Here is a 173,483-nt window from a genome sequence, read left to right on the forward strand (position 1 = left end):
GTCAGGCATTGCTCCGTGGGCCCGCCGCGATCGGCCATCCATGGCCGTGTCGCGGCTACCCCGGCATCCATGCCGGGGTGCCCACTGCGCAATACCTGCCTGCGGCCAGCGTGGTTTAACGGGGCGCCTAAGATCAAAAGCCAGATCAAAAGCAGAGCAACAGCAAAGCCGGGACGCGAAGCTGCATTCCCCTGTAGGAGCTGGCTTGCCTGCGATGGCGGTATATCAGTCGATAAATGTATTGGCTGATGCACCGCCATCGCAGGCAAGCCAGCTCCTACAGAGTACGCGCACGCTTCGATGATCAGGTCGGCTGTCAGGCCGCCTCGCTTTGCTTTTGATCTTAGGCGCCCCGTTAAACCACGCTGGCCGTCAGGGCGGAACCCCAAGTGGCCATGACCGCAGCAATGGATATGTACACAAACCTAAGAATCACTAAAGAGTTGTGTAGATACCTATGCCCCGATGGCGGTATATCAGTCACCGCCTGTATTGCCTGTCCCCCTGCTATCGCGGGCAAGCCCGCTCCCACACACGCTCATCCCACAGTCAGCGAGGTGCTGGGTTCAGGGCTTTTTCCAGGCGTTTGGCCCGGGCGCTGGCGGCGAGGTCCAGCACGGCTTGGTCGCGCTGCCACATGGCGGCCCACGCCCCTTGAGCCATCGCTTGATTGACCTGCGGCTTTAGCGCTTCGAACTGCGCAAACAATCCTCCCAACAACACATGCCCCGCCGCCGATGCGCTGGGCTGGCGAATGACCTCGGCGCAGCCGGCCAGCAGCGCCAATAACTGCAGGCGCAGGGCCTGGGGCCAGTCGCACTCCTGGCCGATGCCATGTAGCCAGGCGGTCATCGCACTCAGTACATAGCTGTCCTCCAGGGTGCGGAAGGGTTTGACGTAATCGTCCCAACCATCCCCCGGCAAGCGCTCGCAGGCGGCGTGGTCGAGGTGGACGCGGCCGTGGCTGATGTCGGGCATCAAGGCGATCGCGGGCAAGGGTTCTACGCGTACGCCGGGCTCGCCGGCCAGCACCACGGCCAGGGTCAGGCGTGGCTTTTCATCGGCGGCCTCGCAGCGGGCGGCGATCAACAGCCAGTCGGCCGCATCGCCGGCGGTGACGAAGTCTTTGCGCCCGCTCAGGCGCAGGTCGTCCAGGCGCGTTTGCATGTCCAGCGGGCGCAGGCTGCGCTGTTCGGTCGCACACAAGGCGCCCAGGCTGTGGGGCGCGCTGGGCCATAACGCGCGCAACGCCGCTTGATAGCCCACCAGGAACGCCAGGCCGGGCGTGGCCATCAGCCGCGCGCCCTGGGTCGCCAATTCAAAGGGCGCCACCTGCCCCAGGCGTTGCAATAAAACGCTGTAGCCCTCGGCCAGGTTGGCGTGGACGGGCAGTCGGTCGGGTCGATCGAGCAAAGCGTGCCAGGGCATGGAGGGCTCCTTGGGGGCTGTCATCTAAGCGTCACCGTAGATTCATGGAGATGACACCGGGGGTACATAGCCTGACTTTGCACAACAAAGTCGACTGGCCGCAACCCTGGCCGGCACCTGGAGACTCGCCATGACTCAGATCGCCCGCATCAGTGACACCGGCAATGAACGCCGTCTGCAAGCCGAACGCCTGATCGGCGCCCAGGCTTTGCAGGAAGCCCAGGCCTTGCGTTTCAGCGTTTTCAGCGGCGAGTTCAATGCCAAGCTCAAAGGCGCAGAACTGGGCCTGGACATGGATGACTATGATGTTCACTGCAGCCACATTGGCGTACGGGACTTGAACACCGGGCGACTGGTTGCCACCACCCGGCTGCTGGATCACCAGGCGGCCAGCACCCTGGGCCGGTTCTACAGCGAAGAAGAATTCAGCCTCCACGGCCTGTTGCATTTGCAGGGGCCGATCCTGGAAATCGGCCGTACCTGTGTCGACCCGGCCTACCGCAACGGCGGCACTATCGCGGTGCTGTGGGGCGAGTTGGCCGAAGTCCTCAACCAGGGCGGCTACAGCTACCTGATGGGCTGCGCGAGCATCCCGATGCATGACGGTGGCATCCAGGCCCACGCAATCATGCAGCGCCTGCGCGAACGCTACCTGTGCAACGAACACCTGCGCGCCGAGCCGAAAAAGCCCCTGCCAAGCCTGGATTTGCCATCCAACGTCATCGCCGAAATGCCGCCGCTGCTCAAGGCCTACATGCGCCTGGGCGCGAAGATCTGCGGCGAGCCGTGCTGGGACGAGGATTTCCAGGTGGCCGACGTGTTCATCCTGCTCAAGCGCGACGAGTTGTGCCCGCGTTATGCCCGTCACTTCAAGGCGGCCATGTGATGGGCCGCCTGCGGGTCTACGGGCGGATCGCCCGCGTGCTGTTGGTGGTGGCGCTGGGCTTGAGCATGGCCGGGGTGTTTGGCCTGTTCGAACGCTTGGGCGTGGCCAATTCCATGGTGCGGCGCCAGCGCTGGTCGCGGTTTTTCATGGCGCGCCTGAGCAATGCCCTGCCCTTTCGCGTGAGCGTGCACGGTGAGTTGCCGCAACAGCCGATGCTGTGGGTCAGCAACCATGTGTCCTGGACCGATATCCCGCTGCTGGGGATGGTGGCGCCGCTGTCGTTCCTGTCCAAGGCCGAAGTGCGCACCTGGCCAGTGGCGGGTTGGTTGGCCGCCAAGGCCGGCAGCCTGTTTATCCGCCGGGGCTCGGGGGACAGCCAATTGATCCGCAAGCAGATGACCCGGCATCTAGAGCAAAAACACCCGCTGCTGATGTTCCCCGAGGGCACCACCACTGATGGCCGCAGCCTGCGCACCTTTCATGGCCGGCTGCTGGCCAGTGCGATTGATGCCGATGTGGCGCTGCAACCGGTGGCGATCCGTTATCTGCGCGATGGGCAGATTGATCCGCTCGCGCCGTTTATTGGTGACGATGATTTGCTCTCGCACCTGATGCGTCTGTTTGGCAACGATCAGGGCGACGTTGAGATTCATCTGCTCAAACCCATTGCCTGCGCCGGGCAGGAGCGTGCGGTGCTGGCGTACCAGGCGCAGCAGGCGGTGCAGAAGGCGCTGTTTGGAGCGGTGCCGCAAAGCGAGCAAGTGCCGGTTCGGCCGGCGTACGCGGCCTGAGGCAAACACGCAAAAAATGTAGGAGCTGGCTTGCCTGCGATAGCAGTGGCGACTGATACACCGCTATCGCAGGCAAGCCAGCTCCCACATTAGATCGGCGTGGATATTTGACTATCTGCATAGGCCTGCAACTGGGGATAGAACACCCGGAAATCCTCGCTCAACGGCTCATACAGCACCCGCAGTTCCTGCATCGCCCGGTCCAGTTCCTGAGGTTGGCTCAGGCGCCGGGCAATCCCCCGCAGTACGTGCTCCATCACCGCGAACTCGCGGTAAGAACCCAGCCAGTCATCGGCCGCCATATACGGTGCAATCTGCGCCAGGCGCCCTGGCAGCTGCGGTTCGGCCGCCAGCACCCGGTACACCTGGGAGGTAAAGCGTTCCAGCGGCTGGTCGGCATACTGTGCCCAATCGCGCGCCAGGCAATGGTCGAAGAACACGTCGAGGACGATCCCCGCATAGCGGCGCCGGGTCAGGGTGAACCGTGACAACGCCTGCCCGACCAACGGGTGGCTGTCGGTGAAACGGTCAATGGAGCGATGCAGCTGGATCGCCGCCTCGATTTGCGGGTGGTACTGGCCCTGCAGGCGGCCTTTGACGAAATCGCCATAGAGGCTGCCCAGCAGTTGTGCAGGAAGTTGGCCGCCGAGGTGTAGATGTGCGAGATAATTCATGGCGCGCAGTTTAGCACTGCCGCCAACGTATCGTTATAACCCGATATACCGATTTATCTGGTAACAAGATCAAAATCGTATTGGTATATCGGGATATAGCGATTTAAAGTTCGCCTCATCGCGATATAACGTTTTACCCACACCGAGCCCTGCCATGTCCATTGACCTCGACGAAATAATAAAAGCCCTGGCACACCCAGTACGGCGAGACATTCTCAACTGGCTGAAAGACCCGAAAGTGCAGTTCCCCGAACAAGTGCACAACCACGAGTACGGCATCTGCGCCGGCCAGATCGATCAACGCTGCGGCCTGTCGCAGTCTACCGTCTCGGCGCACCTGGCCACCCTGCAACGGGCGGGCTTGATCAGCAGCCAGAAAGCCGGGCAGTGGCACTTTTTCCGCCGCAATGAAGACGTGATCCAAGCGTTTATCCAAGCCATCACCGAAGAACTCAGCCCACCGCTGTAAAGGACCCCACAATGCCTCTCTCGCTACTCATACTGGCCTTAAGCGCCTTCGCCATCGGCACCACCGAATTCGTCATCATGGGCCTGTTGCCCGATGTGGCGGCCGACCTCGGTGTGTCGATTCCAGGCGCCGGCTGGCTGGTGACCGGCTATGCCCTGGGCGTGGCCATCGGTGCACCTTTCATGGCACTGGCCACCGCCAAGCTGCCGCGCAAGGCTGCCCTGGTAGCGCTGATGGGCATTTTCATCATCGGCAACCTGCTCTGCGCCCTGGCCAGTGACTACAACGTGCTGATGTTTGCCCGTGTAGTGACCGCGCTGTGCCACGGCGCCTTCTTCGGCATCGGCTCGGTGGTGGCCGCCAACCTGGTGCCGGCCAACAAGCGTGCTTCGGCGGTGGCCCTGATGTTTACCGGCCTGACCCTGGCCAATGTGCTCGGCGTGCCCCTGGGCACCGCGCTGGGCCAGGAAGCCGGCTGGCGCTCGACCTTCTGGGCGGTGACGGTGATTGGTGTGATTGCGCTGATCGGCCTGATCCGCTTCCTGCCGGCCAAGCGTGATGAAGAGAAACTCGATATGCGCGCCGAACTGGCGGCCCTCAAGGGTGCCGGGATCTGGTTGTCGCTGAGCATGACCGCGCTGTTTGCCGCGTCGATGTTCACCCTCTTCACCTACGTCGCGCCGCTGCTCGGCGATGTCACCGGCATCTCGCCCAAAGGTGTGACCTGGACCCTGCTGCTGATCGGCCTGGGCCTGACCGTGGGCAACATCATCGGTGGCAAGCTGGCGGACAAGCGCCTGGCGGCCACCCTGATCGGCGTGTTCATCAGCATGGCCGTGGTGTCCACCGCACTGACCTGGACCAGCGTCGCCATCATCCCCACCGAAATCACCTTGTTCCTCTGGGCCACCGCGTCGTTTGCCGCCGTGCCGGCATTGCAGATCAACGTGGTGACCTTCGGCAAGGCCGCGCCCAACCTGGTGTCGACCCTCAATATCGGCGCTTTCAACATCGGCAACGCCCTGGGCGCCTGGGTTGGCGGCAGTGTGATTGCCCATGGTTTCGGCCTGACCAGCGTGCCGTTGGCCGCTGCCGCCCTGGCGATCCTGGCGCTGCTGGTCACGCTGATCACGTTCCGCCAGAGCGGCGATGCCGACCTGGCCCCCGCCACTAATTAACCACTTAGAACAGACGAGTGTTTGCGATGACGACTATTTTCGATCCAATCCAACTGGGTGATGTGCAGCTGTCGAACCGCATCATCATGGCGCCGCTGACCCGCTGCCGTGCCGATGCCGGCCGCGTGCCGAATGCGCTGATGGCTGAATACTATGTGCAGCGGGCCTCTGCCGGGCTGATCCTCAGCGAGGCCACCTCGGTGACGCCGATGGGCGTGGGCTATCCGGACACCCCGGGCATCTGGTCCAACGACCAGGTGCGCGGCTGGACCAACATCACCAAGGCCGTGCACGGCGCCGGCGGCAAGATCTTCCTGCAACTGTGGCATGTGGGGCGGATCTCCCACCCGTCGTACCTGAACGGCGAGACCCCGGTAGCACCGAGCGCCATCCAGCCTGCCGGCCACGTCAGCCTGGTGCGCCCGCTGGCCGACTATCCGACCCCACGCGCCCTGGAAACCGCAGAAATCGCCGATATCGTCGACGCTTACCGCGTGGGTGCCGAGAACGCCAAGGCCGCCGGCTTTGACGGGGTACAAGTGCATGGGGCCAATGGCTACCTGCTCGACCAGTTCCTGCAAAGCAGCACCAACCAGCGCACCGACGAGTACGGCGGCTCTGTGGAAAATCGCGCACGGCTGTTACTGGAAGTGACCGATGCAGTGATCGAGGTCTGGGGCGCTGGCCGTGTGGGGATGCATTTGTCACCACGGGCCGACCTCCATGACATGGGCGATGCCAACCTGGCAGAAACCTTTACCTACGTCGCCCGTGAATTGGGCAAGCGTGGCATCGCCTTTATCAGCGCCCGCGAGAAAGACGCCGACGACAGCCTGGGCCCGCACTTGAAAGCTGCGTTCGGTGGCCCGTTTATCGCCAACGAGCGCTTCACCAAGGACAGCGCCAATGCCTGGCTGGCTGCGGGCAAGGCCGATGCGGTAGCCTTCGGCGTTCCGTTTATCGCCAACCCGGACCTGCCGGCGCGCCTCAAAGCCGATACACCGCTGAACGAAGCCATTGCGCAAACCTTCTACACCCCAGGCCCGGTCGGCTATATCGACTACCCGACCCTGGCGCTCTGACCCGCAACAACGCAAAAGCCCCGGCTCACAAGAGCCGGGGCTTTTTATTGGATCTTCAAAACACCGCTGCCCAATGTAGGAGCGGGCTTGCCCGCGATAGCGGTGGGCCAGCCAGCACATCACCTAGCGATAGTTCGCTCCCACAGGTTCGGTAACATTCCTTCACAGCAATGCAACAATATCGCTACAAAATACTTAGCCGGCTACCTTTCAACCTGGCGCCAGCGCGTATATAAAGTCACCCCACAAATAAGCCGGAAGGACGATTGACCGTCCTTGGGCTTTACTATTGACACAAACAGACGTAATTACGCATTTTGTATCAATTGCGCAGGCTGGGGCTCAAGCGCAGCATGTCCAGCCCAATATCCACCAGGCGCTCGGCCTGCTGATACAGCTCGAAACTGTCAGGCACCAGAAGCCACTGGCCAACAAGCCCGTTGATGTAGGCATGAATGCACACCGCCCCACGAGCGGTGTCGAGGTTTTCCGGAAGTTGCCCGCGGTGGACTGCATTGCGCAGCGTCAGGCCGATACGCAGGTTGCACTCAAGGCTATGGGTCTGGCGTTGACGGCGCATGTCGCACATTTCGTCGGTAAATTCGCACTTATGGAACAGGATCTCATTAATGCGCCGAGTCTTCGGGTCCAGGGCCACCTGATGAAAAAGATGGATCAGCAGCTTGCGCATGCAGCCCAGCGGATCTACCTCATCCTCGCTTTCACTGGCCCTGGCCAATTCGTCCAGGGGTTCGTGCAGCGTGTCGAGCAGTGCCTGCAACAGGTCCGACTTGTTGCTGAAGTGCCAATAGATCGCGCCCCGCGTCACGCCCGCCCGCGCCGCGATATCCGCCAGCGTAGTGCGCGCAACACCGCGCTCATAAAAGGCTTGCTCGGCGGCTTCAAGTATCTGGCTGCGCGTTTCCTGAGCTTCCTCTTTGGTACGACGAACCATGGCAGTAACACCTCAATCAGGACACGGGCGGTGGTGGATAACCACCTTCTGAATAATTATGGGACGACGCCTTCATGGGCATCGAACGTACTAGAATCGAGGCTTTGGGCATTGCTTTGTAAGGAATCCGCGAAGCCTGTCAAGAGTTTACAAACAACCATGAACGTAAGTATATTGCCTAGCAAGCTACTTATCTACTCACTGTCTGTTTTTTACCCTTCCACACTTCTTGTGCGCATCAAGCGCGCCTGACCCGAGGATCTTCATGCAACTTAAGCCAGCTGTTACCGCTCTGGTCACTGCCGTCGCCCTGGCATCGCTGCTCAGCGGATGTAAAAAGGAAGAAGCGGCGCCGCCCGCTCAAACCCCTCAGGTCGGCGTGGTCACCCTTCAACCTCAAGCCTATACCCTGACCTCCGAATTGCCGGGCCGCACCACTGCGTTCCGCATCGCGGAAGTCCGCCCCCAGGTCAATGGCATCATTCTCAAGCGCCTGTTCAAGGAAGGCGGCGACGTCAAGGAAGGCCAGCAGCTCTATCAGATCGATCCGTCGGTGTATGAGGCGACCCTGAAAAGCGCCCAGGCCAACCTGCAACAGACCAAGTCGATTGCCGACCGCTACAAACAACTGGTCAACGAGCAGGCGGTCAGCCGCCAGGAATACGACACCGCCGTATCCAACCGCATGACTTCCGAAGCCAACCTGCAGACGGCTCAGATCAACGTGCGCTACACCAAGGTGTTCGCCCCGATCTCCGGGCGTATCGGGCGTTCCTCGGTCACCGAAGGCGCATTGGTCAGCAATGGCCAGGCAGACGCCATGGCCGTGATCCAGCAACTGGACCCGATCTACGTCGACGTCACGCAATCCTCCGCCGAGATGCTGAAACTGCGTCGCGACCTGGAAAGCGGCCAACTGCAGAAAGCCGGTGAAAACGCGGCCATGGTCAAGCTGACCCTGGAAGACGGCAGCGAATACACCCAGCAAGGCCGCCTGGAATTTTCCGAAGTGTCGGTCGACCAGACCACTGGCTCGGTAACCCTGCGCGCTGTGTTCCCCAACCCTGATCACACCCTGTTGCCGGGCATGTTTGTCCACGCACAATTGCAGGCCGGCGTGAACAGCAAGGCGATCCTCGCCCCACAACAAGGCGTGACCCGCGACATCCGGGGCATCCCGACTGCGCTGGTCGTCACCGCCGACAACAAGGTCGAACAGCGCGTGCTGGTGGCCAACCGTACCGCCGGCGCCTACTGGCTGGTGGAAAAGGGCCTGAATGCCGGTGACCGTGTGATCACCGAAGGCTTGCAGTTCATCAAGCCGGGCATCACGGTTGAAGCGAAGGAAGCCACCAACGCCAAGCCCGCCGGTTCTGCTCCTGCCGCCGCCGCTGGCAAAGGGGAGTAATACATGTCGAAATTTTTTATCGACCGTCCCATTTTCGCCTGGGTAATAGCCCTGGTGATCATGCTGGTCGGGGCATTGTCGATCCTGAAGTTGCCCATCAACCAATACCCGGCCATCGCGCCAACCGCCATTGATATCCAGGTGACCTACCCAGGCGCGTCCGCACAAACCGTGCAGGATACCGTGGTGCAGGTGATCGAGCAGCAGCTCAACGGTATCGACAACCTGCGTTATGTGGCCTCGGACAGTAACTCCGACGGCAGCATGACCATCACCGCGACGTTCAACCAGGGTACCAACCCGGACATCGCCCAGGTTCAGGTGCAGAACAAGCTGAACCTGGCGACCCCATTGCTGCCGCAAGAAGTGCAGCAGCAGGGGATCCGCGTAACCAAGTCGGTGAAGAACTTCCTGATGGTGATCGGCCTGGTGTCCGAAGACGGCACCATGAGCAAGGATGACCTGTCCAACTACATCGTTTCCAACATCCAGGACCCGATTTCGCGGACATCTGGGGTGGGTGACTTCCAGGTCTTCGGTTCCCAGTACGCCATGCGTATCTGGCTGGACCCGGCCAAGTTGAACAACTTCCAGATGACCCCGGTGGATGTCAGCAGTGCCATTGCGGCGCAGAACGTCCAGGTGGCCACCGGCCAGTTGGGTGGCCTGCCAGCCCTGCCCGGCACTCAGTTGAACGCCACCATCATCGGCAAGACTCGCCTGCAAAGCGCCGAGCAGTTTGAAAAGATCCTCCTGCGCGTGAACAGCGATGGTTCCCAAGTGCGCCTGGGCGATGTCGCCCGTGTCGAGCTGGGTGGCCAGAACTACAGCATCAGCGCCCAGTTCAACGGCAAGCCGGCTTCCGGCATGGCGATCAAACTGGCATCGGGCGCCAACGCCCTGGACACCGCCAAGGCCATCCGTGCCACGGTCGCGTCCCTGGAGCCGTTCTTCCCGCCAGGCATGAAAGCCGTGGTTCCGTATGACACCACGCCGGTGGTGACCGAATCGATTTCCGGGGTAGTCGATACCCTGGTCGAGGCGATCATCCTGGTGTTCCTGGTGATGTACCTGTTCCTGCAAAACTTCCGCGCCACCATCATCACCACCATGACGGTACCGGTGGTGTTGCTGGGTACGTTCGGCATCCTCGCGGCCTTTGGCTTCACCATCAACACCTTGACCATGTTCGGCATGATCCTGGCCATCGGCTTGCTGGTGGACGATGCGATCGTGGTGGTGGAAAACGTCGAGCGGGTGATGGCCGAGGAGCACCTGTCGCCCAAGGAGGCGACGGTCAAGTCCATGAGCCAGATCCAGGGCGCCCTGGTGGGTATTGCCCTGGTCCTGTCGGCGGTATTGCTGCCGATGGCGTTCTTCGGCGGCTCCACCGGCGTGATCTATAAACAGTTCTCCATCACCATTGTGTCGGCGATGGCCCTGTCGGTGCTGGTTGCACTAATCTTCACCCCGGCCTTGTGCGCCACCATGCTCAAGCCGATCGACCCCGAGAAACACGGCCAACCCAAGCGTGGTTTCTTCGGCTGGTTCAACCGTACCTTCGACCGTGGCGTACTGAGCTACGAGCGTGGCGTGGGCAACATGATCAAGCACAAGGCGCCTTCGTTCCTGGTGTACCTGATCATCTTCGCCGGCATGATCTGGCTGTTCACCCGTATTCCAAGCGCGTTCCTGCCCGAGGAAGACCAGGGTGTGATCTTCGCCCAGGTGCAGACACCAGTTGGTTCTTCGGCCGAACGCACCCAGACCGTTATCGACGACATGCGTGCCTTCCTGTTGAACGACAAGGAAGGTGAGCCCGGTGAAGGCAAGGCCGTGCAATCGGTATTTACCGTAAACGGCTTCAACTTTGCCGGTCGTGGCCAAAGCTCGGGCCTGGCATTTGTCATGCTCAAGCCATGGGACCAGCGCGACGCATCGATGTCGGTGTTCGAAGTGGCCAAGCGTGCCCAGGGATACTTCTTCCAGACCTTCAAGGACGCCATGGTGTTTGCCATCGTGCCCCCATCGGTACTGGAGTTGGGTAACGCCACCGGTTTCGACGTGTTCCTGCAGGACCAGGGCGGTGTGGGTCACGATGCCTTGATGAACGCACGTAACCAGTTCCTCGGCATGGCCGCGCAGAGCAAGATCCTGGCCGGCGTACGTCCCAACGGCGTCAACGATGAGCCGCAGTACGAGCTGACCATTGATGACGAGAAGGCCAGTGCCCAGGGCATCAGCCTGTCGAGCATCAACCAGACCCTGGCGATTGCCTTGGGTGGCAGCTACGTCAATGACTTCATCGACCGCGGTCGAGTGAAGAAGGTCTACATCCAGGGTGAGGCCGCTGGCCGGATGTCCCCTGAAGACCTGAACAAATGGTTCGTGCGCGCCAACGACGGGAAGATGGTGCCATTATCAGCAATTGCCTCTGGTAACTGGATCTTCGGCTCGCCGAAACTGTCGCGGTACAACGGCGTAGCGGCGATGGAAGTCCTCGGGACCCCGGCGCCTGGCTACAGCACCGGTGACGCGATGGCGGAAGTCGAGCGCATCGCCAAGCAATTGCCGGCGGGTGTGGGCTATGCCTGGACCGGTCTGTCGTATGAAGAACGCTTGTCCGGCTCCCAGGCGCCTGCGCTGTATGCCCTGTCGTTGCTGGTGGTGTTCCTCTGCCTGGCAGCACTGTACGAAAGCTGGTCGATCCCGATTGCGGTGGTGTTGGTAGTCCCGCTGGGCGTGATCGGTGCACTGATGGCCACCAGCCTGCGAGGACTGTCCAACGACGTGTTCTTCCAGGTGGGGTTGTTGGTGACCGTGGGCCTGGCCTCGAAGAACGCCATCCTGATCGTGGAATTTGCCAAGGAGCTGCATGAACAGGGCAAGGGCATCGTCGAGGCGGCCATCGAGGCGTCCCGCATGCGTCTGCGTCCGATCATCATGACGTCCATGGCGTTCGTCCTCGGCGTACTGCCGCTGGCGATCTCCTCGGGCGCAGGTTCAGGCAGCCAACACGCAATCGGTACCGGGGTGATTGGCGGTATGATCACTGCCACCGTCCTGGCGATCTTCTGGGTGCCACTGTTCTTCGTGACCGTGTCCGCCATGGGTAGCCGGAAAAAAACTGACAAGTCCGATACACCGAATACTCCTAAAGAGGCTGGCTAATGCGCAAGTCGCTACTCTCCCTGGCAGTCACGGCATTCGTGCTCAGTGGCTGCTCGCTGATCCCTGATTATCAGCAGCCTGAAGCGCCGGTTGCCGCCCAGTTCCCGCAGGGGCCGGCGTACTCGTCGGCCCAGGCGCCGAACCAGGCCGCTGCCGAGCAAGGCTGGAAGCAGTTTTTCCACGATCCTGCCCTGCAGCAACTGATCCAGGTCGCACTGGTCAACAACCGTGACCTGCGTGTCGCGGCGCTGAACATCGACGCCTTTGCCGCGCAGTACCGCATCCAGCGTGCCGACCTGTTCCCGGCCGTCGGCGCCAATGGCAGCGGCAGCCGCCAGCGCGTTCCGGCACGGGCCTCGCAAACCGGCGAATCGAACATCACCAGTTCCTACTCGGCGACCCTCGGGATCAACGCCTACGAACTGGACCTGTTCGGCCGGGTGCGCAGCCTGAGCGAAGAAGCGTTGCAGAAATACTTCGCCACTGAAGAAGCACGCCGCAGCACGCAGATCAGCCTGGTGGCCAGCGTGGCCAATGCCTACCTGACCTGGCAAGCGGACAAGGAACTGCTCAAGCTGACCCAGGACACCCTGGCCGCCTACGAGCAGAGCTTCAAGCTCACCTCGCGCAGCAACGAAGTCGGCGTGGCCTCGGCCCTGGACTTGAGCCAGGCGCGCACCTCGGTTGAAAGCGCCCGTGTGCAACTGGCCCGCTACACCCGCCAGGTGGCCCAGGACGAAAACAACCTGACCCTGCTGCTGGGCACCGGCCTGCCGGCGAATCTCGCCACTCAGCCGCTGTCCGACGACCTGTTGAGCGAAGTACCGGCCGGCCTGCCCTCAGACCTGCTGCAACGTCGCCCCGACATCCTGCAGGCCGAGCACAACCTCAAGGCTGCCAACGCCAACATCGGCGCGGCACGGGCTGCGTTCTTCCCGAGCATCAGCCTGACCGCCAATGCCGGGACCTTGAGCCCGGACCTCGGTGGCCTGTTCAAGGGCGGCTCGGGTACCTGGTCGTTCGCGCCGCAGATCAACATCCCGATCTTCAACGCCGGTAGCCTGCGCGCCAGCCTGGACTACTCGAAGATCCAGAAAGAGATCAACGTCGCGACCTACGAGAAGTCGATCCAGACCGCGTTCCAGGAAGTCTCCGACGGCCTGGCGGCACGCGCGACCTACAACCAACAGTTGCAGGCCCAGCGTGATTTCGTCGCGGCCAACCAGGACTACTACCGCCTGGCCGAGCGTCGCTACCGCATTGGGGTTGATAGCAACCTGACCTTCCTCGACGCCCAACGCCAGCTGTTCGCTGCCCAGCAAACGCTGATCACCGACCGCCTGGCCCAACTGACCAGCGAAGTGACCTTGTACAAGGCCCTCGGCGGCGGCTGGAACGAACAGACGGCGAAGAATGAGCCAGTGAAAGAAGAAGCGCCGAAGCTCAAGTTGTTCTGATCGGCGTAGCAACACATGAAGCCCACCCTTTGGTGGGCTTTTTCATGGGCGCACAGTTTCGTGCGATCACCGCCCAAAACCCGCCCTCCCCCAATTGAACCGCCCCACACACGCCCCGCACCATGGCCCGCACCTGAAAACCACCAATAACAACAGGTCCCATGCCATGAGCACCTTGCACCCTCGCCGGCTATTGCTGGCTACCGCTGTCGCCAGCCTTGCCCTCCCAGTTGTTGCCCAGGAACACGGCTTTCTGGAAGATGCCAGCGCCAACCTCAACCTGCGCAATTTCTTCTTCAACCGCAATTTCACCAACCCGACCAAGGCCCAGAGCGGCGCGCAGGAGTGGACGCAGAGTTTCATCCTTGATGCCAAGTCCGGTTTCACCCAGGGCACCGTGGGGTTCGGGGTGGATGTGCTGGGCATGTATTCGCAAAAGCTCGACGGCGGCGGCGGCTCCGGCGGCACCCAATTGCTGCCCCTGGACCACGATGGCAAGCCGGCCGATAACTTCGGGCGCCTGGGGGTGGCGTTCAAGGCACGGATTTCCCAGACCGAGTTGAAAGTCGGCGAGTGGATGCCGGTACTGCCGATCCTGCGTTCGGACGATGGCCGCTCCCTGCCGCAAACCCTGCGCGGCGGGCAGATCACCTCCAAAGAGATCGCCGGCCTGACCCTGTATGGCGGCCAGTTCCGCGCCAACAGCCCGCGTGACGACAGCAGCATGACGGACATGTCGATGTTCGGGAAAACCGCGTTCACCTCCGATCGCTTCAACTTCCAGGGCGCCGAATACGCGTTCAACGACAAACGTACCCAGGTCGGCGTGTGGAATGCCCAGCTCAAGGACATCTACCGCCAGCAATACCTCAACCTGACCCACAGCCAGCCCCTGGGCGACTGGACCCTGGGGGCCAACCTCGGCTTCTTCTACGGCCAGGACGACGGCAGCGCCCGGGCCGGCAACCTGGACAACAAGACCTGGTCCGGCCTGTTCTCCGCCAGGTACGGTGGCAACACCTTCTACGTCGGCCTGCAAAAGCTCAGCGGCAACAGCGCGTGGATGCGAGTCAATGGCACCAGCGGCGGCACCCTGGCCAACGACAGCTTCAATGCCAGCTATGACAACGCCGAGGAAAAATCCTGGCAGGTACGCCATGACTACAACTTCGCCGCCCTGGGCGTGCCCGGCCTGACCTTGATGAACCGCTACATCAGCGGCAGCAACGTGCACACCGCCACTGTCAACGATGGCAAGGAATGGGGCCGGGAAAGCGAAGTGGGCTACACCGTGCAAAGCGGCAGCCTGAAAAATCTTACAATGCGCTGGCGCAATTCCAGCATGCGCCGCGACTACAGCAACAATGAGTTTGATGAGAACCGGTTGATCGTCAGCTATCCAATCAGCTTGTTGTAGTGACAGGGCGAACGGCAAAAAGCCCGCGCCGTCCGACGACTTTTCTGCACCGGGTGCGCCTACTTTATTACGCCCGGTAACAAAGGATCGACGGCGGCGACGGAACACTTTCATTCAATCGCACGACATACCTACCGCCCCTCCCCCCCCTGGAGGGGCGTTTGCGTTGAACTGAAAGGTACTGACCATGAACACGATCGCGCCACATCACGCCATGCCTGCCCTCCCCCCTCACACGCCGCAGGCCGAGCCCGCCGCCGTGCCAGGCAAAAGCCAACACCAGCCGTTTCCTTCTGTGCGAACCCCTTCACAGGCGCAACCGGAGCTTCCGAATTTCTCCTCGCAGGACAAGCAACTGACGTTGGTCGATGACGGCAACCTCAGAGTCCGCCAGTCCCTGAGCGAAGTACCTCTGGCGCCGGGAAAATCGATCATTGTGAGCGACGCCCTGACATTTGAAACCGGCAACAGCGCCGACACTATTCATCTGAGCAACCACCCTGATGGCCGGCTCAAGGTCGAGGTCAACGGTAAGCCCTACCTGTTTAATGTCAGAGACCCCAAGGACAGTGCGCCCACCAGCCTGCATATCAAAAGCCATGGCGGTGACGACAAGATAAAAATCGACCCCGGCGTCATGCTCCCGGTCAAGGTCGAAGCCGGCGATGGCGACGATGACGTGCAAGCGGGCGGCGGCCCCACCCAGCTGTTTGGCGGCAAAGGCAACGACACCCTGCGCCTGGGCAGCGGCAACGGGTATGTCGAGGGCAACGAAGGTGATGACACGATAGTGGGAGGCACGGGCTCCAACGTCATGTACGGCAATAACGGCAATGACCGGCTGTACGCAGGTGCCGGGGCCGCCCAGAAGCAAAGCTACCTGGATGGCGGCAGCGGTAACGACCAGCTATACGCTTGCGATGGGCATACGGTGATAAACGGCGGCCAAGGTGACGATGTGCTGGTGGGGCACGACCGCACGACCTTCTACAGCGGCAAAGGCCACGACACGATCTGGTCCAACCGGCCGGACAACCGCATCTATGCAAAACCCACTGATCGGCTCTTGGGCGGGTCCGATGCAACGATCACCCCGGTGTCGCCAAGCAACGCCGGTAAAGAAGGGTTCCAGGCCCAGGGCACGCAGGCGTTCAAGCAACGGGTCGAAGATGACCTTGAATTGCTGCGCGGCTCGCCCGTGGGCCAGCAAATGCTCGCGGGGATGGACGCCGTGGCTCGACAAAACGGCGCGCCGTTGCCGATTATCGAAGGTTCCAGCAGTCATTTTGACGACCATCTGTCGCCAGAACAGACAAAACAAAGCCATATCAAAGAAGGGGCTGCAGGTCGCCGAATCAACAGCGGCACCCTGCAGTACAATCCGTTCGATATCTACGCCGACCCCAATGTCCCTGCCGCACCCATCGTCACCCTGCAACATGAATCGGCCCATGCCTGGAACGCCGGCACGGGCACCTTTTTCAGCGGCCACACCCAAGAGCAGGTAGGCGCAAACCCTCCAGTGGATACACCCAATGTAGAACGCCAGGCCGTTGGCCTGCCGACTACTGCCGCGCCGTTCGACTTTGACAACGACCCACTCACGCCGCCTACTTCAACCAATCCCAAGCCGTTCACCGAGAACGGCTTGCGTGAGGAAATGGGCTATGGCCCGCGTGAGCACTACGCAGACTGACAGTGAACGGGGTACGCGCTTGCTGTATGTTGCCGGCCTCCATACCCCGATCACAAGGATGTGCATCATTGACCCCAGAGCCCCATGAAACTCATTGCCCTCTTGCTTGCCACACTATTGATCAGCCTCAGCGGCTGCATCGGCGCGCCCGTGGCATTGACCCCGCAGACCGCACAACGCCTGCAAAGCCAGGCGCCGATCCGTTTCCTGCTGACGTTCGATGATGGCCCCAGCGCCTCGGGCTACGCCAATCCCAGCCGCTCGGTAATCCAGGACCTGGCTCAAAACCCGGTGCTGCCGGGGATCAAGGCAATTTTCTTTTTGCAGAGCCAGGCCTGGCGTTCCGGCGGCAGCCCGCGCGGGCGCAAGACCATGGAACGCGAACACGCCGCCGGGCATATCCTGGCCTTCCACACCGCCACCCGCTGGCATAGCAACCATCGCCTGATGAACGACGAAGACCTGGCACAGACCCTGAGCCTGGGCGCCGCAAGCATTGCCTCGATCACTGGCACCGCACCCAGCCTGGTGCGCCCGCCCTTCTGGAACTATGACAAGCGCACCTTCGCCACCTATCAGCGCCACGGCATGCATATCCTGCTGACCGACTTGAGTGCCAATGACGGCAAGATCTGGGGCTTCAATGCCAGCCCGAGGCGGCGGGCCAACCTGCTGCGGCAACTATCGCTGGTGCGCGAACGCATTGCGCTGGGCGAACTGCCGACCGTGGACGGGGTGATTCCGGTCGTGGTGACCTTTCACGACATCAACCGCTACACCGCCCGGCACCTGCCGGAATACCTGCAGATCCTGATGGACAGTGCCCAGGCCAATGGCCTGAAGACTGCAGCCGCCCCCTTCTACACCGACCGCGCGACCCTGGAACGCGCAGCCCTGGCGCGCACGGTGAAGGATACCAACGAGGTGGTGCACTTGCCGGGAGTGTGGAACTGGGTGTGGGACGCCGACGCTCACTGAACGCCACCCTGCTACGGGTCCCGAAAAAACCGGCATTGGTTCCCTTGGGAATCCTTGGCCACCGCTCAGCCACTAGTACTCAACGCACACACTAAAGCGAGAGTACGTAATGGCAATATCAACTGGCTTACAACCGTTAAATCTACCGCCACCAAGCACGCACCCGGTAACACTGGCGGGTAACTCCGTATCGAACCCCATTACGATTCAAAGCCCGCCATTGAAAAAATCACATACGCTCTTTACGCCACATTCAACATTGACAATCGATCAGAACTACGTTGAAAAATATCCCGTCTATACAAACGCATTCGCCCTATTTAGCGACAACACTATAAAAATAACCCATCAAGTCACATGGGAGAAATCCACGGATGATGGATATCTAAACAGAAGCAACGCGCTGCAAGTCGTTACAGGTAATCATTCAGACGTCATAAAGGTTAATCCCGCTTCAGGCGACAACATTCACTTGGAAGTCAATGGCATTCATTACCTATTAAAAATCAACAACCACGAAGATTACCCTGAAGAACTGCACATCAAGTCCAAAGGCGGTGATGATCACATCAGGGTTGATCCTCGCGTCACTATGCCGATTGTCATTGAGGGCGGCAGGGGGCGAGACAGGATTGAAGCCCTTGGCAGTGGTGAAACCCGTGTCTATGGCGGTGCGGGCGATGACGATATCACTCTGGGCAGCGCCAACAGCTACGCCGAAGGCAATAGCGGCAATGACACAATGCGCGGCGGCACAGGCAAGACCGTCATGTATGGCAACAACGGCAATGACCTGATGCTCTCCGGCCCCGGCAGCAAGGGAACGTTCAGTTACATGGATGGTGGCAAGGGCAACGACACCATGATCGGCGCCAGCCCGATTAACCTGATGCATGGCGGCCCCGGTGAAGACGTGATGTACAGCACAAGGCCGACCACCTTCTACACCGGCCGAGGCCGGGACATCGTCCTGGCAAACCATGCAAGCGACCAGATCTACGCTGACGCGGGGGATCGGGTTGCCAGGGTTGCCGGCTCAACCCTAAGACAAGTGCGCATAAGCGATGCGGGGCACAAAGCCTTTAAAGTCGAAGGTTCAGACAAGTTCAAGCAACACACCCAAGACAATCTTGAATTTTTCAGAAACTCGCCGACCGCACAAAAAATGCTCTCTGAACTAGACGAGGCAGCCGAACTCAATGGTTCCCCCGTTACTATTCGAGAGACCACCGGCAACACTAGTTATTCATACGGCAACAACTTCACGAGAGAGCATGACACACAACTAAAAGAATATGACGACCTCGCAGAGTCACCCTTGATAGGTTACATCCAAGGTAATACCAAAGGCTCGGTAGCAACTAGCGCAGCAATCAACAGCAACCCTGGTTTTATCTTCCGAGAGCCGCCGGTCGTTGTCCTCTACCATGAAATGGCCCATGCCTATAACGGCGCCCACGGCACCTTCCTCCCAGGCAAAACCGATGGCGAGTCCAATATGGAGCGCCAAGCTGTTGGGTTGCAGACCACTGCTCCCGCCTTTGATTTTGACAACGACCCCACGACGCCCCCCACTCCCACCAACCCCAAGACCTTTACCGAAAATGCGCTGCGTGAAGAAACCGGTTTTCCACGGCGTAACACCTACATTCCAGCGGCTGAAGAGTGACTTGGCATAAGGGCGGGCAAATTGTCGTCAGTCCCGCGACTCCACCCCCAACTCGTCCCACACCGACTCTGCCAGGTGAAACGTCGCATTGGCCGCCGGGATCCCGCAGTAGATCGCACTTTGCATCAGCACTTCCTTGATCTCGGCGCGGGTCACGCCATTGCTGGCGGCGGCGCGCAGGTGCAATTTCAGCTCTTCGCTGCGGTTCATGCCGATCAGCATGGCGATGGTGATCAGGCTGCGGGTGTGCCTGGGCAAGCCCGGGCGGGTCCAGATATCGCCCCAGGCATGACGGGTGATCATTTCCTGGAACTCGCTGTTGAACTCGGTCAGGGCATTGAGACTGCGATCGACATGGGCATCGCCCAGCACTGCACGCCGCACCTCGAGCCCCTCGGCATAACGTTGTTTCTCGTCCACAAAAACGCCCTCAGCGATCCAGCAGGAAGGTTAGTACCCGGTCGCTGAACGCAGCCCCGGCTTGTACGTTGGATAGATGCGCCGCGTAGAACTCGGCGTATTCGGCGCCCGCTACACGCGCCTGGATAAAGTGCCCGCCCGCCGGGGGTGTGACGGCATCTTCAGTGCCGGCAATCACCAACGTCGGCACCTTGATGGACGCCAGTTGCTCGCGCAGATCCGCATCGCGCACCGCGCCACAGTTGGCGGCATAGCCCTGGGGCGATGTGGCCGCGAGCATGTCGGTAATGCGCTTGGCCTGATCGGGATGAGCCTGGGCAAAATCGGCAGTGAACCAGCGGGCAATCGATGCATCACGCAAGCCCACCATTGCCGCCTGGCCATCGCGCAGGACCATGTCGATCCGCGGGTTCCAGATTTCAGGGGTGCCGATCTTGGCCGCCGTATTGCACAGCACCAGCTTGAGCAAGCGCTCACCGGCGTTGATACCCAGCCACTGGCCAATCAACCCGCCCATGGACAGACCACAGAAATGCGCACGCTGGATATCCAGGGCGTCCAGCAACGCCAGCACGTCACGGCCCAGTTGTTCAATGCTGTAGGGCCCCTCGGTGACCAGGGATTTGCCGTGGCCACGGGTGTCCAGGCGCAGCACCCGAAAATGCTCGGTGAAGGCCGGCATCTGGGTATCCCACATCTGCAGGTCGGTGCCCAATGAGTTGGACAGCACCAGCACCGGTGCGCCTTCAGGGCCTTCCAGTTGGTAGTTCAGTTCGCCATCGGCGAGTCGTACAAATCCCACAGCAGTCTCCTCAGGCAGACAATGCAAAGTGCTCGGCCACGGCGCGGCTGACCCAGGCCTGTGCCAGGCCCAGGTAATGCGCCGGATCCAGCAGGCGATCCAATTCCAGCGCCGACAGCTCGGCGGTGACTTGCGGCTCATCGGCCAACACTGCGCGCAAATGGCGCTGTTCGGCGACCGCGCGTTTACAGCACTGTTGCAGCAAGTGATGGGCGGTTTCACGGCCCAAACGCTGGGCCAAGACGATGCTTACGGCTTCGGCCAGCACCAGACCCTGGGTCAGGTCGAGATTGCGCGCCATGCGCTGCGCATCGACTTCCAGGCCTTCGCCCAGCAGCAGCGCCTGACGCAACGCCCCGGACACCAGGCGGCAGATCTCGGGCAGGGTTTCCCATTCGGCATGCCACAGGCCCAGGCTGCGCTCGTGCTCCTGGGGCATGGCGCTGAACATCGTCGCCACCAGGCCCGGCACACGCGTGGCAGCGCTGATCAGCACCGCCGCGCCAACCGGGTTGCGCTTGTGCGGCATAGTCGAGGAGCCGCCCTTGCCCGGCGCCGAAGGTTCGAACACTTCCCCCGCTTCGGTCTGCATCAACAGGCTGATATCCCGCCCGAGCTTGCCCAGGCTGCCGGCGATCAGGCCCAGCACGGCGGCAAATTCCACCAAACGGTCACGCTGGGTGTGCCAGGGTTGCTCGGGCAGCGTCAGTCGCAACTCTGCCGCCAGGGCTTGCGCCACCGGCATGGCGTGTTCGTCCAGTGCAGCCAAGGTGCCGGACGCGCCGCCAAACTGCAGGACCAGCAGGCGCGGCCTCAACTCCAGCAGCCGTTGGCGATTGCGTGTCACCGCCCCCAGCCAACCGGCGATTTTCATCCCCAGGGTGACCGGCGTTGCGTGCTGCAACCAGGTGCGCCCGGCCAATGGCACATCGGCATAGCGCTGCGCCTGGGCCGCGAGCACCGTGCCCAGGCGGGCCAGGTCCGTATCGAGCAGTTCCAGCGCCCGCCGCAGTTGCAGGACCAGGCCGGTGTCCATCACATCCTGGCTGGTGGCGCCCAGATGCACATAGCGCTCGGCGCCGGCGTCTTCACTGGCAATCAACTTGCCCAGGGCCTTGACCAGCGGGATCGCCGAATTGCCCGACGTGGCAATCGCCGCGCCGAGGGCGTCCACGTCGTACAACGAGGCCAGGCACGCCTGGGCAATCGGCGCCACGGCGGCCTGAGGAATCAACCCGACCCCGGCCTGCGCCCGGGCCAATCCGGCTTCGAAATCCAGCATGCCCTGCAAGCGTCCCTGGTCACAGAACACCTCGGCCATGCTGTCGGCGGTGAAGTAAGCGTCGAACAATTGGTTGCTCGTGCGCAGTGTCATAACTCATCCCTTACAGATCGTGGTGCAGGTACTCCGCCTGTTTCGGCAGGCGCAGGCTGAACAGGAACGCGATGGCCATCATGCCGGTCACGTACCAGTAAAAGGTGTTTTCCAGGCCGATGGATTTCAGGCCCAGGGCCACGTATTCCGCCGAACCACCGAAGATCGCGTTGGCCACCGCATAGGCCAGGCCCACACCGAGGGCGCGCACTTGCGGCGGGAACATTTCCGCTTTTACCAGGCCGCTGATGGAGGTGTAGAAACTCACAATCGCCAGCGCCAGGGTAATCAGCACAAAGGCCAGGAACGGGCTGGTCACGGTTTTCAGGGTCAGCAGGATCGGCACCGTGCACAGGGTGCCGAGGGCGCCGAACCAGAGCATCGAGTTACGGCGGCCGATCTTGTCCGAGAGCATGCCGAACAGTGGCTGCATGCACATGTAGAGGAACAGCGCGCCGGTCATGATGTAGCTGGCGGTCTTGGCGTGCATGCCGGCGGTGTTCACCAGGTACTTCTGCATGTAGGTGGTGAAGGTGTAGAAAATCAGCGAGCCGCCAGCGGTGTAGCCGAGCACGGTGATAAACGCAGCCTTGTGATCGCGAAACAGCGCGGCAATGCTGCCGGCGTCTTTGTTTTCACGCATTTCCTTGCTGGTGGTTTCTTTCAGGGAGCGGCGCAGCAGCAGCGAAATCACCGCCGCCACGGCCCCGATCACAAACGGAATGCGCCAGCCCCAGGCCCGCAGTTCGTCTTCGGTGAGCAGTTGTTGCAGGATCACCACCACCGACACCGCCAGCAGTTGCCCGCCGATCAGGGTCACGTACTGGAACGAGGCAAAGAAGCCGCGCTGGCCCTTGAGCGCGACTTCGCTCATGTAGGTTGCCGTGGTGCCGTACTCGCCCCCCACCGACAGGCCCTGGAACAGTCGCGCCATCAGCAGCAGGGCCGGGGCCCAGGCGCCGATGTCCTTGTAGGTGGGCAGAAAGGCGATGACCAGGGAGCCGGCACACATCATCAGCACCGAGATCATCATCGAATTCTTGCGCCCATGCTTGTCGGCGACCCGGCCAAACAGCCAGCCGCCGATGGGGCGCATCAAAAAGCCTGCGGCGAACACGCCAGCGGTGTTGAGCAGTTGCACCGTGGGATCGTCGGAGGGGAAAAACGCCGGGGCGAAGTAGATGGCGCAGAAGGCGTAGACGTAGAAGTCGAACCATTCGACGAGGTTGCCGGAAGAGGCCCCGACAATCGCAAAAATCCGTTTGCTGCGCTCTTCTCCGGTGTAGTGACTGGTATTGGTTGTCATGTTGTTTTCACTCGTGGGGAACGGGTTAGAGTCTAGACATACTTTGCAACAACCTCGTTCCGCAAGCAGACCTTTGGATAGCAGTTGCCTGTGCCGGCCCTATCGCAGGCAAGCCCGCTCCCACAGGTGAACGCATTCCACTGTGGGAGCGGGCTTGCCCGCGATGGCGCCCTTGCAGCCAACTCAGTAATCGAAAAACACCGTTTCTTCATCGGTGCCCTGAAGAATCACATTCCACTGATACACCCCTGACGCATCCGCCTTGGCAACCAAGGTGCGGCGCCGCTCTGCCGGCACACACGCCAGCAACGGGTCATCGCCATTGGCTGCCTCGCCGTCGAAATAGATCCGCGTCAGCAAGTGCTTGACCAAACCACGGGCAAACACCAGCACCACCAGATGCGGCGCCTGGGTCGTGCCCTTGAGGCCCGGCACACTGCCCGGCTTGATGGTGCTGAAACGAAAGCGCCCTTGCGCGTCCACCGGCACCCGGCCAAAGCCTTCGAAGTTAGGGTCCAGGGCTTTGTCCTGGTCATCCTCGGGGTGGTCATATTTGCCTGCAGCGTTGGCCTGCCAGACTTCGAGCATGGCATCGTTGACCACCTCGCCATTGCCATCGAGCACTTGCCCGGTGATGGCCACGCGCTCGCCAAGGGTGCCCGCATTCGCCAGGTCTTCGCGGTTCAGCCAGGTCAGGCCGATGTGGTAATACGGCCCGACGGTGTGGGACGTGGTTGCGTTGAGGGTCATGTCATTTCTCCATCGGCGTGGCGTCGCGGCCGCGCAGGACGATGTCCCAGCGGTAGCCGAGGGCGTAATGCGGCACGGTCTTTTCCAGGTCGAAACGGGCGATCAGGCGTTCCTTGGCCGAGGTGTCCGGCACGCAGTTGTAGATCGGGTCGTAGGCCAGCAGCGGGTCGCCGGGAAAGTACATCTGGGTCACCAGGCGCGTCAGCACACTGGGGCCGAACAGCGAAAAGTGGATATGCGCCGGGCGCCACGCGTTGTGGTGGTTGCCCCACGGATAGGCGCCGGGCTTGATGGTCTGGAACTGGTACCAGCCATCGGCATCGGTGACGGTGCGACCGGTGCCGGTGAAATTCGGGTCCAGGGGCGCGTCGTGCTGGTCACGCTTGTGGTTGTAGCGCCCGGCGGCGTTGGCCTGCCAGATCTCCACCAGGATGCCCGGCACAGGCAGGCCGTTTTCATCCAGGACCCGACCGTGAATGATGATGCGCTCGCCTTGCGGCTCGCCATCGTGCTGGGCAGTCAGGTCGTTGTCGTGCTCGGCAATGCGCTCGGCGCCGATAGTCGGGCCGGTGATTTCCGACAGCGAATGGGGCAAAAACACCAGCGGCTTGGACGGCGAACGCAGGTTCGTCGACTGGTATGCCGGGTGCAGGTAATCAGGCTGAGTACCCGCTTGCGGGCGCCGGTATCCGGGCTTGTCACTCATGGAGCAATCCTCTTTATTCTTGTAAGTCTCAAACGCGTTCGATCGCCAGCGCCAGGCCTTGGCCGACGCCGACACACATGGTCGCCAGGCCTTTGCTGCCGCCGGTTTTTTCCAGTTGATGCAGTGCGGTCAACACCAGGCGCGCACCGCTCATGCCCAACGGGTGGCCCAAGGCAATGGCGCCACCGTTCGGGTTGACCTGCGGCGCATCGTCCGCCAGGCCCAGTTCACGCAGCACCGCCAAGCCCTGGCTGGCGAAGGCTTCGTTGAGTTCGATCACATCAAAGTCGCTGACCGCCAGGCCCAGGCGCTCCACCAACTTGCGCACCGCAGGCACCGGGCCGATGCCCATCACCCGGGGTTCGACCCCGGCACTGGCCATGCCCAACACCCGGGCGCGGGCGGTCAGGCCGTGTTTTTTCACCGCTTCAGCACTGGCCAAAATCAAGGCGGCCGCACCGTCGTTGACCCCGGAAGCGTTGCCGGCAGTGACGGTCTTGTCCGGGCCGTTGACCGGTTTGAGCTTGGCCAGGGCTTCAAGGGTGGTGTCGGCACGCGGGTGTTCGTCGTGCTCCACCAGGGTCTCGCCTTTTTTATGGGCGACCCGCACCGGTACGATTTCTTCGGCAAAAAAGCCAGCGGCCTGGGCAGCGGCAGTGCGCTGCTGGCTGCGCAAGGCAAAGGCGTCCTGGTCGGCGCGCGAGACGCTGTAGTCATCCGCCACGTTGTCAGCGGTCTGCGGCATGGCATCCACGCCGTACTGCGCCTTCATCAATGGGTTGATAAAGCGCCAGCCGATGGTGGTGTCTTCCAGCTTCATGTTGCGCGAGAACGCCGCATCCGCCTTGCCCATTACGAACGGCGCCCGGGACATCGATTCGACGCCACCGGCAATCGCCAACTCCATTTCGCCACTGGCGATGGCGCGAAAGGCGGTGCCGATGGCGTCCATGCCCGAGGCGCACAAACGGTTGAGCGTGACACCAGGGATGCTCGGCGGCAGGCCGGCCAGCAGCGCGGCCATGCGCGCCACGTTGCGGTTGTCTTCGCCGGCCTGGTTGGCGCAGCCGAGGAACACTTCGTCGACCGCGGTCCAGTCTACCGACGGGTTGCGCGCCATCAGTGCCTTGATCGGCAAGGCCGCCAGGTCGTCGGCGCGCACCGTGGACAGGCCACCGCCAAAGCGGCCGATGGGGGTGCGGATGGCATCACAGATAAACACGTCGCGCATCAGGCTTCTCCTGGGGTTTGGCCATGGGCGGCGGCCGTACGGGCTTCTAGGTCGCGCAAGGCGTTCAGTTCGATGTCGGTGGGTTCGGCGCTGATGCTGAGCTGGTCGGCAAAGCGGATCGCCCAACCAGTGGCGGCAACCACTTGCTCGCGAGTAACGCCGGGATGCAGGGCGGTGACCACGAATTCGTGAGTGCCCTCCTCCGGCTCCATGATGCACAGGTCGGTAATGATTCCTACGGGGCCTGCGCCCGGCAGGCCGAGGCGCTTGCGCGAATCGCCGCCTTCGCCATGACCGACCGAGGTGATGAAGTCCAGTTTGTCGACAAACGAACGGGACGACTGCTTGAGGATGATCAGCACGCTCTTGGCAGAACCGGCGATTTCCGGCGCGCCACCGGCACCCGGCAGGCGCACCTTGGGCTGGTGATAGTCACCGACCACGGTGGTGTTGATATTGCCGAAGCGGTCGACCTGGGCCGCACCGAGAAACCCGACGTCGATGCGCCCGCCTTGCAGCCAGTAGCGAAAAATCTCACCGGTGGGGACTACCGTGTCAGCAGTTTCCGCCAATTCGCCATCACCAATGGACAGCGGCAATACCGAGGGCTTGGCGCCAATCGGACCGGACTCATAGATCAACACCACATCCGGCGAAGACGTCAGGCGTGCCAGGTTGGCGGCCTTGGACGGCAGGCCAATACCGACGAAGCATACCGAGCCGTTTTTCAGGCGGCGCGCGGCGGCGACGGTCATCATTTCATTGGTCGAGTAAGTCATTACTTGGCCTCCTGCACGGCCGCCAGCTTGGCCTGGAATTGACTGAAGTCAGCGGTGCCATGGATGTATTCATCGATCCAGGCGGTAAACGTCCCACGGTCCCGAGCGATTGGGTCCCAGGCTTGATAGAAGCGATTGTCACGCTCGGTGTAACCGTGGGCGTAGGACGGATGCGCGCCACCCGGGACATGGCACACCGCGGTCAGGGCCCAGGTCGGCAGCACGCAGGCGTTCATCGGGGCGTTGAGGTCATCGACGATTTCTTCGACGGTGACAATGCAACGCTTGGCCGCCAATGCCGCCTCTTTCTGCACCCCGAGGATCCCCCACAACAGCACGTTGCCCTTGCGGTCGGCCTTTTGCGCATGGATCACGGTGATGTCCGGGCGCACCGACGGCACCGCCGCCAGCACTTCGCCAGTGAAGGGACAGGTCACGGTCTTGATCAGCGGGTTGACCTTGGGCAAGTCGGAACCGGCATACGCCCGCAGCACAGCAAACGGCAGGCCGGATGCGCCGGCCACATAGGCGTTGGCCAGGTCCGCATGGCTGTGTTCTTCGATCTCCAACGGTTGCGGCCATTGCTTCTCGACCGCGTCCCGCAGGCGGTGCAGGGACCCTACGCCAGGGTTGCCGCCCCAGGAGAAAATCAACTTGCGCGCACAGCCGGCCCCGATCAGTTGGTCGTAGATCAGGTCGGGCGTCATGCGTACCAGCGTCAGGTCTTTCTTGCCCTGACGAATGATTTCATGACCTGCCGCTGTAGGGATCAGGTGGGTAAAGCCTTCGAGCGCGACGGTGTCGCCATCATTGACGAACTGCTTTACCGCATCAGCCAGCGAAAGGATTTCAGCCATGGGGTTGGGCTCCCGATGTAGGTCGAAAAAGGCGCTGGAGGCAGCGCCGAAGTGCTTGAAGAGTAAGCCGGGGTCAGGGGCCAAACAATCCGATAATCGACTAACCGTTCGATAATCGAACAGATTGTTGCCTGGCTATCAATCACCTCAAATCCCCTGTAGGAGCCGGCTTGCCGGCGATGGCGATCCTGAAATCACTGCAAGGCTCCAAGGCCTCATCGCCGGCAAGCCGGCTCCTACATCAGGTGGCGTCGGCGTGGCTGACGAAGCCCTTGATCAGCACCGCCGTGGTGGCCAATGCAGCGGGAATCACCAACGCCGTCAGTACCTGCTCGAAATTCCAACCCAACCCCAACAGCGTGGCGCCCATCCACGCGCCGAGGATCGCGCCAAAACGCCCAATCCCCAGCATCCAGGACACCCCGGTCGCCCGCCCCTGGGTCGGGTAAAACCGCGCAGCCAGCGAAGGCATGGCCGATTGCGCGCCGTTGACACACATCCCGGCGATCAACACCAGGGTGGCCAGGAGAGTGATGTTGCCCAGGCTCTGGCCCACCGCGTAGGCAAACACCCCCGCCAGTAAGTAGAAAGTACCGATGACCTTGTGCGGATTGAACCGATCCATGGCCCAACCCACGCCCACAGCGCTGAGCACGCCACCAAACTGGAACAGCGCTCCGATGAACGCTGCCTGTTCCATGCTGGCGCCGCTGTCGCGCATCAGGGTCGGCAACCAACTGGTCAACAGGTACACAATCACCAGGCCCATGAAGTAAGTCAGCCACAGCAACAGGGTGCCGGCGCTGTAGGTGCCGGAGAAGATCACCGCGAACACATTGCGCGCCTTGACGGTTTTCTGTTCCGGGACACTGAAGCTGGCGGCCTGGGCGACGGTGACCGAGTCGATGGGTGCCAGGGCCTTGCGCACCTTGTCCGTGCCGCGATTGCGCACCACCAGGTAGCGCGCCGATTCCGGCAACCACAGCACCAGTACGCCTACCAGGATCAATGGCAGGATGCCGCCGAGCAGCAGCAGGCTGTGCCAGCCGAACATCGGGATCAGCTTGGCCGAGATAAACCCGCCACCGGCCATGCCCAGGTTGAAGCCGCAGAACATGCTGGTCACCAGCAACGATTTATGACGCTCCGGGGTGTATTCGGACAGCAGGGTCGTCGCATTCGGCATACCGGCGCCAAGGCCCAGGCCGGTCAGGAACCGCAACACCAGCAGTTGATCAACGTTGCTGCTGTAGGCCGAAGCCAGGCTGAACGCGCCGAACACCAGCACCGCGCCCACCAGCACCACCTTGCGCCCGAAACGGTCGGCCAAGGGCCCGGAGCCCAGGGCACCAAACACCATGCCGATCAACGCGGCGCTCATCACCGGGCCGAGGCTGGCACGGTCGATGCCCCAATCCTGGGACAGCGCCGGCGCAATAAAGCCCATGGCCGCGGTGTCCAGGCCGTCGAGAAAGACAATCAGGAAACACAGGATCACCACCCGCCATTGATAGCGGGAAAGCGGTTGCGCATTGATAAAGGACTGCACGTCCAGACACGTACCAACAGAAGGCGAAGGCTGATTCATTATTTTTATTTCCACACCGATGGCGGGCGGACGACGTTGAGTCGTCATTATTATTGGGGCGAAACCAGAACTGCGGCGGTAGGCGCCGTCGCGGTCAATCACGCTGCCGCGACATTAATAAGCCAGGGCAAACACCGTCAATTCGTCAAACCGGGATCTGTGCGGTCACCGAACAGCTTAAGCAAACAGCTGGGCGCTCAGCTCCTGGCTAGCAGAGAGCATGCTCGGCAGGAAGCGCTGCTCTAGTTCGCTACGGCTGACCCGCCCGGCGTGGGTGCTGACGTTCAGCGCGGCCAGCACCTGGCCAGACGCGTCATACACCGGCACGGCAATGGAACGCAGGCCCTGCTCCAGTTCCTGGTCGACAATGCACCAGCCTTGCTGGCGCACTTGCTGCAGGCATTCAAGCAAGGCTTCGGGGGTGGTCAAGGTGCGGCTGGTCTTGGTTTGCAGGTCGGCATGGTCGAGGTAGTCCTGCAACGACGCATCATCCAGGGCGGCCAGCAGTATCCGGCCCATGGAGGTGCAATAGGCCGGCAGCCGGCCACCGACCGACAGATCCACCGAGATCAGGCGCTGGGTCGTGGCGGAACGGGCGATGTAAAGGATGTCGTCACCCTCCAGGGTCGCCATGTTGCAGGCTTCGTGCAGTTGCTCGCTCATGCGGTCCAGGTAAGGCTGGGCCGAAACCGCCAGGGGCGTGGAAGACAGATAGGCATGCCCCAGGGTCAAGACCTTGGGCAATAGGGAATAGGTGCGCCCGTCCGTGGTGGCGTAGCCGAGCTTGATCAAGGTGTGCAGGCAACGTCTGACGGCAGCGCGGGGGATTTCCGTGCGGTGGCTGATCTGCGCGATGGTCAAGTGGCGCTTGCGCTCTTGGAATGCCTGGACCACCGCCAATCCGCGGGCCAGGGAGGTCATGAAATCCGGATCGCCGGTAAACGCCTGGATGCGCTTGGCCGGAGACGCAACGATCGGCGGCGCCACTGAGGCAAAGGAGTTGCGCAATTGATCGTTCATTTCAGGTCCTTTCTCTTATTTTCGACCGCCATTACAAGCCGGCAGGCAACGGATGTACAAGGCAAGGGCGCCAACATTGGGCGATTATCGGACGGTGATTCGATAATCGCAATTTACAGCCAGGTTGCGCCGAGGATGCCGCTGCACTGAACAATTAATGCCAAGCTTAACTTCAACTGTCACATGCAGGTAATTAAGCAAGTGTGGCGCCAAGTTCTCGACACTATTGGTCTGATGTTTCAAAAGGCAAAGTTGACGATTTTTAACTTGTTGGCGATAGTCTTATCCAAATGCGCCGCTATAATGCACCCTGTGACAATGTAGAGCTGGCCTGACGCGTGATCTTCGATCCCGCCGAACCTGGCCTTTGCCTTGTCCAGGCCTTGGTCGCAAGTACCCAGCCCTGAAAATCAAAACTGTTGCTACGACAGTTGTTCTTCCCCGGTGCCGTGGCCGCGTGTAATACAGAAGTGGTAGATCGTTGCCCTTTACTGATATCGCGCTTCACCGGAATCAAACTCAACTCAATTAGGTAACAATGTGACGAAAGACGAACTGCGCGCGGAACTTGAGCGCCAGGAACAACGTTACAAGGATGTTTACGGCGGGGAAGTCACCACCTACGCCGCCCAACCAGAGCCGGAGCGCAAACCATGGCGCAAACGAGCCAGCCTGCTCGACCAGGCGTTTGCCCAGGAAATCCAAAAGATCGAAAAGGACCTCAAGACCGAAGAGCCATAAGCCTGTCGGACTGAGCCTTCCTGGCAACTCATTGCCCTGCCAGCACCTCCTGGCAGGGGCGCCTTGGGCATGCCCTCCAATCGTCAGTTTCGGCGACCTTGCGAAATTTCATACAAGCGTTTCAGACACTTTACCCAAAGTGTCGCACCCCGCTCTGCCCCCTGTATTCTTTACAAATCAATGAGTTGCCAAACCCCCGAAATATCTGGTAGCCGCACCCCGCTGCCAAACTAATTCGTTGAAGAATGTTACCGGCGAGCAGCTAGTGCATAGATTACTGAGGTTTTCTGGCATAATCGCGCCCCCTTACGACCGGGTCATAAAACCTTCATGATCGATTTATTCAGCGGACTGGATGCCTGGGTTCTTGTGAGCCTATTGCTCGCCCTCGCCTTTGTCCTCGCCTTCGAGTTCATCAATGGCTTTCATGACACCGCTAACGCGGTGGCCACAGTCATCTATACCAAAGCGATGCCGCCGCACCTGGCCGTATTCTTTTCCGGGGTGTTCAACTTCCTTGGCGTGTTGCTCGGCGGGGTAGGCGTTGCCTATGCCATCGTGCATCTGCTGCCGGTGGAGTTGCTGATCAATGTCAACACCGGCCATGGCCTGGCCATGGTGTTTTCATTATTAGCCGCGGCCATCACCTGGAATCTCGGCACCTGGTACTTCGGGATCCCGGCATCCAGTTCCCACACCCTGATCGGTTCGATCCTCGGTGTTGGCCTGGCCAATGCCCTGATCAACGACATTCCGCTGGCAGACGGGGTCAACTGGCAGAAAGCCATTGATATCGGTGCCTCGCTGGTGTTCTCGCCCATGGCCGGCTTCCTGGTCGCAGCCCTGGTGTTGATTGGCCTTAAATGGTGGCGTCCGCTGTCCAAGATGCACAAGACTCCGGACCAGCGCCGCAAGCTCGACGACAAGAAACACCCGCCGTTCTGGAACCGCCTGGTACTGGTGATTTCCGCGATGGCCGTGAGTTTCGTGCATGGTTCCAACGACGGTCAGAAAGGCATCGGCCTGATCATGCTGGTGCTGATTGGTATCGTGCCCGCGCAGTTCGTACTCGATCTGGGCAGCACCACTTACCAGATCGAGCGAACCCGCGACGCCACCCTGCACCTCAACCAGTTCTACCAGCGCAACCACGAAACCCTCGGCGAATTCCTTGCCCTGGGCAAAAGTGTCAGAGACGACCTGCCCGGCAAGTTCCGTTGCAACCCGCAACAGACCGAACCGACCATCAACGCCCTTCTTGGCACATTGAAGGGTGTATCCGACTACCACTCCTTGACCTCCGAGCAGCGCATTGAAGTCCGTCGCTACCTGCTGTGCCTGGACGATACCGCGAAGAAAGTCGGCAAGCTGCCAGGCCTTGATTCCCGCGAGAAGTCGGACCTGGAAAAACTGCGTAAAGACCTGACTGCCACCACCGAATACGCCCCGTTCTGGGTGATCCTTGCCGTAGCCCTGGCCCTTGGCCTGGGCACCATGGTGGGCTGGAAGCGCGTGGTACTGACCATCGGCGAGAAAATCGGCAAGCAGGGCATGACCTATGCCCAGGGCATGTCGGCGCAAATCACCACCGCCACCATGATTGGTTTTGCCAATATCTTCGCCCTGCCGGTGTCCACCACCCACGTGCTGTCTTCGGGTGTGGCCGGGACCATGGTCGCGAACAAGAGCGGCCTGCAAGGCGGCACCGTGAAGACCATCCTGATGGCCTGGATCCTGACTCTGCCGGCCACGGTGAGCCTGTCGGCCGGGTTGTTCTGGCTGGCGTCCAAGGCGTTGGGCAGTTAACCGACAACGCAATTAAAAAAGGCGTGACCTGCGAGGGTCGCGCCTTTTTTTTGTGCTTCTGTGGGACAGGGAGCTAAATACCGGGCAAAAAAAAGGGCGACCGAAGTCGCCCAAAATGCCTTGCGTGCTCATGTAACCCGGAAAAACCTATGGTTTTTTACGCTTGTTCGCGTCTTTCCAGATAAAAAATCCAAACCCTACAAAAAACAGCACCATGAGGCCGACAGTCAGCACCCCGGCAAAAACCACATTATCGAAAAACATGACCGGCCTCCTGCTCTTGCCCTGTTGCGATGGGGCTAAGTTAACCAAGAAGTCGGGGGGAGAAATTGACGGGGATCAATGTCGCCCGCAACGGGGCGTAAAGAAGGGAAATAACTGACCTGAATCAACAGATTCAGGGCATTTCAGCGCTTTTTGCCTTTGTTTTTCGACTTTTTCTTCGCCTTGCCCAACGGCATGGCCTGCTCGAACGCCTGGCGCACGTCATTAAGGCGCTTGTCATTGAGGTCATGGACCCGTTTGACCCGCTCGGCATTCAGGTCGATCAGCTTGTCGTCACTCATGGCATGGCTTACGTGGTGGCTGGAGTGCCTCAATAATGCGGCCTGGCCCGCCCGGGGGTCAAACCTCGACGTCCACCCACAACCCCTGGCGGGGTGCGTCCTCGATCAGCGGCGCGACCGGTACCGTATTGTCGGCGTTGAGCTCATCACCCGGGATGGCCAGGTGCTGCTCGGGATCTTCGTCGGCCTCGCGCCGGCGTTTTTGCTGTTCCTGCTGGCGTCGTTGTTCCTCACGCAGCATCAGGGTCGATTGCTCGGCGTCGCGGTGCTTGAGGTCGATGGTGCTTTCGTTGGAGCTCGGCTGCGCAGGCACCACCGGCGGGATATCGGGCTTTGGGCGCACGGGGTCGAGTTGTGACGTGACCGGCACAACACTCAAGGGCAAGATCGGTGGCAGCATAATTATTAGTCTCCTGTCAGCAGGCTGTCGGCTGGTGCACTGGCGACTTGAGCCTGGGGCCGCCAACTTGTGACCCAGTCGTCAGTTACCCGTGCCCTGCCACCCGTCGAATCGCCCTCTTTGATCCCTGCAAGCGGAGTAGTTTTTGTCAGAGTCCTTTGGCTGGGGGCCTTGTTCCGTTAGAATAGTCGGCTTTTTCACGGCGGGAGTCAGGCAGCATGGCGCAGCAGTATCAACCGGGGCAACGCTGGATTAGTGACAGCGAAGCAGAGCTGGGGTTAGGCACCGTTCTCGCACAGGACGGCCGCTTGTTGACCGTGCTCTATCCGGCCACTGGCGACACCCGCCAGTATGCGCTACGGAATGCGCCCCTCACTCGCGTGAGGTTTTCGCCGGGTGACACCATCACCCACTTCGAAGGCTGGAAAATGACCGTGCGCGAGGTCGACGATGTCGACGGCCTGCTGGTCTACCACGGCCTCAATGGGCAGAACGAGCAGGTCACCCTGCCGGAAACCCAACTGTCGAATTTCATCCAGTTCCGCCTCGCCAGCGACCGTCTGTTCGCCGGCCAGATCGACCCGCTGGCCTGGTTCTCCCTGCGCTACCACACCCTGGAACACACCAGCCGCCAATTGCAGTCCGCGCTCTGGGGCCTGGGCGGCGTACGTGCGCAGCCGATTGCACACCAATTGCACATTGCCCGCGAAGTCGCTGACCGTATCGCGCCACGGGTGCTGCTGGCCGACGAAGTGGGCCTGGGCAAGACCATCGAAGCCGGCCTGGTGATCCATCGCCAACTGCTGTCCGGGCGCGCCAATCGCGTGCTGATCCTGGTCCCGGAAAACCTGCAGCACCAATGGCTGGTAGAGATGCGCCGGCGTTTCAACCTGCAGGTCGCGCTGTTCGACGAAGAACGTTTTATCGAGAGCGATGCCAGCAACCCGTTCGAAGACACCCAGCTCGCGCTGGTGGCGCTGGAGTGGCTGGTGGACGACGAAAAAGCCCAGGACGCGCTGTTCGCCGCCGGCTGGGACTTGATGGTGGTCGACGAAGCGCACCACCTGGTCTGGCACGAAGAAAAAGCCAGCGCTGAATACCAACTGGTCGAGCAACTGGCCGAGACCATTCCCGGCGTGCTGCTGCTGACCGCAACCCCGGAACAACTGGGCCAGGACAGCCACTTCGCCCGTCTGCGCCTGCTGGACCCGAACCGTTTCCACGACGTCAAAGCCTTCCGCGCCGAGAGCGAGAACTATCGCCCGGTGGCCGAAGCGGTCCAGGAATTGATGGACAAGGGCCGCCTCTCGCCGGCCGCGCACAAGACTATCCAAGGGTTCCTCGGCAACGAAGGCGAAGCGCTGCTGGCTGCCGTCAACGATGGCGACACCGAAGCCAGTGCGCGCCTGGTGCGTGAGCTGCTGGACCGTCACGGCACCGGCCGCGTGCTGTTCCGTAACACCCGCGCCGCGGTGCAAGGCTTCCCTGAGCGCAAGCTGCACGCCTACCCGTTGCCGTGCCCGGACGAGTACCTGGAACTGCCGTTGGGCGAGCATGCCGAGCTGTACCCGGAAGTCAGCTTCCAGTCGCAACCGGATATAGAAGAAGAAAACCGCTGGTGGCGCTTCGATCCGCGCGTCGAGTGGTTGATCGACCAGTTGAAGATGCTCAAGCGCACCAAGGTCCTGGTGATCTGCGCCCACGCCGAAACCGCCATGGACCTGGAAGACGCCCTGCGCGTGCGTTCCGGCATCCCGGCCACGGTGTTCCACGAGGGCATGAACATCCTCGAGCGGGACCGCGCCGCCGCCTACTTCGCCGATGAAGAGTTCGGCGCCCAGGTGCTGATCTGTTCGGAAATCGGCAGTGAAGGCCGCAACTTCCAGTTCGCCCACCACCTGGTGCTGTTCGACCTGCCATCGCACCCGGACTTGCTGGAGCAACGCATCGGGCGTCTGGACCGGATCGGCCAGAAGCATGTGATCGAACTGCACGTGCCGTACCTGGAAACCAGCCCGCAAGAGCGGCTGTTCCAGTGGTATCACGAAGCCCTGAACGCCTTCCTCAATACCTGCCCGACCGGCAACGCCTTGCAGCACCAGTTCGGCCCGCGCCTGCTGCCGCTGCTGGAAAATGCCGACGACGGCGAATGGCAAGCGCTGATCGACGAAGCCCGCGCCGAGCGCGAGCGCCTGGAAGCCGAGCTGCACACTGGCCGCGACCGTTTGCTGGAGCTCAACTCCGGTGGCGCTGGCGAAGGTGACGCACTGGTCGAGGATATCCTGGAGCAAGACGACCAGTTCACCCTGCCGATCTATATGGAAACCCTGTTCGATGCGTTTGGCATCGACAGCGAAGACCATTCGGAAAACGCGCTGATCCTCAAACCCAGCGAAAAAATGCTCGACGCCAGCTTCCCCCTTGGCGACGACGAAGGCGTGACCATCACCTACGACCGCAACCAGGCGCTGTCGCGCGAAGACATGCAGTTCATTACCTGGGAGCACCCGATGGTCCAGGGCGGTATGGATCTGGTGCTGTCCGGCTCCATGGGCAACACCGCCGTGGCACTGATCAAGAACAAGGCGCTCAAGCCGGGCACCGTGTTGCTGGAGCTGCTCTACGTCAGCGAAGTAGTGGCGCCGCGTTCGCTGCAACTGGGTCGCTACCTGCCGCCGGCAGCACTGCGCTGCCTGCTGGATGCCAATGGCAATGACCTGTCGGGCCGGGTGTCCTTCACCACTCTGAACGACCAGCTGGAAAGCGTGCCCCGGGCCAGCGCCAACAAGTTCGTACAGGCCCAGCGCGACCAACTGACGCCTCGGATCAACGCCGGCGAAGAGAAAATCGCCCCGCGCCACGCCGAACGTGTGGCCGAGGCGCAACGCCGCCTGGCAGCGGACACCGACGAAGAGCTGGCGCGCCTGACCGCCCTGCAAGCCGTCAACCCGACCGTGCGCGACAGCGAACTGGTTGCCCTGCGCCAACAGCGCGAGCAAGGCCTGGCCATGCTCGACAAGGCGGCGCTGCGGTTGGAGGCGATTCGGGTGTTGGTCGCCGGTTGATCCGCGCCCTGCCCTGATGAACAAAAAGGCCCGCGCAATGCGGGCCTTTTTTATGGGGTTTTGCGGGCCTCATCGCAGGCAAGCCAGCTCTCACAGTGATCGGTGCGCTAACTGACAACTCGGTTAACTGTGGGAGCTGGCTTGCCTGCGATGGCATCACCTCGGTTTCAAGCTGTAGCCGCCGCTGCCGGCACGTCAACCCTCCCCAACCCATCCTTCATCCGCTTGGCATCGCGCACAAAACACCGTGAAGCCTGGAACAGAAACAGCATGGTCAGGAACAACGCTACCGGGATCAGGTACATAGCGTCATGCAGGCCCACGGCCTTGAACGCCTCGGTCATTTGCTCGGCACCCGCTGCGTACATCGCCGCATGGGCAAAGTGATCAGACAGTGCGCCCACCACCACCGGCCCCATGCCACCGCCCAGCAGATACAGGCCGGCGAAGAACAGCGCCATGGCCGTCGCCCGCAGGCGCGGCTCCACCACGTCCTGGATCGCCGTGTACACACAGGTGTAGAAGTTATAGGCGAACAGCCAGCCCACACTGAACACCGCGACAAACACCCCAATCTCGATACGCCCCGCATGCAGGGCCCAGGCCGTGCATATCGTGGAGATAATCAGGCTGAAGGCGGCAAACAGCAGCCGACCGTTGGCAATGCGCTGGTGAATCTTGTCCGCCACCAGGCCGCCCAGGGTCAGGCCGAACAGGCCCGTCACGCCGACAATCACCCCGGTCGCCACGGCCGCTTCTTGCAGTGGCATCAAAAAGTAGCGTTGCAGCATCGGCACCAGGAACGAGTTGCAGGCATAGGTCGCAAAGTTGAAACACAGCCCCGCCAGCACCAGCCACAGGAAGGTGGGTACCGCCAACACGCGGCGGATCGGCCGGTCGACTTTCTCCTGGGAAACCTGCACGGTTTCGGCCGCACCGCGCTTGGGTTCCTTGATGTAAAACATGAACACCGCGAGGATCAGCCCCGGGATGGCCGCAATAAAGAACGGCGCTCGCCAGCTGTCGAACGCCTTGACCATCGCGCCGATGGTGAAGAACGCCAGCAACAGCCCCAGGGGCAGGCCCAGCATGAAAATCCCCATGGCCCGGGCGCGACGGTGGGCCGGGAACAGGTCGCCGATCAGCGAGTTGGCGGCCGGCGCATAACTGGCTTCGCCAATGCCGATGCCCATGCGCACCAGCAGGAAGGTCCAGAAGCTGCCGACCATGCCGTTGACTGCCGTCAACGCGCTCCAACTCGCCAGGCCCCAGCCCATCAGCTTGCTGCGTGAACCGGTATCGGCCAGGCGCCCCAGGGGCAAGCCGGCAATGGCGTAGACGATGGTGAACGCGGTGCCGATGATGCCGAGCTGGAAGTCACTGAGGTGCCATTCCATGCGGATCGGCTCGATGATGATCGCCGGGATCGTGCGATCAAAGAAGTTGAACAGGTTGGCCAGGAACAGCAGGAACAGAATGCGCCAGGCATTCGCCGCTTGGGTCGAGTTCTGCATGGGTCCGTCTCTTTTATTGTTATAGAGGCTCGATGCCGACGCATCCTGCCCGGAACCTGCAATCTAGTCAGGCACGGCGCGGTTGTCTGTAATGATTCGTAAAGCTGATAGGGCGTAATTTCATCCAGGACAGCGGGGTTTTGCCCGGCAAAAAAATAAGCACCCGACCCCCTTCCCAAGCGCCTTGGCAGGAATAGAATAGCGAGCCTTCCGCAGTTCCCCCCTTACCTCTTATTGATGACGTGCCATGTCCGATGCCAGTCCGTGTCTGAATTGCGGTGCCTGCTGTTCACACTTTCGCGTGTCTTTCTTTTGGGGCGAATGCGCCTCATCAGGCGGCACCGTGCCCGATGAACGGGTGGTACAGATCAACCCCAGCCGGGTGGCGATGATCGGCACCGACCAGAAACCGGCACGCTGTTGCAGCCTGGAGGGCGAAGTGGGTAGCGGCACCCGCTGTTCAATCTATGAGCAGCGTTCCAGCGTGTGCCGGGAGTTCGAGGCGTCGTGGAGCCAGGGTGAAGTCAACGTCGATTGCGACGCCGCACGCGCGGCATTTGGCCTGGCGCCGCTGGAACAGCCGCCTTACGAGTTTGAGCTGCCCATCAGCGCTTAGCACCATTGGCTATGGCCAGCATGCCAAAATCGAAGAAATCAAAATGCCATTACGGCTTGCGATTCCGTTGAGCCTTCTATACTCGATTCCATAGGTCATCGCCGCGCGCCGTGACACGAGATGACTCTGTAACGGGACATGCTATGGAATGGCTGGGTCTGCATTTTTTTACCCCCCTTCCCGAGAGCGGGCATTTATTAATCGATTGCACCCATAACCCCTTCCTGGTGCTACTGGCGTACCTGGTTGCCTGCGCAGCGGGCTTCGGCACCCTGGACATGGCCGAACGGGTCGGCCACGTCGACAACCTGACGGCAAAACGCCGCTGGCGCTGGATCGGCGCCGGTTGCCTGGCTGGCGGGATCTGGTCGACGCACTTCATCAGCATGCTGGCGTTCCAGGCGCCCATCGCCATCCATTACGAACTGTTCATGACCTTTGCTTCGTTGCTGATCACCATGATCGCGGCGATGTTCGCCATGCAAACCCTCAGTCATGCACAACTGCGCTTTCATCAGTACCTGGTGGCGTCCATCTGGATGGGCCTGGGCATCGCCCTGATGCATTACGTGGGCATGTCCGCCATGCGCTCCGAGGCCCAGGTGTATTTCTCCAGCGGGCTGTTCGGGGTATCGATAGCAATCGCCATTGGCGCCAGCCTCGCGGCCTTGCTGCTGTCCCGCTACCTGCGCAATGGCAGCGGGATGTTCCACCAATTGCTCAAGTACGGTGCCAGCCTGGTGCTGGGCGCCGGCATTATCAGCATGCACTTCACCGGCATGGCCGCCATGCAATTGCTGGTGCCCACCGGGGCCGCGCCGTCGTTGCCGATCGATAACAACCCCATGCAGCTGGGGCTGTCGGTGGCTGTCATTACGTTGCTGGTGATCGGCAGCAGCATCAGCGCGGCCCTCGCCGACAAGAAACTGCAGCACAAGGAGCGCGACCTGCGGCGAGTCAATGCCTTGCTGAGCGAGCTGGACCAGGCGCGGGCGTCCCTGCAGCAAGTGGCCCATTACGACGCCTTGACCAGCCTGCTCAATCGCCGGGGCTTCAACCAGATCTTCGCTGAAAAACTCGCGCAGAAAACCCAGGCTGGGGGCATGCTGGCGGTGATCTTCCTCGACATCGACCACTTCAAGCGGATCAACGACAGCCTGGGCCACGACGCCGGCGACGAACTGCTGACGGTGCTGGCTGGCCATATCAAGAGTTCGGTGCGCAGCCACAATGATGTGGTGGCACGGTTCGGCGGCGATGAGTTCTGCATCCTGATCAACATCCATCATCGCGATGAAGCGCGGCACATGGCCCAGCGCATCATGCAAAAAATGAAAGAGCCCATCGAACTGGCCGGCCGACGCATGGTGATGACCACCAGCATCGGCATCAGTGTATTTCCCGAGGACGGGACCACCAGCGAGGAACTGCTGAAAACCGCCGACCTGGCGCTGTACCAGTCCAAGGATGGCGGGCGCAACAGCCTCAACTTCTTCAGTTCCAACCTCAAAACCCGGGCCTCTCTTGAACTGCAGTTGGAAGAGGAGCTGCGAAACGCGTTACGCAGCCAAAAAGAACTGGTCCTGCACTACCAACCCATCCTGGACCTGCGCAAAGGCAAGGTCACCCGGCTCGAAGCCCTGGTGCGCTGGCAACATCCCCTGCATGGCTTGCTGGCGCCAGACCGGTTTATCGGCATTGCCGAAAACAACGGCCTGATCGCCGAGCTGGACAACTGGGTACTGCGCCAGGCCTGTGCCGACCTGGGCTGGCTGACGGACCAGGGCCACCCGGACCTGACCATGGCCGTCAACTGTTCGGCCCTGAACCTGGCCCGTGACGAGTTGGCCGATGAGATCGAATACGCCTTGCGCAGCAGTGGCATCGCCGCCAGCCGCCTGGAGCTGGAAGTCACGGAAAATGCCTTGATGGGCAACATCAGCAGCACCCTGGTCCTGCTGCGGCAAATCCGCGCGCTGGGTGTCGCGCTGTCCATCGATGACTTCGGCACCGGCTATTCCTCGCTCTCCTACCTCAAGCGCCTGCCCCTCAATACACTGAAGATCGATCGTTCCTTTATCCAGGACATCCCCAAGTCCACCACCGATATGGAGATTGTCCAGGCGATCATCGGCATGGCCCACACCCTGCATTTGCAGGTGATCACCGAAGGCGTGGAAACCCCGCAGCAACTGGAGCTGCTGGTCAAGCATGGCTGCGATTACGTGCAGGGCTACCTGCTCAGCGCGGCGGTGCCGGCCAGTGAAGTCAGCGCTGTGATTACCGCGCTTGACCAGCACAACCCGCTCACACCGCTAAGCCTGGCAGGCGGCAAGGACGCCTCTTCGGTTGTACGTCCCATCCGCTGAAGCGCAGCAGCCTTGGCATATCGCCATCATTTTGATTAAAGAACGCCGACGAACGGCCGATTCATGAGAGTCCGGCGTCGCTTTTCCCTAGAAACAATAGGGTTAAGACTGATCGCCGAGACCTAAAACGCACTGTAAAAGTCGCGAACTCTCACTCGGTGATGGCTCTTTAATGCTTTCCAGCCATCCGTCCAGGCACATGGCGCACAATGACTTCTAAAAATAACCCTGTTACTGCGGTATCCGACGTGTTGCTCACAGCTCCTGCGGAAAAACCCTCAGGCTCAAAGTCATTGCACAGTCAACGTGCGCTGGGCACCCAGCAATACCTGTACTTCACCGAGACCAACACCGACCGCATCCTCGACAACCTCGACGGCCTGCGCGACATGGTCTTCCCGCGCCCGCCGCACCTTGAGGGTGACAGCGAGTTGCGCAGCGAGCAGGAGTTTCCCTCGGTCTGCCTGATCGGCCTGGGGCGCTGCGGTTCCAACATCGCCCTGGATGTGGCGGAGTTGGTGTACAACGCCCGCAAGTTCTACCTGAACGAGTTCAGCACCGAAGACAAATCCTACGTTGAAAAGGGCTACAGCCCAGCCCAATGGATCCGCAACAACCTGCGCCTGGGCGCCAGCAAGGCCAGCAAGCCGGTGTTCCTGGTAGAACCATTGGTGATGCTCGGCGACCTGGACAAGGACATTGCCGGGCGCATCCGCTTCTCGCGCAAGGGCGAGAAAAGCGGCTTTTTGCGCGACTACAGCAAGATGAAGATCATGGACCTGTCGGAAGTGCATGCCGGCGGCGCCGGTAACGCCCCGATCCTGGGCCAGTACCTGGCCAAGATCATCCTCAATAAGGATACCCAGCGGTTTTCCAGCCCCGACTGGAAGATGATCCACTCGTACCTGATCGACTCCTGCGGGATCAAGGCCAACCAGTCGCGCCTGTATTTCTCGATTTTCAGCGCCGGCGGTGGCACCGGCTCGGGTATGGCCTCGGAGTTTGGCCTGGCCCAGCAACACTCGTACATGAACAAGACCTTCGACACCAAGCCCGCCGACGAGCACGACAGCAAGAGCGGCCATGCCTTCGTGTTCGAGCCGATCTTCACCAGCGGCATCTGTGTGCTGCCGAACATCTCCGATCACCGCAGCGAAATGTCCGAGGCGCTGCATATCAACGCCGGTCGGTTGCTGTGTAAGTACCTGTCAGAGGAATGGGACTTCTCGTACAACTTCGACAATGAAGACAGCAGCGAGGCCAGCGTCAAAGGCCGTATCCGCCCGTGGAACGCGATGATGCTGATCTCCAACGACATCATGCGTTACGCCGAAGAAAGCGACGACGGCAACATCCAGAACATTGACGTCAATGCCATGGAAAAACACGCCAACCAGTACATCTCACAACAGATCTTCAACATTCTGACGGCCCAGGCGGTGACGACCGACTACGACCAGAACTATTTCCGCCGTGCCGGCATCGATATCGGTGAAACCATTCGCCTGGACGCCAACGACCTGTTCATGAGCCTGGCCGGGCCGGTGGCAATTGCCTACGCCGAGTCGGTCGTGCCGGAAACCCCGGCGCCGAGCAACGACAAGTTCAAGGTGTTTGAAAAAGAACCCCAGCGCCTGAACATCGATGACCTGTTCTTCCGCTCCATCGACCTGCCCCACTTCAATAAGGTCACCCAGGCCATCGAAGGCATCAGCCTGTTGCCGATCGAATCCAAGCGCTACAAGGCGTCCCTGGAGCAATACAAGAATTCCGGCTATGACGCGGCGGCCCTGCATGACCTGCACTTCTTCAAGAACTGCTCGTCGGTGGTGTCCATCGTCTCCCTGCCCAAGGACTACAAGCTGTCCTATATGGACCTGAACCGGCTCAAGACTCACCTCAACAGCCTGTTCCCCAACACCACGCTCAAGCGCTACGCCCTGGTGATCGGCGCTTCGGCCAACCTGTCGCTGACCACCCTGATCGCCAAGAGCCCGTGCCTGTCGGATGATTTCCTGACGTTGATCGTGGCCTTTATCAAACGCTGCTTTGCCCGCAACCCGTACCGTTTCGACGAGACGCTGGACAACTCGATCCTGGATTTCATCATCCACGAAGACTTCGACGAGGACCGTATCGACGAGTTGCTCAACGAATTCGAGAACCCGGCGAAAATCCTCGATACCAACTGGTACGCGATCAAGCCGATGTATGAGAAGAAGTACCGCGAGCTGATCAACGACAAGGAGAAGTTTGTCTCGATCAACGACATACGTCTGTCGCGCGATTGCGTGAAGAAGGCGATCAAGTACCTGCGTGAGATTTATCGTCACCGGATTGGCAAGACCAAGGTTATTTCCTTGAATAACCATACGGGCAAGACCGCCTAGACCGCGGCGCGGCCTTCGCGAGCAAGCCCACTCCCACAGTTGACCGAGGTCTACCCTTGGAATGCGGTCGACTGTGGGAGCGGGCTTGCTCGCGAAAGCGGTCTGCCAGGCGACAATATCCATAACCTTGCCACACCAAGAAACAATTCCCCGAGCCATTCGCGGCCCACAAAACTGTTCCCATGACGTTTACGTCACCCTCCCTTGTGACCTTTCTTCACGGCCAGTTGCCATCATGGGCAAAGCGGTTACTCCGCTACACACTTTTAAAGGCGCGAAACTCGCACCATTTCGGTGCCTGCGTTTAGTTGGATGCCCTTTCCTGGATCAGAATCCACGGCGAAACCACCACCGCCCACAGGCTCGGATTACGCTCCACCAGGTCCAATGCCCGCGTCGCAGACACTTCGCCAATGCTCCCCGAGGCCAGCCAGGCAGCCACTTTGTCCCGACTGTCCTCGGCCATCCCCTCGGCCGCTTCGATCAAATCCAGACCGGCGTCGACCCACAATAGGGCACCCTTGGCGAAGAACGGTTCAAGCTCCTTCCAGGAAATTTCCGCGGTTTCGCCGAGCAGCTTGGCATAGAGGGTGCTAGGTTCTTGCGTCATGGGAACTCACCTGAGGAAAAAATCGGCGCAATCATACCGTCGAGGCTTCCCCAGAAAAACCCAGTTGCAATTGAGGCACCGATTGAAAGTGTCAGGAACGCCAAGGATTGCCCGAGACTCTGGCATTCACCCGCCGCAATTCTGTCTTTTTCTTTCATTTAAGCGACATACCCGGGGTTTGCCCCCAGCAGCTAGCTTTTCAAGCGATCAACCGGCGCTCTACACTGTACCGGTACAGTTGCCAGGCCGCTGCCGGGGGGATATCCGAGATATCTGATCCGGTTCTGTAGCCCACAAGGCCGCTAGAACTATAAAAAATACAACAGTAAGAGTGGAGCACTATGAATAAGGCTACTAAGCAGATTTCCAAACTGTTTGCCGCTATGGTCCTGGCTGGGGTTGCCGGCCATTCGTTCGCAGCTGACACCATCAAGATCGGTATTGCCGGCCCTAAAACCGGCCCTGTGACCCAATACGGCGATATGCAATTCATGGGTGCCAAGCAAGCCATCAAGGACATCAACGCCAAGGGCGGTGTCGACGGCAAAATGCTCGAAGCCAAGGAATACGACGACGCTTGCGACCCTAAACAAGCCGTTGCCGTAGCCAACAAAGTGGTCAACGACGGCGTCAAGTTCGTGGTCGGCCACCTCTGCTCCAGCTCCACTCAACCTGCAACCGACATCTACGAAGACGAAGGCGTGATCATGATCACCCCGGCGGCTACCAGCCCGGAAATCACCGCCCGTGGCTACAAGCTGATCTTCCGTACCATCGGCCTGGACAGCGCCCAGGGCCCTGCGGCCGGCAACTACATCGCCGACCACGTCAAGCCAAAGGCCGTCGCAGTCCTGCACGACAAGCAACAATACGGTGAAGGCATCGCCACTGCGGTCAAGCAGACCCTCGAAGGCAAAGGCATCAAGGTTGCCGTGTTCGAAGGCCTGAACGCCGGCGACAAGGACTTCTCCTCGATTATCCAGAAGCTCAAGCAAGCCAACGTCGACTTCGTCTACTACGGCGGCTACCACCCGGAACTGGGCTTGATCCTGCGCCAGGCCCAGGAAAAAGGCCTGAAAGCCAAGTTCATGGGCCCGGAAGGCGTGGGCAACGACTCCATCTCGCAAATCGCCCAGAAAGCCTCCGAAGGCCTGCTGGTCACCCTGCCGAAATCCTTCGACGCCGACCCTGCGAACAAGGCCATCGTCGACGCACTCAAGGCTGACGGCAAAGACCCAAGCGGTCCGTTCGTGTTCCCGGCCTACTCGGCGGTTGAAATCATCGCTGGCGGCATCGCTGCTGCAAAAAGCGAAGACACCACCAAAGTGGCCGAGGCCATCCACGCGGGTACCTTCAAGACCCCGACCGGCGACCTGAGCTTCGATAAGAACGGCGACCTGAAAGACTTCAAGTTCGTGGTCTACGAATGGCACTTCGGCCAACCAAAAACCGAAGTATCCCCTCAGTAAGCCAGGCGTTACTGGACAACAAGCCCACTGTGCAAGCAGTGGGTTTTGTTTTACGAGGTTTATGGGCCACGCACCCGCGATCCGGGCGCTGGCTCACCTGAAAATCTTAAAACCGTCACCAGCGGTTCGCTGGCAAATGCTTTGTGCAAATGTGCTCACAGAACACAGCACCAGGCTGGAAGATGACTCCACCAGTGAAATGCGTATCGGGTTTTTAGGAGCGCTGTAATGCCTGAGATCTATCATTTTTTCCAACAGCTGGTTAATGGCCTGACCATTGGCAGCACCTATGCCTTGATAGCCATTGGCTACACAATGGTTTACGGCATCATTGGAATGATCAACTTCGCCCACGGCGAGGTGTACATGATTGGCTCCTACGTGGCGTTCATCGCCATTGCCGGGCTGGCCATGATGGGTATCCACTCCCTGCCGCTGTTGATGACTGCCGCGTTCCTTGCGTCAATCGTCGTAACCAGTGCCTACGGCTACAGTATCGAACGCGTTGCATACCGCCCCCTGCGTGGCAGCAACCGCCTGATCCCGTTGATTTCCGCCATCGGCATGTCGATTTTCCTGCAGAACACCGTATTGCTGTCCCAGGACTCCAAGGACAAGTCCATTCCCAACCTGATCCCGGGGAGCTTTTCCTTCGGTCCAGGTGGCGCACAAGAAGTGCTGATTTCCTACATGCAGATCCTGGTCTTCGTCGTCACCCTGGTGGCCATGCTGGGCCTGACCCTGTTCATCTCCCGCTCCCGTCTGGGGCGCGCCTGCCGGGCCTGCGCCGAAGACATCAAGATGGCCAACCTGCTGGGCATCAACACCAACAACATCATTGCCCTGACCTTCGTCATCGGCGCCGCACTGGCCGCCGTCGCTGCCGTGTTGCTGAGCATGCAGTATGGCGTGATCAACCCCAACGCCGGCTTCCTGGTGGGGCTCAAAGCCTTCACTGCGGCGGTCCTCGGCGGTATCGGCAGTATTCCGGGCGCGATGCTCGGCGGGCTGGTGCTGGGTGTGGCCGAAGCGTTTGGTGCCGATATCTTCGGCGACCAGTACAAGGACGTGGTGGCCTTCGGTCTATTGGTTCTGGTGCTGTTATTCCGGCCGACCGGCATCCTGGGCCGTCCGGAGGTTGAGAAAGTATGAGCAGATATCTTAAATCGGCGTTTTTCAGCGCCTTGCTGGTATGGGCCGTGGCCTTTCCGGTACTCGGGCTCAAGTTGAGCATTGTCGGAATCAACCTTGAAGTACACGGCACCGGGCCGGTGACGCTGACCATCATTGCCCTGTGCTCGGTGCTGATGTTCCTGCGGGTGCTGTTCACCCAGCAGGTCGGGGCGCTGCTCAAGTCCAATCGTGGCCCGCTGGTCTCGCCCAAGGTCAGCCAATTCCTGACCCTGCCGCGCACCCAGCGCTACATCATCATCGGCCTGATCGTGGCCGCGTTGATCTGGCCATTCTTCGGCTCCCGTGGTGCGGTGGATATCGCCACCCTGATCCTGATCTACGTGCTGCTGGGCCTGGGCCTGAACATCGTGGTGGGCCTGGCCGGCCTGCTCGACCTGGGTTATGTGGGTTTCTACGCGGTGGGTGCCTACACCTACGCGCTGCTCTCGCATTACCTGGGCTGGAGCTTCTGGATCTGCCTGCCATTGGCCGGCATGGCAGCGGCGACGTTCGGCTTCCTGCTGGGCTTCCCGGTGTTGCGCTTGCGCGGTGACTACCTGGCCATCGTGACCCTGGGTTTTGGTGAGATCATCCGTCTGTTCCTGCGTAACCTCACTGATATCACCGGCGGCCCCAACGGCATCAGCAGCATTCCCAAGCCAACGTTCTTCGGCTTGTCGTTTGATCGCTCCGCTGCCGAGGGCATGCAGACCTTCCACGAGTACTTCGGGATTGCCTACAACCCGGTGAGCAAAGTGGTGTTCCTGTACCTGGTCGCCCTGTTGCTGGCCCTGGCCGCGCTGTTCGTGATCAACCGCCTGCTGCGCATGCCGATCGGGCGTGCCTGGGAAGCGCTGCGTGAAGACGAAATCGCCTGCCGTGCGCTGGGCCTGAACCCGACCATCATCAAGCTCTCCGCCTTCACCCTGGGTGCCGCGTTCGCCGGTTTCGCCGGCAGCTTCTTTGCCGCTCGCCAAGGCCTGGTGACACCGGAGTCGTTCACCTTCATCGAGTCGGCAATCATCCTCGCCATCGTGGTATTGGGTGGCATGGGCTCGCAGTTGGGCGTGATCCTCGCGGCCATCGTGATGATCCTGCTGCCGGAACTGATGCGTGAATTCAGCGAGTACCGCATGTTGATGTTCGGCGCCATGATGGTGCTGATGATGATCTGGCGCCCTCAAGGCCTGCTGCCCATGCAACGTCCACATATGGAGCTGCGCAAATGAGCCGCGAGATCCTGAAAGTCGAAAACCTGAGCATGCGCTTCGGCGGCTTGCTGGCGGTCAATGGCGTCGCCCTGACCGTCAAAGAGAAACAAGTGGTCGCGTTGATCGGCCCCAACGGCGCCGGCAAGACTACGGTGTTCAACTGCCTGACCGGTTTCTACAAGCCGGCCGGTGGCAGCATCCTGCTGGACGGCCAGCCGATCCAGGGCCTGGCCGGTCACCAGATTGCCCGCAAGGGCGTGGTGCGGACCTTCCAGAACGTGCGGTTGTTCAAGGACATGACCGCCGTGGAAAACCTGCTGATCGCCCAGCACCGGCACCTGAACACCAATTTCTTCGCGGGCCTGTTCAAGACCCCGGCGTTTCGCAAGAGCGAGCGCGAGGCCATGGAATACGCCGCGTACTGGCTGGACAAGGTCAACTTGACCGAGTTTGCCAACCGCCCGGCCGGCACCCTGGCCTATGGTCAGCAACGTCGCCTGGAAATCGCCCGCTGCATGATGACCCGCCCGCGGATCCTGATGCTCGACGAACCGGCTGCGGGCCTCAACCCCAAGGAAACCGAAGACCTCAAGGCGTTGATCGGTGTGCTGCGTGAAGAAAACAACGCCACCGTGCTGCTGATCGAACACGACATGAAACTGGTCATGAGCATTTCCGACCATATCGTCGTGATCAACCAGGGCACGCCATTGGCCAACGGGACGCCGGAGCAGATCCGCGACAACCCGCAAGTGATCAAAGCCTATTTGGGGGAAGCGTAAATGCTGCAATTCGAAAACGTTTCCACTTTCTACGGCAAGATCCAGGCCCTGCACGACGTCAACGTGGAAGTGCGCCAGGGCGAAATCGTCACCCTGATCGGCGCCAACGGTGCCGGCAAGTCCACCCTGCTGATGACCCTGTGCGGTTCGCCCCAGGCTCACAGCGGCAGCATCCGCTACATGGGTGAGGAACTGGTGGGCCAGCACTCGGCGGCGATCATGCGCAAGAGCATTGCCGTGGTCCCGGAAGGCCGTCGGGTGTTTGCCCGCCTGACCGTGGAAGAGAACCTGGCCATGGGCGGGTTCTTCACCGACAAGGGCGACTACCAGGAGCAGATGGACAAGGTGCTGCACCTGTTCCCTCGGCTCAAGGAGCGCTTCAGCCAGCGCGGCGGCACCATGTCCGGTGGCGAACAGCAAATGCTTGCCATCGGTCGTGCGCTGATGAGCAAGCCCAAGCTGCTGTTGCTGGACGAGCCTTCCCTGGGCCTGGCGCCGATCATCATCCAGCAGATCTTCGATATCATCGAGCAGCTGCGCAAGGACGGTGTGACGGTGTTCTTGGTGGAGCAGAACGCCAACCAGGCGTTGAAAATTGCCGACCGCGCCTATGTGCTGGAAAACGGCCGGGTGGTGATGCAGGGCAGCGGCGAACAACTGCTGACCGATCCGAAAGTGCGCGAGGCGTACCTGGGCGGCTAAAAACGGTTGCTGGATGAACCGGACCAACATGTGGGAGCGGGCTTGCCCGCGATGGCGGTGTGTCAGTGCTGGATGTATTGGCTGACACGCCTCTATCGCGAGCAAGCCCGCTCCCACATTTGCTTTGTGTGAATCGTAGATTTCGCGCTGTTTTAAAGTTTTCTTCGATCCACCTGTAACGATCCCCTCCCCCCTTTCTCTAGTGGGGTAAGCAAGCACAAACGCTTCCTTACCACCTCACTGCTGGAGAAACACCATGACCGCTACCCCCCGCTCGCTGCCCGTCGCCGCCCTCGCCCTGGCCCTGGGTTCTGCCTTGAGCCTGAGCGCCCTGACCACTGTCGCCCATGCCGACGAGGCGAAAATGGAAAAATGCTTCGGCGTCGCCCTCAAAGGCAAGAACGACTGCGCTGCAGGCGCCGGCACCACCTGTGCGGGCACCTCCAAAACCGACTACCAGGCCAACGCCTGGAAGCTGGTTCCCGAGGGCACCTGCGTGAAGATGGAAAGCAAAACCTCGTCGACCGGTTTTGGTCAACTGGAAGCCTTCAAAGCCAAGTCCTGAACCATTCCCACGCCTGAGTATCGACGATGATTCTTTCATCCTTGCCTGACATCTCCCGGGCTCAGGCACCCGGTCTGCCCCGGCGGGCCGGGCTGGGGCTCAAGAGCGAGCATTTCCAGGAAGTGCTCGCCACCCGGCCCGACATTGGTTTTTTTGAAGTCCACGCCGAAAACTACATGGTGGCCGGTGGGCCTTTTCATCATTACCTGGGATTGATCCGCGAGCAGTACCCGCTGTCGCTGCACGGCGTCGGCCTGTCCATTGGCGGCGAAGGCCCGCTGAGCCAGGAGCACCTTGCACGCCTGGCAGCACTGGTGGCGCGCTATCAACCCCAATCCTTTTCCGAGCACCTGGCCTGGTCAAGCCACGGCCCGGTGTATCTCAACGACTTGCTACCCCTGGCCTATGACGACGCCGCCCTTAAACGCGTGTGCACGCACATTGACCAGGTACAAACCGTGCTCAAGCGGCGCATGTTGCTGGAGAACCCGTCGACCTACCTGCTGTTCCAGTGCTCCACCCTGGACGAAACAGACTTCATCAGCGAAGTCATCCGGCGCACCGGCTGCGGCTTGCTGCTGGACGTAAACAATGTGTATGTGTCCTGCGTCAATCATCAGCAGGATCCGTTGGCCTACCTCGATGCTTTGCCTTTGCACACCGTGGGTGAGATTCATCTGGCCGGCTTTGCCGAAGACACCGACAGCCTGGGTGATCGCCTGCTGATTGACGATCATGGCGCCCCCATCGACAACGCGGTGTGGCAGTTGTATCAGCAAGCCTTACAACGCATCGGACCGGTTGCGACGCTGATTGAGCGCGACAACGATGTGCCAGCCTTCAGTGTGTTGCACGCCGAAGCCCGGCAAGCCGACCAGCATCTACTGACTGCGGCGGTGCACCCATGAACAACCTGCAAAGCCAGTTTGCCCAGGCGCTGCTGGCGCCGTACCAACCATGCCCGGATGGTTTGTTCAGCAGCAATGGCGCCGATCCTGCCAGTCGTTTTGCGGTGTATCGCAACAACGTCCACAGCTCGTTGATCAACGCCCTGGCCGACAGTTATCCCGTGACCCTGCAACTGGTGGGCGATCGATTTTTCCGGGCCATGGCCGGGATGTATGTCCAGGCGTATCCACCCACCAACCCGCTGCTCAACGAGTACGGCAGTGACTTGGCCGACTTTATCCAGGGCTTCGCCCCTGCCGCCAGTGTCCCGTACCTGGCTGACGTCGCGCGGCTGGAGCGCTTGCGGATCAACGCCTATCACGCTGCCGACGCACCCGTCGCCGACTCGCAGGCCGTCATAAACCAGCTGCAACAGTTGCCTAGCCTGGGCAACGTGCGCCTGCAATTGCATCCATCCGTTACCACCCTGCAATCGAACTACGCCGTGGTGGCGTTATGGGCCGCGCATCAAACCAGCGACACCGTCGCCAGACTCGACCCGTGGCACGGGCAATGCGCACTGATCCTGCGCAATGGCCTGGAGGTGGAGGTGTTTTGCATCGACAGCGGCTGCGTGGCGTTTATCAACAGCCTGAACAACCAATGGCCCCTGGAAATGGCGATGGCGTACGCCCTCGACGCAGCCACTGAATTTGACCTGCACCAATGCCTGGGACTGCTGATCAGCCACCGCGCCATCACCCATATCAAGGTACAACCATGAACACTGCCGCCCCGTGCCTGATGTCCCGCGTCATTCAGGCCTTTGAAAAAATCCCCTACAGCCTGATCGCCCTTGTCGCACGTTTTTCCATTGCGGCGGTGTTCTGGAAGTCCGGCCAGACCAAGGTCGAGGGCTTGGCCATCGACCTGGTCGATGGCACCTTCGAACTGGGTATGCCACACCTGGCAAGCTCCACTGTGCCGTTGTTTCAAAGTGAATATCGGATACCGTTTGTGCCAGCTGAAGCAGCCGCGTACATGGCCACGTGCGCCGAGCACTTTTTTCCGGTCCTGATTCTGCTGGGGCTTGCCACGCGTCTTTCAGCCTTGGCGTTACTGGGCATGACCCTGGTGATCCAGCTGTTTGTCTACCCGGATGCCTACCCGACCCACGGCACCTGGATCGCGTTGCTACTGGTGCTGATGGCCAAGGGGCCAGGACGCGTGTCCATTGATCACTGGATCGCACGGCACTGGCGTTAAAGCCGGTCCAACGCCTCGCCGTTGCGCTTGAACCAGCCCACCAGATAATCGGCCAGCACTTGGGTACGGCGTGGCAGCCCGCCCTGATAGGGGTGGACCAGGTACATCGGCATACTGCGGGTCTGATAATCGCGCAGGATCCAGCGTAGTCGGCCGTCAGCCAATTCCATCTGCAACAGGTAGGACGGCAGCCGCGCGACACCCGCGCCAACCAGCGCGGCTTTTTTCAGCAGGTTGTAGTGGTTGGAGGCAAAGGTGCCATCCACCCGCACTCGCAACAACTCGTGTTGCTGGTGATACAGCCACTCCTCGCGACCGCTGTAGTGGCTGTTGAGCAAGCAACGGTGGCCAACCAGGTCAGCCGGCACCAGCGGTTCACCATTTTGCTCCAGGTAGGCCGGGCTGGCGCAGGTCATTTCATGCCAGGCCAGCAGAGGCTTGGCGACCAGGCGCTCATCATTGGCAACCTCTGAGCGCACTGCCAGGTCAAACCCATCCCTGGCCAGGTCGCGATAGCTATTGTTGAGGTCCAACTCGATCTGGACTTGTGGATACTGCCTGGAAAAATCCAACAGCAGGCCGTCGAAAAACGTTTCGCCCAAGGACACCGGAACCGTCATACGCACGGGCCCGGCCAAATCATCCTTGAGCCGCGCCAATGCCTGTCGGGCACGCTCGACCTGGACCACCAGCCCCTGGGCCTGAGGCAACAATGCCGCACCCGCCGCCGTCAGGCTGAGGCGGCGGGTGGTGCGGTGCAGCAACACCACCGAGTATTGCGCCTCCAACTGGCTGATGCGTTTGGACAACTGCCCCTTGCTGCATCCCAGTTGCTGGGCGGCCAGGGTAAAGCTGCCGGCCTCGATCAATACCGCAAACGCCGCCAGATCATCCATCTCGCTCATGGATTGTTTCCACTTGAAAACCAAAGGTTGCCTATTAGTGCGCTTATCAGCAGAAAAAACCACTCTAGACTCAAGGCTCACCTAAACCCCTTGAGGAACCACACCATGAAAATCCTGTTGATCGGCGCCAGCGGCACTGTGGGCTCGGCGGTCAAGGCTGAACTGTCCCAGCGCCATGAAGTGATCAGCATCGGGCGCAAGAGCGGCGACTTTCAGGTCGACATCAGCGACAGCGCCTCGATCCGCCGACTGTTTGTACAAACCGGCCAGTTCGATGCCTTGGTGTGCGCCGCCGGCAGCGTCAACTTCGTGCCCCTGGGGGATATGGAGGCCAGCCATTTCGACCTCGGCCTGCAAGACAAGCTGATGGGTCAGGTCAATCTGTTGCTGATCGGCCGCGAGTTTGCCAACGACGGTGCGTCGTTCACCTTTACCAGCGGCATTCTCAACCGCGACCCAATCCGCACAGGCGCCTCGGCGGCACTGGTCAATGGTGCCATCGATGCCTTCGTCAAAGCGGCGGCGATTGAACTGCCACGGGGCCTGCGGATCAACTCGGTCAGCCCGACCGTGTTGGTGGAAGCCATGGGCAGCTATGCGCCTTACTTCAGGGGTTTTAAGCCGGTTCCGGCGACGGAAGTGGCTTTGGCCTACGCCAAGAGTGTGGAAGGTTTACAGACCGGACAGACCTACATCGTCGGTTGATCACTTGAGCAGCGACGGCATCATCTCTAACAACTGGTTGCGGGGGATGGAGAACCTCAGGCCCGGACCGTAGAGCACACCTTGGACCGTCGCCGTATTGAGCTGCCGGCCATTGAGGTACAGGGTCATCTGCTTATGCATGGCCGCCTGGGTCAGCGCTTTCGTGCGCTCCCTGGCTTCCGGCGTCAGCGTCACGTCGACCTCGATAAACTCGGGTTGGAGGGCGCCGGCTCTTTTCAGGGTCAAGGTCATATCGGAGAAGTCGGTCTGTGAGGTGTAGAACAGCTTGGCCGGCACCTCGGCCCAGGCCAGGGGTGCCACGCAGGCCAGGGCGAAAAGGGTCCATCGAATGTTCATATGAATGCGCCTTTCGAAAAACTTAAACTTGGCATAAGGCTTCCGTAACATCCACGGAAAAGGCTTAATTTCAGGCTCCGTTAAAATGCTGCAACCTAATCGCCCATCACCGGCTTGTGATGCAGCGCCAGCCTGCGTAACGTGGCGGCACTTATCAGGAGACCCGATAATGCTTGCCGCCCGTACCCTTGCTCTGTTTGCCCTGTTGCCCCTGCTCACCGCCTGCCAGTTGTTCGACCGCGATGCGGCCAAGCCGTCCATGACGGGCCTGACTCGCATGCAGGGCGAATTGACCGCAGTGGGCGACAAATTGCTGTTCCAGCCCTGCCATGATCAGCGCAACTATGTGGTCAACGACACCGGCGGCACCAGCATCCTCCAGGAAGCTGCGTCCCTGGCCGGCCAGCAAGGGGCCTTGTTTGCCGACCTGCGCGGCAAGTTCTCCGGAGTCGCCAGCGGCACCCAGGGCCAGGTGGACCTGCAGCAACTGTACCGCGTCGAACGTTCGACCTCGGCCTGCGACGACCCGGACTTCAAGCGCATGATCCTGCGCGCCAATGGCCACAAGCCGGCGTGGGCATTGAACGTCACCAATAAGGGCATGGTCTTGCAACGCGAGGGGCAGCCACCGTTGCCGGTGCCTTATGTCGAAGAACAACTGGGCGACGGCCGCTTCAACCTCACCACCGAAGCCAACGGCCAGCAGATTGAACTGTGGGTCGCGCCCCAACGCTGCATCGATAGCGTCAGTGGCAGCCTGCAGCATATGAGCGCCGAACTTCGGATCAACGGTCAGGTGCAGCGTGGCTGCGCGGCGTTTGGCGGCTCGCGAGACGACTGATTCAGCCCTGCGCTGTTTTAGCATGACGGGAAACCGCCGTTGGGGCTTATAATCGCCGGTTTGCAAAACCGCCGGCCCTACCAAACGCCGCATACCGGATCCTGTCATGCTACGAATCACCGAACTCAAGCTGCCCATCGACCATCCCGAAGAAGACCTGCGGCCTGCCATTGTGCAGCGCCTGGGCATCGCCAGTGATGATCTGCTCGATTTCACCCTGTTCAAACGCAGCTATGATGCGCGCAAGAAGTCGTCGGAGCTGTGTTTCATCTACACCGTAGACCTTGAGGTCAAGGGCGAGGCCGCCCTGCTGCTCAAGTTCGCTGACGACCGCAATATCAATGCCGCCCCCGATGTCAGCTACAAGGTCGTCGGCCAGGCACCGGCCGACCTGAGCGAGCGGCCGATTGTGGTCGGCTTCGGCCCTTGCGGGATCTTTGCCGGGTTGTTGCTGGCGCAAATGGGCTTCAAGCCGATCATCCTCGAGCGCGGCCGCGAAGTGCGCCAGCGCACCAAGGACACCTGGGGCCTGTGGCGCAAAAGCGTACTCAACCCCGAGTCCAACGTGCAGTTCGGCGAGGGCGGTGCCGGGACCTTTTCCGACGGCAAGCTCTACAGCCAGATCAAGGACCCGAAATTTCACGGGCGCAAGGTCCTGCACGAGTTCGTCAAAGCCGGCGCGCCAGACGAGATCCTCTACGTCAGCAAACCGCACATCGGTACCTTCCGCCTGACCGGCGTGGTGGAAAACATGCGCCAGCAGATCATCGCCCTGGGCGGTGAAGTGCGTTTTGAACAGCGGGTCACCGACGTGCTGATCGAAGATGGCCAGTTGAATGGCGTGGTGGTCGCGGGTGGCGAGCAGATCCTTTCCAAGCATGTGATCCTCGCCCTCGGCCACAGCGCCCGCGACACTTTCCGCATGCTCCACGGCCGTGGCGTGTACATGGAAGCCAAGCCGTTTTCGGTGGGTTTCCGTATCGAACATCCGCAGTCGCTGATCGACGCCGCACGCCTGGGCAAATATGCCGGGCACCCGAAACTGGGCGCAGCCGACTACAAGCTGGTGCACCACGCCAAGAACGGCCGTTCGGTGTACAGCTTCTGCATGTGCCCAGGCGGCACAGTGGTGGCGGCCACCTCCGAGCCGAATCGGGTCGTGACCAATGGCATGAGCCAGTATTCGCGTAACGAACGCAATGCCAACTCCGGGATCGTGGTGGGTATCACGCCGGAAGTGGACTACCCGGGCGGCCCGCTGGCCGGGATCGAGTTGCAGGAGCGCCTGGAGTCCCACGCGTTCATCCTCGGCGGCAGCAACTACGAAGCACCGGCGCAACTGGTGGGTGATTTCATCGCCGGCAAGCCGTCCACGGCTATTGGTAGCGTGGAACCTTCCTACAAGCCAGGCGTAGCCCTGGGCGACTTGGCCCTGGCCTTGCCAGACTTCGCCATCGAGGCCATCCGCGAAGCGTTGCCGGCCTTTGAGAAGCAGATCAAGGGTTACTCGTTGCATGACGCGGTATTGACCGGGATCGAGACCCGCACTTCATCGCCGCTGCGGATCACCCGCGACGCGTCGATGCAGAGCTTGAATGTCAAAGGCCTGTTCCCGGCCGGCGAAGGTGCTGGCTATGCCGGTGGGATCCTGTCGGCCGGCGTTGACGGGATTCGGATTGCCGAAGCCGTGGCGCGCAACATCCTCGGGATCGAAGCCTGAGCAAACGCCCTCCACTGTGGGAGCGGGCAAGCCCGGCTCCCACAGTGATCATCATGCGCCAGACGGTTTAGATATTGGCGCGCAGAATACTGTCCGGCAACGGCTCGCCCCGCTCGACACTGGCGGCAACCGCGTCGATCAACTCTTCCAGTTCATACCCCTGCCCGACCAGCCACGCATCGTCGTAGTAGGTCGTGGCATAACGCTCGCCACCGTCACACAGAATCGCCACGATAGACCCGGACTCCCCTGCCGCCTGCATCTGCTGCGCGGCAACCAGCGCGCCGATCAGGTTGGTGCCGCTGGAACCCCCGACCCGCCGGCCCAAGCGTTGCGCCAGGTAATGCATGGCCGCCAGCGACAAGGCATCCGGCACCTTGACCATCGCATCGATCACCTTGGGCAGGAACGATGCCTCCACCCGCGGCCGGCCGATGCCCTCGATCCGTGAACCGCAGTCCAGGCGCAAACTGGCGTCACCGCTCTGGTAATACTCGAAGAACACCGAACGCTCGGCATCGGCACACAAGACTCGGGTGCAATGCTGGCGATAACGCACATAGCGCCCCAGGGTCGCCGTGGTCCCGCCGGTACCCGGGCTGGAAATCAGCCAGCTCGGCTCTGGATGGCGCTCGAAGCGCAGTTGCTGGAAGATCGATTCGGCAATGTTGTTATTCGCCCGCCAGTCCGTCGCGCGTTCGGCATAGGTGAACTGATCCATGAAGTGCCCGCCACTTTCCTGCGCCAGGCGCTCGGATTCGGCGTAGATCTGCGTGGGATCCTGCACCAGGTGGCTCTTGCCACCGTAGAAGGCGATCTGCGCAATTTTCTCCTGGGACGTGGTGGCCGGCATCACCGCAATGAACGGCAGGCCCAGCAAACGCGCGAAGTACGCCTCGGAGATCGCCGTCGAGCCACTGGAGGCTTCGATCACTGGCGCGCCGGGCTTGAGCCAACCGTTGCACAGCGCATACAGGAACAGGGAGCGAGCCAGCCGGTGCTTGAGGCTGCCGGTGGGGTGGCTGGACTCATCCTTGAAATACAACTCGATCCCCGGCAAGCCCGGTAAAGGCAGCGGGATCAGGTGGGTGTCGGCGCTGCGCTGGAAGTCCGCCTCAATAATGCGGATGGCCTCTCGGGCCCACGGACGATGGTCGCTCATGCTCAAGTTCCATTTGGTTTTCAGGCTGAATGTTAGGGTCTTTCCTACACTGCACACAGATACAGTCATGACTCAATTCGACACACAATTGCTAGTCTTTGACGCAAGCCCTACCACGACGCTTTTATATAACAAAAAAGAATATAACTTTTGTTTTAACAACTAACAGTACGGGTTAGGGTACGCCCCTATTGAACTTTGATTGGAGAGCATCCCTTGCCTCTGCGTAGCACGTTTACCCGTTTCTTCCAGCTTGAAGCGGCCAGCGGCCTGTTACTGATCGCTGCAGCCGCCTTGGCGCTGATCATCAACAACTCGCCGCTGTCCCATCTCTACAACAGCTTTCTTGACGTGCCCGTCGCCGTACAAATCGGCGCCCTGCAAATCGCCAAGCCGTCGCTGCTATGGATCAACGACGGCCTGATGGCCCTGTTCTTCCTGCTGATCGGTCTGGAGGTCAAGCGCGAGTTGCTCGATGGCCACTTGTCCAAGCCTTCCCAGGTCGTGCTGCCAGGCGCTGCAGCCATCGGCGGCATGGTGGTGCCGGCGCTGATCTACTGGGCGCTGAATAAGGATAACCCGGCAGCGCTGGGCGGCTGGGCCATCCCGATGGCCACCGATATCGCCTTTGCCCTTGGCGTGTTGGCCCTGCTGGGCAAGCGTGTACCGGTGTCACTGAAGCTGTTCCTGATGACCCTGGCGATCATCGATGACTTGGGCGCCATCATCGTCATCGCGATTTTCTATTCCAGCGAACTGTCCACCGCGTCGCTGGCAGGGGCAGGTGCCTGCCTTGTCGCGCTGATAGCCATGAACCGCCTGGGCGTGGTCAAGCTCGGGCCGTACCTGATCATCGGCCTGATCCTGTGGGTCTGCGTGCTCAAGAGTGGGGTTCATGCCACCCTGGCTGGCGTCACCCTGGCGTTCTGCATTCCGCTGCGCACCAAGAACGCCGAACCCTCGCCCCTGCTGGGCCTGGAACACGCGCTGCACCCATGGGTGGCCTACGGCATCCTGCCGCTGTTCGCGTTTGCCAACGCCGGCGTGTCGCTGGCCGGGGTCAACCTGGAGAGCTTTACCCACCATGTGCCAATGGGTATCGCGGCCGGCCTGCTGGTGGGCAAGACGGTCGGTGTGTTTGGGCTGACCTGGCTCGCGGTGAAAACCGGGCTGGCTGCCCTGCCGACCGGCGCCAATTGGGGCCAGGTCATGGGCGTGGCCATCCTGTGCGGTATCGGCTTCACCATGAGCCTGTTTGTCGGCTCGCTGGCGTTCGTGCCGGGCAGTAGCGAATACGCCGGGATGGACCGGATGGGTATTCTCACGGGCTCGATCCTGGCGGCATTGATTGGTTATGCAGTGACGGCGATGGCCAGTCGTAAGCAAGCGGCTACCAGCGCTTAACGCGCTGGCACGCTCAACTTAGCACCCAATAAAAAACCCCGCCCGGTCACCCGGTCGGGGTTTTTCTTTGACCGCCGGCCCCTTAACGGGTAACGCGGCTGGTACCGTCTACAGTCATGATGCGCACACGGTCACCAATGCGGAAGATCTCGTTTTCCTGCACGGCCTGGACGTAGGCGCGCATGCTGCCGTCGTCTTCGCGCACGGTGATTTCCACGCCCTGGGTGCGGGTCAGGCCTTCTTCGGTGGCCGAGCCCAGCAGGCCGCCGGCCACGGCACCGATAACAGCCGTCACGATGCTGCCACGGCCGCCACCGATGGCGCTACCGCCAACACCGCCGATGACTGCGCCTGCTGCGCCGCCGATTGGGGTCTTGGTGCCTTCGATCTTGACCGGACGCAGGGATTCAATGGTGCCCATGCGCACGCTCTGCACACGACGTGCTTCGTCACGGGAGTACGAGTCGCCGGTCAGACTGGAGGCGCAGCCACCCAGCAGCAACGACATGGTGGTAAAGCAGGCAACCAGCAAAACAGACTTACGCATAGCATCAACTCCATAGGACATATCTTAATTAGACTCCGCTGCTTGACGCCTGTCACGGCAAGGCCCGGAGAAAATTGCTTTCATTCAGCCCCAGTACAGACAGGCTGTACCGCGAAAATCGACGAACGGTAGCAACCGCATCCAGACAAGGAGTTTCATGGACTACTTCATCATTGTAGCTACCACCGCCGCCGGCCTGTATTTCCACTGGTGGCTGTACCGGCGAATCAAGCGCTGGGTGGACCGCGACCTGGCGCTGTCCCTGGCTGGAGACGATCAGCACAAGCGCATCTTTATGCTGCAACAGTTGGACCGCGCCAAGGCTGAGAAGGTCAAGCGTAAGGATTTGCCGCAGTGGCTGCAGGACGCAGCACGGCAATACACACCACAAGCCCCGGAGTAGAGACCTCGGCAAGAACACCAAGATCAAAGGTGAGAGCTGTCGAGCTCTGGCGAGGCTGCGATAGGGGGTGTATCAGATAACCTGAAGTGGGCAGTGCCGCCATCATCGCAGCCTTGCCCGGGCTCGGGTGCTTAAAGGTCCCTCAGGGCGCAAGTCGCTCGCGGGTCCAGTCGGCACCCTGCAAACGATAGTTCAAGCGATCATGCAAGCGGCTCGCCCGACCCTGCCAGAACTCGATGCGCTCGGGCAGCAGGCGATAACCACCCCAGTGTTGCGGACAATCCGGTTGGGTCTCGCTGAAACGCTGCTCGGTCAGCGTGAGCAAATCCTGCAATTGCTGGCGATCACGGATCACCTGGCTTTGCGGGGAAGCCCAGGCGCCGATGCGGCTACCCAGGGGACGCACCTGATAATAGGCGTCCGACTCCTCGGGCGTGACCTTGACCACCCTCCCCTCGATACGCACCTGGCGCTCCAGGGTCGGCCAGAAGAAGGTCATGGCAGCAAACGGGCGGGCTGCCAATTGCTGGCCCTTGGCACTCTGGTAGTTGGTGAAGAAGGTAAAGCCCTGGGCATCCAGCCCCTTGAGCAGCAAGACGCGGCAGTGAGGCCGGCCCTCCTGGTCCACGGTCGCCAGGGTCATGGCATTGGCCTCCACCGGTGGCTGCTCGGTCTTGACCGCATCGTTGAACCACTGGTGGAACAAGGCAAACGGCTCGTCCGGGGCCTGGGCCTCGCTCAAACCGTCCCGTGTGTAGTCACGGCGCATATCAGCCAGTGCCTGGGTCATGCGGCTTTATCCTTCTCGCTCAACTGCTCAGTTTTTTGCCTGGTCGTTTGCCGCTACTTTTTTCGCTGGCGTTGCATCCTTGGCGGCAGCTGGCTTTTTGGCAGCCGGCTTGGCGGCGGCTTTCTTCGCGGCTGGCTTGGCGGCGGCCTTCTTGGCAGGTGCTTTCTTGGCGGCAACGGCTTTCTTGGCGACCGGTGCTGGGGCAACAACGTCCTGTACCGCAACCAGCTCAGGCTTCGGTGGGTTTGGCGAGTTGTACTTGCTCAGCAGTGCCAGCATGGTAGTGCGCTGGGTGAACATGATCTCCATGCGACGGTTCAAGGCACGGCCCTGGGTGCTGTCGTTGGCGGCGCGGGGCATCAGGTCACCCATGCCACGCAGCATCAGGCGGTCCTGCTTCAGGCCGCTGAGGCTGAAGATCGAGGCAATGGACTGCGCACGCTCCTTGGTCAGCGGCTGGTTCTGCACGGTATCGATGTGACCCAGGACGAGCACGGCAGTCTTCGGATCCTTTTCAACGGCCTTGGCGACACGGGTGAACGGGCCCAGGGTCACTGGCAACAACATTGCAGGGCGTTTCGGGTTGTACGAACCATCGACCGGGGCAATCACCACCAGCACGTTGTCGCGACGTTCCAGTTGCAGGTTGCTGTCCTTGATCGCGGCACGCAGGCGCGGCTCGTAGTCGTCCAGCCAGGCCTGGGTGATTTTCGGGTCGGGCATCGGGATGTTGGTCACATCGACTTTGCTCAGCGGTTTTGGCTTGCTTTCAAACGGCCACCACCATTTGGTATCGCTTTCAGTCTTGGCGACCACCGGGGCAGCAGCCGCGGCTGGCGTTGCCGCCTGCAGATCGGCCTTGAGGTCTGCCTTGGCATCAGCCGCCTTGGCATCGGCCTTGGCGGTAACATCCTTGGTCGCCGACTTGTCGAACCCGAATGACCACCAATGCTCGCCAGACGCATCATTTTGTGGAGTTTGTGCACAGCCAGTAATAGTGAGGCAGAGCGCCAGTGCCAAGGACTTGTTCGATAACATGAGATATCCACAAAATGAGAAAACACAGGGGTCTGGATGACCCGTTAAACAGACGCTTCACGAAGTTTAAAGTAACAATACTTTTCAAGCGCCTTTTGTAGGTGCCTTTTTAACAAAAAAACGCCAGACAGCAAGCTATTTACAGACAACCGGCCAATATTCTTACCAACTTTTGCGCGCGCGGGTCCATAAGTACATACGGCCCCAGAGTATTGGTCACGAAACCAAATGCTACATCATGTTCCGGATCGGCAAAGCCCACCGAGCCACCGGCCCCGGGATGCCCAAATGCACGTGGGCCAAGGCCGAAGCTCGCATTGGGCACATCTGGCTGGTCCAACATGCAGCCCAGGCCAAAACGGGTTTGCGTCAATAAGGTTTTATCCGGCCCGATACTGTGCTCGCGGGTCAGTTGTTCAAGCATCTCGGCTTCCAACAAACTTCCATCCAACAAACCACTATAAAACCCGGCCAAACTGCGCGCATTGCCATGCCCATTTGCCGCCGGCTGCTGCATACGACGCCACTCGGGTTTATTAGTGCTGGTTAGTATAGAGGGCGGATTGGTAAACGCCCGGGTAGTCATTGCCGCAGGTTCGCGCAGGGTGACCTGTAATAGCCTCTGGGCTGCCTCATCCCCCATGTTGCCTTTGCTCCGGGCAATGTGGGCGACGCGATAGAACTCTGCGTCGGCCAACCCGACATGGAAGTCCAGGCCCAACGGGCGGGCAACCCGGGCCACAATCGACTCCCCCGGCCCACGCCCATCGGCGCGACGCAGCAGTTCACCGACCAGCCAGCCATAGGTGATGGCGGCGTAGCCATGGCCCTCGCCGGGTGTCCACCAGGGAGCCTCGGCGGCCAGGGCAGCGGTCATCAAGGGCCAGTCATACAGGGCCTCGGCGGGCAAAATTTCACGCAGCGCTGGCAGCCCGGCCTTGTGGCAAAGCAGCTGGCGCAGGGTGATGTTTTCCTTGCCTGCCGCAGCGAACTCCGGCCAGTAGTTGGCAACCGGGGCGTCCAACTGCAATTTGCCTTCGGCAACCAGTTGCAGGGCGGTGACGGCGGTGAAGGTCTTGGTGCAGGAGAACAGGTTGGCAATAGTGTCGCTATGCCAGGCCTCGGCACCGTCCTTGTCGGCAGTGCCGGCCCACAGGTCGAGGACGGTTTCGCCGCCAATCTGCACACACAGCGCCGCACCACGCTCCTGAGGGTCGTCAAACAGTGCGCCGAAGGCTTCACGCACTGCTTCGAATTGAAGCTCGTAATGACCCTGAATCTGCACCTGCATCCCCCTCGGAAAAGACCTGCGTTAAATGGCGCCCATTGTTCCAGTCATTACGGGGTTTGGGAACCCGTTGCCGCGTGGGCGACCTTGGCCTTTTCGGCTTCCCGACCCAACTGCTGGATCGCCGCCAGATTGCTTTTACGCACACTGTCGACGAAGCCCTGGAACGGCACATCGGTGATTCCCACCAGGCCGAAATGGCCATTTTCACCGTCCAGCAAACGCCCGGTCACCGGCTGGTCAAGGTACTGGAACCAGTGCACACCGACAATCGACGGCTCGGCCATGGCCTGCTTGAGGAAGGTCGCATAGGCCGGGCCGCGCGCCTCTTCCCTGGCCAATGGCGTCAAGCCGCCCCAGAACGGGCCACGGTCGGCCGAGCCGACGTTGAACTCGCTGATCAGTACCGGCTTGTCCAGCGCGCGCAGGGCGGCGAAGTCATGACCGTCCTGGGGCTTGAGGGTGTACATGTTGAAGCTCAGCACATCGCAATACTGGGCGCAGGACGCCACGGCTTCCGGCGTGCTGACCGCATAGCGGCCACCCAGCAGCAACTGGTTGGGCGCGTGCCATTTCAGCGCATCGGAGATGGTCTTGAAGTAGGCGTCGGCGAAAGTCTTCTGGAAATACTGGAAATCAGCCTCGATTTCCGGATGTTCGGGGTTGGGAACCGGCGGCTCGAAGCCTGGATCTTCCATCAACTCCCAGCCAGCCAGGTGAATGCCCCAGGCTTTGGACAGGCCGTCTTCGTTGCGATATTTATCGCGCAGTTGCTTGAGGAACGCACGTTTGGCCGGCACATCGGTAGTCATGCGCAGGGTGCCGTAGGCCAGGGCATAACGGGATTTTGCATCATTGCCAGGACCGGCCCATGCCAGTTCGTTATCGGCAAAGAAGCCGATCAACCAGGGATCGTCGCGATGGTCACGGGTGGCAATCGCCACGGCCCGCTCGGTGGCCATGGCAAAGCGCGGGTCGAAGGGATCGGGCATGCCGCCCCACCAGTCGATCCCGGTGCTGATACTGGTGTAGTCGCCAATGATCGACAGCGCCAAGGTGTAAGGCACGCGATCTGCGCCAACCAGCTGCGGGGCGCTCCAGTTGCCGACGGTATTGAAACCCCAGGCCTGCAGGCGGTCCAGGGTGTGGCCGACCCAGCGCGCCTGGTCGAAACCTTCGGAGCCATATGTGCGTTGCAGATTGGCCCCGTAGAAATCGTACCAGCGCCCCACATTGAAGCCGCGCCCGACATCCGCGCCATTGCCGCCACGGTTATCGCCACTGCCATAATATTTGTCGAAGGGCTCACCCGCCTTGGGCAGTGCGCCAAACATCCACTCGCGCCCGGCGACATAGGTCTGGCTGTTGGCCGGGCTCACGGTGTTGACGCCCAGGGAGTAGAACGGATGCCCCAGCGGAGTCACCAGGTACCAGCGCCCGTCGCGCTTTTCGGTGCGAAAGAAACCGCTGGCGTCAAAGGCCGGGCCCTTGGTCCAGCCGCCAAACTTGTCCAAATCGGCCTTGTCACGCTCCGCGAGCCAGCCCTTGAGCAGTTGCTGCTCCTTGGCGGCCGCAGCCTTGAGTTGCTCGTCGCTGCTGACTTTTTCCGGCCAGCGCGCGCGGGTGGACTGCCCATAGGCATCCACCAGCTCACTGTAGGCGGCCTTGAGCACCGGTTCGCTGTCCTGCACGCCAAAGCGCTCCAGCAGGATGCTTTGCGGCGCGACCGGCTGGATCATCGACAAAGTGACCGAGACCACCTGGCTGCTGTCGATTTCCCCAGCGCTGGCGGCCAGCATCACACGCTGCCCGTCCACGGTGATCGGCATCGGCGGCCCGGCCTTCATGCCCTGGCTCAAGGGCGAATTGGCTTGCAGCGGCACCAGCAGGGTTTGCGCAGGCCCCGCCGGCAAATCGATACGACTGACCAGGGTCTTGCCGTCGCTGCTCTGCACCTTGACATACAAGGTCAGCGCCCAGTCCATCGCACTCTGGATGCGCAGACTCATGGCAGTCGATTGCGACCAGTCCCACACCCCGCTCTGCGGGCTGAGCACCAGGCTCGGCTGTGCCGCCGGGTTGAAGGTGATGCGGCGCAGCACCTCGCCTTCCGGGGTCTGTTCGGCGTTGTATTGCGGCAAGCTGGCGTCCTGGGTCGCCACCTTGACCACATCGGCCGGCCGGACAAAGTTGAACAGCGTCTGTTGCCCGGCCGGCGCGGCCAGCAATGGCGCGGCGAACAACAAGGCAAAAAGAGCAGGCAGCGTGCGGATCATACGAACAAGGTTCTCCCAATCGGCCGGTGAATGGCCTGATGACATACATGAGATAGACCACGAAGTGGGCGAATTCGCCCACTGTGGATTAAGAAATTTCGCGCCGGAAAGGCGGCAAGGCATTCAGGATAGCCTTGCCATAGCGCTGGGTGACCAGACGGCGGTCGAGCAAGGTGATGGTGCCCCGGTCTTCTTCGGTACGCAGCAAGCGGCCACAAGCCTGGACCAGCTTCAACGAGGCGTCCGGCACCGAGATCTCCATGAACGGATTGCCGCCCCGGGCTTCGATCCATTCGGCCAGCGCCGCCTCGACCGGATCGTCCGGCACCGAGAACGGGATCTTCGCGATCACCACGTGTTCACAGTAGGCGCCGGGCAAGTCGACACCTTCGGCAAAGCTCGCCAGGCCGAACAACACGCTGGAGTCCCCGCCATCGACCCGTGCCTTGTGCTTGTTCAGGGTTTCCTGTTTCGACAGGTTGCCCTGGATAAACACCTGCTTGCGCCAGTCGCGGTCGAGGCCGTCGAACACGTCCTGCATCTGCTTGCGTGACGAAAACAGCACCAGGGTGCCCTTGGAACCTTCCACCAGCGATGGCAGGTCACGAATGATTGCTGCGGTGTGCGCCGGCGCGTCCCGTGGGTCGGCCTTGAGGTCCGGCACCCGCAGCACGCCGGCGTCGGCATGGTGGAACGGGCTGGGGACCACGGCGGTGACGGCTTTTTTCGGCAGGCCGGCGCGCATGCGGAACCGGTCGAAGGTGCCCAGGGCGGTCAGGGTGGCCGAAGTCACCAGGGCGCCGTAGGCCACGTTCCACAGGTTGCGTCGGAGCATTTCTGCGGCGAGGATCGGGCTGGCGTTGACCTCGATATCGAACAGCGCGCCGCTCTCCGACAGCGTCAGCCAGCGGGCCATGGGCGGGTTATCTTCCGGGTCTTCAACGGTGAAGGCGGTCCATAACTCCCAGTTGCCCTGGGCGCGGGACAGCAGGCTGCCAAACAACGGATACCACTCTTCGGCCTGGTTGCTGGCGATGCCGATATTGACCTCGCCATCCATGCCTTCCTTGAGCAGGTCGGTCAGGCGCGTGAACAGATCGGTGAGGCGTGAGAAGCCCTTCTTCAGCTCCACGCCCATCTCGCGCATATGCTCGGGGATCAGGCCGCCGACAAAACGATGGCGCGGCCGTTCGCGGCCTTCGACGTCTTCGCCAGGCTTGAAGTCCGCCACCTGCTCGCAGGCGCTGAACATGAACTGTTGCTGGGTCTTGATCTCCCGCGCCAGCTCCGGCACCTGTTCGATCAGCTTGCCCAGGTCGCCCGGCAGCGGATGCTGGGCCAGCAGCTTGGTGAGGTTCTTGGCGGTGGTTTCCAGCCAGTCGGCAGTGGAACGCAGGCGCGTGTAGTGGGCAAAGTGGCCGATGGCCTTGTCCGGCAAGTGGTGGCCTTCGTCGAACACGTACAGGGTGTCACGCGGGTCCGGCAGCACGGCGCCGCCGCCCAGGGCCAGGTCGGCGAGGACCATGTCGTGGTTGGTGACGATCACGTCGACCTTGCCCATGCCTTCGCGGGCCTTGTAGAAGGCGCACTGGCCGAAGTTGGGGCAATGCCGGTTGGTGCACTGGCTGTGATCGGTGGTCAGGCGCGCCCAGTCGGCGTCTTCCAGGGCGTTGGGCCAGCTGTCGCGGTCACCATCCCACTTATTACCGGCCAGCTTTTCGATCATGCTGGTAAACAGCTTCTGGCTGGCCTCATCGACTTCGATCTTGAAGCCTTCTTCTTCGAACAGCGAGGCCGTGGCGGTTTGCGCGTGGCCTTCCTGCAGCAGCACATCCAGCTTGGACAGGCACATATAGCGGCCACGGCCCTTGGCCAGGGCGAAGGTGAAGCTCAGGCCGCTGTTGCGCATCAGGTCCGGCAGGTCTTTGTAGACGATCTGCTCTTGCAGGGCCACGGTGGCGGTGGCAATCACCAGGCGCTTGCCGGCGGCCTTGGCAGTCGGAATCGCCGCCAGGCTGTAGGCCACGGTCTTGCCAGTACCGGTGCCGGCCTCGACGGCCACGACCGCAGGGTCGCCACTGCGCCGGCCTTCATCGTCGGTGTCGATATCCCCGAGGACCTTGGCCACTTCGGCGATCATCAGGCGCTGGCCGTAGCGCGGTTTCAAGCTCTTGGCTTCGAGAAAACGCGAGTAGGCGCCCTGGATCGTGGTTTTGAGTTCAGTGCTGATCATGGATAGTCGGGCGCAAAAAACGCTGGATAAATTTTCAGTGGTTCGGATCGGCCGCTATCATACCCCGCTAATTAATCCCGCGCAGAACGGAGTACCTCAATGACCGTGTTTAGCCTTGCCTACACCCTGCATGTATTGGCCGCCCTGGTCTGGGTCGGTGGTATGTTTTTCGCCTGGATGATCCTGCGCCCAGCCGCTGTGGCGGCGCTTGAGGGGCCGGCGCGACTTAAACTGTGGATGAATGTGTTTCCGCGTTTTTTCGTGTGGGTCTGGGTCGCGGTGCTGATCTTGCCGATCAGTGGCGTTGGATTGTTGCAGTTGCGCTTCAACGGGTTTGAAACCGCACCGCGTTATGTACAGGTGATGATGGGCCTGTATGTGGTGATGACGGCGCTGTTTATCCGCATCCAGGCGTTACAACTGCCTGAACTGCGCACGGCCGTGGCGGCCGAGGACTGGGCGACTGGCGCGCAGGTGCTGGGAAGAATCCGAAAGTTGGTAGGGATCAATCTGATTGTTGGGTTGGTAGTGGTGGGTGTGGCTTCGGCCCGGCCGATGTTCTGAAGGTGTTCCTCAGTGCCTCATCGCGGGCAAGCCCGCTCCCACACTTTGATTTGTGAATACCTTAAAAAGGTGGGAGTGGGCTTGCCCGCGATAGGGCCGGTGCCAATCGCTCAAAGTCGCTGGATGCTCACTGAACCGGCAGGCCCCGCCGGCCCAGCCTGGCCTTCCAACCCCGGCCGGCCTTTCTCGCCGCCGTCGGCGCGATACACCAGGCAGCCCTTGGACACCCCGCCCTTGCCCGGCTTGCCGGCCACACCTGGCAAGCCGCCAGCACCGCCATCGACCCAGACCTTGATCTGCTCGCTCGGATAGTCCTGCGGCAATTCGATACGCACCGCCGCGCCTGCGGCCCCCGGCAGGCCGTCACCGCCGTTGTCACCATTGGCGCCACGCCCGGCCGAGCCCCAGGTGCACCCCGGGTCTTCACCGTTGGCGCCATCCAAGCCGCTATAACCTTGGGCGCCGGTGCCGCCACGGGCATCGACGGACAGTTCCGCCGCGCTCAACTGGTTGATCCGCAAGGTCAGGTCACGCCCAGGCCGGGCCGGTTTTTCATGGGTGCCGGGCGCGCCACGGGAGGTGATCTGGCTGCCATGTTCCAACTGCGCATGCTGCACCTGCAATTGCAAGGCCCTGGCGCTGGGCACGATGGCGATCCGCGCTTCACGGCCCAGGTGCAATTCGTCGACAGTGACCTGGGTGATATTGGCCGGAATCAGCAAAGTGCCATAGTCGGCCACTTCCAGGCGCTCCAGCTGCAGCACGCTGGTGCTGTTGGGCAAGCGCAGCAACGAGTTGGTCTCGACACTGACGCTTTCGGCCAGGGCGATGGGGCTGACCAATAGGGCCAGGAGTAAAACCTTACGCATGATTGGCATCCTTGTTGTCGTGGTCAGCCGCAGGCGCAGGCAGGCTCTTTATATGGAACATCCCCAGCAACAGGATCAGCAGGCGGTCACGCCAGGGGTGGGAACGATGTTTGACGCTGGAGTTGAACAACACCAACTCCAGAAGATGGACCAGCAACAACAGGCTGCCGACCAGGTTGACCAACAGATGAAATGGATTGGTCAGCGGTTTGAACAGATTGACCAGCACAACCGCCCAGAACAGCAACGCCAGCAACTTCCCCACTCGCAACAACAGCTTCATGCCCTACGCCCCCTGCACATTATTCTTTGGGCGCACAGTAACGAGTTCTACAGGCGATTTGCCAGTGAAGGATTAAAAAACTTGAGAAGGCGGCGACTTGGCGGCCAGATCGCCGAGATTCATCGGACACAGCCGTAAGAAATGCCCCTGGCAACACCCAGGGGCATATCAGAAATGTCTTAGCGGTTGATTTGAATTTCCACGCGGCGATTCAGGGTACGACCGTCGGCGGTTTTGTTGTCGGCCACTGGATGGGTTTCACCGGCGCCCGTCACCGACACAAAGTTGCTACGGGGCACACCGGCGCCGACCAGGTAATCAGTGACCGAATGCGCGCGTTTTTCCGAGAGCCTTTGGTTGTAGGCATCTTTACCGACGCTGTCGGTGTGCCCGCTGACCCGCAACTGCGCACTCGGCGCTTCCTGTTTCAGGCGTGTGGCAACCGTGTCGAGCTTGGTTTTGTCAGCGGCCGTCAGCCGAGCCGAATCGAACTCGAAGTGCACATCACGAATCACGATGGTCTCTTCCTTGACCACCACCACTTCTTCGACGACGACCGCCTCAGGTACTGGCGGGCAGCCATTGGCATCGACCTGTACGCCCTTGGGGGTGCCCGGGCACTGGTCGCGGCTGTCGGGCACGCCGTCGCCGTCTTCGTCACCGTCGCCATGCACCCAGCAATAGGCGCCGGCCATGCCGCCGATCAACAACGCCCCACCGCCGGCCCATGAAGAGCTTTCAGTAGCGCCCAGTGCAGCACCCGTCACGCCGCCGAGGGCAGCACAGGTGGGCCAGTCGGTTTTTTGCAAGCCTGCGCAACCTGTCAATACTCCGGTTAGCAGAACCAAAGGTAGAGCTGTCCGCATGATGCTCATTTGATTTCTCCTGAGGGGATCGGCCGCAAGCCGATGGGTGGAGTAAAGACCGCGATTTTCATCTGCGCCAGGCCGCCAACCCCCGTATTCATTGGCCGAAGTGGCTTTTGGCGAGCAACAGGCCAGCGTGCGCTCTAGGCCCGCACGCTCAAGCAGGCTAGTCTTCACGGTTCTGATGTGAGGATCTTCGATGACCGCCGGCAATTCTTCCCGTACGCCGCAGCAAGCACTCGCTGCCCTGCTTGATCGCCAAGCCCCCAAACGCCTGCTGGTATTGGGCGCCGGCCACTTCCCTGCGCTGGATGCATTCAAGCAGGCCCACCCAGACACCGTGGTCTGCACCGCAGGGCCTGGACCATTGCCACCCGAGCTGGCCGCCCAGCGATTTGACCTGGCCCTGGTGGTTGACTGCCTGGAGCACCTGTCAAAACGTGCAGGGTTGGAGCTGCTGGGCGGCGTGCGCAACCTCAACGCCAGCCGCATCGCCGTCCTCGCCGACCTGGCGGCCTGCAGCTGGAAAGACACTGATTTTTTCTCCCTGGCCTTGCAGACCAGCGAGCATTTTTGCCGCGACAATCAGGTACTGACGCTGTTTACCTACGATCTGCTTGAATACAAACAAGTGCCGGACTGGCTGAACGCCCGGTTCTGGGCCAACCCGGAAAACTTCGGAAAGTATTGGTGGTAACCATGAGTACATCCATTTGCCCTTGCGGCAGCGGCAACTTGCTGGATGCCTGCTGCGGCCATTACCACACTGGCCACCCCGCGCCCTGCGCCACCGCGTTGATGCGCTCACGCTACAGCGCCTATGTGCTGGGGCTGGTGGATTATCTGGTGGCGACTACGCTACCGGCACAACAGAACGGCCTCGACCGTGATGCCATTGGGGCCTGGAGCGCGCAAAGCACCTGGCTGGGCCTGGAGGTGGAAAGTTCCGAGGTGTTTGGAGGGCAGCCGGAACATGCCTTCGTTACCTTTACCGCGCGCTGGCATGACAGCACCGGCGAACACAGCCACCGGGAACAGTCGTCTTTCGTACAGAACGATGGGCGTTGGTACTTTATTGATCCTACGGTGGAGGTGAAGGCCGGGCGCAATGATGCCTGCCTGTGCGGCAGTGGGCAGAAGTTCAAGAAGTGCTGTTCCAGTTACCTGTAAAAACCACGGACACCGCGCTAAACCACACAACTTTCGTCATCGTTGACGACCATCGCCGGCAAGCCGGCTCCTACAAGGGATTGAGCCATGGTCAGCCGATTACGAACCTATAGCTGTTTACTGATACTGACCGTTGGCCTCTCGGGCTGCGCGTCCTGGTTTGCCGATGACACACCGGCGCCACAAATCCACCTGGTCAAGGTCGAGTTGGTGCGGGCCAAGCTGCTGGAGCAGAAGTTCAAGCTGCACTTTCGCGTGGATAACCGTGACGACTCGGACCTCACCGTGCGCGGCCTGATCTACAAAATCAGCCTGGCTGACGTGGAACTGACCGAGGGCGAATCCAACGAGTGGCTGACCATACCGCCCAATGGCCGGGGATTTTTCAAGGTCACGGTGCGCACCAACCTGTGGCCGCAGGTGCGGGAAATCGCCGACCTGTTGAAAAACCCGGACCGCCCCATCCCCTATCGCCTGGAAGGTGAGCTGAAAACCGGATTATTCATCGGTAACGACGTGCACGTGATGCGCAATGACGAGATAATCCCCGGCGATTTTATTCCGGAGCGACACCAATGACTCAGCAACCCCATGTCCATGGTCCCGACTGCAACCACGATCACGATCACCACGATCACGACCATGGCCATGTCCACGGCCCGAACTGCGGCCATGCCCATCAGGAACCGGTGCGCAACGCCCTGAAGGACGTTGGCCGCAACGATCCATGCCCATGCGGCAGCGAGAAGAAGTTCAAGAAGTGCCACGGCGCCTGATACGCGTCTCGCAGGAGCCGGCAAGCCGGCTCCTACAGTTCTATCGATAGACGCAAATATTTCATTGAATTTTCGGCAGGTGGACACTACCTATACCTACAGGCACATCAGCGGGCGCCCTGTCCGTTCAAGCATCACCAATCCTGGAGAGCTTCATGATCGACCTGTATTACTGGACCACTCCCAACGGTCACAAGATTTCGTTGTTCCTGGAAGAAGCCGGCCTGCCCTACGAGGTGCACCCGATCAACATCGGCCAGGGCGACCAGTTCAAGCCAGATTTCCTGAAGATAGCTCCCAACAACCGTATTCCCGCCATTGTCGACCGGCAACCGAGCGACGGGGGCGCACCGATTTCCCTGTTTGAATCCGGCGCCATCTTGCTGTACCTCGCGGAAAAAACCGGCCAGTTCCTGCCCAAGGACCTGCGCGGTCGCCAGGAAGCGTTGCAATGGCTGTTCTGGCAAATGGGCGGCCTGGGCCCGATGGCGGGGCAGAACCACCATTTCAGCCAGTTCGCCCCGGAAAAGATCCCTTACGCCATCAAACGCTACGTGGATGAGACCGCACGCCTCTATGGCGTGCTGGACCGGCGCCTGGCCGACCGCAGTTTCGTCGCTGGCGAGGCCTACAGCATTGCCGATATGGCGATCTACCCGTGGATCGTGTCCCACAAATGGCAGAGCCAACGCCTGGAAGACTTCCCCCATCTGCACCGCTGGTTCAACCTGATCAAGGAACGTCCGGCGACGGTGCGGGCCTACGACCTGGTGCAGAAGGTCAACCCGCCGAAATCCTGATCATGCCCTGTAGGAACTGGCTAGCCGGCGAAGATCGTCAACGAAAACGCCGGGTGCCTGGATAAGCGTGGCGCCTGGCAGTTTTTCGCCGGCAAGCCGGTTCCTACAAGGCTTTGTGAGTGTTTGAAAAAATTAGCATCGCCTCCCGCTTGCGTCGGTTCGCCGCGCTCACTAACGTAGCGCCTTTACTGACGCTACCCCCCGCAGGAGCTTTGCCATGGCCTCGCCAGCCCTCTCACGTTTTCTTCCCCGGTTCGGCGTTGCCGCGGCAGTGGCCAGTGCCTTGGGCCTGGCCGGTTGCCAGTCACTGAACAGCCAGGACACCCTGCCCCCCGTTTCCGGCGTGCAGCCGCTCAAGGGCCTGGCGCAGAATGTTTCCGTGCGGCGCAACAGCCAGGGCATGCCGCTGATTGAAAGCAATACCTTTCACGACGCGCTGTTCGCTCTCGGTTACGTGCACGCCAGCGACCGGATCAACCAGATGGTCACCCTACGGCTGCTGGCCCAGGGCCGCCTGGCAGAGATGTCCGGGCCGGACGTGCTGGATGTCGACCGCTTCATGCGCGCCGTCAACCTGAAGAAAAGCGCCAGCGAGCTGTACAACGCCTCCTCGCCGCGTCTCAAGCGCTTCTTTGAAGTGTATGCCCGCGGGGTCAACGCCTACCTGTTCCGCTACCGCGACAAACTGCCGACGGACCTGGCCCAGACCGGCTACAAGCCCGAATACTGGAAACCGGAAGATTCGGCGCTGCTGTTCTGCCTGCTCAATTTCAGCGAGTCGGCCAACTTGCAGGAAGAGTTATCCGCCCTGGTACTGGCGCAAAAAGTCGGCGCCGACAAACTCGCCTGGCTGACCCCAAGCTACCCGGACGAACCGCTGCCTACGGCAGAGTCCGACAAGCTCAAGGGCATCAATCTCGGGCAGATTCCCGGCGTTGCCGCGCTCACCAGCCTCAACGAGCACCTGGCCAGCCTCAACACCCTTGGGGCTTCCACCTCCAGCAACTGGGCCATCGCCCCGCAACGCAGCCGCAGTGGCCGCAGCCTGCTGGCGAACGATCTGTCGACGCCTCTGCAGGCGCCCTCCCTGTGGAATTTCGTACAGATCCGCGCGCCGAAATACCAGGCCGCCGGGGTGTCGATCGCTGGGATTCCTACGCTGCTGTCAGGTTTCAACGGCAAAGTGGCCTGGAGCATGAGCCAGGTGTCCGGCGATACCCAGGACCTGTTCCTGGAGAAGGTCAAGCGCCAGGGCAGCACGCTGTACTACGAGCACAACGGCAAATGGCTACCGGCCATCGTGCGTAACGAAACCTTCTTCGCCAAGGGCCAGCGGCCAATTCGCGAGGCGGTGTACGAAACCCGCCACGGCCCGCTGCTCAACAGCGCCCAGTCGCTGACCAGCGGCTACGGCCTGGCCCTGCAAACCGCCGACTTCAAGGACGACAAGAGCCTGGATGCGTTTTTCGACCTATCCCGGGCGCAGAACGTGGAAAAAGCCTCGGACGCCAGCCGGGAGATTCGTGCGATCCCGCTGAACATGGTGTTTGCCGACGCCAGCAATATCGGCTGGCAGGTCACCGGGCGCTTCCCCAACCGTCGCGAAGGTGAAGGCCTGTTGCCATCCCCAGGTTGGGACGGGCGCTTTGACTGGGACGGCTATGCCGATGCGATGCTGCACCCCTATGACCAGGACCCGCCACAGGGTTGGGTCGGCACGGCCAACCAGCGCAGCGTGCCCCATGGCTATGGCATGCAACTGTCCAACTCCTGGGCCGCGCCGGAGCGCAGCGAGCGCCTGGCGCAGCTGGCCGGCAACGGCAAGCACGACAGCCGTAGCGTGATCGCCATGCAGTACGACCAGACCACGCTGTTCGCCGCCAAACTTAAAAGCATGTTCCAGGCACCGGGCATGGCCCAGCCTCTGAAACAGGCGATCGATGCCCTGCCGGCCGCCGAACGTTCCAAGGCCCAGGAGGCTTTGGGCCGTCTGATGGCGTTCGACGGGCGGCTGGCGGCCACCTCGGCCGACGCGGCGATCTACCAACTGTTCCTGCAGGAAAGCGCCAGGCAGATTTTCCTCGACGAACTGGGCCCGGAATCCAGCGCCACCTGGAAAGCCTTTGTCAGCAACGCCAACCTGTCCTACGCGGCCCAGGCCGACCATCTGCTGGGGCGTGAAGACAGCCCGTTCTGGGATGACCTGCGCACCCCTGGCAAAGAAGACAAACCGGCGATTCTCGCCCGCAGCCTGGCCGCCGCGATCAGCGCCGGCGACAGCCAGTTGGGCGCCGATCACAAGGCCTGGCAGTGGGGCAAACTGCACAGCTACACCTGGAAAAACACCAGCGGCCAGACGATTCGCGGCCCATTGGCAGCAGGTGGCGATCACACCACGTTGAACGCTGCGCCCTACAACTGGGGGCAGGATTTCGCCACCACCCAGGTCCAGGCCCTGCGCATGATCGTGGATTTTGGCCAGGTGGAACCGATGATGGGCCAGGGCGGGATCGGCCAATCCGGCAACCCTGCCAGCCCGTACTATGCCAACGGCATCGATCCGTGGCTCAAGGCGCAGTACCTGAGCTTCCCGATGCAGCCGCAGAACTTTGACAAGGTGTATGGCAAGACCCGATTGACCCTGGTCCCAGGGAAATAACCCCATGTAGGCGCTGGCGTGCCAGCGCCTACAGTTCGTGAGCGGCCCGCACTGCAATGGTGCGCAAGATCTGTAGCGCCCGATATCGGGCGCGCCTCACGTTACCCTTCGTGTAATCCCACCAATTAAAAAGACCGTTCAGAACTATGGTGCAGAAATTGCTACTTGCGATACGTCTGACACCGTTCAGTAACAGTCCTAATCGCGCCACAAGCGCTTATCTTGGTTTCCAGGGATTACATAATGAAAAAAGCATTGCTGACCCTTTCTGCACTCGCGCTGTGCATGGCCGCCGGTACCGCCTTGGCCAAGGAATACAAAGAATTGCGTTTTGGTGTGGACCCTTCCTACGCGCCGTTTGAATCCAAGGCCGCCGACGGCAGCCTGGTGGGCTTCGATATCGACCTGGGCAATGCTATTTGTGCGGAGCTGAAGGTCACCTGCAAGTGGGTAGAAAGTGACTTTGACGGCATGATCCCCGGCCTCAAGGCCAAGAAGTTCGACGGTGTGATTTCGTCCATGACCGTGACCCCGGCCCGCGAGAAGGTCATCGACTTCTCCAGCGAGCTGTTTTCCGGCCCCACTTCCTACGTGTTCAAGAAAGGCTCCGGCCTGAGCGAAGACATCGCGTCCCTCAAGGGCAAGACGGTCGGGTATGAACAAGGCACCATCCAGGAAGCCTACGCTAAGGCCGTGCTGGACAAAGCCGGGATCAAAACCCAGGCCTACCAGAACCAGGACCAGGTGTACGCCGACCTGACCTCGGGCCGCCTCGACGCCTCGATCCAGGACATGCTGCAGGCCGAACTGGGCTTTTTGAAATCGCCACAAGGTGCCGATTACGAAGTCAGCAAGCCAGTGGACAGCGAAATGCTGCCATCCAAGACTGCCGTGGGCATCGCAAAAGGTAACAAAGAGCTGAAAGCTCTCTTGGATAAAGGTATCAAAGCGTTACACGATGATGGCACCTACGCCACTATCCAGAAAAAACACTTTGGCGATCTGAACCTCTACAGCGGCAAGTAACGCTGCGGCGCCCACCCCGGAGCGGGTGGGCGCACTCTCGATGGCCAAAGGCGTACCCCATGTTTGAAGACCTGTTGCAGACCCTCGGGCTTGGCGCGTTCAGCCTGCAAGGGTTTGGCCCACTGTTGCTGCAAGGCACCTGGATGACCATCAAATTGTCAGTGCTGTCCCTGGCGGTCAGCGTTGTACTGGGCCTGCTCGGCGCCAGTGCCAAGTTGTCGAGCCTGGCGCTGTTGCGCATTCCCGCGCAGCTCTACACCACCTTGATTCGCGGGGTGCCGGACCTGGTGCTGATGCTGCTGATTTTCTACAGCCTGCAAACCTGGCTGACCAGTTTCACCGACTACATGGAATGGGAATACATCGAAATCAACCCGTTCGGCGCCGGGGTGATTACCCTGGGTTTTATCTACGGTGCGTATTTCACCGAGACTTTTCGCGGTGCGATCCTCGCCGTGCCCCGCGGCCAGTTGGAAGCCGCCACGGCCTATGGCCTCAAGCGCGGGCAGCGCTTTCGCTACGTGACCTTCCCGCAAATGATGCGCTTCGCCCTGCCGGGCATCGGCAATAACTGGATGGTGATGCTCAAGGCCACGGCGCTGGTGTCGATCATCGGCCTGGCTGATGTGGTCAAGGCCGCCCAGGATGCCGGCAAAAGTACCTACCAACTGTTCTTTTTCCTGGTGGTCGCGGCCTTGATCTACCTGGCCATCACCAGCGCGTCGAACTTCGTCCTGCGCAGGCTCGAAGCCCGTTACGCCGCAGGATCACGGGAGGCAGTGCGATGATTGAATTGTTGCAGGAATACTGGCGGCCCTTCCTCTACAGCGATGGCAACCACATGACTGGGCTGGCCATGACGATGTGGCTGCTCACGGCCTCGATCTGCATCGGCTTCGTGGTGTCGATCCCACTGTCCATCGCCCGCGTCTCGCGAAACCGCTGGGTGCGCTGGCCGGTGCAGTTCTATACCTACCTGTTTCGCGGCACACCGCTGTATATCCAACTACTGATCTGCTACACCGGCATCTACAGCCTCGCCGCCGTTCGCGCACAACCGGTGCTGGATGGTTTTTTTCGCGACGCAATGAACTGCACGCTCCTCGCATTTGCCCTCAACACCTGCGCCTATACCACGGAGATTTTCGCCGGGGCCATCCGCAGCATGGCCCACGGCGAGGTCGAGGCGGCGAAAGCCTATGGCCTGAGCGGCTGGAAACTGTACGCCTACGTGATCATGCCCTCGGCCCTACGCCGCTCGTTGCCGTACTACAGTAATGAAGTGATCCTGATGCTGCACTCGACGACGGTAGCCTTTACCGCGACGATCCCGGACATCCTCAAAGTGGCCCGGGACGCCAACTCGGCCACCTTCCTCACTTTCCAGTCGTTTGGTATCGCTGCGCTGATCTACCTGACCGTGACCTTTGCCCTGGTCGGTCTGTTTCGTCTGGCGGAGCGTCGCTGGCTGGCCTTTCTCGGGCCGAGCCATTAAGGAGCCCCTATGCGGCAACAGATTCATCCCCTCCTCGCACCGGTGCCAGGCACGGCACGGCAGATCCACAGTTTCCACTTCGGGCCAGAGCAGGCCGAAGGCAAAATCTACATCCAATCCTCGCTACACGCCGACGAACTGCCCGGCATGCTGGTGGCCTGGCACTTGAAGGGACGCTTGGCGGAACTGGCCGCGGCCGGCCGCCTGCGCAGCGAAATCGTGCTGGTGCCAGTGGCCAACCCGGCGGGCCTTGAGCAAGTACTGATGGACATGCCCCTGGGCCGCTACGAACTGGAGAGCGGGCAGAACTTCAATCGCCTGTTCTTCGATCTCAGCGAAGAAGTCGGCAATCAGGTCGAGAGCCTGTTGGGGGACGATCCCAGGCGCAACGTCGCACTGATCCGCGACAGTCTGCGCCAGGCCCTCGACCGCCATGTACCAGCCACACAACTGCAATCCCAGCGCCTGGTGCTGCAACGCCTGGCCTGTGACGCCGATATGGTGCTGGACCTGCATTGCGACTTCGAAGCCGTGGCCCACCTTTACACCACCCCCGAGGCCTGGCCGCAGGTCGAGCCGCTGGCCCGTTATATCGGCGCCGAAGCCAGCCTGTTGGCCACCGATTCGGGCGGACAATCCTTCGATGAGTGTTTCACCCTGCTCTGGTGGCAGTTGCAGCAACGTTTTGGCGAGCGTTTCCAGATCCCCCTGGGCAGCTTTTCCGTGACCCTGGAGTTGCGCGGCCAGGGCGATGTCAATCACGGCCTGGCCAGCCTCGATTGCCAGGCGATCATCGACTACCTGATCCGATTTGGCGCGATCAGCGGCGATCCTGTGTCCCTGCCCGACTTGCCCTACCCCGCTACGCCGCTGGCCGCCGTCGAACCAGTGGCGACCCCGGCGGGCGGCTTGCTGGTGTTCCACGCGTTGCCAGGGCAATACCTGGAGGCCGGGGAACTGGTGGCCGAGATCATCGACCCGATTCACGACCACGTCACGCCCATCCACTGCCGCCATGCCGGCCTGATGTATGCCCGCTCGCTGCGGCGCATGGCCACGGCGGGCATGGTGATTGCCCATGTCGCCGGCCTTACGCCCTATCGCAGCGGCTATTTACTATCGCCTTGAGGATGCACGCCCCATGTACAAACTGACCGTTGAAGGCCTGCATAAAAGCTATGGCGACCATGAGGTGCTCAAAGGGGTTTCGCTCAAGGCCAAAAGCGGGGATGTGATCAGCCTGATCGGCGCCAGCGGCTCTGGCAAAAGCACGTTCCTGCGTTGTATCAACTTCCTTGAACAACCCAATGACGGCGCCATGAGCCTTGATGGCCAGCCGATCCGCATGGTCAGCGACCGCCACGGCATGCGCGTGGCCGACGAAGCCGAGCTACAGCGCCTGCGCACCCGCCTGGCGATGGTGTTCCAGCACTTCAACCTGTGGAGCCATATGAGCGTGCTGGAGAACATCACCATGGCCCCACGCCGGGTCTTGGGTTGCAGCAAGAAGGACGCTGAGGACCGTGCCCGGCGCTATCTGGACAAGGTTGGGCTGCCCGCACGGGTGGCGGAGCAGTATCCGGCGTTCCTGTCGGGTGGCCAGCAGCAACGGGTGGCCATCGCCCGTGCCCTGGCGATGGAGCCGGAGGTGATGCTGTTCGACGAGCCGACATCGGCCCTGGACCCGGAGCTGGTGGGCGAAGTGCTGAAGGTGATCCAGGGGTTGGCCGAAGAGGGGCGGACCATGATCATGGTGACCCACGAGATGAGTTTCGCGCGCAAAGTGTCCAGCCAGGTGCTGTTCTTGCACCAAGGCCTGGTGGAGGAGGAAGGCACGCCGGAAGACGTGCTGGGCCATCCGAAAAGCGAGCGGCTGCAACAGTTCCTGCACGGCAACCTGTAGGAGCCGGCTTGCCGGCGATAACGGAGTCTCAGGTACAGATGCTGTAAAAACTTAGACCGCATCGCCGGCAAGCCGGCTCCTACAAAGGGCGAGGCGTCAGGCCACTGGCGCGGGTGGTGGCTCGTCCGGCAGGGTCGGTACGCCAGGCTCGGTAGGTTGTTCCGGGGTATCGGGGTCAGGCTGGCCTGGGATGCCGCCGGCGGCGGGGTCGGCCATCAGGGACCAGGCCAGAACACCAATCTGATTGGGTTCCAGCCGAGCAAGTTCGGCGCTGATTCGCGGGTCGATCTTCATAGGGTACTCCTCAAGCGTGGCTCGACGCGCTGTGCACGCGCCGAGGCAGTACACCCAATAGAGTGCCTGCCCGCTGACAAATTCCCTTGAGCTGTAAGACGTTTCTATCAGGTGCGTGGCAGAGTGACGCCGCGCTGGCCCTGGTACTTGCCGCCACGATCCTTATAGGACACTTCGCACTCTTCGTCGGATTCGAAGAACAGCATCTGCGCCACGCCTTCATTGGCGTAGATCTTGGCCGGCAAGGTGGTGGTGTTGGAGAACTCCAGGGTCACGTGGCCTTCCCACTCAGGCTCAAGCGGCGTCACGTTGACGATAATGCCGCAGCGCGCGTAGGTGCTCTTGCCCAGGCAGATGGTCAGGACGTTGCGCGGTATCCGGAAGAACTCGACGGTGCGCGCCAGGGCGAAGGAGTTTGGTGGGATGATGCACACGTCGCTCTTCACATCGACAAAGCTCTTTTCATCGAAGTTTTTCGGATCGACGGTGGCCGAGTTGATGTTGGTGAAGACCTTGAACTCATCGGCGCAACGCACATCGTAGCCGTAGCTGGAAACCCCGAATGAAATCAGGCGTTCGGCGCCTTCACCGCGCATCTGGCGCTCGACGAAGGGTTCGATCATGCCGTGCTCTTGCGCCATGCGGCGAATCCACTTGTCCGATTTGATGCTCATGGCGGGTGTCCTGAATAGCGAGGTGGAAAATTCTGTTGGGCATCTTACCGGGGCTGGCCTCGCGGTTCAAAGGACGCGGGGGTTTTTCTTGATTAAGTTGCGCCGGGTCACTGTCAGCCGTACGGGGCGGGCCCTGGCCCTGAATTTAAGGGCCGCAGGCCTGTAAAAGGCACCGCCAGTCACGAAAATAGAGAAACCTTCGGAAATACCATTGGCACGTTCCGGAAAAAGGGTTAAGGTGGCGCCACTGTGCTGCTTGTGTCACTGAGAATCTCTACACGATATGTTGAATTTCGATCCAACCATCTCCAAGAATTTTTCCTGCTCTTTGCACTCAGTCTCGGCCAGGGCTTTTCCTGAGTCGCAGTTAACTTTGTCCAAGGAGATACACCATGTCTAATCGCCAAACTGGTACCGTTAAGTGGTTCAACGATGAAAAAGGCTTCGGCTTCATCACTCCACAATCCGGTGACGACCTGTTCGTTCACTTCAAAGCTATCCAATCCGACGGCTTCAAAAGCCTGAAAGAAGGCCAACAGGTTTCTTTCATCGCTACCCGCGGTCAGAAAGGCATGCAAGCTGAAGAAGTTCAAGTTATCTAACTTGTACTGACTTAGTCGAAAGAACCCCGCCCTTAAAAGCGGGGTTTTTTTATGCCTGGGATTTGATACTGACCTTGCCAGCGAGGGCCGCCCTCAAGGTCGCCATCGCCGGCAAGCCGGGCTCCCGCAAGGGGATTGGCACAACGCAAAACGCCCGGTGCATTCCCATGCACCGGGCGTTCTCATAGCTACCTTACAAGCCGCTACTGAAACAACGACTCACTCGACAAGCCGTTTTTCTCCAGGATCTCCCGCAAGCGCTTGAGACCCTCTACCTGGATCTGCCGCACCCGCTCACGGGTCAAGCCGATCTCCAGGCCAACATCTTCCAGGGTGCTGCTTTCATGGCCACGCAGGCCAAAGCGGCGAATCACCACCTCGCGCTGCTTGTCCGTCAGCTCTGAAAGCCATTGATCGATACTTTGTGACAAGTCATCGTCCTGCAACAGCTCACACGGATCCGTGGGTCGGTCATCCGTAAGGGTGTCCAGCAGGGTTTTATCCGAATCCGGACCCAGCGAGACATCGACCGAAGACACACGCTCGTTAAGCCCGAGCATGCGCTTGACCTCCCCCACTGGTTTTTCCAGCAGGTTGGCGATCTCTTCAGGCGAAGGTTCATGATCAAGTTTCTGGGTAAGCTCGCGTGCCGCCCGCAGGTACACGTTAAGCTCCTTGACGACATGAATCGGCAACCGGATGGTCCGGGTCTGATTCATGATTGCGCGCTCAATGGTCTGGCGAATCCACCACGTCGCGTAGGTCGAAAAGCGAAAACCCCGCTCGGGGTCAAACTTCTCTACCGCCCGGATCAAGCCGAGGTTGCCCTCTTCGATCAGGTCCAACAGGGAAAGCCCACGATTGACATAGCGTCGGGCGATTTTCACCACCAGGCGCAGGTTGCTTTCAATCATGCGCTTGCGCCCAGCCGGATCTCCCTTTTGCGACAATCGCGCAAAATGGACTTCTTCTTCGGGAGTGAGCAAGGGGGAAAAGCCGATTTCATTGAGGTACAACTGGGTCGCATCGAGCGCCCGGGTGTAATCAATATACTTATGCTGTTTTAACGCTGTGGAGTTTTTGGACTTGGTACGAACTGAAGGTACAGCGGGTCCCTCATTCGACATCGATTCCGTACCGATGCCGGTCTCCATAAGGAGAACCTCATCGTCGATGTCAAACTCCGGCGCTTCTTTACTGAGAGCCATTGTTATAGTCCTTTGGTGAGTTCGACCTCAAGCTCAAGCGACGCCTTTATCCTTGGCAACGCTGGAGCCTGTTCCTTCTACGTGAGGGAACAGGCTGACAACACATCAACGCCGGGGTAGGAATTGCAGTGGATCTACAGGTTTACCTTGGCGGCGAATCTCAAAGTGCAGTTTCACCCGGTCTGTACCAGTCGACCCCATTTCGGCAATTGTCTGTCCGACTTTGACCTGCTGCCCCTCCCGAACCAACAACCTGCGGTTATGACCGTAGGCACTGACGTAGGTATCGCTGTGTTTGATGATGACTAATTCGCCGTAGCCCCGTAGACCACTCCCGGCGTATACAACAGTCCCATCAGACGCAGCTAAAACAGGCTGTCCCAAATCCCCGGCGATATCAATGCCTTTATTCAAACTACCGTTTGAAGAGAATTTTCCAATAAGAATGCCATTTGAGGGCCATCCCCAACCGGTCGGTGCCGGTCCCGCAGGTGGCAACGGCGCGGGTGCCGGCTTGCTCGCAACCTTAGGCGCAACGGTGCCTGCAGGCCGGGTGAAGACCGTCGTCTTGCTGGAAGAAGAGGCCGATGAACCGGATTTTGTCACAACTGCCGTGGGCGCCGAACCCGTGCGCCCATCGAAACGGATGGTTTGCCCCGGATGTATCGTATAAGGCACAGGAATGTTGTTACGCGCGGCCAGCGCCTTGTAGTCCCAGCCATAACGGAAGGCGATCGAGAACATGGTATCGCCCTTGCGCACCACGTATTGCCCGGTGGTTACCGTCGGCCGTTGCGGTGCCGCATTATTGCGGTCAACCACGCGCGCGCCGCTGCCTGTGCTGGAGCAGGCAGCCAGCAAGGAACTCAAGACAAGGCCAATCACCAGTCGCTGAAAGCTAGTTTTACTCATACGCTGCGCAATGACTGTGAGACTCACCCGCCGCTCCCTTTGTGGTGGCTGAAACATGAACGCCTGTATCAGGCTTGAAATATGTCGCAAGTATAACTGGCTGCCAGACTTTAACCGGCAACAAGGTAGAAACGAAAAATTCATCTCGTTTAATAACTACCCAACTTGATGTTGACTCAATGAACCCCGCTGTAAGACACATACACAGCAATAGAATTCACTACACCGTGACAATTGTTCAGGCCAGCGGCCCATTAAGTAACGGAACGAAACGCACTGCCCCCAGGACATGCCGGGAAAAACCCTCTTCTTCGCGCACGATCAACATCAACTGTTGCACTTCGCCCGATCCCACCGGAATCACCAGGCGCCCGCCCGGAGCCAATTGGTCCAGAAGTGCCTGAGGCACATCGGTGGCCACCGCAGTCACGATGATGCCGTTGTAGGGCGCCAAGGCCGGCCAGCCTTCCCAGCCATCACCCCAACGAAACACTACGTTGCGCAGGTTCAGCTCCACCAGGCGCTCCTTGGCCCGGTCCTGCAGGACCTTGATCCGCTCGACGGAAAACACCCGCTCCACGAGTTGCGAGAGCACGGCAGTCTGGTAGCCGGAGCCGGTGCCAATCTCCAGCACTTTGTCCAAGGGACCCGCCGCCAACAACAGCTCACTCATCCGCGCCACCATATAGGGCTGGGAGATGGTTTGGTTGTGGCCAATCGGTAGCGCGGTGTCTTCGTAGGCGCGATGGGCCAGGGCCTCATCGACAAACAGATGGCGCGGGGTACGGCGGATGACTTCCAGCACCTGGGCGTTGGACAGTCCCTCTTCATAGAGTCGCTGGATCAAACGCTCACGGGTGCGTTGGGAGGTCATGCCGATGCCCCGGCGCAACAGGTCGTCCTGTTCACGAGCCATCAGCGCAGCCCCTCCAGCCAGGGATCGAGACCACCGAAGGCATCATTGAAGGTGCGATCGAGTTGCAGCGGGGTAATCGAAACATAACCTTGCATCACCGCATGAAAGTCCGTGCCCGGCCCGCCATCCTCGGCGTCGCCCGCTGCGGCAATCCAGTAGCCTTCCCTGCCACGGGGATCCACCACTTTCAGCGGTGCCGCAGCGCGGGCGCGGTGGCCCAGGCGGGTCAATTGGATGCCGCGAATATGGTCCAAGGGCAGATTGGGAATATTGACGTTGAGCACCGTACGCGGTGGCAGCACCAGGGTGCCGTGGGCCTCAACCAGCTTGCGCGCAAAATAAGCGGCGGTCGCCAGGTTATCCACCTGCCGCGACGCCAGCGAAAAGGCAAAGGCCGTCCGCCCCAGGAAGCGCCCTTCCAGGGCCGCCGCCACGGTGCCGGAATACAGCACGTCATCGCCCAGGTTGGCGCCCAGGTTGATCCCGGAAACCACCAGGTCCGGCTCATCGGCCAGCAAGCTGTTGATGGCCAGGTGCACGCAATCGGTCGGCGTGCCATTAACGCTGATAAAGCCGTTGGCCAGCGTCTGCGGGTGCAACGGACGGTCGAGCGTCAGCGAACTGCTGGCGCCACTTTTGTCCTGGTCCGGGGCAACCACCACGCACTCGGCATAATCCGCCAGCGCAGCATGAAGCGCGGCAAGGCCGGGTGCGGTGACCCCGTCGTCGTTAGATATCAGAATACGCATGGGCTGTCCGTCTGCCCCACCGGCACCAGATCAACAAGCTCGCGCACCAAGACAGTGGCGAAGCATCCGGCCGGCAGGACGAATTCCAATTGCAGAATGTCAGTCTCGGGATAATGCCACGTCAACCCGCCAATGGGCAGTCGCAGAATGCGCCGTTCCTGGCTCATGCCGGCTTTGGCCAGCCACTCGCACAGGTGCGCCTCGCTCGCGGCGACGGCTTGCTCCAGCTCATGGGTTGCGCCAGCGGCGGGCGAATCGCCTTCACCCCACTGTGGGCCGGTGGGATGCAGGTCGAGGATGGCCAGGCGCGGATCGCTGCACTCCGCCTCTCCGGCCGGGAAAAAGCTGCGGCTGTCGGTGAACGCCAGCAGGTCACCGACCTGGGCACGCTGCCATGAACCATCGGCAACCCGCGCCGCCAACACCTTATTGAACACAAAGCTGCGCGCGGTCGACAGCAGGCGCGAACGTACATTGCGCTGTTCCGGCAAGGCCTTGCGGGCCGCCCAGTCGCGGGCATCGACGACGTTACCGCCATCATGGCCAAAACGCTGGGCGCCGAAATAGTTGGGGATACCGTGCTTGGCGATCAATTGCAGGCGCGCATCAATCGCGCCGTGGTCGCCGGCCAGTTGGGTCAGGCGCAGGGTAAAACCGTTGGCCGCATGGGCGCCACGCTGCAACTTGCGTTTATGACGGGCGGCCTTGAGGATTTTCAGGGTGTCGTTTTCCGCCGCACTCAGGTCTGGGTCGGCCTTGCCCGGCAGTTGCACGCTGAACCACTGGCGCGTCAGCGCCTGGCGATCCTTGAGGCCGGCATAGCTCACCGTGCGCAAGGGCACGCCGGCAGCCTTGGCAATACGTCGCGCAGCCTCTTCAGTGTTCAGGCCGCGCTTTTCCACCCACAACCACAGGTGCTCACCCTCGCCGGTCAGCGGGATATCCAGCACTTCATCCACTTGGAAATCTTCGGCAGTCGCCTTGAGCACCGCGCTGCCCAGTGCCTCGCCATAGGCCCGCGGGCCCAACAGTTGCAGTTCGTTCATGCGCGCAGCAACAAGGCGACAGAGTGCACCGCAATGCCCTCTTCACGACCGGTAAACCCGAGTTTTTCGGTGGTGGTGGCTTTCACGTTGACTTGATCCAGTTCTATTTGCAGATCGGCGGCAATCACTGCGCGCATCGATTCGATATGCGGGGCCATTTTGGGTGCCTGGGCAACGATGGTGTTATCGACGTTGCCGACCTTCCAGCCCTTGGCATGGATCAGGCCGACCACATGCCGCAGCAGCACGCGGCTGTCCGCGCCCTTGAAAGTGGGATCGGTGTCCGGAAAGTGTTTACCGATATCTCCCAATGCAGCCGCGCCGAGCAAGGCATCGCTCAAGGCATGCAGCACAACGTCGCCGTCGGAATGAGCCAGCAACCCATGGTGGTGCGCAATGCGCACGCCGCCCAGGGTGATGAAGTCGCCTTCGGCGAAACGGTGCACATCATAGCCGTGGCCAATACGCATAAAAAAACGCCCCGAGTTAATTCAGGGCGTGATTCTACCTACTTTTGCCAGACATTAACCGAGCAAAGCACGTCCATGATGACGCAAGTGGTCATCGATGAAGCTGGCGATAAAGAAGTAGCTGTGGTCGTAGCCCGGTTGCAGGCGCAACTCCAGCGGATGGCCTGCGGCCTTGGCGGCTTGTTGCAAGGCTTCGGGCTTGAGTTGAGTGGCGAGGAAGTCGTCGCGATCACCCTGGTCCACCAGCAGTGGCAGTTTTTCCGAGGCTTCGCTGATCAGCACGCAGGCATCCCATTCGCGCCACTTGGAGCGCTCCTCCCCCAGGTAGCGGGAAAACGCTTTCTGCCCCCAAGGGCAATCCATCGGATTGTTGATCGGCGAAAACGCCGACACCGACTGGTAGCGCCCCGGATTGCGCAAGGCGCATACCAGCGCACCGTGGCCGCCCATTGAATGCCCGCTGATGCCGCGCTTGTCGGACGCCGGGAAATGCGCTTCAACCAACGCCGGCAATTCCTGCACGACATAGTCATGCATCCGATAGTGCTTGCTCCACGGTTGTTGCGTGGCATTCAAGTAAAACCCGGCACCCAGGCCAAAGTCCCAGGCATTGTCCGGGTCGCCCGGCACACCCGGCCCACGGGGGCTGGTGTCCGGGGCGACGATGATCAACCCCAGCTCAGCCGCCATACGCTGCGCGCCGGCCTTTTGCATGAAGTTCTCATCGGTGCAGGTCAAGCCCGACAGCCAGTACAGCACCGGCAACTTGCCGCCTTGCTCCGCCTGCGGTGGCAGGTAGACGGCGAAGGTCATATCGCAATCGAGTACATCGGAATGATGCTTATAGCGTTTGTGCCAGCCGCCGAAGCTCTTCTGGCATGACAGGTTTTCCAGACTCATGGCCGACCTCAGAAATGGATGACGGTACGAATGCTCTTGCCTTCATGCATCAGGTCGAATGCCTTATTGATATCTTCCAGGCCCATGGTGTGGGTGATGAAGGTATCCAACGGGATTTCGCCGGTCTGGGCCATTTCCACGTAGCTTGGCAACTCGCTGCGGCCACGCACGCCACCGAAGGCCGAACCGCGCCAGACACGACCGGTCACCAGTTGGAATGGACGGGTGGATATTTCCTGGCCAGCCCCAGCGACCCCAATGATTACCGACTCGCCCCAGCCTTTGTGGCAGCACTCTAGGGCCGCACGCATCAGCTGGACATTGCCGATGCACTCGAAGGAAAAGTCCACACCGCCGTCGGTCAAATCGACAATCACATCCTGGATCGGCCGGTCGTAGTCTTTCGGGTTGATACAGTCGGTGGCTCCCAACTGCTTGGCGATCTCGAACTTGGCCGGGTTGATGTCGATGGCGATGATACGACCGGCCTTGGCTTTAACTGCACCGATCACGGCCGACAAACCAATCCCGCCCAGGCCGAAAATGGCCACGGTGTCACCCGGCTTGACCTTGGCGGTGTTGATCACGGCACCGATACCAGTGGTGACGCCACAGCCCAGCAGGCAAACTTTTTCCAGCGGCGCTTCTTTGGGAATCTTGGCCACGGAGATTTCCGGCAACACTGTGTACTCGGAAAAAGTCGAAGTCCCCATGTAGTGGAAGATCGGCTGCCCTTTGTAGGAAAAACGCGTAGTACCGTCTGGCATCAGGCCTTTGCCCTGGGTCGCGCGGATGGCTTGGCACAGGTTGGTCTTGCCCGACAGGCAGAACTTGCACTTGCCACATTCCGGGGTGTACAGCGGGATCACGTGGTCGCCCACCGCCACCGAAGTCACACCCTCGCCAATCGCTTCGACCACCGCGCCGCCTTCGTGGCCCAGGATCGATGGGAAGATGCCTTCCGGATCGGCGCCCGACAGGGTGTAGGCGTCAGTGTGGCAAACCCCGGAAGCGACCACGCGCAACAGGACTTCACCGGCCTTGGGCATGGCCACATCCACTTCCACGATCTCCAGTGGTTTCTTGGCTTCAAAGGCGACAGCGGCGCGTGACTTGATCATCCGGGTTTCTCCTGGGGCTTAAAAGTAAGACGAACAGTGTAAAACACGACCCATTGATTAATAATCCAGGCAAAAGCAAAACATTATTGCTGTACTGGGATAATCACCATGCTGGAAAACCGCTGGGAAGGCATCGATGAGTTCGTCGCCGTCGCCGAATGCAGCCAATTTACTGCGGCTGCCGAACGCCTGGGCGTGTCCTCGTCCCATATCAGCCGCCAGGTCGCACGCCTGGAAGAACGCCTGCAAACCCGCCTGCTGTATCGCAGCACCCGGCGCGTTACGCTGACCGAGGCCGGGCAAACCTTCCTGCAACATTGCCAACGCCTGCAGGATGGGCGCGAAGAGGCCCTGCGCGCCGTAGGCGACCTGACCAGCGAACCCAAGGGCATGTTGCGCATGACCTGCGCCGTGGCTTATGGCGAACGCTTTATCGTGCCGCTGGTCACGCGCTTCATGGGGCTGTATCCGCAATTGCGCGTGGATATAGAGCTGAGCAACCGCCCCCTCGACCTGGTCCATGAAGGCCTGGACCTGGCGATTCGCCTGGGCCGCCTGCAAGACTCGCGGATGGTCGCCAGCCGCCTGGCACCCCGGCGCATGTATCTCTGTGCGTCGCCGTCCTACCTAGAACGGTATGGACGCCCCCATAGCTTGTCGGAACTGAGCCGGCATAACTGCCTGGTCGGCAGCTCGGATATTTGGCAATTGGCCCAGGATGGGCGCGAATTTTCCCAAAGGGTGCAGGGAAACTGGCGCTGCAACAGTGGGCAGGCGGTGCTGGATGCGGCGCTGCAAGGGGTGGGGTTATGCCAGTTGCCGGATTATTACGTGCTGGAGCACTTGCACAGCGGCGCGCTGGTTTCACTACTTGAGTCCCACCAACCGCCGAATACTGCAGTGTGGGCGCTGTATCCGCAGCAGCGGCATTTGTCGCCGAAGGTGCGCAAGTTGGTGGACTACCTGAAGGAAGGGCTGGCTGGGCGGCCGGAGTATGGCGGGTGATCTGGGGCGTCAGGCCTGGCCTCATCGCAGGCAAGCCAGCTCCCACACCTGACCGCGTATCCCTGTTGGAATGCGGTCAGGTGTGGGAGCTGGCTTGCCTGCGATGAAGTCACCTAGGTCCAGCAGCCTACCGGCGATTAGCCCACCGCAACCTGAGCCACTCCAGATCCTCCGGCCGGGTCACCTTGATATTGTCCGCGCGCCCTTCAACCAGGCGTGGCGCCTGGCCGGACCATTCCATGGCCGAGGCTTCGTCAGTGATGACCGCGTCGGCCACCAGGCTATCGGCCAAGGCGCGGTGCAAAGCCCCCAGGCGGAACATTTGCGGGGTATAGGCTTGCCAGATCAGGCTGCGATCAATGGTTTCCACCACCCGCCCCTGCTTGTCGACACGCTTGAGGGTGTCGCGGGCCGGTACGGCCAGCAAGCCGCCCACCGGGTCATCCGCCAACTGCGCCAACAACGTGTCGAGATCCTCGCGGCTCAGGTTCGGCCGTGCGGCATCGTGCACCAGCACCCAGTCGTCATCGCTGGCGCCCAGGGCATTGAGTTGCAGCAGTGCATTGAGCACCGAGCCTGAGCGCTCCGCCCCGCCGTCCGCGCGCTGGATACGCGGGTCGCCGGCACACGCCAGGTTGGGCCAGTAAGGATCATCGACAGCCAGACTGACCACCAGCCCCTTGAGGCTCGGATGGTCGAGGAAACAGCCAAGGCTGTGTTCGAGAATAGTGCGCCCGCCCAACTGCAGATACTGCTTGGGACGGTCCGCGGCCATGCGGGCACCGACGCCCGCGGCAGGAATCACGGCCCAGAAGGCCGGCAAACAGGCGTTCATTGGGCCAACTGGTAGAGGGTTTCACCCTCCTTGACCATGCCCAATTCATGACGAGCCCGCTCTTCAACGGTCTCCATGCCTTTTTTCAACTCAAGCACTTCGGCATCGAGCACACGGTTGCGCTCCAGCAACACCTCGTTCTCGGCGTGCTGCGCGGCAATTTGCTGGGTCAGGTCGGTCACCTGCGCCAGGCTGCCATTGCCCACCCAAAGGCGGTACTGCAGGCCAGCCAGCAGCAAGAGCAAGACGAGGAACAACCAATTGGGACTGCGCATCGAATATCGGGTATCCAGTGAAAAAAGACAGCCATGCAAAACTTTTGAAGCAACTGATAGCACGAAGCCTGGAAGACCCAGGCTTGTGCTTGATAGGCATCAGATTAGTGCGCAAATTCACTCTACAGCGAGTTTTCCGACACAATCCGTTGTCTTTTTACCATCAACTACTCAGCCGCGAAACTCACCACGGCCGTTGTATTTGGCTTTACCGCCCAATTGCTCTTCGATACGCAGCAGTTGGTTGTACTTGGAAACGCGGTCGGAGCGGCACAGGGAACCGGTTTTGATCTGGCCCGCCGAGGTGCCCACGGCCAGGTCGGCAATGGTCGAATCTTCGGTTTCGCCGGAGCGGTGCGAGATCACGGCAGTGTAGCCCGCAGCCTTGGCCATCTGGATCGCTTCCAGGGTTTCGGTCAAGGTGCCGATCTGGTTGAACTTGATCAGGATCGAGTTGGCGATCTTCTTGTCGATGCCTTCTTTCAGGATCTTGGTGTTGGTCACGAACAGGTCGTCGCCCACCAGTTGGATTTTCTCGCCGATCTTGTCGGTGAGGATTTTCCAGCCGTCCCAGTCGGACTCGTCCAGGCCGTCTTCGATCGAAATGATCGGGTAACGCTGGGTCAGGCCCTTGAGGTATTCAGCAAAACCTTCGGAGTTGAACACCTGGCCTTCGCCGGACAGGTTGTACTTGCCGTCCTCAAAGAACTCGCTGGCCGCGCAGTCCAGGGCCAGGGTCACGTCGGTGCCCAGCTTGTAGCCAGCGTTGGCCACAGCTTCGGAGATCACTTTCAGTGCATCTTCGTTGGACGCAAGGTTCGGTGCGAAACCACCTTCGTCACCCACCGCAGTGCTCAGGCCACGGGCCTTCAGCACAGCTTTGAGGTGGTGGAAAATCTCGGTGCCCATGCGCAGGCCTTCGGAGAAGGTCTTGGCGCCGACTGGCTGCACCATGAATTCCTGGATATCGACGTTGTTGTCTGCGTGTTCGCCACCGTTGATGATGTTCATCATTGGCACCGGCATCGAGTACACGCCAGGGGTACCGTTCAGGTTGGCAATGTGCGCGTACAGCGGCAGGTCCTGGTCCTGGGCAGCGGCCTTGGCAGCAGCCAGGGATACAGCGAGGATCGCATTGGCGCCGAGGCTGCCTTTGTTTTCAGTGCCATCGAGCTTGATCATCGCGTGATCGAGGGCTTTCTGGTCCAGCGGGTCCTTGCCCAGCAACAGGTCGCGGATCGGACCGTTGATGTTGGCTACTGCCTTGAGGACACCCTTGCCCAGGTAACGGCTCTTGTCGCCATCACGCAGTTCCAGCGCTTCGCGCGAACCTGTGGAAGCACCGGACGGCGCGCAGGCGCTGCCGATGATGCCGTTATCGAGAAGCACGTCGGCTTCGACGGTGGGGTTGCCACGGGAGTCGAGAACTTCACGACCTTTGATGTCGACGATTTTTGCCATTGTTGTAAACACTCCAAAGTTGACGAAAACGACGCAGCTGAAGGAAATCTTTTGACCGACCGCAAGGGTGGAACAACGGGGCAGGCTTGCAGACGACAAAACTCAGGCCCGGGGGCCTGAGCATAAAGCGCGGAAAGTTTACCGGAGAAACGCGGGTTACGCGGTCTCTACCGTCGGAAAACTCTTGACCAGTTCGTCCAATTGCTTGAGCTGGGCCAGGAATGGCTCCAGCTTGTCCAGGCGCAGGGCGCAAGGACCGTCGCACTTGGCGTTGTCAGGATCCGGGTGGGCTTCCAGGAACAGGCCAGCCAGGGACTGGCTGATACCGGCCTTGGCCAGGTCAAGTACCTGGGCACGTCGGCCACCGGCGGAATCGGCGCGACCACCCGGCATTTGCAGCGCATGGGTCACGTCGAAGAATACCGGGTATTCGAACTGTTTCATGATGCCGAAACCGAGCATATCCACCACGAGGTTGTTGTAGCCGAAGCTCGAACCACGCTCGCAGAGGATCAACTGGTCATTACCCGCTTCCACGCACTTGTTCAGGATGTGTTTCATTTCCTGGGGAGCGAGGAACTGGGCTTTCTTGATATTGATCACAGCGCCGGTCTTGGCCATCGCGACGACCAGGTCGGTCTGGCGCGACAGAAAGGCCGGCAACTGGATGATGTCGCATACCTCGGCGACCACTGCAGCCTGCTCGGGCTCGTGGACGTCGGTGATGATCGGCACGCCGAAGGCTTGCTTGATGTCCTGGAAGATCCGCATGCCTTCTTCAAGGCCCGGGCCGCGATAGGAGGTCACGGACGAACGGTTAGCCTTGTCGAAGCTGGCCTTGAACACATAAGGGATACCCAGTTTCTCGGTAACCTTTACGTACTCTTCACAGACCTGCATCGCCATGTCGCGGCTTTCCAGCACGTTCATGCCGCCAAACAGCACCATGGGCTTGTCGTTGGCAATTTCGATATCGCCTACGCGAATGATCTTCTGGGCCATCAGGTTTACGCCTTCTTCTGATGTTGCGTCAGTGCAGCCTTGACGAAACCGCTGAACAACGGGTGACCGTCGCGCGGAGTCGAGGTGAACTCAGGGTGGAACTGGCAAGCGACGAACCATGGATGATCCGGGGCTTCAACCACTTCAACCAGCTTGCCATCACCGGAGCGACCGGAGACTTTCAGGCCGGCTTCTTTGATCTGCGGCAGCAGGTTGTTGTTCACTTCGTAACGATGACGGTGACGCTCGACGATCACGTCCTTGCCGTAGCAGTCGTGTACCAGCGAGCCGGACTCCAGCAGGCAATCCTGTGCGCCAAGGCGCATGGTGCCGCCCAGGTCGGAGCTTTCGGTACGGGTTTCGACAGCGCCAGTGGCATCTTCCCACTCGGTGATCAGGCCCACGACCGGATGGCCGCTGGTGTGATCGAACTCGGTGGAGTTGGCGTCTTTCCAGCCCAGCACGTTACGAGCGAACTCGATAACGGCCACTTGCATGCCCAGGCAGATACCCAGGTACGGCACCTTGTTCTCACGAGCGTACTGCACCGCAGTGATCTTGCCTTCCACGCCACGCAGGCCGAAACCGCCTGGCACGAGGATCGCATCGACGCCTTCGAGCAGCGCGGTGCCCTGGTTTTCGATGTCTTCGGAGTCGATGTAACGCAGGTTGACCTTGGTACGGTTGCTGATACCGGCGTGACTCATCGCTTCGATCAACGACTTGTACGCGTCCAGCAGCTCCATGTACTTGCCGACCATGGCGATGGTGACTTCGTGCTCAGGATTGAGCTTGGCGTCAACCACCGCTTCCCACTCGGACAGGTCCGCGCCATTGCACTGCAGACCGAAACGCTCGACCACAAAATCATCCAGGCCCTGGGAATGCAGAATGCCCGGGATCTTGTAGATGGTGTCGGCGTCTTCCAGGGCAATCACCGCACGTTCTTCAACGTTGGTGAACTGGGCGATCTTGCGACGCGAGGAAATGTCGATCGGGTGATCGGAACGGCACACCAGCACATCCGGCTGCAGGCCGATGGAACGCAGTTCCTTGACCGAGTGCTGGGTAGGCTTGGTTTTGGTCTCGCCAGCGGTGGCGATGTACGGCACCAGCGTCAGGTGCATCAGCATCGCGCGCTTGGCGCCGACTTCAAAACGCAACTGGCGGATGGCTTCGAGGAACGGTTGGGATTCGATGTCACCCACGGTGCCACCGATCTCGACCATCGCCACGTCGGCATCGCCTGCACCTTTGATGATGCGGCGCTTGATTTCGTCGGTGATGTGCGGGATCACCTGGATGGTTGCACCCAGGTAGTCACCACGGCGCTCCTTGCGCAGGACGTGCTCGTAGACACGGCCGGTGGTGAAGTTGTTGTTCTGGGTCATGGTCGTGCGGATGAACCGCTCGTAGTGGCCCAGGTCCAGGTCGGTCTCGGCGCCGTCGTGGGTGACGAACACTTCACCGTGCTGGAACGGGCTCATGGTGCCCGGGTCGACGTTGATGTACGGGTCCAGCTTGAGCATGGTGACCTTAAGTCCCCGCGCCTCCAGGATGGCCGCCAACGAAGCGGAGGCAATGCCTTTCCCCAATGAAGAAACAACACCGCCCGTGACGAATATGTAGCGCGTCATGAAAAACCCTAGAAGTCTGCGTTAAAGCGGTCGGAGCCGCCGGGGAAAGCGAAGGAAGGCCGAAGCCCCCGATCACCTGCATTAATCACAGTGCACCTTTCAAAAAAACCGCCGCGTTGTGACAGACCAGCAATGGAACACCGGTACGTTGATCGCTACACATTTTTTGGAATCGCCCAGCAAAGACTGCTTGGTAATCGGCAACGACTGTGTTTCAGGAGAATCCACAGAAGTTGTATCAAGAAGGGAGCGTAGTCTACCGGAAAGGCGCTATCAGCTCAAACCTTGATCGCAGGTTGGTGGCGCCCAATGTAATTGCCAGTCATCCCCCTGCCCTGTCGAGGCCCTTGCCAGGTTGGCCACGGCCACCAGACGGGTGCCTTGGTACAGCAGCGGCAATCTGCCACGGATAAAGCCTGGCACAGCACTTTCGTTGAGCAAACGCTTGAGGTCACGCCGGCCACGACCTGGCACTTCCATGACTTCACCACCCTGGCGGTAACGGATGCCCAAAGGGCCTTCAGGGGCATGCCCGCTGAAATACAACTGGCCGTTGCCCGGTAACTGTAGTGGGTTTTGCGGGTGCGACCAGCTTAGCGGCGTATCAGAAATTTCCGACCAATCGGCAGGCATCCACCAGATGCGATCGTTGCAACGGTGCAATTGGCCATCGGCCAAACGCCACACGGGCTGTGCGTCCGCCTTGGCATCGCGCAAGGTGTGCCAGCCAATCCAGTGCTCGCTGTCGGGCAACAGCGTCAGCGGCGCCAGCCAGTACCGTAGGGCGTTGCGCTGCCGAGCGTCGGAAAGATCTCGCAGCGGCGCAAGTGCCAATGATGGCAACGGTAGCCAGGCAAGCGCCGATGGCCGCTGGGCAGCCTGCACATCCAATTGCGCCAATTCATCGAGCAGCTCTTGGGCCTGCGCCAGATGCCCAGCGGTTCGCGCCAGGGTATTCGCGGCCTGGGGCCAGCGGGCGGTGAGCAGTGGGAATACTTGATGACGCAGGTAATTGCGGGAGAAACGTGAGTCGCCGTTGGAGGGGTCCTCGATCCAATTCAATTGCTGTTCGCGGGCGTAGGCTTCCAGCTCGGCTCGCGACATGTCCAGCAGCGGCCGCACCAGGTGCCCTTTACCCAAGGGACGCAGGGCTGGCATGCCGATGAGGCCCCGCAGCCCAGCACCCCGCAGCAGGCGAAACAGCAGGGTTTCTGCCTGATCGTCACGGTGCTGGCCGGTGAGTAGCAGTTCACTTGGGCCGATTATCTCGGCGAACGCCTGGTACCGCGCGTCACGGGCCGCACGTTCAAGGCTTGCACCTGACTGCACTTGCACATGCATGACCCGCAGCGGCACACCTGCGGCATCACAGACCGCCTGGCAATGGGCTGGCCAGCCGTCAGCCGCAGCCTGGAGACCGTGATGGACATGGATAGCCTGCAGAGGTGGCAGGGATTGGTTTTTTGCCAGATCAGCGAGTAAGTGCAGGAGGACGGTGGAGTCGAGTCCGCCAGAGAAAGCGATGTGCCAGGCCGAGGCTTTGCGCCACGGGGCCAGGGCTTGCAGGAGTTCGGCGGTTAGAGTTGGTTTCATCGCACGTTACCGCCGCAAAACTGGAATACGTTAGCCAAGCATACACAACGCAAATGTGGGAGCGGGCCTGCCCGCGACAGCGGTGTACCAGCCAACCAATCTGGCACTGACACATTGCTATCGCGGGCAAGCCCGCTCCCACATGGGTAATGCCGTGGCTTAGAGGCCGTAGCTCATCAGGCGCTCGTAACGACGGGCCAGCAGCGCTTCGTTGTCGAACTTTTTGAGCATATCCAACTGTGCGCAGAGTTCGGCGCGGATGGTCGCCGATGCGGCAGCCGGGTCGCGGTGTGCGCCGCCCAGGGGCTCGGCGATCACTTTGTCGACGATGCCCAGGCCTTTCAGGCGATCAGCGGTGATCCCCATAGCTTCGGCAGCATCCGGGGCCTTTTCTGCGGTTTTCCACAGGATCGAGGCGCAACCTTCCGGCGAGATCACAGCGTAAGTCGAATACTGCAGCATGTTCAGTTGGTCGCAAACGCCAATGGCCAGCGCACCGCCAGAACCGCCTTCACCGATCACGGTCGCGATGATCGGGGTTTTCAGGCGTGCCATCACTCGCAGGTTCCAGGCAATCGCTTCGCTCTGGTTGCGCTCTTCAGCGTCGATGCCTGGGTAGGCGCCCGGGGTGTCGATAAAGGTCAGGATCGGCATCTTGAAACGTTCAGCCATTTCCATCAGGCGGCAGGCCTTGCGGTAGCCTTCCGGGCGCGGCATGCCGAAGTTGCGACGCACTTTCTCGCGCACTTCACGGCCTTTCTGGTGACCAATCACCATCACCGGCTGGTCGTCCAGGCGAGCAATACCGCCGACAATCGCCGCGTCATCGGAGAAGTGACGGTCGCCATGCAACTCGTCGAACTCGGTGAAGATGTGATCGATGTAGTCCAGGGTGTACGGACGGCGCGGGTGGCGGGCCAGGCGCGCGATCTGCCAGCTGGTCAGCTTGCCGAAGATGTCTTCGGTGAGCGTCTTGCTCTTGTCTTGCAGGCGGGAGATTTCATCGCCGATATTCAGCGAATTGTCATTGCCGACCAGGCGCAGCTCTTCGATCTTGGCTTGCAGGTCAGCGATCGGCTGTTCGAAATCAAGAAAATTCGGGTTCATAAGCGTCCGTCTTGGGTCGACGGCCAGGGAGTGCCTGGCCAGCCGGTTGTCTATTCGCGCCCTACCTTAAGGGAGAGGCGCGTCAAGGTCGAGATTAAATGTCGAGTCGAGGTCAGGGGTACAAGGGCAGCCCTGACCGTCAACGGTATTGGAGGAAGACGTTGTCACGCCCGAACTGGTCACGCAATGCTTGAATCAAGCCATCGGCCGGGTCAATTCGCCACGTCTCACCGAACTGCAACATCGCCTTGGCATCGCTGCCGGTGTACTCCATGGTCACCGGGCACGCGCCACGGTGACGCTTGAGCAAGTCCCCCAGCCAGCGTAGCTGATCGCCCTTGAGCGCTTCGGTTTTCACCTTCAAGCGCAGGCTTTCGGCCAGGTTGGTGCGGGCATCTTCCATGCTCATTACGCGTTTGATCCGCAGGCGCAGGCCGCCGGAGAAGTCATCGTTGCTGACCTCCCCTTCCACCACCACCATCGCGTCGGTCTGCAACAGCGACTGCGCAGAATGAAACGCGTCGGCAAACAGCGACGCCTCGATACGCCCGGAGCGGTCATCAAGGGTGATGAACCCCATCTTGTCGCCCTTTTTGTTCTTCATCACCCGCAGGGCAATGATCATCCCGGCGACAGTCTGGGTATCGCGCGCCGGCTTCAGGTCGATGATGCGCTGGCGGGCAAAACGACGGATCTCGCCTTCATATTCGTCAATCGGGTGACCGGTGAGGTACAGGCCCAGGGTGTCTTTTTCACCCTTGAGGCGTTCCTTGAGGGTCAGCTCCTTGGCCTTGCGGTGGTTAGCGTACACATCGGCATCTTCTTCGACGAACAGCCCGCCAAACAGGTCGGCATGCCCGCTGTCGTGGGTGCGGGCGGTCTGTTCGGCGGCCTTGATCGCTTCTTCCATGGCGGTCAGCAGCACCGCGCGGTTGCGGTCGATATTGGCCTGGTAGGCCTTCGGCTCGTCATGGAAATACGGACCGAGACGATCGAGTGCACCGCTGCGGATCAGGCCATCGAGGGTACGCTTGTTGATGCGCTTGAGGTCGACCCGGGCGCAGAAGTCGAACAGGTCCTTGAACGGACCATCCTGGCGCGCCTCGGTGATTGCCTCGACCGGGCCTTCGCCCACCCCCTTGATCGCGCCCAGGCCATAGATGATGCGGCCTTCGTCGTTCACGGTGAACTTGAACTCCGAGGCGTTCACATCCGGCGCGTCGAGCCGCAACTTCATGGTCCGCACTTCTTCGATCAAGGTCACGACCTTGTCGGTGTTGTGCATATCCGCAGACAGCACCGCCGCCATGAACGGCGCCGGGTAGTGGGCCTTCAGCCACGCAGTCTGGTACGACACCAGGCCGTAGGCGGCGGAGTGGGATTTGTTGAAGCCATAACCGGCGAATTTTTCCACCAGGTCAAAGATGTTACCGGCCAGGTCAGCGTCGATGTTGTTGGTGGCGCAACCTTCAATGAAACCGCCGCGCTGCTTGGCCATTTCCTCGGGCTTTTTCTTACCCATGGCCCGGCGCAGCATGTCCGCGCCGCCTAGGGTGTAGCCGGCCATGACCTGGGCGATCTGCATCACCTGTTCCTGATACAGGATGATGCCGTAGGTCGGTGCCAGTACCGGCTTGAGGCCTTCGTACTGGTAGTCGGAGTGCGGGTAAGCCAGTTCGGCGCGCCCGTGCTTACGGTTGATAAAGTCATCAACCATGCCCGATTGCAGTGGGCCCGGACGGAACAGGGCCACCAGTGCGATCAAGTCTTCCAGGCAGTCGGGCTTGAGCTTTTTGATCAGCTCCTTCATGCCGCGGGATTCAAGCTGGAACACCGCAGTGGTTTCAGCTTTTTGCAGCAGCGCGTAGGTCGGCTTGTCGTCCAGCGGGATAAAGGCGATATCCAGCGGCGCCTCATCGACCTTGGCACGCTCGCGGTTGATGGTCTTGAGCGCCCAGTCGATGATCGTCAGGGTCCGCAGGCCGAGGAAGTCGAACTTCACCAGGCCGGCCGCCTCCACGTCGTCCTTGTCGAACTGGGTTACCAGGCCATCGCCTTCTTCGTCGCAATAGATCGGCGAAAAGTCTGTCAACTTGGTCGGAGCGATTACCACGCCACCGGCGTGCTTACCGACGTTACGCACCACGCCTTCGAGCTTGCGGGCCATGTCCCAGATTTCGGCGGCTTCTTCATCGACCTTGATGAAGTCACGCAGGATTTCTTCCTGCTCGTAGGCCTTTTCCAGGGTCATGCCGACTTCAAAGGGGATCATCTTCGACAGACGATCCGCCAGGCCGTAGGACTTGCCCTGCACCCGCGCCACGTCGCGGATTACCGCCTTGGCCGCCATGGAGCCGAAGGTGATGATCTGGCTTACCGCGTTACGGCCGTATTTCTCGGCCACATATTCGATTACCCGGTCACGACCATCCATGCAGAAGTCGACGTCGAAGTCGGGCATCGATACCCGTTCCGGGTTCAGGAACCGTTCGAACAGCAGGTCATATTCCAGCGGGTCAAGGTCAGTGATCTTCTGCACATAAGCTACCAGCGAGCCAGCACCCGACCCCCGGCCAGGCCCCACCGGCACGCCGTTGCTTTTGGCCCACTGGATAAAGTCCATTACGATCAGGAAGTATCCGGGGAACCCCATCTGGATGATGATATCCAGCTCGAAATTCAGCCGGTCGACATACACCTGGCGCTTGGCTTCGTAGTCTTCGGTAGTGTCCTTGGGCAGCAGGACGGCAAGGCGCTCCTCCAGGCCATCGAAGGACACCTTGCGAAAGTATTCATCGATGGTCATGCCATCGGGAATCGGGAAGTTGGGCAAAAAGTGCTTGCCCAGCTTCACTTCGATATTGCAGCGCTTGGCAATTTCGACGGAGTTTTCCAGGGCCTCGGGCAAATCGCTGAACAGCTCAGCCATTTCCTCGGCACTTTTGAGGTACTGCTCTTCGCTGTAGTTCTTCGAGCGCCGTGGATCGTCCAGCGCCCGGCCTTCGCCGATGCACACGCGGGTTTCGTGGGCTTCGAAGTCTTCCTTCTTGATAAAACGGACATCGTTGGTGGCTACCAGCGGCGCGCCCAGCTTTTCGGCCAGGGCCACGGCAGCGTGCAGATGTTCTTCATCGTTGGGGCGATTGGTGCGCTGGACCTCCAGGTAGAAGCGGTCGGGAAAGACTTGCATCCACTCACTGGCCAGCACCTCGGCCTCGTGCGGGTTACCGCCCAGCAACGCGATCCCGATCTCGCCCTCTTTGGCGGCCGACAGCATGATCAGCCCTTCGCTGGCCTCGGCCACCCATTCGCGCTCGATGATGATCGAGCCATTGCGCTGGCCGTCGATAAAACCACGGGAAATCAGTTCGGTCAGGTTGCGATAGCCCACGCCGTTCATCGCCAGCAGGCTGATGCGGCTCAAGGCGTTATCCGGATCTTTGTTGGACAGCCACAAGTCGGCGCCGCAGATCGGCTTGATGCCGGCGCCCATGGCGCTCTTGTAGAACTTGACCAGGGAACACATGTTGTTCTGATCGGTCACCGCAACGGCCGGCATGTTCATGCCCACCAGGGTTTTGACCAGTGGTTTGATCCGTACCAGGCCGTCGACCAGGGAGTATTCAGTGTGCAGGCGCAGGTGAACGAATGAAGCCGGCATAGTGATCCTGTCTAGATACGTGTGAAAACAACAAGGCCCGGATTGTACCGGGCCTTGAGTAAAACATCAGCCTGCGCCTAAATCTCGGCCAGGCTTTCGCGCACCTCGTAAGCCTGGCGTACCGGGGCAAACGAGCGGCGGTGGATCGGCGTCGGGCCCAATCGGGCGAGGGCTTCCAGATGAACGGGCGTCGGGTAGCCTTTATGGCCACCGATGCCATAGCCTGGGTAGATCAACTCGAACGCCGCCATTTCACGGTCGCGACTGACCTTGGCGAGAATCGAGGCAGCGGCAATCGCCGGAACCTTGCTATCACCCTTGACCACCGCTTCGGCCGGCATCGCCAGCTTCGGGCAGCGATTCCCGTCGATCATCGCCAGTTTCGGGGTGATGTGCAGGCCCTCGACGGCGCGCTGCATGGCCAGCATCGTGGCATGCAGGATGTTCAACTCGTCGATTTCCTCGACCTCTGCCCTGGCGATATGCCAGCTGAGGGCCTTTTCGCAAATTTCGTCAAAAAGTTTTTCACGACGGGCCTCGGTGAGTTTCTTCGAGTCGTTGAGGCCGAGAATCGGGCGATTCGGGTCAAGGATCACCGCCGCCGTGACCACCGCACCGCACAGCGGACCACGCCCGACTTCATCGACACCGGCAACCAGTTCGTGGGTTTGGGCGACCAGGCTGAAATCCAGGCCTATTTGCGTCTTCATAGGGTTTCCTGCTGGCGGTCGATCAAGGTCAATACGGCATCTGCGGCCTGGTTCGACGCATCACGGCGCAAGGTACGGTGAATTTCGTCGAACCCACGGGTCTGCTCTTCACCACCGTCGATCAACGGCAGAATGGTCTGGGCCAATGCTTCGGGGGTTGCAGCGTCCTGCAGCAACTCCGGCACCAACAGGCGCTGGGCAAGCAGGTTGGGCAAGGAGATGTAGGGACTTTTGACCATGCGCTTGAGAATCCAGTAGGTCAGCGGCGCCAAGCGATAGGCCACGACCATCGGGCGCTTGTAGAGCAAGGCCTCCAGCGTGGCGGTACCAGAGGCGATCAACACCGCGTCACAGGCGGCCAGGGCCAGATGCGAACCACCATCGAGCAGCGTCAACGGCAAGTCGCGCCCCACCAGCAAGGCTTCGATCTGTGCACGGCGCTGCGGGCTGGCGCACGGCAGTACAAATCGCACTCCTGGCTTCAACGCCTGCAGGCGCTGGGCCGCATCGAAAAACAGTGCGCCGAGGCGACCGACCTCACCGCCACGGCTGCCGGGCATCAACGCCACCAGCGGCCCGTCGGGCAGGCCCAACTCGGCGCGCGCAGCGGCGCGATCCGCCTGTAGCGGGATGGTGTCGGCCAGGGTATGGCCGACAAACCTTACCGGCACGCCCTTCTCTTCATAGAACCGCGCCTCGAAAGGCAGTAGGGTCAGCATCAGGTCGCAGCCTTCGCGGATCTTCAGCACGCGCTTCTGCCGCCACGCCCACACGGACGGGCTGACGTAATGCACGGTCTTGATTCCGGCCTGACGCAGCTTGAGTTCGATATTGAGGGTGAAGTCCGGTGCGTCGATACCGATAAAGACGTCCGGTTTTTCGGCAATCAGGGTCTGGATCAGCAGTTTGCGCCGAGCCAGCAGCTCGCGAAGGCGCCCCAGCACTTCCACCAGCCCCATGACCGACAAACGCTCCATGGGAAAGTAGGAAGTCAGGCCTTCGGCCTGCATCAGCGGGCCGCCGACCCCAATAAACTCAACGGCTGGATGCTGCGCCTTGATGGCGCGCATCAGGCCAGCGCCGAGGATATCGCCGGAAGCTTCTCCGGCCACCAATGCAATACGCAGCGTGGCCATGATCAGCGGGTGATGCCGCGAGTCGATGCCTGGATCGAATCACGGAAGATGGCAACCTCTGGAAACAGCGCCGCTGGCTCGGCCAGTTCGGCCAATGCCTGCTCAACCGTCAGGCCCTGGCGATACACCACCTTATAGGCGCGACGCAGGGCGTGAATGGCCTCTTCGCTGAAACCCCGGCGGCGCATGCCTTCGAAGTTCATGCTGCGGGCTTCGGCAGGGTTGCCAAATACCGTGACGAACGCCGGCACATCCTTGCCAATAGCAGTGCCCATGCCGGAAAAGCTGTGGGCGCCGATATGGCAGTACTGATGCACCAGGGTAAAACCAGACAGGATCGCCCAGTCATCAACATGCACATGACCGGCCAGTGCAGTATTGTTGACCAGGATGCAGTGGTTGCCAATAACGCTGTCGTGTCCGATATGCGCGTAGGCCATCACCAGATTGTGATCACCCAGGGTAGTTTCTGCCCGGTCCTGCACAGTGCCACGATGAATGGTCACGCCTTCACGAATGATGTTGTGATCACCGATTACCAGGCGGGTTTCTTCACCCTTGTACTTCATGTCCGGCGTATCTTCACCTACCGAGGAAAACTGGTAGATGCGGTTGTGTTTGCCAATGCGGGTCGGCCCCTTGAGGATCACGTGCGGCCCGATGACTGTTCCCTCGCCGATTTCCACACCTGCGCCGATGATCGACCAAGGGCCGACCTCAACGTCGGCGGCCAGCACGGCCGTCGGATCGATGATTGCGCGAGGGTCAATCAAACTCATAGTTTGCGTTCCGCACAGATGATTTCGGCGGAACACACAGGCTTGCCGTCAACGGACGCCTGGCATTCGAATTTCCAGATCTGGCGCTTGCAGCTCACGAACTTGGCTTCCAGGATCAACTGGTCGCCTGGGGTGACCGGGTTGCGAAAGCGCAGCTTGTCGGAGCCCACGAAATAGTAAAGCGTGCCGTCGGCAGGCTTCAGGTCGAGCATTTTAAAACCCAGGATACCAGCGGCCTGCGCCATCGCTTCGATGATCAACACGCCCGGCATGATTGGATGCGCGGGGAAGTGACCATTGAAGAATGGTTCGTTGATGCTGACATTCTTGTAGGCACGAATGCGCTTTTCCTCAACATTCAGTTCCACTACACGGTCCACCAGCAGGAACGGGTAACGGTGAGGCAGGTATTCGCGAATCTCGTTGATGTCCATCATTTCGGGGGGAAGCCTGTAATAAAGATTGGGAGCGCGCGGACTAAGGCACGCCCCTCTAGCAAATCAAGAAGGCAGTCTAGCTGCTGTGCACACTTGATATGGAAATGGTATCAGCCATCTGATGAAACATTACTGCCAGGGGTCACGTCCCCAACACGCTTTTCCAGATGTTTCAGGCGCCGCGCCATGTCGTCGAGCTGCCTTAAACGGGCCGCGCTCTTGCGCCACTCGGCCGCGGGTTGCATCGCTGTACCGGAAGAGTAGGCCCCCGGCTCGGTAATCGAGTGGGTCACCATGGTCATGCCGGTAATGAATACGTTGTCACATATTTCAATATGGCCCACCAAGCCGACACCGCCGGCCAGCATGCAATGCTTGCCGATCTTGGTGCTGCCGGAGATGCCGACGCACGCGGCCATGGCCGTGTGATCGCCAATCTGTACGTTGTGGGCGATCTGGATCTGGTTATCCAACTTCACACCATTGCCAATCACCGTATCGGCCAAGGCCCCGCGATCGACAGCAGTGTTGACACCGATCTCCACATCGTCACCGATCAGCACACCGCCGACCTGGGCGATCTTCTGCCAGATGCCCTTCTCATTGGCAAAGCCGAAGCCTTCGCCGCCGATCACGGCACCCGACTGAATCACTACCCGCTGCCCGATACGCACATCGTGGTACAGGGTCACGCGCGGCGCGAGCCAGCCGCCTGCACCGATTTCGCTGCGAGCACCGATAAAGCAATGGGCACCAACAGTCACGCCGGCACCAATGCGCGCACCACTTTCGATAACCGCAAAAGCACCGATGCTGGCCGCAGGATCCACCTGTGCATCATTGGCAATGACCGCAGAAGGATGGATACCAGGGGCAGCCTTGGGTTTCGGGTCGAACAAGTGGGAAACCCGCGCGTATGCGGCATAAGGGTCGGCCACCACCAGCGCATCCCCGGCAAACGTCTCGGCGTCAGCGGCCTTCAGCAATACGGCTGCGGCCTGGCTGTCGCCCAGGTATTTACGGTATTGGGGATTTGCGAGGAAGCTCAACTGAGCTGGGCCAGCCTCCTGCAAGGTGGCTAGCCCAGTGATTTCCTTCTCCTTGGAGCCACGCAAGGTAGCCCCCAGGAACTCGGCCAATTGACCGAGTTTGATAGTCGCGGTCATGGCTTACTTCAGCTGGTTCATGCGCTCGATCACCTGGCGGGTGATGTCGTATTGAGGCTTGACGTCAATCACGGCGCCACGCTCGAAGACCAGGTCAAAGGCACCTTTCTTGATGACCTCTTCCACGGCGCTGTCGAGTTTAGGCTTCAGTTGCTTGAGCATTTCACGGTCAGCAACAGCCTTGGCTTCGTTCAGTTCCTTGGATTGGAACTGATAGTCACGGGCCTTTTGCTTGAACTCAAGCTCCAGACGCTCGCGCTCGCCTTGCTGCATTTTATCGCCACCGGCGACCAGGCGGTCCTGGATGCCCTTGGCACTGCTTTCCAGGGTCTTGAGCTTGGTCAGTTGCGGACCAAATTTTTTCTCGGCATCCACGGCGTACTTCTTGGCCGCATCGGATTCCAGCAGGGCCATCTGATAGTTCAGGACGGCGATTTTCATTTCGGCAAACGCCGGGGTTGCGACCAGCACGGTTGCCAGAAGAACCAATTGAGTCAACTTACGCACGATGCACTCCTACAGAATCCGTTGTCGTTATCTTGGGTCGGACGCTTAGAACGTCTGGCCGAGGGAAAATTGGAAAATCTGGGTTTCAGCGTTATCCGGTTTCTTGACTGGCATCGCCAAGGCGAAGCTCAACGGGCCCAGGGCGGTAATCCAGGTCACACCCACACCTACGGAACTGGCCAGATTGCTCAGGCTTACGTCGTTGCACTGGGTGTTGGACTTCAAGCCGCTAGGGTTACGGATCTGCTCGCACTTGGAGTCGAATACGTTACCCACATCCCAGAAGACCGAGGTCCGCAGGGAGCGCTGGTCCTTGACGAACGGCAGCGGGAACAGAATTTCCGCACCACCTTGGATCAGCACGTTACCACCGAACGGCAGCGGATCATTGTCTGAGTCACGCACGGTGCCGACGTTACCGGTTTCAGCAACACCACGGCTTGGCGTACCACGTGGACCCAGGGTGCTGTCCTTGAAGCCACGTACCGAGTTGAAGCCACCGGCATAGTAGTTCTCGTAGAACGGCAAGCCATCGGTCGAACCGTAGCCATCACCATAGCCCAATTCCGTGTGCAGGCGCATGGTGTAGTTATCGCTCAACGGCGTGAACAACTGGCCACGGTAGTCGAGCTTGAAGAACGACAGGTCGCTACCTGGTGTGGTGGCTTCCAGGGTCAGGCTCTGGGAGTGACCACGGGTGGCCAGCACGCCTTTGTTCAGGGTGGACTCGGACCAACCGGCCGAGGCCTTGAAGTTGAGGAACTTGTCACCTTCGCGGCGGGTGAAGTCGAAGATCTCATCGACGGTGTAGACACCGGTCTTGATCTCATCCTGCTGCGCGGTCAGGCCGAAGGTCAGACGCGAGGTCTCACTGATCGGGTAGCCCACGTTCACACCGGCACCCAGGCTGTCGATCGCATAGCTTGCAACGTCGACGTCGAGGTCTTTGTAGTCGGTGGTGCGGTAGAAGGCGTTGTAGCCCAGGCTCACACCGTCAGCAGTCCAGTAGGGGTCCACATAACCGAAGTTGTAGCGGCTCTGGTATTCGCTGCGGGTCAGGCCGATGGATACCTTGTTACCGGTACCCAGGAAGTTGTTCTGGGTGATCGAGCCACCGAGAATCAGGCCGGCACTCTGTGCAAAACCGACGCTGGCGGTGATCGAACCGGACGCTTGTTCTTCCACTGCGTAGTTCACGTCGACCTGGTCATCCACACCCGGTACGGCCGGGGTTTCGACGTTGACTTCCTTGAAGAAGCCCAGGCGCTCAAGACGGGTCTTGGACTGGTCGATCAGGTAGGTCGAAGCCCAGCCACCTTCCATCTGACGCATTTCACGACGCAGCACTTCGTCCTCGGACTTGGTGTTGCCACGGAAGTTGATGCGGTTGACGTAGGCACGCTTGCCCGGATCGACGACAAAGGTGATGTCCACGGTGTGGTCATCATCATGTGGGGTCGGCACGCCGTTGACGTTGGCGAAGGTATAGCCTTCGTTACCCAGGCGACGGGTGATCAGTTCGGAAGTGGTGGTCATCAGCTTGCGCGAGAACACCTGGTCTTTCTGGACCAACAGCAGGGACTTGACCTGGTCTTCAGGCACTTTCAGGTCGCCGCTGAGCTTCACGTCACGAACGCGGTACTTCTCGCCTTCGTTGACGTTGACGGTGATGTACACGTGCTTCTTATCCGGGGTGATGGACACCTGGGTCGAAGCGATATCCATGTTGATATAGCCACGGTCCAGGTAATAGGAGCGCAAGCGCTCCAGGTCACCGGAGAGTTTTTCACGGGCGTACTTGTCATCGTTCTTGAAGAACGACAGCCAGTTGGTGGTCTTGAGCTCGAACAGGTCGATCAGGTCTTCGTCGGCGAACTTGGTGTTACCCACCACGTTGATGTGCTGGATCGCCGCCACGGTGCCTTCGTTGATGTTGACCTTCAGGCCGACACGGTTGCGCGGCTGCGGCACCACTTCGGTTTCCACGGAAGCCGAGTAGCGGCCTTGGGCAACGTACTGACGTTGCAGCTCGTTACGCACGCCTTCGAGGGTGGCGCGCTGGAAGATCTCGCCTTCGGCCAGGCCGGATTGCTTGAGACCTTTCATCAAGTCTTCAGTGGAGATCGCCTTGTTGCCTTCGATCTCGATACTGGCGACAGAAGGTCGCTCGACGACAGTGATGACCAGGACGTTGCCTTCACGACCCAGTTGGATGTCTTGAAAGAAGCCGGTTTTGAACAGCGCACGAGTGGATTCCACCAGGCGACGGTCGTCAGCCTGTTCCCCAACGTTCAACGGCAAGGCGCCAAAGACGCTACCCGCGGAAACCCGCTGGAGGCCGTTGACGCGAATATCGGAGATGGTGAAGGACTCGGCGTGAACTTCGGCGATCATCAATACGGTGAGAACCGCAGTTAGCAGCAGACGTTTCATGAAGTCCTTTCTTATTCCAACTGGCAATAAACAAACTGCCGCAAAATGCGGCAGATTCGCAATTCAGCGAAGCGTTACAGACGTCCCAGATCGTTGACCAGGGCTAACAACATCACCCCAACCACCAAACTGATACCGATCTGTATCCCCCAACCCTGCACCCGATCCGACAAGGGGCGACCACGCACCCACTCGACGAGATAAAACAACAGATGCCCCCCATCCAGTACTGGAATGGGCAACAAATTCAGAACCCCAAGGCTAATACTCAGATAAGCCAGGAAATTCAGGAAATCAGCAACACCCGACTGGGCAGAAGCGCCCGCCACTTTAGCAATGGTTATCGGTCCACTCAAGTTTTTTACCGAGAGCTCGCCGAACAACATTTTCTTCAGCGAATCGAGGGTCAGTACGCTCATGGTCCAAGTGCGTCGTGCACCCTCGCCAATTGCCGCCAACGGCCCGAAGCTGACCTCTCGCACCATCGATGGCGGCCATTCGACACCTTTGACCCCCGCCCCCAGATACCCGCCGGCCGCCTTGGCCTCTCCGCGCACCGCAAGGGTAACAGGGACGTCGATTTGAGCACCGTCGCGCTCAACTTTCAGCACAATTTTCGTATCAGGACGTACACGAACCAGATCAACCACTTGCTGCCAGTCGCCCAGCGCCTGACCATCAAGGGCCAGCAAACGATCACCGGTCTTCAGGCCGGCAGCCTGGGCCGGCCCCTTGGGATCGAGCTCCGCCAGTACCGGCGGCAGCGCCGGACGCCATGGGCGAATCCCCAGGGACTTGATCGGGTCAGGCTCGTCAGCGCCCTTGAGCCACTTGTCCAGTACCAGCTCGCGCGGCGTCTCGGCCGTGGAGTCCTGCTCGCGCACCACCAGCTGTACGGTGCCACTCTCACCCAGGCGGCGAACCAACTGCAGATTGACCGCCCCCCAGCCTGTAGTCGGTTCACCATCAATAGCAACAATTTCCTGCCCGGCGCTCAAACCAGCCTTGGCTGCAATGCTGCCCGCCTCCACCGCACCGATAACCGGGCGTACCTGCTGGCTGCCCAGCATTGCCAGGACCCAGAAAAACACCATGGCCAACAGGAAGTTGGCGATTGGGCCAGCCGCCACGATGGCAATACGCTGACGAACGGTCTTGCGATTGAAAGATTGGTCCAGTTGATCAGCCGGCACTTCGCCTTCACGCTCGTCGAGCATCTTGACGTAGCCACCCAGGGGAATGGCGGCAATCACGAATTCGGTGCCCTTGCGATCGTGCCAGCGCAGCAGCGGCATGCCAAAACCCACGGAAAAACGCAGGACCTTGACGCCACACCGGCGCGCCACCCAGAAATGACCAAATTCGTGAAAAGTGACCAGCACACCCAGAGCAACCAGGGTGCCGACAATCATGTAGAGCGCACTCATCTAATCTCTCCGCATTCCAATCCCGCGCCTGCCGACTAACCTGCGTGGCGTTTCAACCATTGCTCGGCCAAGACCCGGGCCTTGGCATCCGCCTCGAATACGGCGCCCAAATCATTTACGGCAACCACCGGCTCGAGACTCAAAATTTCCTCGATGATACTCGCGATCTGTGGAAAGCGGATGCGCCGATCAAGAAACGCAGCAACCGCGACCTCATTGGCCGCATTCAACATAGCCGGAGCGCTGTTGCCCGCCTCTGCCGCCTCACGCGCCAGGCGCAGGCAGGGGAAGCGTTGGTCATCCGGCGCTTCGAAATCCAGGCGTGCGATGGCGAACAGGTCCAGGGGTGCAACCCCCGAATCGATCCGCTCGGGCCAGGCCAGGGCATTGGCGATTGGCGTACGCATGTCCGGGTTGCCCAACTGGGCCAACACCGAACCATCCACATAGTCGACCAGGGAATGAATCACGCTTTGCGGATGAATCACCACCTCGACCTGCTCGGCCCGAGCATCAAACAGCCAGCAGGCTTCGATCAGCTCCAGGCCCTTGTTCATCATGCTCGCCGAATCCACCGAGATCTTGCGCCCCATCGACCAATTGGGATGGGCGCAGGCCTGATCGGGAGAAACGTGCTCCAGCTCGGCCAATGGGGTCTGGCGGAACGGGCCACCGGAGGCGGTCAGCAAGATACGCCGTACGCCCACCTGGCTCAGGCCGCGGGCAAAATCGCCCGGCATGCACTGGAAAATCGCATTGTGTTCGCTGTCCAGCGGCAACAGCACGGCGCCGCTCTTGCGCACAGCCTGCATAAACAGCGCACCGGACATCACCAGCGCTTCTTTATTGGCCAACAGGATTTTTTTGCCCGCATCAACCGCTGCGAGGGTTGGACGCAAGCCAGCAGCGCCGACGATGGCGGCGACCACAGTATCCACTTCAGAGGCGGCGGACACCTGACACAAGCCCTCCTCGCCGACCAATACCTCGGTCGACAGGCCCGCAGCCCGCAGGTCGTCCTGCAAACCACGGGCGGCAGTTGCATCCGGCACCACCGCGAACTGCGGCACATGCCGCACGCACAACGCCAACAGCTCGCTCAAGCGGCTGAAGCCGGTCAGGGCGAATACCTGATAGCGCTCAGGGTGACGGGCAATCACATCCAGCGTGCTCAACCCGACCGAGCCGGTTGCTCCCAGCACGGTCACTTGCTGTAGGCGGCTCACGAAGCGGCCATCCACAACAGCACGGCAAACACCGGGATCGCCGCCGTCAGGCTGTCGATGCGGTCCAGCACGCCGCCATGGCCCGGCAGCAGGTTACTGCTGTCCTTGATGCCTGCCTGGCGCTTGAACATGCTTTCGGTCAGATCGCCAACCACCGAGATCAGCACCACCACCGCCGCACCGACCAGGGCCAGGAGGATTTGCTTGGCATCCCACTCGCGCACAACGCCAACAACCAGGGTGATCAGCAACGTCAACGCCAGCCCGCCGTACACCCCTTCCCAGCTCTTGCCGGGACTGACCGCCGGGGCCAGCTTGCGCTTGCCAAAGGCACGGCCGGAGAAGTACGCACCGATGTCCGCGCCCCAGACCAGTACCATCACCGCCATGATCAACCAGTTGCCCAGGGCCATGTGCTTGATATAGACCAGGCCCTGCCAGGCCGGCAGCAGGATCAGCAGGCCGATCACCAGCTTGCAGGCGACGCTGGACCATTGGCTGCTGGTACGCGGGTAGGTCAACACCAGGAATGTCGCCAACGCCCACCACAGCACCGCAGCCCCGAGCACCCAGGGTGCGACATCCGGCAGGATGTACATCAGGAACAGCAACAACGCGACAACGGCGGCGTACACCACCCGCGGCAGTTGCTCGGCGAACCCTGCCAGGCGCGCCCATTCCCAGGCGCCCAGGGTCACGACCAGGCCAATGAACAGTGCAAAACCTGCGCCTTCGAGCAGGAAAAACCCGCACAGAGCGATCGGCAGCAGGATCAGTGCCGTGATGATTCGTTGTTTAAGCATTAAACCCGGGCTCCAGCTTCGATCTGCTCGCTCGTTTTACCGAAGCGACGCTGACGGGAAGCGAAATCGGCCAGCGCATTGCGCATGGCATCGTGTTTGAAGTCCGGCCAGAACAGGTCGGAGAAGTACAGCTCGGTATAGGCCAACTGCCACAACAGGAAGTTGCTGATGCGGTGCTCGCCACCGGTACGGATGCACAGGTCCGGCAACGGCAGGTCGCCAGTCACCAGGCAGGTTTGCAACAACTCGGGCGTGATGTCTTCCGGGCGCAGATGGCCGGCCTGCACTTCACGCGCCAGGCGCTGCGCAGCCTGGGCGATATCCCATTGCCCGCCATAATTGGCGGCGATTTGCAGGACGAAGCGGTTGCTGCCAGCGGTGATCGCCTCGGCTTCACGCATGGCCGCCTGCAGCTCCGGATGGAACCGCGAGCGATCGCCGATGATGCGCAAGCTGATGTTGTTGTCGTTCAGGCGCTTGGCCTCACGACGCAGGGCCTTGAAGAACAGGTCCATCAAGGCGCTGACTTCGTCGGCCGGGCGCTGCCAGTTTTCACTGGAGAAGGCAAACAAGGTCAATACCTCGACCTTGGCCTCGGCACACACCTCGATCACGGCCCGTACCGCATCGACACCCGCTTTATGCCCGGCGACACCTGGCATAAAGCGTTTTTTCGCCCAGCGATTATTCCCATCCATGATGATCGCGACATGGCGCGGCACCGCGGAGGGCACAGTCTGCTTGGTCTTTTCCATGAAAGCGTCCTGACCCCTTATACGGCCATCAGGTCCTTTTCTTTCTCTTCCGTGGCCTTGGTGATCATGGCCTCGGATTCCTTGGTCAGCTTATCGATATCAGCAATGGCACGACGCTCTTCGTCTTCGCTGATTTCCTTGTCCTTGACCAGTTTCTTCAGGTCACCCAAGGCATCACGACGGATGTTACGCACGGCAACACGGGCATCTTCCGCTGCGCTGCGCGCCTGCTTGGTGAAGCCCTTGCGGGTTTCTTCGGTCAGGGCCGGCATGGAGATCAGCAGCAGCTCACCCAGGTTGGTTGGGTTGAGGTTCAGGCCAGCGCTCTGGATAGCCTTGTCGACGGCAGCGAGCATGTTGCGCTCGAAGGCCACGACCTGCAGGGTGCGCGAGTCTTTCACAGTCACGTTGGCCACGCCGCTCAGCGGAGTGTCGGAACCGTAGTAAGGCACCATCACGCTGCCCAGGATGCTCGGGTGAGCCTTGCCGGTACGAATCTGGCCGAATGCGTGGCTCAGAGACTCCAGGGATTTCTGCATACGCGCTTGGGCGTCTTTCTTGATTTCGTTGATCATTGTTGGCCTTCCTCGATCAGAGTCCCTTCTGCGCCGCCGTGTACGATATTCAGCAGGGCGCCGGGCTTGTTCATGTTAAATACGCGCAGCGGCATCTTGTGGTCGCGGCACAGGCAGATTGCCGTTAAGTCCATCACACCCAGCTTGCGATCCAGCACTTCATCATAAGTCAGATGATCGAACTTCTCGGCATGCGGGTCTTTGAATGGATCGGCAGTGTAGACACCATCGACCTTGGTAGCCTTGAGCACTACGTCAGCATCGATTTCGATGGCACGCAGGCAGGCAGCCGAGTCAGTGGTGAAGAACGGGTTGCCGGTACCGGCGGCAAAGATCACCACCTCTTTGGCATTCAGGTGGCGCATGGCTTTGCGGCGATCATAGTGATCGGTCACGCCAACCATGGAGATGGCCGACATCACGATGGCCGAGATATTGGCACGCTCCAGGGCGTCGCGCATGGCCAGGGCGTTCATCACAGTGGCCAGCATGCCCATGTGGTCGCCAGTGACCCGATCCATGCCAGCAGCACTGAGTGCCGCGCCACGGAACAGGTTGCCACCACCGATCACCAGGCCGACCTGGACACCGATGCCGACCAGTTGGCCGACTTCCAGTGCCATGCGGTCAAGTACCTTGGGATCGATCCCGAACTCTTCCGAGCCCATCAGGGCCTCGCCGCTAAGCTTGAGTAGAATGCGTTTATAGCGAGCCTGATAACCACTGCCCTGCTGAGCCATTGCGAATCTCTCCTGCGGCGTATTTTTAAAAAATTCTTGGCGAGCCGTTTACGGCTTGCGTTCACTCTAGCTGGACGCTGTCACAGCGCCATCGGAACACGGCTTTGTAAGCCAGTTCCAAAGGGAAGCCAAATAAAATTGAGCCTCCCATTTGAAAAGAGGCTGCGCGCGTGAGCGGGCAGCCTCTCTTGGGCGACAGTTGAAAACTGTCTTATTGCTTGGCGGCAGCCAGCTGGGCAGCAACTTCTTCAGCGAAGTTGTCGACCGGCTTCTCGATGCCATCGCCTACTTTGAAGTAGGTGAAGGAAACGATTTCAGCACCGGCTTTCTTGGCCAGTTCGCCAACCTTGATTTCAGGGTTCTTGACGAACGCCTGCTCAACCAGGCTTGCTTCGGCCAGGAACTTGCTGATACGGCCTTTGACCATGTTCTCAACAATGTTTTCTGGCTTGCCTTTGATTTTTTCTTCGTTCAGCTGCAGGAACACAGCTTTTTCGCGCTCGATCGCTTCGGCAGAAACTTCCGAAGGCAGCAGGAACTCTGGGTTGCTGGCCGCTACGTGCATAGCGATGTCTTTGGCCAGCTCAACGTTGCCGCCCTTGAGGACAACTGCAACACCGATCTTGTTGCCGTGCAGGTAACCACCAACCACGTCACCTTCAACACGTACCAGGCGACGGATGTTGACGTTTTCGCCAACCTTGCCGACCAGTACCAGACGATCAGCTTCTTGGGCTGCGATCAGCGGAGCGGCGTCAGTCAGTTTGTCGGCGAACGCTTTTTCAACGCTGGCAGCAACAAATGCCTTGAAGTCGTCTTGCAGGGCCAGGAAGTCGGTCTGCGAGTTCACTTCCAGCAGAACGGCGGATTTGCCGTCTTCTTTCAGAGCGATCGCGCCTTCAGCAGCTACGTTGCCTGCTTTCTTGGCAGCCTTGATCGCGCCCGAAGCACGCATGTCATCAATGGCTTTTTCGATGTCGCCGTCAGCCTTTTCCAGGGCTTTCTTGCAATCCATCATGCCTTCGCCAGTACGCTCACGCAGTTCTTTAACCAACGCTGCAGTAATTGCTGCCATTTTCAAATTCCTCTTGGATAGGTTTTCAACCATTCCACCCGACTTGTACGGGCGTTCAATTCTTCCCGAACCACCCTTGTTAACCGCTGCACGTTACAGATGCTGTAGCTGTGCCGCTCACAAATGGTTTTCGAGGTGGCAAAAAGGGGGCCAAGCCCCCTTTTTGCTTACTGAGTCAACGCCAGGGCGTCAATTACTCAGCTGCAGCGACCGGTGCTTCTTCAGCAGCGAACTCTACGGTGCCGCCGCCAACATTGTTGCGGCCACGGATTACAGCGTCAGCCATCGAACCCATGTACAGCTGGATAGCGCGGATTGCGTCATCGTTGCCTGGGATGATGTAGTCAACGCCTTCCGGGCTGCTGTTGGTATCGACTACGCCGATAACCGGGATGCCCAGCTTGTTGGCTTCGGTGATCGCGATGCGCTCGTGATCAACGTCGATAACGAACAGTGCGTCAGGCAGACCGCCCATGTCCTTGATACCACCCAGGGAACGATCGAGCTTTTCCAGGTCACGGGAGCGCATCAGCGCTTCTTTCTTGGTCAGCTTGGCGAAAGTACCGTCTTCGGCTTGCACTTCAAGGTCACGCAGACGCTTGATGGAAGCACGGATGGTTTTGAAGTTGGTCAGCATACCGCCCAACCAGCGGTGATCGACGTACGGCGAACCGCAACGTGCTGCTTCTTCAGCAACGATCTTGCCAGCGGAACGCTTGGTGCCGACGAACAGAATCTTGTTTTTGCCCTGGGCCAGGCGCTCTACGAAAGTCAGAGCTTCGTTGAACATTGGCAGGGTTTTTTCAAGGTTGATGATGTGGATCTTGTTACGCGCGCCGAAAATGTATTTACCCATTTTCGGGTTCCAGTAACGGGTCTGGTGACCGAAGTGCACACCGGCCTTCAGCATATCGCGCATGTTGACTTGGGACATGATAGTTCCTTAATAAGTCGGGTTTGGCCTCCACGTATCCCAATGACCAACCAGCGGCTTCAAGGCCTCCGGCACCCAGGTCATCGTGTCGACACGTGTGTGGATTTAAGCTTTGCGGGGTATCCCCGGAAAGCGGCGCATTTTATACCACAGCAACGACAAAAACGAAACCCGCAATCGCATTTGCTTGCCGCCACCGCCACCCAAGCCATTGAATCGGGTGAAAATACCCACACCTTATAGAGAGAAGCGATAGCCAGACACTCATGGTTTGTACCTTGCGTCTGTTAGAATCGCGTTTTTTGGGCTTGTGCGAACGCTGCACCTTTTTGTCGCACGCCCGTAAACCGTATTGATTTCAGCGCGTCGCGCTAGAGAGAGCCTGTATGACCGTTACCCTGAAAACCGCCGAAGACATCGCAGGCATGCGCGTTGCCGGCAAACTGGCGGCCGACGTCCTGGAAATGATTGCCGAACACGTCAAGCCTGGCGTCACCACAGAAGCCCTGGACCGCATCTGCCACGACTATATTGTCGACGTGCAGAAAGCCATCCCCGCGCCGCTGAACTACAAAGGCTTCCCCAAGTCGATCTGCACCTCGATCAACCACGTGGTCTGCCACGGCATCCCGGGCGACAAGCCGCTCAAGGACGGCGATACCCTGAACATCGATGTCACGGTGATCAAGGACGGCTACCACGGCGACACCAGCCGCATGTTCCACGTCGGCAACGTCCCGGTGTGGGCCGAGCGCCTGTCCCAGGTCACCCAGGAATGCATGTACAAGGCCATCGAGCTGGTCAAGCCGGGCTGCCGCCTGGGTGATATCGGCGAAGTGATCCAGAAGCACGCAGAAAAGAACGGTTTCTCGGTGGTCCGCGAATTCTGTGGCCACGGCATCGGCAAGGTGTTCCACGAAGAGCCGCAGATCCTGCACTACGGCCGCGCCGGCACCGGCATGGAGCTCAAGGCGGGCATGACCTTTACCATCGAGCCGATGATCAACCAGGGCAAGGCCGACACCAAGGTGCTGGGCGACGGCTGGACCGCCATCACCAAGGACCGCAAGCTCTCGGCGCAGTGGGAGCACACCCTGCTGGTCACCGAGACGGGCTACGAGATCTTCACCCTGCGCGCCGATGACACGATCCCTCGCGTTTCGGCCTGATGCTTGCAGCGGGCTTTCCAGATAGCGACGTTGTGACCTACACCTAGATAGAAAGGAAAGCCGATCGATGCCCCAGGTGGATCCCGAACTCTTCGACCGAGGCCAGTTCCAGGCGGAACTGGCGCTGAAGGCAAGCCCGATTGCCGCCTTCAAAAAGGCCATCCGCCAGGCCCGCGAGGTGCTCGACGGGCGTTTTCGCAGCGGCCGGGAGATTCGCCGACTGATCGAGGATCGCGCCTGGTTCGTCGATAACATCCTGCAAAAGGCCTGGGAACAGTTCGACTGGAGCGAAGACGCCGACATTGCCCTGGTGGCCGTCGGCGGCTATGGCCGGGGCGAACTGCACCCCTACTCCGATATCGACCTGCTGATCCTGTTGGACAGTGCAGACCATGAGATCTTTCGTGATTCCATCGAGCGTTTTCTGACGCTGCTGTGGGACATCGGCCTGGAAGTCGGCCAGAGCGTGCGCTCGGTGGCGGAATGCGCCGAAGAAGCCCGCGCCGACCTGACCGTGGTCACCAACCTGATGGAAAGCCGTACCATCTGCGGCCCCGAGCGCCTGCGCCAGCGCATGCTGGAAGTCACCAGCACCGCACACATGTGGCCGAGCAAGGAGTTCTTCCTGGCCAAGCGCGCCGAGCAGAAAGCCCGGCATCACAAGTACAACGACACCGAATACAACCTGGAACCCAACGTCAAGGGCTCGCCCGGCGGGCTGCGGGATATCCAGACCATCTTGTGGGTCGCCCGTCGCCAGTACGGCACCCTGAACCTGCGTGCCCTGGCCGGCGAAGGCTTTTTGGTCGAGAGCGAAAACGCCCTGCTGGCCTCGTCCCAGGAGTTTTTGTGGAAGGTGCGCTACGCCCTGCACATGCTGGCCGGACGCTCCGAAGACCGCCTGCTGTTCGACCACCAACGCTCCATCGCCGCCCTGCTGGGCTTCGAGGGCGAAGACGCGAAGACCAGTATCGAAAGCTTCATGCAGCAGTACTACCGGGTGGTCATGAGCATCGCCCAGCTCAGCGACCTGATCATCCAGCACTTTGAAGAAGTGATCCTGGCCCCGGAAGACGAAGCGCCGCCGCAACCGATCAACGCGCGCTTCCAACTGCACGATGGCTATATCGAGGCGCGCAACGACAACGTGTTCAAGCGCACGCCATTTGCCATGCTGGAAATTTTCGTGCTGATGGCCCAGCAACCGGAAATCAAGGGCGTACGCGCCGATACCATCCGTTTGCTGCGGGAAAACCGTCACCTGATCGATGACGAATTTCGCCATGACATCCGCAATACCAGCCTGTTTATCGAGCTGTTCAAGTGCAAGATCGGCATCCACCGCAACCTGCGGCGCATGAACCGCTACGGCATCCTTGGGCGCTACCTGCCGGAGTTCGGCTTTATTGTCGGGCAGATGCAGCACGACCTGTTCCACATCTACACGGTCGACGCCCACACCCTGAACCTGATCAAACACCTGCGTAAGTTGCAATACACCCAGGTGTCAGAGAAATTCCCGCTGGCCAGTAAGCTGATGGCCAGGCTGCCAAAGCCTGAGCTGATCTACCTCGCCGGCCTTTATCACGATATCGGCAAGGGCCGGCACGGCGACCATTCGGAAATCGGCGCGGTGGATGCGCAAGCCTTCTGCCAGCGTCACCAGTTACCGCAGTGGGACAGCCGCCTGATCGTCTGGCTGGTACAGAACCACCTGGTGATGTCCACCACAGCCCAGCGCAAGGACTTGTCCGACCCGCAGGTGATCCATGATTTTGCGCAGATCGTCGGCGACGAAACCCGCCTCGACTACCTGTACGTACTGACCGTCTCCGACATTAACGCCACCAACCCGACCCTCTGGAATTCGTGGCGCGCCAGCCTGTTGCGCCAGCTGTATACCGAGACCAAGCGCGCCTTGCGCCGGGGCCTGGAAAACCCGGTGGACCGCGAAGAACAGATCCGCCGCACCCAGAACGCGGCCCTGGATATCCTGGTGCGTGGCGGCAACGACCCGGACGATGTGGAGCAACTCTGGTCGCAGTTGGGCGACGACTATTTCCTGCGCCACACCGCAGGCGACGTGGCCTGGCACACCGACGCGATTCTCCAGCAGCCGGCCGATGGTGGCCCGCTGGTGCTGATCAAGGAAACCACCCAGCGTGAATTCGAAGGCGGCACGCAGATATTCATCTACGCCCCGGACCAGCACGACTTCTTCGCCGTGACCGTGGCTGCGATGGACCAGCTCAATCTGAACATTCACGACGCCCGGGTCATTACGTCCAGCAGCCAGTTCACCCTCGACACCTACATCGTGCTCGACACCGAAGGCGAGTCCATCGGCGACAACCCCGAGCGGGTGAAAAAGATCCGCGCAGGCCTGACCGAAGCCCTGCGCAACCCCGACGACTACCCAACCATCATCCAGCGCCGGGTGCCGCGCCAGCTCAAGCATTTTGCCTTTGCGCCCCAGGTGACGATCCACAACGATGCCCAGCGCCCGGTGACCGTACTGGAACTCAGCGCGCCGGATCGCCCTGGCCTGCTGGCGCGGATCGGCGGGATTTTCCTGGAGTTTGACCTGTCGTTGCAAAACGCCAAGATTGCCACCCTGGGCGAGCGGGTCGAGGACGTGTTCTTTATCACCGATGCCGATAACCAGCCGCTGTCCGACCCTGAACTATGCCGCCGCTTGCAGGACGCCATCGTTGCGCAATTGAGCGTGAACCAGGAGCCTGGCGCGGAGTTATCCAGAATAACCATTTGAGTTGAATTTAATTTCCCTGGGGGTGCGGACCTTGTAGGAGCTGGCTTGCCTGCGATGCGGGCGGCGCGGTGTATCTGGTACACCGAGGCGATGCCATCGCAGGCAAGCCAGCTCCCACAGGGCCGTGCTCAACGATAGAGGCCCCGATGAACAACGCCCTGAACCAACTGCAGCCCTACCCGTTCGAGAAACTGCGAGCCCTGCTGGGCAGCGTCACGCCGAACCCGGACAAACGCCCGATTGCCCTGTCCATCGGCGAACCCAAGCACAAATCCCCGGATTTCGTCGCCCAGGCCCTGGCCAACAACCTTGACCAGATGGCGGTGTACCCCACCACCCTGGGCATCCCCGCCTTGCGCGAGGCGATTGGCACGTGGTGCGAACGGCGTTTCAACGTGCCCAAGGGCTGGCTCGACCCGGCGCGCAATATCCTGCCGGTCAATGGCACTCGTGAAGCGCTGTTCGCCTTCACCCAGACCGTGGTCAACCGCGGCGACGATGCCCTGGTGGTCAGCCCGAATCCGTTCTACCAGATCTACGAAGGCGCAGCGTTCCTCGCCGGGGCCAAGCCGCATTACTTGCCGTGCCTGGATGAAAACGGCTTCAACCCGGATTTCGATGCGGTCTCGCCTGACATCTGGAAGCGTTGCCAGATCCTGTTCCTGTGCTCTCCCGGCAACCCGACCGGCGCACTGATCCCGGTCGACACCCTGAAAAAACTGATTGCCCTGGCCGACCAATACGACTTCGTGATCGCCGCCGACGAGTGCTACAGCGAGCTGTACTTCGACGAGCAAACCCCACCACCGGGCCTGCTCAGCGCGTGTGTCGAACTGGGTCGCCAGGACTTCAAGCGCTGCGTGGTGTTCCACAGCCTGTCCAAGCGTTCCAACTTGCCGGGCCTGCGTTCCGGGTTTGTGGCCGGGGATGCCGAGATCCTCAAGGCCTTCCTGCTGTACCGCACCTACCACGGCTGCGCGATGCCGGTGCAAACCCAACTGGCGAGCATCGCCGCGTGGCAGGACGAAGCCCATGTACAGGCCAATCGCGACCTGTACCGGCAGAAATTCGACGCCGTGCTGGCGATCCTCAAACCGGTACTGGACGTACAGAACCCGGACGGGGGCTTCTACCTGTGGCCCAACGTTGAGGGCGATGATGCCGCGTTCTGCCGCGACCTGTTCGTGGAGGAACATGTGACCGTGGTGCCGGGCTCGTACCTGTCGCGGGAAGTCGAGGGTTTCAATCCAGGAGCTGGACGGGTGCGTCTGGCCTTGGTTGCGCCATTGGCCGAATGCGTCGAGGCGGCCGAACGAATTCGCGACTTTATCCAGCGCCGTCATTGAAACAAGGGGCCGCTCCCACGTCGGGGGCGGCCAACATTCGCCCACCTTTGGTAATTAGTTGCACTCCAGGCCCACCCCGACTCATACGCAGAAATAATTACTGCGGAACTACTCCGGCTAAATTCCCACTTTGTAGAGGCAACAAACTTTACAAAGAGCCTTCGCCTTTCTTACGTTGGCGCCGGAGTACCTATGATCGCAAACCCAAGTTCAACCCCTTTCCCACTTCCTAGCCTGAGCACAAACGATACCGCCCCGAGCAACTCTTCAATAACAACAACCCATCCCGACAGCCCGTTAAAGTACGACCCCGCCCCTATTATTATCGAGCTTAATAACTTTGGAAAAAATGAGCTTTTTACAAAGTTAAGCGCCAGCAACTCAATCAAACTAACGCCCTACGATAATAACTCCGTCACGCACTACCATCTCCCCGCAAAACATATGGCGGACGGAATAACCAACAGCGAACCCTACGAACTTTCATCCAGCGAAAGGTATCTGGCAGACAGCCTCTACCCGCCCAAAAATAGTTCCTTGCGCCAGGCATTCCTCATCACTAACCAACGAGGTTCGCTCTCAACTTACGAATGGGCCCTTGCCGCCCCGCAATCGTCGTCGGCGCAAGAGCAATCGGAGTAGGTGCTTGAAGCCCTTTTCATCTCATCACTATCTGACAACCGCCCCATGAGTAGAGTCCATGAGCCAAGTAACCCCGTTATTCCCCAACATCCCTATCCAACAATTCGCACCCTCCAGCGACAACTCGCCGGCCGACCGCACAGCGCGCAACAAAAGAGGTGTCGCAGACAGCTCAAAACGCTGGTCGCCAGGCGTTATCACGGTGAGCCTGGACCTGGCAAACAAGAAAAGCCAAGCCCTGGTCATCGATGCACTAAAAGAGTGGGCCCATCACACGCCCGGCCTGCAGTTTGAAATCGTCGAGGGCAAACGCGGCGATATTCGTGTCTCCGACGACGAGGGTTTTACCGGCAGTTGGTCGGTCATCGGTACCGACGCCTTGCTGGTCGATGAAGACCAGCCCACCCTGCACCTGGACCGAACTGATAACTCCAAGCAGTTACGCACTCATGCCTTGCACGAATTCGGCCATGCCCTGGGCTTACTGCATGAACACCAGCACCCGCAAAGCACCTTGGATTGGGACGAGCAGGCGGTGCGTGACTATTTCGTCAGTGAGCGTTTCCCCGCAGAACTGGTCCAGGAACAAATACTCGCCCCACTCACAGGTCCCGACGTGCAGAGCACAGCCTACGATCCACAGTCTGTGATGCATTACCCCTTTCCCGCACACTTGAGCCGCAAGGGGCATGGCACCTCGGAAAACTTCTTTCTGTCGCCGGGTGACCAGGAGGCCATCAGGAGGCTATACCGGCCGAATATCCCCGGGGTGAGCTGACGGCACCGCACAGGCCTACTTCTGCGTGCCCAGGTTGGCTTCGCTCATATCCAGGTCCGCCAGCACTTCGCGCAGCACGTCATCACCAATCTGGTGGTGACGGCTCAGGCTATACAATTCCAGGCGTTGCGCGCGCAGGGCCTTGAGCCGCAGCTTGCGCTCCAGTTGATCCATCTGCAGCGCCAGCGCCTGGGCTTCGGCCGAGTCATTGAACACCTCCAGTTGATGGCGATATTCCGACATGATCCGCGCCTTGAGCTCCGCTGCCAGCGCAGCCTGGGCCGCGTCCAGGGGCGCCTCTGCCGCCTCCTCCACCTCAAGGGCATGAATCGCGGCCTCGGCGGTTTTCCTCCAGGCATCGCGCACCTCGCCGCGGCGCTTGTCATCGGGACTCTTCTCGATGCCCCGCAGCAACAGGGGCAAGGCAATACAGGCGGCCACCAACGACAACAGGATGACCCCGGCGGCAATGAAAATCAGCAGGTCGCGCTCTGGAAATGCCTGGCCGGGGGCGAACAGCAACGGCACCGACATCACACCGGCCAGGGTCACCGCCCCGCGCACCCCGCCGACGGTCAATAGCCAGCAGGATCGGGCCGTTGGCACCAGGGTCAGCTCGCTTTTGCCGCGCAGGCGGCGTAGAAGGCCGGACAGGCGCCAGATGCTCTGCACCCAGATAAACCGCAGCACCAGCAGCACCAGGAAGATCGCGATCACGTCCAGGCAGCGATAGAACAAGGTCGGCCACAGCATGCTCTCGTGGCTGGTCACCGCCTTGATGATGTCGGGCAATTGCAGGCCCAGCAGCAGGAAGATCAGCCCGTTGAAGGCAAACTCCAGCAGTGACCAGACACTGCGATTGAGCAAGCGCGTACTGGTCTGGCGTGGCAGCAGGTCGAGCCAGCTCTGCATCATGCCCGCCGCCACCGCCGACAAAATCCCCGACGCCCCCAGGCGCTCAGCCAGCACATAGGCGGCAAACGGCAGCAGCAACATAAACACCACGTGGGTCGCCGGGTCATCCCAACCCCGGGCAATCATCCAGGCCCGCAAGCGCCCCATCAGCCAGCTCAGGGCCACACCGATGGCCAGGCCACCGAGCGCCACCAGCACAAACGTAAGGCTGGCATCGGCCAGGGAAAACACTCCGGTCAACGCCGCCACCAGGGCGAACTTGAAGGTCACCAGGCCCGACGCATCGTTCATCAGGGCTTCGCCCTGGAGCATATGCATCAAGGGCGTGGGCAGGCGGTTCTGGGAAATTGCCGACACCGCCACCGCGTCTGTCGGCGATAAAACGGCCGCCAGGGCGAAGGCCACCGGCAGCGGAATACTCGGCAGCAACCAATGGATAAAGTAACCGGCGCCCACCACGGTAAACAGCACCAGCCCCACCGCCAACGTCAGGATCGGCCCGCGCAGGCGCCACAATTCACGCTTGGGCATGCGCCAGCCGTCGGAGAACAGCAGCGGCGGCAGGAACAGGAAAAGAAACAACTCCGGGTCCAGTGCCACGTGCAGTCCCAGGGTTGGCCACGCCAGCAAGGCACCAGCGGCAATCTGCACCAAGGGCAACGGCAATGGGATAACACGCCCGACCAGACGCGAAACGCTGACCAGCATCAGCAGGATAAGAACGGTGTAGGCGGTTTGCATAAAGCGGGGTTCCTGGACAATCGACTTGCAATGACACACTTGAGGCAACAACGCGCCTTTGAAGTGCCATATTAGCTGCCTATGCTGCTGGATGACCGTTGCACATAAGTCGCAGCCAGGGCCTAGACCAATGGATAGCGGACCGCAGAGCGACACATTGAAAAATGCACCATTTTAGGTACACTCCAGCACATGAGTAAAAACTCACTCACTTTACATGTGAGCTTTTTTCGCACTGACGCAGGTAACGAGCCGGTACGTGAATGGCTGATAGATCTGCCCCGTGAACACCGGCGAATCATTGGGATAGAAATAAAAACCGTGCAACTGGGATGGCCAATCGGCATGCCCGTAGTGCGAAAGCTCGATTCAGGGCTATGGGAGGTCAGGGTTGAACTGGAGGGCACCATCGCCCGCATTATCTTCACGGTGATCGGCAGCAACATGGTGCTACTCCACGGTTTCATCAAGAAAAGCCAAAAGACACCGGCGTACGACATGGCAACCGCCAAGCAGCGTAAGGCAAGGTTATGAGGTACCACACATGAACAAGCATATCGGTTCTGACTTCGATGATTTCCTCGCCGAGCAAGGGCTCGGCGAGGAAGTCTGCGCGGCGGCCCTCAAGCGTGTCATCGCCTGGCAGATCGCGCAGGCGATGAAGCACCAACGAGTCAGCAAAAAAGCGCTGGCAGAGCGGATGCACACCAGCAGAACCGCCGTGGACCGTGCCCTTGATCAAAATGACTCGGGTATGACCCTCGCCACTTTGGCCAGCGCTGCCAGGGCCCTGGGCCAACGCGTGGAAATCCGCCTGGTTCCAGAGGATCAAGCAGCCCACGCATGACCTGCCCACCTTTGGACCAGGTAGCCTGCGCGCAGTGGCTCTACGTGGCATAATCCTTGGCTGATTTTTTGCGACCCTATTGGGGAGATTTTTAGGAATGAAATATGCCCAATAAAAACAATCAGTTACAGATTTTCGGCATCAAAGCCTGCGACACCATGAAAAAGGCTCGTACCTGGCTCGATGAAAATGCCATCAGCTATGAGTTTCATGACTACAAGACAGCCGGTATCGACCGCGAACACTTGACCCAATGGTGCAACGAGCACGGTTGGCAGGTGGTTTTGAACCGTGCAGGCACGACCTTTCGCAAACTCGAAGACGAACGCAAAGCCGATCTCGACCAGGCGAAAGCCATTGAACTGATGCTCGCACAACCCTCGATGATCAAGCGTCCAGTGCTCGATCTCGGTGACAGAACCCTGATTGGCTTCAAGCCAGAAAGTTATTCGGCGGCCCTCAAGTAGGCCAGCCACTTCATTTTTGTAGAGGTAACAGCATGTCCAATTCCCTGTTCAGCCTGGGCTTCGGCGTCGGCACCCAGAACCGCCAAGGTGCTTGGCTGGAAGTGTTTTACGCGCAGCCATTGCTCAACCCTTCGGCCGAAATCGTCGCCGCCATCGCGCCGATCCTTGGCTACACCGAAGGCAACCGGGCGATCACCTTCACCATTGCCCAAGCCTCGCAACTGGCTGACGCACTGAAAAATGTAGATGCCACCCAGGCCGCCCTGCTGACCCGCCTGGCCGAAAGCCACAAGCCGCTGGTCGCCACGCTGTTGGCTGAAGACGCCGCACTGACCTCCACGCCAGAGGCCTACCTCAAGCTGCACCTGCTGTCCCATCGCCTGGTCAAGCCCCATGGCCTGAGCCTGGCCGGTGTGTTCCCGCAACTGCCGAACGTAGCCTGGACCAGCCAGGGTGCGATCGACATTGGCGAACTGGCCGAACGCCAGCTGGAAGCACGCCTGCGTGGCGAGTTGCTGGAAGTGTTCTCGGTGGACAAGTTCCCGAAAATGACCGACTACGTGGTCCCGGCCGGTGTGCGGATCGCCGATGCCGCGCGTCTGCGCCTGGGCGCCTATGTGGGCGAAGGCACCACCGTGATGCATGAAGGCTTCATCAACTTCAACGCAGGCACCGAAGGCCCGGGCATGATCGAAGGCCGTGTATCGGCTGGCGTATTCGTCGGCAAGGGTTCGGACCTGGGCGGCGGTTGCTCCACCATGGGCACCCTGTCGGGCGGCGGCAACATCGTGATCAAGGTCGGCGAAGGCTGCCTGATCGGCGCCAACGCCGGTATCGGTATTCCATTGGGCGACCGCAACACCGTGGAATCAGGGCTGTACGTGACTGCTGGCACTAAAGTGGCGCTGCTCGATGAGCAGAACCAACTGGTCAAGGTGGTCAAGGCCCGTGAATTGGCTGGCCAGCCGGACCTGCTGTTCCGCCGTAACTCCGAGACCGGTGCCGTGGAGTGCAAAACCCACAAGTCGGCCATCGAACTGAACGCAGCGCTGCACGCTCACAACTAAGCAGCGACTCGATGCCACCGGAGCCGGCCGTGCCTTGCAGCACGGCCGGTTCATATGAGTCTTCAATCCCATGCTTGTGCCCTCGCCCTGGCGCGCCGATTTCCCGGCCATCGCTACCTTGCAACGGCAAGACCAGACCTACCTGGACAACGCCGCCACCACGCAAAAACCTCAAGCCCTGTTGGACGCCCTTAGCCATTACTACGCCAATGGCGCAGCCAATGTGCACCGAGCCCAGCATTTGCCGGGCGCCCATGCGACCCAGGCGTTCGAGGACAGTCGCAGCAAAGTGGCGCAATGGCTCAACGCAGGTGACAGCGGGCAGATCATCTTTACCCACGGCGCGACGTCTGCGCTGAACCTCCTGGCCTATGGCCTTGAGCACCTCTTCAATCCGGGCGATGAAATTGTCATCAGCGCCCTGGAACATCACGCCAACCTGTTGCCCTGGCAGCAGTTGGCCAAACGCCGTGGGCTCACGCTGGTGGTGCTGCCCCTCGACGACGAGGGCTTGATCGACCTGCAAGCCGCCGCCGCGCTGATCGGGCCTCGCACCCGGCTACTGGCGGTGAGCCAGCTGTCCAACGTGCTGGGCGCCTGGCAGCCCCTCGCAAAGTTGCTGGCACTGGCCCAGGCCCACGACGCCTTGACCGTGGTGGACGGCGCCCAGGGTATCGTCCACGGGCGCCATGACGTGCAGGCCCTGGGCTGTGACTTCTATGTGTTTTCCAGCCACAAGCTCTACGGCCCGGACGGCGTCGGCGTGCTTTATGGCCGCACCGAAGCCCTGCATCGGCTGCGCCACTGGCAGTTTGGCGGCGAGATGGTGCAACAGGCCGACTACCACAGCGCCAGCTTCCGCCCCGCGCCCCTGGGTTTCGAAGCGGGCACGCCGCCGATTGCCGGGGTGATTGGCCTGGGGGCGACCCTGGATTACCTCAACTCCCTGGATCAACAGGCGGTGCTCGCCCACGAAGCGGCGCTGCATGACTACCTGTTGCGCGGCTTGCAGGCGCGCAATGGCGTGCGCCTGCTGGGCGCGCCGCAGGTGGCCCTGGCCAGCTTTGTGGTGGACGGCGTACACAACGCCGACCTCGCCCACCTGCTGACCGAGCAGGGCATCGCGGTCCGCGCCGGCCATCACTGTGCAATGCCCCTGCTCAAGAGCCTGCATTTATCTGGGGCGATCCGGGTTTCTTTGGCGCTGTACAACGACTCCGATGACCTGGAGCGCTTTTTTGAAGCGCTGGACCAGGCACTGGACATGCTGCGATGAGCCTGCCAGTGGATGCGCAGGCCGCACTGCTGGCCTTTCAGGCGGTCGGCAGTTGGGAGCAACGCGCCCGCCTGCTGATGCAATGGGGCGAGCGGCTGCCGGCGTTGGCGGATGAAGGCAAGGTCGACGCCAACCTGGTGCAGGGCTGTGAAAGCCTGGTGTGGCTGGTAGGGCGACTGCAGGACGGCCATTGGCAGTTTGCCGCCAGCAGCGATGCGCGCATGATTCGTGGGCTGGTGGCCTTGTTGCTGGCGCGGGTCAATGGGCTCTCGGCGGCCGAGTTACAGGCAGTCGACTTGCCTGACTGGTTCAACCAACTGGGGCTCTCCCGCCAGCTGTCGCCGTCGCGCAGCAATGGCCTGAATGCAGTTTTGCAGCGCATGCGCGACTTGAGCCATACGCAAAACTAACTGTGGGAGCGGGCTTGCCCGCGATAGCAATGTATCAGTCACTATTGCAGTGACTGAAGAATGGCTATCGCGGGCAAGCCCGCTCCCACATTTTGTTTTATGCCCAGCAGTGAGATCAGTTGGGCTTGACCCGCTCGGAAGGCCTGCGCACTCCGGCCACGATCTTGTCCACCGCCTTGGTCGCCGCCACCATGCCAAAGGTCGCCGTCACCATCATCACTGCGCCAAACCCACCCGCGCAGTCCAGCTTCACCCCATCGCCCACAAAACTCTTCTGCAAACAGATGCTGCCGTCAGGCTTGGGATAACGCAGCTGTTCGGTGGAGAACACGCAAGGCACGCTGTAGTGACGGGTCACGGTGCGCGAGAAGCCGTAGTCGCGGCGCAAGGTGGAGCGCACTTTCGAGGCCAGCGGGTCGTTGAACGTGCGGTTCAGGTCGCACACCTGGATCAGCGTCGGGTCAATCTGCCCGCCAGCGCCACCGGTGGTGATGATCTGGATCTTGCGGCGCTTGCACCAGGCGATCAGCGCTGCCTTGGCGTTGACCGCGTCGATGCAGTCGATCACGCAGTCGATAGTCGGCGTGATGTACTCGGCCATGGTGTCGCGGGTCACGAAATCCGCCACCGCGTGCACGGTGCAATCGGGGTTGATCGCGCGCAGGCGCTCAGCCATCACCTCGACCTTGGGCTTGCCCACGGTGCTGTCCAGGGCGTGCAACTGGCGATTGCTGTTACTGACGCACACGTCGTCCAGGTCAAACAGCGAAATCTCGCCCACCCCGCAACGGGCCATGGCTTCTGCCGCCCACGAGCCAACACCGCCCACGCCGACGATGGCCACATGGGCCGCTTTCAAGCGTTCCAGACCTTCAATGCCATATAGGCGGGCGACACCGGCAAACCGTGGATCTTCTGTGCTCATGACCATTACCCCAAAAACCGGCGCGCATTATAGGGCTACGCAGCGATAAGTTCTAAGCTACAAGCTATAAGTAAAGAACTTACCAGCGCTTTCGCTGCCCAATGCCCGGTTTTTCCTGGCTTGCTGTACGCTCAGGGAAGGGCCGGTGTAGGATGCGCGCCGTTCGACACCTCCATTCGTTCCACACCCTTTGGAACCCGAAACAGCTATGTCATCGCGTAAATTTGGACTCAACCTGGTGGTGGTGCTGGCAATTGCCGCGCTGTTCACTGGTTTCTGGGCGCTGATCAACCGCCCGGTCACTACTCCCAACTGGCCCCAGCAGATTTCCGGCTTTTCCTACTCGCCGTTCCAGCAGGGCCAGTACCCGCAGAAAGACCAGTATCCGAGCGATGAGCAGATGCGTCAGGACCTGGCGATCATGAGCAAGCTGACGGACAACATCCGTACCTATTCGGTCGACGGCACCCTGGGGGATATTCCCAAGCTGGCGGAAGAGTTCGGCCTGCGCGTGACCCTGGGGATCTGGATCAGCCCGGACCTGGAGCGCAACGAGCGCGAAATCCAGCGGGCCATCGAGATCGCCAACACCTCGCGCAGCGTAGTGCGCGTGGTGGTCGGCAACGAGGCGATCTTTCGCAAGGAAATCACCCCTGAGGAGCTGATTGTCCTGCTGGACCGGGTGCGCGCTGCCGTCAAAGTGCCGGTGACCACCTCCGAGCAGTGGCACATCTGGGAGCACAACCCGCAGTTGGGCAAGCATGTCGACCTGATCGCCGCGCACGTCCTGCCATACTGGGAACATGTGCCGATGGCCCAGGCCGGGCAATTCGTCCTCGACCGGGCCAAGGATCTGAAGAAGACCTTCCCGAAAAAACCACTGCTGCTGTCGGAAGTGGGCTGGCCGAGCAACGGTCGCATGCGCGGTGGCGCGGACGCCTCCCCGGCCGACCAGGCCATTTACCTGCGTACCCTGGTGAACAAGCTGAACCGCCAGGGCTACAACTACTTCGTGATCGAAGCCTTCGACCAACCCTGGAAAGCCAGTGACGAAGGCTCGGTCGGCGCCTACTGGGGTGTGTTCAACGCCGCGCGCCAGCAGAAATTCAACTTTGAAGGCCCGGTAGTGGCGATCCCGCAGTGGCGAGTACTGGCCATCGGCTCGGTGGTGCTGGCGCTGCTGTCGCTGACCCTGCTGATGATCGACGGCTCGGCCCTGCGCCAGCGTGGCCGCACCTTCCTGACCTTTATCGCGTTCCTGTGCGGGTCGGTGCTGGTATGGATCGGCTACGACTACAGTCAGCAATACAGCACCTGGTTCAGCCTGACGGTGGGTTTCCTGCTGGCACTCGGTGCGCTCGGGGTGTTTATCGTGCTGCTGACCGAGGCCCATGAGCTGGCGGAAGCGGTCTGGACTCACAAGCGCCGGCGCGAATTCCTACCGGTTGAAGGCGATTCGGACTACCGCCCGAAAGTGTCTATCCATGTGCCGTGCTACAACGAGCCACCGGAGATGGTCAAACAGACCCTCGACGCCCTGGCCGCCCTCGATTACCCGGACTACGAAGTCCTGATCATCGACAACAACACCAAGGACCCGGCCGTGTGGGAACCGGTGCGCGACTACTGTGAGACGCTGGGCCCGCGCTTCAAGTTCTTCCACGTCGCGCCCCTGGCCGGTTTCAAGGGCGGTGCACTGAACTACCTGATCCCGCATACCGCCAAGGATGCCGAAGTGATCGCGGTGATCGATTCGGACTACTGCGTGTCGCCCAACTGGCTCAAGCACATGGTGCCGCACTTCGCCGATCCGAAAATCGCCGTGGTGCAGTCGCCCCAGGATTACCGCGACCAGAACGAAAGCACCTTCAAGAAGCTCTGCTACGCCGAATACAAAGGCTTCTTCCATATTGGCATGGTCACCCGCAACGACCGCGACGCGATCATCCAGCATGGCACCATGACCATGACCCGTCGTTCGGTACTCGAAGAGCTGGGCTGGGCCGACTGGTGCATCTGTGAGGACGCCGAACTGGGCCTACGGGTATTCGAGAAAGGTCTGTCGGCTGCGTACTACCACACCAGCTACGGCAAGGGCCTGATGCCCGATACCTTTATCGACTTCAAGAAACAGCGGTTCCGTTGGGCCTATGGCGCAATCCAGATCATCAAGCGCCACACCGCCAGCCTGTTGCGCGGCAAGGACACCGAACTGACCCGTGGCCAGCGCTACCACTTCCTCGCGGGCTGGTTGCCGTGGGTGGCAGATGGCATGAACATCTTCTTCACCGTCGGCGCCCTGTTGTGGTCGGCGGCGATGATCATTGTGCCGACCCGGGTCGACCCGCCGCTGCTGATCTTCGCAATCCCGCCGTTGGCGCTGTTTGTGTTCAAGGTCGGCAAGATCATCTTCCTCTACCGCCGCGCCGTTGGCGTAAACCTCAAGGATGCGTTCTGCGCGGCCCTGGCCGGGCTGGCGTTGTCCCACACCATCGCCAAAGCGGTGCTGTATGGTTTCTTTACCACCAGTATTCCGTTCTTTCGTACACCGAAAAACGCGGATAACCACGGCTTCTGGGTAGCAATTTCCGAAGCTCGCGAGGAGATGTTCATCATGTTGCTGCTGTGGGGCGCGGCGCTGGGGATCTACCTGGTGCAGGGCCTGCCGAGCAACGACATGCGCTTCTGGGTGGTGATGTTGCTGGTGCAATCGCTGCCGTATGTGGCGGCGCTGATCATGGCGTTCCTGTCGTCACTGCCGAAACCGGCAGCGGTGGCGGAGCCTGCAACCGCTGCGTAAAAACTTGCGCAATGCACTAAACGGCGGCCTCTGGTCGCCGTTTTGCTATAAGATAACGGCCCTTTATGGGTTCAAGCAGCCACTGCCCCCCCCTTGTGGGAGCGGGCTTGCCCGCGATGGCATCGCTGCGGTGCAACTGCTACACCGCGGCGCCTGCATCGCGGGCAAGCCCGCTCCCACATTGGATATATTTCACTCTCGTCTTGCGCCCTGACACACCTTCGGAGTTTTCCCATGACGGCCCACGCCGACCTTTCGCCGACCCTCCAACTCGCTATCGACTTGATCCGCCGCCCGTCGGTGACGCCGATCGACGCCGACTGCCAGAAGCTGATGATGCAGCGCCTGGGCGACGCCGGCTTTGCGCTTGAGCCGATGCGCATCGAAGATGTGGATAACTTCTGGGCCACCCACGGCAAGCATGCAGGCCCGGTACTGTGCTTCGCCGGCCATACCGACGTGGTCCCGACCGGCCCGGTGCAGGCCTGGCAGAATGACCCGTTCGACGCGCTGATCGACGAACACGGCATGTTGTGCGGGCGTGGCGCGGCCGACATGAAAGGCAGCCTGGCCGCGATGCTGGTGGCCTCCGAGCGCTTCGTGAAGGACTACCCGGACCACAAGGGGTCGGTCGCCTTCCTGATCACCAGCGACGAAGAAGGCCCGGCGCACCACGGCACCAAGGCCGTGATCGAGCGCCTGGCGGCACGCAAGGAGCGCCTGGACTGGTGCATCGTCGGCGAACCGTCGAGCACCACCCTGGTGGGCGACGTGGTGAAGAATGGTCGTCGTGGCTCCCTTGGCGCCACCCTGACCGTGCGCGGTGTGCAGGGCCATGTGGCCTACCCGCACCTGGCGAAAAACCCGATCCACCTCGCCGCCCCGGCCCTGGCCGAATTGGCCGCCGAGCATTGGGATGATGGCAACACCTTCTTCCCGCCGACCAGTTTCCAGATTTCCAACCTCAATTCCGGCACCGGCGCCACCAATGTGATCCCCGGTGACCTGACGGCGGTGTTCAACTTCCGCTTCTCCACCGAGTCCACCGTCGAAGGCCTGCAGCAGCGGGTCGCGGCGATTCTCGACAAGCATGGCCTGGACTGGCATGTGGAGTGGGCGTTGTCGGGCCTGCCGTTCCTCACCGAGCCGGGCGCGCTGCTCGATGCGGTGTCTGCCAGCATCAAGGCCATCACTGGCCGCGAGACCCAGGCCTCCACCAGCGGCGGCACGTCCGACGGGCGCTTTATCGCGACCCTCGGCACCCAAGTGGTGGAACTGGGCCCGGTCAACGCGACGATCCATCAGGTCAACGAGCGTATCCTGGCCAGCGACCTCGATGTGTTGACCGAAATCTACTACCAGACCCTGATCAAGTTGCTCGCCTGATGCTCGCCTGCCCCATTTGCAGCGCCCCCCTCAATGAGGTGGACCATGGCGTGGTATGCCCGGCCGGGCACCGATTCGACCGGGCCCGCCAGGGTTACCTGAACCTGTTGCCGGTGCAGCACAAGAACAGCCGCGATCCGGGCGATAACCTGGCCATGGTGCAAGCGCGCCGCGACTTCCTCAACGCCGGGCACTACGCGCCAGTGGCCAAGCGCCTGGCGGCACTGGCGGCGGAACGCAAACCCCAGCGCTGGCTGGATATTGGCTGCGGCGAAGGCTATTACACCGCGCAAATCGCCGATGCCCTGCTGCGCGCTGATGGCTATGCCCTGGATATTTCCAAGGAAGCAGTCAAGCGTGCGTGCAAGCGCAACCCGACGCTGACCTGGCTGATCGCCAGCATGGCCCGGGTGCCGTTGGCCGACGGCAGTTGCCAGTTCCTCGCCAGCGTGTTCAGCCCGCTGGACTGGCAGGAAGCCAAGCGCCTGCTCAGCCCTGGCGGCGGCCTGATGAAGGTTGGCCCGACCAGCGGCCACCTGATGGAGCTGCGCGAACGCCTGTACGACGAAGTGCGCGAGTACACCGACGATAAGCACCTGGCCCTGGTACCGGACGGCATGAGCCTGCAACACAGCGAAGTGCTGGAGTTCAAGCTCAGCCTGGCCGACCCCCAGGACCGCGCCAATCTGCTGGCGATGACACCCCACGGCTGGCGCGCCAGCGCCGAGCGCCGCGCCCAGGTGATCGAGCAGGCCGAACCGCTGCGGGTCACCGTTTCGATGCGCTACGACTATTTCGTGCTTCAATAACCGACTTTTCCGGGCGTTCGCGCCCACCCTGAATCCGCGAATGGATTTTCGAATCCCGCAACGAGGAACATCCATGCGCCAACCCGATATCGAGATTTACCTCAAGGACGCCGACGTCGACCACAAGGCCATCGCCGCCTGGCTGGGCGCCGCCCTGGGTCCGTGTACCGACTGGGTACAAAAGGGCCAGACCTACAAGTGCAAGGCCGGCAATGTGCCAGTGACCTGGCTGCCCAAGGCCGTGGGCAAGTGGAACAGCCTGTACCTGGAAAGCGACCAGACCCCGTGGGAAGACGACATCGCCTGCGCCCGTGCGGCGTTTGCCGCGCTGAACGTTGAAGTGCGCTGCGCGCCGGGAACGTGGGTCGAGGAAGAGGGCGAAGAAAGCGCCGACACCTGGATTCGGATCAGCACCGATGGTGAAGAACAGATCACCTGGAAAACTGCCTGACCCAACCTGGTCAGTGTAGGGGCTGGTTTGTGCGGGAGCGGGCTTGTGTGGGAGCTGGCTTGCCTGCGATAGCATCACCGTGGTCTGACAGAGAGACCGAGGTGCCTGTATCGCAGGCAAGCCAGCTCCCACACAAGCCCGCTCCCACATGGGTTCAGCGGCGTTGCAGAAATCTGCCTTAAAGACCGACCACATCCTCCGCCTGCAAGCCCTTCTCGCCGGTCACCACGGCGTATTCCACCTGCTGGCCCTCGGCCAGGGAGCGGTGGCCTTCACCACGGATGGCGCGGTAGTGCACAAACACATCCTTGCCGTCTTCCCGCTGGATAAAGCCATAGCCCTTGGCGTCGTTGAACCACTTCACATTGCCGGTTTCGCGCGTTGTCATCTGTTTGCTCCCACTGGTTTTTATTGTTGAGTCAGTCGCATTGAACTGCCGAGTATAAGACAGGCTCAAAAACGATCAACTCAACTTTACTTCGCTGCTTTTTTGCCGATTTTCGGCGAATACGGCACACTACCCGCCCGAGCGCCTGCTCGGTTTTTTCCACTCAAAGCAGCACGCCTATGACCCGCTCCCCGTTCCGCCGTCTGGTATTTGGCACCTTGCGCCGACTGTTGTACCTCTGGGTTCGCTCGGAGACGATCAACCAGTCGTCCCTCACCCTTAACCTGGACCGCAGCCGGCCGGTGTTCTACGTCCTGCAATCGCCCTCCCTGACCGAACTGGCCGTGGTGGATGCCGAGTGCACCAAGGCCGGCCTGCCGCGCCCGGTGCTGCCGGTGGCCGTTGGCCCGTTGATGGAGCCGGCGGCGTTCTTTTACCTGACCCCCGACCCGGACTGGCTCGGCCGCCAGGACAAGCGCGGCGCGCCGCCGACCCTGACGCGCCTGGTCAACACCCTGACCGAGCACGCCGAAGAAAACGCGCAGATCATCCCGGTCAGCGTATTCTGGGGCCAATCGCCGGCCAGCGAGTCGAGCCCCTGGAAACTGCTGTTCGCCGACAGCTGGGCAGTCACCGGGCGCCTGCGCCGGCTGTTGAGCATCCTGATCCTGGGGCGCAAGACCCGGGTGCAATTCTCTGCGCCAATCAACCTGCGTGAATTGATCGAGCACAATAAAGGTCACGAACGTACGGTGCGCATGGCCCAACGGATCCTGCGGGTACACTTTCGCAACCTGAAGACCGCGGTGATCGGCCCCGACCTGTCCCACCGGCGCAACCTGGTCAAGGGCCTGGTGAATATGCCACTGGTGCGCCAGGCAATCCTCGACGAGGCCGAGCGGGAAAAAATCACCCCGGAAAAAGCCAAGGCCCAGGCCCTGCGCTATGGCAATGAGATCGCCTCGGACTACACCTACACCGCCATCCGCTTCCTCGAAGTGGTGCTGAGCTGGTTCTGGAACAAGATCTACGACGGGATCAAGGTCAACAACATCGAAGGTGTGCAAAAGGTCGCCCAGGGCTACGAAGTGATCTACGTGCCTTGCCACCGCAGCCACATCGACTACCTGCTGCTGTCCTACCTCCTATTCAAGAACGGCCTGACCCCGCCGCACATCGCCGCCGGGATCAACCTCAATATGCCGGTGATCGGCAGCCTGCTGCGCCGGGGCGGGGCGTTTTTCATGCGTCGCACGTTCAAGGGCAACCCGCTGTACACCTCGGTGTTCAACGAATACCTGCACACCCTGTTTACCAAAGGCTTCCCGGTGGAGTACTTCGTCGAGGGCGGCCGCTCACGGACCGGGCGCATGTTGCAGCCCAAGACCGGGATGCTGGCGATTACCCTGCGCAGTTTCCTGCGTTCCTCGCGCATGCCAATCGTGTTTGTGCCGGTGTATATCGGCTACGAGCGGGTGCTGGAAGGTCGCACCTACCTGGGCGAATTGCGCGGGGCGACGAAAAAGAAAGAGTCGATCTTCGATATCTTCAAGGTCATTGGCGCGCTCAAGCAGCGCTTTGGCCAGGTGGCGGTCAACTTCGGCGAGCCGATCAAGCTGGCGGAGTTCCTCGACCACGAGCAACCGGACTGGCGTACCCAGGAGCTGGCGCCCAACTACAAGCCCGCCTGGCTCAACGAGACCACCAACCGCCTCGGCGAGCGCGTGGCCCAGCACCTCAACGAGGCCGCCGCGATCAACCCGGTGAACCTGGTGGCGTTGGCGCTACTGTCCACCAGCCGCCTGGCCCTGGACGACCAGGCCATGGCGCGGGTGCTGGACCTGTACCTGGCGCTGCTGCGCCGGGTACCCTACTCGCCCCATACCACGTTGCCCGAGGGTGACGGCCAGGCCTTGATCAAGCACGTCAAGGACATGCACCTGCTGTCCGAACAGAGTGATGCCCTGGGCAAAATCCTCTATCTGGACGAGCAAAACGCGGTCCTGATGACCTATTACCGCAACAACGTGCTGCATATCTTCGCCCTGCCGGCGTTGTTGGCCAGCTTCTTCCAGAGCAGTTCGCGCATGAGCCGCGAACAGATCCTGCGCTATACCCGCGCGCTGTATCCGTACCTGCAATCGGAGTTGTTTATCCGCTGGTCCCTGGACGAACTTGACGCAGTGGTCGACCAGTGGCTCGAAGCCTTGGTAGAACAAGGCCTGCTGCGCTTTGAAAACAACATCTACCTGCGCCCGGCCCCCAGCTCGCGCAACTTTGTGCTGCTGACTCTGCTGTCCAAGAGCATTGCCCAGACCCTGCAACGCTTCTACATGGCCATTTCGCTGCTGCTTAACAGCGGCCAGAACAGCATCAGCGCCGAAGAGCTGGAAGACCTGTGCACGGTCATGGCCCAGCGCCTGTCGATCCTGCATGGCCTGAATGCCCCGGAGTTCTTCGACAAGAGCCTTTTCCGACATTTTATTCAGACGTTGCTCGAGCAAGATGTGCTGCGCCGCGATGAAGCCGGCAAGTTGAGCTACCACGACCTGCTCGGCGAATTGGCCGAAGGCGCCGCCAAACGGGTGTTGCCCGCAGAGATTCGCCTGTCGATCCGCCAGGTGGCGCTGCACCGCAACGACGAAGCGCCCGCGCCAGACGTCGAGCCGGACGAAACCCGCTAGATTTACCAGGGCGCCAGGGTGTTTCTGGCGCCGTCGACAAGGAGCTGTACCATGAAAAAGATCATTCTCCTGGGCCTGACCGCCCTGCTGGGAGCCTGTCACTCAATGAATCCTGCGCCCAAAGCCAGCCTTGATGGCGAAGTGTTCTACCTGCAGCGCATCGCCCTGCCACCGGCCGCCACCTTGAGCGTCAGCCTTCTGGACGTGTCCCTGGCCGATGCGCCCGCCGTGACCCTGGCCGAGCAGAAAGGCCCGGTCAACGGCCAGGTGCCGCTGCCCTTCCACCTGAGCTACGACCCGGCCCAGGTCAAGCCTGGCCACAGCTATTCGGTCAGCGCTCGCATCGAGCTGGATGGCAAGCTAATGTTTATTACCACCGAGCGTCATTCGGTGCAGTTGAACGGCCAGGATCCCCAGCCGCTTCGCCTGCGCGTTGATGCCGTTGCCCACTGATCCAGTCGATTAAAAGGAAGCGCCCATGCTCCGTAACTCTCTTCGCCTCAGCGCCCTGTGCGCCGGCCTGCTGCTCGGCGCCAACGCCATGGCCCTGTCCCTCGGTGACCTGTCCCAGGGCGACGCCACGGGTGGCCTGAAGGACGCCCTGACCCAAGGCGCACAGATTGCCGTCAAGCAACTGGGGGCTCCCGGTGGTTTCAGCAACAACCCCGAGGTCAAGATCGGTTTGCCGGGCAAGCTTGAAAAAGCCGCCGGTGCCCTGAAAATGCTCGGCATGGGCGATCAGATCACCCAGCTTGAAGCCAGCATGAACAAGGCTGCCGAATCCGCCGTGACCCAGGCCCAGCCGATTCTGGTGAACGCCGTGAAAAACATGAGCGTGAGCGACGCCAAGGGCATCCTCAGCGGCGGCCAGGATTCGGCGACCCAGTATCTGGACAAAAGCAGCCGCGAGCAGATCCGCGCCAAGTTCCTGCCGATCGTCAAGCAATCCACGGACAAGGTCGGTGTAGCCCAGCAGTACAACGCGCTGGCCAAAAAAGCGCCCATGGGCTTGCTGGGTGGCAAGAGTGACAGCGTCGAAAACTACGTGACTGAACAAGCGCTGGACGGCCTGTTCAAGATGATTGCCCAACAGGAAGAAAGCATCCGCCAGAACCCGGCAGCCGCCGCGACCAGCCTGGCGAAGAAAGTGTTCGGCGCGCTGTAGATCCATCGCCGGCAACAAATACAAACGCCCCGAAAAATCGGGGCGTTTGTGTTACTGCACCAGGGGCGTCATCAGCCGTAGGTGATTTTACCTTCGAACTTGACGTTACTCGCGCAAGGCCGCGGCAGCGTCGGCTGCCATGGCGTAGGCTTGCAGGGGGGCTTGCACTTGTTGCGCTTTTTGCCCATTTTGAACGCCATCATCGGCATCACGCCGATACCAATACCTATACCACCCATCGCAAACAAGCCCATAGGTCATTCCTCACGTCTAATTAAACCTCTTCCTGTAGCAACTTCGTTGTCAGGAAAAGGCACCTGCAACCCAGGTAACCCCTGAGTGGCAGGCACGCAAGAAACAGTTCCTGAACCGTGTAGCCGCTTTACGCAGGTTTATGCCGACTTAGGCTGGACCCGGAACCACGCCGCATACAACGCCGGCAAAAACAGCAAGGTCAGGGCCGTGGCCACGATCAAGCCGCCCATGATCGCCACCGCCATTGGCCCGAAGAACACGCTGCGCGACAGCGGGATCATCGCCAGCACTGCCGCCAGCGCCGTCAGCACAATCGGGCGGAAGCGCCGTACGGTGGCTTCGATAATCGCCTGCCACGGCTCCAGGCCCGCCTTGATGTCCTGCTCGATCTGATCCACCAGGATCACCGAGTTACGCATGATCATCCCCGACAACGCGATGGTCCCAAGCATGGCCACAAAGCCAAACGGCTGGCGGAACACCAACAGGAACAGCGTCACGCCAATCAGCCCCAGGGGCGCGGTAAGAAACACCATGGCCGTGCGCGAGAAGCTGCGCAGTTGCAGCATCAGCAAGGTCAGCACCACCACGATGAACAGCGGCACGCCAGCCTTCACCGAGTTCTGGCCACGGGCGGAGTCTTCGACGGTACCTCCCACGTCCAACAGGTAACCGTCCGGCAGTTCGGCCCGCACCTGGGCCAGGGTCGGCAGGATCTGCTGGACCAGGGTCGCCGGTTGCTCCTTGCCGTAGATATCGGCGCGTACGGTCACCGTGGGCAGGCGGTTGCGATGCCAGATAATGCCTTCCTCGAAGCCATACTCCAGGGTGGCGATCTGCGACAGCGCCACGCTGGTGCCGTTGTCGGTCGGCACCGCCAGGCTCGGCAGCAGCGACAACTCGGTGCGCTCATGCACGGTGCCGCGCAGGAGAATTTCGATCAACTCGTTGTCCTCCCGGTACTGGCTGACGCTGGAACCGGTCAGGGAGCTCTGGAGAAATTTCGACAGGTTGGCCGTGCTCACCCCCAAGGCGCGGGCGCGGTCCTGGTCGACATTGAGGTAGACGATCTTGCTCGGTTCTTCCCAGTCCAGATGCACATTCACCACGTGGGGGTTTTCCCGCACCTTGGCCGCGACCTTGCGCGCCAGGGCCCGCACTTCTTCGATGTGCTCGCCAGTCACGCGAAACTGCACAGGGTAGCCAACCGGCGGGCCGTTCTCCAGGCGGGTGACCCGCGAACGCAGGTCGGGGAATTGCTCGTTGAGGGTTTCGATCAACCAGGTGCGCAGGGTTTCGCGCTCCTCGATGGTCTTGGCCAGCACCACGAACTGGGCAAAGCTGGCCGCCGGCAACTGCTGGTCCAACGGCAAGTAGAAGCGCGGTGAACCGGTGCCGACATAGGCCACGTAGTTTTCGATCCCCCCATGCGCCTTGAGCAAGCCTTCGAGACGCTTGACCTGATCGGCGGTGTTGCTCAGCGAGGCGCCTTCCGCCAGTTTCAGGTCGACCATCAGCTCCAGGCGCCCGGACGCCGGGAAGAACTGTTGCGGGACAAAGCGGAACAGCGCCACCGAGCCGATAAACAGCAGCACGGTCAGTACAATCACGGTTTTGCGCCGGCGCACGCACCATTCCACCCAGCGCCTTACGCGCTGATAGAACGGCGTGCCGTAAGGATCCGGGCCATCAGTGCCGTGCTTGGCCGCATGAATCTTCGCCAGGTCCGGCAGGAGTTTTTCCCCCAGGTACGGCACAAACACCACGGCGGCAACCCACGAGGCCAGCAGCGCGATGGTCACCACCTGGAAGATCGAGCGGGTGTACTCACCGGTACTCGATTGCGCGGTGGCAATCGGCAAGAAGCCGGCTGCGGTGATCAACGTACCGGTGAGCATCGGAAATGCCGTACTGGTCCAAGCGAAACTGGCGGCCTTGAGACGGTCGTAGCCCTGCTCCATTTTGATCGCCATCATTTCCACGGCGATGATCGCGTCGTCCACCAGCAGGCCCAAAGCCAATACCAAGGCACCCAGGGAGATCTTGTGCAGGCCGATCCCCAGGTAATACATGCAGGCAAAGGTCATGGCCAACACCAACGGAATCGCCAGGGCCACCACCATGCCGGTACGCACGCCGAGGGAGAAGAAACTCACCAGCAATACAATCGCCAATGCTTCGGCCAGCACCTGGACGAATTCGCCCACGCTGGTCTTCACCGCAGCGGGCTGGTCCGACACCTTGCGCAGCTCCATGCCTGCCGGGAGGTTCTTCTGCAAGCGTGCGAATTCGCCCTCAAGGGCCTTGCCCAGTACCAGGATGTCCCCGCCATCGCGCATGGCCACGGCCAGGCCGATCGCATCGTCACCCATGTAGCGCATACGCGGCGCGGGCGGGTCGTTGAAGCCACGGTGGATCTCGGCCACGTCACCAATGCGGAAGGTGCGGCCGCCCACGCGGATCGGGAAATCGCGGATTTCCTCCACCGCCTTGAAGTTACCCGACACCCGCAGTTGCACGCGCTCGCTCGGGGTTTCAAAAAAGCCGGCGGTGGACACCGCGTTCTGCTCCTGCAACGCCTGTTGCACCGCCGCCAGGGGCAGGCCGAGGGTGGCGAGCTTGAGGTTGGACAGCTCGATCCAGATCTTCTCGTCCTGCAACCCCAGCAGCTCGACCTTGCCCACATCCGGCACCCGTTGCAGCTGGATCTGGATGCGGTCGGCGTAGTCCTTGAGCACGGCGTAGTCAAAACCCTCGCCGGTCAGGGCGTAGATATTGCCAAAGGTGGTGCCGAATTCATCGTTGAAGAACGGGCCCTGGATATCCGGGGGCAGGGTCTGGCGGATATCGCTGATCTTCTTGCGCACCTGGTACCACAGGTCGGGAATCTGCGCCGAGTGCATCGAGTCCCGCGCCATAAACGTGACCTGGGATTCGCCCGGGCGGGAGAACGAGACGATGCGCTCGTACTCGCCGGTTTCCATCAATTTCTTTTCAATACGCTCGGTGACCTGGCGCGAGACTTCCTGGGCCGTGGCGCCTGGCCAGTTAGTCTTGATCACCATGGCTTTGAAGGTGAACGGCGGGTCTTCACTTTGCCCCAGCTTGGTGTAGGACAACGTACCGACAACGGCCAGCAGCAGCATCAGGAACAGTACGATCTGGCGATTACGCAACGCCCATTCGGAAAGATTGAAACCCATCGGGGACTACTCCTTGTTGGCCGCCAGATTCACCACCCGGTTGGAGCGATCCACCGGGCGTACTTGCTGGCCCTCATGGAGCACATGCACACCGGCGGCAATCACCCAGTCGGAGGGGGTCAGGCCTTCGAGCACCGGCACGCTTTTTTCGCCGAAGGCGCCGATGCGCACCGCTGTGCGCTTGAGGGTGTTATCCGGCTTGACCAACCAGACGTAGGACGCACCGTTATCTGCGCTGAGGGCAGACAGCGGCACCGACAACGGAACCACGCCGTCAGCCTGGATGAAAACCCGCGCACTCTGCCCCAGCTCGGCCGGGACTTTGCCGGCGTTGAAGGCGACGCGGGCGGCGAAGGTGCGTGACTTGGGATCGGCTGCCGGCGACAGCTCGCGAATACGCCCCTCGAAACGCTGGTCGGGCTGGCTCCACAGTTCCACGGAGACCGGCTGGCCGACCTTGAAGCGGCCGAAGCTTTGCTCCGGGAAGCTGATCAACACTTCACGCTCGCCATCGGTAGCCAGGGTGAACACGGTCTGCCCCGCAGACACCACTTGCCCGACTTCCACCGCACGCTTGGCCACCACCCCGTCCTGGGGCGCGCGCAGCACGGCATAGCCGGCCTGGTTGTTGGCCACGTCGAATTCTGCCTTGATCTGCTGCAAGCGGGCGACGCCTGCGCGGTAGAGGTTTTCGGAATTGTCGTACTGGGAGCGGCTGACCATCTGACGGTCCATCAGGGTCTTGTAGCGATCACGCTCGGCCCGCACCAGGCTCAGGTTGGCCTCGGCCGCCGTGACTTGGGCACGGGTAGCCTGCAGTTGCAGGCGCACATCCTGGGGATCGAGCTCCGCCAGCGGCTGGTTGGCCTTGACGCGCTCGCCCTCCTCCACCAGACGACGGCTGACTTTGCCGCCGATGCGAAAGGCCAGGTCCGGTTCATACCGGGCACGAACCTCGCCTGGATAACTGTCCATTGCCAACGCAGAGGGTTGTGGCTGCACCACCATGGCCGGGCGGACGGTGGTTTGGGCCGCTTCTTCATGGCCGCAGGCAGCCAGTAAAAGAGCAAGGCTCGCAGGCAACGCGAGGTGCAGGAAGATGCTGCGCATGCTGAAGGACCTTTCGCAAATGGTGCTTGGAATAATTATACTGGCCGGTATGTTATTAATACCAAACTCACCAGTCCAGTATTAAAGTGAAAATGTCCGACAATCCTGTAAACACCAATAGCCCTGGGCGCCCCAAGGACATGGCAAAACGCCAGGCAATCCTCGACGCGGCGAAAATCCTGTTTTTGAGCAACGGTTATGCGAGTACCAGCATGGATGCCGTGGCCCTTGAGGCTGGCGTGTCGAAACTGACGGTCTACAGCCACTTCACCGACAAAGAAACGCTATTCACCGCCGCCGTCGAGGCCAAGTGCGAAGCGCAACTGCCGGTCATGTATTTCGAGCTGCCCGACGGTGTGCCAGTGGAGAAGGTGCTGCTCAACATCGCCCGGGGCTTTCACCTGCTGATCAACAGTGAGGAGTCGGTGAACCTGCACCGTTTGATGATGACGTCGGGCAATCAGGATCCGAAGCTGTCGCAGATTTTCTTCGAAGCCGGCCCCATGCGGATGCTGCAGGGGATGGAGCGCTTGCTGGGCAAGATCAACCAGAGCGGTGCGCTGAGCATCGACAAGCCGTTTACCGCAGCCGAACACTTCTTTTGCCTGCTCAAGGGCACGGCGAACTTCTGCTTGCTGTATGGCTGCGGCGACCGCTTGAGCGAAGCGGCCGCCGAAGAGCATGTGCAGGAAGTGGTGGGGTTGTTTATGCGGGCGTATCGACCTTGAACAGTCGTTGATCGATCTGACGCCATCGTCGGCAAGCCGGCTCCTACAGGTGATTGCGTTTATTGTAGGAGCCGGCTTGCCGGCGACGGGGCCCTCAGGCCTTGAGCGCTTTTTTAGGGTAAATATCGTACCGGCTGGATTTGCCGTCCAGCGCGTGGCTCGGCTTGGGCCCGTCAATGCACGGCGCCTTGCGCGGGCGCTTGACCACCACCCGGTGGCTGGCCAGGGCCAAGGCCGCCGCGAGCAACGCCGGGGCATCCGGATCGTCACCCACCAGCGGGCGGAACAGGCGCATTTCCTTCTTCACCAGGGCGGTTTTCTCACGATGAGGAAACATCGGGTCCAGGTAGATCACCTGCGGCGGCTCACCTTCCCAGTTACGCATCAGCTCGATGGAGTTGCCCTTGAGCAGGGTCATCCGCCCAACGATGGGCGCCACTTCAAAATCATCGGCCCCACGCGCCAGACCATCTTCGAGCAAGGCACCAATCAACGGTTGCCGCTCGATCAGGCTCATCTCACAGCCCAGGCTGGCCAGCACGAACGCATCCTTGCCCAGGCCCGCCGTGGCATCCAGCACCCGGGGGCGCACACCTTGAGACACGCCTACGGCCTTGGCGATCATCTGCCCGCTGCCACCACCGTAAAGCCGGCGATGGGCCGCGCCGCCCTCGACAAAATCCACCCGCACCGGCCCAGGCGCATCGGCGCCCTGCTGTTGCAGTTGCAGGCCGTGCTCACCCACTTGCAGGGCAAAATCGGCATCCGCCAGCTGCAACGGCAGGCCGAGCTGCTCGGCCCAGTACTGGGCACGGGCCTGGAAACCTTCGGCCAAGGCCTCGACCCGAATGCGGCTGGCCGCGGGTTGTTCGCTCATCGTTTACTACGCTCAAAAATATTAAGGATCGGCAAAAAGCGGCCGATAAAAAAGGATCAGGCATTTTGCCAGACCCTGAGCGTCGACCGAGAGAAATGTCAGACATTCATTCCCTATTCACCGGTGTCCTGCCGACCCACAACCACTTCGGCCTGCGCAATACCCAAGCGCTGGCCGGCGTCAGTCATGTGTGGCAGGACTTCTTCGCCCGGGCGTTGGCCGAGCAACTTGGCCAGGAGCCAGGTGCGCAGCTGGCCGCAGATCCGGTGCCGGTGGATACCTCGATCGAACCCAGCGCCGGCAGCGACCTGCTGACCCAAATCGTTACCCAACGTCATTGCGACGTCCAGGACACCGAGGTCGCCCCGCCTGAACCGCTGTTCCTGCCGATTGCCGAATTCGAGCTGGACCTGCTGCCACCCGCGGCCGTGCCGTTCCCGGATGATGAAATCGTCGCCCAGCAACGCCAGCAGAACTTCGAGAGCGGCTGGGTACGCCCGATCGTCCTGACCGCTGGCCAGCCACTGCCCGAGCCAGGCCCGGCGCCACAACCCAAGCCGCTGTTCCTGCCGATTGCCGAGTTCGAACTGGACCTGCTGCCAGCGGCGGCCGAACCGTATCCGAATGAAGAACTGGTGCAGCAGCAAAAGGCCCTGGACTTCGATTGCGGCTGGGCCCGCCCACTGATCCTCAACAACCTGCGCCTGGCGGCCTGACCCTTAGCGGCACACCCACCAACGCCCCATGTCCAGATGGAAATGGTTGCGATGGGCAGCGTTGTAGTCCGGGCTCAAGACCACGTTGAAATCGTTGCACGCACGGTCGCGCACCTGACGCAAAAAGCGCGCGTTGGCGCCCTCTCCAGGCCAATCCTTCAGCACGTTGATACTGCGCCCATCCGCCAGGCGAAACCCGGCGATATCCAGGGCATTGGCCGAGGCGTGCTGGCTGAGCCGCCCTTCGGCACGCCCATACATATTGCGGCAGGCAAAACTGCCCAGGTGATCGACCCGCGTCACCGCCTGGCCAAACACCGCCTGGGCGGCCGGCTGCAAGCTGTGGCGCTCGAACAGGGCAAACGCCACCGCCAAGGGGCAACTGGCGAGAAAGCTGCTACTCAAACCCACCTGCGCGCCCTGCACCCGCAGGGTATTGCGCAGTGGGCAAGCCGCATCAGCGGGACTGTCCGCCTGATGGCTGACGCGCAGCCCGGAGCTTTTCAGCACCTCGTCGCACAGTGCCGGATCATCCTGCAACCGTCCGAGTTTGAACCGCGTCAGCAGGTTGGGCACGGCGCGCACATCCAAGGGCGCCCAGGGGTTCCATTCGGCGGGCAACGGCACCCAGCCGCGCCAGATGCCTACGAGTAGGCCGCCCGCGAGTAGCAGCAACACCCCCAACACTTTGAAAAAAGCCACGACTCAACCTTTGAACAACTGATTTGCCTGGCTGAACGGCATCGAGCGCTCGGTAAAGGTGAAGGTTCCCAGTTCCTGAACCTCCCGCGCGGCCCTGAAGAACTCCCCGTAGGCCGCCAGGGCCATGGCCGAGCCAACGCTGATGCGCTTGACGCCCATCTCGCTCAGTTGCGCCACCGAGAGCTTGAGGCCACCTGACATCAGCACATTCACCGGTTTTGGCGCCACCGCCCGCACCACCGCCAATACTTCCTCAGCACTGCGCAGGCCCGGTGCATACAACACGTCGGCGCCCGCTTCGGCGTAGGCCTGCAAACGGCGAATAGTGTCGGGAAAATCCAGGCGACCATGCAGGAGGTTTTCCGCACGGGCCGTCAGCATGAAGGGGAATGGCAAGCTGCGCGCCGCAGCGACGGCAGCCTCGATGCGCTCAACAGACAGATCAAAGGGGTAGATCGGGTCGACCGCAATCCCCGTAGCGTCTTCGATAGAACCGCCGACGATGCCGGTAGCGGCGGCCCGCAACAGGCTCTGGGCACAACCTTGAGGCGTATCGCTGAAGCCGTTTTCCAGGTCCGCAGCCACCGGCAGCGCGGTGGCCTGAACGATCATCCCGGCGTTGCCCAAAGTGTCCTCCAGCGACAGCGCACCTTCGGCATCCGGACGCCCCAGACTGAAGGCAAAACCCGCGCTGGTAGTGGCCAGGGCTTCAAAGCCGAGGCTGGCGAGCATCTTGGCGGAACCGGCGTCCCACGGGTTGGGCATCACGAATGCACGGTCACGCTCGTGCAGGGCTCGAAAGGATTCGGCGCGAAGGGTTTGGGCATCCATGACTGACTCCAGGCATAAAAGAACCCTAGAGTAACCCCAGTTGCTCCACAGCGGGCTCCCGATGCAACTGCGCCAACGCCGGCAACCCAGGCAATCGCACCATCAATTGCTGATGAAAACGCATGGCCAATTGGGCCGCCAGGCGGTTGTCCGAGGTGTGCAGGAACACATAGGGCGTGCGGCCCTCCTCGATCCAGCCAGCGACCTTTTCAACCCACGGCACCAGGAACGGATCGTTGGCTTCCAGGTCCGGGTGGCCGATAAAACGCACCTGGGGAAACTGGGTCAACGCCGCAGGCCGGGGCGGTACCTTGGGCTTTTTCGATTGGGCGTGGAGTACCGCCGCCGAGGTGGACGTGCAACTGAACAGCGCCCGAGGATCCAGGCAGATCCGCTCGACACCACGGTCACGCAGCAGGCGGTTGAGGCTGCGCTCGGCATCGCCTTTGGCGAAGAACTCGCGGTGACGCACCTCCACCGCCAATGGCCGCTCCAGGCCGTCGATAAACCCTGCCAGTTCCCCCAGCCGCTGCGGGGTGAAGCTGGCCGGTAGTTGCAGCCACAGTGGCGAAACCCGCTCGCCCAGCGGGCTCATCAAACCGAGGAAGCTTTCGGCGGCGGGCAACTGTTCGCGCAGGTCAGCGCTGTGGCTGATATCACCGGGAAACTTGGCGGTAAAGCGAAAGTGCGCGGGCATGATCTCGGCCCAGCGCTGCACAGTCGCGACGGAGGGCCGCGCATAGAACGTGGTGTTGCCTTCGCAGGCATTGAACACCTGGCAATACAGCCCGAGAAAATCTGTGGTGCGGGCGTCTTGCGGATACAGGTACTCGCGCCAGGCGTTTTCACTCCAGGACGGGCAACCGAGGAAATAAGGCAGCAACATCAGATGTGGATATCGAGACCCAGCACTTCCATATCCCAATCGACAAAGCCTGCTGTGGTCAGGTAGCTGGCCAGGGCCGTGGCGACGTTCTTGCTCATGGAGCGCGGGAAGACCATGTCTTGCTGGCGGGCCGGAACGCCGCCGATACGCGCACCGCTGGCACCTTGGGCACGGGCGGAAACCGCTGCGCCCTGGGAGGTTTCGGGCTGGATTTCAATAAAATCGGGGGATTCTTCGACGGACTCGTCTACCTTCACGTTCGCCTTGCGTGGCTTGCGCTTGAGGGGGTAGGACTGGGAGGAAAAGCCGTCTATACGCATGCATGCAGATCCGTGATCAATGATGGCAATTTAGCGGCACTTTCCTTGGCGCGCAAATGCTCTGGTGATAACTAGAACACATAAACGGGCAAAGGTTTAAAACCGGGGGCAAATTCTGACGATTGGCGCCAATTGCCGGCGATCAACGGTGGAAGCTGTCGAGCCCCAGCGAGGCTTCGATGGCGGCGACACTGCCACTATTCATGGCACCTGACACACCGCTATCGCAGCCTCGCTGGGGCTCGACAGCTCCCACATTAGAGGCTAACCGCAATAAGCCTAGAGCCCGCGTTCGGCCTTGGTCTGCGCCACTTTATCGCGCAGGTACACCGGGGCGGCCTGGTCGGCGGGAATCGCCTCGCCGCGTTCCCAGGCAAAACGCGCCAGGGCCAGCAGGTCTTCGGCATGGGGCAGCATCGTGGCATCCTGGCCCATCGTGGGCACGGCGATCCGCTGGCCATACCCCCAACCGGTACCGGCACCAAACCAGTCGCCACTGGCATCGGCCGGCAACGCGGCGGCCTCGGGCGGCTGTACGGCTTCAACGCCGACCAGGCGCATTTCGCCTGCGGTCTCGCGGTAGCAACCCCAGTAGACCTCATCCATCCGCGCATCGATGGCTGCCGCGACCTGGGCCGCGCCGTGCTCACGCAGCGCGCGCTGGGCCAGCACGGCCAGGTTGGACACCGGCAATACTGGCCGTTCCAGGGCAAACGCCAGGCCCTGCACCACCCCGATGGCGATGCGCACGCCGGTGAACGCGCCCGGGCCACGACCAAAGGCGATGGCGTCCACCGCCGACAAGGTGGTGCCGGCATCGAGCAATAACTGCTTGATCATCGGCAGCAGCTTTTGCGCGTGCAGGCGCGGGATCACCTCATAGTGGCTCGTGACCTTGCCGTTATGCAGCAGGGCAACGGAGCAAGCTTCAGTCGCGGTGTCCAGGGCCAGCAGGGTGCTCATCGGTGTGGGTGTCCAAATCGAAAAAAAGTGCGCCAGTATAAACAACAACGGCCCGCAAGCGGGCCGTTGAACATCACGCCGATCGTCAGATCAGTTCAGCGCTTCCAGCACCTTGGCGGTGATGGCTTCCACCGAGCCAACGCCCGGGATGTGGCTGTATTTCGGTTTGCCCTGGGCAGCCGACAGCTTCTGGTAGAAGTCCACCAGCGGCTTGGTCTGGGAGTGGTAGACCGACAGGCGATGACGCACGGTTTCTTCGGTATCGTCCTTGCGCTGCACCAGGTCGTCACCGGTTACATCATCCTTGCCAGCCACTTTTGGCGGGTTGTAGACGATGTGGTAGACGCGGCCCGAGGCTTCGTGAACGCGGCGACCGGCGATACGCTGGACGATCTCTTCGTCTTCAACGGCGATTTCGACCACGGCATCCAACTCGACGCCGGCCTTCACCAGGGCTTCGGCCTGGGGAATGGTGCGTGGGAAACCGTCGAACAGGAAACCGTTCTTGCAGTCTTCCTGGCTGATGCGTTCCTTGACCAGGTTGATGATCAGGTCGTCGGAGACCAGGCCACCGCTGTCCATCACGCTCTTGGCGATCAGGCCCAGCTCGGTACCGGCCTTGACGGCGGCGCGCAGCATGTCGCCAGTGGAGATTTGTGGAATGCCGAACTTTTCAGTGATGAACTTTGCCTGAGTACCTTTACCGGCCCCGGGAGCTCCCAGCAGAATGACGCGCATCGATGTGCTCCTCAATTTTTTATAGAGATGACGCTCGGATTCGCCGCGTGGGGCCAATCTCGTAGAATATGCTCGTAAAAATACGAATCCAGGCCGCCCAAACGGCCAAAGGCTGATCAAGATACACAGCGAGCCCTAACCACACAAGCCGCCAAAAGTCGGAAGAACCCGCACCACACAAGCCTTTTGGTCGCGGTATCCCTTGGTGCAACCCAAACCCAAAACCGCCGGCAGAGCCCTTTCGGGTCAACCGGCGGTTTTGCGTGCAAGCCCTTGAGAACACGCGACAAATGTCAGCCGGTATTACGCAGCCCGGCGGCAATACCGGCCACGGACACCAGCAGCGCCTGTTCCAGAGGGCTGTCCTGTGTCGCTTCCTGCTGGCGGGACCGCGCCAACAACTCGGCCTGCAGCAGGTGCAATGGGTCAAGGTAGGTGTTGCGCAGGCGGATGAACTCCAGGGTGTCGGGACTGTGGGCCAGCAGTTGCGACTGCCCGGTCAGGCCAAGCACCACGGCACACGCCTGCGACAATAGGTCGCGTAAATGCGCACCCAATGGCAGCAGGTCCGGCTGCACCAGACGCTCGTCATACAGGCGGGCGATATCGGCGTCGGCCTTGGCCAGGACCATTTCCAGCATGTCGATGCGCGTACGGAAGAACGGCCATTGCTCACGCATCTGCCCCAGCAACTCGCCTTCGCCCCGCTCCAGGGCCTTGCTCAATGCAGCTTCCCAGCCCAGCCAGGCCGGCAACATCAGGCGCGTCTGGGTCCAGCCGAAAATCCACGGGATCGCACGCAGGCTTTCGATGCCCCCAGCACGGCGTTTGGCCGGGCGACTGCCCAGGGGCAAGCGGCCCAGTTCCTGCTCGGGCGTGGACTGGCGGAAGTACTCGACGAACTGCGGATTTTCCCGCACTACCGCGCGATAGGCGCTGACGCCATCGGCGGCCAATTCGTCCATCAAATGCCGCCAGGCCGGCTCCGGGGGCGGCGGTGGCAACAAGGTCGCCTCCAGCACTGCGGCCAGATACAGATTGAGGTTCTGCTCGGCGATATCCGGCAAGCCGAACTTGAAGCGAATCATCTCGCCCTGCTCGGTGGTGCGAAAACGCCCGGCTACCGAGCCCGGTGGCTGCGACAGGATCGCCGCGTGAGCCGGGCCACCGCCACGGCCAACGGTGCCGCCACGACCATGGAACAATGACAGTTCCACCTGCTGCTCGCGGCAGATATCCACCAGCCGTTCCTGGGCCCGGTACTGCGCCCAGGCCGCAGCGGTAGTGCCGGCGTCCTTGGCCGAGTCCGAATAGCCGATCATCACTTCCTGCGGGCCTTGCAGGCGCGCGCGATAGCCCGGTAGCAGCAACAGGCGCTCGATCACCGGGCCGGCGTTGTCCAGGTCGGCCAGGGTCTCGAACAGCGGCACCACACGCATCGGCCGCTGCACCCCGGACTCCTTGAGCAGCAGCTGCACCGCCAGCACATCGGATGCCGCACCCGCCATGGAGATGACGTAGGAACCCAGGGATGCGGCTGGCGCGGCGGCAATTTCCTTACAGGTATTGAGCACTTCGGCGGTGTCGGCCGACGGCTTGAAATAGCCTGGCAACAATGGGCGACGGTTGGCCAACTCCTTCATCAGGAAGGTGATGCGCGCGTTTTCGTCCCAATCCTCATAGCGGCCCAGGCCCAGGTAGTCGGTGATCTCGGTCATCGCCGCCGAGTGACGGCTGGAGTCCTGGCGCACATCCAGGCGCACCAGGAACAGGCCGAACGTTACCGCACGGCGTAGGCAATCGAGCAGCGGGCCGTCGGCAATCACGCCCATGCCGCAGGCGTGCAGGGACTGGTAGCACAGCTCCAACGGCTCCAGCAGGTCGCGATTGTTTTGCAGCACATCAGCCGGCGCCGGGAGGCTGGCGGTCAACGCCGCGTGCGCCCAATTGCGGGTGGCGCGCAGGCGTTCGCGCAGTTGCTTGAGCAAGGCCCGATAAGGTTCGACGCTATCGCCGACCTTGGCCTGCAACTCGGGGCTGGCCTGCTGCATCGACAGCTCGGATGCCAGGTGATCGATATCACGCAGATACAGGTCTGCGGCCATCCAGCGCGCCAGCAGCAATACTTCGCGGGTCACGGGTGCCGTCACGTTGGGGTTGCCGTCACGGTCACCGCCCATCCATGAGGCAAAGCGGATCGGTGCCGCCTCCAGGGGCAGGCGCAGGCCGGTCGCGGCGTGCAAGGCGTGATCGGCCTTGCGCAGGTAGTTGGGGATGGCGTGCCACAGCGAATGCTCGATCACCGCAAAGCCCCACTTGGCCTCGTCCACCGGGGTGGGCCGGGTGCGGCGGATTTCTTCGGTGTGCCAGGCTTCGGCGATCAGCCGTTGCAAGCGCTGGCGAATCTGCTCGCGCTCGGCGCTGGTCAAGTCACGGTGATCCTGCAACGCCAGTTGGGCGGCGATGGCGTCATATTTCTGGATCAGGGTGCGACGCGCAACTTCGGTGGGGTGGGCGGTGAGCACCAGTTCGATCTCCAGCCGCGCCAACTGCCGGGCCAGGGATTCGCTGCTATGGCCCTCACTCTGCAGGCGCGCCAGAAGTTCGGGCAGTACCCGCGACTCGAACGGGGCGGGCTGGGATTCATCGCGCCGGTGAATCAGTTGGTACTGCTCGGCGATATTGGCCAGGTTGAGGAACTGGTTGAACGCACGTGCCACCGGCAACAGCTCGTCTTCCTGCAACTGGTTGAGGCTGGCGCTGAGCTCTTCGCCAGCTGCCGCCTCGGTTGCCCCGCCCCGGCGATCGGCCTTGGCGCCCTTGCGGATCTGCTCGATCTTGGCGAGGAACTCATCACCGTACTGTTCTCGAATCGTGTTGCCCAACAGTTCACCCAGCAGGTGAACATCTTCACGCAAACGTGCATCGATATCGCTCATCAGCCAATCTCCAGCCAGGAATCCGGGACGCTTTGATCTTTAAGAGTGCCGATCAAGCCTTGCTCTTACAAGGAACTTTAAACCTTGGCGGTTGCAGCTAGTCTCAAGGATACGTCGTCGCGTTATCCACGCCGCGACCGGTCACTCATCACCGCCCGCTACCCTGGGCATCACTGAGGTTGCCATGAAAATCCGAGAACTGGCCCAGCAATGGGAAGAAACCGCCAAGGGTCGCCTGACCAAGACCGAATATGCCATCCACCTGGATGTCGAGGCCGCCGCACGGCTGGCGGCCATCCGCGAGATGTACCCCAAGCGCAGCACCGAGGAATTGCTCGGCGAGTTGATCGGCGCCGCCCTGGAAGAGCTGGAAGCCAGCTTTCCCTATATCCGGGGCCAGCATGTGGTTGCCACTGATGAAGAGGGTGACCCGTTGTATGAAGACGTCGGCCCCACACCGCGCTTCCTGTCGTTGTCACGGCGCTACCTGCACGATATGTCAGCCACGCCTGACGATCAGAAACACTGATAAACATCCGCTGAAAAAAACCATTCCCCAGCGTACCGGGCCTTTCATAGGCCCGGCATACCGCTATGGATGGCAAAAGTTCCGATTTTTAAACACTGACCACTCAGTCAGATTTGTTCAGATGTTTTTTCGGGCAAATCGCCATCTTTGGCTGAACTATTCAAAAAAGCCTCGGGTCACAGCCAGTAAGCCATCACTTGGAACAGGCGTTTGAAAAGGCACACTGAGCTTCACCGCCAAAACGCAGACGCTGAACACCGTAGATGGATTTGATGTTTTTCTGGAGTTATCCAATGGAGTTGAAGACGATGAAGACCAGCACTGCCAAATCCTCGTTTAACCACCTGCGCGGGCTCAAATTGGCCGCGTTGGCAATCGGCACCAGCTTCGTCCTCGCGGGCTGCGCCGGCAACCCGCCGACCGAGCAGTACGCGGTGACCCAATCGGCCGTGAACAGCGCTGTAAGCGCTGGCGGTACCGAATACGCTGCCGTGGAAATGAAAGCTGCCCAGGACAAGCTCAAGCAAGCCGAGCTGGCCATGCACGACAAGAAGTACGACGAAGCCCGTCGTCTGGCCGAACAGGCTGAGTGGGACGCTCGCGTTGCAGAGCGCAAGGCCCAGGCTGCCAAGGCCGACCTGGCGCTGAAGGACTCCCAGAAGGCTGTTCAGGAGCTGCGTAACGAAGGCATGCGTCCTGCTGTAATCCAGCAGAAGTAAGCAGCGCCCTTGTTTGCATCGCACCCGAAATCGAATTGAAAGGACGACACCACTATGCGTAAACAATTGATGATCCCTGCCCTGCTGGCGATGAGCGTTGCATTGGCGGCTTGCTCCACCCCGCCTAACGCGAACCTGGAAAACGCACGGACCAACTTCTCGGCCCTGCAAGCCAACCCACAAGCGACCAAAATCGCCGCCCTGGAAACCAAGGACGCCAGCGAATGGCTGGACAAGGCCGACAAGGCGTACCGCGACAAGGAAGACGAGAAGAAGGTCGACCAACTGGCCTACCTGACCAACCAGCGCGTTGAAGTGGCCAAGGACACCATCGCCCTGCGCGAATCCGAAGCCAAGCTGAAAAACGCCGGCGACGAACGTGCCCGCGCCCTGCTCGAAGCCCGCGACGCGCAGATCAAGCAGCTGCAAAACAGCTTGAACGCCAAGCAGACTGAACGCGGGACCCTGGTGACCTTTGGTGATGTGCTGTTCGCCACCAACAAGGCCGACCTGAAATCCAGCGGCCTGGTGAACATCAACAAACTGGCGCAATTCCTCCAGGAAAACCCAGATCGTAAAGTCATTATCGAAGGCTACACCGACAGCACCGGCAGCGATGCCTACAACCAGACCTTGTCCGAGCGCCGTGCTACTTCGGTGCAGGTTGCACTGATCAAGATGGGCGTTAACCCAAGCCGCATCGTGACTGCTGGCTACGGCAAGGCATACCCGGTTGCCGATAACGCAAGCGTTTCGGGCCGCGCCATGAACCGTCGCGTTGAAGTGACCATCTCCAACGACAACCAGCCGGTCAAGCCACGTTCTTCGGTTCAGTAACCGACTGACGTACACCGCTAAAAAAGCCCTGCCTGGATTCCAGGCAGGGCTTTTTTTGTAGAAGAACTGCGGCAGATAGCTTTGGGTCAGCCGAAGTTGACTGAGTTGGTGTTCTCTTGGGGCATCTGCATGCCTTGCTGGCCGTCGCGATCCATCTGCTTGCGCAGAGGATCTTGCTCATCCTCGCCACCACCATTTGCGCCACTGCCCTGGGAGCCGCCTGCACCGCCCGCGCCGCCCAACAGTTGCGCCAGGAGTTTCTTCAGCGCTTCCGGGTCTGCACCACCCTGCTGCTGGCCCCCTTCGACGCCCTTGCCGACCATATTGCCGGAATCGCCCATGCCGGCGCCGCCGAAGTTACCGAACCCGCTACCACCACCTACTCCACCAATACTCATAGCGATACTCCACATAATTAAGGGGGTTGCTCGTCAGCGCTGCTGACAACCCAATCAGTGGCTTCACACAAAATATGGTTCCAAAAACTACCAGCGTGCTTACTCCTGCAATTGCGGGGTTTCCTGGCCCATGCAACGCACCGCCTGCTTCTTGTTGTTCACCAGTACACCTGTCAACCCTTTCTGCTCGGTATCAAACAGCACCAGCACACCGTCGACGCACTGTGCCACCTGGGGAGCCGGGGTCAGGGAGACTTTATAGTCCTCGCCGGGCACCGTCTTGAGCATGGTGAAATCACTGAGCAGCAACGCGTCCTCGGGCTTGGCGAAGTGCAGGTAGCCGTAGTACCACAGGCAGCCAACGGTGCCGATGATGGTGCCGATACCGGTGAGGATCAGGGGGATCATGTTGCGTTCTTCGCTCATTGCGGGCTCTCTGATGATTCAACTTTAGGAGTGGCGGCCGCCGGGTAATTGGGGATTTCCCCCAGGCGGCGCAGGCCATTGAAATGCTGCGGGTCGTCAAGATAACGCAGCATCACGGTTTGCCAGGTCTTGTCGGCAAAAGTCTGCACATGCCCACCGCGGGTCAATTGCAGCACCCTTGGCGGCGGCGCAGCTTGATACAGACGGATGCCGTTGGAAAGCGGCACGATCGGATCATCCAGACTGTGGAACAGCAGTTTCGGCACGCCGGTCAGCTGCGGCATGCCGTGGATCGCGCTGTCGGCGTCCGGCACCAGCCACGACAACGGCACCTGAAACGGCCATGTTAGCCAGGAAGTGCTCAGGGCGAATTGCCCTATATCACGATAACTGGCGGGCACGCCATCCAACACCAGCGCCTTGAGCCGGGGCTGGCGCTCGGGATGTGCCGCCAGGTAATGCACCGCCAATGCCCCGCCCAGGCTCTGGCCGAGCACCACTAGCGGCTGGCCCTGGGTCTCGGGGGCCTGGTCAAGCCACTGGAAAGCCGCATCCAGGTCCTGGTAGATGGCCGGCAGCGAAGGTTTGCCTTCGGACACGCCATAGCCGCGATAGTCCAGCATCAGCACTTGATAACCCTGGGCCGGCAGCCACCAACTGCCCCCCAGGTGCCCGGACAGGTTGCCCCCGTTGCCGTGCAAATGCAGCACCGTGCCCTTGAGCGGCACACCGGCCTTGGCCGGCAGCCACCAGGCGCGCAGCTTGAGGCCATCGGCGGTGGTCAGGGTGACGTCACGGTATTCCAGGCGCGCCTGTTGCGGGGTAAATGGCAGGCCGGGCTCGGGGTAGAACAGCAGCGAGCTGCAGCCGTTGAGGGTCAGGAGCAGGCATAGGATGCCGAGCAGTCTCATCCGTTGAAACCTCGTAAATGGGTGGGGACACAACCCTGATAATCAATGAAGACTAACTGTCGGAGCTGGCTGTCAGTTACTCCACCGGTGGCTGACAGACCGAGATCGCAGGCAAGCCAGCTCCTACAGTTGATGGGATTTGGTCAGAGGATATTGGAGTAGTCCGCCTCGATCCGGTCCAGGCTCAGGTGATTGAGGAAGTTGGAGAAGCACATCCACGCCGACAACGCGTTCATATCGCGAAACTGCTCCGGCAAGTACTTGGGTGGCACCACCAGGCCTTCGTCCACCAGTTGGCGCAAGGTGCGCATGTCTTCCAGGGTGGTCTTGCCGCAGAACAACAGCGGCACCTGCTCCAGCTTGCCCTTGCGCACGGCCAGCTGGATGTAGTTGTAGACCATGATAAAGCCCTTGAGGTAGGACAGATCCTTGGTAAACGGCAGGCCCGTCGGCGTCGAGCCGCGAAACACCCGGCTGGCGTTGCCGTAGCTCTCGGCCATTTCAAAGCCCTGCTCGCGGAAGAACTCGAACACCTGCAGGAAATCGGCACCCTCTTCCACCATATGGATCGCGCGGGTGCGGTTGGTCAGTTTGCGCAGGCGGCTGGGGTAGGAGGCGAAGGTGATGATCTCCATCAGGATCGCCAGGCCCTCCTGGGTCACGGTCGACGACGGTGGGCCCTTGGACAGGAAGGTGCAGATCGGCTGGTTCTGGCCGTTGAGGGTGGTGCCCACATGGACCAGCCCTTCGTGGACTTCCAGGGCCCGCACATCGCGCTCGTTGAACATCGCATCGGTGCGGATCTTGATGTAGTCGGCACCCGCCGCCGCGTCGGCGACGATGCCATCGGACTCAAATACGCGGATGGTTTCCTCGGCCTCGCCAAACACCTTGTTCAGGCGGCTTTGCAGCAGGCTGACGGCGTCCTTGGCGGTCAGGGTCTTGGCTTCGTCCTTGAGATCGCCACGGCCGTCGATATTGTTCAGGTAATCGGAGAGCATCAGGCCCAGGTCGGCCAGGGTCGGGTCGCCGGCATGGAATGCATCGGAGGCCGCGCCGTAGAGTTCCTGGGAAATCAGGCCGAAATCCTCGGTGCCACGGGCTTCGAGCATGCGCACCACCATGCGGTATTCCTTGCACATACGCCGCATGATCTGCCCGACCGGGTTGAACTGGCCCAATTGGCGAGTGATATCACGCTCAATGTTCTGGAACTCCAGCTTCACCTTACTGGAGTCGAACGACAGTGGCCGGTTCAGGTAATAGTCGCGGTCCACGGCCGGCATGTGCTTGCCCTTGCCCTGGAGGAAGCCCTTGCGAATGTTGTCGTCCCACTTCACGGCGTCGAGGACGCGAATCGGTGTTTGCGCCAGCACAATGCGATCGGACAAGGTGCGTATCGTCTGCTGGTAATCGTCCACCCGGTGCTTCCTCTTTAAACGTTATTTGCCCACATGTTTATAGCGTACGGCTTCGACAAACACATCGGCGTTGGCCGGATCATCCAGGTAAGCCAAGACCTGGCTCATGGGGCTGTCGATCAATGTCCCGTCCCCTTCGACGGTCTCGACACTGCTGCCACTCAGGGTTTTGTGCGTGATGGCCTGGTTGATCGCCTCGGGATCGAGGTTGTAGACCACCAGCTCGCGGGCCTCATTCAATTCAAACCCGGCGAGGATAAAGTGCCCGCCCAGCTTGTTTGGCAGCGGCGCCGACAGGTACCAGCGGTTGCCGTGGCGGGACACACTGAACAAATACTCGTCGCGCTTGATCGGCTGGGTCTGCGAGGAGCTCACTGCCTTGTAGCGATGCTGGCCCACCCGGCTGATCTGCAGGTCGAGCGGCTCGCCCCAGGCGTTCCTGCTGGCCCACTTGCCCAGCAGCGCGTCAGGTGCGGCCTCGCTGGCCGGCAGGGGCTCCTTGAAGGTCACCAGGCAGCCGCTCAGGAGCAGCGACACCATCGCGGTCACTAACACACGCCAGGTTTTCATCCATCACTCCACAGCTGTTTTGGGCAGCCTGGCCCCCACATGACTAGACCGAGGCCAGTACCAGGTGCATGTAACGCTTGAGAATCTCGAGCATTTCTTCGCCAGTCAGGGCCTCGGGCTCGAACAGCAGGCCCTGATATTCCATCCGACTGATAATCGCCGTCAACACTTTGGCATCCTGTTGCGGCTCGCGGGAGCCCAGCACCTGGAAAAACTGGCAAGTGCCCTGCAACAAAATCTGCTGGTGAGAACGTACCAGTTCGCCCAGGCGCGGGTTCAACAAGGCTTCCTGGCGAAAGGCCTGTTCGGCCATCAGGTACTCACGCCGGTTAAGCAGTTGGCGCAGGACGTAATCGGCAGTCAGCCGCGCAATATCATCGGCCAGTTGCGAGCGCGACTCGGCACTGCCATCACCGTAGGCCACCATCTCGCGCAGCAAACCTTCGTTACGCACCCACAACTTGCCCATGAACGCCGCACTGCGCTCCACATACTGGGCAAAGGTGTCGGTGAGCAGGTCGTCGATATCCTTGAAATAGTAGGTGGTGGCCGACAGCGGCACACCGGCCTCCGCCGCCACCGCCCGATGGCGCACCGCCCGCACGCCATCGCGCACGACAATGCGCATGGCCGCGTCGAGAATATCCTGGCGACGCTGTTCGCTGCCCTGGCGACTGGCCTTGCGGCCCTGGTACTGAACACTTTCAGCCACGGCGGCAGCGATGCCAGCGGCGCCTTCTTGAGCCATTACGCGCTTCACGAAAGATCGTCCTCTCACTCAACAAAAGTCTGGCGCCGTACGCTTGACGTTAGTACAGGCCACACAAAAAAGCCGCCTTATAAAAGGCGGCTTCGGGATTCGCTAAGGTTACGCTTGCGGCCGCATGTGCGGGAACAAGATGACATCGCGGATCGACGGTGAGTTGGTCAACAACATCACCAGGCGGTCGATACCGATACCTTCACCGGCCGTTGGCGGCATGCCGTACTCCAGCGCCCGCACAAAGTCGGCGTCGTAGTGCATGGCTTCGTCGTCACCGGCGTCCTTGTCGGCCACCTGGGCCATGAAACGCTCGGCCTGGTCTTCCGCGTCGTTAAGCTCGGAGTAGGCGTTGGCGATTTCGCGACCACCGATAAACAGCTCGAAACGGTCGGTGACGTTCGGGTTGTCGTCGTTGCGACGGGCCAGCGGCGACACTTCGAACGGGTACTGGGTAATGAAGTGCGGCTGTTCCAGCTTGTGCTCCACCAGTTCTTCGAAAATCATCACCTGCAGCTTGCCCAGGCCTTCGAAGCCCAGGACCTTGGCCCCGGCTTTCTTGGCAATGGCGCGAGCCTTGGCGATGTCGTTCAGGTCGTCAGCGGTCAGCTCGGGGTTGTACTTGAGGATCGAATCGAACACCGACAGGCGCACGAACGGCTCGCCGAAGTGGAACACCTTGTCGCCGTACGGCACGTCGGTAGTCCCGAGAACCAGTTGCGCCAGCTCGCGGAACAGTTCTTCGGTCAGGTCCATGTTGTCTTCGTAGTCGGCGTAGGCCTGGTAGAACTCCAACATGGTGAATTCTGGGTTGTGACGGGTCGAGACACCTTCGTTACGGAAGTTGCGGTTGATCTCGAACACCTTTTCAAAACCACCGACCACCAGGCGCTTGAGGTACAGCTCTGGCGCGATACGCAGGAACATTTCCATGTCCAGGGCATTGTGGTGGGTTTCGAACGGCTTGGCTGCCGCGCCGCCCGGAATGGTCTGCAGCATCGGCGTCTCGACTTCGAGGAAGTCACGGGCCATCAGGAAGCTGCGGATGTGCGCGATCACTTGCGAGCGCACGCGGAACGTCTGGCGCACTTCTTCGTTGACGATCAGGTCGACGTAGCGCTGGCGATAGCGCTGCTCGGTGTCGGTCAGGCCGTGGTGCTTGTCTGGCAGCGGGCGCAGCGACTTGGTCAGCAGGCGCACGTTGGTCATTTCGACGTACAGGTCGCCCTTGCCGGAACGGGCCAGGGTGCCTTCGGCGGCAATGATGTCGCCCATGTCCCAGGTTTTCACCGAGGCCAGGGTTTCTTCCGAGAGGGTCTTGCGGTTGACGTAGACCTGGATGCGCCCGGTCATGTCCTGGATCACCATGAACGAGCCACGGTTGAGCATGATGCGACCTGCCACCTTGACCGGGATCGCAGCTTCTGCCAGCTCTTCCTTGGTCTTGTCCGCGTATTGCTTCTGCAAGGCATCGCAGTAGTTTTCGCGGCGGAAGTCGTTGGGGAAGGCGTTACCCTTGGCACGCTCGGCAGCAAGCTTTTCCTTGCGCAGGGCGATCAGGGAGTTTTCTTCCTGTTGCAGGGCCTGATCGAGTTGTTGGTCGCTCATGTCTTTAAATATTCCATCTGGTTCGTTGTCCCCAGCCTGCGGCTGGGGATCGCGGGCAAGCCCGCTCCCACAGGGATCGAGGAGTGTCAGCCAATCCCGCGTTGCATGTATTACAGGCCTGATTTCAGGCTGGCTTCCAGGTATTCGTCGATATCGCCGTCGAGTACCTTGTCGCAGTCGCTGCGTTCGATGTTAGTGCGCAGATCCTTGATCCGCGACGCATCAAGCACATACGAACGGATCTGGTGGCCCCAGCCGATATCCGACTTGGTGTCTTCCAGTGCCTGGGAAGCGGCGTTGCGCTTCTGCATTTCCTGCTCGTACAACTTGGCCCGCAGCATTTTCATGGCGGTGTCCTTGTTCGCGTGCTGGGAACGTTCGTTCTGGCAACTGACCACGGTGTTGGTCGGTACGTGGGTGATACGTACGGCCGAGTCGGTGGTGTTTACGTGCTGGCCACCGGCACCGGAGGAGCGGTAGGTGTCGATGCGCAGGTCGGCCGGGTTGATCTCGATTTCCACCTTGTCGTCGATCTCGGGGGAGACGAAAACCGCAGAGAACGAAGTGTGGCGACGGTTGCCGGAGTCGAACGGGCTCTTGCGCACCAGGCGGTGTACGCCGATCTCGGTACGCAACCAGCCAAAGGCGTATTCACCCTTGATATGCACGGTCGCGCCCTTGATACCGGCAACTTCACCGGCGGACAGTTCCATGATGGTTGCTTCGAAACCGCGTTTGTCAGCCCAGCGCAGGTACATGCGCAGCAGGATGTTGGCCCAGTCCTGGGCTTCGGTGCCGCCGGAACCGGCCTGGATATCCAGGTAGGCGTTGTTCGGGTCCATTTCGTGGCTGAACATGCGGCGGAATTCGAGTTTGGCGAGGTTGTCCTCGAGACGGGCCAGCTCGGCGACGACATCGCCCACTGCGCCTTCGTCGTTTTCTTCGACGGCCATGTCCAGCAGGTCGCGGCAGTCGCCCAGACCGGTGTTCAATTCGTCGAGGGTGTCGACGATCTGCGCCAGCGCAGCGCGCTCGCGGCCCAGTTCCTGGGCGTATTCAGGTTTGTTCCAGACAGCCGGATCTTCAAGCTCGCGATTGACTTCGGTCAGACGCTCATGCTTTTGATCGTAGTCAAAGATACCCCCGAATAGTTTCGGAGCGCTCGGACAGGTCCTTGATGGTGTTCAGGATCGGGTTGATTTCCATGGCGGGCAGCACTCGTTGGCGAACTTTTGAAAGCCGGCGAGTATAACGGCAAAAGGCTGGAAACGGCAGTCCGCTTGGCCGAAAAGGCTGGGTTTGTGTGATATCTACGGCCCGATAAAGATCAAATGTGGGAGCTGGCTTGCCTGCGATACAGACGACTAGGTGTATCAAGTAGACCGAGGAGACGCCATCGCAGGCAAGCCAGCTCCTACATTGGGTTGGCGGTGTTCGCAGGCTATTCGATCCCCACCTGGTTGCGCCCATTGTGCTTGGCCAGGTACAACCCCTTGTCCGCTGCCGAGATCAATTGCCGGCAATCGGTCCCCAGCAGTGGCGTCATGGTCGCAAGACCAATGCTGATGGTCAGGCTCGCCCCTTCAGAGGGTGCGATGTGCGGGATTTTCAGCGCGGCAACGGCCTGGCGCAGTTTCTCCGCCACCAGCCGCGCACCACCCGGCGAGGTGTTGGGCAGCACCAGGGCAAACTCTTCGCCCCCGTAGCGCGCCGGCAGGTCCGAAGGACGGCTGCTGGCGTCGCGAATGCTCGCCGCCACCTTGCGCAATGCTTCGTCCCCTTCCAGGTGGCCAAAGCTGTCGTTGTAGGTCTTGAAGAAGTCCACGTCGATCATCAGCAACGACAACTGGGTCTGGTCACGCATGGCGCGCCGCCATTCCAGCTCCAGGTATTCGTCGAAGTGCCGGCGATTGGACAACCCGGTCAAGCCGTCGGAATTCATCAGGCGTTGCAGCACCAGGTTGGTGTCCAGCAGTTGTTGCTGGCTGACCCGCAGCGCACGGTAGGCCGCGTCCCGCTGCAGCAGGGTCATATAGGAGCGCGAGTGGTAGCGGATCCGCGCCACCAGCTCGATGTTGTCCGGCAGTTTCACCAGGTAGTCATTGGCCCCGGCGGCAAACGCGGCGCTCTTGATCAGCGGGTCTTCCTTGGTCGAAAGCACAATGATCGGGATGTTCTGGGTCGCCGGATGGTTACGGTATTCACGCACCAGGGTCAGGCCGTCCAGCCCGGGCATGACCAGGTCCTGGAGAATCACCGTCGGCTTGATGCGGATCGCCTGGGAGATGGCCTGGTGGGGGTCGGCACAGAAGTGGAAGTCGATATTGTCCTCATGGGCCAGACCGCGCCGCACGGCTTCGCCGATCATCGCCTGGTCGTCCACCAGCAACACCATGGCGGCGTTTTCGTCGGTCTTGAAGTCGTCGAGCTGTAAATCATTCATTTGCGGTCACCTGAATTACTACGTGCAGGCCAGGACAGCGAGTTATATCGGTCATTTTGCGAATACCTCCAGCAATCGTGGCGCAATTCTGTCCAATGGGCGAATCTCAACAGCGGCATCAATCGCCGCTGCCGCTTTGGGCATGCCGTAAACCGCACAGCTCTGCTGATCCTGAGCGATGGTCAGATAGCCCTGCTGACGCATCAATTTGAGTCCCTGGGCTCCGTCGCGTCCCATGCCGGTCAGCAAGACGCCGACGGCATCGCCGTTCCAATGGCTGGCGACGCTCTCGAAAAACACGTCGATGGACGGCCGATAAATCTCGTTCACGGGCTCCGCCGTGTAGGCCAGCGTGCCGTTTTTCAGCAGCCGGATATGATGATTGGTGCCGGCCAGCAACACCACGCCGCTTTGCGGCGGCTCCCCTTCACGCGCCAGGCGCACCGGCAGGCCCGAGGCGCTGCTCAGCCACTCGGCCATGCCGGCGGCGAACACCTGGTCCACATGCTGCACCAGCACAATGGCTGCGGCAAAGTCCCGAGGCAAGCCCTTGAGCAGGGTTTCCAGCGCCGCCGGGCCACCGGCCGAAGAGCCGATCGCCACCAAGCTCTGGCGCTTGCCCGTCCCTCGCGGATGCACAGGTTCAGCGCGCACCCGGCTGCCGCGCTGGCCGATCAGCCAGCCGATATTGAGGATCTTGCGCAACAGGGGCGCGGCCGCCTCCTTGGCATCGCCAACCCCCAGGGCCGGGGTATCCACCACGTCCAGGGCGCCATGGCCCATGGCTTCGAACACACGGCTGACATTCTGCTGGCGATCCACGGTGACGATAACGATAGCGCATGGCGTCTCGGCCATGATCTGCCGGGTCGCCTCGACGCCATCCATCACCGGCATGATCAAGTCCATCAGGATCAGGTCCGGCGTCAGCTCGGCGCAGCGCTGCACCGCTTCCAGGCCATTGGTGGCCACCCACACCACTTCGTGGGCCGGCTCGAAGCTCAAGGCCCGGCGCAACGCCTCGACCGCCAGGGGCATGTCATTGACGATGGCGATCTTCATGTCCGGGCGCCTCCAATCAGTTCTACCACTGCATCGAGCAGGGCATCGTCATGGAAACTGGCCTTGGCCAGGTAATAGTCGGCGCCGGCATCCAGGCCGCGACGCCGGTCTTCTTCGCGATCCTTGTAGGACACCACCATCACCGGCAGCGACTGCAGGCGAGTGTCTCGGCGCAAAAGTGTGACCAATTCAATACCGTCCATGCGAGGCATATCAATGTCAGTGATCAGCAGGTCGAAGTCTTCGGAACGCAGAGCATTCCAGCCATCCATGCCATCGACGGCGACCGCCACGTCATATCCACGATTAAGTAATAGCTTGCGCTGCAGTTCGCGCACGGTCAGTGAGTCATCCACCACCAGAATGCGCTTGCGTGCAGCCTCCACGGTTTGCTGCGCGCGGCGGGCAATGCGCTCCAGGCGACCGGTATTGAGCAGCTTGTCCACCGAGCGCAGCATGTCCTCGACATCGACGATCAGCACCACCGAGCCGTCGTCCAGCAGCGCGCCGGCAGAAATATCCTGCACCTTGCCCAGGCGATCATCCAGCGGCAACACCACCAGGGTGCGTTCGCCGATAAAGCGCTCCACGGCAATCCCGTACACCGCATCGCGCTCGCGGATCACCACGACCTTGAGGGTGTCCTGGTTGGCCTGCCCGGGCGGGCGCTGCAATAGCTGGCTGGCCGCGACCAGGCCGACATGCCGGCCTTCGTGCCAGAAATGCTGGCGGCCTTCCAACTGTACGATTTCGTCAGGTTCCAGGTCGCACATGCGTTCGATGTGGGCCAGGGGAAAGGCGTAGGCTTCTTCGCCAACTTCCACCACCAGGCTGCGCACCACCGACAAGGTCAGCGGCACTTCCAGATGGAAGCGGCTGCCCTGCCCCGCCGTCTGTTCCAGCACCACCGCACCACGCAGTTGGCGGACCATGTGCTGCACCGCATCCAGGCCGACGCCGCGCCCGGAGACTTCGGTCACCTTGTCGCGCAGGCTGAAGCCCGGCAGGAACAGGAAGGTCAGCAATTCCTCTTCGCTCAGGCGCAAGGCGGTTTCCAGCGGCGACAGATTGCGCTCGACAATACTGCCGCGCAGGCGCTCCAGATCGACGCCATTGCCGTCATCGCTCAACTCCAGCACCAGCAGGCCAGCCTGGTGCGAAGCGCGCAGGCGGATCAGGCCCTCGGCCGGCTTGCCCGCCAGCAGGCGCTGCTCGGGCATTTCGATGCCGTGATCGACGGCATTGCGCAACAAATGGGTCAGCGGCGCCTCGAGTTTTTCCAGCACATCGCGGTCGACCTGAGTCTTCTCGCCTTCGATTTCCAGGCGTACCTGCTTGCCCAGGCTGCGGCCCAGGTCACGCACCATGCGCGCCTGCCCCGCCAGCACATCGGCAAACGGGCGCATGCGGCACGCCAGCGCCGTGTCATATAGCACCTGGGCACGTTGCCCGGCCTGCCAGCCGAACTCATCGAGCTCGGCGGTCTTTTCCGCCAGCAGCAACTGCGCTTCGCTCAACAGGCGGCGGGCATCGGCCAGGGCTTCCTGGGCTTCGAGGTTCAGGTCGACCGTCTTGAGCTGGCCGTCGAGGTTGTCCAGGGCCCGGGCGCCGTTGCTCTGGATGCGCTTGAGGCGTTGCAGGCTGGACAGGTACGGCTTGAGCCGCTGGGTTTCCACCAGGGATTTGCTGGACAGGTCCAACAGGCTGTTCAAGCGCTCGGCCGTGACCCGCAACACGCGCTCGCCGCCTTCGGTCATGCGTTTGTTCTGGCGCGGCGTATCACTGCTGACGGGCGGCGCGGCCTCCGGTTCCGGGGGCAATAGCAGTGACTCTTCAAGGGGCGGCAACGGCTGTGCAGGCGGCGCAGTCACAGGCGGCGGTGCAACCACTTTGGCCGTGGGTTGCGACGGATCCAGCAAGCGCTCCATCAGCGCCACATACGCCTGGATATCGGCCGGGCCCACGCTGTTGCCCGGTGTGGCGATGCGCATCAGCAGGTCGGTGCCCTGCAACAACGCGTCGATATGTTCGGGTTGCAGGTACAACCGGCTTTCCTGGGCGCTGACCAGGCAGTCTTCCATCACGTGGGCCACGCTGACACCGGCGTCGACCCCGACAATCCGCGCCGCGCCCTTGAGCGAATGCGCCGCGCGCATGCAGGCTTCGAGCTGGTCGGCCTGGGTCGGGTTGCGCTCCAGGGCCAGCAAGCCGGCACTCAGGACCTGGGTCTGGGCATCGGCTTCCAGGCTGAACAGTTCCAGCAGCGAGGCGTCGCGCATCTGGTCGGGGGTCATGACAGGCTCCGGGTCACGGCAGACAGCAATTGCGCCTCGTCCAGCCAGCGCAGGCTGCGGCCCTTGAACTGCAACACACCCTGGGTGTAGCGCGCACTGGCCTGGGTGCCGGACGCAGACGCCGCTTTGAGGGTGCGCTCATCGATGGCATGGATGCCATCCACTTCATCCACCGGCACCACCACCGGGCCGTCCTGCGCGGCGATGATCAACATGCGCGGCATGATCCGCCCGCCGCTGGGGCCGCCGCCCGTGCTGTCGAGCCCGAGCAGTTCCACCAGGGACAGGCAGGCCACCAGCGCGCCGCGCACATTGGCGACCCCGAGCAGCGCCCGCGAGCGCTGGTGGGGCAAGGAATGGATCGGCTGCAGCGGCGCCACTTCCACCAGGCAACGGGTGGCGATGCCCATCCACTCCTCGCCCAGGCGGAACATCAGCAACGACCGGGTGGCCACCTCATCGTCCGCCTGCGCGGCGGCGGCATGCCGATGGTCTTCCTGCTGCAAGGCATAACGATCCAGCAGGCGGGTGGCGGCAGCGGAATACACTGCACAGTTGCGGCAGTGGATGTGCTCGGCCAGCAACGGGCAGGATTTATCGCCGTGGATCCCGATGCGGTTCCAGCAATCGTCGATGGCCTGGGTATCGGCCACCGTCAGGTCCAGGTCGGTGTCCGGGAGTGCGGAGCTACTCATCGTTTAGGCTCACTGTCGGCGGCTCGCTCGCTACGGGCAGCACGGGCTTGCAAGCGCCGCGCCCCCGCCGTATCGCCCTGGGATTCCAGCAGCGCGGCCAGGTGCATCAAGGCCTGCGGATGCTGGGGCTCCAGGTACAAGGCTTTTCGATAATACCCCTGGGCTTCCAGGGCGCTACCCGCTACATCGCTGAGCAGGCCCAGCCAATAGAACACCTGGGCCGCCGGTGGATGGTTTTGCAGGTAGCGCTCGCAGGCCGCACGGGCCTCAAGGCTTTTGCCTTCATTGGCCAAGGTTGCGATCTGCCCGAGCAGCTGCGCCGCATCCGAGTGCACGGGTGCCGGCTTGGTCGGCAACACCGGCGTGGCGAATGCACTGAATGGCCGGGGTTTACGCGCAATCGGCGCTGCGCTGCGCTGGGGCACCGGAGGCGGTGTCGGGGCGAAGACCGGTTCGGGTGTGGTTTGGGCATGACGACTGAAGGCAAACGACTGCGGCACCCCAATCGAACGCATGCCCAGGCGCCCCAGCAGGCTGCCTTCGGCCGGGCCGATAAACAGCACACCGTCGACATGGGTCAGGCCCTTGAGCACTTCAAACACCTGTTTCTGGGTCGGCTGGTCGAAATAGATCAACAGGTTGCGGCAAAACACAAAGTCATAGGTCGGCTCGTTGGCCAGCAACTGCGGGTCCAGCAGGTTGCCCACTTGCAGGCGCACCTGTTCACGCACCCGATCAGCTACGCGGTAGCCGTCATCTTCGGCGCTGAAATGCCGCTCACGAAACTCGATGTCCTGGCCACGAAAGGAATTCTTGCCATACACCCCACGCCGCGCCCGTTCCACCGACAGCGGGCTGACGTCCATGCCCTGCACCTTGAACTGGTGGGGCGAAAGGCCCGCATCGAGCAGGGCCATGGCGATGGAATAGGGCTCCTCGCCAGTGGAGCACGGCAGGCTGAGGATACGCAGGGCGCGCATGTGCTTGATCTCGCCCAGTCGCGTGACGGCCAGCCGCGCCAGGGTGGCGAAGGATTCGGGGTAACGGAAAAACCAGGTTTCGGGGACGATGACCGCTTCGATCAACGCCTGTTGTTCTTCGCTGCTGGTTTGCAGGCGCTGCCAGTATTGATCGGCGCTCAGCCCCTGCAATGCCTGGCTGCGCTGGCGCACGGCGCGCTCGATAATCGCTTCGCCCACCGAGGCGACATCCAGGCCGATACGCTCCTTGAGGAAGTCGAAAAAGCGTTGGTCACTGCTCATCACGCCTCCCCAACAGTCAGGTCGGGGGCAAACAGCAGGGCGCGGACCTCGGCGGTGAGCAGGTCGGCGACGCCAATCCACTGTGTCAGGCCCCGTTCGTCTTCGCGCACCGGGCCCAGGTACGGCGCCTGGCGATTGTCCAGGCCGTAGGGTTGGAAATCCGCCGGATCGCAGCGCAGGGTGTCAGTCGCCTGTTCGAGGATCAGCCCCAGCCAGCGCGGCTCCAGCCACGCCTCTGGGCGATAGTTGACCAGTACCAGCCGCGTGCTGGTACGGGCTTGGGCCGGTGTACCAAAGGTCAGGGCACTGAGGTCGATCACCGGCACCATGTTGGCGCGATGGGCGAAAATCCCGGCGACCCACACCGGCGCATGGGCGATGGGCTTGAGCGGCAGGCGCGGCAACACCTCGGCCACTTCCGTGGCCTTGAGGGCGTAGCGCTCGCTGCCGATATGAAACACCAGGAACAAGGCTTTTCTGGCTGCCGTCACCGCGCCGCGTTTAGCCGCTGGATCACTCATCAGACTTTAAAACGCGACACGCCGCTGCGCAGACCCACCGCAACCTGGCTCAATTCATCAATGGCAAAGCTGGCCTGGCGCAGGGACTCCACGGTCTGGCTGCTGGCATCGCCCAACTGCACCAAGGCATGGTTGATCTGCTCGGCACCGGTGGCCTGGGCCTGCATGCCCTCGTTGACCATCAGCACGCGCGGCGCCAGGGCCTGCACCTGATGGATGATCTGCGACAGTTGCTCGCCCACTTGCTGCACTTCGAACATGCCGCGCCGGACCTCTTCGGAGAACTTGTCCATGCCCATCACACCGGCCGATACCGCCGATTGGATCTCGCGCACCATCTGCTCGATATCGTAGGTGGCCACGGCAGTCTGGTCGGCCAGGCGCCGCACTTCAGTAGCGACCACGGCAAAGCCGCGCCCGTATTCACCGGCCTTCTCGGCCTCGATGGCGGCGTTGAGGGACAGCAGGTTGGTCTGGTCGGCCACCTTGACGATGGTCACCACCACTTGGTTGATGTTGCCGGCCTTCTCGTTGAGGATCGCCAGCTTGGCGTTGACCAGGTCCGCGGCGCCCATCACCGAGTGCATGGTTTCTTCCATGCGGGCCAGGCCCTGCTGGCCGGAACCGGCGGCCACCGAAGCCTGGTCGGCGGCGGTGGACACTTCGGTCATGGTGCGCACCAGGTCCTTGGACGTGGCGGCAATTTCCCGCGAGGTCGCACCGATTTCGGTGGTGGTGGCGGCCGTTTCGGTGGCTGTGGCCTGTTGCTGCTTGGAGGTGGCGGCAATCTCGGTCACCGAGGTGGTGACCTGCACCGACGAACGCTGGGCCTGGGAGACCAGGGCGGTCAGCTCGGTCATCATGTCGTTGAAGCCGGTCTCGACGGCGCCGAACTCGTCCTTGCGCTCCAGGTTCAGGCGCTTGCTCAGATCACCGGTGCGCATGGTTTCGAGGATGTCGACGATGCGTTTCATCGGCGCCATGATCGCGCGCATCAGCAGCAGCCCGCACAGGCCGGCGGCAAGGATCGCGAGGAGCAGCGACACGCCCATACTGATTTTCGCGGCAGCTACGGCGTCATCGATGGCCGCAGTGGCTTTATCGGCCACCTGCTTGTTCTCGTTGATGATGTCATTGAGCTTCATGCGCCCTGCGGTCCAGGCCGGGGTCAGTTGCTCGTCGAACATTTTGACTGCCTCGGCTTCCTTGTTGGCCTGGTGCAGTTCCAGGACCTGGGCCAGCACCTGGTTGTACTTCTGGTGCAGGGCTTCGAAGGTGTCGAACTCGGTACGATCCTGGTCGATATTGATCGTATTGGCGTAACTGGCCATATGCTGCTCGAGGCGTGCCTCGAACGACTTGTAATCCTGGCGATCAGCGTCGGAAATGCCCTGGTGCTCACGCAGCCCGATCAGTTCCTGGGTCTGCAGGTAGCTGTCGACCCAGGCGCTGCGGATCATCGAGCTGAAAAACACCCCCGGTACGGCGTCGTCGCGTACCGAGTTTTCGCTCGTTTCGATCTTCAGCAACCGTGAGTACGAGACCACAACCATCAGCAGCATGATGGCGATAATGACCGCAAAGCTCGCCAATATGCGTTGGCGCAAGGTCCAGTTCTTCACAGTATTTCCTCGAGGGCCGATCAAATGCCGGGGAGTATAGCTGAGGCCGTGCCATCATTTATCAATGGGTTGTGGGCCAAGTCTCAAGGAATACAAAAACACCCCGCAACCTGGATGGCGGCGGGGTGTTTTTCTGTACCGGGCGGGTCAGAGCGTGGCTTGGCGCACCTGTTTTTCCAGCTCGGTCTTCAGGCCCGGCTCCAGCTTGAGCTGGCGGGCCAGTTCGTCGAGGTAGGACTTCTCCATGAAGTTTTCCTCGTCCACCAGCATGACGCTGGCGATGTACATTTCGGCGGCCATTTCCGGGGTGCTGGCGGCGCGCGCTACATCGCTGGGGTCCAGGGGTTTGTTGAGCTCGGCATGCAGCCAGTGTTGCAGCTCCTGGTCGTTGTCCAGCTTGACGAACTCGCCTTCGATCAAGGCGCGCTCGCGCTCATCGACATGGCCATCGGCCTTGGCGGCGGCTACCAACGCCTTGAGAATGGCCTGGCTATGCAGTTCGACCTGGGCCGGTGGCAGGCGGTCGAGGGTCTGCGGCTCGCCTTTGGGCGCACCGGCCTGTTGTGCCTGCCAGTTGCCGTAGGCCTTGTAGGCGATCACGCCGAGTGCTGCGAGGCCGCCATAAGTGAGGGCTTTACCGCCAAAGTTGCGGGCTTTTTTGTTGCCCAGCAGCAGACCCATGGCCCCGGCCGCCAACGCCCCACCACCTGCGCCGCCCAGCAGGCTGCCGAGCCCGCCACCGCCGAGCAGGCCGCCCAGGGCGCCTTTGTCATCACCTTTACGTTGACCGCCAGCCTTGTTTTGCAACATGTCCTGGCCGGACTTGAGCAATTGATCAAGCAATCCACGGGTATTCATTCATAGCCTCCAGAGACTTGGGTTCATAGGGTTGATAGGCCTCCAGCGTAAAACTAAGTGCCAATTATCCTGGATATAGAGTGCTTCCAGATGTAACTCAGTTTTTTTGGAGTGGGGGCGGTGGTGTACATATCCGTTGCTGCGGTTACGGCCACTTAGGGTTCCGCCCTTACGGCGGGTCACTTTTGGAAAAGAGCCCGGAGTGCCGGCCCAGCCAAAAGTAACCAAAAGGGCTCTTGCCCCACCACTCGGCACCTCGCCCAGGCTCGGTGTGCCCGTCATCCGACATTGATTTGGGGGGCCGCCGTGATGGGCCATCCATGGCCCAGCGCGGCTAAACCGGCGTCCTGCCGGTTTACCCCCCAAATCAATATCGGATGACGGCCAGCGTGGTTTAACGGGGCGCCTAAGATCAAAATCACAAGCAAAACGAGGCGGCCTGACAGCCGACCTGGTTATCGAAGCGTGCGCGTACCCCTGTAGGAGCGGGCTTGCCCGCGATGACGGCAGGTCTGCCAACAGATTCATCGACTGATACACCGCCATCGCGGGCAAGCCCGCTCCTACAGGGGAATGCAGCTTCGCGCTCTATCTCTGCTGTTGCTGTTGCTCTGCTTTTGATCTGGCTTTTGATCTTAAGCGCCCCGTTAAACCACGCTGGCCGCAGGCAGGTATTGCGCAGTGGGCACCCCGGCATGGATGCCGGGGTAGACGCGACACGGCCATGGATGGCCGATCGCGGCGGGCCCACGGAGCAATGCCTGAC

164 protein-coding genes are annotated in these 173,483 nt (G+C 60.9%); 69 read left to right on the forward strand and 95 right to left on the reverse strand.

Features of this window, described 5'->3' with window-relative positions; translation table 11 throughout:
- Window positions 1-549: 549 nt before the first annotated feature.
- On the reverse strand, window positions 550-1,428 hold the full coding sequence (locus tag HBO11_RS24955; RefSeq protein WP_169955532.1) for an acyl-CoA dehydrogenase family protein: 879 nt from the start codon (window positions 1,426-1,428) through the stop codon (window positions 550-552).
- A gap of 130 nt (window positions 1,429-1,558) precedes the next feature.
- Here HBO11_RS24955 and olsB point away from each other — a divergent pair, with 130 nt between their 5' ends.
- Together olsB and HBO11_RS24965 are read left to right on the forward strand one after the other, a co-directional pair.
- Window positions 1,559-2,314 (forward strand): L-ornithine N(alpha)-acyltransferase, encoded by a 756-nt coding sequence (gene olsB / locus HBO11_RS24960; protein ID WP_057439788.1) that lies wholly within the window; start codon window positions 1,559-1,561, stop codon window positions 2,312-2,314.
- The gene (locus HBO11_RS24965) at window positions 2,314-3,105 is read left to right on the forward strand and encodes a lysophospholipid acyltransferase family protein (protein ID WP_169955531.1); all 792 of its coding nucleotides are present in this window, start codon (window positions 2,314-2,316) and stop codon (window positions 3,103-3,105) included. Before olsB ends, HBO11_RS24965 begins: the two co-directional genes overlap by 1 nt.
- Before the next feature lie 89 nt (window positions 3,106-3,194).
- On the opposite strand, the gene HBO11_RS24970 is transcribed toward HBO11_RS24965, so the two are convergent.
- Window positions 3,195-3,779, reverse strand: coding sequence for an ACP phosphodiesterase (locus HBO11_RS24970; protein WP_169955530.1), 585 nt, complete (start codon window positions 3,777-3,779; stop codon window positions 3,195-3,197).
- Between the two features lie 154 nt (window positions 3,780-3,933).
- Between HBO11_RS24970 and HBO11_RS24975 the strand changes: the two genes are divergently transcribed.
- From HBO11_RS24975 to HBO11_RS24985, 3 genes are read left to right on the forward strand one after another with little or no spacing between them, the layout of a single operon-like run.
- The gene (locus tag HBO11_RS24975; protein ID WP_029297039.1) at window positions 3,934-4,248 is read left to right on the forward strand and encodes a helix-turn-helix transcriptional regulator; all 315 of its coding nucleotides are present in this window, start codon (window positions 3,934-3,936) and stop codon (window positions 4,246-4,248) included.
- Between the two features lie 11 nt (window positions 4,249-4,259).
- Complete coding sequence (locus HBO11_RS24980) at window positions 4,260-5,426, forward strand: MFS transporter (protein ID WP_169955529.1); 1,167 nt, start codon at window positions 4,260-4,262, stop codon at window positions 5,424-5,426.
- A 26-nt stretch (window positions 5,427-5,452) separates the two neighbouring features.
- Window positions 5,453-6,508 (forward strand): alkene reductase, encoded by a 1,056-nt coding sequence (locus tag HBO11_RS24985; protein WP_169955528.1) that lies wholly within the window; start codon window positions 5,453-5,455, stop codon window positions 6,506-6,508.
- Between the two features lie 322 nt (window positions 6,509-6,830).
- Here the strand turns inward: HBO11_RS24985 and HBO11_RS24990 are convergent, their stop codons facing one another.
- A complete protein-coding gene (locus HBO11_RS24990) occupies window positions 6,831-7,463 on the reverse strand; it encodes a TetR family transcriptional regulator (protein ID WP_032858025.1) in 633 nt (210 codons plus the stop codon).
- Window positions 7,464-7,728: 265 nt separating this feature from the next.
- Between HBO11_RS24990 and HBO11_RS24995 the strand changes: the two genes are divergently transcribed.
- The 7 genes from HBO11_RS24995 (at window position 7,729) to HBO11_RS25025 (ending at window position 19,259) form a co-directional block, all read left to right on the forward strand.
- Entirely contained in the window at window positions 7,729-8,871 is a 1,143-nt protein-coding gene (locus tag HBO11_RS24995; protein ID WP_169955527.1) for an efflux RND transporter periplasmic adaptor subunit, read from the forward strand.
- 3 nt (window positions 8,872-8,874) lie between these two features.
- Window positions 8,875-12,042 (forward strand): efflux RND transporter permease subunit, encoded by a 3,168-nt coding sequence (locus HBO11_RS25000; RefSeq protein ID WP_169955526.1) that lies wholly within the window; start codon window positions 8,875-8,877, stop codon window positions 12,040-12,042.
- Window positions 12,042-13,499, forward strand: a complete 1,458-nt coding sequence (gene adeC, locus HBO11_RS25005) for an AdeC/AdeK/OprM family multidrug efflux complex outer membrane factor (protein ID WP_169955525.1) — start codon at window positions 12,042-12,044, stop codon at window positions 13,497-13,499. Before HBO11_RS25000 ends, adeC begins: the two co-directional genes overlap by 1 nt.
- A gap of 166 nt (window positions 13,500-13,665) precedes the next feature.
- Window positions 13,666-14,916 (forward strand): OprD family porin, encoded by a 1,251-nt coding sequence (locus tag HBO11_RS25010; protein ID WP_169955524.1) that lies wholly within the window; start codon window positions 13,666-13,668, stop codon window positions 14,914-14,916.
- Between the two features lie 187 nt (window positions 14,917-15,103).
- Complete coding sequence (locus tag HBO11_RS25015) at window positions 15,104-16,612, forward strand: M91 family zinc metallopeptidase (protein ID WP_262381117.1); 1,509 nt, start codon at window positions 15,104-15,106, stop codon at window positions 16,610-16,612.
- Between the two features lie 84 nt (window positions 16,613-16,696).
- Window positions 16,697-17,590, forward strand: coding sequence for a polysaccharide deacetylase family protein (locus tag HBO11_RS25020; RefSeq protein WP_169955523.1), 894 nt, complete (start codon window positions 16,697-16,699; stop codon window positions 17,588-17,590).
- Window positions 17,591-17,699: 109 nt separating this feature from the next.
- Complete coding sequence (locus HBO11_RS25025) at window positions 17,700-19,259, forward strand: M91 family zinc metallopeptidase (protein WP_169955522.1); 1,560 nt, start codon at window positions 17,700-17,702, stop codon at window positions 19,257-19,259.
- A 27-nt stretch (window positions 19,260-19,286) separates the two neighbouring features.
- Here HBO11_RS25025 and pcaC read toward each other — a convergent pair whose 3' ends face one another.
- The 11 genes from pcaC to pcaR form a co-directional block, all read right to left on the reverse strand.
- The gene (gene pcaC, locus HBO11_RS25030) at window positions 19,287-19,679 is read right to left on the reverse strand and encodes a 4-carboxymuconolactone decarboxylase (RefSeq protein ID WP_169955521.1); all 393 of its coding nucleotides are present in this window, start codon (window positions 19,677-19,679) and stop codon (window positions 19,287-19,289) included.
- A 10-nt stretch (window positions 19,680-19,689) separates the two neighbouring features.
- Window positions 19,690-20,481, reverse strand: coding sequence for a 3-oxoadipate enol-lactonase (pcaD, locus tag HBO11_RS25035; protein ID WP_169955520.1), 792 nt, complete (start codon window positions 20,479-20,481; stop codon window positions 19,690-19,692).
- 10 nt (window positions 20,482-20,491) lie between these two features.
- A complete protein-coding gene (locus HBO11_RS25040) occupies window positions 20,492-21,856 on the reverse strand; it encodes a 3-carboxy-cis,cis-muconate cycloisomerase (protein ID WP_169955519.1) in 1,365 nt (454 codons plus the stop codon).
- 10 nt (window positions 21,857-21,866) lie between these two features.
- Window positions 21,867-23,162 carry an MFS family transporter gene (locus HBO11_RS25045; protein WP_169955518.1) on the reverse strand — a complete coding sequence of 432 codons (1,296 nt, stop codon included), beginning with the start codon at window positions 23,160-23,162 and terminating at the stop codon, window positions 21,867-21,869.
- A 183-nt stretch (window positions 23,163-23,345) separates the two neighbouring features.
- Window positions 23,346-23,912: a protocatechuate 3,4-dioxygenase subunit alpha gene (gene pcaG, locus HBO11_RS25050; protein WP_169955517.1), complete on the reverse strand. Its 567-nt coding sequence runs from the start codon at window positions 23,910-23,912 to the stop codon at window positions 23,346-23,348.
- Between the two features lies 1 nt (window position 23,913).
- Complete coding sequence (gene pcaH / locus HBO11_RS25055; protein WP_169955516.1) at window positions 23,914-24,618, reverse strand: protocatechuate 3,4-dioxygenase subunit beta; 705 nt, start codon at window positions 24,616-24,618, stop codon at window positions 23,914-23,916.
- 28 nt (window positions 24,619-24,646) lie between these two features.
- Complete coding sequence (gene pcaF, locus HBO11_RS25060) at window positions 24,647-25,852, reverse strand: 3-oxoadipyl-CoA thiolase (RefSeq protein ID WP_169955540.1); 1,206 nt, start codon at window positions 25,850-25,852, stop codon at window positions 24,647-24,649.
- Window positions 25,849-26,628, reverse strand: coding sequence for a CoA-transferase subunit beta (locus HBO11_RS25065; protein ID WP_169955515.1), 780 nt, complete (start codon window positions 26,626-26,628; stop codon window positions 25,849-25,851). The genes pcaF and HBO11_RS25065 overlap by 4 nt, the downstream gene beginning before the upstream one ends.
- Window positions 26,628-27,485 carry a CoA transferase subunit A gene (locus HBO11_RS25070; RefSeq protein ID WP_169955514.1) on the reverse strand — a complete coding sequence of 286 codons (858 nt, stop codon included), beginning with the start codon at window positions 27,483-27,485 and terminating at the stop codon, window positions 26,628-26,630. Before HBO11_RS25070 ends, HBO11_RS25065 begins: the two co-directional genes overlap by 1 nt.
- Before the next feature lie 241 nt (window positions 27,486-27,726).
- The gene (locus HBO11_RS25075; RefSeq protein WP_170059005.1) at window positions 27,727-29,073 is read right to left on the reverse strand and encodes an MFS transporter; all 1,347 of its coding nucleotides are present in this window, start codon (window positions 29,071-29,073) and stop codon (window positions 27,727-27,729) included.
- Window positions 29,074-29,250: 177 nt separating this feature from the next.
- Entirely contained in the window at window positions 29,251-30,093 is an 843-nt protein-coding gene (gene pcaR / locus HBO11_RS25080) for a pca regulon transcriptional regulator PcaR (RefSeq protein WP_029297080.1), read from the reverse strand.
- 540 nt (window positions 30,094-30,633) lie between these two features.
- Here pcaR and HBO11_RS25085 point away from each other — a divergent pair.
- On the forward strand, window positions 30,634-30,834 hold the full coding sequence (locus HBO11_RS25085; protein WP_169955512.1) for a hypothetical protein: 201 nt from the start codon (window positions 30,634-30,636) through the stop codon (window positions 30,832-30,834).
- A 330-nt stretch (window positions 30,835-31,164) separates the two neighbouring features.
- The gene (locus HBO11_RS25090; RefSeq protein ID WP_115127556.1) at window positions 31,165-32,640 is read left to right on the forward strand and encodes an inorganic phosphate transporter; all 1,476 of its coding nucleotides are present in this window, start codon (window positions 31,165-31,167) and stop codon (window positions 32,638-32,640) included.
- 147 nt (window positions 32,641-32,787) lie between these two features.
- On the opposite strand, the gene ccoM is transcribed toward HBO11_RS25090, so the two are convergent.
- The 3 genes from ccoM to HBO11_RS25100 all read right to left on the reverse strand — a co-directional run bounded on the left by ccoM (window position 32,788) and on the right by HBO11_RS25100 (window position 33,606).
- Window positions 32,788-32,904, reverse strand: a complete 117-nt coding sequence (gene ccoM, locus HBO11_RS28770; protein ID WP_029297086.1) for a cytochrome c oxidase subunit CcoM — start codon at window positions 32,902-32,904, stop codon at window positions 32,788-32,790.
- 143 nt (window positions 32,905-33,047) lie between these two features.
- Window positions 33,048-33,206: a hypothetical protein gene (locus tag HBO11_RS25095; RefSeq protein ID WP_169955511.1), complete on the reverse strand. Its 159-nt coding sequence runs from the start codon at window positions 33,204-33,206 to the stop codon at window positions 33,048-33,050.
- Window positions 33,207-33,264: 58 nt separating this feature from the next.
- Window positions 33,265-33,606: a hypothetical protein gene (locus HBO11_RS25100; RefSeq protein WP_029297088.1), complete on the reverse strand. Its 342-nt coding sequence runs from the start codon at window positions 33,604-33,606 to the stop codon at window positions 33,265-33,267.
- Between the two features lie 218 nt (window positions 33,607-33,824).
- On the opposite strand from HBO11_RS25100, the gene rapA reads away from it, so the two are divergent.
- A complete protein-coding gene (gene rapA, locus HBO11_RS25105) occupies window positions 33,825-36,671 on the forward strand; it encodes an RNA polymerase-associated protein RapA (protein WP_169955510.1) in 2,847 nt (948 codons plus the stop codon).
- 167 nt (window positions 36,672-36,838) lie between these two features.
- Here rapA and HBO11_RS25110 read toward each other — a convergent pair whose 3' ends face one another.
- On the reverse strand, window positions 36,839-38,185 hold the full coding sequence (locus tag HBO11_RS25110; protein ID WP_169955509.1) for an MFS transporter: 1,347 nt from the start codon (window positions 38,183-38,185) through the stop codon (window positions 36,839-36,841).
- Between the two features lie 247 nt (window positions 38,186-38,432).
- On the opposite strand from HBO11_RS25110, the gene HBO11_RS25115 reads away from it, so the two are divergent.
- The 3 genes from HBO11_RS25115 (at window position 38,433) to HBO11_RS25125 (ending at window position 43,560) form a co-directional block, all read left to right on the forward strand.
- Window positions 38,433-38,801: a YkgJ family cysteine cluster protein gene (locus HBO11_RS25115; protein ID WP_169955508.1), complete on the forward strand. Its 369-nt coding sequence runs from the start codon at window positions 38,433-38,435 to the stop codon at window positions 38,799-38,801.
- Between the two features lie 143 nt (window positions 38,802-38,944).
- Window positions 38,945-41,170, forward strand: coding sequence for a bifunctional diguanylate cyclase/phosphodiesterase (locus HBO11_RS25120; RefSeq protein ID WP_169955507.1), 2,226 nt, complete (start codon window positions 38,945-38,947; stop codon window positions 41,168-41,170).
- A gap of 209 nt (window positions 41,171-41,379) precedes the next feature.
- A complete protein-coding gene (locus tag HBO11_RS25125) occupies window positions 41,380-43,560 on the forward strand; it encodes a hypothetical protein (protein WP_169955506.1) in 2,181 nt (726 codons plus the stop codon).
- Between the two features lie 304 nt (window positions 43,561-43,864).
- On the opposite strand, the gene HBO11_RS25130 is transcribed toward HBO11_RS25125, so the two are convergent.
- Together HBO11_RS25130 and HBO11_RS25135 are read right to left on the reverse strand one after the other, a co-directional pair.
- Window positions 43,865-44,170, reverse strand: coding sequence for a DUF2288 domain-containing protein (locus tag HBO11_RS25130; protein ID WP_169955505.1), 306 nt, complete (start codon window positions 44,168-44,170; stop codon window positions 43,865-43,867).
- A complete protein-coding gene (locus HBO11_RS25135; protein ID WP_169955504.1) occupies window positions 44,167-44,328 on the reverse strand; it encodes a hypothetical protein in 162 nt (53 codons plus the stop codon). Before HBO11_RS25135 ends, HBO11_RS25130 begins: the two co-directional genes overlap by 4 nt.
- 183 nt (window positions 44,329-44,511) lie before the next feature.
- On the opposite strand from HBO11_RS25135, the gene HBO11_RS25140 reads away from it, so the two are divergent.
- From HBO11_RS25140 to HBO11_RS25180, 9 genes are all read left to right on the forward strand, one after another.
- Window positions 44,512-45,639, forward strand: a complete 1,128-nt coding sequence (locus HBO11_RS25140) for a branched-chain amino acid ABC transporter substrate-binding protein (protein WP_169955503.1) — start codon at window positions 44,512-44,514, stop codon at window positions 45,637-45,639.
- A gap of 228 nt (window positions 45,640-45,867) precedes the next feature.
- The gene (gene livH, locus HBO11_RS25145; RefSeq protein WP_169955502.1) at window positions 45,868-46,791 is read left to right on the forward strand and encodes a high-affinity branched-chain amino acid ABC transporter permease LivH; all 924 of its coding nucleotides are present in this window, start codon (window positions 45,868-45,870) and stop codon (window positions 46,789-46,791) included.
- Window positions 46,788-48,041, forward strand: coding sequence for a high-affinity branched-chain amino acid ABC transporter permease LivM (locus tag HBO11_RS25150; protein WP_029297111.1), 1,254 nt, complete (start codon window positions 46,788-46,790; stop codon window positions 48,039-48,041). The genes livH and HBO11_RS25150 overlap by 4 nt, the downstream gene beginning before the upstream one ends.
- A complete protein-coding gene (gene livG, locus HBO11_RS25155) occupies window positions 48,038-48,805 on the forward strand; it encodes a high-affinity branched-chain amino acid ABC transporter ATP-binding protein LivG (RefSeq protein ID WP_169955501.1) in 768 nt (255 codons plus the stop codon). Before HBO11_RS25150 ends, livG begins: the two co-directional genes overlap by 4 nt.
- Window positions 48,806-49,507: an ABC transporter ATP-binding protein gene (locus HBO11_RS25160; protein ID WP_029297115.1), complete on the forward strand. Its 702-nt coding sequence runs from the start codon at window positions 48,806-48,808 to the stop codon at window positions 49,505-49,507.
- A 256-nt stretch (window positions 49,508-49,763) separates the two neighbouring features.
- A complete protein-coding gene (locus HBO11_RS25165; RefSeq protein ID WP_169955500.1) occupies window positions 49,764-50,072 on the forward strand; it encodes a DUF2282 domain-containing protein in 309 nt (102 codons plus the stop codon).
- Between the two features lie 26 nt (window positions 50,073-50,098).
- Window positions 50,099-50,980 (forward strand): DUF692 domain-containing protein, encoded by an 882-nt coding sequence (locus HBO11_RS25170; RefSeq protein ID WP_169955499.1) that lies wholly within the window; start codon window positions 50,099-50,101, stop codon window positions 50,978-50,980.
- A complete protein-coding gene (locus HBO11_RS25175) occupies window positions 50,977-51,744 on the forward strand; it encodes a DNA-binding domain-containing protein (RefSeq protein ID WP_169955498.1) in 768 nt (255 codons plus the stop codon). Before HBO11_RS25170 ends, HBO11_RS25175 begins: the two co-directional genes overlap by 4 nt.
- The gene (locus HBO11_RS25180; protein WP_169955497.1) at window positions 51,741-52,226 is read left to right on the forward strand and encodes a DoxX family protein; all 486 of its coding nucleotides are present in this window, start codon (window positions 51,741-51,743) and stop codon (window positions 52,224-52,226) included. Before HBO11_RS25175 ends, HBO11_RS25180 begins: the two co-directional genes overlap by 4 nt.
- Here the strand turns inward: HBO11_RS25180 and HBO11_RS25185 are convergent.
- A complete protein-coding gene (locus HBO11_RS25185) occupies window positions 52,223-53,131 on the reverse strand; it encodes a LysR family transcriptional regulator (RefSeq protein WP_169955496.1) in 909 nt (302 codons plus the stop codon). The two genes, HBO11_RS25180 and HBO11_RS25185, sit on opposite strands and share 4 nt — an antisense overlap.
- Before the next feature lie 105 nt (window positions 53,132-53,236).
- Here HBO11_RS25185 and HBO11_RS25190 point away from each other — a divergent pair, with 105 nt between their 5' ends.
- Window positions 53,237-53,836, forward strand: coding sequence for a short chain dehydrogenase (locus HBO11_RS25190; protein ID WP_169955495.1), 600 nt, complete (start codon window positions 53,237-53,239; stop codon window positions 53,834-53,836).
- Here HBO11_RS25190 and HBO11_RS25195 read toward each other — a convergent pair whose 3' ends face one another.
- A complete protein-coding gene (locus tag HBO11_RS25195; RefSeq protein WP_169955494.1) occupies window positions 53,837-54,193 on the reverse strand; it encodes a hypothetical protein in 357 nt (118 codons plus the stop codon).
- Between the two features lie 169 nt (window positions 54,194-54,362).
- Between HBO11_RS25195 and HBO11_RS25200 the strand changes: the two genes are divergently transcribed.
- Window positions 54,363-55,034 carry a hypothetical protein gene (locus tag HBO11_RS25200; RefSeq protein WP_169955493.1) on the forward strand — a complete coding sequence of 224 codons (672 nt, stop codon included), beginning with the start codon at window positions 54,363-54,365 and terminating at the stop codon, window positions 55,032-55,034.
- 106 nt (window positions 55,035-55,140) lie between these two features.
- Complete coding sequence (locus HBO11_RS25205) at window positions 55,141-56,754, forward strand: NAD(P)/FAD-dependent oxidoreductase (RefSeq protein WP_169955492.1); 1,614 nt, start codon at window positions 55,141-55,143, stop codon at window positions 56,752-56,754.
- Between the two features lie 67 nt (window positions 56,755-56,821).
- Here the strand turns inward: HBO11_RS25205 and HBO11_RS25210 are convergent, their stop codons facing one another.
- Window positions 56,822-57,916 (reverse strand): PLP-dependent cysteine synthase family protein, encoded by a 1,095-nt coding sequence (locus HBO11_RS25210; protein WP_169955491.1) that lies wholly within the window; start codon window positions 57,914-57,916, stop codon window positions 56,822-56,824.
- Between the two features lie 216 nt (window positions 57,917-58,132).
- Between HBO11_RS25210 and nhaA the strand changes: the two genes are divergently transcribed.
- Entirely contained in the window at window positions 58,133-59,320 is a 1,188-nt protein-coding gene (gene nhaA / locus HBO11_RS25215; RefSeq protein ID WP_169955490.1) for a Na+/H+ antiporter NhaA, read from the forward strand.
- Window positions 59,321-59,402: 82 nt separating this feature from the next.
- On the opposite strand, the gene HBO11_RS25220 is transcribed toward nhaA, so the two are convergent.
- Window positions 59,403-59,867 carry a glycine zipper 2TM domain-containing protein gene (locus HBO11_RS25220; RefSeq protein ID WP_029297142.1) on the reverse strand — a complete coding sequence of 155 codons (465 nt, stop codon included), beginning with the start codon at window positions 59,865-59,867 and terminating at the stop codon, window positions 59,403-59,405.
- A gap of 157 nt (window positions 59,868-60,024) precedes the next feature.
- On the opposite strand from HBO11_RS25220, the gene HBO11_RS25225 reads away from it, so the two are divergent.
- Window positions 60,025-60,270, forward strand: coding sequence for a hypothetical protein (locus HBO11_RS25225; RefSeq protein WP_169955489.1), 246 nt, complete (start codon window positions 60,025-60,027; stop codon window positions 60,268-60,270).
- Between the two features lie 142 nt (window positions 60,271-60,412).
- On the opposite strand, the gene pdxH is transcribed toward HBO11_RS25225, so the two are convergent.
- The 5 genes from pdxH to dinG form a co-directional block, all read right to left on the reverse strand.
- Window positions 60,413-61,060 (reverse strand): pyridoxamine 5'-phosphate oxidase, encoded by a 648-nt coding sequence (gene pdxH / locus HBO11_RS25230; RefSeq protein ID WP_169955488.1) that lies wholly within the window; start codon window positions 61,058-61,060, stop codon window positions 60,413-60,415.
- A gap of 27 nt (window positions 61,061-61,087) precedes the next feature.
- Window positions 61,088-62,098 (reverse strand): OmpA family protein, encoded by a 1,011-nt coding sequence (locus tag HBO11_RS25235; RefSeq protein ID WP_169955487.1) that lies wholly within the window; start codon window positions 62,096-62,098, stop codon window positions 61,088-61,090.
- Window positions 62,099-62,237: 139 nt separating this feature from the next.
- Window positions 62,238-63,383 carry a serine hydrolase domain-containing protein gene (locus HBO11_RS25240; protein WP_169955486.1) on the reverse strand — a complete coding sequence of 382 codons (1,146 nt, stop codon included), beginning with the start codon at window positions 63,381-63,383 and terminating at the stop codon, window positions 62,238-62,240.
- Between the two features lie 53 nt (window positions 63,384-63,436).
- Window positions 63,437-65,662 (reverse strand): beta-galactosidase, encoded by a 2,226-nt coding sequence (locus HBO11_RS25245; RefSeq protein WP_169955485.1) that lies wholly within the window; start codon window positions 65,660-65,662, stop codon window positions 63,437-63,439.
- 88 nt (window positions 65,663-65,750) lie between these two features.
- Entirely contained in the window at window positions 65,751-67,895 is a 2,145-nt protein-coding gene (gene dinG / locus HBO11_RS25250; RefSeq protein WP_032858113.1) for an ATP-dependent DNA helicase DinG, read from the reverse strand.
- Between the two features lie 99 nt (window positions 67,896-67,994).
- Here dinG and HBO11_RS25255 point away from each other — a divergent pair, with 99 nt between their 5' ends.
- Window positions 67,995-68,459 (forward strand): CopD family protein, encoded by a 465-nt coding sequence (locus HBO11_RS25255; protein ID WP_169955483.1) that lies wholly within the window; start codon window positions 67,995-67,997, stop codon window positions 68,457-68,459.
- A gap of 110 nt (window positions 68,460-68,569) precedes the next feature.
- Here HBO11_RS25255 and HBO11_RS25260 read toward each other — a convergent pair whose 3' ends face one another.
- From HBO11_RS25260 to HBO11_RS25270, 3 genes are all read right to left on the reverse strand, one after another.
- Window positions 68,570-69,328, reverse strand: coding sequence for a collagen-like protein (locus tag HBO11_RS25260; RefSeq protein WP_169955482.1), 759 nt, complete (start codon window positions 69,326-69,328; stop codon window positions 68,570-68,572).
- Window positions 69,321-69,611 (reverse strand): DUF1145 domain-containing protein, encoded by a 291-nt coding sequence (locus HBO11_RS25265; RefSeq protein ID WP_169955481.1) that lies wholly within the window; start codon window positions 69,609-69,611, stop codon window positions 69,321-69,323. Before HBO11_RS25265 ends, HBO11_RS25260 begins: the two co-directional genes overlap by 8 nt.
- A gap of 179 nt (window positions 69,612-69,790) precedes the next feature.
- Window positions 69,791-70,486, reverse strand: coding sequence for an OmpA family protein (locus HBO11_RS25270; protein WP_169955480.1), 696 nt, complete (start codon window positions 70,484-70,486; stop codon window positions 69,791-69,793).
- Window positions 70,487-70,676: 190 nt separating this feature from the next.
- Between HBO11_RS25270 and HBO11_RS25275 the strand changes: the two genes are divergently transcribed.
- From HBO11_RS25275 to HBO11_RS25325, 11 genes are all read left to right on the forward strand, one after another.
- Entirely contained in the window at window positions 70,677-71,174 is a 498-nt protein-coding gene (locus tag HBO11_RS25275; RefSeq protein ID WP_169955479.1) for a DUF6231 family protein, read from the forward strand.
- A gap of 2 nt (window positions 71,175-71,176) precedes the next feature.
- Window positions 71,177-71,647, forward strand: coding sequence for a YchJ family protein (locus HBO11_RS25280; protein WP_057439866.1), 471 nt, complete (start codon window positions 71,177-71,179; stop codon window positions 71,645-71,647).
- A gap of 87 nt (window positions 71,648-71,734) precedes the next feature.
- A complete protein-coding gene (locus HBO11_RS25285; RefSeq protein WP_169955478.1) occupies window positions 71,735-72,226 on the forward strand; it encodes an LEA type 2 family protein in 492 nt (163 codons plus the stop codon).
- Window positions 72,223-72,423, forward strand: a complete 201-nt coding sequence (locus HBO11_RS25290) for an SEC-C metal-binding domain-containing protein (protein WP_003189235.1) — start codon at window positions 72,223-72,225, stop codon at window positions 72,421-72,423. Before HBO11_RS25285 ends, HBO11_RS25290 begins: the two co-directional genes overlap by 4 nt.
- 155 nt (window positions 72,424-72,578) lie before the next feature.
- Window positions 72,579-73,223, forward strand: coding sequence for a glutathione binding-like protein (locus tag HBO11_RS25295; protein WP_169955477.1), 645 nt, complete (start codon window positions 72,579-72,581; stop codon window positions 73,221-73,223).
- 217 nt (window positions 73,224-73,440) lie between these two features.
- Entirely contained in the window at window positions 73,441-75,882 is a 2,442-nt protein-coding gene (locus HBO11_RS25300) for a penicillin acylase family protein (protein WP_169955476.1), read from the forward strand.
- A gap of 243 nt (window positions 75,883-76,125) precedes the next feature.
- Window positions 76,126-76,908: a transporter substrate-binding domain-containing protein gene (locus HBO11_RS25305; protein ID WP_169955475.1), complete on the forward strand. Its 783-nt coding sequence runs from the start codon at window positions 76,126-76,128 to the stop codon at window positions 76,906-76,908.
- Window positions 76,909-76,967: 59 nt separating this feature from the next.
- Window positions 76,968-77,696: an ABC transporter permease gene (locus HBO11_RS25310; RefSeq protein WP_169955474.1), complete on the forward strand. Its 729-nt coding sequence runs from the start codon at window positions 76,968-76,970 to the stop codon at window positions 77,694-77,696.
- Window positions 77,693-78,403: an ABC transporter permease gene (locus HBO11_RS25315; protein ID WP_169955473.1), complete on the forward strand. Its 711-nt coding sequence runs from the start codon at window positions 77,693-77,695 to the stop codon at window positions 78,401-78,403. The genes HBO11_RS25310 and HBO11_RS25315 overlap by 4 nt, the downstream gene beginning before the upstream one ends.
- Window positions 78,404-78,412: 9 nt before the next feature.
- Window positions 78,413-79,531 carry a succinylglutamate desuccinylase/aspartoacylase family protein gene (locus tag HBO11_RS25320; protein ID WP_169955472.1) on the forward strand — a complete coding sequence of 373 codons (1,119 nt, stop codon included), beginning with the start codon at window positions 78,413-78,415 and terminating at the stop codon, window positions 79,529-79,531.
- 13 nt (window positions 79,532-79,544) lie between these two features.
- Window positions 79,545-80,306: an ATP-binding cassette domain-containing protein gene (locus tag HBO11_RS25325; RefSeq protein WP_169955471.1), complete on the forward strand. Its 762-nt coding sequence runs from the start codon at window positions 79,545-79,547 to the stop codon at window positions 80,304-80,306.
- 96 nt (window positions 80,307-80,402) lie between these two features.
- On the opposite strand, the gene HBO11_RS25330 is transcribed toward HBO11_RS25325, so the two are convergent.
- Window positions 80,403-80,600, reverse strand: a complete 198-nt coding sequence (locus tag HBO11_RS25330) for a hypothetical protein (RefSeq protein WP_029297182.1) — start codon at window positions 80,598-80,600, stop codon at window positions 80,403-80,405.
- A 107-nt stretch (window positions 80,601-80,707) separates the two neighbouring features.
- Window positions 80,708-81,274, reverse strand: a complete 567-nt coding sequence (dcd, locus tag HBO11_RS25335; RefSeq protein ID WP_003219273.1) for a dCTP deaminase — start codon at window positions 81,272-81,274, stop codon at window positions 80,708-80,710.
- 392 nt (window positions 81,275-81,666) lie between these two features.
- Between dcd and HBO11_RS25340 the strand changes: the two genes are divergently transcribed.
- On the forward strand, window positions 81,667-81,876 hold the full coding sequence (locus HBO11_RS25340) for a cold-shock protein (protein WP_002554837.1): 210 nt from the start codon (window positions 81,667-81,669) through the stop codon (window positions 81,874-81,876).
- Window positions 81,877-82,079: 203 nt separating this feature from the next.
- Here the strand turns inward: HBO11_RS25340 and rpoS are convergent, their stop codons facing one another.
- From rpoS to HBO11_RS25380, 8 genes are all read right to left on the reverse strand, one after another.
- Window positions 82,080-83,084: an RNA polymerase sigma factor RpoS gene (gene rpoS, locus HBO11_RS25345; protein ID WP_038446486.1), complete on the reverse strand. Its 1,005-nt coding sequence runs from the start codon at window positions 83,082-83,084 to the stop codon at window positions 82,080-82,082.
- A gap of 105 nt (window positions 83,085-83,189) precedes the next feature.
- Window positions 83,190-84,023, reverse strand: a complete 834-nt coding sequence (locus HBO11_RS25350; RefSeq protein WP_169955470.1) for a peptidoglycan DD-metalloendopeptidase family protein — start codon at window positions 84,021-84,023, stop codon at window positions 83,190-83,192.
- Window positions 84,024-84,234: 211 nt separating this feature from the next.
- Window positions 84,235-84,870, reverse strand: coding sequence for a protein-L-isoaspartate(D-aspartate) O-methyltransferase (locus tag HBO11_RS25355; RefSeq protein WP_169865481.1), 636 nt, complete (start codon window positions 84,868-84,870; stop codon window positions 84,235-84,237).
- A gap of 41 nt (window positions 84,871-84,911) precedes the next feature.
- Entirely contained in the window at window positions 84,912-85,661 is a 750-nt protein-coding gene (gene surE / locus HBO11_RS25360) for a 5'/3'-nucleotidase SurE (protein WP_029297237.1), read from the reverse strand.
- Complete coding sequence (gene truD, locus HBO11_RS25365; protein WP_169955469.1) at window positions 85,649-86,707, reverse strand: tRNA pseudouridine(13) synthase TruD; 1,059 nt, start codon at window positions 86,705-86,707, stop codon at window positions 85,649-85,651. Before truD ends, surE begins: the two co-directional genes overlap by 13 nt.
- The gene (gene ispF / locus HBO11_RS25370; RefSeq protein ID WP_029297241.1) at window positions 86,704-87,177 is read right to left on the reverse strand and encodes a 2-C-methyl-D-erythritol 2,4-cyclodiphosphate synthase; all 474 of its coding nucleotides are present in this window, start codon (window positions 87,175-87,177) and stop codon (window positions 86,704-86,706) included. Before ispF ends, truD begins: the two co-directional genes overlap by 4 nt.
- A gap of 54 nt (window positions 87,178-87,231) precedes the next feature.
- Window positions 87,232-88,077, reverse strand: coding sequence for an S-formylglutathione hydrolase (gene fghA / locus HBO11_RS25375; protein ID WP_169955468.1), 846 nt, complete (start codon window positions 88,075-88,077; stop codon window positions 87,232-87,234).
- An 8-nt stretch (window positions 88,078-88,085) separates the two neighbouring features.
- Window positions 88,086-89,198, reverse strand: a complete 1,113-nt coding sequence (locus HBO11_RS25380; protein ID WP_169955467.1) for an S-(hydroxymethyl)glutathione dehydrogenase/class III alcohol dehydrogenase — start codon at window positions 89,196-89,198, stop codon at window positions 88,086-88,088.
- A gap of 108 nt (window positions 89,199-89,306) precedes the next feature.
- On the opposite strand from HBO11_RS25380, the gene HBO11_RS25385 reads away from it, so the two are divergent.
- On the forward strand, window positions 89,307-90,203 hold the full coding sequence (locus HBO11_RS25385) for a LysR substrate-binding domain-containing protein (protein WP_169955466.1): 897 nt from the start codon (window positions 89,307-89,309) through the stop codon (window positions 90,201-90,203).
- 127 nt (window positions 90,204-90,330) lie between these two features.
- On the opposite strand, the gene ispD is transcribed toward HBO11_RS25385, so the two are convergent.
- The 23 genes from ispD to rpsB all read right to left on the reverse strand — a co-directional run bounded on the left by ispD (window position 90,331) and on the right by rpsB (window position 116,477).
- Window positions 90,331-91,038: a 2-C-methyl-D-erythritol 4-phosphate cytidylyltransferase gene (ispD, locus tag HBO11_RS25390; protein ID WP_169955465.1), complete on the reverse strand. Its 708-nt coding sequence runs from the start codon at window positions 91,036-91,038 to the stop codon at window positions 90,331-90,333.
- Window positions 91,035-91,313 (reverse strand): cell division protein FtsB, encoded by a 279-nt coding sequence (gene ftsB, locus HBO11_RS25395; protein ID WP_029297251.1) that lies wholly within the window; start codon window positions 91,311-91,313, stop codon window positions 91,035-91,037. Before ftsB ends, ispD begins: the two co-directional genes overlap by 4 nt.
- A 171-nt stretch (window positions 91,314-91,484) precedes the next feature.
- Window positions 91,485-92,774 (reverse strand): phosphopyruvate hydratase, encoded by a 1,290-nt coding sequence (gene eno / locus HBO11_RS25400; RefSeq protein ID WP_169955464.1) that lies wholly within the window; start codon window positions 92,772-92,774, stop codon window positions 91,485-91,487.
- A 156-nt stretch (window positions 92,775-92,930) separates the two neighbouring features.
- Window positions 92,931-93,776 (reverse strand): 3-deoxy-8-phosphooctulonate synthase, encoded by an 846-nt coding sequence (gene kdsA, locus HBO11_RS25405; RefSeq protein WP_010212442.1) that lies wholly within the window; start codon window positions 93,774-93,776, stop codon window positions 92,931-92,933.
- Between the two features lie 5 nt (window positions 93,777-93,781).
- Entirely contained in the window at window positions 93,782-95,413 is a 1,632-nt protein-coding gene (locus HBO11_RS25410) for a CTP synthase (protein WP_169955463.1), read from the reverse strand.
- 273 nt (window positions 95,414-95,686) lie between these two features.
- Window positions 95,687-97,006 carry a tRNA lysidine(34) synthetase TilS gene (gene tilS, locus HBO11_RS25415; protein ID WP_169955462.1) on the reverse strand — a complete coding sequence of 440 codons (1,320 nt, stop codon included), beginning with the start codon at window positions 97,004-97,006 and terminating at the stop codon, window positions 95,687-95,689.
- A 159-nt stretch (window positions 97,007-97,165) separates the two neighbouring features.
- A complete protein-coding gene (locus tag HBO11_RS25420; protein ID WP_029297260.1) occupies window positions 97,166-98,113 on the reverse strand; it encodes an acetyl-CoA carboxylase carboxyltransferase subunit alpha in 948 nt (315 codons plus the stop codon).
- Window positions 98,114-98,252: 139 nt separating this feature from the next.
- A complete protein-coding gene (gene dnaE / locus HBO11_RS25425) occupies window positions 98,253-101,774 on the reverse strand; it encodes a DNA polymerase III subunit alpha (RefSeq protein ID WP_169955461.1) in 3,522 nt (1,173 codons plus the stop codon).
- Window positions 101,775-101,851: 77 nt separating this feature from the next.
- Complete coding sequence (rnhB, locus tag HBO11_RS25430; protein WP_169955460.1) at window positions 101,852-102,484, reverse strand: ribonuclease HII; 633 nt, start codon at window positions 102,482-102,484, stop codon at window positions 101,852-101,854.
- Entirely contained in the window at window positions 102,481-103,620 is a 1,140-nt protein-coding gene (gene lpxB, locus HBO11_RS25435) for a lipid-A-disaccharide synthase (RefSeq protein ID WP_169955459.1), read from the reverse strand. The genes rnhB and lpxB overlap by 4 nt, the downstream gene beginning before the upstream one ends.
- Before the next feature lie 2 nt (window positions 103,621-103,622).
- A complete protein-coding gene (lpxA, locus tag HBO11_RS25440; protein WP_169955458.1) occupies window positions 103,623-104,399 on the reverse strand; it encodes an acyl-ACP--UDP-N-acetylglucosamine O-acyltransferase in 777 nt (258 codons plus the stop codon).
- Window positions 104,396-104,836 (reverse strand): 3-hydroxyacyl-ACP dehydratase FabZ, encoded by a 441-nt coding sequence (gene fabZ, locus HBO11_RS25445; protein WP_029297270.1) that lies wholly within the window; start codon window positions 104,834-104,836, stop codon window positions 104,396-104,398. Before fabZ ends, lpxA begins: the two co-directional genes overlap by 4 nt.
- Window positions 104,837-104,946: 110 nt before the next feature.
- Entirely contained in the window at window positions 104,947-106,002 is a 1,056-nt protein-coding gene (lpxD, locus tag HBO11_RS25450) for a UDP-3-O-(3-hydroxymyristoyl)glucosamine N-acyltransferase (RefSeq protein ID WP_169955457.1), read from the reverse strand.
- 3 nt (window positions 106,003-106,005) lie between these two features.
- Window positions 106,006-106,509, reverse strand: a complete 504-nt coding sequence (locus HBO11_RS25455; RefSeq protein WP_003219314.1) for an OmpH family outer membrane protein — start codon at window positions 106,507-106,509, stop codon at window positions 106,006-106,008.
- Window positions 106,510-106,554: 45 nt separating this feature from the next.
- Window positions 106,555-108,942, reverse strand: coding sequence for an outer membrane protein assembly factor BamA (gene bamA, locus HBO11_RS25460; RefSeq protein WP_169955456.1), 2,388 nt, complete (start codon window positions 108,940-108,942; stop codon window positions 106,555-106,557).
- A gap of 74 nt (window positions 108,943-109,016) precedes the next feature.
- Complete coding sequence (gene rseP, locus HBO11_RS25465; protein WP_169955455.1) at window positions 109,017-110,369, reverse strand: sigma E protease regulator RseP; 1,353 nt, start codon at window positions 110,367-110,369, stop codon at window positions 109,017-109,019.
- A gap of 35 nt (window positions 110,370-110,404) precedes the next feature.
- A complete protein-coding gene (gene ispC, locus HBO11_RS25470) occupies window positions 110,405-111,595 on the reverse strand; it encodes a 1-deoxy-D-xylulose-5-phosphate reductoisomerase (RefSeq protein WP_170042924.1) in 1,191 nt (396 codons plus the stop codon).
- A complete protein-coding gene (locus HBO11_RS25475; RefSeq protein ID WP_169955740.1) occupies window positions 111,592-112,398 on the reverse strand; it encodes a phosphatidate cytidylyltransferase in 807 nt (268 codons plus the stop codon). Before HBO11_RS25475 ends, ispC begins: the two co-directional genes overlap by 4 nt.
- Window positions 112,398-113,153: a polyprenyl diphosphate synthase gene (gene uppS, locus HBO11_RS25480; protein WP_169955739.1), complete on the reverse strand. Its 756-nt coding sequence runs from the start codon at window positions 113,151-113,153 to the stop codon at window positions 112,398-112,400. The genes HBO11_RS25475 and uppS overlap by 1 nt, the downstream gene beginning before the upstream one ends.
- Before the next feature lie 17 nt (window positions 113,154-113,170).
- The gene (frr, locus tag HBO11_RS25485; RefSeq protein WP_169955738.1) at window positions 113,171-113,728 is read right to left on the reverse strand and encodes a ribosome recycling factor; all 558 of its coding nucleotides are present in this window, start codon (window positions 113,726-113,728) and stop codon (window positions 113,171-113,173) included.
- Entirely contained in the window at window positions 113,725-114,468 is a 744-nt protein-coding gene (gene pyrH / locus HBO11_RS25490) for a UMP kinase (protein WP_003172271.1), read from the reverse strand. The genes frr and pyrH overlap by 4 nt, the downstream gene beginning before the upstream one ends.
- 211 nt (window positions 114,469-114,679) lie before the next feature.
- Window positions 114,680-115,543 (reverse strand): translation elongation factor Ts, encoded by an 864-nt coding sequence (gene tsf, locus HBO11_RS25495; RefSeq protein WP_003172264.1) that lies wholly within the window; start codon window positions 115,541-115,543, stop codon window positions 114,680-114,682.
- Window positions 115,544-115,736: 193 nt separating this feature from the next.
- On the reverse strand, window positions 115,737-116,477 hold the full coding sequence (gene rpsB / locus HBO11_RS25500) for a 30S ribosomal protein S2 (protein ID WP_029297291.1): 741 nt from the start codon (window positions 116,475-116,477) through the stop codon (window positions 115,737-115,739).
- Window positions 116,478-116,863: 386 nt separating this feature from the next.
- On the opposite strand from rpsB, the gene map reads away from it, so the two are divergent.
- From map to HBO11_RS25525, 5 genes are all read left to right on the forward strand, one after another.
- Window positions 116,864-117,646 (forward strand): type I methionyl aminopeptidase, encoded by a 783-nt coding sequence (map, locus tag HBO11_RS25505; RefSeq protein ID WP_032858167.1) that lies wholly within the window; start codon window positions 116,864-116,866, stop codon window positions 117,644-117,646.
- A 67-nt stretch (window positions 117,647-117,713) separates the two neighbouring features.
- Window positions 117,714-120,416 carry a [protein-PII] uridylyltransferase gene (locus HBO11_RS25510; RefSeq protein WP_169955737.1) on the forward strand — a complete coding sequence of 901 codons (2,703 nt, stop codon included), beginning with the start codon at window positions 117,714-117,716 and terminating at the stop codon, window positions 120,414-120,416.
- A gap of 146 nt (window positions 120,417-120,562) precedes the next feature.
- On the forward strand, window positions 120,563-121,762 hold the full coding sequence (gene dapC / locus HBO11_RS25515; protein WP_169955736.1) for a succinyldiaminopimelate transaminase: 1,200 nt from the start codon (window positions 120,563-120,565) through the stop codon (window positions 121,760-121,762).
- Window positions 121,763-121,954: 192 nt separating this feature from the next.
- Window positions 121,955-122,404 carry a hypothetical protein gene (locus HBO11_RS25520; protein WP_169955735.1) on the forward strand — a complete coding sequence of 150 codons (450 nt, stop codon included), beginning with the start codon at window positions 121,955-121,957 and terminating at the stop codon, window positions 122,402-122,404.
- Between the two features lie 58 nt (window positions 122,405-122,462).
- A complete protein-coding gene (locus tag HBO11_RS25525; protein ID WP_169955734.1) occupies window positions 122,463-123,182 on the forward strand; it encodes a matrixin family metalloprotease in 720 nt (239 codons plus the stop codon).
- A 15-nt stretch (window positions 123,183-123,197) separates the two neighbouring features.
- Here HBO11_RS25525 and HBO11_RS25530 read toward each other — a convergent pair whose 3' ends face one another.
- On the reverse strand, window positions 123,198-124,838 hold the full coding sequence (locus HBO11_RS25530; protein ID WP_169955733.1) for a Na+/H+ antiporter: 1,641 nt from the start codon (window positions 124,836-124,838) through the stop codon (window positions 123,198-123,200).
- Between the two features lie 192 nt (window positions 124,839-125,030).
- Between HBO11_RS25530 and HBO11_RS25535 the strand changes: the two genes are divergently transcribed.
- From HBO11_RS25535 to HBO11_RS25560, 6 genes are all read left to right on the forward strand, one after another.
- On the forward strand, window positions 125,031-125,372 hold the full coding sequence (locus HBO11_RS25535; protein ID WP_169955732.1) for a type II toxin-antitoxin system RelE/ParE family toxin: 342 nt from the start codon (window positions 125,031-125,033) through the stop codon (window positions 125,370-125,372).
- 10 nt (window positions 125,373-125,382) lie between these two features.
- A complete protein-coding gene (locus HBO11_RS25540; RefSeq protein ID WP_070995736.1) occupies window positions 125,383-125,685 on the forward strand; it encodes an XRE family transcriptional regulator in 303 nt (100 codons plus the stop codon).
- A 104-nt stretch (window positions 125,686-125,789) separates the two neighbouring features.
- A complete protein-coding gene (locus HBO11_RS25545; RefSeq protein WP_169955731.1) occupies window positions 125,790-126,152 on the forward strand; it encodes an ArsC family reductase in 363 nt (120 codons plus the stop codon).
- Between the two features lie 32 nt (window positions 126,153-126,184).
- Window positions 126,185-127,219, forward strand: coding sequence for a 2,3,4,5-tetrahydropyridine-2,6-dicarboxylate N-succinyltransferase (gene dapD, locus HBO11_RS25550; protein ID WP_169955730.1), 1,035 nt, complete (start codon window positions 126,185-126,187; stop codon window positions 127,217-127,219).
- Between the two features lie 70 nt (window positions 127,220-127,289).
- Complete coding sequence (locus HBO11_RS25555) at window positions 127,290-128,495, forward strand: cysteine desulfurase (RefSeq protein ID WP_169955729.1); 1,206 nt, start codon at window positions 127,290-127,292, stop codon at window positions 128,493-128,495.
- Window positions 128,492-128,905, forward strand: coding sequence for a SufE family protein (locus tag HBO11_RS25560; RefSeq protein WP_169955728.1), 414 nt, complete (start codon window positions 128,492-128,494; stop codon window positions 128,903-128,905). The genes HBO11_RS25555 and HBO11_RS25560 overlap by 4 nt, the downstream gene beginning before the upstream one ends.
- A gap of 115 nt (window positions 128,906-129,020) precedes the next feature.
- On the opposite strand, the gene tcdA is transcribed toward HBO11_RS25560, so the two are convergent.
- Window positions 129,021-129,836, reverse strand: coding sequence for a tRNA cyclic N6-threonylcarbamoyladenosine(37) synthase TcdA (tcdA, locus tag HBO11_RS25565; protein WP_169955727.1), 816 nt, complete (start codon window positions 129,834-129,836; stop codon window positions 129,021-129,023).
- 202 nt (window positions 129,837-130,038) lie between these two features.
- On the opposite strand from tcdA, the gene HBO11_RS25570 reads away from it, so the two are divergent.
- The 4 genes from HBO11_RS25570 to HBO11_RS25585 all read left to right on the forward strand — a co-directional run bounded on the left by HBO11_RS25570 (window position 130,039) and on the right by HBO11_RS25585 (window position 135,276).
- Entirely contained in the window at window positions 130,039-132,630 is a 2,592-nt protein-coding gene (locus HBO11_RS25570; RefSeq protein WP_169955726.1) for a glycosyltransferase, read from the forward strand.
- Window positions 132,631-132,864: 234 nt separating this feature from the next.
- A complete protein-coding gene (dapE, locus tag HBO11_RS25575; RefSeq protein ID WP_169955725.1) occupies window positions 132,865-134,016 on the forward strand; it encodes a succinyl-diaminopimelate desuccinylase in 1,152 nt (383 codons plus the stop codon).
- Complete coding sequence (locus HBO11_RS25580) at window positions 134,016-134,825, forward strand: putative RNA methyltransferase (RefSeq protein WP_169955724.1); 810 nt, start codon at window positions 134,016-134,018, stop codon at window positions 134,823-134,825. Before dapE ends, HBO11_RS25580 begins: the two co-directional genes overlap by 1 nt.
- A 73-nt stretch (window positions 134,826-134,898) precedes the next feature.
- Window positions 134,899-135,276 carry a hypothetical protein gene (locus tag HBO11_RS25585; protein WP_029300131.1) on the forward strand — a complete coding sequence of 126 codons (378 nt, stop codon included), beginning with the start codon at window positions 134,899-134,901 and terminating at the stop codon, window positions 135,274-135,276.
- Window positions 135,277-135,454: 178 nt separating this feature from the next.
- Here the strand turns inward: HBO11_RS25585 and HBO11_RS25590 are convergent, their stop codons facing one another.
- Window positions 135,455-135,664 (reverse strand): cold-shock protein, encoded by a 210-nt coding sequence (locus HBO11_RS25590; RefSeq protein WP_003189131.1) that lies wholly within the window; start codon window positions 135,662-135,664, stop codon window positions 135,455-135,457.
- Between the two features lie 179 nt (window positions 135,665-135,843).
- On the opposite strand from HBO11_RS25590, the gene plsB reads away from it, so the two are divergent.
- From plsB to HBO11_RS25605, 3 genes are read left to right on the forward strand one after another with little or no spacing between them, the layout of a single operon-like run.
- Window positions 135,844-138,348, forward strand: a complete 2,505-nt coding sequence (gene plsB, locus HBO11_RS25595) for a glycerol-3-phosphate 1-O-acyltransferase PlsB (RefSeq protein WP_169955723.1) — start codon at window positions 135,844-135,846, stop codon at window positions 138,346-138,348.
- A 51-nt stretch (window positions 138,349-138,399) separates the two neighbouring features.
- A complete protein-coding gene (locus HBO11_RS25600; RefSeq protein WP_169955722.1) occupies window positions 138,400-138,801 on the forward strand; it encodes a YbaY family lipoprotein in 402 nt (133 codons plus the stop codon).
- Between the two features lie 25 nt (window positions 138,802-138,826).
- Window positions 138,827-139,513 carry a DUF4197 domain-containing protein gene (locus tag HBO11_RS25605; protein ID WP_169955721.1) on the forward strand — a complete coding sequence of 229 codons (687 nt, stop codon included), beginning with the start codon at window positions 138,827-138,829 and terminating at the stop codon, window positions 139,511-139,513.
- 71 nt (window positions 139,514-139,584) lie between these two features.
- Here the strand turns inward: HBO11_RS25605 and HBO11_RS25610 are convergent, their stop codons facing one another.
- The 3 genes from HBO11_RS25610 to HBO11_RS25620 all read right to left on the reverse strand — a co-directional run bounded on the left by HBO11_RS25610 (window position 139,585) and on the right by HBO11_RS25620 (window position 144,081).
- Window positions 139,585-139,767: a hypothetical protein gene (locus HBO11_RS25610; RefSeq protein ID WP_169955720.1), complete on the reverse strand. Its 183-nt coding sequence runs from the start codon at window positions 139,765-139,767 to the stop codon at window positions 139,585-139,587.
- A gap of 138 nt (window positions 139,768-139,905) precedes the next feature.
- Window positions 139,906-142,971, reverse strand: a complete 3,066-nt coding sequence (locus HBO11_RS25615; protein ID WP_169955719.1) for an efflux RND transporter permease subunit — start codon at window positions 142,969-142,971, stop codon at window positions 139,906-139,908.
- A gap of 6 nt (window positions 142,972-142,977) precedes the next feature.
- Window positions 142,978-144,081, reverse strand: coding sequence for an efflux RND transporter periplasmic adaptor subunit (locus HBO11_RS25620; protein ID WP_169955718.1), 1,104 nt, complete (start codon window positions 144,079-144,081; stop codon window positions 142,978-142,980).
- Between the two features lie 92 nt (window positions 144,082-144,173).
- Here HBO11_RS25620 and HBO11_RS25625 point away from each other — a divergent pair, with 92 nt between their 5' ends.
- Window positions 144,174-144,809 (forward strand): TetR/AcrR family transcriptional regulator, encoded by a 636-nt coding sequence (locus HBO11_RS25625; RefSeq protein WP_169955717.1) that lies wholly within the window; start codon window positions 144,174-144,176, stop codon window positions 144,807-144,809.
- Window positions 144,810-144,903: 94 nt separating this feature from the next.
- Here the strand turns inward: HBO11_RS25625 and HBO11_RS25630 are convergent, their stop codons facing one another.
- A complete protein-coding gene (locus HBO11_RS25630; protein WP_169955716.1) occupies window positions 144,904-145,686 on the reverse strand; it encodes a class I SAM-dependent methyltransferase in 783 nt (260 codons plus the stop codon).
- Window positions 145,687-145,781: 95 nt separating this feature from the next.
- Between HBO11_RS25630 and HBO11_RS25635 the strand changes: the two genes are divergently transcribed.
- Window positions 145,782-146,402 (forward strand): energy transducer TonB, encoded by a 621-nt coding sequence (locus HBO11_RS25635; RefSeq protein ID WP_169955715.1) that lies wholly within the window; start codon window positions 145,782-145,784, stop codon window positions 146,400-146,402.
- Between the two features lie 3 nt (window positions 146,403-146,405).
- On the opposite strand, the gene HBO11_RS25640 is transcribed toward HBO11_RS25635, so the two are convergent.
- The 7 genes from HBO11_RS25640 to ppc form a co-directional block, all read right to left on the reverse strand.
- The gene (locus tag HBO11_RS25640) at window positions 146,406-147,104 is read right to left on the reverse strand and encodes an extensin family protein (RefSeq protein WP_169955714.1); all 699 of its coding nucleotides are present in this window, start codon (window positions 147,102-147,104) and stop codon (window positions 146,406-146,408) included.
- A 3-nt stretch (window positions 147,105-147,107) separates the two neighbouring features.
- The gene (locus HBO11_RS25645) at window positions 147,108-147,935 is read right to left on the reverse strand and encodes an isocitrate lyase/phosphoenolpyruvate mutase family protein (protein ID WP_170042937.1); all 828 of its coding nucleotides are present in this window, start codon (window positions 147,933-147,935) and stop codon (window positions 147,108-147,110) included.
- Between the two features lie 25 nt (window positions 147,936-147,960).
- Window positions 147,961-148,821 carry a DUF72 domain-containing protein gene (locus tag HBO11_RS25650; RefSeq protein WP_169955712.1) on the reverse strand — a complete coding sequence of 287 codons (861 nt, stop codon included), beginning with the start codon at window positions 148,819-148,821 and terminating at the stop codon, window positions 147,961-147,963.
- Entirely contained in the window at window positions 148,821-149,141 is a 321-nt protein-coding gene (locus HBO11_RS25655) for a hypothetical protein (RefSeq protein WP_169955711.1), read from the reverse strand. Before HBO11_RS25655 ends, HBO11_RS25650 begins: the two co-directional genes overlap by 1 nt.
- A 279-nt stretch (window positions 149,142-149,420) precedes the next feature.
- A complete protein-coding gene (tsaB, locus tag HBO11_RS25660) occupies window positions 149,421-150,104 on the reverse strand; it encodes a tRNA (adenosine(37)-N6)-threonylcarbamoyltransferase complex dimerization subunit type 1 TsaB (protein WP_169955710.1) in 684 nt (227 codons plus the stop codon).
- Window positions 150,105-150,194: 90 nt separating this feature from the next.
- Entirely contained in the window at window positions 150,195-150,842 is a 648-nt protein-coding gene (gene adk, locus HBO11_RS25665; protein WP_169955709.1) for an adenylate kinase, read from the reverse strand.
- Between the two features lie 293 nt (window positions 150,843-151,135).
- The gene (gene ppc, locus HBO11_RS25670; RefSeq protein ID WP_169955708.1) at window positions 151,136-153,781 is read right to left on the reverse strand and encodes a phosphoenolpyruvate carboxylase; all 2,646 of its coding nucleotides are present in this window, start codon (window positions 153,779-153,781) and stop codon (window positions 151,136-151,138) included.
- Between the two features lie 184 nt (window positions 153,782-153,965).
- Here ppc and HBO11_RS25675 point away from each other — a divergent pair, with 184 nt between their 5' ends.
- The 3 genes from HBO11_RS25675 to HBO11_RS25685 all read left to right on the forward strand — a co-directional run bounded on the left by HBO11_RS25675 (window position 153,966) and on the right by HBO11_RS25685 (window position 155,866).
- Window positions 153,966-154,310: a hypothetical protein gene (locus HBO11_RS25675; protein WP_057441782.1), complete on the forward strand. Its 345-nt coding sequence runs from the start codon at window positions 153,966-153,968 to the stop codon at window positions 154,308-154,310.
- Between the two features lie 293 nt (window positions 154,311-154,603).
- Entirely contained in the window at window positions 154,604-155,029 is a 426-nt protein-coding gene (locus HBO11_RS25680; protein WP_029300159.1) for a DUF4398 domain-containing protein, read from the forward strand.
- 54 nt (window positions 155,030-155,083) lie between these two features.
- On the forward strand, window positions 155,084-155,866 hold the full coding sequence (locus HBO11_RS25685; protein WP_169955707.1) for an OmpA family protein: 783 nt from the start codon (window positions 155,084-155,086) through the stop codon (window positions 155,864-155,866).
- An 86-nt stretch (window positions 155,867-155,952) separates the two neighbouring features.
- Here the strand turns inward: HBO11_RS25685 and HBO11_RS25690 are convergent, their stop codons facing one another.
- The 16 genes from HBO11_RS25690 to HBO11_RS25765 form a co-directional block, all read right to left on the reverse strand.
- A complete protein-coding gene (locus HBO11_RS25690) occupies window positions 155,953-156,264 on the reverse strand; it encodes a hypothetical protein (protein ID WP_169955706.1) in 312 nt (103 codons plus the stop codon).
- Between the two features lie 99 nt (window positions 156,265-156,363).
- Window positions 156,364-156,690 carry a hypothetical protein gene (locus HBO11_RS25695; RefSeq protein WP_032858203.1) on the reverse strand — a complete coding sequence of 109 codons (327 nt, stop codon included), beginning with the start codon at window positions 156,688-156,690 and terminating at the stop codon, window positions 156,364-156,366.
- Entirely contained in the window at window positions 156,687-157,601 is a 915-nt protein-coding gene (locus HBO11_RS25700) for an alpha/beta hydrolase (protein WP_169955705.1), read from the reverse strand. Before HBO11_RS25700 ends, HBO11_RS25695 begins: the two co-directional genes overlap by 4 nt.
- Window positions 157,602-157,744: 143 nt before the next feature.
- A complete protein-coding gene (locus tag HBO11_RS25705; protein ID WP_169955704.1) occupies window positions 157,745-159,022 on the reverse strand; it encodes a flavohemoglobin expression-modulating QEGLA motif protein in 1,278 nt (425 codons plus the stop codon).
- A 21-nt stretch (window positions 159,023-159,043) separates the two neighbouring features.
- Window positions 159,044-159,592 carry a hypothetical protein gene (locus HBO11_RS25710; RefSeq protein ID WP_169955703.1) on the reverse strand — a complete coding sequence of 183 codons (549 nt, stop codon included), beginning with the start codon at window positions 159,590-159,592 and terminating at the stop codon, window positions 159,044-159,046.
- Between the two features lie 43 nt (window positions 159,593-159,635).
- On the reverse strand, window positions 159,636-160,352 hold the full coding sequence (locus tag HBO11_RS25715) for a TetR family transcriptional regulator (protein ID WP_029300174.1): 717 nt from the start codon (window positions 160,350-160,352) through the stop codon (window positions 159,636-159,638).
- 108 nt (window positions 160,353-160,460) lie between these two features.
- Window positions 160,461-161,960: a lysine--tRNA ligase gene (gene lysS, locus HBO11_RS25720; protein WP_169955702.1), complete on the reverse strand. Its 1,500-nt coding sequence runs from the start codon at window positions 161,958-161,960 to the stop codon at window positions 160,461-160,463.
- Between the two features lie 110 nt (window positions 161,961-162,070).
- Window positions 162,071-163,166 (reverse strand): peptide chain release factor 2 gene (prfB, locus tag HBO11_RS25725; protein ID WP_104911704.1). Its coding sequence is split into 2 segments (ribosomal slippage): window positions 162,071-163,093 and window positions 163,095-163,166, totalling 1,095 coding nucleotides; the frame shifts between segments, so codons are not numbered across the junction.
- A 235-nt stretch (window positions 163,167-163,401) separates the two neighbouring features.
- Window positions 163,402-164,403 (reverse strand): diguanylate cyclase, encoded by a 1,002-nt coding sequence (locus HBO11_RS25730; RefSeq protein ID WP_169865341.1) that lies wholly within the window; start codon window positions 164,401-164,403, stop codon window positions 163,402-163,404.
- Window positions 164,404-164,454: 51 nt separating this feature from the next.
- Window positions 164,455-165,465 carry a chemotaxis response regulator protein-glutamate methylesterase gene (locus tag HBO11_RS25735; RefSeq protein ID WP_169955701.1) on the reverse strand — a complete coding sequence of 337 codons (1,011 nt, stop codon included), beginning with the start codon at window positions 165,463-165,465 and terminating at the stop codon, window positions 164,455-164,457.
- Window positions 165,462-167,759 (reverse strand): hybrid sensor histidine kinase/response regulator, encoded by a 2,298-nt coding sequence (locus tag HBO11_RS25740; protein ID WP_169955700.1) that lies wholly within the window; start codon window positions 167,757-167,759, stop codon window positions 165,462-165,464. Before HBO11_RS25740 ends, HBO11_RS25735 begins: the two co-directional genes overlap by 4 nt.
- Complete coding sequence (locus HBO11_RS25745) at window positions 167,756-168,454, reverse strand: chemotaxis protein CheW (protein WP_169955699.1); 699 nt, start codon at window positions 168,452-168,454, stop codon at window positions 167,756-167,758. Before HBO11_RS25745 ends, HBO11_RS25740 begins: the two co-directional genes overlap by 4 nt.
- On the reverse strand, window positions 168,451-169,716 hold the full coding sequence (locus HBO11_RS25750) for a CheR family methyltransferase (protein WP_169955698.1): 1,266 nt from the start codon (window positions 169,714-169,716) through the stop codon (window positions 168,451-168,453). Before HBO11_RS25750 ends, HBO11_RS25745 begins: the two co-directional genes overlap by 4 nt.
- Entirely contained in the window at window positions 169,716-170,237 is a 522-nt protein-coding gene (locus tag HBO11_RS25755) for a chemotaxis protein CheW (protein ID WP_169955697.1), read from the reverse strand. The genes HBO11_RS25750 and HBO11_RS25755 overlap by 1 nt, the downstream gene beginning before the upstream one ends.
- Window positions 170,237-171,859 carry a methyl-accepting chemotaxis protein gene (locus HBO11_RS25760; protein WP_169955696.1) on the reverse strand — a complete coding sequence of 541 codons (1,623 nt, stop codon included), beginning with the start codon at window positions 171,857-171,859 and terminating at the stop codon, window positions 170,237-170,239. The genes HBO11_RS25755 and HBO11_RS25760 overlap by 1 nt, the downstream gene beginning before the upstream one ends.
- Before the next feature lie 147 nt (window positions 171,860-172,006).
- On the reverse strand, window positions 172,007-172,717 hold the full coding sequence (locus HBO11_RS25765; protein ID WP_169955695.1) for a tellurite resistance TerB family protein: 711 nt from the start codon (window positions 172,715-172,717) through the stop codon (window positions 172,007-172,009).
- Window positions 172,718-173,483: the final 766 nt, after the last annotated feature.

The organism is Pseudomonas sp. WS 5010, from assembly GCF_012985565.1.
GTDB lineage: Bacteria > Pseudomonadota > Gammaproteobacteria > Pseudomonadales > Pseudomonadaceae > Aquipseudomonas.

Excerpts from the sequence above, each read along its gene's own strand:
- HBO11_RS24955 (WP_169955532.1), bottom strand. The coding sequence starts at position 1,428 with ATGCCCTGGCACGCTTTGCTCGATCGACCCGACCGACTGCCCGTCCAC.
- olsB (WP_057439788.1), top strand. The coding sequence starts at position 1,559 with ATGACTCAGATCGCCCGCATCAGTGACACCGGCAATGAACGCCGTCTG.
- HBO11_RS24965 (WP_169955531.1), top strand. The coding sequence starts at position 2,314 with ATGGGCCGCCTGCGGGTCTACGGGCGGATCGCCCGCGTGCTGTTGGTG.
- HBO11_RS24970 (WP_169955530.1), bottom strand. The coding sequence starts at position 3,779 with ATGAATTATCTCGCACATCTACACCTCGGCGGCCAACTTCCTGCACAA.
- HBO11_RS24975 (WP_029297039.1), top strand. The coding sequence starts at position 3,934 with ATGTCCATTGACCTCGACGAAATAATAAAAGCCCTGGCACACCCAGTA.
- HBO11_RS24980 (WP_169955529.1), top strand. The coding sequence starts at position 4,260 with ATGCCTCTCTCGCTACTCATACTGGCCTTAAGCGCCTTCGCCATCGGC.
- HBO11_RS24985 (WP_169955528.1), top strand. The coding sequence starts at position 5,453 with ATGACGACTATTTTCGATCCAATCCAACTGGGTGATGTGCAGCTGTCG.
- HBO11_RS24990 (WP_032858025.1), bottom strand. The coding sequence starts at position 7,463 with ATGGTTCGTCGTACCAAAGAGGAAGCTCAGGAAACGCGCAGCCAGATA.
- HBO11_RS24995 (WP_169955527.1), top strand. The coding sequence starts at position 7,729 with ATGCAACTTAAGCCAGCTGTTACCGCTCTGGTCACTGCCGTCGCCCTG.
- HBO11_RS25000 (WP_169955526.1), top strand. The coding sequence starts at position 8,875 with ATGTCGAAATTTTTTATCGACCGTCCCATTTTCGCCTGGGTAATAGCC.
- adeC (WP_169955525.1), top strand. The coding sequence starts at position 12,042 with ATGCGCAAGTCGCTACTCTCCCTGGCAGTCACGGCATTCGTGCTCAGT.
- HBO11_RS25010 (WP_169955524.1), top strand. The coding sequence starts at position 13,666 with ATGAGCACCTTGCACCCTCGCCGGCTATTGCTGGCTACCGCTGTCGCC.
- HBO11_RS25015 (WP_262381117.1), top strand. The coding sequence starts at position 15,104 with ATGAACACGATCGCGCCACATCACGCCATGCCTGCCCTCCCCCCTCAC.
- HBO11_RS25020 (WP_169955523.1), top strand. The coding sequence starts at position 16,697 with ATGAAACTCATTGCCCTCTTGCTTGCCACACTATTGATCAGCCTCAGC.
- HBO11_RS25025 (WP_169955522.1), top strand. The coding sequence starts at position 17,700 with ATGGCAATATCAACTGGCTTACAACCGTTAAATCTACCGCCACCAAGC.
- HBO11_RS25040 (WP_169955519.1), bottom strand. The coding sequence starts at position 21,856 with ATGACACTGCGCACGAGCAACCAATTGTTCGACGCTTACTTCACCGCC.
- HBO11_RS25045 (WP_169955518.1), bottom strand. The coding sequence starts at position 23,162 with ATGACAACCAATACCAGTCACTACACCGGAGAAGAGCGCAGCAAACGG.
- pcaG (WP_169955517.1), bottom strand. The coding sequence starts at position 23,912 with ATGACCCTCAACGCAACCACGTCCCACACCGTCGGGCCGTATTACCAC.
- pcaH (WP_169955516.1), bottom strand. The coding sequence starts at position 24,618 with ATGAGTGACAAGCCCGGATACCGGCGCCCGCAAGCGGGTACTCAGCCT.
- HBO11_RS25065 (WP_169955515.1), bottom strand. The coding sequence starts at position 26,628 with ATGACTTACTCGACCAATGAAATGATGACCGTCGCCGCCGCGCGCCGC.
- HBO11_RS25070 (WP_169955514.1), bottom strand. The coding sequence starts at position 27,485 with ATGGCTGAAATCCTTTCGCTGGCTGATGCGGTAAAGCAGTTCGTCAAT.
- HBO11_RS25075 (WP_170059005.1), bottom strand. The coding sequence starts at position 29,073 with ATGAATCAGCCTTCGCCTTCTGTTGGTACGTGTCTGGACGTGCAGTCC.
- pcaR (WP_029297080.1), bottom strand. The coding sequence starts at position 30,093 with ATGAACGATCAATTGCGCAACTCCTTTGCCTCAGTGGCGCCGCCGATC.
- HBO11_RS25090 (WP_115127556.1), top strand. The coding sequence starts at position 31,165 with ATGATCGATTTATTCAGCGGACTGGATGCCTGGGTTCTTGTGAGCCTA.
- ccoM (WP_029297086.1), bottom strand. The coding sequence starts at position 32,904 with ATGTTTTTCGATAATGTGGTTTTTGCCGGGGTGCTGACTGTCGGCCTC.
- HBO11_RS25095 (WP_169955511.1), bottom strand. The coding sequence starts at position 33,206 with ATGAGTGACGACAAGCTGATCGACCTGAATGCCGAGCGGGTCAAACGG.
- HBO11_RS25100 (WP_029297088.1), bottom strand. The coding sequence starts at position 33,606 with ATGCTGCCACCGATCTTGCCCTTGAGTGTTGTGCCGGTCACGTCACAA.
- rapA (WP_169955510.1), top strand. The coding sequence starts at position 33,825 with ATGGCGCAGCAGTATCAACCGGGGCAACGCTGGATTAGTGACAGCGAA.
- HBO11_RS25110 (WP_169955509.1), bottom strand. The coding sequence starts at position 38,185 with ATGCAGAACTCGACCCAAGCGGCGAATGCCTGGCGCATTCTGTTCCTG.
- HBO11_RS25115 (WP_169955508.1), top strand. The coding sequence starts at position 38,433 with ATGTCCGATGCCAGTCCGTGTCTGAATTGCGGTGCCTGCTGTTCACAC.
- HBO11_RS25120 (WP_169955507.1), top strand. The coding sequence starts at position 38,945 with ATGGAATGGCTGGGTCTGCATTTTTTTACCCCCCTTCCCGAGAGCGGG.
- HBO11_RS25125 (WP_169955506.1), top strand. The coding sequence starts at position 41,380 with ATGACTTCTAAAAATAACCCTGTTACTGCGGTATCCGACGTGTTGCTC.
- HBO11_RS25130 (WP_169955505.1), bottom strand. The coding sequence starts at position 44,170 with ATGACGCAAGAACCTAGCACCCTCTATGCCAAGCTGCTCGGCGAAACC.
- HBO11_RS25135 (WP_169955504.1), bottom strand. The coding sequence starts at position 44,328 with ATGAAAGAAAAAGACAGAATTGCGGCGGGTGAATGCCAGAGTCTCGGG.
- HBO11_RS25140 (WP_169955503.1), top strand. The coding sequence starts at position 44,512 with ATGAATAAGGCTACTAAGCAGATTTCCAAACTGTTTGCCGCTATGGTC.
- livH (WP_169955502.1), top strand. The coding sequence starts at position 45,868 with ATGCCTGAGATCTATCATTTTTTCCAACAGCTGGTTAATGGCCTGACC.
- HBO11_RS25150 (WP_029297111.1), top strand. The coding sequence starts at position 46,788 with ATGAGCAGATATCTTAAATCGGCGTTTTTCAGCGCCTTGCTGGTATGG.
- livG (WP_169955501.1), top strand. The coding sequence starts at position 48,038 with ATGAGCCGCGAGATCCTGAAAGTCGAAAACCTGAGCATGCGCTTCGGC.
- HBO11_RS25160 (WP_029297115.1), top strand. The coding sequence starts at position 48,806 with ATGCTGCAATTCGAAAACGTTTCCACTTTCTACGGCAAGATCCAGGCC.
- HBO11_RS25165 (WP_169955500.1), top strand. The coding sequence starts at position 49,764 with ATGACCGCTACCCCCCGCTCGCTGCCCGTCGCCGCCCTCGCCCTGGCC.
- HBO11_RS25170 (WP_169955499.1), top strand. The coding sequence starts at position 50,099 with ATGATTCTTTCATCCTTGCCTGACATCTCCCGGGCTCAGGCACCCGGT.
- HBO11_RS25175 (WP_169955498.1), top strand. The coding sequence starts at position 50,977 with ATGAACAACCTGCAAAGCCAGTTTGCCCAGGCGCTGCTGGCGCCGTAC.
- HBO11_RS25180 (WP_169955497.1), top strand. The coding sequence starts at position 51,741 with ATGAACACTGCCGCCCCGTGCCTGATGTCCCGCGTCATTCAGGCCTTT.
- HBO11_RS25185 (WP_169955496.1), bottom strand. The coding sequence starts at position 53,131 with ATGAGCGAGATGGATGATCTGGCGGCGTTTGCGGTATTGATCGAGGCC.
- HBO11_RS25190 (WP_169955495.1), top strand. The coding sequence starts at position 53,237 with ATGAAAATCCTGTTGATCGGCGCCAGCGGCACTGTGGGCTCGGCGGTC.
- HBO11_RS25195 (WP_169955494.1), bottom strand. The coding sequence starts at position 54,193 with ATGAACATTCGATGGACCCTTTTCGCCCTGGCCTGCGTGGCACCCCTG.
- HBO11_RS25200 (WP_169955493.1), top strand. The coding sequence starts at position 54,363 with ATGCTTGCCGCCCGTACCCTTGCTCTGTTTGCCCTGTTGCCCCTGCTC.
- HBO11_RS25205 (WP_169955492.1), top strand. The coding sequence starts at position 55,141 with ATGCTACGAATCACCGAACTCAAGCTGCCCATCGACCATCCCGAAGAA.
- HBO11_RS25210 (WP_169955491.1), bottom strand. The coding sequence starts at position 57,916 with ATGAGCGACCATCGTCCGTGGGCCCGAGAGGCCATCCGCATTATTGAG.
- HBO11_RS25220 (WP_029297142.1), bottom strand. The coding sequence starts at position 59,867 with ATGCGTAAGTCTGTTTTGCTGGTTGCCTGCTTTACCACCATGTCGTTG.
- HBO11_RS25225 (WP_169955489.1), top strand. The coding sequence starts at position 60,025 with ATGGACTACTTCATCATTGTAGCTACCACCGCCGCCGGCCTGTATTTC.
- pdxH (WP_169955488.1), bottom strand. The coding sequence starts at position 61,060 with ATGACCCAGGCACTGGCTGATATGCGCCGTGACTACACACGGGACGGT.
- HBO11_RS25235 (WP_169955487.1), bottom strand. The coding sequence starts at position 62,098 with ATGTTATCGAACAAGTCCTTGGCACTGGCGCTCTGCCTCACTATTACT.
- HBO11_RS25245 (WP_169955485.1), bottom strand. The coding sequence starts at position 65,662 with ATGATCCGCACGCTGCCTGCTCTTTTTGCCTTGTTGTTCGCCGCGCCA.
- dinG (WP_032858113.1), bottom strand. The coding sequence starts at position 67,895 with ATGATCAGCACTGAACTCAAAACCACGATCCAGGGCGCCTACTCGCGT.
- HBO11_RS25255 (WP_169955483.1), top strand. The coding sequence starts at position 67,995 with ATGACCGTGTTTAGCCTTGCCTACACCCTGCATGTATTGGCCGCCCTG.
- HBO11_RS25260 (WP_169955482.1), bottom strand. The coding sequence starts at position 69,328 with ATGCGTAAGGTTTTACTCCTGGCCCTATTGGTCAGCCCCATCGCCCTG.
- HBO11_RS25265 (WP_169955481.1), bottom strand. The coding sequence starts at position 69,611 with ATGAAGCTGTTGTTGCGAGTGGGGAAGTTGCTGGCGTTGCTGTTCTGG.
- HBO11_RS25270 (WP_169955480.1), bottom strand. The coding sequence starts at position 70,486 with ATGAGCATCATGCGGACAGCTCTACCTTTGGTTCTGCTAACCGGAGTA.
- HBO11_RS25275 (WP_169955479.1), top strand. The coding sequence starts at position 70,677 with ATGACCGCCGGCAATTCTTCCCGTACGCCGCAGCAAGCACTCGCTGCC.
- HBO11_RS25280 (WP_057439866.1), top strand. The coding sequence starts at position 71,177 with ATGAGTACATCCATTTGCCCTTGCGGCAGCGGCAACTTGCTGGATGCC.
- HBO11_RS25285 (WP_169955478.1), top strand. The coding sequence starts at position 71,735 with ATGGTCAGCCGATTACGAACCTATAGCTGTTTACTGATACTGACCGTT.
- HBO11_RS25290 (WP_003189235.1), top strand. The coding sequence starts at position 72,223 with ATGACTCAGCAACCCCATGTCCATGGTCCCGACTGCAACCACGATCAC.
- HBO11_RS25295 (WP_169955477.1), top strand. The coding sequence starts at position 72,579 with ATGATCGACCTGTATTACTGGACCACTCCCAACGGTCACAAGATTTCG.
- HBO11_RS25300 (WP_169955476.1), top strand. The coding sequence starts at position 73,441 with ATGGCCTCGCCAGCCCTCTCACGTTTTCTTCCCCGGTTCGGCGTTGCC.
- HBO11_RS25305 (WP_169955475.1), top strand. The coding sequence starts at position 76,126 with ATGAAAAAAGCATTGCTGACCCTTTCTGCACTCGCGCTGTGCATGGCC.
- HBO11_RS25310 (WP_169955474.1), top strand. The coding sequence starts at position 76,968 with ATGTTTGAAGACCTGTTGCAGACCCTCGGGCTTGGCGCGTTCAGCCTG.
- HBO11_RS25315 (WP_169955473.1), top strand. The coding sequence starts at position 77,693 with ATGATTGAATTGTTGCAGGAATACTGGCGGCCCTTCCTCTACAGCGAT.
- HBO11_RS25320 (WP_169955472.1), top strand. The coding sequence starts at position 78,413 with ATGCGGCAACAGATTCATCCCCTCCTCGCACCGGTGCCAGGCACGGCA.
- HBO11_RS25325 (WP_169955471.1), top strand. The coding sequence starts at position 79,545 with ATGTACAAACTGACCGTTGAAGGCCTGCATAAAAGCTATGGCGACCAT.
- HBO11_RS25330 (WP_029297182.1), bottom strand. The coding sequence starts at position 80,600 with ATGAAGATCGACCCGCGAATCAGCGCCGAACTTGCTCGGCTGGAACCC.
- dcd (WP_003219273.1), bottom strand. The coding sequence starts at position 81,274 with ATGAGCATCAAATCGGACAAGTGGATTCGCCGCATGGCGCAAGAGCAC.
- HBO11_RS25340 (WP_002554837.1), top strand. The coding sequence starts at position 81,667 with ATGTCTAATCGCCAAACTGGTACCGTTAAGTGGTTCAACGATGAAAAA.
- rpoS (WP_038446486.1), bottom strand. The coding sequence starts at position 83,084 with ATGGCTCTCAGTAAAGAAGCGCCGGAGTTTGACATCGACGATGAGGTT.
- HBO11_RS25355 (WP_169865481.1), bottom strand. The coding sequence starts at position 84,870 with ATGACCTCCCAACGCACCCGTGAGCGTTTGATCCAGCGACTCTATGAA.
- surE (WP_029297237.1), bottom strand. The coding sequence starts at position 85,661 with ATGCGTATTCTGATATCTAACGACGACGGGGTCACCGCACCCGGCCTT.
- truD (WP_169955469.1), bottom strand. The coding sequence starts at position 86,707 with ATGAACGAACTGCAACTGTTGGGCCCGCGGGCCTATGGCGAGGCACTG.
- ispF (WP_029297241.1), bottom strand. The coding sequence starts at position 87,177 with ATGCGTATTGGCCACGGCTATGATGTGCACCGTTTCGCCGAAGGCGAC.
- fghA (WP_169955468.1), bottom strand. The coding sequence starts at position 88,077 with ATGAGTCTGGAAAACCTGTCATGCCAGAAGAGCTTCGGCGGCTGGCAC.
- HBO11_RS25380 (WP_169955467.1), bottom strand. The coding sequence starts at position 89,198 with ATGATCAAGTCACGCGCCGCTGTCGCCTTTGAAGCCAAGAAACCACTG.
- HBO11_RS25385 (WP_169955466.1), top strand. The coding sequence starts at position 89,307 with ATGCTGGAAAACCGCTGGGAAGGCATCGATGAGTTCGTCGCCGTCGCC.
- ispD (WP_169955465.1), bottom strand. The coding sequence starts at position 91,038 with ATGAACGCCTGTTTGCCGGCCTTCTGGGCCGTGATTCCTGCCGCGGGC.
- ftsB (WP_029297251.1), bottom strand. The coding sequence starts at position 91,313 with ATGCGCAGTCCCAATTGGTTGTTCCTCGTCTTGCTCTTGCTGCTGGCT.
- eno (WP_169955464.1), bottom strand. The coding sequence starts at position 92,774 with ATGGCAAAAATCGTCGACATCAAAGGTCGTGAAGTTCTCGACTCCCGT.
- kdsA (WP_010212442.1), bottom strand. The coding sequence starts at position 93,776 with ATGGCCCAGAAGATCATTCGCGTAGGCGATATCGAAATTGCCAACGAC.
- HBO11_RS25410 (WP_169955463.1), bottom strand. The coding sequence starts at position 95,413 with ATGACGCGCTACATATTCGTCACGGGCGGTGTTGTTTCTTCATTGGGG.
- tilS (WP_169955462.1), bottom strand. The coding sequence starts at position 97,006 with ATGAAACCAACTCTAACCGCCGAACTCCTGCAAGCCCTGGCCCCGTGG.
- HBO11_RS25420 (WP_029297260.1), bottom strand. The coding sequence starts at position 98,113 with ATGAACCCGAATTTTCTTGATTTCGAACAGCCGATCGCTGACCTGCAA.
- dnaE (WP_169955461.1), bottom strand. The coding sequence starts at position 101,774 with ATGCCGGCTTCATTCGTTCACCTGCGCCTGCACACTGAATACTCCCTG.
- rnhB (WP_169955460.1), bottom strand. The coding sequence starts at position 102,484 with ATGAAGACGCAAATAGGCCTGGATTTCAGCCTGGTCGCCCAAACCCAC.
- lpxB (WP_169955459.1), bottom strand. The coding sequence starts at position 103,620 with ATGGCCACGCTGCGTATTGCATTGGTGGCCGGAGAAGCTTCCGGCGAT.
- lpxA (WP_169955458.1), bottom strand. The coding sequence starts at position 104,399 with ATGAGTTTGATTGACCCTCGCGCAATCATCGATCCGACGGCCGTGCTG.
- fabZ (WP_029297270.1), bottom strand. The coding sequence starts at position 104,836 with ATGATGGACATCAACGAGATTCGCGAATACCTGCCTCACCGTTACCCG.
- lpxD (WP_169955457.1), bottom strand. The coding sequence starts at position 106,002 with ATGACCGCGACTATCAAACTCGGTCAATTGGCCGAGTTCCTGGGGGCT.
- bamA (WP_169955456.1), bottom strand. The coding sequence starts at position 108,942 with ATGAAACGTCTGCTGCTAACTGCGGTTCTCACCGTATTGATGATCGCC.
- rseP (WP_169955455.1), bottom strand. The coding sequence starts at position 110,369 with ATGAGTGCGCTCTACATGATTGTCGGCACCCTGGTTGCTCTGGGTGTG.
- HBO11_RS25475 (WP_169955740.1), bottom strand. The coding sequence starts at position 112,398 with ATGCTTAAACAACGAATCATCACGGCACTGATCCTGCTGCCGATCGCT.
- uppS (WP_169955739.1), bottom strand. The coding sequence starts at position 113,153 with ATGGAAAAGACCAAGCAGACTGTGCCCTCCGCGGTGCCGCGCCATGTC.
- frr (WP_169955738.1), bottom strand. The coding sequence starts at position 113,728 with ATGATCAACGAAATCAAGAAAGACGCCCAAGCGCGTATGCAGAAATCC.
- pyrH (WP_003172271.1), bottom strand. The coding sequence starts at position 114,468 with ATGGCTCAGCAGGGCAGTGGTTATCAGGCTCGCTATAAACGCATTCTA.
- tsf (WP_003172264.1), bottom strand. The coding sequence starts at position 115,543 with ATGGCAGCAATTACTGCAGCGTTGGTTAAAGAACTGCGTGAGCGTACT.
- rpsB (WP_029297291.1), bottom strand. The coding sequence starts at position 116,477 with ATGTCCCAAGTCAACATGCGCGATATGCTGAAGGCCGGTGTGCACTTC.
- map (WP_032858167.1), top strand. The coding sequence starts at position 116,864 with ATGACCGTTACCCTGAAAACCGCCGAAGACATCGCAGGCATGCGCGTT.
- HBO11_RS25510 (WP_169955737.1), top strand. The coding sequence starts at position 117,714 with ATGCCCCAGGTGGATCCCGAACTCTTCGACCGAGGCCAGTTCCAGGCG.
- dapC (WP_169955736.1), top strand. The coding sequence starts at position 120,563 with ATGAACAACGCCCTGAACCAACTGCAGCCCTACCCGTTCGAGAAACTG.
- HBO11_RS25520 (WP_169955735.1), top strand. The coding sequence starts at position 121,955 with ATGATCGCAAACCCAAGTTCAACCCCTTTCCCACTTCCTAGCCTGAGC.
- HBO11_RS25525 (WP_169955734.1), top strand. The coding sequence starts at position 122,463 with ATGAGCCAAGTAACCCCGTTATTCCCCAACATCCCTATCCAACAATTC.
- HBO11_RS25530 (WP_169955733.1), bottom strand. The coding sequence starts at position 124,838 with ATGCAAACCGCCTACACCGTTCTTATCCTGCTGATGCTGGTCAGCGTT.
- HBO11_RS25535 (WP_169955732.1), top strand. The coding sequence starts at position 125,031 with ATGAGTAAAAACTCACTCACTTTACATGTGAGCTTTTTTCGCACTGAC.
- HBO11_RS25540 (WP_070995736.1), top strand. The coding sequence starts at position 125,383 with ATGAACAAGCATATCGGTTCTGACTTCGATGATTTCCTCGCCGAGCAA.
- HBO11_RS25545 (WP_169955731.1), top strand. The coding sequence starts at position 125,790 with ATGCCCAATAAAAACAATCAGTTACAGATTTTCGGCATCAAAGCCTGC.
- dapD (WP_169955730.1), top strand. The coding sequence starts at position 126,185 with ATGTCCAATTCCCTGTTCAGCCTGGGCTTCGGCGTCGGCACCCAGAAC.
- HBO11_RS25555 (WP_169955729.1), top strand. The coding sequence starts at position 127,290 with ATGCTTGTGCCCTCGCCCTGGCGCGCCGATTTCCCGGCCATCGCTACC.
- HBO11_RS25560 (WP_169955728.1), top strand. The coding sequence starts at position 128,492 with ATGAGCCTGCCAGTGGATGCGCAGGCCGCACTGCTGGCCTTTCAGGCG.
- tcdA (WP_169955727.1), bottom strand. The coding sequence starts at position 129,836 with ATGGTCATGAGCACAGAAGATCCACGGTTTGCCGGTGTCGCCCGCCTA.
- HBO11_RS25570 (WP_169955726.1), top strand. The coding sequence starts at position 130,039 with ATGTCATCGCGTAAATTTGGACTCAACCTGGTGGTGGTGCTGGCAATT.
- dapE (WP_169955725.1), top strand. The coding sequence starts at position 132,865 with ATGACGGCCCACGCCGACCTTTCGCCGACCCTCCAACTCGCTATCGAC.
- HBO11_RS25580 (WP_169955724.1), top strand. The coding sequence starts at position 134,016 with ATGCTCGCCTGCCCCATTTGCAGCGCCCCCCTCAATGAGGTGGACCAT.
- HBO11_RS25585 (WP_029300131.1), top strand. The coding sequence starts at position 134,899 with ATGCGCCAACCCGATATCGAGATTTACCTCAAGGACGCCGACGTCGAC.
- HBO11_RS25590 (WP_003189131.1), bottom strand. The coding sequence starts at position 135,664 with ATGACAACGCGCGAAACCGGCAATGTGAAGTGGTTCAACGACGCCAAG.
- plsB (WP_169955723.1), top strand. The coding sequence starts at position 135,844 with ATGACCCGCTCCCCGTTCCGCCGTCTGGTATTTGGCACCTTGCGCCGA.
- HBO11_RS25600 (WP_169955722.1), top strand. The coding sequence starts at position 138,400 with ATGAAAAAGATCATTCTCCTGGGCCTGACCGCCCTGCTGGGAGCCTGT.
- HBO11_RS25605 (WP_169955721.1), top strand. The coding sequence starts at position 138,827 with ATGCTCCGTAACTCTCTTCGCCTCAGCGCCCTGTGCGCCGGCCTGCTG.
- HBO11_RS25610 (WP_169955720.1), bottom strand. The coding sequence starts at position 139,767 with ATGGGCTTGTTTGCGATGGGTGGTATAGGTATTGGTATCGGCGTGATG.
- HBO11_RS25615 (WP_169955719.1), bottom strand. The coding sequence starts at position 142,971 with ATGGGTTTCAATCTTTCCGAATGGGCGTTGCGTAATCGCCAGATCGTA.
- HBO11_RS25620 (WP_169955718.1), bottom strand. The coding sequence starts at position 144,081 with ATGCGCAGCATCTTCCTGCACCTCGCGTTGCCTGCGAGCCTTGCTCTT.
- HBO11_RS25625 (WP_169955717.1), top strand. The coding sequence starts at position 144,174 with ATGTCCGACAATCCTGTAAACACCAATAGCCCTGGGCGCCCCAAGGAC.
- HBO11_RS25630 (WP_169955716.1), bottom strand. The coding sequence starts at position 145,686 with ATGAGCGAACAACCCGCGGCCAGCCGCATTCGGGTCGAGGCCTTGGCC.
- HBO11_RS25635 (WP_169955715.1), top strand. The coding sequence starts at position 145,782 with ATGTCAGACATTCATTCCCTATTCACCGGTGTCCTGCCGACCCACAAC.
- HBO11_RS25645 (WP_170042937.1), bottom strand. The coding sequence starts at position 147,935 with ATGGATGCCCAAACCCTTCGCGCCGAATCCTTTCGAGCCCTGCACGAG.
- HBO11_RS25650 (WP_169955712.1), bottom strand. The coding sequence starts at position 148,821 with ATGTTGCTGCCTTATTTCCTCGGTTGCCCGTCCTGGAGTGAAAACGCC.
- HBO11_RS25655 (WP_169955711.1), bottom strand. The coding sequence starts at position 149,141 with ATGCGTATAGACGGCTTTTCCTCCCAGTCCTACCCCCTCAAGCGCAAG.
- tsaB (WP_169955710.1), bottom strand. The coding sequence starts at position 150,104 with ATGAGCACCCTGCTGGCCCTGGACACCGCGACTGAAGCTTGCTCCGTT.
- adk (WP_169955709.1), bottom strand. The coding sequence starts at position 150,842 with ATGCGCGTCATTCTGCTGGGAGCTCCCGGGGCCGGTAAAGGTACTCAG.
- ppc (WP_169955708.1), bottom strand. The coding sequence starts at position 153,781 with ATGAGCGATATCGATGCACGTTTGCGTGAAGATGTTCACCTGCTGGGT.
- HBO11_RS25675 (WP_057441782.1), top strand. The coding sequence starts at position 153,966 with ATGAAAATCCGAGAACTGGCCCAGCAATGGGAAGAAACCGCCAAGGGT.
- HBO11_RS25680 (WP_029300159.1), top strand. The coding sequence starts at position 154,604 with ATGGAGTTGAAGACGATGAAGACCAGCACTGCCAAATCCTCGTTTAAC.
- HBO11_RS25685 (WP_169955707.1), top strand. The coding sequence starts at position 155,084 with ATGCGTAAACAATTGATGATCCCTGCCCTGCTGGCGATGAGCGTTGCA.
- HBO11_RS25690 (WP_169955706.1), bottom strand. The coding sequence starts at position 156,264 with ATGAGTATTGGTGGAGTAGGTGGTGGTAGCGGGTTCGGTAACTTCGGC.
- HBO11_RS25695 (WP_032858203.1), bottom strand. The coding sequence starts at position 156,690 with ATGAGCGAAGAACGCAACATGATCCCCCTGATCCTCACCGGTATCGGC.
- HBO11_RS25700 (WP_169955705.1), bottom strand. The coding sequence starts at position 157,601 with ATGAGACTGCTCGGCATCCTATGCCTGCTCCTGACCCTCAACGGCTGC.
- HBO11_RS25710 (WP_169955703.1), bottom strand. The coding sequence starts at position 159,592 with ATGAAAACCTGGCGTGTGTTAGTGACCGCGATGGTGTCGCTGCTCCTG.
- lysS (WP_169955702.1), bottom strand. The coding sequence starts at position 161,960 with ATGAGCGACCAACAACTCGATCAGGCCCTGCAACAGGAAGAAAACTCC.
- HBO11_RS25730 (WP_169865341.1), bottom strand. The coding sequence starts at position 164,403 with ATGAATGATTTACAGCTCGACGACTTCAAGACCGACGAAAACGCCGCC.
- HBO11_RS25735 (WP_169955701.1), bottom strand. The coding sequence starts at position 165,465 with ATGAAGATCGCCATCGTCAATGACATGCCCCTGGCGGTCGAGGCGTTG.
- HBO11_RS25740 (WP_169955700.1), bottom strand. The coding sequence starts at position 167,759 with ATGACCCCCGACCAGATGCGCGACGCCTCGCTGCTGGAACTGTTCAGC.
- HBO11_RS25745 (WP_169955699.1), bottom strand. The coding sequence starts at position 168,454 with ATGAGTAGCTCCGCACTCCCGGACACCGACCTGGACCTGACGGTGGCC.
- HBO11_RS25750 (WP_169955698.1), bottom strand. The coding sequence starts at position 169,716 with ATGAGCAGTGACCAACGCTTTTTCGACTTCCTCAAGGAGCGTATCGGC.
- HBO11_RS25755 (WP_169955697.1), bottom strand. The coding sequence starts at position 170,237 with ATGAGTGATCCAGCGGCTAAACGCGGCGCGGTGACGGCAGCCAGAAAA.
- HBO11_RS25765 (WP_169955695.1), bottom strand. The coding sequence starts at position 172,717 with ATGAATACCCGTGGATTGCTTGATCAATTGCTCAAGTCCGGCCAGGAC.